The sequence below is a fragment of the Shewanella electrodiphila genome, assembly GCF_023283985.1.
GTDB lineage: Bacteria > Pseudomonadota > Gammaproteobacteria > Enterobacterales > Shewanellaceae > Shewanella > Shewanella electrodiphila.
On record NZ_JAKIKU010000004.1, the window covers coordinates 1 to 230686 of the forward strand.

At 40.5% G+C, this 230686-nt stretch carries 188 protein-coding genes, 1 other RNA gene and 2 pseudogenes (1 of these 191 cut by a window edge); 91 read left to right on the forward strand and 100 right to left on the reverse strand.

What is annotated here, in order from left to right; all coding sequences use genetic code 11:
* Window positions 1–159, reverse strand: a pseudogene (locus L2737_RS08205) (IS110 family transposase); the annotation flags it as partial.
* A gap of 251 nt (window positions 160–410) precedes the next feature.
* Between L2737_RS08205 and L2737_RS08210 the strand changes: the two are divergent.
* Complete coding sequence (locus L2737_RS08210; RefSeq protein WP_248955406.1) at window positions 411–1157, forward strand: S1 family peptidase; 747 nt, start codon at window positions 411–413, stop codon at window positions 1155–1157.
* 561 nt (window positions 1158–1718) lie between these two features.
* On the forward strand, window positions 1719–2186 hold the full coding sequence (locus tag L2737_RS08215) for a hypothetical protein (protein ID WP_248955407.1): 468 nt from the start codon (window positions 1719–1721) through the stop codon (window positions 2184–2186).
* A 238-nt stretch (window positions 2187–2424) separates the two neighbouring features.
* Here L2737_RS08215 and L2737_RS08220 read toward each other — a convergent pair whose 3' ends face one another.
* From L2737_RS08220 to L2737_RS08240, 5 genes are all read right to left on the reverse strand, one after another.
* On the reverse strand, window positions 2425–3000 hold the full coding sequence (locus L2737_RS08220) for a hypothetical protein (RefSeq protein WP_248955408.1): 576 nt from the start codon (window positions 2998–3000) through the stop codon (window positions 2425–2427).
* A 427-nt stretch (window positions 3001–3427) separates the two neighbouring features.
* Window positions 3428–4339 carry a hypothetical protein gene (locus L2737_RS08225; RefSeq protein ID WP_248955409.1) on the reverse strand — a complete coding sequence of 304 codons (912 nt, stop codon included), beginning with the start codon at window positions 4337–4339 and terminating at the stop codon, window positions 3428–3430.
* 285 nt (window positions 4340–4624) lie between these two features.
* Complete coding sequence (locus L2737_RS08230; RefSeq protein ID WP_248955410.1) at window positions 4625–6142, reverse strand: FUSC family protein; 1518 nt, start codon at window positions 6140–6142, stop codon at window positions 4625–4627.
* 42 nt (window positions 6143–6184) lie between these two features.
* Window positions 6185–7048 (reverse strand): HlyD family secretion protein, encoded by an 864-nt coding sequence (locus tag L2737_RS08235; RefSeq protein WP_248955411.1) that lies wholly within the window; start codon window positions 7046–7048, stop codon window positions 6185–6187.
* Window positions 7049–7071: 23 nt separating this feature from the next.
* Complete coding sequence (locus tag L2737_RS08240) at window positions 7072–7275, reverse strand: DUF1656 domain-containing protein (RefSeq protein WP_198589612.1); 204 nt, start codon at window positions 7273–7275, stop codon at window positions 7072–7074.
* A 454-nt stretch (window positions 7276–7729) separates the two neighbouring features.
* On the opposite strand from L2737_RS08240, the gene L2737_RS08245 reads away from it, so the two are divergent.
* The 4 genes from L2737_RS08245 to pdxY all read left to right on the forward strand — a co-directional run bounded on the left by L2737_RS08245 (window position 7730) and on the right by pdxY (window position 13757).
* Entirely contained in the window at window positions 7730–8632 is a 903-nt protein-coding gene (locus tag L2737_RS08245; RefSeq protein ID WP_248955412.1) for a LysR family transcriptional regulator, read from the forward strand.
* Between the two features lie 436 nt (window positions 8633–9068).
* Window positions 9069–10772 carry an aspartate-alanine antiporter gene (gene aspT, locus L2737_RS08250; RefSeq protein WP_248955413.1) on the forward strand — a complete coding sequence of 568 codons (1704 nt, stop codon included), beginning with the start codon at window positions 9069–9071 and terminating at the stop codon, window positions 10770–10772.
* Window positions 10773–10884: 112 nt separating this feature from the next.
* Window positions 10885–12501: a bifunctional aspartate transaminase/aspartate 4-decarboxylase gene (locus L2737_RS08255; protein WP_248955414.1), complete on the forward strand. Its 1617-nt coding sequence runs from the start codon at window positions 10885–10887 to the stop codon at window positions 12499–12501.
* Window positions 12502–12902: 401 nt separating this feature from the next.
* A complete protein-coding gene (pdxY, locus tag L2737_RS08260; RefSeq protein WP_248955415.1) occupies window positions 12903–13757 on the forward strand; it encodes a pyridoxal kinase PdxY in 855 nt (284 codons plus the stop codon).
* Window positions 13758–13875: 118 nt separating this feature from the next.
* Here the strand turns inward: pdxY and L2737_RS08265 are convergent, their stop codons facing one another.
* The 3 genes from L2737_RS08265 to L2737_RS08275 form a co-directional block, all read right to left on the reverse strand.
* Complete coding sequence (locus L2737_RS08265) at window positions 13876–15072, reverse strand: alginate export family protein (protein WP_102529436.1); 1197 nt, start codon at window positions 15070–15072, stop codon at window positions 13876–13878.
* A 305-nt stretch (window positions 15073–15377) separates the two neighbouring features.
* Window positions 15378–15872: a pilus assembly FimT family protein gene (locus L2737_RS22320; RefSeq protein WP_283108303.1), complete on the reverse strand. Its 495-nt coding sequence runs from the start codon at window positions 15870–15872 to the stop codon at window positions 15378–15380.
* 186 nt (window positions 15873–16058) lie between these two features.
* Window positions 16059–16589 (reverse strand): NUDIX hydrolase, encoded by a 531-nt coding sequence (locus L2737_RS08275; protein WP_248955416.1) that lies wholly within the window; start codon window positions 16587–16589, stop codon window positions 16059–16061.
* Between the two features lie 227 nt (window positions 16590–16816).
* Between L2737_RS08275 and deoD the strand changes: the two genes are divergently transcribed.
* Complete coding sequence (gene deoD / locus L2737_RS08280; RefSeq protein WP_248955417.1) at window positions 16817–17521, forward strand: purine-nucleoside phosphorylase; 705 nt, start codon at window positions 16817–16819, stop codon at window positions 17519–17521.
* A gap of 40 nt (window positions 17522–17561) precedes the next feature.
* Complete coding sequence (tsgA, locus tag L2737_RS08285) at window positions 17562–18731, forward strand: MFS transporter TsgA (RefSeq protein WP_248955418.1); 1170 nt, start codon at window positions 17562–17564, stop codon at window positions 18729–18731.
* A 72-nt stretch (window positions 18732–18803) separates the two neighbouring features.
* Here the strand turns inward: tsgA and L2737_RS08290 are convergent, their stop codons facing one another.
* Complete coding sequence (locus L2737_RS08290) at window positions 18804–19478, reverse strand: Crp/Fnr family transcriptional regulator (protein ID WP_248955419.1); 675 nt, start codon at window positions 19476–19478, stop codon at window positions 18804–18806.
* A 271-nt stretch (window positions 19479–19749) separates the two neighbouring features.
* Here L2737_RS08290 and L2737_RS08295 point away from each other — a divergent pair, with 271 nt between their 5' ends.
* The 3 genes from L2737_RS08295 to L2737_RS08305 all read left to right on the forward strand — a co-directional run bounded on the left by L2737_RS08295 (window position 19750) and on the right by L2737_RS08305 (window position 22840).
* Complete coding sequence (locus tag L2737_RS08295) at window positions 19750–20787, forward strand: putative porin (protein ID WP_248955420.1); 1038 nt, start codon at window positions 19750–19752, stop codon at window positions 20785–20787.
* A gap of 252 nt (window positions 20788–21039) precedes the next feature.
* Window positions 21040–22104 carry a YHYH protein gene (locus tag L2737_RS08300; protein WP_248955421.1) on the forward strand — a complete coding sequence of 355 codons (1065 nt, stop codon included), beginning with the start codon at window positions 21040–21042 and terminating at the stop codon, window positions 22102–22104.
* 76 nt (window positions 22105–22180) lie between these two features.
* A complete protein-coding gene (locus tag L2737_RS08305) occupies window positions 22181–22840 on the forward strand; it encodes a hypothetical protein (protein ID WP_248955422.1) in 660 nt (219 codons plus the stop codon).
* A gap of 15 nt (window positions 22841–22855) precedes the next feature.
* On the opposite strand, the gene L2737_RS08310 is transcribed toward L2737_RS08305, so the two are convergent.
* Entirely contained in the window at window positions 22856–23176 is a 321-nt protein-coding gene (locus L2737_RS08310) for a hypothetical protein (protein WP_102529431.1), read from the reverse strand.
* Between the two features lie 318 nt (window positions 23177–23494).
* Between L2737_RS08310 and L2737_RS08315 the strand changes: the two genes are divergently transcribed.
* A complete protein-coding gene (locus L2737_RS08315) occupies window positions 23495–24301 on the forward strand; it encodes an SDR family NAD(P)-dependent oxidoreductase (RefSeq protein ID WP_102529430.1) in 807 nt (268 codons plus the stop codon).
* A gap of 73 nt (window positions 24302–24374) precedes the next feature.
* On the opposite strand, the gene L2737_RS08320 is transcribed toward L2737_RS08315, so the two are convergent.
* From L2737_RS08320 to L2737_RS08345, 6 genes are all read right to left on the reverse strand, one after another.
* Window positions 24375–24683, reverse strand: a complete 309-nt coding sequence (locus L2737_RS08320; RefSeq protein ID WP_248955423.1) for a DUF3325 domain-containing protein — start codon at window positions 24681–24683, stop codon at window positions 24375–24377.
* A gap of 1 nt (window position 24684) precedes the next feature.
* The gene (locus tag L2737_RS08325) at window positions 24685–26277 is read right to left on the reverse strand and encodes a PepSY-associated TM helix domain-containing protein (RefSeq protein WP_248955424.1); all 1593 of its coding nucleotides are present in this window, start codon (window positions 26275–26277) and stop codon (window positions 24685–24687) included.
* Window positions 26277–26570, reverse strand: a complete 294-nt coding sequence (locus L2737_RS08330; RefSeq protein ID WP_248955425.1) for a hypothetical protein — start codon at window positions 26568–26570, stop codon at window positions 26277–26279. Before L2737_RS08330 ends, L2737_RS08325 begins: the two co-directional genes overlap by 1 nt.
* Window positions 26571–26630: 60 nt before the next feature.
* Window positions 26631–28772: a TonB-dependent receptor gene (locus L2737_RS08335; RefSeq protein ID WP_248955426.1), complete on the reverse strand. Its 2142-nt coding sequence runs from the start codon at window positions 28770–28772 to the stop codon at window positions 26631–26633.
* A gap of 89 nt (window positions 28773–28861) precedes the next feature.
* Entirely contained in the window at window positions 28862–30199 is a 1338-nt protein-coding gene (locus L2737_RS08340; RefSeq protein WP_248955427.1) for a histidine kinase sensor domain-containing protein, read from the reverse strand.
* The gene (locus tag L2737_RS08345) at window positions 30196–30882 is read right to left on the reverse strand and encodes a response regulator transcription factor (protein ID WP_248955428.1); all 687 of its coding nucleotides are present in this window, start codon (window positions 30880–30882) and stop codon (window positions 30196–30198) included. Before L2737_RS08345 ends, L2737_RS08340 begins: the two co-directional genes overlap by 4 nt.
* A 362-nt stretch (window positions 30883–31244) precedes the next feature.
* Between L2737_RS08345 and L2737_RS08350 the strand changes: the two genes are divergently transcribed.
* Window positions 31245–31877, forward strand: coding sequence for a GyrI-like domain-containing protein (locus tag L2737_RS08350; RefSeq protein ID WP_248955429.1), 633 nt, complete (start codon window positions 31245–31247; stop codon window positions 31875–31877).
* 654 nt (window positions 31878–32531) lie between these two features.
* Window positions 32532–32711 (forward strand): PA3496 family putative envelope integrity protein, encoded by a 180-nt coding sequence (locus L2737_RS08355; RefSeq protein ID WP_248955430.1) that lies wholly within the window; start codon window positions 32532–32534, stop codon window positions 32709–32711.
* Window positions 32712–32998: 287 nt separating this feature from the next.
* Here the strand turns inward: L2737_RS08355 and L2737_RS08360 are convergent, their stop codons facing one another.
* Together L2737_RS08360 and L2737_RS08365 are read right to left on the reverse strand one after the other, a co-directional pair.
* Window positions 32999–35089 carry an alpha-amylase family glycosyl hydrolase gene (locus L2737_RS08360; RefSeq protein ID WP_248955431.1) on the reverse strand — a complete coding sequence of 697 codons (2091 nt, stop codon included), beginning with the start codon at window positions 35087–35089 and terminating at the stop codon, window positions 32999–33001.
* 58 nt (window positions 35090–35147) lie between these two features.
* Entirely contained in the window at window positions 35148–36158 is a 1011-nt protein-coding gene (locus L2737_RS08365) for an aldo/keto reductase (protein ID WP_248955660.1), read from the reverse strand.
* A 273-nt stretch (window positions 36159–36431) separates the two neighbouring features.
* On the opposite strand from L2737_RS08365, the gene L2737_RS08370 reads away from it, so the two are divergent.
* Entirely contained in the window at window positions 36432–37337 is a 906-nt protein-coding gene (locus L2737_RS08370; RefSeq protein ID WP_248955432.1) for a LysR family transcriptional regulator, read from the forward strand.
* Window positions 37338–37416: 79 nt separating this feature from the next.
* On the opposite strand, the gene L2737_RS08375 is transcribed toward L2737_RS08370, so the two are convergent.
* Window positions 37417–38145 carry an energy transducer TonB gene (locus tag L2737_RS08375; RefSeq protein WP_248955433.1) on the reverse strand — a complete coding sequence of 243 codons (729 nt, stop codon included), beginning with the start codon at window positions 38143–38145 and terminating at the stop codon, window positions 37417–37419.
* A 465-nt stretch (window positions 38146–38610) separates the two neighbouring features.
* Here L2737_RS08375 and L2737_RS08380 point away from each other — a divergent pair, with 465 nt between their 5' ends.
* A complete protein-coding gene (locus L2737_RS08380) occupies window positions 38611–40695 on the forward strand; it encodes a M13 family metallopeptidase (protein ID WP_248955434.1) in 2085 nt (694 codons plus the stop codon).
* A 105-nt stretch (window positions 40696–40800) separates the two neighbouring features.
* Here L2737_RS08380 and acuI read toward each other — a convergent pair whose 3' ends face one another.
* Both acuI and acuR read right to left on the reverse strand, forming a co-directional pair.
* Window positions 40801–41784, reverse strand: a complete 984-nt coding sequence (gene acuI, locus L2737_RS08385) for an acrylyl-CoA reductase (NADPH) (protein ID WP_248955435.1) — start codon at window positions 41782–41784, stop codon at window positions 40801–40803.
* 47 nt (window positions 41785–41831) lie between these two features.
* Window positions 41832–42476, reverse strand: a complete 645-nt coding sequence (gene acuR, locus L2737_RS08390; protein WP_248955436.1) for an acrylate utilization transcriptional regulator AcuR — start codon at window positions 42474–42476, stop codon at window positions 41832–41834.
* A 643-nt stretch (window positions 42477–43119) separates the two neighbouring features.
* Here acuR and L2737_RS08395 point away from each other — a divergent pair.
* Window positions 43120–44322: an ammonium transporter gene (locus L2737_RS08395; RefSeq protein WP_102526522.1), complete on the forward strand. Its 1203-nt coding sequence runs from the start codon at window positions 43120–43122 to the stop codon at window positions 44320–44322.
* 87 nt (window positions 44323–44409) lie between these two features.
* Here the strand turns inward: L2737_RS08395 and L2737_RS08400 are convergent, their stop codons facing one another.
* The gene (locus tag L2737_RS08400; RefSeq protein ID WP_102526523.1) at window positions 44410–45069 is read right to left on the reverse strand and encodes a nitroreductase family protein; all 660 of its coding nucleotides are present in this window, start codon (window positions 45067–45069) and stop codon (window positions 44410–44412) included.
* Window positions 45070–45410: 341 nt separating this feature from the next.
* Between L2737_RS08400 and L2737_RS08405 the strand changes: the two genes are divergently transcribed.
* The 3 genes from L2737_RS08405 to L2737_RS08415 all read left to right on the forward strand — a co-directional run bounded on the left by L2737_RS08405 (window position 45411) and on the right by L2737_RS08415 (window position 50061).
* A complete protein-coding gene (locus L2737_RS08405) occupies window positions 45411–46232 on the forward strand; it encodes a polysaccharide deacetylase family protein (protein ID WP_248955437.1) in 822 nt (273 codons plus the stop codon).
* Window positions 46233–46441: 209 nt separating this feature from the next.
* Window positions 46442–48937, forward strand: coding sequence for a bifunctional diguanylate cyclase/phosphodiesterase (locus L2737_RS08410; RefSeq protein WP_248955438.1), 2496 nt, complete (start codon window positions 46442–46444; stop codon window positions 48935–48937).
* Window positions 48938–49182: 245 nt separating this feature from the next.
* Entirely contained in the window at window positions 49183–50061 is an 879-nt protein-coding gene (locus tag L2737_RS08415) for a patatin-like phospholipase family protein (RefSeq protein ID WP_248955439.1), read from the forward strand.
* A 243-nt stretch (window positions 50062–50304) separates the two neighbouring features.
* Here the strand turns inward: L2737_RS08415 and L2737_RS08420 are convergent, their stop codons facing one another.
* Window positions 50305–51480 (reverse strand): patatin-like phospholipase family protein, encoded by a 1176-nt coding sequence (locus tag L2737_RS08420; protein WP_248955440.1) that lies wholly within the window; start codon window positions 51478–51480, stop codon window positions 50305–50307.
* 920 nt (window positions 51481–52400) lie between these two features.
* Between L2737_RS08420 and L2737_RS08425 the strand changes: the two genes are divergently transcribed.
* The 3 genes from L2737_RS08425 (at window position 52401) to L2737_RS08435 (ending at window position 57994) form a co-directional block, all read left to right on the forward strand.
* Window positions 52401–54083 carry a hypothetical protein gene (locus L2737_RS08425; protein WP_248955441.1) on the forward strand — a complete coding sequence of 561 codons (1683 nt, stop codon included), beginning with the start codon at window positions 52401–52403 and terminating at the stop codon, window positions 54081–54083.
* A 270-nt stretch (window positions 54084–54353) separates the two neighbouring features.
* A complete protein-coding gene (locus L2737_RS08430; RefSeq protein WP_248955442.1) occupies window positions 54354–56420 on the forward strand; it encodes a carboxylesterase family protein in 2067 nt (688 codons plus the stop codon).
* A gap of 101 nt (window positions 56421–56521) precedes the next feature.
* On the forward strand, window positions 56522–57994 hold the full coding sequence (locus L2737_RS08435; RefSeq protein WP_248955443.1) for a phospholipase D family protein: 1473 nt from the start codon (window positions 56522–56524) through the stop codon (window positions 57992–57994).
* An 88-nt stretch (window positions 57995–58082) separates the two neighbouring features.
* Here L2737_RS08435 and L2737_RS08440 read toward each other — a convergent pair whose 3' ends face one another.
* The gene (locus L2737_RS08440; protein ID WP_248955444.1) at window positions 58083–58901 is read right to left on the reverse strand and encodes a hypothetical protein; all 819 of its coding nucleotides are present in this window, start codon (window positions 58899–58901) and stop codon (window positions 58083–58085) included.
* 35 nt (window positions 58902–58936) lie between these two features.
* Window positions 58937–59872: a CE1 family esterase gene (locus L2737_RS08445; protein WP_248955445.1), complete on the reverse strand. Its 936-nt coding sequence runs from the start codon at window positions 59870–59872 to the stop codon at window positions 58937–58939.
* Window positions 59873–60006: 134 nt separating this feature from the next.
* On the opposite strand from L2737_RS08445, the gene L2737_RS08450 reads away from it, so the two are divergent.
* Window positions 60007–62247 (forward strand): winged helix-turn-helix domain-containing protein, encoded by a 2241-nt coding sequence (locus L2737_RS08450; RefSeq protein WP_248955446.1) that lies wholly within the window; start codon window positions 60007–60009, stop codon window positions 62245–62247.
* A 58-nt stretch (window positions 62248–62305) separates the two neighbouring features.
* Here L2737_RS08450 and L2737_RS08455 read toward each other — a convergent pair whose 3' ends face one another.
* From L2737_RS08455 to gloA, 3 genes are all read right to left on the reverse strand, one after another.
* The gene (locus tag L2737_RS08455) at window positions 62306–63181 is read right to left on the reverse strand and encodes a DMT family transporter (RefSeq protein ID WP_229370075.1); all 876 of its coding nucleotides are present in this window, start codon (window positions 63179–63181) and stop codon (window positions 62306–62308) included.
* A 241-nt stretch (window positions 63182–63422) separates the two neighbouring features.
* Window positions 63423–64523 carry an alkene reductase gene (locus L2737_RS08460; protein ID WP_102526531.1) on the reverse strand — a complete coding sequence of 367 codons (1101 nt, stop codon included), beginning with the start codon at window positions 64521–64523 and terminating at the stop codon, window positions 63423–63425.
* 54 nt (window positions 64524–64577) lie between these two features.
* Window positions 64578–64955: a lactoylglutathione lyase gene (gene gloA / locus L2737_RS08465; protein WP_248955447.1), complete on the reverse strand. Its 378-nt coding sequence runs from the start codon at window positions 64953–64955 to the stop codon at window positions 64578–64580.
* A gap of 1087 nt (window positions 64956–66042) precedes the next feature.
* On the opposite strand from gloA, the gene L2737_RS08470 reads away from it, so the two are divergent.
* Complete coding sequence (locus L2737_RS08470; RefSeq protein WP_248955448.1) at window positions 66043–67320, forward strand: HEPN domain-containing protein; 1278 nt, start codon at window positions 66043–66045, stop codon at window positions 67318–67320.
* Between the two features lie 440 nt (window positions 67321–67760).
* Here L2737_RS08470 and L2737_RS08475 read toward each other — a convergent pair whose 3' ends face one another.
* The 6 genes from L2737_RS08475 to norV all read right to left on the reverse strand — a co-directional run bounded on the left by L2737_RS08475 (window position 67761) and on the right by norV (window position 74238).
* Window positions 67761–68252 (reverse strand): phosphatase domain-containing protein, encoded by a 492-nt coding sequence (locus L2737_RS08475; protein WP_248955449.1) that lies wholly within the window; start codon window positions 68250–68252, stop codon window positions 67761–67763.
* A 191-nt stretch (window positions 68253–68443) separates the two neighbouring features.
* Entirely contained in the window at window positions 68444–70627 is a 2184-nt protein-coding gene (locus L2737_RS08480) for an OsmC domain/YcaO domain-containing protein (RefSeq protein ID WP_248955450.1), read from the reverse strand.
* A gap of 161 nt (window positions 70628–70788) precedes the next feature.
* Window positions 70789–71022: a hypothetical protein gene (locus tag L2737_RS08485; protein ID WP_248955451.1), complete on the reverse strand. Its 234-nt coding sequence runs from the start codon at window positions 71020–71022 to the stop codon at window positions 70789–70791.
* A 136-nt stretch (window positions 71023–71158) separates the two neighbouring features.
* Complete coding sequence (locus L2737_RS08490) at window positions 71159–71515, reverse strand: TehB family protein (RefSeq protein ID WP_248955452.1); 357 nt, start codon at window positions 71513–71515, stop codon at window positions 71159–71161.
* A gap of 92 nt (window positions 71516–71607) precedes the next feature.
* Window positions 71608–72756, reverse strand: coding sequence for an NADH:flavorubredoxin reductase NorW (norW, locus tag L2737_RS08495; protein ID WP_248955453.1), 1149 nt, complete (start codon window positions 72754–72756; stop codon window positions 71608–71610).
* Window positions 72757–72792: 36 nt separating this feature from the next.
* The gene (gene norV, locus L2737_RS08500) at window positions 72793–74238 is read right to left on the reverse strand and encodes an anaerobic nitric oxide reductase flavorubredoxin (RefSeq protein WP_248955454.1); all 1446 of its coding nucleotides are present in this window, start codon (window positions 74236–74238) and stop codon (window positions 72793–72795) included.
* A 281-nt stretch (window positions 74239–74519) separates the two neighbouring features.
* Here norV and norR point away from each other — a divergent pair, with 281 nt between their 5' ends.
* Window positions 74520–76115 (forward strand): nitric oxide reductase transcriptional regulator NorR, encoded by a 1596-nt coding sequence (gene norR / locus L2737_RS08505; protein ID WP_248955455.1) that lies wholly within the window; start codon window positions 74520–74522, stop codon window positions 76113–76115.
* A gap of 235 nt (window positions 76116–76350) precedes the next feature.
* Here the strand turns inward: norR and L2737_RS08510 are convergent, their stop codons facing one another.
* Complete coding sequence (locus L2737_RS08510) at window positions 76351–76851, reverse strand: VF530 family protein (protein ID WP_229369114.1); 501 nt, start codon at window positions 76849–76851, stop codon at window positions 76351–76353.
* 219 nt (window positions 76852–77070) lie between these two features.
* On the opposite strand from L2737_RS08510, the gene L2737_RS08515 reads away from it, so the two are divergent.
* Window positions 77071–77928, forward strand: coding sequence for a PA4780 family RIO1-like protein kinase (locus L2737_RS08515; RefSeq protein ID WP_248955661.1), 858 nt, complete (start codon window positions 77071–77073; stop codon window positions 77926–77928).
* Window positions 77929–78235: 307 nt separating this feature from the next.
* Entirely contained in the window at window positions 78236–79477 is a 1242-nt protein-coding gene (locus L2737_RS08520; RefSeq protein ID WP_248955456.1) for a 4Fe-4S binding protein, read from the forward strand.
* Between the two features lie 102 nt (window positions 79478–79579).
* Here L2737_RS08520 and L2737_RS08525 read toward each other — a convergent pair whose 3' ends face one another.
* The 6 genes from L2737_RS08525 to L2737_RS08550 form a co-directional block, all read right to left on the reverse strand.
* A complete protein-coding gene (locus L2737_RS08525; RefSeq protein WP_229369193.1) occupies window positions 79580–81190 on the reverse strand; it encodes an ABC-F family ATPase in 1611 nt (536 codons plus the stop codon).
* 240 nt (window positions 81191–81430) lie between these two features.
* Entirely contained in the window at window positions 81431–81598 is a 168-nt protein-coding gene (locus L2737_RS08530; RefSeq protein WP_324295166.1) for a ribosome recycling factor family protein, read from the reverse strand.
* Between the two features lie 101 nt (window positions 81599–81699).
* Complete coding sequence (locus tag L2737_RS08535; RefSeq protein WP_229369116.1) at window positions 81700–82230, reverse strand: (2Fe-2S)-binding protein; 531 nt, start codon at window positions 82228–82230, stop codon at window positions 81700–81702.
* On the reverse strand, window positions 82227–85052 hold the full coding sequence (locus L2737_RS08540; protein ID WP_248955457.1) for a xanthine dehydrogenase family protein molybdopterin-binding subunit: 2826 nt from the start codon (window positions 85050–85052) through the stop codon (window positions 82227–82229). The genes L2737_RS08535 and L2737_RS08540 overlap by 4 nt, the downstream gene beginning before the upstream one ends.
* A gap of 467 nt (window positions 85053–85519) precedes the next feature.
* A complete protein-coding gene (locus L2737_RS08545; RefSeq protein WP_248955458.1) occupies window positions 85520–85912 on the reverse strand; it encodes a ribosome recycling factor family protein in 393 nt (130 codons plus the stop codon).
* 296 nt (window positions 85913–86208) lie between these two features.
* Window positions 86209–87762 (reverse strand): ammonia-forming cytochrome c nitrite reductase subunit c552, encoded by a 1554-nt coding sequence (locus L2737_RS08550; RefSeq protein WP_248955459.1) that lies wholly within the window; start codon window positions 87760–87762, stop codon window positions 86209–86211.
* A gap of 1323 nt (window positions 87763–89085) precedes the next feature.
* Between L2737_RS08550 and L2737_RS08555 the strand changes: the two genes are divergently transcribed.
* The 3 genes from L2737_RS08555 to trmH all read left to right on the forward strand — a co-directional run bounded on the left by L2737_RS08555 (window position 89086) and on the right by trmH (window position 91881).
* Complete coding sequence (locus L2737_RS08555) at window positions 89086–89754, forward strand: DedA family protein (protein ID WP_248955460.1); 669 nt, start codon at window positions 89086–89088, stop codon at window positions 89752–89754.
* Window positions 89755–90138: 384 nt separating this feature from the next.
* Window positions 90139–90963, forward strand: coding sequence for a mechanosensitive ion channel family protein (locus L2737_RS08560; protein WP_102529323.1), 825 nt, complete (start codon window positions 90139–90141; stop codon window positions 90961–90963).
* 225 nt (window positions 90964–91188) lie between these two features.
* Window positions 91189–91881 (forward strand): tRNA (guanosine(18)-2'-O)-methyltransferase TrmH, encoded by a 693-nt coding sequence (trmH, locus tag L2737_RS08565; protein WP_248955461.1) that lies wholly within the window; start codon window positions 91189–91191, stop codon window positions 91879–91881.
* Window positions 91882–92081: 200 nt separating this feature from the next.
* Here the strand turns inward: trmH and L2737_RS08570 are convergent, their stop codons facing one another.
* The gene (locus L2737_RS08570; protein WP_248955462.1) at window positions 92082–93272 is read right to left on the reverse strand and encodes an aminotransferase class V-fold PLP-dependent enzyme; all 1191 of its coding nucleotides are present in this window, start codon (window positions 93270–93272) and stop codon (window positions 92082–92084) included.
* Window positions 93273–93329: 57 nt separating this feature from the next.
* Window positions 93330–94241 carry a tryptophan 2,3-dioxygenase gene (kynA, locus tag L2737_RS08575; protein ID WP_248955463.1) on the reverse strand — a complete coding sequence of 304 codons (912 nt, stop codon included), beginning with the start codon at window positions 94239–94241 and terminating at the stop codon, window positions 93330–93332.
* Between the two features lie 1037 nt (window positions 94242–95278).
* On the opposite strand from kynA, the gene L2737_RS08580 reads away from it, so the two are divergent.
* From L2737_RS08580 to L2737_RS08590, 3 genes are all read left to right on the forward strand, one after another.
* On the forward strand, window positions 95279–97711 hold the full coding sequence (locus L2737_RS08580) for a S8 family serine peptidase (RefSeq protein WP_248955464.1): 2433 nt from the start codon (window positions 95279–95281) through the stop codon (window positions 97709–97711).
* Between the two features lie 187 nt (window positions 97712–97898).
* On the forward strand, window positions 97899–98507 hold the full coding sequence (locus L2737_RS08585) for a thioredoxin domain-containing protein (protein WP_248955465.1): 609 nt from the start codon (window positions 97899–97901) through the stop codon (window positions 98505–98507).
* Window positions 98508–98774: 267 nt separating this feature from the next.
* Window positions 98775–99824: a flavin-containing monooxygenase gene (locus tag L2737_RS08590; RefSeq protein ID WP_229369130.1), complete on the forward strand. Its 1050-nt coding sequence runs from the start codon at window positions 98775–98777 to the stop codon at window positions 99822–99824.
* A 144-nt stretch (window positions 99825–99968) separates the two neighbouring features.
* Here the strand turns inward: L2737_RS08590 and L2737_RS08595 are convergent, their stop codons facing one another.
* The 4 genes from L2737_RS08595 to L2737_RS08610 all read right to left on the reverse strand — a co-directional run bounded on the left by L2737_RS08595 (window position 99969) and on the right by L2737_RS08610 (window position 104963).
* Window positions 99969–100703 carry a rhomboid family intramembrane serine protease gene (locus tag L2737_RS08595; RefSeq protein WP_248955466.1) on the reverse strand — a complete coding sequence of 245 codons (735 nt, stop codon included), beginning with the start codon at window positions 100701–100703 and terminating at the stop codon, window positions 99969–99971.
* A 31-nt stretch (window positions 100704–100734) separates the two neighbouring features.
* The gene (locus L2737_RS08600) at window positions 100735–102393 is read right to left on the reverse strand and encodes an ABC1 kinase family protein (protein WP_157936239.1); all 1659 of its coding nucleotides are present in this window, start codon (window positions 102391–102393) and stop codon (window positions 100735–100737) included.
* A 540-nt stretch (window positions 102394–102933) separates the two neighbouring features.
* Window positions 102934–103575, reverse strand: a complete 642-nt coding sequence (locus L2737_RS08605) for a LysE family translocator (protein ID WP_198589607.1) — start codon at window positions 103573–103575, stop codon at window positions 102934–102936.
* A 170-nt stretch (window positions 103576–103745) separates the two neighbouring features.
* Window positions 103746–104963 (reverse strand): cation:proton antiporter, encoded by a 1218-nt coding sequence (locus L2737_RS08610; RefSeq protein ID WP_248955467.1) that lies wholly within the window; start codon window positions 104961–104963, stop codon window positions 103746–103748.
* A gap of 129 nt (window positions 104964–105092) precedes the next feature.
* Here L2737_RS08610 and L2737_RS08615 point away from each other — a divergent pair, with 129 nt between their 5' ends.
* A complete protein-coding gene (locus L2737_RS08615) occupies window positions 105093–105980 on the forward strand; it encodes a universal stress protein (protein ID WP_248955468.1) in 888 nt (295 codons plus the stop codon).
* 164 nt (window positions 105981–106144) lie between these two features.
* Here L2737_RS08615 and L2737_RS08620 read toward each other — a convergent pair whose 3' ends face one another.
* The gene (locus L2737_RS08620) at window positions 106145–106393 is read right to left on the reverse strand and encodes a DUF3297 family protein (RefSeq protein ID WP_102529336.1); all 249 of its coding nucleotides are present in this window, start codon (window positions 106391–106393) and stop codon (window positions 106145–106147) included.
* A gap of 608 nt (window positions 106394–107001) precedes the next feature.
* Between L2737_RS08620 and putA the strand changes: the two genes are divergently transcribed.
* On the forward strand, window positions 107002–110826 hold the full coding sequence (gene putA / locus L2737_RS08625) for a bifunctional proline dehydrogenase/L-glutamate gamma-semialdehyde dehydrogenase PutA (protein ID WP_248955469.1): 3825 nt from the start codon (window positions 107002–107004) through the stop codon (window positions 110824–110826).
* Window positions 110827–110989: 163 nt separating this feature from the next.
* Here the strand turns inward: putA and L2737_RS08630 are convergent, their stop codons facing one another.
* Together L2737_RS08630 and L2737_RS08635 are read right to left on the reverse strand one after the other, a co-directional pair.
* Window positions 110990–111511, reverse strand: coding sequence for a hypothetical protein (locus L2737_RS08630; RefSeq protein ID WP_229369135.1), 522 nt, complete (start codon window positions 111509–111511; stop codon window positions 110990–110992).
* A 47-nt stretch (window positions 111512–111558) separates the two neighbouring features.
* Window positions 111559–112317 carry a winged helix-turn-helix domain-containing protein gene (locus L2737_RS08635; protein WP_248955470.1) on the reverse strand — a complete coding sequence of 253 codons (759 nt, stop codon included), beginning with the start codon at window positions 112315–112317 and terminating at the stop codon, window positions 111559–111561.
* A 504-nt stretch (window positions 112318–112821) separates the two neighbouring features.
* Between L2737_RS08635 and L2737_RS08640 the strand changes: the two genes are divergently transcribed.
* Together L2737_RS08640 and L2737_RS08645 are read left to right on the forward strand one after the other, a co-directional pair.
* Window positions 112822–113646, forward strand: a complete 825-nt coding sequence (locus L2737_RS08640) for a cytochrome c3 family protein (protein ID WP_102529341.1) — start codon at window positions 112822–112824, stop codon at window positions 113644–113646.
* 10 nt (window positions 113647–113656) lie between these two features.
* On the forward strand, window positions 113657–114220 hold the full coding sequence (locus L2737_RS08645; RefSeq protein WP_102529342.1) for a hypothetical protein: 564 nt from the start codon (window positions 113657–113659) through the stop codon (window positions 114218–114220).
* A gap of 124 nt (window positions 114221–114344) precedes the next feature.
* On the opposite strand, the gene L2737_RS08650 is transcribed toward L2737_RS08645, so the two are convergent.
* On the reverse strand, window positions 114345–114929 hold the full coding sequence (locus L2737_RS08650; protein ID WP_248955471.1) for a TetR/AcrR family transcriptional regulator: 585 nt from the start codon (window positions 114927–114929) through the stop codon (window positions 114345–114347).
* 177 nt (window positions 114930–115106) lie between these two features.
* Here L2737_RS08650 and L2737_RS08655 point away from each other — a divergent pair, with 177 nt between their 5' ends.
* Both L2737_RS08655 and L2737_RS08660 read left to right on the forward strand, forming a co-directional pair.
* Window positions 115107–115988, forward strand: coding sequence for a DMT family transporter (locus L2737_RS08655; protein WP_248955472.1), 882 nt, complete (start codon window positions 115107–115109; stop codon window positions 115986–115988).
* A 9-nt stretch (window positions 115989–115997) separates the two neighbouring features.
* Window positions 115998–116432, forward strand: coding sequence for an SAM-dependent methyltransferase (locus L2737_RS08660; protein WP_102529344.1), 435 nt, complete (start codon window positions 115998–116000; stop codon window positions 116430–116432).
* Between the two features lie 87 nt (window positions 116433–116519).
* Here L2737_RS08660 and L2737_RS08665 read toward each other — a convergent pair whose 3' ends face one another.
* Window positions 116520–117596, reverse strand: coding sequence for a sensor domain-containing diguanylate cyclase (locus L2737_RS08665; RefSeq protein WP_248955473.1), 1077 nt, complete (start codon window positions 117594–117596; stop codon window positions 116520–116522).
* 447 nt (window positions 117597–118043) lie between these two features.
* Between L2737_RS08665 and L2737_RS08670 the strand changes: the two genes are divergently transcribed.
* Window positions 118044–118490: a hypothetical protein gene (locus L2737_RS08670; RefSeq protein WP_102529346.1), complete on the forward strand. Its 447-nt coding sequence runs from the start codon at window positions 118044–118046 to the stop codon at window positions 118488–118490.
* 247 nt (window positions 118491–118737) lie between these two features.
* Entirely contained in the window at window positions 118738–119883 is a 1146-nt protein-coding gene (locus tag L2737_RS08675; RefSeq protein ID WP_229369140.1) for a ribosomal protein uL16 3-hydroxylase, read from the forward strand.
* Window positions 119884–119988: 105 nt separating this feature from the next.
* Here L2737_RS08675 and L2737_RS08680 read toward each other — a convergent pair whose 3' ends face one another.
* On the reverse strand, window positions 119989–120414 hold the full coding sequence (locus tag L2737_RS08680; RefSeq protein ID WP_248955474.1) for a CBS domain-containing protein: 426 nt from the start codon (window positions 120412–120414) through the stop codon (window positions 119989–119991).
* A gap of 317 nt (window positions 120415–120731) precedes the next feature.
* On the opposite strand from L2737_RS08680, the gene L2737_RS08685 reads away from it, so the two are divergent.
* The 4 genes from L2737_RS08685 (at window position 120732) to L2737_RS08700 (ending at window position 125077) form a co-directional block, all read left to right on the forward strand.
* The gene (locus L2737_RS08685; protein ID WP_248955475.1) at window positions 120732–121157 is read left to right on the forward strand and encodes a hypothetical protein; all 426 of its coding nucleotides are present in this window, start codon (window positions 120732–120734) and stop codon (window positions 121155–121157) included.
* Window positions 121158–121252: 95 nt separating this feature from the next.
* Window positions 121253–121888: a heavy metal-binding domain-containing protein gene (locus L2737_RS08690; protein ID WP_248955476.1), complete on the forward strand. Its 636-nt coding sequence runs from the start codon at window positions 121253–121255 to the stop codon at window positions 121886–121888.
* A 464-nt stretch (window positions 121889–122352) separates the two neighbouring features.
* The gene (locus tag L2737_RS08695; protein WP_248955477.1) at window positions 122353–123114 is read left to right on the forward strand and encodes an EAL domain-containing protein; all 762 of its coding nucleotides are present in this window, start codon (window positions 122353–122355) and stop codon (window positions 123112–123114) included.
* Between the two features lie 454 nt (window positions 123115–123568).
* Window positions 123569–125077 (forward strand): DUF3360 family protein, encoded by a 1509-nt coding sequence (locus tag L2737_RS08700; RefSeq protein WP_248955478.1) that lies wholly within the window; start codon window positions 123569–123571, stop codon window positions 125075–125077.
* 70 nt (window positions 125078–125147) lie between these two features.
* Here the strand turns inward: L2737_RS08700 and L2737_RS08705 are convergent, their stop codons facing one another.
* Window positions 125148–126122, reverse strand: coding sequence for a methylenetetrahydrofolate reductase (locus tag L2737_RS08705; RefSeq protein ID WP_102528299.1), 975 nt, complete (start codon window positions 126120–126122; stop codon window positions 125148–125150).
* Between the two features lie 373 nt (window positions 126123–126495).
* Here L2737_RS08705 and L2737_RS08710 point away from each other — a divergent pair, with 373 nt between their 5' ends.
* The 11 genes from L2737_RS08710 (at window position 126496) to L2737_RS08760 (ending at window position 135985) form a co-directional block, all read left to right on the forward strand.
* Complete coding sequence (locus L2737_RS08710; RefSeq protein WP_102528298.1) at window positions 126496–126960, forward strand: Fur family transcriptional regulator; 465 nt, start codon at window positions 126496–126498, stop codon at window positions 126958–126960.
* A 926-nt stretch (window positions 126961–127886) separates the two neighbouring features.
* Complete coding sequence (locus tag L2737_RS08715; protein WP_248955479.1) at window positions 127887–128324, forward strand: Rap1a/Tai family immunity protein; 438 nt, start codon at window positions 127887–127889, stop codon at window positions 128322–128324.
* Window positions 128325–128460: 136 nt separating this feature from the next.
* Entirely contained in the window at window positions 128461–128961 is a 501-nt protein-coding gene (locus L2737_RS08720; protein ID WP_102528296.1) for a Na+/H+ antiporter subunit E, read from the forward strand.
* Window positions 128961–129257, forward strand: a complete 297-nt coding sequence (locus L2737_RS08725) for an MrpF/PhaF family protein (protein WP_102528295.1) — start codon at window positions 128961–128963, stop codon at window positions 129255–129257. The genes L2737_RS08720 and L2737_RS08725 overlap by 1 nt, the downstream gene beginning before the upstream one ends.
* Window positions 129254–129595 carry a monovalent cation/H(+) antiporter subunit G gene (gene mnhG / locus L2737_RS08730; RefSeq protein ID WP_102528294.1) on the forward strand — a complete coding sequence of 114 codons (342 nt, stop codon included), beginning with the start codon at window positions 129254–129256 and terminating at the stop codon, window positions 129593–129595. The genes L2737_RS08725 and mnhG overlap by 4 nt, the downstream gene beginning before the upstream one ends.
* A 17-nt stretch (window positions 129596–129612) precedes the next feature.
* Window positions 129613–130647 (forward strand): Na(+)/H(+) antiporter subunit B, encoded by a 1035-nt coding sequence (locus L2737_RS08735; protein ID WP_303515331.1) that lies wholly within the window; start codon window positions 129613–129615, stop codon window positions 130645–130647.
* The gene (locus L2737_RS08740; RefSeq protein WP_102528292.1) at window positions 130628–130990 is read left to right on the forward strand and encodes a cation:proton antiporter subunit C; all 363 of its coding nucleotides are present in this window, start codon (window positions 130628–130630) and stop codon (window positions 130988–130990) included. The genes L2737_RS08735 and L2737_RS08740 overlap by 20 nt, the downstream gene beginning before the upstream one ends.
* Complete coding sequence (locus tag L2737_RS08745; RefSeq protein ID WP_248955480.1) at window positions 130990–132468, forward strand: monovalent cation/H+ antiporter subunit D family protein; 1479 nt, start codon at window positions 130990–130992, stop codon at window positions 132466–132468. The genes L2737_RS08740 and L2737_RS08745 overlap by 1 nt, the downstream gene beginning before the upstream one ends.
* The gene (locus tag L2737_RS08750) at window positions 132465–133955 is read left to right on the forward strand and encodes a monovalent cation/H+ antiporter subunit D family protein (RefSeq protein WP_102528290.1); all 1491 of its coding nucleotides are present in this window, start codon (window positions 132465–132467) and stop codon (window positions 133953–133955) included. The genes L2737_RS08745 and L2737_RS08750 overlap by 4 nt, the downstream gene beginning before the upstream one ends.
* Window positions 133945–134295, forward strand: coding sequence for a hypothetical protein (locus tag L2737_RS08755; protein ID WP_229369151.1), 351 nt, complete (start codon window positions 133945–133947; stop codon window positions 134293–134295). The genes L2737_RS08750 and L2737_RS08755 overlap by 11 nt, the downstream gene beginning before the upstream one ends.
* Complete coding sequence (locus tag L2737_RS08760) at window positions 134282–135985, forward strand: Na(+)/H(+) antiporter subunit D (RefSeq protein WP_248955481.1); 1704 nt, start codon at window positions 134282–134284, stop codon at window positions 135983–135985. The genes L2737_RS08755 and L2737_RS08760 overlap by 14 nt, the downstream gene beginning before the upstream one ends.
* Window positions 135986–136124: 139 nt before the next feature.
* Here L2737_RS08760 and L2737_RS08765 read toward each other — a convergent pair whose 3' ends face one another.
* The 4 genes from L2737_RS08765 to L2737_RS08780 form a co-directional block, all read right to left on the reverse strand.
* Window positions 136125–136994, reverse strand: a complete 870-nt coding sequence (locus L2737_RS08765; RefSeq protein WP_248955482.1) for a toll/interleukin-1 receptor domain-containing protein — start codon at window positions 136992–136994, stop codon at window positions 136125–136127.
* Window positions 136975–139278 (reverse strand): WD40 repeat domain-containing protein, encoded by a 2304-nt coding sequence (locus L2737_RS08770; protein ID WP_248955483.1) that lies wholly within the window; start codon window positions 139276–139278, stop codon window positions 136975–136977. Before L2737_RS08770 ends, L2737_RS08765 begins: the two co-directional genes overlap by 20 nt.
* 27 nt (window positions 139279–139305) lie before the next feature.
* A complete protein-coding gene (locus L2737_RS08775) occupies window positions 139306–141162 on the reverse strand; it encodes a hypothetical protein (protein WP_248955484.1) in 1857 nt (618 codons plus the stop codon).
* Window positions 141163–141374: 212 nt separating this feature from the next.
* The gene (locus L2737_RS08780; RefSeq protein WP_248955485.1) at window positions 141375–142037 is read right to left on the reverse strand and encodes a hypothetical protein; all 663 of its coding nucleotides are present in this window, start codon (window positions 142035–142037) and stop codon (window positions 141375–141377) included.
* Between the two features lie 223 nt (window positions 142038–142260).
* On the opposite strand from L2737_RS08780, the gene L2737_RS08785 reads away from it, so the two are divergent.
* From L2737_RS08785 to L2737_RS08805, 5 genes and pseudogenes are all read left to right on the forward strand, one after another.
* Window positions 142261–142830 carry a hypothetical protein gene (locus L2737_RS08785; RefSeq protein WP_248955486.1) on the forward strand — a complete coding sequence of 190 codons (570 nt, stop codon included), beginning with the start codon at window positions 142261–142263 and terminating at the stop codon, window positions 142828–142830.
* Window positions 142831–143287: 457 nt separating this feature from the next.
* Window positions 143288–143692, forward strand: coding sequence for a hypothetical protein (locus L2737_RS08790; RefSeq protein ID WP_248955487.1), 405 nt, complete (start codon window positions 143288–143290; stop codon window positions 143690–143692).
* A gap of 549 nt (window positions 143693–144241) precedes the next feature.
* Window positions 144242–144547: a transposase gene (locus tag L2737_RS08795; protein ID WP_248955488.1), complete on the forward strand. Its 306-nt coding sequence runs from the start codon at window positions 144242–144244 to the stop codon at window positions 144545–144547.
* A gap of 205 nt (window positions 144548–144752) precedes the next feature.
* Window positions 144753–145658, forward strand: coding sequence for a hypothetical protein (locus L2737_RS08800; protein ID WP_248955489.1), 906 nt, complete (start codon window positions 144753–144755; stop codon window positions 145656–145658).
* A 282-nt stretch (window positions 145659–145940) separates the two neighbouring features.
* Window positions 145941–146633: pseudogene (locus tag L2737_RS08805) on the forward strand (transposase).
* A 395-nt stretch (window positions 146634–147028) separates the two neighbouring features.
* Here the strand turns inward: L2737_RS08805 and L2737_RS08810 are convergent.
* From L2737_RS08810 to L2737_RS08845, 8 genes are all read right to left on the reverse strand, one after another.
* A complete protein-coding gene (locus L2737_RS08810; RefSeq protein WP_248955491.1) occupies window positions 147029–149428 on the reverse strand; it encodes a hypothetical protein in 2400 nt (799 codons plus the stop codon).
* Window positions 149429–149490: 62 nt separating this feature from the next.
* Complete coding sequence (locus L2737_RS08815) at window positions 149491–151134, reverse strand: patatin-like phospholipase family protein (RefSeq protein ID WP_248955492.1); 1644 nt, start codon at window positions 151132–151134, stop codon at window positions 149491–149493.
* 579 nt (window positions 151135–151713) lie between these two features.
* On the reverse strand, window positions 151714–154602 hold the full coding sequence (gene gcvP / locus L2737_RS08820) for an aminomethyl-transferring glycine dehydrogenase (protein WP_248955493.1): 2889 nt from the start codon (window positions 154600–154602) through the stop codon (window positions 151714–151716).
* A gap of 175 nt (window positions 154603–154777) precedes the next feature.
* Entirely contained in the window at window positions 154778–155167 is a 390-nt protein-coding gene (gene gcvH / locus L2737_RS08825) for a glycine cleavage system protein GcvH (RefSeq protein WP_102528280.1), read from the reverse strand.
* A 257-nt stretch (window positions 155168–155424) separates the two neighbouring features.
* The gene (gene gcvT, locus L2737_RS08830; protein ID WP_102528279.1) at window positions 155425–156519 is read right to left on the reverse strand and encodes a glycine cleavage system aminomethyltransferase GcvT; all 1095 of its coding nucleotides are present in this window, start codon (window positions 156517–156519) and stop codon (window positions 155425–155427) included.
* 275 nt (window positions 156520–156794) lie between these two features.
* Entirely contained in the window at window positions 156795–158006 is a 1212-nt protein-coding gene (locus L2737_RS08835) for an FAD-dependent oxidoreductase (protein ID WP_248955494.1), read from the reverse strand.
* A 58-nt stretch (window positions 158007–158064) separates the two neighbouring features.
* A complete protein-coding gene (ubiH, locus tag L2737_RS08840) occupies window positions 158065–159396 on the reverse strand; it encodes a 2-octaprenyl-6-methoxyphenyl hydroxylase (protein WP_283108304.1) in 1332 nt (443 codons plus the stop codon).
* Window positions 159397–159509: 113 nt separating this feature from the next.
* Window positions 159510–160085, reverse strand: a complete 576-nt coding sequence (locus tag L2737_RS08845) for a UPF0149 family protein (protein WP_248955495.1) — start codon at window positions 160083–160085, stop codon at window positions 159510–159512.
* 688 nt (window positions 160086–160773) lie between these two features.
* Between L2737_RS08845 and L2737_RS08850 the strand changes: the two genes are divergently transcribed.
* The 6 genes from L2737_RS08850 (at window position 160774) to L2737_RS08875 (ending at window position 168623) form a co-directional block, all read left to right on the forward strand.
* A complete protein-coding gene (locus tag L2737_RS08850; RefSeq protein ID WP_102528275.1) occupies window positions 160774–161082 on the forward strand; it encodes a cell division protein ZapA in 309 nt (102 codons plus the stop codon).
* A 62-nt stretch (window positions 161083–161144) separates the two neighbouring features.
* A non-coding RNA gene (gene ssrS / locus L2737_RS08855) (6S RNA) lies at window positions 161145–161327 on the forward strand.
* 376 nt (window positions 161328–161703) lie between these two features.
* Window positions 161704–163158 (forward strand): glycerophosphodiester phosphodiesterase, encoded by a 1455-nt coding sequence (locus L2737_RS08860; RefSeq protein WP_248955496.1) that lies wholly within the window; start codon window positions 161704–161706, stop codon window positions 163156–163158.
* Window positions 163159–163200: 42 nt separating this feature from the next.
* The gene (locus L2737_RS08865; protein WP_248955497.1) at window positions 163201–165684 is read left to right on the forward strand and encodes a hypothetical protein; all 2484 of its coding nucleotides are present in this window, start codon (window positions 163201–163203) and stop codon (window positions 165682–165684) included.
* Window positions 165685–165738: 54 nt separating this feature from the next.
* Complete coding sequence (locus L2737_RS08870; protein WP_248955498.1) at window positions 165739–167625, forward strand: DnaJ-like cysteine-rich domain-containing protein; 1887 nt, start codon at window positions 165739–165741, stop codon at window positions 167623–167625.
* A gap of 224 nt (window positions 167626–167849) precedes the next feature.
* A complete protein-coding gene (locus tag L2737_RS08875; protein WP_248955499.1) occupies window positions 167850–168623 on the forward strand; it encodes a 5-formyltetrahydrofolate cyclo-ligase in 774 nt (257 codons plus the stop codon).
* 152 nt (window positions 168624–168775) lie between these two features.
* Here the strand turns inward: L2737_RS08875 and L2737_RS08880 are convergent, their stop codons facing one another.
* Window positions 168776–169657, reverse strand: a complete 882-nt coding sequence (locus tag L2737_RS08880; RefSeq protein WP_248955500.1) for a LysR family transcriptional regulator — start codon at window positions 169655–169657, stop codon at window positions 168776–168778.
* 165 nt (window positions 169658–169822) lie between these two features.
* On the opposite strand from L2737_RS08880, the gene L2737_RS08885 reads away from it, so the two are divergent.
* The gene (locus L2737_RS08885) at window positions 169823–171034 is read left to right on the forward strand and encodes an MFS transporter (protein WP_248955501.1); all 1212 of its coding nucleotides are present in this window, start codon (window positions 169823–169825) and stop codon (window positions 171032–171034) included.
* A gap of 125 nt (window positions 171035–171159) precedes the next feature.
* Here L2737_RS08885 and folM read toward each other — a convergent pair whose 3' ends face one another.
* The 6 genes from folM to L2737_RS08915 form a co-directional block, all read right to left on the reverse strand.
* Complete coding sequence (gene folM, locus L2737_RS08890; RefSeq protein WP_248955502.1) at window positions 171160–171885, reverse strand: dihydromonapterin reductase; 726 nt, start codon at window positions 171883–171885, stop codon at window positions 171160–171162.
* 229 nt (window positions 171886–172114) lie between these two features.
* Window positions 172115–172759, reverse strand: a complete 645-nt coding sequence (gene folE / locus L2737_RS08895) for a GTP cyclohydrolase I FolE (RefSeq protein WP_102528267.1) — start codon at window positions 172757–172759, stop codon at window positions 172115–172117.
* A gap of 70 nt (window positions 172760–172829) precedes the next feature.
* Window positions 172830–173186 carry a dihydroneopterin triphosphate 2'-epimerase gene (gene folX, locus L2737_RS08900; protein WP_102528314.1) on the reverse strand — a complete coding sequence of 119 codons (357 nt, stop codon included), beginning with the start codon at window positions 173184–173186 and terminating at the stop codon, window positions 172830–172832.
* Between the two features lie 130 nt (window positions 173187–173316).
* Window positions 173317–176385, reverse strand: coding sequence for an efflux RND transporter permease subunit (locus tag L2737_RS08905; RefSeq protein WP_248955503.1), 3069 nt, complete (start codon window positions 176383–176385; stop codon window positions 173317–173319).
* A gap of 74 nt (window positions 176386–176459) precedes the next feature.
* On the reverse strand, window positions 176460–177629 hold the full coding sequence (locus L2737_RS08910; RefSeq protein ID WP_248955504.1) for an efflux RND transporter periplasmic adaptor subunit: 1170 nt from the start codon (window positions 177627–177629) through the stop codon (window positions 176460–176462).
* A gap of 1 nt (window position 177630) precedes the next feature.
* Window positions 177631–178719, reverse strand: a complete 1089-nt coding sequence (locus L2737_RS08915) for an efflux RND transporter periplasmic adaptor subunit (protein WP_248955505.1) — start codon at window positions 178717–178719, stop codon at window positions 177631–177633.
* 148 nt (window positions 178720–178867) lie between these two features.
* Between L2737_RS08915 and L2737_RS08920 the strand changes: the two genes are divergently transcribed.
* Entirely contained in the window at window positions 178868–179257 is a 390-nt protein-coding gene (locus tag L2737_RS08920) for a thiol-disulfide oxidoreductase DCC family protein (RefSeq protein ID WP_248955506.1), read from the forward strand.
* 89 nt (window positions 179258–179346) lie between these two features.
* A complete protein-coding gene (locus tag L2737_RS08925; RefSeq protein WP_248955507.1) occupies window positions 179347–180177 on the forward strand; it encodes an SDR family NAD(P)-dependent oxidoreductase in 831 nt (276 codons plus the stop codon).
* Here L2737_RS08925 and L2737_RS08930 read toward each other — a convergent pair.
* The gene (locus tag L2737_RS08930; protein ID WP_248955508.1) at window positions 180129–180410 is read right to left on the reverse strand and encodes a hypothetical protein; all 282 of its coding nucleotides are present in this window, start codon (window positions 180408–180410) and stop codon (window positions 180129–180131) included. The two genes, L2737_RS08925 and L2737_RS08930, sit on opposite strands and share 49 nt — an antisense overlap.
* 89 nt (window positions 180411–180499) lie before the next feature.
* Complete coding sequence (mdh, locus tag L2737_RS08935) at window positions 180500–181435, reverse strand: malate dehydrogenase (protein WP_248955509.1); 936 nt, start codon at window positions 181433–181435, stop codon at window positions 180500–180502.
* Between the two features lie 316 nt (window positions 181436–181751).
* On the opposite strand from mdh, the gene argR reads away from it, so the two are divergent.
* Window positions 181752–182222 (forward strand): transcriptional regulator ArgR, encoded by a 471-nt coding sequence (gene argR, locus L2737_RS08940; RefSeq protein WP_102528260.1) that lies wholly within the window; start codon window positions 181752–181754, stop codon window positions 182220–182222.
* A gap of 107 nt (window positions 182223–182329) precedes the next feature.
* Here argR and L2737_RS08945 read toward each other — a convergent pair whose 3' ends face one another.
* The 6 genes from L2737_RS08945 to L2737_RS08970 all read right to left on the reverse strand — a co-directional run bounded on the left by L2737_RS08945 (window position 182330) and on the right by L2737_RS08970 (window position 188746).
* Window positions 182330–183268 (reverse strand): Dyp-type peroxidase, encoded by a 939-nt coding sequence (locus L2737_RS08945; protein ID WP_102528259.1) that lies wholly within the window; start codon window positions 183266–183268, stop codon window positions 182330–182332.
* A 108-nt stretch (window positions 183269–183376) separates the two neighbouring features.
* On the reverse strand, window positions 183377–184405 hold the full coding sequence (locus tag L2737_RS08950) for an ABC transporter ATP-binding protein (RefSeq protein ID WP_248955510.1): 1029 nt from the start codon (window positions 184403–184405) through the stop codon (window positions 183377–183379).
* 1 nt (window position 184406) lies between these two features.
* Window positions 184407–186038: an ABC transporter permease gene (locus tag L2737_RS08955; protein WP_248955511.1), complete on the reverse strand. Its 1632-nt coding sequence runs from the start codon at window positions 186036–186038 to the stop codon at window positions 184407–184409.
* 53 nt (window positions 186039–186091) lie between these two features.
* Window positions 186092–187111: a Fe(3+) ABC transporter substrate-binding protein gene (locus tag L2737_RS08960; RefSeq protein WP_102528256.1), complete on the reverse strand. Its 1020-nt coding sequence runs from the start codon at window positions 187109–187111 to the stop codon at window positions 186092–186094.
* A gap of 251 nt (window positions 187112–187362) precedes the next feature.
* Window positions 187363–188112: a ferredoxin--NADP reductase gene (locus L2737_RS08965; RefSeq protein ID WP_102528255.1), complete on the reverse strand. Its 750-nt coding sequence runs from the start codon at window positions 188110–188112 to the stop codon at window positions 187363–187365.
* Between the two features lie 40 nt (window positions 188113–188152).
* Window positions 188153–188746 carry a DUF5610 domain-containing protein gene (locus L2737_RS08970; RefSeq protein ID WP_229369181.1) on the reverse strand — a complete coding sequence of 198 codons (594 nt, stop codon included), beginning with the start codon at window positions 188744–188746 and terminating at the stop codon, window positions 188153–188155.
* Between the two features lie 274 nt (window positions 188747–189020).
* Between L2737_RS08970 and L2737_RS08975 the strand changes: the two genes are divergently transcribed.
* Window positions 189021–190502, forward strand: a complete 1482-nt coding sequence (locus tag L2737_RS08975; protein WP_248955512.1) for an FMN-binding glutamate synthase family protein — start codon at window positions 189021–189023, stop codon at window positions 190500–190502.
* A gap of 138 nt (window positions 190503–190640) precedes the next feature.
* The gene (locus L2737_RS08980) at window positions 190641–190841 is read left to right on the forward strand and encodes a hypothetical protein (RefSeq protein ID WP_229369183.1); all 201 of its coding nucleotides are present in this window, start codon (window positions 190641–190643) and stop codon (window positions 190839–190841) included.
* Window positions 190842–190995: 154 nt separating this feature from the next.
* Here the strand turns inward: L2737_RS08980 and L2737_RS08985 are convergent, their stop codons facing one another.
* Window positions 190996–191244 (reverse strand): hypothetical protein, encoded by a 249-nt coding sequence (locus tag L2737_RS08985; protein ID WP_102528251.1) that lies wholly within the window; start codon window positions 191242–191244, stop codon window positions 190996–190998.
* 138 nt (window positions 191245–191382) lie between these two features.
* Entirely contained in the window at window positions 191383–193170 is a 1788-nt protein-coding gene (locus L2737_RS08990) for an ABCB family ABC transporter ATP-binding protein/permease (protein WP_248955513.1), read from the reverse strand.
* A 370-nt stretch (window positions 193171–193540) separates the two neighbouring features.
* Here L2737_RS08990 and L2737_RS08995 point away from each other — a divergent pair, with 370 nt between their 5' ends.
* Complete coding sequence (locus L2737_RS08995; RefSeq protein ID WP_102528249.1) at window positions 193541–193714, forward strand: hypothetical protein; 174 nt, start codon at window positions 193541–193543, stop codon at window positions 193712–193714.
* 83 nt (window positions 193715–193797) lie between these two features.
* On the opposite strand, the gene aroG is transcribed toward L2737_RS08995, so the two are convergent.
* From aroG to L2737_RS09025, 6 genes are all read right to left on the reverse strand, one after another.
* Window positions 193798–194850, reverse strand: coding sequence for a 3-deoxy-7-phosphoheptulonate synthase AroG (aroG, locus tag L2737_RS09000; RefSeq protein WP_102528313.1), 1053 nt, complete (start codon window positions 194848–194850; stop codon window positions 193798–193800).
* Window positions 194851–195209: 359 nt separating this feature from the next.
* Window positions 195210–196439, reverse strand: coding sequence for a tetratricopeptide repeat protein (locus L2737_RS09005; protein ID WP_248955514.1), 1230 nt, complete (start codon window positions 196437–196439; stop codon window positions 195210–195212).
* Window positions 196440–196872: 433 nt separating this feature from the next.
* A complete protein-coding gene (locus tag L2737_RS09010; protein WP_229369186.1) occupies window positions 196873–197253 on the reverse strand; it encodes a hypothetical protein in 381 nt (126 codons plus the stop codon).
* 98 nt (window positions 197254–197351) lie between these two features.
* Entirely contained in the window at window positions 197352–198602 is a 1251-nt protein-coding gene (locus tag L2737_RS09015) for an ammonium transporter (RefSeq protein WP_229369187.1), read from the reverse strand.
* A gap of 10 nt (window positions 198603–198612) precedes the next feature.
* Complete coding sequence (locus L2737_RS09020) at window positions 198613–198951, reverse strand: P-II family nitrogen regulator (protein ID WP_102528246.1); 339 nt, start codon at window positions 198949–198951, stop codon at window positions 198613–198615.
* Between the two features lie 479 nt (window positions 198952–199430).
* Window positions 199431–200750, reverse strand: coding sequence for a polymer-forming cytoskeletal protein (locus tag L2737_RS09025; protein WP_248955515.1), 1320 nt, complete (start codon window positions 200748–200750; stop codon window positions 199431–199433).
* Between the two features lie 229 nt (window positions 200751–200979).
* Here L2737_RS09025 and L2737_RS09030 point away from each other — a divergent pair, with 229 nt between their 5' ends.
* Window positions 200980–201600, forward strand: a complete 621-nt coding sequence (locus tag L2737_RS09030; protein WP_102528244.1) for a helix-turn-helix transcriptional regulator — start codon at window positions 200980–200982, stop codon at window positions 201598–201600.
* A gap of 88 nt (window positions 201601–201688) precedes the next feature.
* Window positions 201689–202897: a cell division protein ZapE gene (zapE, locus tag L2737_RS09035; RefSeq protein WP_248955516.1), complete on the forward strand. Its 1209-nt coding sequence runs from the start codon at window positions 201689–201691 to the stop codon at window positions 202895–202897.
* A gap of 139 nt (window positions 202898–203036) precedes the next feature.
* Here the strand turns inward: zapE and L2737_RS09040 are convergent, their stop codons facing one another.
* The 3 genes from L2737_RS09040 to glnE all read right to left on the reverse strand — a co-directional run bounded on the left by L2737_RS09040 (window position 203037) and on the right by glnE (window position 207701).
* The gene (locus L2737_RS09040; protein WP_102528242.1) at window positions 203037–203318 is read right to left on the reverse strand and encodes a DUF3081 family protein; all 282 of its coding nucleotides are present in this window, start codon (window positions 203316–203318) and stop codon (window positions 203037–203039) included.
* 193 nt (window positions 203319–203511) lie between these two features.
* Window positions 203512–204480, reverse strand: a complete 969-nt coding sequence (locus L2737_RS09045; RefSeq protein WP_102528241.1) for a sensor domain-containing diguanylate cyclase — start codon at window positions 204478–204480, stop codon at window positions 203512–203514.
* Between the two features lie 353 nt (window positions 204481–204833).
* Window positions 204834–207701: a bifunctional [glutamate--ammonia ligase]-adenylyl-L-tyrosine phosphorylase/[glutamate--ammonia-ligase] adenylyltransferase gene (gene glnE, locus L2737_RS09050; RefSeq protein WP_248955663.1), complete on the reverse strand. Its 2868-nt coding sequence runs from the start codon at window positions 207699–207701 to the stop codon at window positions 204834–204836.
* 240 nt (window positions 207702–207941) lie between these two features.
* Between glnE and L2737_RS09055 the strand changes: the two genes are divergently transcribed.
* The 8 genes from L2737_RS09055 (at window position 207942) to L2737_RS09090 (ending at window position 214747) form a co-directional block, all read left to right on the forward strand.
* Entirely contained in the window at window positions 207942–208910 is a 969-nt protein-coding gene (locus L2737_RS09055; protein WP_248955517.1) for a hypothetical protein, read from the forward strand.
* A gap of 9 nt (window positions 208911–208919) precedes the next feature.
* Window positions 208920–209819: a DUF350 domain-containing protein gene (locus L2737_RS09060; RefSeq protein WP_102528238.1), complete on the forward strand. Its 900-nt coding sequence runs from the start codon at window positions 208920–208922 to the stop codon at window positions 209817–209819.
* 4 nt (window positions 209820–209823) lie between these two features.
* Window positions 209824–211572, forward strand: a complete 1749-nt coding sequence (locus L2737_RS09065; RefSeq protein ID WP_248955518.1) for a polyamine aminopropyltransferase — start codon at window positions 209824–209826, stop codon at window positions 211570–211572.
* 80 nt (window positions 211573–211652) lie between these two features.
* Window positions 211653–212066, forward strand: coding sequence for a YjfI family protein (locus L2737_RS09070; protein WP_102528236.1), 414 nt, complete (start codon window positions 211653–211655; stop codon window positions 212064–212066).
* Between the two features lie 11 nt (window positions 212067–212077).
* Complete coding sequence (locus L2737_RS09075; protein WP_102528235.1) at window positions 212078–212767, forward strand: PspA/IM30 family protein; 690 nt, start codon at window positions 212078–212080, stop codon at window positions 212765–212767.
* Between the two features lie 7 nt (window positions 212768–212774).
* A complete protein-coding gene (locus L2737_RS09080) occupies window positions 212775–213431 on the forward strand; it encodes a hypothetical protein (protein WP_248955519.1) in 657 nt (218 codons plus the stop codon).
* A gap of 29 nt (window positions 213432–213460) precedes the next feature.
* Window positions 213461–213784 (forward strand): hypothetical protein, encoded by a 324-nt coding sequence (locus L2737_RS09085; protein WP_102528233.1) that lies wholly within the window; start codon window positions 213461–213463, stop codon window positions 213782–213784.
* Window positions 213785–213937: 153 nt separating this feature from the next.
* Window positions 213938–214747 (forward strand): ion transporter, encoded by an 810-nt coding sequence (locus L2737_RS09090; RefSeq protein WP_102528232.1) that lies wholly within the window; start codon window positions 213938–213940, stop codon window positions 214745–214747.
* A gap of 932 nt (window positions 214748–215679) precedes the next feature.
* Here the strand turns inward: L2737_RS09090 and L2737_RS09095 are convergent.
* Window positions 215680–217164, reverse strand: coding sequence for a CYTH domain-containing protein (locus L2737_RS09095; RefSeq protein WP_248955520.1), 1485 nt, complete (start codon window positions 217162–217164; stop codon window positions 215680–215682).
* A gap of 224 nt (window positions 217165–217388) precedes the next feature.
* Between L2737_RS09095 and L2737_RS09100 the strand changes: the two genes are divergently transcribed.
* From L2737_RS09100 to L2737_RS09125, 6 genes are all read left to right on the forward strand, one after another.
* The gene (locus L2737_RS09100) at window positions 217389–218072 is read left to right on the forward strand and encodes a TIGR00153 family protein (protein WP_229371395.1); all 684 of its coding nucleotides are present in this window, start codon (window positions 217389–217391) and stop codon (window positions 218070–218072) included.
* A gap of 25 nt (window positions 218073–218097) precedes the next feature.
* On the forward strand, window positions 218098–219366 hold the full coding sequence (locus L2737_RS09105) for an inorganic phosphate transporter (RefSeq protein WP_248955521.1): 1269 nt from the start codon (window positions 218098–218100) through the stop codon (window positions 219364–219366).
* A gap of 298 nt (window positions 219367–219664) precedes the next feature.
* Window positions 219665–220186 carry a TIGR04211 family SH3 domain-containing protein gene (locus L2737_RS09110; protein ID WP_248955522.1) on the forward strand — a complete coding sequence of 174 codons (522 nt, stop codon included), beginning with the start codon at window positions 219665–219667 and terminating at the stop codon, window positions 220184–220186.
* A 467-nt stretch (window positions 220187–220653) separates the two neighbouring features.
* Window positions 220654–221985 (forward strand): Na+/H+ antiporter NhaC family protein, encoded by a 1332-nt coding sequence (locus L2737_RS09115; RefSeq protein ID WP_248955523.1) that lies wholly within the window; start codon window positions 220654–220656, stop codon window positions 221983–221985.
* A gap of 163 nt (window positions 221986–222148) precedes the next feature.
* Window positions 222149–222853, forward strand: coding sequence for a DUF998 domain-containing protein (locus L2737_RS09120; RefSeq protein WP_248955524.1), 705 nt, complete (start codon window positions 222149–222151; stop codon window positions 222851–222853).
* Between the two features lie 14 nt (window positions 222854–222867).
* Window positions 222868–223569, forward strand: coding sequence for a 23S rRNA pseudouridine(2604) synthase RluF (locus L2737_RS09125; RefSeq protein ID WP_229371477.1), 702 nt, complete (start codon window positions 222868–222870; stop codon window positions 223567–223569).
* A 22-nt stretch (window positions 223570–223591) separates the two neighbouring features.
* Here the strand turns inward: L2737_RS09125 and L2737_RS09130 are convergent, their stop codons facing one another.
* The 6 genes from L2737_RS09130 to L2737_RS09155 form a co-directional block, all read right to left on the reverse strand.
* The gene (locus L2737_RS09130; protein ID WP_248955525.1) at window positions 223592–225748 is read right to left on the reverse strand and encodes a S46 family peptidase; all 2157 of its coding nucleotides are present in this window, start codon (window positions 225746–225748) and stop codon (window positions 223592–223594) included.
* 307 nt (window positions 225749–226055) lie between these two features.
* Window positions 226056–227261: an amino acid permease gene (locus L2737_RS09135; protein ID WP_102528224.1), complete on the reverse strand. Its 1206-nt coding sequence runs from the start codon at window positions 227259–227261 to the stop codon at window positions 226056–226058.
* Window positions 227262–227638: 377 nt separating this feature from the next.
* Window positions 227639–228856, reverse strand: coding sequence for an NADH:ubiquinone reductase (Na(+)-transporting) subunit F (gene nqrF / locus L2737_RS09140; RefSeq protein WP_248955526.1), 1218 nt, complete (start codon window positions 228854–228856; stop codon window positions 227639–227641).
* A 76-nt stretch (window positions 228857–228932) separates the two neighbouring features.
* Complete coding sequence (nqrE, locus tag L2737_RS09145) at window positions 228933–229541, reverse strand: NADH:ubiquinone reductase (Na(+)-transporting) subunit E (protein WP_248955527.1); 609 nt, start codon at window positions 229539–229541, stop codon at window positions 228933–228935.
* A gap of 5 nt (window positions 229542–229546) precedes the next feature.
* On the reverse strand, window positions 229547–230167 hold the full coding sequence (locus tag L2737_RS09150; RefSeq protein ID WP_102528222.1) for an NADH:ubiquinone reductase (Na(+)-transporting) subunit D: 621 nt from the start codon (window positions 230165–230167) through the stop codon (window positions 229547–229549).
* Window positions 230167–230686: the 3' portion of a Na(+)-translocating NADH-quinone reductase subunit C gene (locus L2737_RS09155; protein WP_229371408.1), read on the reverse strand. It continues 251 nt past the right edge of the window; the window shows 520 of its 771 coding nt (coding positions 252–771); the start codon falls outside the window, past its right edge; the stop codon is at window positions 230167–230169. The genes L2737_RS09150 and L2737_RS09155 overlap by 1 nt, the downstream gene beginning before the upstream one ends.

Here is a 230686-nt window from a genome sequence, read left to right on the forward strand (position 1 = left end):
TTCAGGGCGGTGTTTTTTGATGAGGTTTATCGCTTCTTTAATCCCTTTCTCATCGTTATTGACGGTGAAAAATATATCAAGCGGACGAATATAAATGTCGAGTTGAAATTTACCCGTATCGACACCAATGTTAATGTTTTGATTAGTTTTTGAATTCATAATAAGCTAACTCTTGCTTGCAAATGCGGGTTCGAGACCCAGTAGACTATTCGAGTGTTTTGCTTGGAGTCCTTTGTCGCGTTCTTTCTTGTTATCGGTCTCTCAATAGAGGAGCCATCGCTCAATCGAACTACGACAAGGAAAGCTTTAGTTGCAGCTAAAGCCTGGGTCTCACATTACCCGAAACAGGGAAGTATTTGTAAATTAGGTGGGTTTATTATCCATACAAGCTGTTCAAGCGGGAATAATTCATGAAATGGAGTTTCTTAATCCTACTCGTTTTATCATTTCCATCGAGTGCAATTATAATGCGACATGATGTAGATGAGTCTCAATATCTAGAATTTGCAAAAGATAATAAATCGATAGTTACCTTTTACGGAAATTATAGAGATAAAGAAATTGTCGAAGGAACTGGGACTCTAATTGCCGAAGATTGGATAATTACCGCTGCTCATGTTGCCAATTATTTGTTAATTGATGGAAAAGTCAGGTTTAAAGATTCTTACTACAAGATAAAGAAAGTTGTTAAACATCCAGATTGGAAAGATAAGCAATTTCCAAATGATATAGCGCTTGTCCAGTTACAATCGACTATCCCTAATAGTGAAACTGTTGCTTTATATGACAAAGAAGATGAACTTCATAAAACTTTGACGTTTATCGGTCGCGGGGACTTTGGCACTGGTGAAGTAGGAATTGTTGGTGCTGATGCTCGATTAAGGGCTGCGCAAAATGTTGTCACAGAAACTTCTGGGCAGTGGGTTCGGTTTAAGTTTGATAGTGAACAAGACTCTTTGGCATTAGAGGGTATTAGTGGTCCGGGGGACTCTGGTGGACCCGCACTACTTAAAATGAATAATCGACTTTATATTGTGGGCGTTAGTTCATGGCAAAATGCAGAGCCAACAGAATGGCAAGAAGCTAAATATGGGGTAATTGAAAACTACTCTCGCATTTCATATTTCAAAAAATGGATAGAAAAATCTATGGAGTAGCAACAACATGGTCATCCATTCCATGTGACTAAATATCAAACACTCTACAAGGCTTTAGTTACTGCTTAATATTCAGTGATTAATGATGAAGTATTTAGTCCTTTGGCCATCAGTAAATGAATTTTGGTGTGGGTGATCAAAGTAAGAATAAGTAAAAGAAACCCAACAACTTTCAAAAAAACTGTAAGCATCCGCACAAAAAGCTATTACCTCATCGACACATAAAGCCATATAACTTAACGAATATCTAGTTGATAATAGGAGGTCACAGTAAGATAAACCATAATTATTTCATTGATATAGAATTATCATATAATGCTTTGAGGATAAATTTTTCAAATTAAAATAGAGATTAATATGCCTTTTAAGCAGTATCATATTCACAATATTAGTATGTTTTTTCGTGCATGTATTACAGCTCAAACTAACACTTCAATAACGTCTTCAATCGCACAAAGAAAATCAACTGAGACTCTAGCTGTTAATGCATTACTGGCTTTATACCTTGGACTATTTACGTTATTTATGTGGTTCGAGCAATTCAGAATGCCTTATATTCACATGGAAAACTTAGAATTTTATTGGGAATTATTAAAATCAGGTCCGTTTTCTGATGCAGAGATGAACTATAGACCAGTTGCTATGCGTGAAATTGCTGACCTTTATATCTTGCAGTGGGCCCTCTTTGTATTAATACCTTTGTTTGCTTTAATCATTTTTGTCGTTGCTCGGTCTAAACTTAAACAAATGCCAATGCATGAAGCTTCTCAAGGCGGAAAACTGTCCACATTCGGCAGAGTATTAGCACTCTTTATTGAAGGTAAAGCGCAGTTTTTAATGTTATTTGTAATTGGTTATAGTTTTTTTGCCACGTCAGCGTTTTCCCAATGGATGATAGATGCAGCCAAGGGCCATGCGGACTTCAACATTTATAGCTTGTTTTTTCCGTTAGCGTCGTTACTGCTTGTTTGGCAGTTTATTCGGCCTTTTGCCACTTACTATGTAATTACAATTAACAAAAAACAGTAATCATGCCCTATCGTGATTAAACTGTCCTTATCCCCAAATCGTTGTCCAGCTCGAAAATTTCAAAGCTCGTGGGGGAGTGTCTAGGCCTCGGTATTCAACCTTCTTTGAAAATAATTTTTTAAAGAAGGTTGTAGTTCATTAATTAGCCCACCCAGTCTAGCTTTATGTTATAACTTCAAAATAATGGGTGGCTATGTATTACTATGTATTAGCTATAAAAAGATCTTTTAATGAAAGTCTAATTAACACTATAGCCTTTACCCTCTAGGCAAGCTGCGCGAGCTTGATAAAAGTTTTCCTCGCCTTGGGCATTTGCAGTTTGTACCTGAGCCTGTCGTTGCGCAGCTTGCTGCTGAGCCGCTTGTTGTTGCTGTTCTGCTTGTTGAATATTACTGCGGCGACTTTGACGTCTTGCTGCCACAGCGCCAATAGCTGCTCCATTTTGCGCTGCGTCACTACGATCATCATCACCAAATTCGGCAATCATAGCGCCAGCGGCTGCACCAGCCATAGCTCCTCGCATGCCAGAGCCTCTATCAGCAGAGTCATTACTATCAGGTGTAACTTGTGTCGGTTGCGTTGTTGTGGCGATAGTTTGTGGCTGACTTGGGTTATAGCCAGTTTGCGATACAGCCCAACTATTACAGCTTGCCTCATCACTAGCCTGTAGCTCTGAACTTTGATTTTGCTGAGGAAAAACATACTGCTCAGCATAACTACTATTAATGACGGTAAAATTCATCACTGCGGCAACGGCAAAAGTAGATACAAGACCTGCAGTTTTTAGCAATAAAGTCTGATTAAGCTTAGACATAATACCTCCAATAAAAGTTAGATAATCAATTGTTGTTATTCAAGAGCGCAACTGTCATTTACTACATAAGCTATTTGCAACATCAGCTCTGTTTGACAACCAAATGAATAACTGCGCTTTAACAGCACAAATAATCGCCGATTACTGGCAGTAATAGTTACCATTTAACGCCAAAAATAAAATCAAATGACACCTAACTGAGATATGAATCCCCCTAAAAGGCATGAAGGGAAAAGGGAAAACGAAGAAGAATTTAGAAACTATGCTTTGCAGAAGAGTGAGTCTAATTGGCTAAAAACGAGCAAGATGCTCGTTTTGTATTTATTTACTTCCAAAAAAATTGAGAGCAACGAACTGCAAACTCAGAACAGCCCAAGAAAGCTGGTAAATTAACAAAACATAAACGCAGTTCCACCAGCAAAATTTCTCACTGCAATAATGCTTTTCCCTTGCACCAAACCACAAAGCTATTAATCCGTTTTTCAATACTTTGTTGTAGTCGAGATTTTAATTTATCCAGATCAATACTCTGAGATTTATATTGATAAAATCGATGTAAATAGATGACCCCGAGACGCTTAGGTGTCATTTTTTGAGTACTGGACTTATCAATTGAACGAAAGTAATAACTTAATTGCTTTCGCTTTCTTGCAACTCGATAAAAACGCTCTGCATTAATCTCACCTTCTCTAAACTCCAATATTGTCTCTTTAAGCGAACCTGTATGCTGTAAAGCCCGCGCAATTCTGTGGCCGACACCAGGAATGCGGTAACTGGCAACACAGGATTTAAAGCGTTTTTTATGTAAAGTATCAGGAATAAACAATGGATCGTAGATAATGGTTAATGGCGTTTCACAATGGCTTGCATCAATATGAGACATATCTTGAACTTGCAGTTCGGTGTGTTTACTCAGCTTTGGATCCCACGGAGCATTAGGTTGCCAATAGGTACTTAGCGGCATGAGTAATAAGGCTTTATCTAGCTTTAACGCTTTGGCATGAAATGCTGCTGCAAAGCCGCCTTTACTACAGCCATAACCAATCCGAGCGGGAAATGGGAATAATGAATCAGACAAGTCATCAATAAATACGGCAAACTTTGCTGAGTCAAAATAATGGGTTTCACCACCAATATGATTAAACGAAATCACATTCATTTTCTTTTTAGCAAAAAACTGAAAACTCCATGCCTGCTGGTCAGCATCAACTTGCTCTTGCGACATCGCATTACTAGAAGGGGGAAATGTCACCATTAAAGGCTCATCAGTATCAAAGATATGATATTGAACCAATACATTGTCAACTTGTAAGCGTACAGATTGGTGATAAGTCAGCATTGATAATTCCCTAGCTTGCAGCACACCATTTAAAGGCACGAACTTGCCAAACGACATAATTTAAATCGCATGCTACAAGACTAATTGGGGATTAAAAGTGTTAACTCACTTAAGGTTAAATCTACACCCAGCGTGTAAAAAAACAGCAAGAATGGTGTTACATATGTTAAAGGAATGAGCGTGTTACGCCATTAAAAATTAATTCAACTGTTGATTTTGTCGTCAGCAAATTCACAAGCTTGAACTCAGTTGAGTCAAGCATTGTTAAAATTTCATTCGAAGCTATTAGCCCTCTTTAAATACGCCCACAAAAAACCGAACTAAGGCTATCGCCATGAATACCTGTACCAACATATTTAATGACACCGTAATATCAAAACTTGGTGTAAGGTGCAGCGCACTCATGGTTAGCACTACCAGTAAATTAGCACCAATCATTTTTTGCAAAGCTAATTGAGGTGCTGCACAAAGTCGCCAAATCACCACTATATTGACAAAATAGAACATGGCTAAATGCCACACTTCTGTAAAAGAAGGCATGATAAATACATATTCCAACGTCACTAAAGCACCAAAAATACAGATACCGACCAAAGCTTCATTGACAATAAATTTTGGTAATGCAATTAAATTAACAGCCATCACCGCAGACAACATCGGAAACATATAGCCATTAGGTAATGGTGTGTATATCCACAAAGCAAAACTGGTCGCTAATGCCGCCATTACAATTAAGCCATCTTTAATGCGCAACGATAGTGGAAGCGCAATATCCCATTGTTTAACTAACTCCTGCCATGTCAAAGTCACGTTAATATCAGTAAAGGTTTTGCTGTTTTTATCAATACGTGTTGAGGTGCTCAGCAAATAATCTTTAGCTACCTGAATACGCGTCACCATTGATGCGCTCTGCATCAATTTTTCGTTCAGTTGAATAAGGCTATCTTCATTAGAAACCGCTTGCAGTAAAGACACTTTAATCACTTCAGCATCTGCATCTGCATCTGCATCTGCATCTGCATCTGCGTTGTCGACGATACTCTTAGCTTGCTCAAGCCATTGAGTTAAACGCTCAATCGTTTCGTAACTCGCAATGGTCAATAGCTTCCACTGTTTACGTTGATGGGATAATTGGTAACTCCCTGCACTGGGCAAATCTAAAATTAAACTTTGGGATTTGATGCTTTCGGTCATCTTAGCTAAGTTAGCCTGATGGGCTAAAAGCTGATCTATACTCACCTCTTTTTTGCCATTCAAGCAGTCGGTTAGCTCTGCAACTAATTCAGTTAATTGCTCTGTGATGCTGTTGTGTTGTGCATAAAAATTGACTTCTGAATTTATCGGCCAGACAAATCGATACACAAGCGAGAACATCACCACGCCCAGTAATGTTTCTTGCAAGCGAAGAAAAATCATATTGACTGATGTTATATCGTCAAAGCTTCCCATAAAGCATATTAGAGTACATACAATAAACGTAATTCTGACAAAGTATCCGTGCCTGCGATCATAAGACATCACGGTACTAATGCCTGCAAGCAATATAAATGTCCCAATAAATAGCATTCGCTCTTGGGCAAAAAAGGCAATCATTGCAATAGCAATGCTAGCCCCCACTATTGTGCCCATAATACGGTTTTGTGCAGCTTGAATTGAATGGCTATATGATTCATTTGCCGCCAATGTAACAACGGTAATGGCTGCCCAATAAGGCTTTTCCCAGCCAAATAACAATGCCAATACAATGGCACTGGTAAAAGCCAGAGCGACTTTAATGGCTTCTTTAGTAGCAAGACCCAACATATTAATCCCCTTTTGCACCATAAATATCAGGTCTGCAGCTTATTAAGCGCCATTAAAAATTTGCACTGAGGCGGTGGTGCCAACACGCAGTTGTACGTCTTCAGGAACATGTTCAATATGGATCTTAACGGGAATACGCTGTGCTAAACGGATCCATTGAAAATTAGGGTTCACATTAGGTAATAGGGTATTACCTGTGCTGCCATCTGACTTAGCAATACCAAAGCCAATGCTTTCAACTTTCGCTTCTATCGGGCTATCTGGGTTCATCATTAACGTCACGCGAGCTTCATCCCCCATATTCACCCCTTGTAAATCAGTTTCTTTAAAGAAACCTTCAATCCAAAAACTGTTCTCATCAATCAAGGCAACAACAGGGTTGTTAGCCACAACCTGGGCGCCTTGCCTAAGGTTTAGATTGGTAATAAAGCCGTCTGTAGGCGCTGTAACATGGGTATAAGCCACATTAAGTTCAGCTTGTTCAACCACTGCATCTGCTGCAGCCAGGTTAGCTTTAGCTGTTTGCACCGCGTTTTGAAAGTTATTCAAATCAAGCTCAGAAACCGTGCCGTGCTTGAGACTTTCAAGTTCCACTGCGCGGTGATTTTCATTTTTAGCTTTATCTAATAATGCGCTCGCCTGCATCTGCTTTGCTTTAGCATTACTTAACTCAGCTTGGTAAATACTCGGGTCAATTTCAAACAGTAATTGGCCTTTCTTAACGCGGCTATTATCGTCTACCAGCACGTTCGTTACAGGGCCTGTCACTCTTGGGGTTATTTGAATAATGTGCGCTCTTACTTGGCCGTCACGGGTCCAAGGATTTTCAGCGTAGTTTTGATACTGGCTTAACACTGCGACTGCAGCAATTGCAACCATCACCAGTGTGGTAATTATACGAAACATATCGAGCTCCAAAGTCTGATGGGTTAGGTAAAAGCGATAAATCGGCTTAATAGCACGGTAAATATCACTACCATGCAAAGTTCAACTAATGCTGGCAACGCTATAACACGCTGCCAACCGAGTTTGCCAGCAACAAATGTAACCGCGACGGTAAGAAAATAAGCTAACATTACAACGATTAACAGCGGCGGAAAGTACACTTCTCCAATCGCAAATTCATGAGGCATTTGTGTCACCAATCGAGTTATAACTAAAAAGGGAGCAGCATCACAAAATAAGCAATACTACTAATGACGATAATTGTATCGATTGATTAATGTTTGTTGTAATCGCTTAAAGAGGATGTAACCCATCAAACTTGAACCCAAGACAGACCCTTTTTACCAATGACTGAATAGAGACTATCTTTAATAATATTTAGTGAGGCACGAACATCGTATTCAATGAGCCAATAATCGCTCAAATAAACCATTTTGAGTGGGTTTGTTAAAACAAATGATGAGTATAAGCAAAGCAGGTAAAGAAATACCTCATAAGCAACTGAATACGCTTGCTTACTGTTTCAATTAATACAGGGTTTAATTACACTGACTCTTGAAGGTAATTTTCTCAATCTGCATCAAATGACGTAGCTTGGCGAGTCACTTAACCAGAAAAAATGATAAATGGAGCCCATACCCGATGAATTTTAGCTTAGAGCAATTACGCGCATTCGTTGCGGTTTATGAACAGCGCTCATTTAGTAAAGCTGCAGTTAAGTTAGATAAGCACCGTACAACTATTGGGCAAGTGATTACCAACCTAGAAGACGAGGTCGCAGTCGCTTTATTTAATCGTGTTGGTCGCAGTGTCGAAGCAACAGAAGATGGTGAGCTGCTTTATCGCTATGCTAAAATAACGGTACAACAAGCACTGACTTTCGATAAAGTGGCGCTCAGTTTATCTTTTGGTGGGCTTGAATCTATTACTATCGCTTATGGCAGCTTTATGTCACCAGGGCTCTTAACCGACATTCGTCTTAAGTTGCTGGAAGAGTTTCCCAATATGAAAGTGCACTATGTTGTTCGCACGAAACCAGAAATCAAAAAAGGCATTGAAGATGGCAGTATTCATCTGGCTATTGTCAATGTTTACAACAGTAAAGTGGTTAATAGTATCGACTTTACCTTCCTAAAGAATTTAGATTTTTACTTATATACAGGTAAAGATCACCCTTTAGCGACTGCCCCTAAAAATAAAACCATGTCTATGATGAAGTCATCAAAGCAGTTAATACTGAAAGCCATGCTCGATGACGACATGGCACAAAAAGTCATATTATCTTCAGATCATGAAATCATCGATCAAATGACATTAATATTAAAACTACTCGAAGCGAATGTTGGCTGGGCTTTACTGCCTAGCTTAGTGACCATATCACCAAGCTACCAAGAAAAAGTCGTTACGTTCAAATCTGAACAGTTGCTTGATCATGTTAGTGTCCCTATAGCGTTATGGGCACCATACTCAAAACAAATTGCGCCAATTAAAGAGATTGTTTCCAATATCTTTGCAGAGTATCCCTACCCTAAAGGTTTAGACTAACTTATTTGTAACTCACTTTTCTTCAAACGGCTTATTGGGTTTTACCATTAAGCCGTTTTTGTATCCGCTTCACTTTTCACTTTTCACTCGGTCTGAATAGAATACGGCTTCACGACTCACCTCTTTTCATATCTCTTAAGGGATGTTTTCACAAAATCTTGCTCAAATAAAATAATCTCCTCGCTAGGAGCCTCACTTCTAGTTGCTCATAAAAATCAATAACCTAATACATAAAACTATTCTACTTTCTCTCAAACTATAAGACTATGAAGGGTTTGATCCATCAAATGGGATTAATTGTGTCTAGTTTCCTGCCCTAATATTGCTGCCGAAACCACGAACTATCACTCACATTCAGTTCAATAGTGAATAAGTAAATGGTTCAAATTAACCAGTGACTATTCACTTTTGAATTTAATTTTAGGCAGCAAATATTATGAGCATTATCGAAAATCTATTTGCCGTATCTCCTTACATCGCTTTATTTATTACACTCGCGTTAGGTTACCTCATCGGTAAAATCACCATCGGCCGTTTTGTGCTGGGTGGCGTAGCAGGAACCTTAATCATGGGCGTGTTAATTGGCCAATTTGGAGTACAAATAGATCCAGGTGTAAAAACCATTTTCTTCGCGTTATTCATTTACGCAGTCGGTTATCAAGGTGGGCCACAATTTTTCAGTGCGCTTAACTTCAAAACCATCAATATCTTATTGTCAGCGGTTGTCATGACAGTCACAGGTTTACTCTGTGTACTTGCTGCAGCATTGATGTTTGATCTTGATAGCGGCACAGCTGCAGGTCTTGCAGCAGGTGGCTTAACACAATCAGCCATTATTGGTACTGCAGGTGATGCTATATCACAGCTAGGTAACGTCACCGAAGAAGCTAAACAGTTGATGCAAACCAACGTAGCAGTCGGTTATGCCGTGACCTACATCTTTGGTTCATTAGGTCCAATATTAATGGTGTCATGGTTGATTCCAACCTTTATGAAATGGGACATCCGCGGCGAAGCACTTAAGCTTGCTGAAAAGATGTCAGACGGTAAAGCAGAGCTTGCACCTGGTGAGTTTAACGCTATTAGCGACCTGGTATCTCGTGCCTATCAAATTGATGACAGCAGCGATTTTATTGGCCGCACCAGCCAACAAATCAATAAAGATTTGCTCGATATCGCTATCGAAATGATTGACCGTAACGGTAATGCCATTGAGCTTGATAAAGACATCACAATTCAAGCTGGCGACATTGTCATTGTCACAGGCCGCCGTGAAGCGATTGCAGGTTATATGATCACTGCAACCAGCGAAGTCGCTATGCCAAAAGGCATCAACTTAATTGAAGAAAATCGCCAGCTTATTGCTAAAGATGCCAGCTTAGTGGGTAAAACCATTGCTGAAGTTAAAGCAAAAGCCAATGCGGATACTTACCGTGGTGTTTATGTCACAGACATTATTCGCGGTGGTCATTCACAAGATGTTGATGCTGACTTTATCGTCGCTAAAGACGACATCATTCAGTTAACGGGCACCGCTAAAGACATTAACCGTGTAGAGAAAAATATTGGTAAACGTTTAGGTTCAGCCTTTGCCACCGACTTTATCTTCTTTGGTTTGGGTATGGTTGCAGGTCTGCTAATTGGCCTAATCAGTTTCGAAATTGCAGGTATTCCCGTCACAATTGGTTCAGGCGCAGGTTGTTTAATTTCAGGCTTATTCGTGGGTTGGTTACGTAGCCGTAAACCTGCTATTGGCTCACTACCTTTAGGTGCATCTAACTTCTTACGTGATTTTGGTTTAGCGGTGTTTGTCGGCATTGTTGGTCTACAAGCAGGTCCAGAAGCCATTAATACCATGAAAGAACACGGTTTAACTTTATTGTTCTTGGGTATGGCAGTGACCATTATTCCACAAATCATTTCATTCTTTATTTCTTATTACGTATTGAAAATTAAGAATCCAATTGAAGCTTTAGCTTGTGTTTCTGGTGGCCGCAGCGCTAACCCAGCATTCGCAGCCTTACTTGAAAAAGCAGGCAACGCGACACCAGTATTTGCTTTCACAGTGACTTATGCCATTGCCAATGTATTGCTCACCCTTTGGGGCCCAATCATTGTCGGCATCATTTCAACTCAGTAGCTTCAACCTGACTTTTCAACGTAATAGTTTCAAACAAAACACATTTCGGCGAGTGAGTTCACTCAACTGACTCGCCAATAATCAGATTTTAAAATATCAATAGGTACATACTATGAACAAGCAAAATACTAACGACCTAATGGCAATCGATTTCACACAATTTGCCGACTTAAGCCCATTTGAACTGAAAGATAAACTTATCGAAGTTGCACAAGCAGTGCCTGATCGCACTTTGTTAGATGCTGGCCGTGGTAACCCAAACTTTTTAGCCACCTTGCCACGTAAAGCGTTCCTTCGTTTAGGTGACTTTGCATTAGAAGAGTCAGAGCGCAGCTACTCATACCTCAATGAAGGGTTTGGCGGTATCCCAGGTGGTGACGGTGTGGTTGCCCGTTTCGATACTTTTGCTAAAGCGAACCAAGGCCGTGAAGGCGTTGAGTTTTTACAAAAAGCGGTTAGCTATGCCAAAGACCGTTTAGGCATCGAAAAGCAATCTTTCTTACATGAATTTGTTAACGCATTCCTTGCGTGTAACTACCCTGTACCTTCACGTATGCTGACTAACATCGAGAAAGTGGTAAAACAGTACATCGGCGAAGAAATGTATGGTGATTTGCCAATGAATTCTGACTTTGATTTGTTTGCTACTGAAGGCGGCACTGCGTCAATGACCTATACCTTCGCTACAATGGCAAACAATGGTCTGCTTAAAAAAGGCGACAAAGTGGCACTTATCACGCCAATCTTTACCCCTTACTTAGAAATTCCAGAGCTTGCTGAGTACGACCTAGAAGTCGTTGAAATTCGCCTTGATGAAACCACATGGCAGTTACCGCAATCAGAAATTGAAAAATTAGCTGATACTGATATCAAACTACTTTGTGTGGTTAACCCAGCAAACCCAGCGTCAGTGAAATTTTCTGACGATACACTGAACCGCTTAACTGACTTTGTAAACACTCAACGTAGTGACTTATTTATCATTACTGATGACGTATACAGCACCTTTGCAGACAACTTTGTGTCACTGTTTGCAAAACTGCCATACAACACTTTGTGTGTGTACTCATTCTCAAAATACTTCGGTGCAACCGGCTGGCGTTTAGGCACCATTGGTATCCATCACAGCAATGTGTTTGATGATGCTATGCGTGCCCTACCTGAAGCTCATCAGCTAGAACTTGATAACCGCTACAAAACGATCACTCCTGATCCACGTAGCATTAAATTTATCGACCGTATCGTTGCTGATAGCCGCGCGGTCGCACTAAACCACACCGCGGGTTTAGCATTACCACAACAAGTTCAAATGGCGTTGTTCTCTTTAAATTGCTTAATGGATTTAGAAGATAACTACAAAGCAGCTTGTAAACGCATTATCCGTGAACGTTACATCACCCTTTACAAAAACATGGGGATTGAAGTTGAAGAAAACGTCGACCGTGTTGATTACTACACTTTACTAGAGCTAGACACTTTAGGTGGCAAACTTTATGGTGAAGCGTTTGTTGAATGGTTCAAAGACAGCGGTAAAGGCAAAGACTTCCTATTCCGTTTAGCTCACAAAACGGGAGTTATCTTACTTCCAGGTAAAGGCTTTGACGTGGTGCATCCATCAGTACGCGTTTCTTTAGCAAACTTAACTCATCACGAATACGAGTTAATTGGCCGTGAAACACGCTCAGTATTGAACGATTACTTTACTGAGTTTCAAGCAGCTACTGCGTAATGAATAACACCTGTATTGGCTCACTAAACTGAGCCAATACTCGTGACAGTAATCGTGACAGTACTAGTGCCAAACTATTACTAAAACTATTACCAGTAATAACCGTCAATACTATTATAAATACTAACGCCAATCATTAGATTGGCGTGTTTGTATGCTCGAATAGCTTTTCTAAGAATCTTCATAAAACCTTGTGAATAAGAAAGCCTTACTGGTGGATTTCATCCATCAACAAGGATTATGACTATTCAAGATCACAGACTATCATTAGCCATATTGAAATCAATCGCGTAAGCCTTTATAAGCTAACGTTAACCAGCAGCATCATTGTCAGAACATGGCATTCTTCCAGTATTGTGCTCGCATTGTTCATCACAACTTTACTTATAATAGGTCATTGCATGAAAGGTATTATTTCAATTCAATCTCACGTGGTATTTGGGCATGCAGGTAACAGTTCTGCCGTGTTCCCTCTGCAGCGCATGGGCATGGAAGTGTGGCCTATTCATACGGTACAATTTTCAAATCACACCCAATATAAACAAGGTTGGAAAGGTCGTGCATTTTCTGCTGACGACATCAACCAACTTGTGGCAGGTATCGACAACATAGGTAAACTGTCGGATTGCCAAGCGATACTTTCAGGTTATCAAGGCAGTGCAGAACAATGCCAAGCAATTATCCATACCGTTAACAGTGTAAAACAACAAAACCCTGCTGCGATTTATGTGTGCGATCCTGTGATGGGCGATCCTGAAAAAGGCTGCATTCTGGCAGACGGGATCACTGAGCAATTAATCAATGATGTCATGCCTATCGCAGATGTCATTGTGCCTAACCAATTTGAATTAACTCAATTTACAGGCATGGAAATCAATAACCTAGAACAAGCAAAACTCGCCTGCGAAAAAGCACTGACTCTAGGACCTAAAATCGTATTAGTAAAGCACCTGCACTCTATTGCTGATGACACCTTTACCATGATGTTAGCCACTGCAGATGGCATGTATATTTCCCAGCGACCACAGCTTGAATTTAACCGCCAGCCTGTTGGTGTGGGGGATTTAATATCAGCGTTGTTTACTGGGGGGCTATTACAAGACATGAGCGCAGTAACAGCATTTGAACATGCCACTAACGCTTGTTATGGGGTATTAAAAGAAACCCATAAAAGGCAAGAGTGGGAGCTACAAACCATTGCAGCTCAAGCTGAACTCGTTCAGCCAACTGAAGTATTTCACGCCAAAGTTGTTTAAGACTTAGACATAAAAAAGCAGGAATCAATTAGATTCCTGCAAACTAGGTGGGGGGGGGAGTTACAACAGTCACTACACACCCAAAGTAGTGACTGCAAGATGTTTCATCCGCTTAGCATTAATAGTTAGCTTGGAATGTTAACCATAATTTATCGGTATCATTTGAAAAGTCATAGCCTTCATCTGCACCGCTGAAGCTGGCATATTTCACACCTAAGCTGTAATGCTTAGCAAATGGGTAAGTAGCAGCAACGCCCCACTCTGTTCCCATATCAATATCGCCATAATCTGATTCAAACTGGTGATATTTGGCTAGTAATTTAAGACCGGCAACTTTACCCGTTAAGATCACATGGGTATCGACTAAACCGTTATCCCAGTTACCTTTTCCGCCAAACAAGAATTTGTCAGTCCAACCGTTAAAGGCATGAAGTGTTGCTAATGGTGTAATAAAGCCAGCTTTACCACTATCAGAACCTAATACTTCATAACCCACTTTTGCGCCAAAGGCGTCAAAATCGATACCCGCACCTAACTTGTAGTAATCCGCGCTGTAACTTACAGGGTTATCACCCCCTTCAGACTGCTGCGCATATTCAGCTTCATAACTGACTTTCAGCGCATCTAATTTGATATTACCCGCAGCTCGAATACCAAAGGTATCAGTAGAAAAGGCAGCAACATCAGTATTATCAATCAAGTAACCATAACCGGTTAAATTAACGAACTCTAAACCTTTATAATTGATATTGATTAAGCTGGTTTCGTTTTCATGTTCTTCTTTACCTGAACCTTCAGGGAAAATACGATTTACATTAGCGACATACGCATAGTAAGCCGTCAAGTTTTCAATGGCGGTGTTTTTAATCGAAACCGCATCATAAGTTTGTTCATTTTGACGGAAGCCCACACCGCCAACAAAACGCTGGTTATCTAATAAAATGCGTTGGCGACCTAATTTAGCTAACGTCTCAGCAGGGCCTTTATACCCAATAAAACCTTGGTTGATTTGGGTATATTTATAATCACCGATCAGTGGTTCATTATCCGTAGAGCGAACATCATCAACTTCCGCTACTGCAAATAAATTATATATATCACCTGTTTGATAAGTTAAACGTGTGCGTAATGTGGTTTGGTTTTGTTGATCCACATTGGCAACATCGACATCTTCATAGCGCAATCTAAATTGCACATTCACTGACGAGTCATCGATAAAAGCTTTTTTCAATGGGTCAACAGTTTCAGTTTCAGCATAGGCCGTAGAAGTCGCTAAACTGGCAAGAACGGCTAATGTGAGGGTACTTAATTTCATTTATTGTAATCCTTTTATTTCATCATCTCGAGTGATGTTATAAAGGTGAAATGAAATGAAATAATTGATCTAGAACAATGTTACAAAAGAGCTACAATTACGCATCAATATTTGTGAGCCAGATCATTAACTTATACTAAATTAGCATACCTCAAAATAGGTATTTTTAGCATTGACTCATATATTATTTACTAAATAATTGATTACCGTTTTACTTTTATCCTGCCAATAAAGCCTAAATAAAAATGACTATCCAAAAAAAAGCCTGAAATAAGCATTTCAGGCTTTTTAAAACTTAGGCAAATTTAGCAACCAGTATCAGTTATTTGATAGAAAGCGGGCTCTGAATTGTTACCATCAACCAAATAGCGTAATGAGCAATTACTGCTTATGTCATAACCTTGAGGAAATATATACACGCCAGAGTTTGGAATATTGTAAATCCCCCAATCTTCACTAAATTCATCAGTTGCTCCTGCCATCTGAGCGAACGAGCCTTCTATAGCTTTAGGTAAGTTAACGTTAGTTGCTGTGATATAACCTAGGGTAGTCGATATTTTGATGCCGTTATGATCAATCTCACCGGGATCAAGTGTCTCTTGAGAGCCAATAACCGCTTTTGAATAAACTAACGAATTAGCTGATTGAATACTGCCTTGTAAGCTGCTTAAATTCGCCTTAACGGCATCGGATTTAATATCAATAAATTTAGGGGCTGCAACCACCGCAAGTACACCTAAAATAATAATAACAACCACAAGTTCAATTAAAGTAAAACCGCGTTGAATGGGGTATTTCATAACAAATATTCACTGACAGCATCATATTTATCTATTGGAAAAATATGAAATAGTTAAAGGAAGGCCGATAATACTCCAACCATGAACCCGCCACTACAACATAAATAGCACTGATAAGTACATTTATTAACTTTTACACAGTTTTGTTATCAAGATCTTATTTTTTGTCGTCTGCTCTACAGCTTATTAGAGCAATTCTTGTTTAATTAATTTGAGTAAAAAAGTTTCACGCTCAATGGATAAGCCTTTTTTGTCACTGTTCGCCATGGTATCGAGATTATGTTGGATAGCTTCATCAATATCCATCCACACGGGTTTCATACCATTGTTAATCTCATGGGACTCAAACTGGGTTTCACCCAATTCACTATCTATCTCGCAGGTATAGCAATATGACAACATATGAATCAATGTCATGCCATCGCGACTCCAAGGGCGATATTCCTCATACAAGCCAAACTCTTTAATATTACGAATTGATTTAGCGCCAGTTTCTTCTTGTAGTTCTCGTACTAAACCTTGCTCAACCTCTTCATGATCATCAACCCCGCCACCAGGTAAAGTGTAATCATGATAACGCTCGGTATAGAGCATTAAAATAGTATTACCTTGCAGTACAATTGCCCTCGCAGCTCGGCGAGTTAACATTGAGTCTTGCTGTTGAGCTACAAACTGACTAGGTGTGTCGGGGTGGTGGCTGGTTTTTAAATGGCGCATAACAAGATCATCAAAATAAAAACGCGCATGATACGCTATTTTCTAATCGAAATATTCACCAAACAACTTATTTTAGACTGTCCATCAAAATCTTAGATATTCATTTAAGTAACAGTACTGTGATCCCTAGTCATTTTTTGTTGTTTTTTAAAACGATGCGGACTTATGTCCTAACAGCATCCTGAAGCGACAACTATTATCGAGTGAATCAAACCTGAGGACTCTATATGACAGCTCACATTAATGGTAAAAAAGGTGACTTCGCCGAAACAATTATCATGCCAGGCGATCCACTACGCGCTAAATATATCGCAGAAACATTTCTTGATGACGCCGTAGAAGTAACCAATATTCGCAACATGCTCGGATATACTGGTTATTATAAAGGCCAGCGTATTTCAGTCATGGGTCATGGTATGGGCATTCCTTCTATGGTGCTTTATGCTCATGAACTCGTAAACGACTTTGGTGTTAAACGTATTATTCGTGTCGGCAGTTTAGGCGCCACTCAACATGACGTAAAAATTAATGATGTCATTTTGGCGCAAGCAGCAGGCACAGATTCACCAACCAACACCAAACGCAGCAGTGGTTATCAAATGGCGACATCAGCCACATTCTCACTCTTAAACAAAGCCTACAATATTGCCCAAGAAAAACAGATTAATGCCAAAGTAGGCAATATTTTTACTGGAGACCTTTACTACGACCCAGACGCAGACATGATCCCTGCACTAGAACGCTTTGGTGTGTTAGGTATCGATATGGAAGTCGCAGGCCTTTATGGTCTTGCCCATCAACATGGTATTGAATCATTAGCTATTCTAACTGTTTCAGATCACTGCCTAACAGGCGAAGAAACCACTGCTGAAGCGCGTCAACTGACATTCAACCAAATGATTGAGCTGGCATTAGAAACAGCAAATCAATAAGCAAGCACTATAAAATAGAGACAGCATAAAGGGCTTCACAATGAAAAATAAAATATCCTTAACTTTGCTCAGCTTCCTTGCCAACTTTGTTATGGCAGGTTTTGCCACTCAGTTCGGTATGTTAATCGAACCAATTGCGACCAAATTCTCCGCCAACGTTAATGAAGTTGCATCAATCTTTTCTTTATTAAATGGTGGCGCTTTAGCAGGGACTATTGCAGCGTTCTTTTTAATTGAAAAGATTGGGGTTAAACGCATGACCCTTATCAGCTATATTGCCATCGCTTTAAGTGCTGCAGCATTACATTTCACAGGCTCATTAAGTGTAGTGATGGTAGCAATGACAGTCATCGGTTTATGTGGTGGTATTGGTCTTTGTATCGCAGGGACCATTGTTGTATCAGTGTGGAAAGATAAAATCCAAAGCACAATGTTAGTGGTACAAGATGCAACCTTTAACGTGGCAGGCGTTATTTTCCCGCTTATCACAACATATGCATTAACTAATTCATTATCTTGGAGCTATAGCTACTTAGCGGTAGGCATAGTTGCCTTGGCTACTGCCGCAATTGCATTGCTGACTAATTTTGATTTATGCGAAAGCAATACAACTGAAGCTGCTGAAGAAAAGTCAGAATGGAACCTAGGAATTATCAGTGGCGGTTTAGGTTTATTCCTTGGCATGTTGAGTCTTTATACCTTCTTAACTTGGGCTCCAATGTTCGTGTCGCAAAAGTTTTCAATCCCATTTGAAGATGCAGGTAACATCATTACTCAATATTGGTCAGCTGCATTAGTGGGCGCATTAGTGTCAACAGCGATAGTATCGAGAGTGAAGATCAAACACTTCATTATGGGAATGATTTCACTGGCTTTGGTTATCACTAGCTTAATTGTGACTACAACAAATCTAGAATGGATTGGATATTTAACATACGGTTATGGCTTTGCTTGTGCCGCACTTTATAATGCCTTTATTGCATACGGTGTCTCATTTGTGAAACATGCCAGCAGTAAAAATGTTTCTTATATCTTAATCAGTGGTAGCGCAGGCGCAATGTTCAGCCCTGCTATTAGTTCTATGTTTGAAAGTATTATTGGTCTTCAAATAGTGATGTATGCCATTCCTGTTATATACGCAATGATCATTACTTTGCTGCTTGTTTCAAATCGCCAACAAGTGTCACTTACGTCTCAAGCGACTGCATAATAACCCATTGGTATTATCAGCCGCTCATAAAAAGCCCTTTATTAAAGTTAATAAAGGGCTTTTCTCACAAAATTATGACTCTATAAAGCGAATTAAACCGGTTAAATCTTGAATAATAATGCCTTCTTTTTCTCGCTTAATCAGCGCTAAATCTTCCAATTTTTTGACTGCCCTACGATACACTCTATCGGTTGTCGCAAAACGTTCAGCTTCTAAATAACACTTATTGAAACCTTCAACTGGCTGATCATTTAAGTACTGATGATACAAGTCATAGGCAATATTGTATGCAATAGGATAAAGCATTCTACGAGTCAGGATATCCACTGTATCTTGATAATCAATGGCGATAGCACTAGCAAAAAAAAGCGCAAACTGCGGAGTTTTAACGAGCGCCTCCTGTAACTTATCACCATTAATAATCGAGATAGATAATGGTTCTTCAGCAATAATATCTAGTTGACATAAATACTGAGTAAAAAATTCCATTTCTCCAAATATTTGCGAATCACAAGTCATGGTACCTAATTGAAAACTGCGCCCATTACGCGCTGTATATCCCATCGATATCCGTCCAGACGAAACATAAATCAGCTCATTTACCTGTTGACCCTGTGCCATCAACTTATGATGAAATTCGACAATTTTAGTTTCAGTAATGCATTGCCTCATGATTTTCTCGATAGAGTCATGATGCTGTAACCATTGATCTCGAAATCTTCCTTTAGCAAGGGGTTTTAATTGCATATCGACATTTTTATAAGCTCATTATTATTCAATTATAACGGCTTATTAATAACTAACGTAACCTCAGATTAGTTAACTCAAATTCAAATGCAATAAATCGACTTTTTTTGATAAACAAATAAATCTTTACTTAATAATACCTATCACGCAACATAACAATACAAGACATTGATAAATAAGGACTTTACTGATACACAACGCTACAAGTGTTAAGTAGTTGTAATCAACAACTAAAAGAATATTTTTCACTTAAAATAACAAGGACGTCGCTATGAACAGGCTCAAGACTCACGCACCAAAGTTAGCAACAAAGTTAGCAACAAAGTTAGCAACGGCAATATCAATCAGTTTATTGGCTTTTACTGCGCAAGCTGATAATCAGCAAAACTCAGCATCTAATGGTTTTCATCACGATATCAGCGCTGCGTATATCGACGATAATGACAACAGCGACAATACTTCAGTATTGGCTGGTTACCGCTATTACTTAAATGCAGTAGATACTGATAAAGGACCTTTGGCGCTGAATACCTTTTTGGCACAATCATCCAATATTGGGGTGAATTATATAAAGTCAGATTTATCCGAAACGACAAACTATCAAATTGATGGTACCTATGTATTTGCTTCAAAATGGTTTATCGGTGCTAATTACCAGCAAATCAATGATGATTCTGATGGCTGGTTTTATCCTTATGATGAATCACTTTACGGCATTAATCTTGGCTATTATTTTAATGACACATCATCCGTCTCGGTTTTCTATCAAAACCAAAGTGGCTCTGATAATTACCAAAACCCAAATGCTGACAGCCAAGATTGGGTGATGAATGCCAACTTTGATAATCAAGCTGACATCTTTGGTGTTAATCTACAAAGTTATATTCCGATGGAGTCTTTCAGTGGGATTAATTTATTTGCGAGTTGGCAATATCGTGATAGTAACAACAGTAATTTCAGCCAATTGGTAGCTAATGATAACGATCCTCAACGAGCTTTTACCAATACCAATGAGCAAACAATGCATCACCTATACCTTGCTGCTGATTTTTACATTAATAATGCATGGTCAATAGGGGCAAATTACGCTTGGCAAGATGTCGGTGGGACTTATGTAACTAAAAACAGCTTGCTTCCTGATGACTCCGTAAACCACTATTCCGATAGCTTTAATCATTATGGGGTTAACACCGCTTACTGGTGGCAAGTGTCTCAACACTTTTCTGCTAAATTTAGCATTGCAAAGCAATTTAATGATGAGTTCTCAGACAGCTTATTGCTAGGAATTGACATCAATGCTCGCTTTTAAATAGACATCATTTAAATTTTTCTAAATAGCCTGTTGCGACAGTTCCCCCAAAACCTGTCGCAACAATTAAGTAACAATCACGCTGTTTCTCCTCATTTCCTGCACCGTTTCTGCACTTTTTAACGCTAGGATAAACCAAACTCAATTAAGCAAGCGCTTAACAAGTAGACCTCTGTACCTAGAGGCTTGTAAACAGCTCTTGATAACTGCCTATTTATAAATTGCTTTTTATAACAAGTGGAAGCCCTTGCCATGAAACTCTTTGCCCCGACCAAGCAACACTCAATTAGCCTAATAAAGTCAGCCTTATTTGTACTCATCACAAGCACATTACTGGCTTGTGGCAGTAGCGATGATGATACTGCTGTTGAAGATGCTGATGAAGTTATCACCACTCCAGACGACTCTACTGATGATTCAGGTGATGATTCTGATAATGACTCTGGTGATGATTCTGGAGACGACTCTGATAATGAAACGCCTTCAACAGGTTCAACAGATGGTGTGCTGTGTGATTATGTAAATAGCACCTATAACGAATCTGAATCGGTTTATAACACCAGTAATGCCGAGTGGACTTGCGAGGAAGGTGAACGCTTGCTTGATGCTAATGGGATCCCTGATCATGAAGTGGGATTATTTCCTAATGCAAATAATCCAAACAGCATTTATGAGCAAGATGTTTCTTCCAGTTACACCTTAACCCCTGAAGAAAGTAACACTGCTACAACCCTTGGTGGCCCCAGAGGTGTTTTAGGCTATGTACTTAATGGGGTAAAAATTGATGCGAGCACCGCAGGCACTTGTGATGACTCTGGTGATGATTGCAGTTTAGTTGGCAATGACGGCAACTGGAATATTGAAGCATTGGGCCAATCAAGTTTCAACTTTGGCACCGATGACAATAACGCCCATGTTCAACCTGGCGGTGAGTACCATTACCATGGCATGCCAGAAGGCTTCGTCACTTTACAAGGTGGTAGCAGCGATAAAATGACCATTATCGGCTGGGCAGCAGATGGCTTTCCTATTTATGCTCGTTACGGCTATAGCATCGCAGACGATGCCAGTTCTTCCATTAAAACCATTACAGGCAGTTATCAATTAGTGACCAACGCCAGCAGTAGCAGACCATCAACCGACATATATCCATTGGGTACATTCGCGCAAGATTGGGAGTACGTAGCAGGTTCAGGTGATTTGGATGAGTGTAATGGTCGTGTTGGGGTCACTCCTGAGTTTCCTGATGGCATTTATCATTACTATGCCACTGACAGCTACCCCTACTTTCAACGTTGTGTAAAAGGCGAACTGTAAATAACTGTCTAACTATTGGCATCATGATGAAGTCAATGGAGCCATCAAGCATAAAACCGATTAAGAGTATGAGTACATGAAATTAATAAAGAAACTCGCTGCAGGGATCACTACTTGTATCATCTTGAGTGGATTAACATTCTCATCTGTTCAGGCACATATGATGGTGGCCCAACATGGCACAATTAACTTAGTCGATGATGGTGCCTTTATGGTGCTATCACTGCCGGTGTCGGCGTTTCATTTTCTTGATAATAGTCTGATTGAACTTGATGACTCTGATGCTGCTGATGGCTCTGATGCTGATGCTGCTGATGGCTCTGATGATGCTGATAAAAAAATCGGCAATATATCAATGTCGAACCTGAGCATTGATCAAAATAATGACGGAAAACTATCATCTGATGAATTACAACAGCATCGACAACAAATAAGCCGCATCATTCTACAACGGGTAAGTTTAAGCGATGCTACCGGACCATTGCCTCTGCAAGGGTTGATCATTTCATTGGCTTCACATGGATCTCCTAAACAGCCATCAGATCAAATCATCGTTATGGGCAGGTTCAAACTCAGCAACAGTCAAGATCCCCTCATATTTGAGAATCAATTATTTGGTAAAAGTTTCAGTGAACAAGTGATTGATATGAGTGTCACTCGGCAAGAGAATAAGCAGAAACAAGTATTTCAAGTTTCAGCTAACGCGCCATCACACAGATTGTTTCCGGCCAAATAAATGCGCTGGCACGCCCTAGTCATTCATCATGGACTCACACTCAAAGCCTTGGCGCATTGAGTCAAATCGACACTGAGAACCACATTGCCACGGCGCATTATCATATTTAGCTGATACCGTTTGAGCGTGAACTTTGCAGGACTGATAATCGGTGAAGTCGGTGTCCATTTCGTAGGCAGCTGAAGTATAGCCATTTTTATACACAAACGAGCTCCATACTGCAGGCCCCTTATGTTGATTAGACTGATTAATCATTATCACCGCTGTGATTACAGCAATCAGTAAAATTAAGACAACTACGATAGAAATGGCATTGGAATTTTTTGAAACGGTCATAAGTATCAGCACAGCTTTCGAAAAGAATTAGCATAAACTTTAACATGATATTTGCAATCAAAAATGCGGCCAACATCTAGTCTACAGTGATTAATAAAAGCTTACTCACGCTCTCTATTATTAACAAAACCTATAAACTAATTCTACTGAACTCTCGCTTATCAATCGCTTTATACCTGCTAACATTAATATATTGAATGTGCGGGCGATAGGTTTATAAAACATCAATTTTTAAGCCTTAAAGTCTTAAAGTCTTAAAGTCTTAAAAATGAAACCTTAAAGGCAGTCCCGTAACTTATTAATCACTAGGAACTCATCATGCAAAAGACGATTCTTGTTACCGGCTCTACCGATGGCATTGGTTTAGAAACAGCAAAGATGTTAATTGCTGAAGGTCATAAGGTGTTATTACATGGCCGTAATCCAAATAAACTGACTGACGTTGTTAATCTATTAGCAACAGCGGCAGATGAATCACAAATTGAGTCTTATGTTGCCGACTTATCGAGCATGGAAGAGGTAAGAGCTTTGGCTAAACAAATCAAAGCCAAGCATAATCACCTTGATGTGCTAATTAATAACGCAGGGGTTTATAACCCAAGCACATTAATTACCCTAGATGGCTTAGATTCACGTTATGCGGTTAATACTTATGCGCCCTATTTATTAAGCCAATTATTACTGCCTATCATGGATTCAAGCAGTCGTATCGTTAACTTATCTTCTGCTGCACAGGCAGCATTTTCTGCCAATGATATGGCTAAACCAAGCCCATTGTCTGACTCAACCGTATATGCCCAAAGTAAATTGGCACTGACGATGTGGTCACGCCATTTAGGGTTAGCGATTAAAGGAACTGGCCCAATGATTGTGGCAGTTAACCCAGCATCAATGCTTGGCAGTAAAATGGTCAAACAAGCATACGGCGTTGCAGGTGGCGACTTATCGATTGGCGCAGATATATTAACTCGCGCAGCGTTAGCTGATGAGTTTGCAGAGGCAACAGGGCAATATTTTGATAATGATAGAGGACAGTTCGCCTCTCCTCACCCTGACGCTTTAGATGTGGCTAAAACAGCAAAAGTGGTAGACGTGCTAGAGCAAGTGCTTACAGAACTGAGCTAAATTAACTCCCTTTGAAACTCAATAAGAGGATAACTCACTATCCCCTTATTGAGCGAACTCGACTAAATATTCTTTATGGTTTTAATCTAACAAAGATAAATGTTAAATAGTGCGGTTTATAGGTCAATAACATCGCTAGCAGAGTCGCTACGAGAGTAGCTGTTGCAAAACTATATACCAAACCTAATGCGAGTCCCCAACTCTTTATTCCCTGAATAATAGCCAGTAAAAGTATACCGTAGCCGCTCAATCTCAACGTCCAAACTATTGGCTTAGATGGACGTTTTACGCTATTTATCACTTGATCATAATGACGAGAAAGCGAAAGGCTTAACAAGGTAAAACCAAGTAGTTGTAATGATATTTGGCTTAATATTTCCATCTTAAGTACCGAGCTCCGGATGTGGTTTTTTGCTAATTTCACTCGTATGCTCTGGTGCAATATGCTCTTTTTTGAATAACGCAGCTGCAACAGCAAAGCAGCTTGCAAATACCAGCACACTGACATCAAAGCCTAACATTAACCAATCCCCCTCTTGAGCACTGGAAAGCAAGCTATGTTCAGTGGTTAGCATATTTCCAATCGGTAAAAATGCGTATATAGCTGCAGCTAGCCATAACATGTTTTTCCATGCTTTAGCTGGCCGACTCACGAGACAAAAGCAAATACACATAGTGAAGACAATAAATAAACTGTGTAACTCCCATGCTCCACGGTTAACCATTTCTAATGGTAGTAATCGGTTACTCCAAAAATAAGCTGCAATAGCAATAGGTAAACCAATGATCACAGCAGCATTTACTCTATCGATTAGATTAATCAATCTAGTCGAATTTTTTTGTCTTTTTTTCACCCAAATAATCATGCCAGAAGCGATCATTGCAGCGCCAAGTAATCCGGAGATAAAATACAGCCAGCGAAGATAAGGGCCAGCAAATAACCCCTCATGTAAATGCTCTAGCACGTCATAGACTTTTCCTGCGCTATACTTCTTTCCGATTGACTCTTCTATCTGAACTTGGCCATTTACGACTCGATAAGTTATCAGTGTCGCAAATTCTATCCCCTCGCTTCCGTCAAGCCATACTTCAAAGCCCATCTGCTCAGTGTTGTTATTGGGGCTTCGGTCTATCACACCAAGAAAGCTTATGTTGTTATTTTTATATCGCTGTTTTGCATCGAGCAATACCGTACTTAAAGACAAATCCACCGCTGGTATATTTGTGGTATCAAAGCGTTTATTTTCAGTCTGCGACACATCATAGAACTGTCGATGCAGTTTTCTACCTTCACCATAAGTTGCATCAATAACCGGTGAAAAAGAGATTCCCATCAACAAAATAAGCCCGCTGTAGGTAATCATTAAATGAAAAGGTAATGGCAAAACACTAAAAACATTATGAATATCTAACCAAGAGCGTAGTCCTTTTCCTGATCTAAACGTAAAAAATTCAATAAAAATCTTTTTATGAATAATGACCCCTGTGACTAAGCCGATTAACATAAATAAGCTTGCTAAGCTGGTCAAAAGGTAGCCCACTACAATTGGCACATAGTGCAAGTTGTAATGCAGACGGTATAGCGTTTCACCGCCACTGGTATCGCGTGTTGGAGTAATATTACCTGTATAAGGGTCAAGGTATTCTTCGTGCCATTGCTTTGAGATGCCTAATTCAGCATTGGCTAACGCCAACCAGGATATTTTGATAAAGGGATCCCGTGTTGTCGGATAAGCGATATACCACTTATCCGCATGACTCGCTAACGTGTTGAGTTGTTGTTTGGCTAAATTGAATACTTCGACATCATCAATAGTTTCGTTAACCACCACGATTTCAGGCTTCATCCAACGATCGATTTCGTTTTCAAAATAACCCAAACTTCCAGTTATAAAAATAAAGAATAATAACCAAGCAAAAGTAAAGCCTGCCCATGTATGTAGCCAGGCCATAGATTGTCTAAATGTTGACTTCATTAGACAGTAATTCCATTGAGGTAATGATAAAAAAAGTACATGAGAGTACAGAGGGAAAAAACGATAGCACCAGCACGCAGTGTTGTTTTGGTCGTAAAAACAACTATCACGGTCACTGTGTAGATAACAAAGCTCAGCATTAACCCAGTGATGATACTGTTTATTTTATCACCAGGTAAAAGTAGTGCGATGAGTATCGCACTTAAGCTTGATAATATGTATCCACCGACTAATGCAATTAACACTCGACAAGTGACGTTGGATACTAAGATTTGTTTTTTAGTAAATTTCATAGAAGTATATTGAAAGTGTTCATAAAACAGAGTCTTATGAACACTTACTTAGATTAACGATTAGAATTGATATGAAACACTGAAGCGCATATCTTGCCCAGGCTCATTGATACCCACAACCGCTTCATAACCAGGAATATGGCCATAATCGGCGACACTGCCATGGCTTCGATAGGTTTCATCAAACAGGTTTTGCACCGATAAATTAAATTTTAAGCTATTTATTGGCGTATAAGTCACGTAGACATCAACCAAGTCATATCCGGGTTTATCAACCGTTTCTAACTCTGTTACCCACCCTAATTCCATAGAGCGATGGAACACTTCGATATCATTTAAACTTGCAACATGGTTATAGTTAAGACCTAACTGAATTTGCTCATTAATTTCATAATTGATGTTTACATTCAGTGAATCACCAACGGCATTACCCAAACCGCCATATTCATAAGAGGCGAGATCAACACCATCTATATTTACAGTGCTGTAGCCCGAGGCATCATTGGCGTCAGGCCAAACAAATGTGGCGTTATTTAACTCAACATTGTTGTGGTTGTAACTGACAATAATGTCAAAGTCGTCACCTTGATATCCAACAACAAGCTCGACACCTTTCGTTTCTAAATCACCAATGTTCTCGTAAAAAACGCCTTCACGTCCTTTAAACTTATCAAAGACAACATCATTAATAACGCTCAGATACACTGATGTTTCAAATAACCACGTACCGTCATTGAAAACGAGTCCAAGTTCAGTGTTATCGACTTCTTCAGGCGAAAGATCGGGATTAGGGGTTAATTCGCCAACGGTAAAAGCGTCTGCAACTTGTCTGCCACGCAATGCTTGTGCATAACCCGCTGACAATTTTAAATCTGGCGTAAAGCTGTATTCAAAACCAATATTACCGCTAAAGCCATCTTGTTTTTCGGTTGAGAATTCAGAGCTTGTCGTAACTGGATCGCCATTGGCATCGGTTTCAACAACCCAAGTGTCATCAATTTTTACCCAGTTGGCCTCAATACCTTTATGATCAAGTTCGTAAGCATCGTAACGACCACCAAAACTCAGTAATAAGTTATCAGTCACTTGCCAATGGTCTTGTAAATAAACGCCTGTTACATTGCCTTCTTCGTCAAAAATACCACCAAAATCTTCATAAGATTGTGCGTGTACCTTATCCACTTTGTGTTCTACACCATAGGTAATTGAGTGTTCTCCAATATCACTGGTGTTTCGTAAATCAAAACCTGTGGTCTCAATTGACGCATCCCATGTATATAGTTCACGTTTAAATGAAGACTCAGTATTGTAAATAGTCGTTTCAAGGTTGAGGAAATTATTGCGATACCAAGTATGATTCAGGACGATAGTTTCACGCTCTCCCCAAGATTCAAATAATGGGTCGTCTGCAAGTGGGGCCCAGTTAGTTTGTTTACCAAACTCCCCTTCTTCTTTGCGATTTTCGTAACTGACAGTGAGATCTTGGTTGGCTGTCAGTTCTGCATTCAGTTTAACAAAACCAAGTGTTTGCTCTGAAGCAGTACCAGGAATTTCATCACCATTACCGTCATCCATATTATTACGTTCAACGTTCACGTATGAGGCAAGTACACCGACTTTATCTGCGACTTTACCGTATAAAGTAATACTTTCTTTATGACCATCGTTAGTGAAGTAACTGCCTTTGACAATACCGCCAAACTTTTCATCTTTGCTCAGTAAATCATCAGCACTTTTGGTTTTAAAACGGATAGCTCCGCCAACTGCGCCGATACCAGAAGTTGCTTCACCCGCACCTGCTTGCACTTCAACACTCTGCAAAAGTTCAGGTTCTATGGCAACACGGCCAATATGATGAAACAAAGTACTCGTCTGCGGAGCGCCATCAACGGTGACATTAACCATCGAATCTTCCATACCACGAACAAATATTTTTTGTGCGATGCCTAATGATCCCCCCACAGTCACGGAAGGAGTATGACGAAAGATGTCTTCTAAATCGTTTGCTTGATAGTTATCGAGTTCTTGCGTGGTAATTTCTGAGTTAGTCGTCGCACCAACAACGGTAATTTTTTCAATCTTTTTTTCTTCAGATTCAATATCCGTTTGCTCAGCATATACGTTCACACTGCAGCAAATCGCTATCACTGCGCATGCAACTGGTGTTTTTAGAAAGGGGCTTCTCTTTAATACAAATGACATAAGTGACTTCTCAAACAATTTACATTTATTTAAATGAGAATTATTACGATTCGCAACAAATAAAGCTACTACTATTACATTTGTTACACTTATGCCACAGGTATCGTTATCTTGACCGCCAAACCACCAGCTCCTTGATTGTAAGCGCTGATGTTTGCCCTAACGCTATTTAAATGACGTTTTGCTAACGCCAGCCCAAGACCAAAGTTATCACTTTCAGTAATTCGTGAGTTATCTACTCTGAAAAAGGGCTGAAACACTCGGTTTAAGTATTGCTCAGGGATCCCCGGGCCTTGGTCATGAACAATGATAATATATTGAGAGTCACATTGAGTTAACCCGACTTGTACCGACTGGCCAACTGGCGTATACCGTAAAGCATTACGGATAATATTTTCGATCGCCGGGGCCAACGCTTTATGACTGCTATTGTGAATCACTGCATTATTGGGGCAGTCTAAAATAAGCCTTCTATCAGGATATTCGAATCTTGCATCTTCTACTAATACATCCAGTAAATCGACCAGGTCTACGTCTTCTTGTTTAATAATCGGCTTTTCATTATCCAACCATGCCAACGTGAGTGTATCTTCTACTAACTTACGAATATGCTGCGACTCTCTAGATATTCGTGCGATATGATATTGGCTATCTTGCGCTTCAAAAGAATTAACTGCGATATCTAAGCGTGTGAGTGGCGTTCTTAGTTCATGGGATAAGTCTGAAATAAGATCCCGCTGATTTGATATTAACTCACCAATTTGGCAGGCCATCTGATCAAAGGTTTCAGCTAAATGTGAGAACTCATCATTACGATTCCCTAAATGTTTTTTAACCCGCACATTAAAGTTACCTTCACTAAAGGCTGAAGTGGCCTTATCAAGACGCTGTAAAGGCGTAATAATGTGTCGATAAAGTAATATTGACAGCCCAATTAAGATCATCATTGGAATGAGCACTTGTAATAGGATACGTGTTGTTCCCCAATAATTACCTGGACGCATCCGTTCAGGTAGCCTTATCAATAAACTGGCCTTATTGTCTTTAAAAGGCAGCTCCATAATAGGATTGCTTTCAAAATATAAATGAATTTTCCAATCAACACTTCGTCCAAAGTGGTAACGTCCAACAATCTCTTGCTCTGGTCGCTCACCTGCAATATGAATTGTCTTGAACCCTGCAATTGATACCCATGTATTTTCTTGTTGTTGAATCGCAGTCAATAAGTCGTCTAGTTTTGAATGCTGGCCTGATTGCAGTAAATGTTCAGCTTCATTGGCCCATGCCTGTAATTCAAGTTGATGGTTATCAGCAATAAAACTCATCTGCTCTTCAGTTTGTGTCGTGAGTGATTGCAACATGTAAAAAAAAGCGACTAGACCAGTCGCAATGATAAAGCACAGTTTCCACAATATTTTTCGATTCATTTAAAGCAATACCCTTTACCATGGACTGTTTGTAAGCGCTCGCCTAACCAGTTAGCTTCATTTAATTTTCTTCTTACACGGCTTAAATGCATATCTAAACTGCGATCATAGGCCCCTAATTTTTTATTAAGTACAGCCTCATATAAATCAGCCTTCGTGACGATTTGATCTTGTTTAGAGACTAACTCCCAAAGTAATTTAAATTGAATTGTGGTGCATTCAAGGTGCTGATCATTAACATGTATAGTTTGCTTTTTGGGGTTAAGTATTAAACCATCTACAGCTAATTCAGAAGGATTGTTAGGGATAATGCTAGGTAGACTCCGCCTTAGAATATTTTCAATTCTCAACAGCAGTTCCTGAGTGTTGAACGGTTTAGCAATGTAATCATCAGCACCATGCTGTAAACCTAAAATCCGCTCTTCTTCAGCGCCTTTAGCTGAAATCATAATCACTGGTTGCTGGCTGGTTTCTCGCAATGATTTTAGTAAGGATACGCCATCTAATTTAGGTAACATTTTATCAAGAAGAATAAGATGAAACGGCGTAGACTTGGCGATTGTTAACCCTGTGATGCCATCGAAGCACTGCTCAACATGGTAGTCAGACTTAATGAGTAAATCAGCAAGGTAATTGTTTAACGTATTATCGTCTTCAATCAATAGAATTCTTATTCTCGACATAGTTCCCTCAAAATCAATTGAAAATGATAATCGTTACCACTTTAGCTAGCACTAGGGTATTTGATGTAAATACTCTTGAGCAAGCCCTAATTGTGTAAATTTTTTGCACAGGAACGTTTTGATGCGGTTTTCATGGCAAAGCACTGGCTATGTTGTCTCAAGATTTGGCCTTCTAGAGAAAAAGTCATCACCCAATGGTTACGCCGGTTCATCCAGCATCAATGCTTGGCAGTAAAATGGACAGTCAGAACATGGAATATTGTTATTGGGTTAGGTGTCGAAAATATTGGCGTATAATGAGGAAATAAGGCATCAATCGTTCACTTGAACTTGAGGCATTTCAATTATGAAGTCGGATAGCCATGCAACATAAATATGAATGGAGAAAAAAAGAGAAAGCTCTTTATCTTCCTAAGAATCAACCAGAAATAATAGATGTTCCCGATGTTAACTTTATCACTATACAAGGTGAAGGAAGCCCTGCTGATAGTATATTTACCGATTACATTGGAGCCCTATACTCACTGGCGTATACCATTAAAATGCTCCCTAAAAAAATGGAAAATCAACCTCAAGGATATTTTGATTTTACCGTTTATCCATTAGAGGGCGTTTGGGATATTAATGACACAGCTAAGGCCAATTTTAATGGTGTGATTAACAAAGCAGACCTTGTATACAAGTTAATGATACGTCAACCTCACTTTGTTACTGAGGGTTTCTTTTCAGAGATGTTAGCTATCGCAAAAACCAACAAAAAAAATCCCCTATTAGATCAGGTATGTTTTGAGACAATATCTGAAGGACGTTGTGTTCAAATGCTCCATTTAGGTCCATTTGAAGACGAACCAGTAAGCTTTGAAATAATGGAAGCATTTACAAAATCTGAAGGTCTTTCACGCGTTTCAAAAGTGCATAGAGAAATTTATCTGTCAGATACGCGTAAAGTCGAACCTAAAAAACTTAAAACAGTGTTGAGGTTTCAAGTCACATAGTTGAATGCCGTTTACCTGACGAGGTATTGAAAGCGGCTTGATTTTACAAGTAAGTTGAATGCCAATTTCATCTAAAAAAATACTAACTATGGCTTAAATCTGATTCAGCCAGCCAATCATCAGTTTCAAGTTTATTATCTCGCTGAGGGTTTCTAATAAGCTTCATGGCTATCAGCATTCGTTTACAAGCCCGCTATATACAGTGCTGCCATATACAGCGCTGCCTTATAAAATGAAGTCTTATTATCAACAAAATCAATATACCAATTCACCCTAAAGCTTAATGACCTATCAAGCTTAGAGTGAATCACTGGCGACTCAGAGCAAATACTTGTGTAAGGTTTTTTAATATATGTCTGAGTGTTCTGAGCAACCCACTTAGCATTTTACAATCGCGAAATATGGCCCTATCTACTTAAAAACATGACGTATATCTCCTTTTGAAACTTTAAAAAAAAATTGTTATCCAGATCGCATTTTTATTTTGAAACTCCTGATAAATTCCAGATTAAGCACACACTAATATAGTGTTCACAACCACCAATACTAAGTGCTTGTAGTTTGGGCTTTATGATTGATATCGAACGGACTTTCTATTTCAAGGGCGACTTATTCCCCAACAAGAAAGCCATGTCTCGATAGAAAGGATATTTTATGGCTGAAATTATTGACCTTGTTCCAAATAACACTGAAATCGATGGATTTGAAAAACCATCTACTCCAAAAGCAAAAGAAGATATGTTGCATAGACGAGAGGTGAAAAGACGCCTTGAAGACTACTTAGAAGCACAACAACTTAAACGTGCTATGGGTGGCGATGACTTCTTTGCTTAACACGTTATTGTATTCAAACACTCTGTTTATCTATTCTGCATAAGCGTGCATTTCTCCACCATGCTTTCCGTGCATCATTAAGCTCAAGTGACTTCTCCAACACTGAGCTTAATGAACCACGCATCCATTATTTCCGCTGTTACGCTGCTTTATTTATACAAAAATGGCATAAAAAAACCACAGTTTTCATCAACGTTCAACGCTACAGATACCAGTAACTTCACGTTTAAAAATCCGTGGTTAGGAGTAAATTGAAGGGGGGAACTCCTGAAGACTAATGCCCATTTTTATCGTTTTATTTGATATACCCCATAACTTAAGCGAGGCATTGAGACTGTGATAGCTTGTTTTTCAACCTCAATTAAGTGGCTTGAATCTACATTGCTAGAAGGTAAGCCGTTATAATATAAATCACCCGCAGCCTTAAAGGTTTTCAATACATCTTCAATCGCCGTGATAGGCTCACCTTTATCTGTCATATCAATTTCAATGCTTGCAGATTGATTACCAGAATTAAACACAATTAAATATTCTTCACCACTCGTTTCATCCACTCTAGCAAAGGCAAACATGCCGCTGTCCGCTTGAATTGATGAGGCTTGTATTATTGATTCTTGAATTGCTGAATCTTGGATTATTGAATCTTGGATTGATGAGGCTTGAATTGATGAGGCTTGAATTGTTGAATCTTGGATTGATGAGGCTTGAATTGCTGAATCTTGGATTGTTGAAGCTTGATAGTATCTAGGTTGATATACGCCACGACGTAAGCTTCTATGCTCTTTCCTAAGCTGACTGAGGGCTGATATCGCCTTAAATAGTGGATGGGATTGATTAAAATTATCTTCAGCAGTCGTCGCTGAAGTCCCCATTAACACATTATCGTTATAACTGTTTACCCTTGATGGAAACATGTCTTCTCTTGCATCAATATCGTTACCATCACCAGTAAAGCCTTGCTCATCACCGTAATATACAACGGGGATCCCGCGCGATAAAAACATAAACGCATGGGATAAAATACTCCGCTGTAACTTTTCAGCTGCCGTCAATTCAAGTCCTGAGCCATTAATAAAATACCCCGCTCGCCCCATGTCATGGTTACTTAAAAAGGTCATCAATAAATCTGCTTGGCTATCTTCATCTTGATACAACACATCTTGCTCAAATAACTGTTTTGCTAATAGCGGGCTTTTACCACGATAAAAAATATCAGCAGCGACATCCTGAAAAGCAAAGTCTAATACCGAGGGCAATTTACCTTCTGTGGTATACAAACTGAGATGATGTGGGTTAGTGTCGTAGACCTCGCCAAATACATGAAAATTAGGAATGCCTTGCTGATTGGCATAATCAATAATTGCTGGTGTAAAAGTTTGCCAGAATGACAAATCAACATGACGCACAGTATCGATGCGAAACCCGTCAGGCTTAAACTCGGCTATCAATTGCTGATAAATTTCAATCATCCCTTTGAGCACTTGAGGATTTTTAGTATTAAGATCGTCAAGGCCATTAAAATCACCATTAAGTGAGCTTTCACCTTTAAAGCTACTATCACCTTGATTATGGTAATACTGCGGATCGTTCAACCACTCTGGCACTTTAATATCAGCGTGTTCATCAAGTATAAATGGTGAATATTGTTCTGTTTTAGATGTGCTTAATGGCTTGTATTCACAATGGTCTAGACCTTGACGGAATTGACCGTCTTGTTGATGGCACTCGCTATAGCGGATGATGTCTGCGGTGTGATTAGTGATGATGTCAAAAAACACCTTCATTCCCCGCTGGTGAGCAGCATTGATTAAGGCTTTAAGATCATCATTACTACCAAAGTGTGGATCAATTTCACTAAAATCGACAATCCAATAACCGTGATGTGCAATGCCGTCTTTTTGAATCGCCTGATTTCTCAGTAGTGGTGTCATCCAAATAGCTGTGATCCCTAGAGACGCCAAATAATCTAATTTCTGCTCAATCCCAGTAATATCGCCACCATGAAAACCGCGCGCTGACGTCTTATCGACACCACCGTGAGATATTCCTGACAATGCGCCATTATCGTTAGCTTCATTGCCATTATTAAATCGATCTGGCAATACAAAATAAAAAATGTCATCCCGAATATCTCGATGTAGATAATCTTGGTAAATATCTAACGATGCTGGGGGTTCGCTTACGTTCGATTCCCTGGATATTGATTGCGTGGATGCTAATTCAAAAGCCGCTGACTCGGTTTGGGATGATTCAGTTTGAGGTGACTCGGCTTGAGATGACTCACTTATGAGGCAACCTAGGAGCAGCACTCCTGCATTGACAGTGACTAAACCAAGCCTTGCTACACCCAATGTAGTTTTTGATAATATTGAATTCATATTTGTTCTTAATCCATTAATAGTTCAAACAAAAGTGCCACAACGAAGTGATATAAAGTTAAGGTAACTCTTCACCTTTTGCGCTCACATATAAGGCATACCAATGTTCACGGGAAAGTTTCAAGCTAATAGCTTGCTGACAAGCTGAAATTCTTTGTAAGTTCGTAGTACCAATGACGGGCTGAATTTGCGCAGGATGCTGCATTAACCAAGCAAGTAAAATGGCTTCCTTGCTAACCCCGTAATCTGCGGCTAATCGCGCTACTAATTTACTGGTTTGTTGAACCGCAATTGGTTGACTACTTGCATCGACTCCAGTGTAAAGCCCCTGACACAAGCTCCCCCAAGACTGCACTTGCAGACGGTTCTGCTGGCAATACGCTAATGTACCAGGGGTAAAGTTAACCCCTGCGCCTGCTTGATTACCCGCATAAACAGTTTCATCAAGCCAATCTTGCTTGTGTAAACTCAACTCAATTTGGTTGACAACTAAAGGTGTATCAAGCGCTTGTTGAATGGCTGATACTTGATGATGCTGCATATTAGAAACACCCAAGAATCGTACTTTTCCAGCATCACGTAAACGATGGAACGTGTCTGCGATTTCCTCTGCCTCCATGAGTGGATCAGGGCGATGCAATACCAACACATCAAGGTAATCGGTTTGTAATTGTTGCAAGCTTTTATCAACACTGTGGTTAATCCACTGCGCTGATAAATCGTAACGCTTTGGCCCTAAGTCATCTTCAAGACGGATACCGCATTTGGTTTGAATAAACATCTTTTCACGTATTTCAGCACGAGCTGACAACACCTGACCAAACACTTGCTCTGCTTTACCAAAGGTATAAATATCAGCATGGTCAAAGTAGTTAATTCCCTGTGCTAAAGCCGTATCTATAACCTCGTGAGCTTGGTTTCGATCAGCTGCGCTAATGGCATGATTATTCCAGCCACCGCCTAGTCCCATGCAGCCATAAACCACTCGGCTAACGCCTGGTAAGTGTTGCGCAAGCGCCAAAGGCTTAACGTTGACTTGTTTTGCATTTATTGCTGAGTTTGAACCCATGACTGATTTTGAATTAATAACTGATTTTGAATTAATAACTGTAGGCTCGGTTAAAGATGCATTCATTGAAAGGCTTCGCTCGTTATCGGCACATTTTAGATAACAATCAGTGTAAGCATTGCGCAGCAATGAGGAACCGTATTCACCAAAATCATTGTTTGATATAGCTACCAATAAAAGAATACAATTCGTTTTAAAAGATAATGACGATTAGTTTAAGATAATTAATTTAAGATGATAATTTTAGGGTGTTGATTTTAAGATGATGATGACATGAGTCGAGAACACAAAAAATTTGAACGGCTATTTCTGTTCAGTGAAGTCGCAAAACAATTAAGTTTTACTGAAGCCGCTGCATCGCTTGGGATCTCAAGAGGATATCTTTCTGAGCAAATTAGACAGCTTGAAAAAGAGTTCGCCAGACCCTTACTCATCCGCACCACTCGCAGTGTAAAACTCACGCCTCAAGGTGAGCTTATCCTTGCAAGCATGAGCCATGTAAAACAGTCGCTTTTAGATTTAGACCGACAGATCCGTCATGAGAATAACAGTATTGCGGGACGGATTAAAATCACCGCACCAAGTCAATTTACCCAGCGTTATTTATTAGCTATCTGCAGTGAGTTTCAGCAACAACATCCACAGATTAGCTTTAGTCTCGATAGCAGTTACACCACCCATGACCTTGCCAAAAGTGATTTTGATTTAGCGATTCGCGCGACTAACACACCACCACAAAATATGGTGGCAAAAAAGCTGTTTTCTTATCAGCACATTTGCTGTGCTTCCCCTCAATACCTTAACCGTAATGGTATGCCTCAACGGGTGACAGATTTAACTAAGCATGAATGCCTAACAGCAACGGAGTTTACTGAATGGCCATTAAATGGCGAGTCATTACCTGTACTAAGTAGCCTTAGCGTTAATGACAATCACATGCTCAAATCGTTAGCCATTGCCGGACAAGGGATTATTATGGTGCCCGAATACTTAGTGGACAAAGAAATAGCCTCAGGACAACTCATTACAGTATTACCACAGGTAAGCACTGTCTCTTCAGCCACGTATTTGATGCATCCACAATTGATCCATCAATCGGCTAGATTGTCTCGCTTTATCGAATTTACCTTGCAATGGATAGCCAATAATTTACCGCCCTCTCAGCAAGCTGCCAGCTAATCATTCTTCCTTGCCGATAAATTTAGTCGACAAAAAACCTATCAATACTTGATAGGTTTTAGTGCGAATAAGCTCAAGTTTAGTTAGCCTGATCAAGGCTAAAGTCTAGCCTCACTTGCAGCCCTTTTTGTTCAATGGCTTGCCCTGCAACCGTTTTAGGTTTGTACTTCCAATTATTAATCGCTTGTATTGCCGAGCGATTAAACACTCTTCTGGGCTCAGCCTCCATCACTTGAGCATTGATAACTTCGCCCGTCTTACTAATATCAAACATCACAATCACATAGCCCTCTTTACCATCTCGCGCTGCAGCCATGGGATATTGCGGTGAAACCTGCACAACAGGCATAGCATCTCCATCATTGTAGCTACGATCATAGTTCTCTTTTGGCACAGGTAAGGCTTCAGGCGTAAAACCTTTAATGACGTCAGCATCTCCCTCTGAAGAAGTTGGCATAGGAGTACGATCAATAATTGCAGGCACTTTTTGAGGTTGCACCCTGATTTTTTTGATCACTTTTTGAGGCTCTTGTGGCTTTTGAAAAAAGTTAATCACTGGCAATGGAGCAGGTTCATCAACATATACAGCGTCACTTTTAACTAATTGCGCCATGAAAACGAATAACGCTAAAGTGACAATTGCGCCTAACAACATAATTCCAGCTTTAGTAATTAGCTGACGTGGTGCTAACAATCCCCCCTCTGAAACAAGGGCATTGCCCATATGCTGCATCACTAAATTTACTTGGTTATGCAACTGAGTTTGCGCCTGAACTTGAAGCTTAAAGATGATATTGGATTTGATCATAGACATTCCTTGTTATTTATTATTAAAACAATAGGTGGTGCCTTTTAACCTCTAGTTGCCAATTAAGTTAACTGGCAAATATTTTGTTACAAATAGCTAAAACTCGCCCAAATTTAACATCAACCAAACAAACTATTCACGCAAAACCAACCAACTAGAAACACAAAAGGCACATCACAAGGGGGAGTGACAAACATATTAAGTTGATAATATCGCGATATTTTTCAGATTCAGGGGGGATAAACTTAGTGATTGTTCGCGCCTAAAATCTAGACTGATATTGAAATTACTCAATAAAAACAAGATTTGCTAACAATTATTAAATTGACTTTTTTCTTCAGTCTAAGAGTATGGATAGGTTTTTTACCGATAAAGCCCACTTTCGTTAAAATACCCATAAAAAATAACATCGAATAATTATAAAAATATAAACCGATTCCATCCTTTGTAAGGAAGCAGACAACAATGAAAAAAACACTGATCGCAATTGCACTGGCCTCAACATTTTTGAGCGCTTGTGGCACTTCAGATGTAAAAACCACAGATAACGCCACAGATAAAGTTAAAGCAGCAGTCGCCACCCTAACCCAAAAAGCTGAATTGGGTGATTTCGGCGTTGATTTAACCGCCCGTAATGAAGCTGTTAAACCAGGTGATGATTTCTTTATGTATGCCAGCGGTACTTGGTATGACAATTTTGAAATGCCTGCTGATAAAACTCGCTATGGCGCATTTACCGCATTAGGTGAACGCAGCGAGCAGCAAGTCAAAGAAATCATTGATGATATCGCAAGCCGCAGCGACCTGAATGCTGAAGAACAATTAATTGCTGACTTTTATCAGTCTTATATGGACACAGATACCATCAACAAACTGGGTATCAGCCCAATTCAAGGTACTTTAGACACCATTACAGCGATCAAAAATACCGATGACTTAACCCAAGTTTTTGGTAATGCATGGCTAACCGATGCTGAATCGCCAATTTCTGGTGGTATGTGGTTTAACCGTCTTGATCCAAACCAGTATGAATTATCAATTGGTGCCGGTGGTTTAGGTCTTCCAGATCGTTCTTACTACCTAGAAGATAGCGAGCGTTTTGTAAAAATTCGTAGCGCCTACGTAAGCCATATTGCTGAAATGCTTGCTTTTGCAGGCATTAAAGATGGCCAAGCTCGCGCTGAAGCTATTGTGGCATTAGAAACTAAAATAGCTGAAGGTCAATGGCCACGTGAAAAACGTCGTAACCGTGATTTAACCTTAAATCAGGTAAAACGTGCTGACTTAAACAATGAATACCCTAACTTCAACTGGGACTTATTCTTTGAGCAATCAGGTTACCAAATACCACAGCTTAACGTTTCTCAGCCTGAACCTATCAAGGCAATGATTGAGTTGGTTAATAATCAGCCACTCAATGTATGGCAAGATTACCTCACCTTCCACACTGTCAGTAACAATGCAGGTTTATTATCGGAAGATATCTACAATGCTAGCTTTGCGTTTTACGGCAAAGAACTCAGCGGTCAAGAAGAGCCTAAGCCTCGTTGGAAGCGTGCTGTCGCTGAAATGTCTGGTACTCAGTCACTTGGTTTTGCAATCGGTAAAGTCTATGTTGCTCGCTACTTCCCTGAGTCATCTAAGCAACAAATGGCTGAGTTAGTAGAAAACCTTCGAGCTGCATTAGGCCAACGCATTGATGGTCTTGATTGGATGGGCGATGAAACTAAAGTGAACGCTCACGCTAAGCTAGCTGCCTTCAAGCCTAAAATTGGTTACCCTGATGTGTGGCAAGAGTTTGATGGGTTAGCACTGACTAACAAAGATTTGCTAAGCAATATCAAAAATCTACGTCAGTACTTCCATGCTGATAGCGTTGCTAAAGAGCTGAAGAAAACCGATCGTAATCGTTGGGGCATGACCCCGCAATTTGTCAATGCTTATTACAATAGCTCATTTAACGAAATTGTATTCCCAGCGGCAATTTTACAACCGCCATTCTTCGATCCTAATGCTGATCCTGCTGTGAATTACGGTGGTATTGGCGCAGTTATTGGCCATGAAATGGGCCATGGTTTTGATGACCAAGGTTCTAAGTCTGATGCTAATGGTATTCAGCGTAACTGGTGGACTGATAGCGACCGTGCTGCATTTGAAGCGAAAGCAGATATGCTTGCCGCCCAATACAGTCAATATGAGCCTATCCCTGAAAACTTCGTTAATGGCCGTAATAGCTTAGGCGAAAACATTGGTGATGTTGGTGGTCTATCTATGGCATATCACGCTTACCAGTTAAGTTTAAATGGCAAAGAAGCACCAGTTATCGACGGATTAACTGGCGATCAGCGTTTCTTCTTAGCTTGGGCACAAGTGTGGAAAGAAAAACGCACCGAACAAAGCATGTTAAGCCAGCTTCGCGCCGGTACCCATGCTCCAGGTCGATACCGCGCATTAGCACCACGTAACCATGATGCATGGTACAAAGCATTTGATGTTAAGCCTGGTGACAAACTGTATTTACCTGAAGATGAGCGTGTTCGCATCTGGTAATCAGTTAACCATTCAAACGTGAGTTTTCATATTGAACTCCCACAAAAAAGCCAGTCACTGACTGGCTTTTTTATTGACTCATTAAGGCGGTATTAAATCGAAATTTTATTTCGCTAGCTTCACCACTACGCGGCCACGCACCTTGCCAGCAATCAGATCATCAGCGGTATTAATCACTTCATCTAAACTGATTTCTTTGGAAATATCATCAAACATTTCCGGCTCGATAATCTCAGCCAAACGCTGCCAAGCCTCTAACCTATCTTCAAGTGGGCGCATGACGCTGTCGATACCCGCTAATGTCACCCCGCGTAAAATAAATGGCATCACTGAAGATGGAAAATCCATTCCCTGGGCTAAACCACACGCTGCCACTGTGCCGCCATATTGGGTACTAGCACAAATGTTTGCCAAGGTATGACTCCCTACAGAATCAATCGCACCAGCCCAACGTTCTCTCGCTAATGGACGACCTGGCTCTGATAAAGTATGACGATCAATCACCTCTGTAGCGCCTAACTTTTCTAGATAAGCGGATTGATCAACACGACCTGTTGAAGCCACAACTTTATAACCAAGCTTGGCTAGAATAGCGATAGCAAAGCTCCCTACTCCGCCATTGGCGCCTGTTACTAATACTTCACCTTTATCCGGTGTCACACCGTTTTTTTCAAGTGCAATAACAGACAGCATGGCCGTATAACCTGCAGTACCAATTGACATAGCTTGTCTTGGCGTAAACGCTGCTGGAAGCGGAATTAACCATTCACTTTTTAAACGTGCCTTTGTCGCTAAGCCACCACAATGAACTTCGCCAACTCCGAAACCATTAAGTAGCACATGGTCGCCTTGAGTAAATTTATCACTATCTGATTGCTCAACCACACCGACTAAATCAATACCCGGGATCATAGGAAACTGCCTAACAACCGGTCCTTTTCCGGTAATCGCCAAAGCATCTTTATAATTTACCGTGCTATAAAGTACCTTCACGCTAACATCGCCTTCAGGTAACAGACTTTCATCAATTGCTTTAACTTCTGCGCGATAACCTTGGTCATCTTTTTCAATCAATAAACCATTAAACATGGTGTCTCCTTAATATAGACCGAGCGTCTATAAATGGTTAAAATTTTTTATCGCGGTAATCCAGCGATAAAAAACTCGAGGTAATTCTGTAAAGGTTGGGTGCTTTGAACTAGCTTAGCGCGGCTTACCGCACCTTCCCAGCCAACCCAAAACTGTTCAGCAAGTAATTCACAATTTGCACTTTGTGCGATTTCATCTTGAGCTTTAGCCGCCTCAAGGCAAATGGTTAACCTTTGTTGCCAATCTAAAAATATATCAATCAACTGCTGGCGATAGCTCTCAGGCAGCAAGTCCACTTCTTGGCCTAAATTGCCCACTAAACAACCTCGTTTGAACTCAAACCGAGCCATGCCAGTTTTGGCGCTTTCTACAAATTGGCCAATACGTGCTAAGGGAGAATAGGCTTGATCTAACAAGTGCTTATCAAGTTTGTGCGCAAAATAAGTCGCATAATTGTCAATCACAACCTGACCAAACTCTTCTTTACTGGAAAAGTAATAATAGAAAGATCCCTTAGGCACGCCTACTTTTCGCAATATTTGATCAATCCCTGATGAAGCAAAACCTTTTTCGGTCAGCTGCTCAAGGCCGCTGCGAATTAACTCAGCGCGAGTATCTTGATTGTCTCTTGCAGCCTTTGGTGGTCGACCTCGACGAGGTTTAGCCGCTTTTACCAGTTGTGATTCTGTCATGGCTTAATATTAGACCGATCGTCTAGTTAAATACAAGTATCGTCTGCAATCTCAATCCAAATTTGAGAATTTGATCGCAAATGATCTCTTAAAGGAAAAAAGGTAGACGCAAGCTGTTGAACAACGCTTGATTGAACAACGCTGGATTGAACAACGTTGGATTGAAACAAGTCTCATAAATTACAGTTCAAATCATGCTAGAACTTGCTAAGAATATTCATCAATCTTAAGCCATTCATTTTGTGGCTTAGTGTTTAACTATTATATTAGTGTTTAACTCTTATATTAATGATTAACCTTTTTGATAGCTTAACTTTTTGATAGCTTAACTTTCTGATAGTTAAACTTTGCGATCGCATAAATCCATTTTCACTATCATAAAATCTATTTGCACTATCATGAAACCAGCTTGCACCAAGTTGAATCATTAAAACCTTAAAACTGCCCTTGAAAATCTAAACCCAACCGAAAGACTCACAACTATCGCACCTCTATAGCTCATCGAACTCACTGTTAGCACAGTAATTTTACTTACCTGCACCAATAATGAACCTGCCAAGCGTAACATTTTTACAACATAGGAATAATTCTTGCTTCACTAAGCCTATGAATTTTAATAAGAGAATAGCTTTGGGGAGCATAAATGGACAATATTAGTGACGCAATCGGGGTCATTGCACAAAGTGCAGACACCCTTTTTATCCTACTTGGTGCAATTATGGTGCTTGCGATGCACGCAGGCTTTGCATTTTTAGAGGTTGGTACCGTTCGACACAAAAACCAAGTTAACGCATTAGTTAAAATCTTAACTGATTTCGCCTTTTCAGCTGTCGCCTACTTCGTCATAGGTTATCAAATTGCTTATGGTAGCCACTTTTTTGTTAGCGCCGACACGCTAGCAGCAAATAATGGCTATGACTTAGTGAAGTTCTTTTTCCTATTAACGTTCGCGGCAGCGATTCCAGCAATCGTATCAGGCGGTATTGCTGAACGTGGCAGTTTCCGTCCATTCTTGTTTGCATCAGCGTTAATTGTTGCCTTTGTTTATCCACTTTTCGAAGGGATTATTTGGAATGGTAACTATGGTTTTCAAGCATGGCTTGGCAGTACTTTTGGCGCTGAGTTTCACGACTTTGCAGGTTCAGTTGTCGTCCATGGCATGGGCGGCTGGTTAGCGTTAGTCGCAGTTTACTTTTTGGGTGTCCGTGGTGGTCGTAAACCAGGGGTAGCCTTTGCACCTTCAAACATTCCGTTTCTTGCATTGGGTTCATGGATCTTAATCGTTGGTTGGTTTGGCTTTAATGTCATGTCAGCACAAACCTTAGATGGCATTAGTGGCCTTGTAGCATTAAATAGCTTAATGGCCATGGTGGGCGGCACTATTATTGCGCTTATTGTCGGTAAAAATGACCCCGGATTTATTCATAATGGTCCACTAGCAGGCTTAGTCGCTGTTTGTGCGGGTTCTGATTTAATGCATCCTATTGGCGCTTTCGTGGTAGGCGGGGTTGCTGGCGGACTGTTTGTATTTGTGTTCACTAAGCTTCAGCGCAGCACTAAAATTGATGATGTCCTAGGCGTATGGCCACTTCATGGTTTATGTGGTGTTTGGGGCGGTATTGCAGCGGGTATATTTGGCCAACAAAGTCTTGGCGGCCTTGGTGGTGTAAGCGTTATGTCGCAACTTGTCGGCACTGCTGCTGGCGTCGTATTCGCTGTGGTTGGTGGGTTCATCGTTTATGGCATCGTCAATAAAGTATCTAGCTTACGTTTAAGCCAAGAAGATGAATATATCGGCGCTGACTTAGCCATTCATAAAATTGGCTCCACCAATGCAGACAAATAACCTAAATCAATAAAATCATTCTTGTACTGATTTTCAGTAACAAAAAAGCTCAAGCAATGGCTTGAGCTTTTTATTGAAATCTGACAATTATAAAACTGTAATCACGTCAGCTTCTGGTAAGCGGGCTTTCGGTAAGCCTTTGTTATAATCTTCGCCGTCTTTGTGGTAACCAATCGCTAACGCGAATTGACACACATAACCGCCTAATTCTTCATTAAAAATCTCACCGATTAAATCCGGGTCAACCCCTTCCATTGGCGTTGAATCAATACCTAAGCGAGCAAGTACATGCAAAGTATTACCAATTGCTATGTAAGTTTGTGCCTTAGTCCAGCCGCCATTATAACCATTTTCATCGGTATTAAGGTCCACAAAACCAAAAGCACCGTTAAGCATGTTGTCATACATTTCAGCAGGTAAATGACCTGAAGAAACTTCAACATCAACGACTTTTCTGTAGTCATCTTTAGTGAAATTAGGGTTATGAGCGAACATAATAATATGTGACGCTTCAGTCGCATGTGGTTGGTTAAACTGATGCATATTAGCAAATGTGTCGTGGAAACGTTGTTTTGCTGCATCGCTCTCAAGCACAATGAATTTCCATGGCTGTGAGTTAATAGAGGAAGCTGATAAACGAATAGCTTCTTTAAGCACAGTCATATCTTCAGCCGAAATACGCTTTGATGAATCGTATTTTTTAGCAGTGTAACGGCTGTTTAAATCTTTAATAATTTGGTGAGACATGATGATTTTCCTCATTGAACGATGTCGATGGAGTGCATATTAAAGATCATTACGAAAGAGAAAAAGAGCCGATAGCTCCAATCATTATGGTCTTAATCATCCACAATGAACCACTTTGTTGTTCCAATTTGTTTTCTAGTGAAAATTACCGCCATAATAACAAGCGCGCTTTTAGGACTGTTATAAGTAGCGGGTTACTGTTTGAGAACCTATTTAGAAAATAACATTCACAATGGCTATAGCCATTACTATGACAATGACAATAGCCATGACCTGACAATAGCCATGCTATAGCCCATTCATGCATCATGGTAAAAATCAAAGCTCAAGGAATAGCGAAAATGAAATCACCAACTTGGACCTTAATGGCTGCTTTTATCACAGCAACCTGCTCGATGAGTCTGTCTTACTATGCTCACTCAACCGACATAGAGACCGATTTCATTTGGCCAGCTAATTATCAAGCCGCTGTCAGTCTGTCCTATGATGATGCGTTAATGAGTCAATTAGCCCATGCTATTCCAGCACTGGATAAATATGGCTTTAAAGCCTCTTTTTACCTCACCTTAGCAAATCCCGGTACACAGCAAGGAATGGAGCAATGGCGCTCCGTAGCCGCTAATGGTCATGAGCTAGGTAATCACACCATTTTTCACCCTTGTAGTAAAAGTCAAAAAGACCGTGACTGGGTTGCCGCTTATCATGATATTGACACTAAAACCTTGACTCAGATACAGCAAGAAATCAGCGTCGCCAATACTTTTCTGCAAGCAATAGATAGCCAAACCAGTCGCACATTTACTATTCCCTGCGGCGATACTGAAACCGCTGAAGGTAATTATGTCGAGGTAATAAGAAACGATTTCGTGGCGATTAAAGGCTTTAATCCGCAGTATGATGCCAAATTTGATTTGTTGTTGATGCCCGAAAATGTCAGTGGTGAAACGCTGATTAACTTTGTAAAAAAAGCCCACAGACAAGGTGGCATCGCCAATATCTTGTTTCATGGAATTGAAGGAGATTACTTAACTGTCAGTAATCAAGCTCATGATGAATTATTGCAGTATTTAAGTGATAACCGAGAAACGCTATGGGTCGATAATTACCGAAATATTATGCAATATGTAAAGCTCAAGCATCAACCACTCAATCCCCAAGAATAAGCTAAGTGATCGATCACTCATACTGCTGAAGCAAAAAGTGATTCATCCCTCTTCTCAACCATTTTCCAGTCGGTCGAAAACCGATAGTTAGACACACTTCAAACTTTAATAAATTAACTGATATTTATACTTTTTTTCTAAATAAGCCTGTGATTTTTGTTCTATACTGAATTTAAGCTAATCTCGGTGTAAAAGGATTTACAAAGATAATGATGGTGTTATGGAATGACCAAAAACTGATTAATTTAATTAAGTTTGCACCTGCCTTAACAGTGTGCTTTTTCATGATTATTATTAATATTGTTATCATCAGTGACAACCAAGAAAAAGCCAACAACAGTATAATATCCCTCAGAGAAGACGTCATTGCTCGCCAAAAACAAGAAATCAAACAGCAAGTCAATCAAGTTATAAACATCATTGAATTCAAAAAAAGTGCAGCGCTTTCACAGCTAAAAAACCTATCTAGAATGCGAGTAAATGAAGCCCACGCTATTGCTCTCAATATCTTTAATATCAACCAAGATAAACCTGAATCAGAAGTCAAAAAAATGATTGTTGATGCATTAAGGCCAATTAGGTTTAATGATGGCAGAGGTTATTTTTTTATTTTCCAAATGGATGGCATAAATGTACTACACGGATTAAAACCTCATTTAGAAAATACCTCAGTATGGAACGCTCAAGATCTTCGTGGGACTTATATCCTGAAAGAACACATCCAGAAAATACAGCTGCATAACGGTGAAGCTTTTTATCATTGGTGGTATCAAAAACCTGGCTTTCCAGCTAACCAAGAGTTCGAAAAAGTGGGCTATGGCAAACAATTTGGCCCCTATGACTGGTTTATCGGCACAGGCGAATATCTCGCCGATGTAGAAGAAGATATTAAAGATACCCTCCTAAACTGGATTTCTGAATATGATGACGACAAACATCAGCGTGTCTTCATTATTAATAAGAGTGGTCATCCACTGGCCAACCCTATCAGCCATCAACGACATGACTTCGTCGAACACCATGAGCACACGACTCAAGAATTAGTCAATCAGTTGCTCTCTCAAGTTAGCATTGAGGGGAATTTCATGGAATTTGATTTAGCTAATTTAACCAAAGAAAAAAGAGCCCCTGTTGAAATTAGTTATGCCAAATTACTTGAGCCATGGGGCTGGGTTGTCGGGGCACATTTCAATTCACATGACTTTGAAAAATATCTGAATAATAAACAGGAGAAATTGCTTCTAAATAATCATGAAAAACTGATGAAGGTGCTAACTTTAAGTATTCTATCGACCTTTTTTATGGTGGGAGGCTGCCTATTCGCCAGTAATTTAATTGCTAAAAGATTTAAAAAGTTCAAGTTTCAAATTGAGAAAGACTTTAAAAGGTTAGAAAACTCCAAAGCCACCATGAAACATATGGCGATGCATGATGGCCTAACAGGTTTTCCAAATCGATTATGCTTCGTAGAGCATATTGCTAAAGGGATCAAAACCGCTAACAAAAAGCATAAAAAACTCGCAGTATTATTGATTGATATCGATAATTTTAAAAAAATTAATGATGTTTATGGCCATTCAGTTGGGGATGAATTACTCAAAGAAGTGAGCCGAAACATAGAACAATCTATAGTGTCAGAAGACACAGCTTCACGCTTTGGCGGAGACGAGTTCGCATTTTGCTTTCCAAACTTAGACAACATTCATCAAGTGCATCAAAAAGTTGTCTTGATCCAGGATATCTTTAATCGAGAATATAGCTTGAATGACAATCATCATGAGATTAAAGGTAGCATTGGGATCAGTATGTACCCCTCTGACAGCCAAGACCCTGAAGGGTTAATTCGTAAAGCCGATATTGCACTTTATAAATCCAAAGCCAAATTGAATGGTTTGGTCAATTTCTTTGATGAAGAGGTCGATGCTCAAATAACTTATGAATATCAACTTGAAGAACAGCTAAGATCCGCTTTAGCCAAGAATGAAATTAGCGTCTTATATCAACCCCAAATCACCACAAATTCTGAAAAACTGCAGAGTGTTGAAGCATTAGCCCGTTGGAACAATCCAATACTGGGTAACATCTCACCAGAAATTTTCATTAATATTGCCGAGAAAACGGGCCTAATAAACAACATAGGTTTGTTTATATTCCGTAAAACCTGTGAAGATATTTTAGCCATCTCACCCAATGGCGATAGTGCGATCCGTGTGGCTATTAATATTTCTCCCCATCAATTATTGGATATCAATTTTGCCGAATCGATTACTCAAATAGTTAATGAGGTCCATATTGATCAGCAACGTATTACATTAGAAATTACTGAAAACTTAGTGCTGAAAGATTTAAAAAAGACATCCATTATTCTAAATGAACTAAAAGCACTAGGATTTGGTATTTCCCTTGATGATTTTGGTACAGGATATTCTTCATTAAGCTATTTAAATGAACTGCCAATAACTGAAATCAAAATAGATCGCTGTTTCATTAATAATATGATCAGCAGCCCTCAAAGTAATGCCCTAGTCAAAGCCATTTTAGCTATAAGTGAAGCTTACGATATCAAAGTCGTCGCTGAAGGGGTCGAAGAAAAAGAACAGTTTTCAACTTTAAAATCATATGGTTGTGAACTAATACAAGGTTACTACTTCGATAAACCCTTAACGTTAGCGCAATTAGAATCAAAATACTTCCATAAACACTAAAACCTTAATAACAGCTCAGCCTTGGGTACTGTCTGCAACTCTATCTGAGATTGAAGTGATTGAGTCTTTACTCTATGGTGATTAACATAGAAAGCGGCTTTCTAATTACAGCCTAATAACTAATGTACATAAATAACTAAATAACTAAATAACTAAATAACTAAATAACTAAATAACTAAATAACTAAATAACTAAATAACTAAATAACTAAATAACTAAATAACTAAATAACTAAATAATCAAAATGAAACCAGTTAACACAAGCATGGATACCAATTTACTTCAGCCATCTCCCCCACCTCACGCCTTGATTGTAGAAGGTGGTGCCATGCGAGGGATTTTTGCCTCAGGAGTGTTAGATCGTTTTATTGATTTAAACCATCGCCCTTTTGATTTTTGTATCGGTGTTTCCGCTGGTTCAACTAATCTCGCCTCTTGGCTTTCAAATCAAAAGCAACGAAATTACCGTATTATCACCCACTACTCATGCTTGCCTGAATTTATTGATTTAAAACGTTTTATTAAAGGTGGACACTGGCTAGACCTAAACTGGTTATGGGATATTCTTGCCAAAGAATGTCACTTTGATATGGACACCTTTAGCCAACAACCGGTCCCACTATTTGTGGTCACAACAGACATTACTACTGGAAAAGCGGTTTATATTAAAAGTAATGCTGACAATATCGAACATATCTTAAAAGCATCATGTTCAGTACCTATCGCATTTAGAGATTTTCCAGCCTATCAAGGCAGCCCCATGACAGATGGCGGTATCGCTGACTCGATTCCAATTATCAAAGCCTACGAAATGGGAGCGAAAGAAATCACTGTCGTGTTATCAAGGCCACTGGGTTACCGAAAGAAATCCCCGAAACTACCTTGGCTAATAAAGCGTGCATTAAAAGCTCACCCACAATTAGCCAATGCAATGGTTAATCGCGCCAATAGTTATAATGACGCGATTGATTTTATTCAGTCACCACCCCTGGATTGCAAAATCAATGTTATCGCTCCACCAGCAGAATTCAATGTTGGCCGTCTAACCACAGATAAAGCCATCTTAGAGTCTGGTTATCAAATGGGCATTGATGCCGCCAATCTAACAGTTGATAACAGTTGAACCGGTAAACTCAGCCTTAAATAATATCTGCCTTAAAAAATAGACAAAAAAAACCGGACATAAAGTCCGGTTAACGTGTTGCTTCCGTGCACTGGTTACGAAAAAAATGCCTTAAGGCAAGTTGGCTATTCGTGACACCACAAAACATGATAACGAACGCCAATAACCAACGAGTAGATTGATAATTCAGTGATTGCTTTTCTTATACTAATTATGGGTAAAACATACTTATAACGGTGTTACTTATGGCAGTTTTTGTGACCACACGGTGTCATTTACCACCTTGTCAAAGCCATATTGATAAAGCGCTTTCATGTATTCAAGGTCAAACATTGCTTTGGTTTTTGATGGCGCTGAAAACTCATCATCAACATAGGTAAAACGTAAATCGATTTGCTGAAGTTCACTATCGTAAAGCATCTTGTATAAGTCTCCACGACTTTGCAGTACGGTTAAGCTTTTTAAACTGCGGGTTAAGAGTTTCATGCCTTTATCTGGCGTCGGTTCATAGGGCATATTAAACATGCCGTTGCGAATAACATGAATATAAGGCTGCTGCGTTAACCCTAAAGCTTTGGACACTTTGTTAAAGTCAGTTTGAGTCGGTTCAAAGAACATTTGCGCCGATAAACCGCCATCTACATGTAATTCTTCGTACTGTTCACCTTGATAATTCACTTGAATGAACTGCGGCGGAAAAACCCCAGGAATTGACGAACTAGCAGCAATAATCTGATGAATTAAAGCCTGTTTATTTTCTATATCGCTATTGGCAATTTGACCAATATTCCAAATTGATAAACGATCTGAATCAAATTGAGTGGTGCCAATAAAGAGTCGACGACCCGCTTGATGTTGCTTGGCGATTTGCTCAATCATTTCTGGGTTATATACATGGGTAATAAACTCGAACATATTGTCGCCATTGCTAAACCCATCTTTGAATAACGTATTTAAAAAATTACGTTTACCAATCACTTCTTTATCTGTGATACCTAACATGACTTCTTTTAGTCGAGGAACTTCATCGCCACCTAAAAATGCAAATGGTGCAATAAGAGCACCAGCGCTCACGCCTGTTACAATGGTGTATTGTTCAAGTTTATCTTGTTCATATAAGCCATTTACGATACCAGTACCAAACGCACCTTTAGCACCTCCCCCCGATAGCACGAGAATATTTAACGCATCACCTTGAACCTTCAGTGGAGTTGATTTGTTAAGCTCTGAATATAAAAAATCATCCTGCTCACCGGCCCAAAAACGTAAAGGTTCTTTCGATGTATTATCGGCAATATCACCAACGATAGCCTGTTCATATCCTTTTTCAGGAATACGAATATCTAGTGTATGCGTCGTGCTACAGCCCATTAAAATGGTCACTAACAATAATGCAGCTAATTTCTTAATATGAGTCATGCTATCTCTCTTTTGGTCTGTATAGCGACATGCATCTCACTCGTTTAACTGTTTTTATTAGCAGTAAACAGGAAGGCTTATCGTTCAATAAACGGGGTTATATCTGTTATGACTAATTACCCCCTAATAAGCACACCATGGTGTATTTATTTTAAGGCTAACGTCATATATGCAGCTTGAATTGGGGCACTATAAAGACAAACTAGCCTGCACTTAAATCACGTTTGTAGGATTAAACCCTCGCCTAGAACATCCATACCTTTAACTCTCTTGCTGAGTGTTTTGGCTTGCTCCAATAAAAAATAACAAATCAAATCACCACCTCTTCCAAGAGTCATCTTCCGTTTAAAAGCACAAAACCTTAGCTAAGCGTTTAAAGCTAAGCGACTAAAGCTAAGCGTCTATAACTAAACGCCTTAGGCTAAATCTTTAAAGTTAAGCGTCTAAAACTAAGCGCCTATAACTTAGCGTTTAAAGCTAAGCGACTATAACTAAGCGCCTTAGGCTAAATCTTTAAAGTTAAGCGTCTATAACTAAGCGCCTAGAACTAAGCGACTAAAACTAAGCGATTAAAACTACGCCCTTAAAACCAATCGACGATTGGCAATTGGTTAATTGCCATTCAGCTCAATTAACTCGCTCCCACGACTTAATAAAGAACAAATAAACCTCAGCGAGCAAAAAACAACCTGAGGGTTTCATCCTACAAACGCGATTAACTTGAGTTAATGATTACCCCTAGAATGCTCGCCAACACATTAAGACCAGTGCAATGACATCCATGCCAAAAGATGAGCAGCACATAAGATGCGCCACTTTTAAAGCAGAAATTGTGTGAGGTTTACAACTGACCAAGGTTCGTCAGTTGATATCAATAACGATTGAATACGCATAGTTTTGCGGTTCAGTAGGAGCAAAAAATGTACTTTACTAAAAATTGGAAATCATCTTTGCCTAAGCAAGTCTTTTCCATTGGCCTTAGCTTGTTAGCACTCAATTACCCAGTGCATGCATTAGCTGAAGAAGCACAAGAATCCACTATTGAGCAGCATCAACAAGCGCCAGTGACAGGCAGAGCTATTTTTGCTAAATACGGTATCGATGATGACTTACCTAAACTTGGCTTGAGCTCATTAGCGCAAGGTGAGCACTTGGTCGAGCATGTAAGCCGCACAACTAAAGTGGGTGACCAAGAGCGTCGTTCAGAAGTCTTCTTGGTTCAAAATACTGATGAGAAAGGCAACATTGACCTTAGGATTAAATACGACCCATCCAAGGTTGATGAAAATGAAGACATCATCAATGAAATTGAAGCCAACACCAAAATTGAGTATCGCTTACGTAAATATGCCCAAAGCTACGATCCAAACTCTGTTACTGCAACTGAGCTGGGTAATGGTCAGGTAGAAATTGCATTTAACTATTCAAAATTTGGCTTACCACAAGACATCGCTTATTTCCGTTTTATGCGAGTTAAAATCATTGCGGAAAACAATCAACCAGTGCGTATGGTTATTAAAAATACTCGTGATTTTGCATACCAAAATTTTCGAATTAATGACTATCAACAAGTGGTTGATTTTGAGGTTCACGATGAAGGCGTCAGAATTAAGCAAAAGCACATCCAAGCTATTGGCATGAATAAAAAAGCCCAACCTGTGAGTGTTACTACCTTGGTTGAACCTGTGGTTTTTTACGATGATGAAACACACTCTAAAGTGCTAAACGAAGCACGTTTATCACAGGTATCTGATCCGAGATACAAAGAGGAAAGCGTAAAGTTAGACAGAGTCTTTCCTTTAATGAGTGACATGGTTCGCCAGCAAGGCATTGATGTGCCTTTACCGTTTGGTATCTCTATGGCGTACCGCAACCAAGATATGAACTTTGGCTTTACTGACTTTGACATTATGGGCATTAAGTTAAATGAGCTATTCGATCCCTATAAATCGGTAGCCCAAGTGAATGCTGAAACATTAACTTTACGCGGTGAAATGAACATCCTGCCATTTTGGAATGTGTTTGGCTACTACGGAAAACTGAATGTTGATGCCCAGGTTGATGCGGAGTACACCGGTGAAATTGGTCGCCAACTACAAGATGCACTGAATAACAAACTACCAGGATTAGGTAACGCACTATGTGATGAGCTATCTGCATTATGTAACTCGGGCACATTATCAGTGCCACTTGATTTACATTATGACTTAGCCGGTATCGGTACGACTTTATCAGTTGGCTACAAACAGCTTTTTGCCTCAGTAACAACCACTTACACCAAAACAAAAATGGAAGGTAGTGATAAATGGAGCGACGGTATCTTAACGATTCAACCTATGTTGGGTTACCAATTAGCTGATTACCGTGCACAAATTTTTGTTGGTGCTGAGTATCAAGGCTTAAAGCCGAATATGGAAGGCACGATTGCTGGTGTTGAACTAGGCGGAGAAGAATTTTTCTATAACGTCGGCGTAGACCTAAACAAATGGGCTTACTTAATCGGATTTAACAAGCAATTTGGCAAAAACTACAACCTGAGTGTGCTTTACAACAAAGGCGAAACACGTAACTCATTTACGGTTAACTTTGGCTACCACTTCTAAATATTAATTGTTCGACAAAGCACATGACGAGCTAGCCAACTAAAGGCTAGCTCAATATCACTGACTATGGCTATGTAGGCTGAAAACTCAATGAGGACTCCATCCTACATATGCGATTACAGATAGATAGCTTGAGCAATTATTATACACCCACATTCACTGACAGCGCAGCCAACAGACCTTAACAATAATCAGTAAGCCTAACTTGGCGAACTGCTGGCTACGTCAATAGCCTAGCTTATAACAGCTAGAGTATTACAGGATACAACGATGACTTTGTTCAATAAAACACTACTAGCCGTTACCATTACACTGACTTTAGCCGCTTGCGGTAGTGATAGTGATGAGACGCCAGAAACAACACCGACTCCACCACCACAACTTCAGCCGTTACCATCTGAAGAAGTCAGCCTTGAAATCGGTAACAGCATTATTACAGCAACAAAAGAATCTCACGTAGTCACTTCAAGTGACGGCGAAGAGTCTTTAGCCAGCATTGAAAGCTTTAAAGGCATTACTTACGCAACAGCAGAACGATTTGTTCACAGCGGCGTAAGCGACATGACAACTGAAGTTAATGCCACAGAGTTTGGTTTTGCTTGTCCCCAGCTTAAAACCACACAGGAACTGCAATCTGAAGATTGTTTAAGCCTTAATATTTGGCGTCCTGCAGATGTCGCAGAAGAGACATCATTACCTGTTTATGTATTTATTCATGGTGGCGATTTCGAGTCTGGTGCAGGTTCTGAACCGCTTATTCATGGCGATACCGTTGTCGCTCAAGGTACAGCTGAAGGTAACCCATTTATTGCCATTACCCTTAACTATCGTTTAGGCATGTTAGGCAGCCACTGGCTGAAAGATTCGCAGGGCGGCAACTATGGCCTTGGCGACCAAAAAACAGCCCTTAAGTGGATTAACCAAAACATCGCAGAATTCGGCGGTGATATTGAAAATATCACCTTAATGGGTCAAGGCGCTGGCGCTATGTCTGTCGGTATTTTACAGCAAACTGACACCGAAGAGCCGATGTCAGGTGAGTACTTTACTCGCGCGATCATGCAAAGTAATCCAGCAGGTTTCGATTATCGTAGTTACGACCAAGCAGAAGACTTTGCCGATAAAATAGCAGATTATCAGGCCGAAATGCCTGAGCTTGACCAAGTTGATTTAAAAGATTTGCCACTTGATCAATTGTTAGAAGTACAAAGAAAAGCATCATCAGCGCTTTCGCGCATTGGCGACTGGACTGGATTATCTTGTGTTGACTTAGACAACTTAGTTGGCAGTGGTGTTTGTTTAACCAGTAAGGTTTCAAATGAAACGACGCCATTGGCAAACTTAATGCCTTTCGCGCCTTACATTGAATATAAAAAACCGATTTTTGGTTCAACCATTAAAGGTTATCACTTAAGAACTCAGCCAGCACTTGATCACTTCACTGTGCCAACGGTTGTGGGGTCAAACACTGACGAAGCTAGCAGCACCGCTATGCTGCCAAGCTTAACGTTTTTAATTCCAACCATTATTAACTTAATGACTGAAGATGACCAAGACTTAATCGAAAAAGGCGATGTTAACCAAAACATGATTGAGTGGCTTGCAGACAAAAATAACATGGCATTAGTAGAGCAAGAAATAGCCCAACTAACTGCTGATGATATTAAAGCGCAAGTCGAACTTGGCGATATTTTACCAAGCTCTGCATACGAGGCGATTACCAAGTTTTACTTTGGTTTAGGTAATGGTGACACCACGAATGGCTTATTAGGCTTAACTGATTTTTACCCAAACAAAGAAGGTGAAGTGTCAGGCGCGTTAGCCAACATGAAGCAGTTTAAAATGATGTTGAATGACGTGTTATTTGCAGGACCTGCACGTAAACAGGCTCGCGACAGCCAAGAGGATAATGTAGAAGCGACCTTTTACCAATTTGGTTATCACGCAAGCTTTAACGTATGGACTTACAATACCGATGGACAAGAAGGCGCTGTGGATATTGGCGATGTACTTAAGACTGTAAGCTGTATTAGCGGTGCTTGTAATGCATCAGAACTGCCATTTGTGTTTAACAAACCGTTAAAACTGGATGGTTCTTCAGTAAAAGTAAGCACTAAAGACCAAGCATTGATGGATAGAATGTCTCGTCTATGGTTCAGCGATGAACTATTTAGCGACTACCAATACAACAGTGACAGCGTACTTGTGTTTGATGAAGATGGCGTTGAAACCTTCACCCAAGATTGGGATAGCAAACAACCAGGCGTCGACCCAGAATTACGCGACGGCCGCCTACAAGGACTAGAAAACCTAAATCTAATATTAGGTTACATGTAAGCATTAACCAGGTGTCTAGCACAACACACTAATGACATGTTAATAAGGCCAGTTCGCTGGCCTTTTCTATGACTTTTTCTTGCTAAGGTAAAATATTTTCAATGACATTATTCAAACTTAACCAGCACAATTCCATTTGGGCTTTGCTATGTGGCATCTTGCTGTTAAGCGGCTGCGCCACCCCGAACCCAAGCGTACCAGACGATTTTGAGGCCAACTTTCAAAAGCGTGATTATCAAGCTAAAGCTTATATCATCCCTAGAGCCAATGAAGCATTTGCACACCGTATTGAGTTAGTCAGGCAAGCCAAAAGTAGCATCGACATGACCTATTTTTCATGGAATGGCGATACCTTAGGACTAAGCCTGCTAAATGAAATTAGCAAGGCTGCCGATCGCGGCGTCAAAGTTAGGTTAACCCTAGATGACTTATTAGTGTTTAATGACAAATGGTTAGCTGATATTGATAAACACCCTAATGTACAAATCAGAATATTTAACCCTTTTAATTCGCGCAAAATGGGTTGGGCTGGACGGGCTTTTGATTTTCAAATTCATCAGCAGAAGCTAGATAATCGCCTGCACGAAAAATACTTTAACATTGATCATCAGTACATGATTTTAGGTGGTAGAAATATCGGTGACGAATATTTCGGTTACAGTAAAGCGGCCAACTTTTACGACCTAGATGTTTTATTTTCAGGTGACGTCATCGCGCCTTTCGCGGTCAATTACGAGCGTCAGTGGCACAGTGAACACTTAGTGCCTATTGCCGAGCTGATTCATGTTAAAAAAGACATTAACGATACCCGCTATTTTAAAAAAGCCTTCAATAAGGCAACAAAAAAGCATGCTGAAATTATTGCCGATATTGAGCACACCATCAACACAATGCCAGCAGCGCAGTGGATTGATGTTACCGTTTCCCCAGTGTTTGATTCGCTAAAGAAAATGGAAAACCGTTTACCTTACTTTAGACAACGTGCTGAAATTGCAATCCAGGATGAATTGGCTAATGCCAAAGAGGCGGTTATTTCAACCCCATATATTGTGCCAACCGACGGTGATTTTTCGGTGATATCAAAGCTTACAAAGCAAGGTGCAAAAGTACAGCTAGTCACAAACTCATCAGCATCGAACGACTCGTTATTTATACCAGCCTACTATGAAGAACACCGTAAAACCTTACTGGATATGGGCGTCGATATTTTCGAATATAAAGACACGGCTAAAAATGATGACCACTTTTATCATGGCGATACTTATTATCACAATAAAACCATCATTTTAGATAGCCGCGTGTCTTATGTCGGGTCGTCTAACTTTGATCCGCGCTCAGACTTTATCAATGTGGAGTTTGGGTTATTTGTTCACAGTGCAGCCTTTGCTGAGAAGTTGCATCATTACCTATTTGCCCAGCAATCATCTCTGTATTGGCAAGTGAGCAAAAACGCTGAAGGCGAGATTGAATGGCAGTCGCAACAAGAAGTACTAAAGTCAAACCCAAACTATGGTAGCTGGCATAAGCTACCGGATTGGGTATTCAGAAAAATGGATGGTGAGTCAGAGCTGTAATAGACGACAAAACGGGGTCCTTAGTTACCCACTAAGGACCCTTTATTATTGATGTGATTATCAATCTTTTGCTTACGACCCATTAACCTCAGTCAAACTCACACGCTTGGTTAGCTTGAATTGTTTCCGATGCGATTTGCCCCAATAGCTGTTGTGTCGACTCCTCAACTGCGATATCAGCCATATACGGCAACAAATCTGCAGACTGGCCAGTTATCACTTCATAAAACACCAAAGCAGTCAGTAAGTTGCCCATCAGCGAGGCATGATTTCCATCTGTACTGTGTAACTTAAAACTTGGATCCGTCATTAAGGTCTTATTCCAAGCTAATCCCACAGGGGCAACACAGGCTTTTTGCACTGCTGCAATACTTTGATGCAGTGAGTGTACTTGCCGCCCTTCATCTGGTCTGCCTTTTTGTGGGTGTTCAGGAAATAGAATCGGCGTAATTGCCGCCTCTTTCGCTGTTGCTATCCATGTTCTTGCAGCAATGGTTGGATAAGATACAGTCCCTGATTGTGAGTACTTTTGAGCTTGTAAAATAATATGACTCCATGACTTTGAAGCCAAAATATCTACCCTGCGCTGCTGACTAACTGGATTATCTAAATACCCACCAGCCGCATTCACTGCAGTAACTTGTACGTTGCTATTACCTGCCAAAATCAGTTTAGTTATCAAGCTTGCCTGAGCAGAGACATGACTATTGCCAAAAAGTAACACTTGATAATGTTGAACATCTCTATTATCTGGAATTGCTAGATTACTAGCAGTATTTGTCTCTGTTATTTTTGGTGGGGGAGTTTCTTGCGCAGGCTCACTCATTACAGAGTCACTTCCACAAGCTGATAATAGTCCCGTTGTAATAATCACAGTGGCGAAACGGATAACATATTTTAAATACATAATGACTCCTTTGAGCGGCCTGATTAATGTTTGGATTAGTTAAAAATCGGCGTGTAAATTTGCTTTAGTGCTGCCGCATCATATACCGCCTCATGAGGTACATTATTCAATTCTGAAAAACGTACAGGCTTAATACATCCTTGCCATAACTTCGTCTCAGTGCCATTACTCAAGGCGCTCACTGCAGGATGTGCCGTTATTTCAGTTGTCTCGTCACAACCATTGATTTGACGCCAATGGGCTAAGGTGCCATCCACTGATTGGATTTCGCCCTCGACTCTACCATTCATAGGGACATCGGTATCTCTAGGGCTATGTAAATGATGTATGGTCACTGGTGTAGAAGTTGTGCACTGTTCAAAGTCTCCGCGAAACTGGCCAGCAAGGGATACGACTGCAGAAATTTGCTCTGGGATCTCACAGGCCAATTTGTACCCCATAAATCCACCAGCAGAATAACCAAACACATACACTTTATCGCTAGTAATATTATTTTCTGCTTTCAAGCGCGTGATAAGATTCACTATAAAATCTGTATCTACAGCGCCTCCTCTTTCTGTATTTAAACTATCCCAGCCCCAAAACTCATTACTGCCCTGCGGGCTAGCTGACAGTAATTGCTGTTCTTCGGTAATGGTTTTCGCATCAAAAATCCCAGACACTTTTTGGGGTGTTCCTGGCGCACCATGTAAGAATAATGCGATACCTTTTATCTCTTCATCAGGGGTGTAAATAATCACGTCACGCTCATCAAGCCTTAAGCAGCTAGAACCCTCTAAAGGCGCTTTACTTGCACATTTAGGCGTTTCATCTGTAACCTTTGGGGCATCAACTGATTCGTTGCTATTACTTCCGCTACATCCCATGAGCAGCCCAGTTAATACCGTACAAGCTGCTAAGTTTTTATACTGTCGACTTGGCTTGTTTATCAGTTGAAAATTAATCCTTACTTGCTTTGTGCTTTTTTTCATATCATTCCCTTTAACATTTTTAAGTGCTTTGCTTTCGTTCACATAGTGTGTAGCGACCTTGCTTTCAAGCAATAAAGAGGTAAGAATGGTTTGATAATGGAATAATAATGATTAATAAAATCATAAGGATATAAATGCGATTTGCCTTTGGCGATATCATTGTTGACGTTGAACAAGTCAAAATAACCAAAAAAGGCGAGCACCTGGAATGCGAACCTAGGGTATTTGAACTGTTATTATTTTTTTGTCAGCGCCCTTTAGAAGCCATTTCTAGAGAAGAATTAGTCAACACTGTTTGGCAAGGCAGAATAGTCAGTGATGCTGCAGTCAATCGCGCTATCGGCGAGTTAAGAAAGCTCATTGAAGATACCCCCTCGTCACCACAATGGATTAAAACCGTCAGTAAAGTTGGATATCGATTTACTGTCAGCCCAACTCAGGAAGATGCAGAAACAAACAGTGAAAACACAACTGATTCATTCGCTGAAAATCCGTCTCTGCTATTAGATAATAATGGTCATAAAGAATCTCGAACAGAGACTCAAGCAATTGCTATTAATCCAAAAAGAAAAAATATAGCCGTCCTACTTTTAATTAGTATTTCGTTCCTTACTTTAACCTTAGTTGCTCTTTGGGGCACTTTTCCAATCGTTAAACAAACTAAACCTTTGGCAAAGCATCAACTGCAAGTGATACAACGTAAACCACTAACGTCCATTACTGGCAGTGCTTTTAATCCTGCTTATCATCAAGCTAACCAGCAATTAGTGTACTTATATCGAGCAAGCAGTGATGACTATGCTCAAGTTCATCTACAAATAAACAATGGCGCCCGTTCAGCGCTAACCCAAGATAGTTTTTATTATACTGATGTCGTATTTGGCAGTGGCAATCTTGTTTACGCATCGCGATTAAATAACTTACAAGACCGTCATTGTGAAATGGTTCAAATAGATACTGTAAGTCAGCAAGTGACCTCACTTTTCAAGTGCGGCATAAATGTAGTGACACAACTCGCCTTCGATAGCCATAAACAACGATTATTGTATCAATCTCGCCCGAGTATCTCTGAGCCATACAGCATCCATGCCTGGCAAATAGATACAGGCAGAAAACAGCAAATCACTCACCCCAAACAATTCGGTAATAACCTTGGCGATTACACCTTTTCACTGTCTCGCGATAATCGATATCTTTCGGTGATTGAATATGATGCTGACAACAAGGACACGATGAAACTGATTGACCTTGGCGATAATCAGTTGCTGCAAACCCATCCATTTATTGATGATGTTTTTGGTTTAATGTGGCGCTCAGATACTGAATTACTGGCCAGTAATAGTGATGGCTTATTTATATTTGACATAACTAAGCAGCAATTAACGCCAATAGAGCATAGCGATCAATTTGCTAGATTAGCAGCAGGGAAAAATGATCAAGCGATACTCACTGAGCGCAGCCAAATTAGAATGAACATCGTCAGTTATCCTATTACGGTTGAGGCCACTAGTGTTGAAGAGGTTAGTGTTGAAGAAGCTAGAGCTGATAGCGCCAGTCTCAATAATACTGTTGTTAAAACAGATACCATCACCCCACTAACAGCAAGTTCAGGTATCAATCAAACACCAGTATTAGGTAATCAAAGCAATATTATGGCTTTTATTTCTGATCGAAGTGGTGAAAGAAATATCTATATTAAAGATGGTAAAAGTACGCTCATACAAACAGCCTTCAAAGGTGAAATAAAGCACATCAGTGCAATGGCTTGGACACATAACGATAAGTATTTGATTGCGAGTATTAACAGTCAACTGTTTCGCTACTCAATAAACGATCAACGCTGGCAAGCAATAGCTGAAAGCTTTGCTCAAGTACATCATGTTGCCGCAAGTGAAAATGCCATCTTATTTAGCGCAGAAATAGACAACAAGTGGAATATTTGGCAATTACCAATTGATGCACAAGGTAATATTAACCAAGACACAGCCTCACAGTTGACCACCAAAGGCGGTTATAGCGTTCAAGCAGATAACCAAACTCTCTACTTTAGCAAATTCAATCACCCTGGATTATTCCAATTAAACTTAAATGTAAGTACTGAGAACTTAAATGATGAAGTGGCAGAAAAGGTACTGATTGATGATTTCCCTATTGCAGCTTGGCGACATTGGCAGCTAAAGGGAGACTATATATATTACCTACTTGGCAAAGAGTATCTGTCATTAAATTTAACCAACAACGAAATAAAGCCTCTGCATCATTTTTCAGGCAGAGCACCCAGTGACTGTAATTTAGCCGTTCAGCGCAACTTTTTGGCCTGCGATAGAATTGAATTGAGTCAAAGCAATATATGGCAATTAACGCTATCACATTAAACAAAATGCCCTCTTCTGAGGGCGTTTTGTCAATGAGTAGCTTTCGTTAGTCAGGTTATTATTGTAATGATTTTTTGATCTGAGCCGTATCTCTTTTTGACAGCTTAATATACATAATCAATGACAAGAAGATCACCACGCCACCCGCTAGCTTTTGCATTTCTACGCTTTCACCTAACATCAAGATACTCAACATTAAGGTCCAAATCGGCTCTAAAACCATAATCAGCGCGGCGGTTTCCATGTTCACAGAATACTGACCTATGGTCTGTAATAAGTAACGCAGCGATGTCGCAAACACTGTAGATAACACAAACCATATCGCCAAGTTACTGCTGACTTCAAACGGTGCTTGCTGCGTGAACGCAACATAAATACCGCCGACTAAACCTACCATAAACAGCTGTAAGCAGATTGAATCTAACGGTTTAATACGATTGCTGATCTTCTTATTTAATACAAAATGAACAGACAATAACGCTGAAGCGAATAAAAAGAACCATTGAGATTCATCCACTTGCCAGCCATTGGTTAATGTCATGAGCATCATCCCAGCAATACTCATGGGTAAGGCATACCAAAAAGCTTTGTTAGGTTTAATCTTAAATAAAATCCAGGCTGTCATCGGTGCAATGATCATGGCTAGGCTCATAATGAATGCCCCTTCCGACAAGCTTTGGGTCACTGACACCGCATGTACCCATACCAATAGTGCCAGACCTAGAAAGATCCCCACGCCACAAGCAAGCAGAATTTGTTTCGCCCGCAAACGCCATAAGCTTTTATAGCAAAATGGCAGTAACACTAGACTTGCTAGCATGAAGCGACTGGCAATAAAGGTCTCGCCTGGCATATCCATTACCACGACTTTCGAGGCAATCCAGCCAAGTGCAGCCAACAAAGTGGCGATGAATAAAAACAAGGCTCCGCGCATGTATGGCCTCTAAAGTGGAATTGATGAATATGAAAAGAAGTGACGCTGTTATAAACGATTATCGATAAAGTCACGAACATCGTTGTTGTAAACTGTGAAATCAACGAGATTTATCACGGTGGATTTAAATAATTAAAATACCAAAAAAATAGCAACCAAGCGTTAGCGAGGTTGCTATTAATCTCTATTCTAGTTGATCGCAGCGGATTCAACTAGCCAATCTTTTTAGCCATGGGCTAGTTTACTGCTCACTGTACTCTGGGTAATCAGTTAAGCCTTTTTCATCTCCGCCGAATAAGGTAGCTGGATCATGGGCAACTAACGGGTAACCATTTTTGATGCGGTTCGGTAGGTCAGGGTTTGATACAAACGGACGACCAAAACCAATCATGTCAGCTAAGCCATCGTTAATCGCTTGTCCGCCCTTTGCTGCGTCATACTTACCTGCGTAAATTAACACGCCTTTGTAAGCTTCACGTACGGCTTGTCTGAATTCAAGTGGGGTTTCAGGCGCATCATCCCAATCTACTTCTGCGATGTGTAAATAAACAATGTTATGGCCATTAAGCATTGCTGCAGCAGCGGTATAGGTTTCAACAGGCGTTGCATCAACAGTGCCGTTAAGTGAGGTAAATGGCGCTAAACGCACACCCACTTTATCAGCGCCAATGGCATCAACCATCGCCGTGACGACTTCACTTAAAAAGCGCAGACGGTTTTCGATTGAGCCACCATATTCATCAGTGCGATCGTTCGCTTCTGAATCAATGAACTGATTGATCAAATAACCATTTGCCGCATGTAACTCGATTCCATCAAAGCCTGCTTCAATGGCATTTAATGCAGCCTGACGATACTCGCCAATCACTTGTTCGATATCAGCTTTGGTCATTGCACGTGGCTCAACCACATCCACAAAACCCGGTGCATTGCTGCCGTCATCAATGAATACTTTTACATTTTCAGCTTTCATCGCTGATGATGAAATTGGCTGTTCACCGCCAATGTTTGCTGGATGGGTAACGCGACCTACGTGCCAAAGCTGGGCAAAGACAACTCCACCATTAGCATGCACGGCTTCAGTGGTTTTCTTCCAACCCGCAATTTGCTCAGGCGAGTAAATGCCTGGTGTCCAAGCATAGCCTTGACCCATTGCAGAAATTTGGGTGCCTTCAGCCACAATTAGACCTGCTTGTGCGCGCTGACCATAGTACTCAGCCATCATATCGTTTGCAGAGTTACCTGGCTGTGTTGCACGAGAGCGTGTCATTGGTGGCATAACAATACGGTTTTTTAGGGCGTGTTCACCTAATTGAATAGTTTGAAATAATGCATCTTTCATGGTCTTTCCTTATAACGAAAATGGGAAATCAATCGGCAATATGCCAAGGAAAACTTAATCTAATTGAATCAGTTCAATCTGGTAATTATCTGGATCAGTAACAAAAGCAATGTGAGTTTCGCCGCCTTTAACAGGGCCTGGCTCGCGAGTGATGTTTCCGCCTAATGCTTTAATCTTGTCACACGCCGCATAAATATCGTCAACACCTAAGGCTAAATGACCAAAAGCGTTACCCATTTCATATTCATTGGTATCCCAATTATGGGTCAATTCGATAGTCGTGCCGCCTTGCTCATAACCAACAAACACTAAGGTATAGCGATAATCAGTATTTTCATGACGCTCTAACACCTTCATACCCAATACATGAGTGTAAAATTCTATTGATGTATCAAGATCAGCAACTCTGATCATCGTGTGTAGAAATTTCATAAAAAACCCTTAAGCATGTGCAAATAAATGTGCTGCTATCACTAGCGAATAAAGCTATTTTACGACTTAGTATTATAAAAATATAATCATTAAAAATTCTTAAAATCATAATTTTTTGTTATCAAAGCTAAGTATTCCCCATTTTATAGCCAGAACCACAGGTTAATTTGCAATTGTCGACGTACATTAAGGTCTGAAACTAAACAATGAAGTGTGAAATAGAGACATTAAAGATTGAAAATTTTCATACTAGCCATTGGAGCATTTAACAAGCTTTTGCCCCAAAACGTGTTTCAAATTTTGAAGTTATCATTTGAAAAAAATCAAAGTCGTGGCGCTTCGCCCACACCAGACCAAGAGGGTATCAACAGCAATACCCTCTTGGAACACCCTGCCGCCCCTAACGAAAAATGCTGAAAAACGCATGTTTTCAACGGAGAATGATCCAGCTTTAGACTTCGTTTGATTACTGCTTCGGCCTTATTCGAAAATGCTAACGCTTCCGATGGTGCATCCCTGCACCGCGAAAGCTAGCCTGACGTCCTGTCAGGCTCACGCTATTTTCTTCAACGTCCTCAATTCAAATTGAGTCTTTTAAATGCAAGATCTACTAGCTTTAGCTCTTTAAATTATCACCAATGCTGTCAAATCGAAGAGACAATAAACCCAGTGTAGATGCGTTCAAGACCTTCGAAAACATGGATGTTTTCGCAGAGCCCACAGGGATGTGTTTACGGCGTGTCTTGGATGTATCTGCACAAAAGCCTGCGGCAGGCAATGGATTAGATTGAAGTGACGACTCTCATTAACAGAGCCAATACTGATGAAGTACAAAGTTGATTCTAGTAACTCGTTTTTGCCCCTTTCCTTGTTAACGTATTTACTCAGTTGTAGTTTTTGCCACTGAAAACGCAGTACTTCTCCTCATAACAGGTCGTTGAGCTAGTGCCAGAAAACATTTAGATATTGTGTGTGATAGCGAGTACTCGTACGCTAAGAGGTGTTCTTCTTTGACTCAATTAATTTAAATCTCTTAATATGCAATAATACGTCCATCATGTTGATGGTGATTTACAGAGGGTAACCATTGGATACTTCATTCGCTAGTAGCATAACTGCAGATTTATCTAACGCTTTCTTTTACTGTCCTAAAGATGGGGTTTCATCTATTCAGATAGGTAAACCCATGGCTGGAGATTTCATTTTCTGGCTTAAATATAATGATGAAGATGTAAATAAATGTGCTAGCAGACTGATTAAAGAGTTAGGGCATGAATTAGGTATCAATAATATTCAGAGTGCAAAGGAAATACTCCTAAAATTCTGCTCGTATGCATTTAATATTATTAGTGCGAATTTTTTATCGTTAACTAGTCTGGATAAACCAGTAAGTACCATATTCTCACAACAACACCGAAATAATCTAAGTACTTTGTTTGTAGACTACATTGAGCCTCAAAAGGCTCTTAAACCATACGTCTACACAATTCGTTATGCTTATACTGATGGAGTGCATAGGCTCACTAATAACTTATGTATTTATGGTTCAGGTCAAATAGAAAGTCTACTTGGCGATATGAGAATGCGAACTGGAATAAACTTCCCTTTAGAAGCTCTGGATGATAAAGATTTGCTCCGTGAACCTATCGGGATATATAAGCTACTGACTGATAGTTCTGCTATTTTGGTTTATGCACGCTCAATAAATGAAGCTGCCGAAGAGTTAGACAGGTTATTTGGTGCATTATGCACGACTATCGATGCTCCTTTGAGAATCAATCAAGATACAGTTGATTGTAGAATAAATTCTTTTGATTCTACGAGAATTACTACTAGCCAAATAAGGTCTAATCTACCTTCTGTTTATGAGATAAACCTGAGTGATGAAGTCGCTGGCAATCTACAGAAAATTTTTTCTTCTCCCACTAAGAGGATGAAATCTGCACTATCTTTTATCGCTCATGGTTGGACTCATGATAGACGAGAGAGGTTCCTAAACCAATTTATTGCGTTAGATGCACTCTACGGTATGGAAAGAAGTAACAAGGCTTCTATAGTTGGTGGGGTAAGTAGAGACGCCAGTGATATCGTAAGAATCGAATCAAAAATAAAAACTATTTACGAATTGAGGAGTAAGTTTGTACATGGGGGAATATCAATATTCTCAGACCATGGTAAATACCCTAAATTTGTTGATGAACACGGTATCGACCCAATTGAAGCATTGTTTGAAATTGTCAGAGTATGCACTCTCAACTATCGAGGAGTATACAAAGTAGAGCAACCTGATACGGTTAACCTTCGAGTACCCAAAGGGTTAGTTAGAGAGTTTGAGAAGAAGATAAGCGAATATTGCAGAACATAGAATATTCACAATCTGATCTGTACCATCAACATTGGACACCAAGTTAAGTGATTTTCCATGTCTGCAATTAATCATAGGATGCTAATTTAGCACATCCGCTGGTATGTTTGTGTCCAGAAGTGAGTTTCAAGCTTTAATGTTACTTGATGAATCTGTTGTAACGTAAACATCAAGGCTTCAGCTAGGTAAAGTTTCGAACTTTATTGTATGGCGACAGCAATCAAAACCATAAGTGACTCAGCTAAATTCAGATACTCGGTCAGCAGATTTTTAAGTAAACGATGTGAGGATATATTCGACCAGAACTGCTTTAGATAGCGTTTAAAAGCATCAGAGAGAAAAACTTGTATTAAATTAGGGTATTTAAAAGAAGGTAAGAAGTGGTCAGTACCGCCAATCTAAAAGACACTCATTAGAAGTCGATACTGACGAAAGGATAATTAAGCGTAAGAATTAAAATAAGCCACTTGCACAGGATTTTTAAGCGCTTTAGGGCGAATATTTTGCACTTCAGCAATCACCTTATCGGCTGGTATGCCATGTGCCAACATGATTAAACCGATCACTAAACCTGTACGCCCAGTGCCGCCTTTACAGTGAACGGCAATGGTGCCTTTTTGTGAGACTAGCTCAAGTATTTCATCTTTGTGCGTTTGCCACGCTGCTTCAAATACTTCATTAGGCGCTGCATCGTCAAGAATAGGTAATTGAATCCAGCAAATATCATTCTCAGCGCAGACATTCGGTAAAGACTCAGCATTATTAGCCACCATTTCTTTATCAAACATTAACGTCAGCAGCATATCAGTACCAGCTTGCTTTAAGGTAGCAACTGAATCAGTTAATGAGGCCTCTTTAGTACCAGGACAAGGGGTAAAAATCAGTTGTGCGCCATTGTCTAAGGTTAAGGCGTCAAATGGGTGTGAAGACATAAACATATTCCTAAATGATGAAGGGCAAACGTATGGGCCTATTATAATCCAAAGCTCGCATCAGTATTATGACAAAAGCCGATTTCATATTTTTACAAACACTGATACATGTTCAACCACTTATAATGCAGCAAATAAAAAAGCGAACCTTGAGGTTCGCTTTTTTCGTTAATACATTGGCTGAATGTAGATTACTTAGCAGCCAACTTACGCGCTTGATGCAGCTTTTTATAGCTTTCAATCAGACGTAAATGCGGCTCAATCCCTTCAAGGTTCATGCTGGTTTTAGTTAAACCATAAAAACGCACGCTACCGTTTACACTGCCGACAACATTTTCCATCACTTCTTCCCCGAACATACGATTGAAGTTATGAAGGTAATGCTCAAGCTCAAGGTCTTCTTCTAGTTCAATTTCAAGTACGGCGTTTACCGCTTGATAGAACAAGCCACGTTCAACCGTGTTATCGTTAAACTGTAAGAAGTCACCGACCAATTCGCTGGCTTCTTCATGGGCACCCAATGCTAGGTAAATAAGGATTTTCAGCTCCATAATAGTCAGCTGTCCCCACACGGTATTTTCATCAAATACAATGCCAATCATGGTGCGAATGTCAGTGTAGTTATCTTGCTGACTTTCATCTAAACGATTCACTAAATCCACCAGCTCTTCATCCGATAATGAGTGCAGATTTAAAATATCTTCGCGGTAATCCAACGCTTTATTGGTGTTATCCCAGATTAAGTCTTCTACTGGGTACACTTCAGAAAAATCAGGTACCAACATACGACATGCTGACGCGCCTAATTGATCAAATTCAGCGGTATAAACTTCTTTGCCTAACGCTTCTAAAATGCCAAACAAGCCGTTAGCTTCTTCCTCTGAGGTGCCAGAGAAATCCCACTCGCAAAATTCGTAGTCGTGATTACTGCTAAAGAAACGCCATGAAATAACACCCGTTGAATCAATAAAGTGCTCAACAAAGTTTTCTGGTTCACTAACAGCCATGCTGTTAAACGTAGGCTTAGGGACATCGTTTAACCCTTCAAAACTGCGACCTTGTAGTAACTCAGTAAGGCTTCGTTCTAATGCGACTTCAAAGCTTGGATGCGCGCCGAATGAAGCAAACACGCCGCCAGTTTTCGGGTTCATTAAGGTGACACACATGACTGGGAATTCACCACCCAGTGAGGCATCTTTAACAACAACTGGGAAGCCTTGTTCTTCTAAGCCTTTAATACCCGCAAGAATACTTGGGTATTTCTCAAGCACTGACATTGGCACATCTGGCAGGACTATTTCTTGCTCAATGATTTGACGCTTAACTGCGCGTTCAAAGATTTCTGATAAACACTGAACTTGGGCTTCTTGCAGGTTATTACCCGCACTCATGCCGTTACTTAAGAATAGGTTTTCAATTAAGTTTGACGGGAAATACACCGTTTCGCCATCAGAGTGACGAGTATAAGGAATCGTGCAGATACCACGCTCAATATTACCTGAGTTAGTATCAACCAAATGCGAGCCATGTAGTTCTTCATCTGGGTTGTAGATATCTAGCGTGTACTCATCCAAAATCCCTTTAGGCAGCGCATCATCTTCTTCAAGCTCAAACCACTTTTCATTTGGGTAATGCACAAACTCGCTGTTAGCGATCTCATTGCCAAAGAACTGATCATTATAGAAAAAGTTACAATTTAAGCGTTCAATAAACTCACCTAATGCTGAACATAATGCACTTTCTTTGGTTGCGCCTTTACCATTTGTGAAACACATTGGCGATGCAGCATCACGGATATGTAATGACCACACGTTTGGCACTATGTTACGCCAAGATGAGATTTCAATTTTCATCCCAAGGTCGGCTAGCATGCCTGTCATGTTTTTAATGGTTTCTTCTAGGGGTAAATCTTTACCTAGAATGAAGGTGCTTTCATCACCGTCAGGTTGACCCATTAGCATTGCATTGGCATCTGCATCGAGGTTTTCAACGGTTTCAACTTTAAATTCAGGACTGGTTTGTACGACTTTCTTCACTGTACAACGATCAATTGAGCGTAAGATCCCGGTGCGATCTTTTTCAGAAATATCATCAGGCAGTTCAACCTGAATTTGAAAGATCTGGTTATAACGATCTTCAGGGTCGACAATATTATTTTGCGACAAGCGAATATTGTCAGTAGAAATATCACGCGCCTTACAATACACCTTGATAAAGTACGCCGCACACAGCGCAGATGATGCAAGGAAATAATCAAACGGACTTGGCGCAGTGCCATCACCTTTATAGCGAATAGGCTGATCGGCCGTGACCGTAAAATCGTCAAACTTGGCTTCAAGCCTTAAGTTATCGAGAAAGTTAACTTTGATTTCCATTGAATACACCCACAACTGACTAGCAAAATATAGTTAAAACAGCGCTAACGATCGCGCTTATCTATCGAATTAGGGTGAATTATCGGTGTTTTTGGTCAATTAGTCTTGGGTTAATTACAAAAAGGTAGGAATTAGAATGAAAATATACAAATCCGAAAACTCTAACGCTGAAGGCTATCAGTTTCTCGTTTAACCAAAATAAAAGTGAGGTACATTTTCGTCGGAAGAGATAAGGCCATACCAAAAGCCACGCACATTGCACTAATGACTATGCCCTGTACGCCCATTGCTTCAACCGTTTCATTAAAATTGTGCAAGTACAATCCGGTTAGAATAAGACATATTCCAATAGAGATGCTGGTTTTTAAGAGCAAGATTAATGCAGAATCTGTCACTTTGGCCTCATCTTTATTAGCGAATATTGATATACATTATTGGCAATATCGAATGAGGCCGTGATGATACAGATCAAAATAGACTTAATAACGGCTAATTTAGAGTTAAATAACTAACCAGCCCATTGCAAATGGCTTATTTACTATTAAACATTTTCTCGCCAGACTTATCAGTAGCTGACCAAAAGTTAATATTAAATTGAGCATCATCACTTAACTCAATTCTGTGCCAATACTCAGATGGACTAGTTGCAAAACTGCCAGCAGGAATAACCACTTTAACTTCGTGATCAGTCGCTTCTGAATCAGCAAAACCAAAGTAAGTCACAACACCTTCCATGACACATAACTGACCAAATACACCTGCGGCGGTATTATGGTGACTGAGTAAAGCTGTTGGTACGTTTTCTTTAGTAAAAAATGGGGTTGAGCGTTGGATAGTCCAAGAGCTCGGAATACGTTGATGGCTGTTAGTAATAGCTTGATGGCTCATATAAATATCCTCATAAGCAGGCCATTTATAGCCTGCATAAAATCAGTATTAGTTGTTTGAACAATAGTCGATTACATAGTGGTTGATTAGGATTAAGATACTTTTCTCAATAACGAAAACGCCTGCTGCACATGGTTATTGGTGACCACAAATCCAGTCATGTTGTCATTTTCATCAAAGGCTTCAGCACTGACACCTTGCTGATTAAAATTGACCTTCCAAGCAGAATCAGTATTAAATTGACCACCCACTTGAATCGGATATGAAGGTGTTTTCACTTTCACCATCATTGGCGGTAATTTAAGTTCAGACTCTTGTCCTAAAAGCTGCTTAGCAAGGACATTAGCACTGAGTACAATGGGCTGTAAGTAAGCCATGACTTTGCCGTTTATTTCGGCGCAATCACCTAAAGCATAAACCTGACTATCTGAGGTCATTAGCTGACTATTAACCATAATGCCTCGATTAACATCTACTCCAGCTTGCTTTGCTAGCTGGGTGTTAGGTCTAAGCCCCGCAGCGGATATCACGCAATCAACCTGAAACTGTTTACCCGCTTTAGTCACCACATTCAGTTTGTGCGAGTCAACTAAACAATCTTGTAGCTGAACAGTGGTAACCGCATCATTTAGCGATAACCGGACGCCACCACTAAGTAACTCCTGCTCAAGTTTAAGTGCAACAAAATCGGGGGCGACATTGGCCAATATTCTGCCATTGGGTTCAACCACAATCACTTGCTTACCACTGGCATGTAAGTCCATCGCAAGCTCAATGCCGATAAGCCCTCCCCCCATAATCAACACAGCATTAGCAGAGTTAATCAGCTCCTGTGAGCGTTTATATTCTGCAAGGCTATTCAAGGTCAGTACTTTTCCAGCGCCATTACCTAACACTGCTGGCACAAAAGCGCTGGCGCCTGTAGCGAAAACCAGTTTCGAATATGGATACGCTTGCCCATTAACGAAAATACTTTGTGCTTGAGTATCGATGTCATCAACCCAAGTATTAGCAAATAGGCTAACCTTGTATTGCTTTGCAAATGCAGCACCAGAAAGCTGTATTAACGCATCAGCATCTTGCTGTTTAGTAAATACATGACTTATATCTGGTTTGTTATATTCATCACCGCTATCGCCAGTAAAAACCTGAATAGCCATTTCGCTATCTTGTCTGCGGATATTTTTAATCAACTGATAAGCTGCAAAGCCACTGCCAATAATAATAATGGGTGCTGTCATTTTGATGTCCTCGCTCATAATGCTGACGATCCTTTTTTAAGCGTTATGCTCGGCAAACACGTCTTTACCCAAGTTACATTCAGGGCAGAGAAAGTAATCAGGTACTTCAGACCAGCGAGTCCCCGCTTCAACACCTTGATTTGGCTCACCGATGGCAGGGTCATAAATCCAATTACATACAGTACAAATCATGCACTGACAGTCAGCAGGGTGCGCTTCAGCTTGACTATCAGTTGAGCTTTGTTGGGTATCTAATTGATTGTCAGTTTCAGTCGATGATAGTGGATGTAAAGCCCACTGTTTAGCGATTTGACGACCATGTTCACGACATTCACGCATGGCTTTACCATCTGGACGCCATTTGGTTTTAAGGCTCAATGCCGTTTCAAAACCAGCATCGGTTAAGCGGGTATGAATACGATCTACAGCACCGCCATTCCAGCCATAACTACCAAAGGCTGCTGCTTTTTTCTCTTTAAAGCGAAGGCCGGTGATTTCTTCGAGCATGCCAGCAATTTTTGGCATCATCACATTATTCATAGTTGAAGATCCCACCAACAGGCCTTTTGATCGGAAGGTATGCGATAAGATTTCATTCTTATCGTGCTTTGACACATTAAACACTTTCACTGCAACACCAGGGTCAACATCATGGATCCCCTGGGCAATAGCATCTGCCATCATGCGGGTATTATTCGACATCGAATCGTAAAAAATAGTGATTTTGTCTTCCTGATAATTGTCCGCCCACTCAAGGTACTGATGAATAATTTGCGTAGGGTTGTCACGCCATACGATACCGTGAGAGGTGGCAATCATGTCCACGGGCACATTAAAACTCAGTACCTCATGAATTTTAGCCGTCACCAAGCTGCTAAAAGGCGTTAGAATGTTGGCGTAATAACGCAAGCATTGCTCTTTTAATTCATTTTGATCCACTTCGTCGTTAAACAAGTGTTCATCGCAATAATGCTGACCAAAGGCATCGTTACTGAATAGTACGGCATCCTCAGTCATGTAGGTCATCATGCTGTCAGGCCAATGCAGCATTGGCGCTTCAATAAAGATAAGTTGTTTACCATTACCGATATCCAAAGTTTCACCGGTTTTAATGGTTTTAAAATTCCATTCAGGATGATGGTGATGGCCAACAATCGAATCAATGGCTGCTTCAGTACAGTAAATTGGCGTATTAGGAATTTTTTCCATCAATGCTGATAGCGCACCAGAATGATCTTCTTCAGCGTGGTTTATCACGATGTAATCGATACTATTTAAATCGATTTCCATTTCTAGGTTTTGAATAAATTGATGGCTAAAACGGTGATCAACAGTATCGATTAACACTGTTTTTTCTTCACGAATTAAATAACTGTTATAAGATGTACCGCGAGTCATTTTATATTCAGTGCCATGAAAGTCCTGAATTTCCCAATCACGTTGTCCGACCCAATGAATATTGTTTTTTACTTGAATTGTCATTTCTTATTACCTAGTGTTTCAATAATGATTTGTTTGCTTAGCTGGGTTTTGATAACTGAGTTTTCATAACCTAGCCTTTCATAATTGAGTATTTGCACTAGTCGTGCCAACAATGTAACTATCTGAAATTACCGACTATTACTAAAAAGCTTTTAATAAAAATACAATTCAATGTCATAATGACAACTATTGTAGTTGTCAAAAAGACAGATTAAATTGTCATTTTGACAAGCCCAAGATTACACTGATGATACAAGCAACAAATTCAATGAGCATTTCAAATGAAATCACTACTAGGGCAATGGCAACAAATAACCCAAGACTTAAACTCAGGATTAGCTAATCAAGACAGATTTGATCGCTTACTTGCCACCATTCGCCAAGTATTAAATTGCGATGCTTCTGCCCTATTGCTATACCAAGATCAGCAATTCACCCCACTTGCCATTAATGGCCTTGCACAAGAAGTCCTAGGCAGGCGTTTTGTAATTAACGCTCACCCGCGACTGGAAGCAATTGCTCGTGCTGGTGATATCGTCCGTTTTCCTGCCGACAGCACTCTTGCTGATCCTTATGATGGCCTTATTTCTAATCACGATGATAAGTTACAAGTACACTCGTGTATGGGATTGCCTTTACTCATTGATGACAGATTGATTGGGGCAATTACTATTGATGCTTTTGACCCTGGCCAGTTTGACAAGCACAAAAATGAAGACTTACGTTTTATCAGTGCGCTAGCTGCAAGTGGCTTACACACGGCATTGTTAATAGAACAACTGGAGCAGCAAGCCCACCTCGACAAAGTCAGTGCAGACCATCAGCCATTAACCTCCCATCATGGAGGCAAACAAGAGATGATTGGCCAGTCTGATGGTATGAAAGCTCTACAAGAACACATCAATGCTGTCGCCAACACCGACCTTACCGTTCTAATCATGGGCGAAACAGGTGTAGGTAAAGAACTGGTTGCCAGCGCAATTCATCATCGCTCTAGCCGCTCAGCTAAACAACTGGTTTATCTAAACTGTGCAGCGCTGCCAGAATCAGTGGCAGAGAGTGAATTATTTGGCCACGTCAAAGGGGCATTTACTGGCGCAATAAGTCATCGCAAGGGAAAATTTGAACAGGCAGATGGTGGCACTTTATTTCTCGATGAGATCGGCGAACTGTCATTGTCACTACAAGCAAAATTACTACGAGCATTACAGTACGGAGATATTCAGCGTGTGGGTGATGATCGCCATATTACTGTAAATACGCGTATTGTTGCTGCAACAAACCGTAGCATGCACGAAGAGGTCAAAGCAGGTAGATTTAGAGCCGATTTATATCACCGCTTAAGTGTATTCCCCATTGCTGTGCCACCACTGCGCCAACGTGAAGATGACATTGTACTATTAGCGGGGTTCTTTGCTGAACGCACTCGGCAGAAACTAAACTTAAACAGCATTAGATTAAGCGAGTCATTAATCAAACAGATACAGCACTACCCGTGGCCCGGTAATATCCGTGAATTAGAACATGTCATCAGCCGTGCTGCTGTTATCGCAAAAGCAAGCCAAAGTGGCTTTGAAACCAATAGAGCAGATCAAGTATTAGAACTAAACGTTGAACATCTGACGCTACCAGACATAAACGCTTCATCTGCTGCTCCTGAGCAAGCAAGCGGGGCTGAACAGACTTTAACAGAGCAACATTTAGTAGAGCTAACCAGAGAAAATAGCAGCTTTAAACAAGCCACAGAAGCATTCCAAAAACAGCTAATAAGCCAATGTTATCAGCAAAATAATCAAAACTGGTCTGCTACTGCCCGTGAACTTAACCTAGACACGGGCAATTTACATCGATTAGCAAAACGTTTAGGAATAAAATAATTGAAGTTAACTTATAGCACTTTAAGTAATTTAACTAATTTAACTAATTTAACTAATTTAACTAATTTAACTAATTTAACTACGCAACTATAAATATTAATGTCATGAATTCACTTGGTGCGAGGCGAGTTGAAGTGTGGCTAATTTATAGCACCAGCTAAACGCAGCCAATAATTAAGCCTTGGTTAATAAAAAATCTAGCATTATACAATAATGCTAGATCTATAAAGTCAATCTACTTACCCCAAGGGTTAGACGGGTCTTGTGATGGTGCTGGGCGATTGCCTTTAGGTTTGTTTTGCGCATAACCGTCCTGTGCTCTTGGCTTATCTTTGCCGTACTGCTTAGGGCGGTCATTATTATTACGCTTCATTTCTTCATAGTCAGCAGTGGCTTTTTCACGCATTTCTGCAATCAACTCAACGGTTAATTCTTGTGGTTTGCGAGGCACAATACCATCAGCAAAACCACGTTCGCGAGGCTTTAATTCAAACTGAGCCGCACTACCTTTAGGCATACTTTTAAAACGATATAAGTAAAAGCTTTCAACACGTTCCCTCGCCCATTCAGTTTTCTTTAAAAACTTAAGGCATGACTCCATGCTAGGATTATTGTTAAAACACTCTAAACGCAGCGCTGCGTACAAAATCTTCCAATCATAAAAGTCCACTAGCTCTGACACCATAGTTTCTGACTTTAAACCATGTAGTGGGTTATTTTGCTGTAATTCAATCATGAAAGATCCTATTAACTGCCAATTTGCTATCAATCGTTCGATTTAAATAATGCTAATAAGCATTGAGTAAGATAGCAATGATAGCAAGCAACTACCTAGCATAGCTATCATCAACCTATGTTTATCCTAAAAAGCCTCATCTCAACCAAAGTTAGCCTTTTAAGGCTATTCTACTGATTGAGCATTCCATCTACTCGCTATTTACGGTATAACGGCGCAATGAAAATCCCCAAACGAATCCAACCTCTGGTTGAAGAAGGCTTAGTCGACGACGTCCTGCGCCAATTAATGAGCGGCAAGGAAGCCAGTGTATATGTAGTGCGCTGCGGCGATGATATTCGCTGCGCAAAAGTCTACAAAGATGTTGATAAGCGCAGCTTTAAACAAGCTGTTCAATACCAAGAGGGAAGAAAGGTCCGCAATAGTCGCCGTGCCAGAGCCATGGAAAAAGGCTCTAAATTCGGCCGTGACCAGCAAGAAGAAGCTTGGCAAAATGCCGAAGTGGATGCCCTATATAAGCTTGCCGCAGCAGGCGTTCGTGTACCTGAACCCTACGGCTGTTTTTCAGGCGTGTTGCTAATGGAGTTGGTGACCGACACTGACGGTTTTGTGGCTCCTAGATTAAACGATGTGGTGTTTTCTCATGAAGACGCTGTACGCGATCATGCCAGTATGATCGAGTATGCCAAACTGATGCTGTGTGCGGGGTTGATCCACGGAGATCTGTCTGAATTTAATGTATTAGTTGATGACAAAGGCCCTGTGATTATCGACTTACCTCAGGCTGTCGATGCCGCTGCAAACAACAACGCTGTATGGATGTTCGCCCGAGATGTGAACAACATGACTCAGTATTACAGCCAGTTTGCACCTGAGCTTGCTAACACCCAATACGCAAAAGAGATGTGGGCACTTTTTGAAGCCGGTGAACTTACGCCAGAGTCGGTACTCACAGGCGAATTTACTGAAAGTGAACATGTAGCTGATGTGGATTCAGTGCTTGAAGAAATCAATGCAGCTAAAGAGGAAGAGCAAGAAAGATTACAGCGCATTGTTGAGGCAAATGAAGAGTTTTAACTAGCTTTAGCTATTAATAATATAGCGAGGCCCTCTGATGCGTTAATAAGCAATGCCCTTATTAACGCATCCATTCAAGCTTGTTATTAAAGGTTTCAAATAAACAACTCTAAAAAGAATTCCTAACAGATAAAAATCAAAATACCAGACTGTTTCAATTGTTAATCCAAGGTTAGTGATATAACTCAATTACTTTGCATACTTATTGGTTATTTTTTCGAGCTGATTCACATCCTTAACCAAACCAACGAACTAGCACCAACGCTCTGCACTCTCATTAGTATTCACACTTTTTAGAAATCAGCATATGAGCACGATCGAATCAATCACCTTGGTATTAGCCTTGGTATACAGCATAAGTTTACTGTATTGGAGTAAACAAAAATGGGGCGCAGCTTTGTGTGGCGCACTGTTAATGGCAGCTCTAGTTATCAGCTTGCATTGGCCACTATTTGTCGGCCTAGGTTTATCTTTACTCTTACTACCATTATTCAATAAGTTTCAGCCAGCGCTTGCCCAAGGCGGTGTCGTTAACGGTCAACGCGTTAAAGGCAATAAAGCCAATCAATTAAAAGAAATGATCAGGCATGCCCTCGCCCTGTCGATGATGCTTGTTGGGATTCAATTTGCCATCAATGCCGCATTGTTAAAGGCTGAAATAACCCCTTGGTTAGTACGCCCTGATATTGGTGATGCCTTTTTGCCTATTGCTGGCGGTATTGAACTTAAAGCCATTTTAGGTCTAGGGCTGTGGGATCAAAATCATCCAGCAGCTGCAGTCATGCTAGTTGTGGTGTTACTGACAGGGTTATTATGCAAACGTGCATTTTGTGGCTGGGCCTGCCCGCTTGGGTTAGCGGGCGATTACTTATATAGCTTAAGAAAGCGCTTTATCAAACAGGAGCTTGCACCACCCGCTTGGTTAGACTGGATACTACGCATGATAAAGTACTTGCTATTGGCAGCACTGGTTTTGTTAGTGTTCACTATGCCACTAGCCAGCATTCCACATTACTTAGATGGTTATTATCACAAGGTTGCCGACCTTAAGATGGCGCTGTTTTTCTTAAGTCCCACTGCAATAAGCTTAATGTGTTTTAGTTTAATTCTGGCAATAGCGGCATGGAAGCGACAGGGGTTCTGTCGTTATATCTGTCCTTATGGCGCACTGCTTGGACTAGTTAGTTTTTTAAGCCCATTTAAAATTCGCCGCACAACTGAGCAATGCCTTATTGAAGGTAAAGGCATGAAATGTGACAAGTGCACCCGCGCATGTCCCGCTAATATTATCGTGCATACCCAAACCACCATTCGCAGTGATGAGTGCCAAGCCTGCATGAACTGTATCTCAGCTTGTCCTAAAAAAGAGGCGCTACATTTTAGTACTCGATGGGGAATGGTAATGTCATATAGAGGCTTAACAGTCCTAGTCTTAATGCTGTTATTTATGATCCCACTTTGGGCGTATGTCGGCGGATTTTGGCATAGTGAAACCCCAACAGAGATCCGAATGATGTTAATCCAACACCTCAATAGTATTGGCCACTGATTATCAAAATTAAATTGTCTAGAACAAGCTGACATAAAAAATGCCGCTAACCATTAAGTTAGCGGCATTTTATTATCAGCGGAAAAATCTAAATTGCTGTGCTTATTTACCTGCGAGTGCAGCGGCTTCAGCTTGGCTAGCTAGGTATTCATCAAAACTGCCGTGGAAGCTGACGAGTTGTTGATCTCTTACATCAATAATGTGCGTCGCCAATGATGATACAAACTCACGGTCATGACTGACGAATATTAACGTACCTTCAAACAACTTAAGTGCATTGTTCAACGCTTCAATGGCTTCCATGTCCATGTGGTTAGTCGGTTCATCCATGACTAACACGTTGATGTCTTGCATCATTAACTTGCCGTATAACAGACGGTTTTTCTCACCACCTGAACAATTTTTTGCTTTCTTGTTGGCGTCATCTTCAGTAAATAACAAACGACCTAACATACCACGTACCATAAGGTCGTTATGTTTAGGGGTACGCCACTGCGACATCCAATCAAATAGCGATAAATCATTATCAAAGTCTTTGCTGCTGTCTTGCGGGCAATAACCAATTGCAGCGTTTTCAGACCACTTAATCGTGCCGTGATTGTTCGCTAGCTCATTGACTAAACAACGCAGCAATGTGGTTTTACCCACACCGTTTTCACCGATAACCGCAAGCTTAGCGCCCGCTTCTAAAATTAAATCGCCACCAGCAAATAACGGTTCGCCATCAAAGCCATGGCCTAATTCTTCAATCACTAATGCTTGGCGATGCATTTTTTTACTTTCATCAAAGCGTAGCGATGGCGTCATACGGCTAGACGATTTCACTTCATCTAAACTGATTTTATCTAGTTTTTTAGCACGTGAGCTTGCTTGTTTCGCTTTAGATGCATTGGCACCAAAACGGTTAACAAAGTCTTGCAGCTCTGCCATTTCAGCACTCTTTTTAGCATTGCCTGCTAATAGCTGCTCTTGAATAAGGCCAGACGCTTCAAGGAAGTATTCGTAGTTACCCGGATAAACACGCAGCTCACCATAATCGATATCAGCCATATGAGTACAAACTGAATTCAAGAAATGTCTATCATGTGAAATGATAATCATGGTGCACTTACGCTTGTTAAGCTCGCCTGCTAACCAAGAAATGGTATGAATATCCAAGTTGTTGGTTGGTTCATCAAGTAGCAAAATATCTGGGTTTGAGAATAATGCTTGCGCCAGTAACACCCTGAGTTTCCAGCCTGGTGCCACTTGTTGCATCAAGCCAAAATGAAAGCTTTCTTCAATACCCGCTTCTAAGAGAATTTCACCAGCACGAGATTCCGCACTGTAGCCATCCATTTCAGCAAACTCACTTTCAAGATCGGCCACTTTCATGCCGTCTTCTTCGCTCATTTCTGGCAGAGAGTAAATACGATCACGCTCTTGCTTCACTTCCCACAGTTTTGCATCGCCCATGATCACAGTATCAACCACACTGTATTGCTCAAAAGCAAACTGGTCTTGGCTCAAGGTACCGACTTTTAAGCCCGGTGTAATTGAGACATTGCCAGAGCTTGGTGCTAACGCACCACTGAGGATTTTCATGAAGGTGGATTTACCACAACCATTTGCGCCGATCAGACCGTAGCGGTTGCCGTGGCCAAATTTAGCAGAAATGTTTTCAAACAATGGCTCAGCGCCAAACTGCATGGTGATGTTGTTTGTACTAATGATAACGGCAATCCTCGGGGTAAATAGTCGAATAAATGAGCTTTAAAAGCAGCGCGGCAGTATACAGAGTATGCAGTTTTTTAGATAGAGCTAATCCCACATAGATAGCTATAGATAATGATAAAGTCTAGGTCGGGGCATTATTTAATAAGCAGAATGTGATGCAAAACACGTGTTTTATGGAAGTTAGTTAAGCTCCCTCTGTTACTCTAAGCGGGCAGCCAATTAAATCTGATTCTGCCTTCACCAAGTATCTGCATCAAATCTTGCAGTTCTTGCTTCAGCTTCAATGCACTGAGTTAACTGAATAAGTACTGATAAAGTGATATTGGGAGGTTCAGTAATTAACCGTATTAGTTTATCGACATGCTCGACCAATTGAACATCCTTAGCCTTTAAAAATGAATTTATCCTGGACGTTAACTACCTTGAACGTTTCTATTATTGCTTTAAATAAAAGCGCATTCCCATTACAAGGAATGCGCTATAGATTACGTAACCATTTATTATCGTTAAATAGTTAAGCCTTTGGTCGCCAAAATCAGGTTTTTAGCTGCTTTAAAGTAACGCACATATCCAGTACAACGACAGACATGCTCTCCTAAGGTATCTTCAATCACCCGCTCTACTTGGTCTTTCGCGATGGGTTTTTGTTTCAGTTTTTCAATCAATGCCACTGTTTCATTAGTAAAACCAGGGGCGCACCAACCACATTGAAACGCAAAGTTTTTGATAAAAGCATCTTGCACAGGATGCAGGGCGATAATTTCACCCACGTTATTTTTGGTTGCATGGCCTTCAATGGTTCTAATATTCAGGTTATTAAAAAGCATGACATTTGCAATACAAGTCCGCCTAGTGCTTGAGGTGCCATCATCATTATCTACAATCACCACACAAGCATGACAAATACCTTCGCCACAGCCAAATTTAGTCCCAGTAAGGTTAAGGTACTCATGTAAAAAGTTGACCATTGGCATGCCTGGGTCTATCTCAAGTGGGCCATATTGCTTACCATTGATGGTTAAGTTTAGCGTGCTCATGCATTGGCCTCCGAAATATCTTTAGCTGTAATAGGTAAATGGTAGAAACGTTTTTCAGTGGCTTGATAAATCGCCTCAACAACCGCGGGAACAATTGGGATCATCACCACTTCAGCTAAGCCTTTTGATTCATCACTTCCATCAATAGTCGGTAGGAGCGTGTAGTCAAGAGTCCACACACCATTGTCTTTGGCAAACGGGACTTTATAACGGTCAATGTTCCACTCCCCATTACCCGCGCCAGTATTATCTTGTGGTAATGCTTCATGAAGTACATGGCCTATCCCCATGGTAAGCCCACCTTCAATTTGTCCTTCAACTAATTCCCGTACATGCACTTTTCCAGGTTCTATCCATGTGTGCGTTCTAAGAATTTCAACTTCGCCAGAGACCTTGTGAACAGCAAGTTCTACCATAGTTAAACAAGGAGTGTAATAACGTACCATCGCGCTATTGAGCTTTACTTTTGGATAATTGACAGCTTGTCTTTCTTGCACCACAAAGCCCTGTTTATTTTGCTTAGCTTTTACTGCGTCATTGGCGCCGATGCCGTATTCCAATGCGATGGCATCTAGTGGGTATTCTTTTTGCTGCTGATTAAGTTCAAATTTTGCTGTTGCCCATTGCCAACGATTAAAACCATGGGTCATGACACCCGTTATCATGCCTTCGGCGTGCGCTTTCTTACATATGATAGACAGTGATAAAGGCTCAGCATCTTTAGCATGCAATTGGCCACCTTGCCAGCTCACATCGGTAATGGTGATACCGCTAGATCCTTGCTTTTCCCATATCGTTTTTGCGGCCATAAACAATGACTCTTCAAATAAAATTTTGGCTGCATATTTAGTCGAATGACTTTGAAAAAAAGCTGATTGGCTTGCTGATGATGCTGATACGACCATAGGGGTCCAACGTGGATTTTTTGCCATTTTGTCTTGATGTTCTTGGCTCATTATATACGGGCTAGCATCATCAAAAATCTCCAATGCATCAAACACTTCTATTTGTGCAATATCAAGGTTATCTGCTGCTGAGCCCAAGTATTCTGAAATTAAGCTGGCCTGAGAAGTATCAGTACCTGTACCCATTTCAACAGAGAACACTTTAACCACCACTTTTCCATCTGGCGTTACACCAACATAGGAGGACGGAGCATTAGAGCCAGTGCCGTAATCTTTACTGACAAAACCAAAACCAACGCCCATTGATTTATCTGGATTGGCTTGGTCAAACTTGGTTTTATTGGCTTGCCTGTTTTGCCACATTTCATGTTTTTCAGCCAAATCGAGCATTTCTTGGTAGCGAATATTTTCAAGAGGCACTGAGCCTTGGGTATTTTTGTCACCATTAACCATGGCGTTGACGCGGCGAAGTTTGAAAGGATCCACTTTCATTTCATCTGCTGCTTCGTTAAACATCATTTCTATAGATGCCATTGATTGCAAAGAACCGTAACCTCGCATTGAACCAGCCGTCGGCAAATATGATGGTAAACAGGTCGCCACAATATCATTTCTGGGAATGTAATAAATGCCTTGAATAGCACTCGCTCCCACCATGGCAACTGATGAGGAAAAATTCTCTCTACCACCACCATCTAAGTTCATATCTGCCACTAAACCTTTGAGTTTAAGGCTCGACTTATCAAATGCTAACTGATTAGTAAAATGGAACGGGTGGCGCTTAAGTCCTGACTGAAATTGCTCAAATCGATTATTTGCCAGTCTTACCGGAGCATCTGCAAAAATCGATGCAATCATGCCGTAATACGGAAAAATAGTATGGTCTTTACCGCCAAATCCGCCTCCAATATAAGGAGAATGAACCACAAGATTTTTAATCGATTGGGTTAATGGGCTTTCACTGAGTACCTTGCCAGCTTGAAGATAAAAATCTTGGGGGGACTGTGTCGTTATTACCACGTGTAAAGTTTGGCTTTTTTTATCGAAAAAGCCGTTGTAGGCTTCTGGCTCTAACATCATAGGTTCAATCGATTGCGTTTTGTATTGTTTATTTAATACAAACCAATCATCGTTAGATGTCATCTCTTGACGAAGAGTCTGCGCAAGATACATCCCTCGCTCGCCAATATCATCACTGCCTTTTACTGGGTTAGGCCAAAGCAATTTTTGCCCCTCATATTTAGGGAAAAATTGCCCCGAATGATATGTACTGTAGATATCATCATCTTGGGAGCCTTTAGTTGACTCTTCACGGACAATCCGCCAGCCAGCATAAGGTTGTTTTGAGGCAGCATTATAAGGCACGGTTTCAGGGCCGTATTGCACAAAATGCTCATGAAATTGCAACATCATTTTGGCTTTTAAAAACTGAGCAAAATCATTAAATAATAAAATGGCCACTTCATGGCCTAAATAATCAGGCGCGCTGCCTTTTTTAAGCAGCATATTATCACCGTAAAAAGGCGGTAACTTTAGCGCATTACTCTCTAAATCTTCAGCTGTAATAATTTTGTAAGGCATCAGATCTTTAGGAATAACACTGAGGTCGAGGCCTTGATACACTTTATCGGCAATGTGAGCTCGCACAATAAAAGCATGATGCTGAGTGTCTGGCCAAGACGGGATATCTTTTGCGCGATAATCACGGCCGTAAATTTTCTCGCCAGTGATTTTTTCTATCGCATCAAATCGAAATGCAGGCTTGCCATCTTGATACCAAGTTTCAGCCAGTGAAGAAGCAACACCTTTAGCCATTGCACTTTGCTGTTGCAATAACATCGGTGCACTATAAACAGTTACCCCACCGATAACGCACTTTTTCATGAAGTCCCGTCGGGATAATTCCCACTGTTTCATACCTAACTCTCCTAAAGTTACCTGATGAGTAAATATCGTTAACATTCATTTTCAAATAAAGAAATGAGCCTAAGAGAAGCAAATTACCTAAGTCCAAAATACCTAAGTTCAAAATACAAAACCAAGCAAAATAATGGCTCGTAAGCAAGTATAGACAGCTATTGAGCAACTGATTCAAATCTATTGTGATTTTAATTAGAGATGCACGATATACCTGGGAATAATGATGATGCTAAAGACATTGTCGACACACAAAGGAATGAGAATAAGGCTTAGCTTTGATGATAAATAGCCTAATTGATGCCATTCAATAAACGTAATAAACAACCAGTGACAGATGGGTTAACAACAGGCGTTATTGGGAATAAAAGATGGGAGCAAAAACTCGAATAAGCGATTGATATTAAAACAAAAGTCCATATGGGTACATATATAGCCACACTTAATAATCTGCTTAATCATCATATCTACCAAATATCAGTCTCAAATCGCGCGGTGCGGGCTTCAACTTCAGTACAATCGGTTAATTGCATCAATTCTGCTAGGGTAATATTAGGCGTTTGAGTAATAAGCCGTTGTAATTTTTGCGTTAAGGTTTCAAGTTTATCTTCATGGCCAATTAAACCAATATCGATTTTCTTAATCAGATAAGCAAAAGTAATTGAATCATTGGTTTTAAGCGACAATCCTATGGTTTGCACATTGATAGCATCGCCTACAAGCGTCCAGTTTCTGGAGCGCCTTACTCGTTTAAGTTCACATTGATATTGAGCGCAAATGACTTTCGCTTGATTAACACTGTCCCGTCCTATTCGGTGAATAAGTGACGGTAAAGCAATGGTAATGTGTTGAACCTTCAAAATGAGATATCGCATTGATAAGAGGTAAGTCTATTTTACTGATTTAGCCCACTGATGATAGCGCTATTAACGACTTCAATGACTAAGCGAATCTTTATGCACATTGCGTATGGTATACATTGCGTATGATGCACATTGCGAATAATAAACACTCTCCAATAAGGTTTTACTTATAAAAAATGCCAGTCGATAAACATCGACTGGCATTTTGCTGCCACAGTGACAGATTTGAACGGTGATAGTGGAGAGTCTATTTATTCAAATCGCACTGATTCATTAAAGCGTCAGTAAATGAATTACTTAAGCTCTACTGGCCATTCTTTTTCTACACGCTTTTCAATGAATAGCTCTTTTGACGCTTTCATTGCTTCAAGGTCTAAACCAACAAGAGGCTGAACTTTCGCTTTAGTGTCGTATTTAGTTGCATCGTACTTGTATTCTGGTGCGTACTTTTTCAGTAATGCATCAGCTTCAGTAATTGCAGCATCTAAAATATCGTTAGATTTCTCTAACAAACGGATGGCTTCTGCAGGGTTATGAGCATGGATACCATGTGAAGCTGTTGCACTATCCCAGAACCACTGTGCATTTCTCACTTTGGTTAGTAAGCTGTTCATTTCGCCAGATAGTACTGATTTAGTTTTCAATGCGGCTTCGTAGTTACCTTTCGCCACTGCAATGCCTTTACCAGCTTCTAAACCTTCAATACCATTCGCTGACCAGATTGCTTGCGCTTTAAAGTGCACTTCAGTCAAACGTGGATCTGTGCCGTCAGCTTCAAAACGTAGCTTATTGATTTCAGCTTTACGCTCATCAAGGATTTCTTTGAAGTCTTCTGCTTCATGACAGCTTTGGCAGCTTGATGGTAATGTTTCAGCTTCAAACGTCACTTTATGATTAGAGTACTTGCCGCCCTTTTCATTTTCAGCTTTAGGCATATGACAAGTTGTACAACCAAACTCTAAATGGCTATCCATTGCATGCTCAGTACGATCAAGCATGTTTTCAAACTCTGGGTGTTGCGCTTTAATCATTGGTGCACCAGAAACAGCATTGGTCCAATCTTTAAAGCCGCGCTTATCAAAGTAAGCCAGTTGTGCTTCAGCAGCAAAACCTTCATATAAACCGTCAGTTCCTTTGTAGCCTACAAACTCTTTATAGTCTGTATTAACACCAGGTACCCAGTAATCCATTGGGTATTTAACTTTCTTCTCATCGGTTCCGTCGAAGTAGTATTCAACGTGACACTGAGCACATGTCTGACTGGCCTGCATTGTGGCGTCTTGTTTATCGAAGTCTTTACCAATCGATTTCATAGCGCGGTCGGTGTATGGACGACTTAAACGAATCTCTTCTTTGCCTAATTCATGACAATCAGCACAACCGATGGTGTTAGACATCTCGTGGCCCCAAGTTGACCATGCATTGTCTGAAAACTTGCCTTCGCCGACTTCGTCATACATGCGAGCGACATCAGGTGTTTTACAAGACCAACAGCTTGCCGCCATTGCTTCACCAACCATCTTACCGTCATGGCCTACCATTGGGTGACCAACGCGTAATGTTTTAACGATATCAGTTAATGCAAAGTGATGACCACGAGCACGATTGTAGTCTTTAGCGAAACCATAACCTGCCCAGGCGCTGACTAAGTTAGGGTTGCTTGCTAATAAATCATCTAATTCACCTGAAGCTGGTGTAGTTTCTTCAGTTTCGGCCCAAGTTTTATATTGTTCTGGGAAAGTTTTTTGCCAGTTTTCACTTTTATATAAATCGACTTCGCCCGCCACACTGTAACCGGTAAAAGCAGTTGTTAGCATTACTGCGACAGCTATTTTTCTTAATTTCATCATCATTCCTCAATGGGATTATTATTATTTATAATTTGATAAATACATCTGTTCATCTCACTTACCAAATACATCAATCAAACTTTCAAAATTAAAAAATCTAATTAATTTAAAACAATTAATATCACAACAAGTTAATCACGACAGGGCTTTACAGTATTAATGTGACCATAACCAAAGCAAAGCTAATTACTTGTCACACTTCAAATTTTTACCTACAAAAGACATACCTCCTAAGGGGTATTAAATTGATTTTATTTAGATGAAATAGCGCATTAATCCATCTAAATAAAGCAGGAATATTTATACAACCAGCCACAAAAAACACATGAAGTTAAAAAAACACATGCATACAGATAGTTAGGTTGATATCAACATTAATAAAAAACATTAATACTAACCTTAATTTAATAACAACCAGCATCGAGCAAGCTCACACTTATCTAAAAAACCAAATAAACATCAAATCAAACCCTTATTTACACTTCTATTTTTCAGTACGAAATCTATTACCTACAAGGTAAAACTTAAAACAACATTAATTTACACTTAATTTGTTAAACATCACAATAAACTTATAAAAACAAATACACTCACAAAAAAGAAATAACTAAATTAGACATAGAAACATTATTATTAAAATGAAAACCTGAAGAATGAATATATAAACACATTCATACACAAAAACTAATTAAATAGAAGATAATAAAGCAGCAACTAATTTAGAACGAATTAATTTAAAAGATACCTATATACGCTAGTAATCAAAGTTAGTAATCAAAATTAATCTCACAAACTTTAAAAATCATATCATTGGCTATTAAGCTTATTTAACATTAGCTATAAGCTTCAACTTCATCATTTGTATTAATTATTCTGAAAATTGAAATTAATTAAACGCTCTTCAACTGATTATATGAGTTACAACCTCATTGCCTGTGCCCATGCTATCGACTTATGCCATGCAGCCATCACTTAGACACAACTAACAAAGCCATCGGGATAGATTTCCAATGTAATCAGCAAGATAGATTACCAACAAAATCAGCAGGATAAATTACCAAACAACAATATACTTTGTGTAAGTCAGCTTAGAAAAATTATCAAGATTCCTGTTAACCTCCTCCTGTAAATAAATCAAAAATTTAAACAAATAAGATTCGACAGACAAATTATTTAACAAATATTTACGCTGAGGTACAAGGATGGGCATTAATTAATTAAGCTAGATTTAATGAAGTGCTAATCTATCGTTGAATTACGGAATAACGACTTGCTGATCTTTCAATTTAACAACACTTTACTCTGCTTAGAGGAGATACAATGTTTGATGTAATGCTTTCTATTTGGCATCAAGATTTTGATGTCTTATTGGAAACAGTCACAATCTATCACCTAATGTTGATATTAGCGCTCATTTTGTTTCTTGAATCTAGCTTTGTCTTTTTACCTCTTCCCGGTGATGGACTCGTGTTATTTGTAGGTAGCTTAGTGGGTTTAGGCGTTGTAGAACTTCAGCATGCCTTTCTATTATTAACCTTTAGTGCCGGGTTAGGATCTTGCATCGCCTATATTCAAGGAAGGTGGCTGTCTCATCACCCCATTGTGACTAAAATTGAAAACGCTCTGCCAGACCATACACTACAAAGAGCGTCTAACTTATTAGAAAAGTACGGCTTTTTAGCCCTGTTTATCTCGCGCTTTATCCCGTTTGTTAGAGTGTTAACGCCTATGCTGATGGGTATTAGAGAGCTTGGCGTTAAACGCACAGTGTTGATGAGTTTTACCAGCGCAATGATCTGGAGCGCGGTGCTGTTATTTATAGGTCAATGGGTGATGAATAACCCGATGCTGAGTAATCATCAGGAAACATTAAATAAAGCCTTTTTAGTCGTGAGCTTAAGTTTAATGCTCTCTGCAACAATTGCGATGTTGTTTCGGTTTTCTAGAAAATCAAAACAACAAAGTGCAAAGCAGCAGTCACCACGCTAAATATCAGAGTTTTAGCTTAAGCACTAAAACTCTGACTAAAATACCTACCGATATAATTCAATGACTTACTTGTAAAATAAGCTTTTAGCTCTGTCTGATGCCAATCTTAACCTTCTAGTACATCAATTAGTTTGCCAATAATGTCGATTTACAATTTCTGGTCAAATAAGTCCTAAATAACTCAAGTAAAACAAGCCCTTCATTAGCATTAATAATGAGACTTTCATCACACTTAGTTGTTGATTGTGCTAAGCTAAATTCGATAACAATACACTTATGTCACTCAATCCCAATGAATTTAACTTTCATTGACTGAATCGTTGTCACTAACGAGATAATGTTTGTTAGCCCTAAGGCAAGAATCCCTTATATGCAGGAGGCATAATGCAAGATTACGTAGATCAAATCGATATCAATCAATACCTACCATTAATTATAGATGTTGGCATCAATGTACTACTCGCCGCATTAATACTGATCGTTGGCCTTTATATCGCGAATAAAGCCAGTGCAATCATTAATAAAATTGGTGAAAAGTACGATAAGCTCGACAATACTTTATTCCGTTTTTTAGGCAGTGTTGCTAAATACATCATTCTCGCGTTTGTTGCGATTGCGGTATTAAATCGCTTTGGTGTGCAAACAGCTTCAATCGTTGCCTTGTTGGGTGCTGCTGGCTTAGCGGTTGGTTTAGCGTTACAAGGAACATTATCTAACCTTGCTGCTGGTGTAATGCTATTGCTATTCCGTCCTTATAAAGTCGGTGATTTTATTAGTGCAGCGGATCGTTTTGGTAATGTGCAAGAGATTGACCTATTCACTACCATTCTAAGAACTTTCGATAATCAGCATATTATTGTACCGAACAGCCAAATTTGGGGCGCTCAAATCGTCAATCACTCATTCCATGATATTCGCGGTGTGGATATGCACTTTGGTGTGGCTTACAAAGAAAACACCGATGAAGTAAGAAAAGTGATTGATGCTGTACTTGCCGCTCATCCGCATATTTTGAAAGATCCGGCACCATTTGTAGAAGTTGAAACCTTAAATGACAGCTCAGTGGATTTCTTAGTCCGTCCATTCTGTCATGGCGAGCATTACTTCGACATCCTGTATTCAATCCCTGAGCAAATCAAGAAAGCACTGGATGAAGCAGGTATTGAAATTCCTTTCCCACACAGAAAACTTATCATCGAAAAAGAGTAACAATCTTGGGATTTTGATGGAAACAGCGAGCAAGTGCCTTTGGCCTTGCTCGTTTTACCTTTAGCAATACTAAATCACACGTCATTAATATCAAATAGCGACTCAACTCCAATTCCATCTCTTCAGACATACTAGTCGAGTTTAGTGCTATTTTAGCGTTATAATCGCTGCGCAAAATACCAGATAACGATTTAACCCATTTTTTAAAGAAGCAGAATTAACCCCATGACGCCAGAACGTTTAGCCCGCATCAACGAAATGCTTGATAATCGCCAAGTCGACCTCACGGTTTGTCTCGATAAAGTCCATAAAACCAATAATATTGCTGCGACAGTACGTACTGCCGATAGTGTTGGTATTCATCAAGTTCATGCGGTTATGCCTGAAGAAACCCTATGGGTATCAGGTAATACCTCATCAGGAAGTCATCGCTGGGTTAACACGATCAAGCATCAAACATTTACTGAAGCTCACGAACAATTTAAAGCTAAGGGAATGCAAATTCTTGCGACGACTTTTTCTGATACTGCGGTAGATTTTCGTGAAGTGGATTACACCAAACCCACAGTGATTGTGCTCGGTAATGAACGTGATGGTGTCAGTCCTGAAGCTATTGCAGCTGCCGATCAACACATTATTATTCCGATGGTGGGCATGGTGCAATCATTGAATGTTTCGGTTGCTGGCGCATTAATCATGTACGAAGCACAAAGACAGCGTGAACAAGCCGGTATGTATAACAACAGACGACTTGATCACCAATACTGCCAAACTAAGTTGTTTGAACAAGGCCATCCTATATACGCCAAAGCTTGTCGTAGAAAACAAATCCCTTATCCAGCTATCGATGAGAACGGCCAAATTGAAGCTGATAGTCAATGGTGGGATCGCATGCGAGCGCCCGATCCTGATGCATAATCTGTAAAGGCATGAGTTAGCAAGCTTAAGTTAAACTGGTATAAGCTAAACTGGTATAAGTTAAACTGGCGTAAGCTAAACAAGCTTACGCATCAAGTGATATCGCACTGAAAAGCCCGCTTGCCTCCCACTGTAAAACAATAAAGCGAACCCAAGAGTTCGCTTTATTCAATCATCACTATCTATACCACTAATACTGATTAGCGATGAATCAACTTCGAAGTATCTTCAATAATATTCAGTGCCTGATCGATCTGTGTATTTGTCACATATGGCGCAGAGCCAAACCTTAGTTGGTTACCTCGACTATCACAAAGCAAGTGACTCTCGCCTAACTGTTTAACCCAATCACCAGCTTTATCTGTAGTTAAAGATAAAAATCCACCATTGGCTTGCACATCGTGAGACGGTAATCTCAGACCTAATTTGTCTTCACCTATCGTTGCAATACCTTGCCATAAACGTTTAATTTGAGCTTGATTTAACTCTCTTAAAACTTGGTCAGTTAACTGCTTCTGTTTAAAAAAATCAAACACAGCAACGGCGCGATAATGGCTGACAGGATCATATGTCGAACCAGCAAAAGCAGATTGCCCCAGACCATACCCCACTTTACCAGGTGCTTGGTCTAACACATCGAACTCAGCGTACCACCCTGTAATAATTGGACTGCCTTGATAACTAGCAGGGATCCGCATCATGCAATTACCTTCACCCGCTTGGCAGTATTTGTAACCACCACCGACCACAAATGCTGATTCAATCTGCCAGTGTTGTAAATTAAATGGCACCACATTTAATGCATGATAGGCATCCACTAGGCAAGGCACGTTTAATGATTCAGCCGCTTTAGCGACTAAACCAACGTCATAGAAAATCTCACTGGTGTTAAAGAAAACTGCCGATAACATCACTGCATCGGTATCAGCATCTATCTTATCAATCACTCTTTGCGCTAACGTCTCACTTGGATGAACAGGCACGACTTCAATGGTGCAATTAAGCTCTTGTAAACGTTGTAGTTGGCGTCTTAAAGAATGAAACTCTCCATCTGTGGTGACGATTTTTAACGGTCTATTTTGCTTGGTTTTAACGTAGTTAAGATCCGATAAAAACCGTAAAATCAGTTCATGAGTTGATGAGCCTAAGGCTATTTGGCCATCTGGCTCCCCCATCAAGCTGCGATAAAAATCTCTTACGCTGTCAGCTTTCGCTAATGCTATGCCCCACTTATCATCTATGTGTTTTGCCGCATCGTCATAGCACTCTAACATGCCTTGTTTGGCCACATCTGGCCACGCTTGATGTGAATGACCAGACAGTAAAATACGCTTAGCTACATTAAATGCACAATAATGAGCTTGTAGGTTTTCGGCTAAATGCGTTGTCATAACGTTAATCTCTTAAATCAAATAATGGGCGAAGAAGTTGGCCACTTCCTATCAGTGCTATAAGTGAGTGCGTAGCTCAAACAACTCAGGAAAAAAACTGATATCCAATGACTTTTTCAAGAACTCAACTCCTGAAGAACCACCAGTTCCGGCTTTGTTACCAATAATTCGCTGTACTGTGTACATATGTTTAAAGCGCCATTGCTGAAAACTATCTTCAATATCCACCAGTTTTTCAGCTAACTCGTATAGTTCAAAATGCTCATCTGCATCTTGGTAAACATTAATCCATGCTTGTAAAACAGCTTGATGACTTTGATAAGGTTGGCTGACATCTCTAGCTAGCACAGACTCATCATCAATTAGGCCTTTCTGATGTAATACCTTAATGCTGACATCGTATAAGCTCGGTGCGTGTAACAGCTGATTTAACTCACTGTAAACTGCTGGATTTGCTTTATGAACCTCCAGTAAATCAGCATTTTTATTACCTAGTAAAAACTCAATTTTACGATAACCGTAAGACTGAAAACCCGATGAGTGGCCTAATGCATCACGAAATTTAAGGTAATCAACAGGGGTTAATGTGGCGAGAATATTCCATGATTGAGTGAGTTGATTCAGAATTTGTTTAACCCGAGAAATAACTTTAAAGGCATGACCAAAATCGCCAGACTTAATGTTATCAATCGCACACGTTAGCTCGTGTCCAGCCAGTTTTAACCAAAGCTCACTGGCTTGGTGGATAACAATAAATAGCATCTCATCATGTTGATCAGATAGTGGTTGCTGCGCCGATAAGATTTTCTCAAGATTCAGGTAATCGCCATAGGACATATCATCTTTAAAATCTCGATGAATGCCTTCCTCAAGCTCTCTATAATTAGCTTTAGTCTCATGCATTTGACTAGAACTTGAGTGAAAGTTGTCTGCATTATTTGCAGACTTATGACCAAGTGGGCAGCCCATGAACAAACTCCTTTTGTGACCTAATTCGGTTAAAATATGCGAGTTTTTAATCAATATTAATTGATTAAAACACCAACTAAATAACCTATCACGTCAATGAATGCCTGACTAACACTGCGAATACTTAAGCGTCAGTTTTAATTTACATTTTAATTGACGATAGGAATTAAACTCTGCGAATAAGAAATAATCCGTTGTAATAAGCCAACTTTGACACTCGTTTTTAGTGTTTATGCTGTAGCAGCGATTCCCCTTGTTTACCCTTTCTCTTATGTCACCTTGGCCGTGTTGACCTTTGCTAATTAAATTTCGTTCGAGATAAAAACGGATTAAATGCGGCGAGTGAATTGCAGCCTTGCAATCTAAACACTCTTTATTCGCAAAAAATCCCTCAATAATGCCGAATCCGTTTTTAGCCAACCCTTGAAGGCTGCGTTTGTTGTCCATTTTTACGACGTTATCGGCTTTTATGTAGCTTAACGACACCACATTTGTCTAAATGAGCAATAATTCGCTGCAATCCAACCTTGAAATATCAACATGCCCTAGCAGTAACCACACTTTTAGCTATTACGTTCAAACCAAGTTGTATAAATCATGATAACCATTGCCCAATCATCCATTTCTAAACCGATATCACTCTTAGCTATGCCCCTGTCTAGACGCTAATGTAAATTTAAAAATAAATTAAAAAATGAAAAAATATTTTTTATACCGTTAAATCATAAGTTTAATAACACTTATCATTTTATCCCTCCAAGCTTTGAGCCTAGCCCCTGTGAAATAAATAACGCATCACACTGAATATAAAATCATACCCGCGACCTCAGATAGCAACAAAGTCACCTTTATAAGAATATTTATTCATGTTAATGCGTGACTTACCAAGCTCAATTTACAAAAGAATATTTATTTACATTTATTTTACAAATGTAACAACTAAAGATAGATTGATCGCAACAGGGCATTAAAATAGATTTTTGCGCTGTAAAAATAACAAAAAACAATTTTTTACTCTGAATAACATGGAAATAGTTATGACTAAAAACAAAGTAACAACTGTACTAGGAGTGTCAGTACTGGCACTTTCGATCTCTAACAGTATCAACGCTGCACCCTCTTTCACACCAAACTTGCATAGTAATGCAATACAACTAGACCAACAGGACCCACTCCCAAAACGCTATATAGTAAAATTCAAGAATGCCAATGCTGCATCAGCAGGGTTTTCTACAGCTACTGCTGATGCGATTGACGATGCGCAATATGAGCCAAGAAGCAATGAAGTATTTTCACATTTTCGTGCAATGAATAGCGTTGCAGCAAAAGAAATGAAACGTATTGGCCGCAGTAATAGCTATAGCGTAAAGCTCGATAGCAAAAATTTACAAGCATTAAGATACCGAGCTGATGTTGATTACGTTGAAGAAGATGTCCAACGTCGATTATTGAATGAAACCACGCCTTGGGGTCAGACCTATGTTGGCGCAACTTCAGTCAGTGATAGTCAAGCTGGCAACCGAACCATTTGTATTATTGATTCGGGTTATGATTTAGGACACAACGATCTGAATGCCAACAACGTAACAGGCACAAATAACTCAGGTACCAATAACTGGTATGAACCAGGTGCCGGCAATGCCCATGGTACTCATGTTGCGGGCACTATCGCAGCTATCGCCAATAACGAAGGCGTTGTGGGTGTAATGCCCAATCAAAACGCCAATATTCATGTTATTAAAGTATTCAATGCTTCTGGCTGGGGCTACTCTTCAGATCTTGTCGCCGCAGTGGACACTTGTGTCAACAATAATGCCGATGTCGTCACTATGAGTTTAGGTGGTTCGGGTTCAAGTAACACTGAAAGAAATGCCCTCGCTGCACATGAAAATAACGGTGTGTTATTGATTGCCGCTGCCGGTAATGATGGTAACAGTACCCTCAGTTACCCAGCATCATACGATTCAGTTATGTCTGTTGCCGCTGTGGATAGCAATAAAGACCACGCAGCGTTTTCACAATACACAGCGCAAGTGGAAATTTCAGGTCCAGGTGAAGCCATTCTATCAACCGTCACCCGCGGAGAAGGCCGTTTAGCGGATATCACTATTAATGGCCAGTCATATTTTGATAATGGTATTGTGCCCCATAATCGCTACGTGTTGTCAGGTTCAAGCCATGTCAGCACACCATTTATCGGCACAGCTACTGGTGCATTAGCAGAATGTTCGGTCAATGGTAGTAGCTTTAACTGTGGCAACATGAACAATAAAATTTGTTTAGTTGAGCGTGTTGGTAACCAAGGTAGTACTTACCCAGATATTGATGCAGTTAAAGCTTGTGAGGCAGCTGGTGCAAGCGCATCGATTGTCTACAGTAATACCGACTTACCAGGGCTTCAAAATCCTTTCTTGGTAGACAGTAATAACGAAGCGCCTATTGTGTCAGTGTCAGTTGACCGCGCTACGGGGCTAGCATTACGTAATCAAATCGGCTCTTCTGTTACTGTAACCAATACCGATAATGAAGATTACGAATATTACAATGGCACCTCAATGGCTACCCCCCATGTTTCGGGTGTAGCTACTTTAATATGGAGTCATCATCCAGAATGTAGTGCAGCTCAAATTCGCGCAGCACTTAATGCAACCGCTGAGGATTTAACAATAGCTGGGCGCGATAACCAAACTGGTTATGGTTTAGTTGATGCGCAGGCAGCCAAAACTTACCTAGATGCATCTTGTACTGGGCCTACTGATCCGGGCACAGATGTTGGTGATGACGAATTGGTCAATGGTGTTGCTAAGGCTAATTTGAGTGGCGGCACTAACGACGAGCTTTTCTTCTCAATTGATGTGCCTGCTGGCGCAACAGATTTAAGCTTTACTATGAGTGGTGGCAGCGGCGATGCCGATTTGTATGTTCTATATGGCGCAGCCCCAACCACTAGCAGTTATGACTGTCGCCCTTGGAAAGGCGGTAACGCAGAATCTTGCCCGATAGCAACGGCACAAACTGGTATTTACCATGTGATGGTACGTGGTTACAGCGCATTTAGTGGCGTGAGTTTAGTCGCTAATTACACTGAAGCATCTGGTGGTGGTACAGGCGGTGGCACTGGTGGCGTTGCGACCTATGCAAATAATAACAGCTACAGTATTCCTGATAACAGCGCTGCCGGTGTAAGCAGCACATTATCTGCTGCGCGTACTGGCGATTCTGGTGAAATTACTGTGCGTGTTAATATTAGTCATACATACATTGGTGATTTAAAAGTTGAGCTGTATAGCCCAACAGGTCAAGTTGCCGTATTACATGACAATACTGGTGGTAGTGCAAACGATATTGTTAAAACATACACAGTCAATATGACTGGCGTTGAGTCTGCCGGTGATTGGAGACTTAAAGCAGTTGATAGCGCAAGACGAGATACAGGAACCATCAATGCTTGGGAACTCTCGTTTCAATAATTCATGATTAACGATAATCACTGAGTCTAATGGTTAATGCTAATGATTAGCCTTATGTCTGCCAGTTCCCCGCTGGCAGGCATTTTTTATTCCTCTGTAAACATCTCGCGAATAACAGACAAAGATTGAATAATGCTAATAAAGTATTTAGGATCGTTTTATCGATACTCAATCAAGAATTAACCCCATGACCACCGAGCTTTACTTTATCTACGACTCACATTGTCCTTGGAGCTATGCGGCAACGCCAATAGCAAATGCATTACAAGAAGCCTACCCAAAGATGCAGGTACACCTATTACATGCTGCCCATTACATGGGTAAAGACAGTGCGGGCGAAGAACAAATGGAAGCGGCAGAAAGAGCCAGTGGACTGAAGTTTGGTCGAGATTATATCCGCTATGCAAACAGCCCTAAAAGCTCAATCAAGACCGCCAACTTAATGGGTTGGATGCAAAGCAAGCAAGCTGACAAACAGCTACCAGTGCTAAATGCCCTGCAAAGAGCACACTTTATTGAAGGCAATCCATTAAATACTAAGCATGATTTCATGGATATTGTAGAGAAATTTAAATTGTCTCCATCTAACAAAATATTCAGAGATGAGCTGAATATGGATGCAGAGTACGTGCTAGAAAGCATCGAAGAAATTCAGCAAATGATCGGTACTAAAAACTTCCCTGCAATGGTGATGACCGTAGGCGACAACGCAATTTTTATCGACCATTCAAAATACATCAGTAGCCCACATGCGGTAGTCGATGCTGTAAAACAAGAAATTGCAGCGTTTAAATAGCCGTTGTTAAACTGATTTGATAATAATGCTCTTTTTCAAGGCATTTGCTGAAAGTACTTGTTGATAGCTAAATAAAACACGGTTAACGACCGTGTTTTATTATGGCTAAAACTGGTGTGATAAGAGATTGATAACAAGGTAATAAGAGTGTGCTAGCCACCAGGTTTACACCCACCCAGTAACTCCTTTTCTGTAATATCCCATGACTAAGCAGCGCTTCTGTTACAATAGCGCGCATAATTTTCGATATGTACTCATTTGGGATCCATGAAAGAATTTATCATCATTGGCGCAGGCCAGTCTGGCTTGTCTATGGCTTATAACTTATCCAACAATAATAAAGATTACTTAGTACTAGATGCCAATGAACATATCGGCGCTCCTTGGCTTAAAAGATGGGACTCGTTAACCTTATTCACTCCTACTGAGTACAACCATCTTCCTGGGATGAAGTTTCCCTTCCCTAAGGGCTATTATCCTAATAAATATGAAGTGGCTGAATACCTTAAAAGCTATGTCGAGCAATTTAAGATACCAATTGAGTTCAATCAAAAAGTCACATCAGTTAAAAAAGTGAACGGCATTTTCGAAGTCATTACAGGTTCAAGCCATTACCAAGCCAAGCAAGTAATCGTAGCCACAGGTCCGTTCCATACCCCTTATACCCCACCATGTCATCTTGATATTGCCGATAATGTCACCCAGTTGCACAGTGAAAACTATAAGAACCCATCACAACTGCAGGATGGTGACTGCTTAGTCGTAGGTGCGGGAGATTCTGGGGTACAGATTTTATCTGAAATAGCTGAGACAGGCCGCACAGTGCACTTTTCTGGCACCGATAAAATTGCCGCTATTCCACAAACATTCTTAGGGAAAACACTCTGGTGGTGGTTCAGTAAAATCGGCTTTTTGTCTGTGTCTCGTTATAGCAAAGTCGGCAAATGGCTCAGTAAAGGCGTGCAGCCTGTTATTGGTACAGATGTTAAGTCACTACTTGCTAAAGATAATGTGATTCATATGGGCAGAACCTTGTCGGCAGATGAGTCTCATATCACCTTCCAAAAAGGCAGTGTCAGTAGTATTAAAAATATTATTTGGGCGACGGGCTTTAAACCTAACTTTTTTTGGATTGATGGGATTTCATTTGATGAAATGAACTACCCGAGCAATTATCGTGGCGTCAGTAGTGATGTTGAAGGACTTTATTTTATTGGCTTACCTTGGCTATACACACGGGGCTCTGCCACCCTCGGCGGTGTTTACAAAGATGCTGAATATTTGATGACGCATATTTTAGATGTCAAAGCCGCTTAATCGTCACGGTTAATTTTCATAGTTAATTATCATGGTTAGCAGCTGCCCTCATCAATAAACAAAAAACACGGCAATTGCCGTGTTTTTGATTATTAAATACTTTGATTCACCTGTGGGCAGAGTTTGAAAGCCGCTTAAAAGCCACTAACGAACCTTAAAGTTCCTTTGGGTATTTTTAACCACCAACATGATAATTAAGGCGGTTAGTGCACCACCGACATGGGCAAAATGAGCAATATTACCGATAGAATACTTTGTCACGCCAAAGAATAAATCACCTAAAATAATCAATGGTACAAAGTACTTAGTACTAATCGGTACCGGCAAGAATATCAGTGATAATTTCGCATTTGGATATTGCATTGCAAAAGCCACTAACACTCCATAAATAGCTCCTGACGCCCCTACTGCTGGGGTATGATAAATGGCCATTAGCTCGATTAACCGATCTTTACCGAGTGCAGTAATCAAATTTTGATCCGCCATACCCTGAGATAAAATCGCGTCGATATGTGAGCTGCCATAACCCAGCGCCATGATCTCATTAATAATCATGTTGAACTGATAATAATTAGCAAGGGTGTATATCGCCGCTGCGCCTATTCCAGTCGCAAAATAAAACAATAAGAACTTAGGTGTTTGCCAAGTTTGCTCTAACGGTGTGCCAAAAGACCACAATGCAAACATATTAAACAGAATATGAGCAATGCTGCCGTGCATGAACATATGCGTAAAAGGCTGCCAAATCTGAAATTGATCGTTAAGCGGGAAGTACAACGCCAGCGACTGTAATTCGGTCACATTTGCGAACTCACTTAAGATAAAAATAACCGCATTGATCGCCATTAAATAAATAATGGATTGATTTCTCGCAGGCATAAATAAGCTCCTAATAAACTCTAATAATCCATTATTTAGATAAACTGCCTGAACGGCCAATAGCCAGTAATAACTTACCAACAAGAAAACTACCAATGGCAGTGATTCCTGTGCCCAGTATAGAAATGCCCTCATATAAAGGAGGTACGTTACTGCTCAATAGCATACAACCGCCTAAGAAAATCGCGCCACTTAACACCCCAAAAACTAAGCGATTGATAATGGTATCAAGGTTGCGATGATTAAGGTTTACGTCAAAGTGACCACTGCTGATTTGATGGGTTAATTTGTCGATTTCATCAGGTAAACCATTGATCACCCGCTGCCAACGTGTCGAAATGGTTTGCGCTTGTTTTAATGCATGTAGTGGAGACAACTGCGCTAATTTTATTTTAATCGCATACGGTCTTATCGCATCGCCAACGCTTTTATTACTGCTTAATAACTTCGATGAGCCCTCAAGCATAATTAACACGCGAAACAGCATCGACACTTCTGTGGGGATCACCAACCTATGCTGTTTAATGATCCGAATAAATTCGTTTAACACATCTACGATGGAGACTTGTTTCATGTCCACCTCAAGGTAGTCATGCACAAACTCGCTTATATCTTTCTCAAGTAGCTCATGATCTAGCTGCGGCTGGCTCTGACATAGTCTAATGACATGGTAAGTAAGCTCTTTCGGGTCTTTATCTGCCAATGCGAGCAATAACTCCTGAAATCGTTGCTGCATGTCTTTGCTCAGTCTTGCTGTCATTCCCCAATCCAGTACCCCAAGACGATTGTCTTCTAGTACCCAGATATTGCCAGGGTGAGGGTCTGCATGGAAAAAACCTAACTCAAAAATCATATCTAAATAGACTTTAATGCCCACATCAGCAATCTTACTGGTGTCGTATTGTCCCTGCTCCAATGCAGTTTTGTCGGCAATACTAAAGCCTTTTAAGCGCTCCATTACCAACACTCGTTTACTGGATAACTGCTGATAAACATCGGGAATGTGAACGTGCGGGTTGGCTTCAAAAAACTGACTGGCTTTTTGCATGCTACGCGCTTCTTTAACGTAGTCGAGTTCATTCAGTAATGACTTAGTAAACTCTAAAATCAAGCTGGTAGGTTGATACAGCCTGAGCTCTTCATGATATTGCTCAACAAGTGAAGCTAACATCTTAAGGATTTCTACATCTGCCAGAATCTTATCTTCAATTCCTGCATGTTGTACTTTGACGACCACTTCATCACCGTCTTGAGTGGTCGCAATATGCACTTGGCCTACAGAGGCTGATGCTAATGGAGTGAAATTAAAATCGATGAATAATTGCTCAAAAGGTATACCAAACTCAGCTTCAATGGTTTTCTTAATTTCAGCTTCTGGATCTGCTGGAGTGCCGGCTTGAAGTTTAGTCAGCTCTTCGGCAATGTCTTGGCCGACCAAGTCTGCTCTGGTACTCAATATCTGGCCCAGCTTGATGAAAGCTGTACCTAATTCACTAAAAGCCAAACGCAAACGAACAGCAACAGAAAGCGAGGCGAGTTGTTGGCCATTTTCATTAACGAATACACTTTTAATAAAAGCGGGGTTCTCTTCTCTTATCCAATTAGCCAAACCATATTTAACTAACACTGTAATAATTTGCTTCGAGCGAGATGAATGATTCATTAACTGTTTAACATTGAATAACTTCATCGATAATCTCATCCTGGTATCAAAGGCCAAAACAATGACCTTATATTGCTAACCAGATTATCCCCAAGCGCAGCGAGTGTACAGTCGTCAGCACGCATTTTTGGTGCGCTAGAGCCTAATTAAGCGCCAAGGCGTGTTATAAACTAAGTGATTCAATTTACGTGCGTATTTTGCAAGGCTATTGCCAGCACAATGAGCATAAAATGGCTTAGGTCGCCAATAGCACAATGAATAAGATTGTTGAAATCAATGATGAAAAATGAACAAAGTAGTGAACTGAAAAGAGTAGTGAAAAGAATAGTGAACAGAAAATGTGCAGATAAATGAGGGGAAAATGACTTTTCACAAAAGAGCTTATTCGAGGATAATGATGAAGTGAACCCTCACGATATTATCGCTGAACTAGACTCTAGTTAAGGTTCTAGTTAAGGCTCTAGTTTAGGCTAAATGAGAACCACTTTTAGGGATTCTCACAATAGCTTTAATTAAACACTTTAATCTACAGTCTTTAACCTAAAGCCTTAAGCTTAACCCATTCAATTAAGCAATACTTTGCACTTGTGAAGCCAGTAACCAAATCGCTAAGGCAAAAAATATCAGCCCCATAAACTTATTTTGGTAAGTTCTAAATTTATCATTTTTAAGCAGTGGCTTACCTAGGGTTCCCACTAATGCCACCAGCAATAAATTGAATAATAACCCCATTACGTTAAGCAGCAGGCCTAATGCTAACATCTGCTCGCCTGAACTAGCACTAAGCTGAGTAGAGACAAATTGCGGTAAAAAGAGCACGAAGAAGATTAGCGCCTTAGGGTTAAGCAAATTACTCATTACTGCTCGGCGATACAATAATTTGGCTAAGTTATTTTGTTGTTCTATTTCGGGCGCATCAGCCGCACTACTGCGCATACAATCCCAGCCCATTTTTAGTAAATACGCACCGCCCAATACTCTTAATACTTCTAAAGCAAAAGGGTTCATTGCCACCAAAGCTGACACGCCCATAGCCGCTAGTAAGGTTAAGATTAACCCCGATGTTGCGTTACCAAAGCTGGCGTATACGCCCACTTTACGGCCATAGCTCAAGCTAGAGCTGGCAATCAACAGCATGTCTGGGCCAGGAATTAATAGCAAAGCAACCACAGTGGTTAGATAAACAGGAAGTAGGGCCAGATCGATCATGATGAGTATTAGGTTCGTGATTAAACAAGGCGCGGATTTTACAGCCTTCCAACATGAATAAAAGTCATGTTGTTGTTAAATGAGAGCTAACATTGGCAAATTTTGTTTACAGCTGATGTTCACAACTTAAAAAGCCAGCAATAACCTGCATAAATCAAACTGGAGACGCCTTAATTCGGCTTAACTTGGGGGAATTTCTTAACCTGTTGTTTAATACTCCATTTAAGCATCATCGGGCCCACTAAGGTGGTAATCGCAATAATCACCACTAATTCAGTAAATAACTTACCATCAATAATGCCCATTTGATAACCAAGCTCTGAAAATACTAAGCCCACTTCACCTCTTGGGATCATGGCGCTGCCTACCACAGCTTTGGCTTGCCATGTTCTGCCGCCAAACCAGCCTGCGAGCAATTTACTTAAAATCGCTAGCAGCGTCAGCCAAACCAACAGCATGATCCCGCCAGAGCTATAATCTAGCTGACTTAAATCTAAACGAATGCCCACGTATACAAAAAATATCGGCGCAAACACATCGACCATGGTTTTAGTGGATATTTCCATCTTGTGAGTAAAAGAAAAAGGGTTCACTAAATAGCGATTAAACGGTGAGGTAAATTGCCGGCTTAACGCTAACCCCACAGCAAAACCACCTAATAGTGCAGGCGCACCAAACCAATGTGCTAACCATGAAAATAGGCAAATCAACACCATGGTGATGATCACTTCATAACCTGATTTATCAGCAAAGGGTTTGAGTGCACGAGCCAGATACAGCAAACCCCGTGTCACTGGCGGTGTTAAGATTAAAAAAAGCAGCACTTTGGCGGTCAGTATTAACGAACTGGCTAAATCAAACTCTCCAAAGCTTGCAAAGTTAAACAACAGACTTAGCAAAATAACGCCAGCGATATCATCAATCACCGCAGCACCTAAAATCACATTACCAACGTCAGTTTGTGCTTGCTGGGCTTGGCTTAGCACCCGTAATGAAATACCGATGCTGGTTGCTGTTAACGCACAGCCTAAATACAGCGCAGTAAAATATGAATCCGTCAGGTAATAGGCACTACTGATTCCAATCATAATAATTGGAATGACGATCCCCAAAACAGCGACTAGCGCAGCCCGCCCTCCCGCTTGAGATAAACGCTTAATTGACGTTTCGCAGCCAATGGAAAATAACAGTAAAATGACCCCGAGTTCAGCCAACACCGCCAGTGTTGCATTGGGCGTGACAATGTTGAGAAATGTAGGTCCCAATAACAGCCCAGCTAGGATTTCACCGACGACAGCAGGCAATTGAAGCCGCTCAAATATGCTCCCTAAAACCTTACCGCAAAGCAGAATTAAGCATAACGCGATAATAAACTGCTCTACTGTCATACACGCCTCCTAATCGCTGCGCCTTTGATTAAATATTGAGCTTATCAATGATAAAGATCAAGGAGTAAATCAGCTGTTTTGGTACATTTGACTTAGGTAATGTATGAAGGAATATATCAGGAGGTTGCCATGGATAAGCTATATATTATTGCTCAAAAAAATCAACAACAAGCCAATGCGGTGAGTGCGGGAATTGAGCTAGCTAAAAAAATGAATCTACAGCCTGAAATAGCAGCCTATAGCTACGAATCATTCAGCGGCGATGCCTACTATAATCCACGAATCGCCGCCGATGTACGCCAGCAAATTCTAGCTACGCAGAAGCTAGAGCTAGAACAACAACTCAGCGACATAGCTGCTGACATGACTCCAACGGATATGCCATTCAAGATCCCATTCAACATCACATGGTGTAAAGATTTAGCCGAGCATGCCTGCCAGCAGGCTAAACCTCAGCAATACGCGATGATGTTAAAGGCTATCCATGAGTCCGATTATTTTCTACCTGCTGATTGGCAACTGATCCGCCACACTAAAGTACCATTAATGCTGTTAACTCATAATCTGCTTAGTAAAGCAGGGACAATTTTAATGGCCGTGGATTTGGGCAGTAACAAAACCGTTAAAAAAGTACTCAATCAAGCGGTGATTAACCAAGCACGCCGTCTAGCAGAAGTCACAGGTCACGAGTTGCACCTTGGGTTTGTAATCAGAATTCCTAAAATACTACGCGATATGGATATATTAAATAGCCGCGTACTGATTAAAGAAGCTTACGATAAGCATCAACAAGCCATAGAACAAATTGGTATTGCTCGAGACCATGTTCATATTTTGGCAGGTAACCCTGATATGTGTTTGTTTGAACTCAGCTGTCGATTAAATGCCGAATATTTAGTGATGGGCGCTGTGCAGCGACAAGGCATTATGGGCAGAGTGATAGGCAATACAGCGGAGGCTATTTTAGCGCGAAGCCGTAGTCATATTTTATTAATTCCTCAGCAAGCCGTTGATTGATTAACTGATTGATTAATTGATTAATTGATTAATTGATAATTGATAATTGATAATTGATAATTGATAATTGATAAGGCGCCAAACTAACCCACCATTGAGTTAGACACAAAAAAGGCTTAGTCATGATTACTAAGCCTTTAAAATGCGCAATGTTACCGTACTACTTAACGGTAAAATGCTTCAACTGTGCCTTTAACTGTCATTAATAAAGGTTGACCGCGACGATCTAACGCCTTGCCTGCTGGCACTTTAACCCAACCTTCACTGATGCAGTACTCTTCAACATCAAAACGTTCTTTGCCATTAACCTTGATGCCAATGTCATTTTCAAAAACAGCTTCAACATGATGTGGGCTGCGTGGATTAACAGAAAGGCGATCAGGTAAAGCGGGTTGTGAAGTTGTATCGTTCATGAGCATGCTCTGTAGTAATAGAATCTAGCGCTATTGTAGGCAATACAGGCGCTTTGCTCAAGTGTAGCCATCATATACTCATGAATAAATGCAGCAGCAAGGATGTTTGATTAACGGTGTCAGTGTCACCTATACCTCTAGGCGTCGTTTAAAACAGACATAACCATAAAAGTAACCGAAAATCATCGATAAACTCACTAACAAAGCAATGATAAATCGAGTAGAGCTTTACCAGAAAGCAGACGATTAAAAACGGATTTAAAATCTTAGTTTAAAAGTCACGTTAATAGGCAAATTACTGCTTCTAGCTAGGTGGGCAAGAATTAGCACCAACAAAGGTTAACGACGAGTTAAATTCGTTAAAAAACTTTACATCTTTTTGACTAAATGAGTATTGACACAGAAGTGCAAGATGGAGGATATTCTCACCTAGAATTATTGAAGGTAAATCACACTTTATAAATAAATAATTTGCTAAAAATAAATAATGTTTCAGTAGCGTATTGAAACAGTACTCAACTGCTGTTATCGGACAACTATAATAATAATTATTGAAATAATTTTAATTGCCGGTGACGCAATATTTACTCATTTTTGGGGACAAGCACATGCTATTTGAAGGTAAGTTAATTTCTGACTGTCCAATCCGTCAAAAAATTCGCGATTTTTATCGTATAGATGAAAACATCGCAGTAGATCATATTCTCCCTCTAGCAGAAATTAACGTTAGCGCCCGAAGTAAGGCGTGGGAACGCGCACGCCAAATGGTCTTGAAAATTCGTCAAGATCAATCAGGCAATGGCGCAATCGATGCCTTACTTAATGAATATTCACTCTCAAGTGAAGAAGGCGTGGTATTGATGTGCTTGGCAGAAGCACTTTTACGCGTACCTGATAAACATACCCAAGATGTGCTTATTCGCGACAAAATCTCCCAAGGCCATTGGAGCAACCATTTAGGCAGCAGTGATTCATTATTTGTGAATGCTTCTTCATGGGGCTTATTAATCACAGGCTCAGTGGTAGATTATGCCGATAAACGTACCAAAGATCGCTTTGGATTATTGAAGAAAACCATTGGCCGCCTAGGCGAACCCGTCATTCGAAAATCAATGAACTACGCCATGAAAATCATGGGCAAGCAGTTTGTGATGGGTGAAACGATCGTCGCAGCAACTGAGCGTGCTGCCACAAAAGAGCAACAAGGTTACGTGTATTCCTATGACATGCTAGGTGAAGGCGCTCGTACTATGGACGATGCCAACCGATATTTAGCATCGTACCAAGACGCCATCGAAACCATTGGTAAAGTCGCCCAAGCGTCTGGTAAAAATGATCCTAGAAAAGTCCCTGGCATTTCTGTAAAGCTTTCTGCTATTCATCCTCGTTACGAATTTACCCATAAATCACGAGTGATGAACGAAATAGTGCCAAAGCTTAAAGCCCTATGTTTACAGGCCAAAAAGTATAACATTGGCTTGACCGTTGATGCTGAAGAATCAGAACGATTAGATATCTCACTTGATGTTATCGAAGCCGTATTTAGCGACGATGACTTAGCGGGTTGGAACGGCTTTGGTATTGCCTTACAAGCTTACCAAAAACGCGCGATTTTTGTGGTTGATTGGCTACGTGAATTAACGGTGCGTGTTGGCCGCAGAATGATGGTGCGCTTAGTCAAAGGCGCCTATTGGGATACAGAAATTAAGAATGCCCAAAAGGACGGTCATAATCACTTCCCTGTATTCACCCGTAAGTCATCGACCGATGTGTCATTTCACGCCTGTGCTAATAAATTATTAGGCTACCGAGACACAATTTATCCGCAGTTTGCGACTCATAATGCTTATACAGCTGCCACCATTGTAGAGCTTGCTGGTGATGATAAAGAAGGTTTCGAGTTCCAGTGCCTACACGGCATGGGTGATTCACTTTATGATCAAATCGTCAGCGGCGAACATATTCAATGCCGCATTTATGCGCCAGTGGGTCACCATGAAGATCTGCTCGCTTATTTAGTTCGTCGTTTATTGGAAAACGGTGCCAACTCATCATTCGTTAATGCCATTGTTGATGAGTCAAAACCGGTTGAGTCACTACTTGAAGACCCAGTAGAAAAAACTCAGCGATTAAAAGAGAAATACAATCAGCAAATCCTTAAACCGATTGCTTTATATTACAGTGAAGATGGCGAAAATCGTGATAACTCAAAAGGTTTAGATTTAACCAACATCAACGAGATCACGCCACTAAAAGAATCACTTGATAACTGGTTTACTAACAAACAACTTAATGCCACTGATGTGCCAGAAGGCGCTGTGGCAGTGAAAAATCCTGCCAATCATAATGAAATCATTGGCTATCACCATTTCCACGATAAAGATGCCATGCTGGCGATGATCGACACCGCACAAACGGCATTCGCTTCATGGTCACAAGTATCTGTCATAGAACGCGCCGCGCTATTAACTCGTATCGCAGATATCTTAGAGCGTCATACCGACGAACTGATTGCGTTATGTATAAAAGAAGCCGGTAAAGTTGCTCAAGACGGTATTGATGAAGTACGAGAAGCGGTCGATTTTTGCCGTTATTACGCTAACCGAGCGATTGAATTAGCTGAAGATGACCGCATAGAGCCGCGCGGTGTGGTGTTATGTATTAGCCCTTGGAACTTTCCATTAGCTATTTTCTTAGGCCAAGTTGCTGCAGCCATTGCCACCGGTAATACCGTGTTAGCAAAGTCAGCAGAACAAACCAGCTTAATTGCTCTGCGCGCCATTGAGCTAATGAAGTATGTCGGTCTTCCTACTGGTGTTGTTCAAGCTGTGATTGCTCCAGGTAGCTTAGTCGGCAATGTAATCTTGCCAGATGAACGCATTCAAACCGTGATGTTTACAGGTTCAACTGAAACAGGCACAAAAATTTCGCAAATCTTGTCTGAACGCGGTGGCCATCAAGTGCCTTTGATTGCTGAAACTGGCGGTCAAAATTGTATGATAGTTGATTCAACCGCCCTACCAGAGCAAGTTGTGGATGATGTTATATCATCTGGCTTCCAGTCTGCAGGTCAACGTTGTTCGGCGCTTCGCGTGTTATTTTTACAAGAAGATATTGCTGATAATGTCATTACCATGCTCAAAGGCGCACTGGCTGAATTACATGTTGGTAATCCTGAGTTCCTCAGTACCGATATTGGCCCAGTTATTGATCAAAAAGCACTGAGCGCATTAAACGCTCACAGTGATTACATGAAAGACTATGGTAAGTTGCTATATCGATGCGATATATCTACTGAAGTCGCTGACAATGAACACTTCTTCTTTGCGCCGCGCCTTTATGAAATCAATGATATTAGTGTATTAAAGCGTGAAGTATTTGGTCCATGTGTCCATGTGGTTCGTTTTAAAGGTGATGAAATCGAAAATGTCATCGATAGCATTAATGGCACAGGTTTTGGTTTAACCATGGGCATACACACCCGAATAGAGCACAGAGCAATTGATCTCGCCCGATTATCACGCGCTGGTAATGTATATATCAACCGCAATATGATTGGCGCCATTGTCGGTGTACAACCATTTGGCGGTCGTGGTCTTTCTGGGACGGGGCCAAAAGCTGGTGGGCCAAATTATCTATCACGTTTGGTCAAAGAAAAAGCCACACCAGATGTCGATGATTTTGACCTATTGCCGCCACAAGCTATTGAAAAAGATTGTGATGCACAGTCTATATCCGAAGCAACATTGTTGATGGATAGAGCCAATGAAGTTGAAAAACAGTGGCGTTTAACGGACTTAAACACCCGTACCTCTTGCGTACGTCAGTTACTGGCTAAAATCGCCCATGTTGATATTGTTGACGACTTAGCAGACGATTTAAATTACACCTTAAAGGTTTCTCGAGCTCAATTAATCGATATTGAAAAGCGCTTGAAAAAGCCAAAGGTGTTGCCTGGGCCAACAGGTGAATCTAATATCCTTTACTTGGAAAATCGCGGCAATATTATTTGTTTTGCCGATGAAAACGTCAGCTTCCACTTCTGGGTACTCTCAATCGTAACCGCATTGGCAACAGGTAATACAGTTATCACCGTGGTGTCTGATTTATACCATGATGAAGCATTGGTATTTAGAGATAAGTTGATAGCAACTGGCGCAGACAAAGATATCTTCCAAGTGGCAAGACATCGTCATTTACCGACATTATTGGCTCATCCTAAATTATCGGGTGTGGTTATTGATGGTAACTGCGATCGTAAACACTACATCAGTGAGAAATTAGCTGAACGTCAAGGTGCGATATTACCTGTGATCAGTTCTGAGTATTTCGATAACTTGATCCAGCGTCTACTGACAGAGAAAACCGTGAGTATTGATATCACGGCATCGGGTGGTAACACCTCTCTGATGACGTTAGTTGAAGATGATTAATACGCTTCAAAGTAGCTTACCCATAAACAGGTAAGCGTGTATTAGCTGTCATAATAAAAAAGCGAACCACTTATGGTTCGCTTTTTTAATGCATTTATTAAAAGCCCAAATGACTGGTAAGCAGTGACTCAACTTAGCCGACATAAGCGAACGATAAATAACATTAGTGCACTAAACGGCAGCCACACACTGTATTACTAGGCTGAAATAATACCACGGCAAAATCCTTTGCTTTATCTTGTTCAATAATCTGCAAGCTAAGGTTATGCATTCCGTCTCTGCTTAAGTTGAGGTTACTGACATAAGAAAGGTAGCGATAGTGCTCAGGAACCTGTTGATGTTCAGCTAACGGGCTTTCTTGTTTGGTATTCACTGAAATATCGTAAATCATGTTTTCAGTATCAATGCTGTTAACCTTGCCTTGCATTGACACTGTGCCAGCTGAACTGCCATCGATATTAAAATAGCGATAATGCACTTGAACCTGGCCATCTTTAGATAATAGATCCACAAGTAAATAATGATTACTATCTTGTTGGTCATTATGATGATTAAACAGCTCAGAGCTGCAGCTGAGCATAAAGCTTGGCGAGCTAGAAGCAGTAAGATTTGCTATCACACCGATACAACTCAACAGTATGGTCAATATGATGATATTGATTACCCAACGCCAATTTTTAACCATGTGAGCACCTCTTAAAAGTACAATCATTGTTAATCCAGCACATAAAATTAATCACAAATTTCAACTCCTTTTAGCCATGCTTGGCTAACAAATTTCTTGGGTTGTCGTAAGTCACTAATTTTTAGATTACGGATAACAGATTGGCCATAATGTTCGCCACGTAAGGTAATATTTAGCACCTGTTCGTCATGGGAGAGAGACAAAAAAACACGTTTCCAAGACGTTGAATTACATTGCGCTAGGCTTTGTTGTAATTGCATCCCCTGCTTTTTTAATAATGCTAAATTGGTTTTAGAACTAGAATATAAAATCACATCAACTGTTTGGCCTGAAGTCAATTTTACTGTTGCCGTGCTGTTAGGTAAAACAGGTAACGCTTTAGGTGGCGAGAAACGGATAAACATCAAGCCACTAATTAACAGTGCAACTGCCAAAGTGATAATAGCGATGATGGCAAAGCGTTGAGGGTGAGAAAAAAAATTCACCGATTGCTTACGACTTCGGTGATGCTTTAATAAGTACCCTTGCCCTTTGACAGTCTCAATCAATGACTCATATTGTGGACCTAAGAATGCTCTTAAGGTAAAAATAGCATGGGTAACCGATGCATCACTTAATGGTTGCTCTTGGCCATTGCCAGTTTTTAATAATGGCTTAGCCACCACTTTACCCTGGTAATCAATTAACAATGTAAGTACTTGTAACTCAGCACGAGGAAGGCGCCAAACTTCATCACTTTGGTTATTAACTAATTCGCCTTTATTAACATCGAATTTGCAATGCCCTAATTGCATCACTTTCCCCACTAAAACGCCTCATTAACCCAGTCTAAAACAACCCATAGATAATTCTGTGATCCTGCTTAATTTAGTGCTTTTAATTGCAATTTTTATGAAGTAAAAAGCAATGAACAACAACAAAATGCGACGTAAATCACACAAATTAACAATATAAATGCAACGTAACGAGTCGTTAAAACTGCCTTTAATGTTAATTAATTTAAAAAATAACGTGATCACAATCACGTTAGCAGCCAACTCAACCCAAAATTCACATTGTTTACTCACTTTATAAATGCAATCAACTGCGAATTTAAAGTCCATTTCACAGCCTATATTTCTTCGCTTTACATCACAAAATTAATCCCCCCATCACTTACATTAGATTCATCGAGCAGCGCATTAGCCTCAGATATAGAAACATTGAAGCAGCGCTAAATGAGATAACTCGAACCAATTTAAAGATATAAGCAAGTCATAAAAACAAAACACAAACTGAGTAACAATAACATTAAATATAGGGTGATTATTATGAGTATGAACAGACGCCAAGCATTAACCCAAATCATTGGAATGAGCACTGTTGCAGCCGGTGCAACATTAGTCGGAACATCCGCTTTTGCAGCTACAGATGCTGATGGAAACTTTAGATTAGAACTCGGTGACAAATTAAAGTATGTACCACTAGATGCAATGGCCACTGCAAAACTGGCTTATGAAACAGGTGGCGGGTGTATGCATCAAGTATTTCATTCCATCGTCACTAAACTAGCCGAGTCTTCAAGTGTTGATGCAGAAAACTTTGCCTCAATCCCTACGGCATTAGCAGGCTATGGCTGGGCAGGTATTGTCGGGCAAGGCACTATTTGCGGTAACTTAAACGCAGCAGGTATGTTGATCAACATTCTCGGCGATATTAATGACCAAAATTCAGCCGTTATTTCGGCCTCTTTCCGCTACTACGAAAGAGAAGATTTACCACTATCATCTGACGAGTTTGTGGCAGGTATTGGCTCAACAGCAGAGAAAAGCGAGCTTGTGGGTAAAACTTCAGTGGCCAACAGCCCATTATGTCATTCATCAATCAGTAATTGGTCAGGTGCTAACGGCGGTAAACCTTTCGTCGAAAAAGGCGAACGTTGTAAACGATTATCAGCCAGTATGGCTTACTACATTGTTGACTTACTTAACCGCGCTTATGCTGGTGAAGTCATTGGAGCTCTACCTGAAGCGATGGCTTCAGAAGAAACTCAAGCCTGTCAAACCTGTCATGGCACAACTGAAACTATGGGCTCAGCTGCCAGTGTTAAAGGTGACTTAGAGTGTCAAACTTGTCATACCGGACATTTCAATTAAGGAGCTCATTATGAAACTTAAATTATTGAGCGCCTTGCTGGCTAGCTCCCTACTGCTTATAGGGTGTGGAAGTGACGACGATACCAGTGCACCGGATCCAGTCGATCCGCCTGTAGTTGAACCACCAGTAACCGATCCTGTTGATCCACCAGCGAGTGAAGTGGTGAAGATTGATGATGCCGATATGATAGTGTTAACGGTTGATGAGTTTGATGCTGCCACTGGCGCATTAACCTTCACCCTAGATAATGGCGATGAAAAAGCCATCACCGATGCCAGCACTTACGACATTATCTACTTAGGTTATCCCGATCCTAATGCATCATCATCTAACGCTAAAGCTTGGAAACGCTGGCATGTTAGTCAAACGTTTAGCTGTGATCCTACAACTGAAGATGAATGCAGTGGCGTATTAACCGAAACCGAAACTGAAGGACAATACACTTTTAACGCGATAGACCTAGATCTTGAAAGCAAAGCCTCAGCAGGTGCTGTAGCACTTTATAAAGTCGCAATTCAAGTTCATGGGGTAAAGGCCACTAATGAATTCGAGCTCATTCCCGCAGGAGAATAGCCATCACCCGGCCTGATCCGATCCCCATAAAAGGCATTAGGCATTCACAGCCGTAGCGGTTTGCTACGGCTTTTTTTGTTTTGGATAATTTTGTTTGAGATGTGCCAGAACTGTGCTTTTATTTTTACTCAACAGCTCGAAGTAAGAATGCTGTCGCTGCTTCAGCGTAATGCTCAATTTCACTTAGTGTCGGTGCAATCATGCCCATTAACACCTTATTTCTATGGTTTAATAACATCCCTAGCCACAGCTCAACTGTGGTTTCAATGTCAGTGACATTGAATCTTTGTTGGAAAAACTCAATTAATACTCGCTGCACGTCATCAGGCCCAACACTAAAAAAGCTAGTAATTATTTCAGGGCTGTTTCCACTTTCAGCTACCAGTAATCTAAAAGTCGCAATGTGCTCATCAGATAAATGGAAACTGATGTATTCAATTGCAAAACCAAGCAAAGCGGCATGATTATCATCCAGTGATAAATATTGCGTTGCCTTATCATCGAACTGGCTTCCCATATGCTCTAGGGTTGCCTTAAATAAGACTTCTTTAGAAGCATAATAGCGATAGACGGTTTGCTTGGTCATTTGTGCTTCACTTGCAATACAATCCATATTCGCAAGACCATAACCCGCAGTTAAAAACTGTTCTTGCGCAGCACGTAAAATTGCCAGTCTCTTCTTTTGTTTATTTTGTTCAATTTTGCTCATCTGGCTCCCTCATTCGCGATTCTAACTTCAAGCCTTACCAATAGTTCTAATTCGCTCTTTAATCAATCCAAGTGAATCCAAGTCTCTAAAATATCATACCATAGAGTATGATTTATATTGACAGCTTACCAAAATAAAATCATACTCGCTGGTATGATTTTATTTTGAGGTATTAAGATGACAAATTCAACAACCAAAGCACTGACTAATTCAAGAAAAATAGGCTTTGGACTCGCATTGTTAGGCGCTGTGTTAATGAGTATCGATCCCATATTTATTCGCTATGCAGGCGTTAGCGGATTCGATACCGCCTTTTTGTTTGGATTATTCAGCGCAATCTCGATGCCGATATTACTTAAAATGAATGATAAACGTGGGATCAGAAAAGCGTTAACAGCAAGCGGCTGGCCAATACTGGTATCAGGCATACTCATGTTAGGGAGTGCAACAGGCTTAGTGTTTAGCATTAAAATGACGTCTATCGCCAACACATTTGTCATTTTAAGCGCCACTCCTGCCATTGCCGCCATTTTCAGTTGGTTGATACTAAAAGAAACCACTAATCGCTCAACCTTATTCGCAATCGTCGCTGTCATGATAGGGATAACTATCGTGGTATCGGGCTCTGTGAACACAGGAAATTGGTTGGGTGACTTATTGGCCCTGTTCTCTGTTACTTGCTTAGCACTGATGTTTACATTACTACGTAAATATCAAGATATCAGCAGGCTAGCCAGTGTTGGTCTTGGTGGGCTATTACTCGCCATAGTGATGTTTTACTTTGCTACTCCCTCAAGTTATAGCATGGAAACTTGGTTGATTATGGGCGTTATGGGTTTATTTACAGCTCCCCTAGGCCGTGTTTTCTCCATGGTAGCAACTCGTCACATCTCAGCTCCTGAAGTATCGATGACGTTAATGCTTGAAACTGTACTAGCACCTATATGGGCATTTATGTTTTTTAGTGAAATTCCTGCTAACACCAGCCTTTTAGGTGGTGCAGTCATTATCACGACGATATTTTTTTACACCCTATTTAGTTTAAAGAACGAGCATTAAGGAAAGACCATGCCTAAAACCTCTATAACAGCAGCAACATCAACAAAAGCCACACTAAAGTTTATTGGCCAAATTAACACCCCATATCTTGCCATCGATACATGTCCGAATAACATTCAAGATAATGGTCCAGTGTGCGAGATAGCGCTTTATGATGATTATAAAGAAGGCCTACTTGGACTCAGTGACGGGCAAGATATTTTAATTTTATACTGGCTAGGTGATGCGTCACGTAATGAACTCGTTCAAACAAGCAGGCAACAAATGGTGAAGGGAACATTTGCTTTGCGCTCTCCCAATCGCCCAAATCCAATTGGCGCAGCGGTCTTGCCTATTGAAAATATAAGGAATGGGGTCATCACGGTGAAAGGGTTAGATTGTTTAAACCATACTCAATTAATTGATATTAAGCCTGCAATTAAACGAGAAGTGAGCAATCAATAAAGTCACTTAATCGTCATTGATATTGCATGGCGGTTTAAAATACGAACAATAAAAGCCACGAAAAACCTATTATCGTTAGTCATGGCTTTACGCTTTTTCAGCCACCTGTTTTTGCGGTTTTACAACTCGTGCAGATTTTACGTTTACTTGCGAATTTTTAAGTTGATACATCTTGATGTCTGCAACGTTAAACAAGTCATTAATAGAGTAATCCTTACAGTCAACGGCAACATGCCCCCAAGCAAACTCCAATTGAAACTTGTTACCTCGATAATCGACCGCACAACAATGGTGCTTTATTCGTTGAATAATTTTGTGAACAAAATCGTCAATATCACATTGTTCAGGAACAGAAAAAACCAGCACAAATTCATCACCACCAATCCTAGCAATGATATCTGCACTTTTAAGCTCTTTTGAAAGGTAACTCGAAAATGTCTTCAACATATGGTCACCTGCAAGGTGGCCAAAATTGTCATTTATCTGCTTAAAATTGTTTAAATCTAGGTAGATGAAGCACAGTGCTGAATCACAGTCTCTATTGTTATCATCTAAATTTCTCAGTTTCTTTTCTAATCCATAGCGATTAGATAACTTGGTGAGATGATCTTGCTGAGATTTATCGAAAAAATGCATTCTCGACACAGTGAGAGCGGTTTGTTCAGTTATGACATCGAAGTAATTCAGCTCAGTCGGCGATAGAATGACGGTTTGTTCGCCAAAACTACCAAAAGCCATCACTCCAAGTGCTTTGCCATCAACAAATAATGGATAATTCACTACAGTTCGAAGGTTAAGTAACGGAGTAACATCTTTATTTGCCTCGGGCTCAATCAACAAATCTTCGGTATAAAAGATTTTTCGTTGGCCAAGCATCTTCTTGAAAATAGGATCATCATTGTAGTTAATGTGAGGCACTATAGTAGACATGATTTCAGCGTTAGGACCAACACCAGCCACATGATTCAGCCACCCCGTTCGTTTCGCATCGGTGATATAAATCCACACATCGGTCAATTGAAACAATGTACTGGTTTCTGTTTGTAAGAAAGCTGCCATTTCCTTGAGGGAACTGACCTTATTCAATCCTTTACTCACACGTACTAAGGAGTCAAACAGTTCCGCATATTGCGCGTTTGTTGTCATGCTTTTTATTGGTTTCATAGCCTTCTGATACTGTTAATCAAAATAGAACATACAACAATCACTTCCATGGCCTTACTTGCTTTGAAAGCTAAACATTTATCAACCTAAACTTGAGTTAATTCAAGTCAATTAACTTGTGTATTAAACTACATCATCAAGCCTAGCTTTCATTATCCCATCCTATTTAAATTAACAAAAAACCGCTAGAAAATTATGAGTTTATTGATAAAACTTAGATTTAAATCAAACTTTTATAACTATCTAATCAAACCGTATCCATGCCAATTTACACGCGACGTTAACTCAACGCTCATGCAAAAATTAGATAATTATTGATTCAGGGTAACTCAGAAAATAACCCGATAATGCTGCTATTAATTTGATAAAATTTACCATCACAAGAATTATTGTTATTAACAGCTGCACCTTTACAAGCACTGAATAAGAGAAGTAAGTAAGCGCCCTATGACTGAAAAAGAATCTTTGCTGCAAAATCTGTTAGATATATTGATAGTCCAACGCCAAACGGCACTGAGTGCAGCTGAAGATGCCCATAATGACGCCACCAATGAACAAAGCGTGGCAGAAACTCAATATGACACAATCGGTTTAGAAGCCGCTTACTTAGCACATGGACAATCACAACGAGTCGCTGATATTGATATCATGATAAAACGCTTAACGGCGCTTCCTCTTAAAGACTTTACGGCCGAAGATGACATCAACCTTGGTGCGATAGTGACCTTAGAAGCTGGCATGAATTGCTGGCTATTACCTGTTTGTGGCGGCATAAAACTCGACGATGGAAACATTGTCGTTATCACTCCACAATCACCTTTAGGACAGAAACTAGATGGCGCAATGGTGAATGAAAAGCTTAATGATGGTCGCTTGATCTTGGCAATTAGATAAACTTAAGTTATTCAACCTGCAGTAAACATCCCGAAACTAAACGACATACCAGTCATGTTACGATTATTCGACTCTGGTTTTTGAATCAGGTTTTCGAATCTGGTTTTCGACTTTGTTTTTCGAATCTGGTTTTCGAATCATTGAGCTTCATCATTTTCAAAAACTAATCTGCCATAATATGATCTCAGGCAAATTACTCATTGCTAATACTTGTTAGGATCGCCGCAAATTTTAGTGGGTAATAAACATGCAATTAGATTTAAATGGTATGACACCAAAACAATTTCTCGAACAGTACTGGCAAAAAAAGCCACTGGTGATCCGTCAAGGTTTTAAACACTTTGAAGATTTGCTATCACCAGAAGAAATGGCAGGGCTGGCTTGTGAAGATGTGGTTGAGTCTCGCCGTGTATTTAAGAAAAATGATCAATGGCAAGCTGAATTTGGCCCATTTGAATCTTATGAAGAACTGGGTGAAACAGACTGGACCTTAATCGTTCAAGCCCTAAATAACTGGGTGCCTGAAGCTGAAGAACTGCTTAAATGTTTTGATTTTATTCCGCGCTGGCGTTTAGATGACGTGATGGTGAGCTATGCCACACCTGGCGGTGGAGTGGGTCCACACATTGATCTATATGACGTATTCATTTGCCAAGGTTCTGGCCGACGACGCTGGAGAGTTGGCGATCTTGGTCCACACAAAGAATTCTCTGCACACCCAGCACTACTGCACACCGAAGCATTCGATCCGATTATTGATGTAGAGTTGCTTCCAGGCGATATCCTATATCTACCACCAGGCTACCCTCATGACGGTGTGACACTTGAACCATCAATGAGCTTTTCTGTGGGTTATCGAACTGCCTCAGCTAAAGACATGGTTAGCGCAATGGCAGATCACATCATCGACAAAGACTTATGTAACGATCAAATAGCCGATCCTGATCGCGTTATCAGTGAACATTCTGGCATAGTGAATAACAGCGATCTTGAACGTATTAAGCAACAACTGCTTGCTACCCTTGATGACACATTAGTCAGTGAATTTAGTGGTCGTTACCTAACACAATCTAAATGTGAGCTAGATTTACCAGAAGAAAGTTTAGGGTTTCAAACCCTAGATGTCACAGAGCAACTTAAACTACAACCTTTAGTAAAGCTTGGCGGCCTGCGCACGCTGTACTTTGAAACCAGCGTTGCTGACGGTGTGCTGTATATCAATGGCGAGCAACTTCAATTATCAGCAGATAAAGAAGCCTTAATTGCACTGCTATGTGATACCCAAGAGTTAACCGCACAAGACTTAAGCCCATGGCTAAATGATGATGAAGTGGTTGCGCAATTAACCCACTGGGTTAACGCAGGCTATTGGTATTTCGACGAAATCGAATAAAACTTGCTTAAGAGTGTCGCAATGAATATTGCGGCACTATAAAAAATGCGTCACGATGAATATCGTAAAACCATGAATTAATACTTAGCTAAATAATCACAGCCCCTACTTCTGCATCAACAGCAATCGCTGGCAGAGTTTGACAAAATCCGATGAAGTCACAATCCCCAGTACCTTATTTGCCTCATCAACCACCGGTAAACAACCTAGTTTATTATCAATAAAATACTGCACGACAACGGTCAGAGGTTCATCTAAACCTAACTTTTGCGCCTCGGTTTCCATAATATCTGCGATGGGCGTATAACGCTCTTTTCTATCGAGTGCGCCTTGACCGTACTTGTTCAAGGTATTTAACACACTTGCTATCATCTTTTTGTGTGTCAGTAAGCCGATGAACTCTCCTGTTGTTTCACTGATAACAGGTAAATGACGCACATTACGACTTTGCATCAATAAGTGGGCATCCTTTAAGCTAGCCTGATGACTAATACAAACAGGCTTGGGTGTCATAATGTCGCTTACTTTCATCGCTTTACTCCTTAAGCTGTGACTTAATAAAGATTAATCAAAATAGGCAGAAATAGCTAGATGAAGCACTTAGTCGCTCATTTTATATTTAACGAATTAAATAGAAAGCGGACTTTTGTAGGAAATAATCAGATAAAAATATGAGGCCGAGTATAAGGAGAATGCAAACAGCTTAGAGATAAACACCAGTGATCTAGTTAACAGATTAAATCGCTGATGATGACAAGGCATAGGTTGATTTTGTAACTGTGAATTGAGTCAGATTCATTGAAAAAAAATGGTGATAAGCTCAAGCCATAATATTTTATGGAACTGATATGTTTACCCTTTTTCGGCAACGGACAATATATGTTTTTACCATACTGACGCTGTTCAGCCAGTTGGTATTTGCGAATCCGAATTTTATGATGCCAAAGGTAGGCAATCTCGCTCACTCTGACAATATAATCAGTTCTGAAACCGATGATCCCCATGACAGAAAGCTGGCACCGACTTTATTAACAGCCTGCAGTTCTGCAAACCATCTACATGAAACTCTATCCAATAATAAAGCCCATCATTGTGATGGCCTAACCCCTTGCTCATCGGATTGTGATAACTGCTTTTATATCAGTATTGCTGACACTCTGTTGATGCATAAACCTTGGCAAATTTTTCATCATCCAGATAATAAAATTGTCAGCCTTACCGCCTACTTTCAATCAATATTGCCAACGCAGCACCTAAGACCTCCCATTGCTTAACCTTAACAGTAACAACAATTAGTCACTTTATTTATAAATCACGGACACTGACATCATTCAGAACAACGTGCCCGAATCTTTAATGGAAATAAGCAATGAAAAACATAATTTATATCGTCCTAAGTCTCTTTTTAATCAGCTCGACGGTACAAGTGGCCACTGCGGCACATCATAATGTTGCCGAGCAGCAACAGTCACATGCTTGCCCAATGCATCCAGAAGTAACAGGTCAGAATGGCGATACTTGCCCTAAATGCGGCATGAATTTAGAACATGCTCACCAAGCAGATGGCGACCACTGCCCAAATAAAGGCAAGTGCGAAAAATGTGCTAACAAAGCCAAATGTGACAATTGCAAAGGGTGCAAAGGTGAAGGCAAGTGCAACAAGTGTGCTAACAAAGCCAAATGCGAAAACTGTAAAGGGTGCAAAAGTGAAGGAAAATGCGACAAGTGCGCTAACCAAGCCAAATGCGAAAACTGTAAAGGTGAAGGCAAATGCGACAAGTGTGCTAACAAAGCCAAATCCGAAAACTGCAAAGGGTGCAAAGAGTGCAAAGGGTGCAAAGGGTGCGCTAAAAAAGGCGACCACGCACATAAAAACTATTCACATAAAGAGCATGCTAGCGCCAAGCATACACACGCTTGCCCTATGAACGCTGAGATTACAGGTATTGCTGGCGATACATGTCCAAATTGCGGCATGGATTTAATGCCAATTAAAGCTGAATAAACCATTATTTAGCGGCTAGGTAAAATTAGTCTAGTTATTTTAAATCGCTAAAAACCAAACCTGAAACAATTTTTCCGCCCAAGGCCTTAATCACTGTAATGTAATGATTAGGGCCTATGTTTTTCTGTTGAACGTTCACAGCTACAGACCAAAAATAAATAAAATATTCAATAATCAAAACTAAGCTTTAGCCATAATGACTAGTATAGGGTTTTGTCTCATATTGATATAATTGAAAATGCCCACAACACTAAGGGGCTCGAAATCATCGAACTACAGCCTTTCTGTAACACATTTCATCTTTAGAGCAGAACTAAAAATACTGAATAAACTTTACTAGCTGCCGTAAATTTTTAAATAAAGTGCACTCATATGTCTCTTTATATGAATAAAACAGTTTTATCTTAAAAACCTAAATGCTATAAACGCTAATAATTCTCAATAACATTTAAGTGCATTACTTCATGCTAAATTTACTGTCTCTAAGTATGGGATGTGAATACCAACCTTTCATTTTGACTGACACACAACAAATTGCGGGATATGAAGCCTTATCTCGGTTTTATGACAAAACCAATGCACCTATCCCCCCAAACCAAGTTTTTGAGCAGCTTCACAGCCAAAATGAGCAGTTAGCTAGAGTCGAATATCATGCCAAGGCTTTTCAAGTTGCAAATAGCAATCAGCAACTTCCGCTATTTCTCAATATCGACCCTCATGCATTAGACGTCAATAACTGTGGCGCAATGCTATCACTGCTCAGTAGCCGAGAAGCAACAACTGTTGAGATTATTGAAAACACATGCATCAGTGATGCTCAATTATCAGAAAAACTTGTTCAACAGTTAAAGCAACAAAAAATAGGTGTTGCCTTAGATGATATTGGTGCGCCACATTCTATGCTGTCTTTGCAACTTTTAAGCTCAGTTGATTGCCTCAAGTTCGATATTAGTTGGCTGCAATTACTCGATAAGCCTGAAAAGTGCGAGCTATTTATTGCCTTGCTCAATTACGCTAAAGCTACCAATAAACAAACTGTACTTGAAGGTGTAGAAACTGAGATACAGCTTGATATAGCCACTAAGTTTGGTGTTGATTTAGTGCAAGGTTTTTTGTTTAAACCTTGGTTTGTTCAGCCCAAAGCTAGAAAGCAACTCAGCGACATACTTTTATCTTCAACACAAATATTACCGCCATCACAACTAGCGTCTTTTGCCACTGTTTAAAAAATTAAAAAACGAAATAGAAATGAAATAAGTCGATAGCAGAGTTGCTTTTATCAGAGCCGCATTTATCAATAATATATTCATCATGAATAACGCTAATAAACCTGAACATAAAAACAAGTTCAGCATTCAAATAAAAAGCTTAAATGAATTGTTTCATCTAGCTGGTTCCATTCATCAATAGTAATTAACCAAATTATCGATGAAGTACCATATAACGCTACTCACTATTTCGATAGCAAACTAACAACTTGCTACAAACTATTGATTTTAAATCTGTAAATTATTATTTACCTACGACTAATGTCTGAGTCCAAAACTGCTTTTATTGTTCGCTATGGCCACATGCTTCAGATAAGGTGCCTCTAATCTATATCCAAAGCACTTTTAGCAAGTGAAATTTAGTAAGTGAGTTTTAGTGAATGAACTTTCTTGAATGAACAATAGGAATAATATGAGCAGTAATTCTGAATCAGTACATGAGCAAGAAAGTGACCAATCAACAAAAGCAAACAAGTTAAATTACCAACAGCAACATCAGCCAAGTTCATCGTTTAATAGTCGAGAAGAATATCTAGAACACGAGCTCAGCATCATGGACCCAAAACGCTGGCGTCCTAACCTACCTTTCAAAGATTTTCGCTTTGAACCAGAAGATTCAATTGCAGCTATGGCAGCAACCATTGGTAAAGTTGTCATGGTGGGCGCGATTGCGACAACCTTTGCAACATCACTAGGGCTTGAAGAAAGTTTCATCTTAGAAAATGTCCGTTATGAACTGATTATTGCTGCATTCTTCATTGTTATCTTTTCAGGTTTTTTATTACCTACAGCAAACTTAGCTGGCACCCATGGGCCGTTGATCCCAATCATACCGATTGTGGTTGCAGCAGGTGGCCACCCAATGGCCTTTGGATTACTGATTGGCGCACTAGGATTAATACTCGCTATTAGTAAAGGCGGCAGTATGCTGGCAAACCTCACCAGTAAAGGCGTGTGCGGAGGGCTACTCTTGTATCTAGGCTTTGTCGGCACCGCATCACAAGTAAAAAAATTGTATGCGTGGGCTGATGGTATCGGCATGGAGCACATTGCTTTTATCGTGATTTTTTGCACCATTATTCTGTACGCATTACTGGAACATTGGCGAAAACGTTGGCTTGCTGTGCCATTAAGTTGTTTACTGGGCGGCACATTAGCCTTTGCCATGGGCGCGCCATTTGAGTTTCACACTGCCCCAGGTTTACCTAATATGAACCCAATGTATTGGTGGGGAGATAACTCAGGTTGGATGCTCGGTTTACCGACTATCGAAAGCTTCATGGTCGTGCTGCCTTTTGCCATTTTAGCCGTTGCTATGTGGTCCCCTGATTTTTTAGGCCATCAAGTATTTCAAAAGATAAATTATCCTCCGCGTACTGAAAAAGTACATATGAACATTGACGATACCATGACCAGCGCCTCAATTCGTCAAACAGTAGGCTCACTACTTGGTGGGGCTAATTTCACTTCATCTTGGGGGACTTATATTGTCCCAGCTGCGATTGCTAAGCGCCCTATTCCAGCGGGTGCATTACTTACCGCATTGTTTTGCGTTATTGCTGCGCTATGGGGTTATCCAATGGATCTTGCTATTTGGGAACCTGTGCTGTGTGTTGCACTGGTCGTTGGGGTATTTATTCCATTACTTGAAGCAGGTATGGAAATGACTCGCGAAGGTAAAACTACCCAATCTGCCGCTATTGTGGTGTTTTCATCAGTATTAGTGAACCCTGCATTTGGCTGGTCACTCACCATGCTATTGGATAATTTAGGCTTGATTGGCTGTAAAGACAGAAGCGCAAAACTGACTAGAATGAATCGCTGGATAGCACCCAGTATCATGTTTGTCATTCTCACAGGTGTTATGGCGCTAGTGGGTTTACTACCCGGTATTCCGGCCATCCTTTCGGACTTGAAATAACGCTGGTGAGTTGTGTATGAAAAGTCATGCCCTAGGGAAATTAACGCCATAGGGCATGTTTACAGTGAGCTTATTTGTTTAACACAAATTGATTTATTTGATTCTGGGCCAAGGCTTGATCCATCGTGCCCTTAAGCAGTTTATACATCAAAATAGACGCATCAATTTCTGTTTTACGATTGGTTAAGCTTTCAATATTCAAGCCTAATGGAATATTAAGTGGAATAACGGCGTCCAAAATCTTCTGCAAATTACTGTAATTAACTTTAATTGATTCATACAGTGGGTCATCTGCAGACAAAATACGGTTACTGGTTTCTTCAGGTACTGATACCCCTAACCAATTAATAAATTCTAATGTTTTAGCACTTCCACAAGGTGAAAAAGTCAGGATCACTCGATTGGGCTTGATATTATTCAGCTCACACTCTTCAGCGTAACTGGTAAGCATATCGATAGTGGCTTGGGCGTTATACACCGCTTGCGTGATGTAGTATTCACAGCCTTTATTGGACTTACCTAATAGACGGATATGTTCATTCTTTTTACTTAAATGGCGCTCAGCAATGGCAACACCACCAAGGTAAAACTCCTGAGAGTGTTCCGATAACACACGGTATGCATCATTTAATGGTAGAGAACTTGCGACTTGCGCGGACGGCGAACCGACTAATACGATGTCTCTGACATTATTTTGATACCAAGCCCGAGATAACCACTCGTTAAAACCTTGTTCATCAAGGCCTGCAACACTCTTATAAGCAATTACAGGCTTACCAGACTTTTGATTGATCAATTGAGCATAAGTGCCAGAATCATGGGTCGCTTTAAACGGAAAAGGTCTTGGCGCATCAATACGGCTAGTTTCATCTTGAATATCGTAAATGATCAAACCATCAAAGCTAATCTCATCAAGGCGCGCTAATAACTTATCAGCAATAGTACTGACCATTTCAAAATCGGTATCGATTTTAGGTGGGGTTGTGCCAATAAAGTAGATCCCACGGTGATGATCGGATGAACGCTGTTTTAGGGATTTTCTCATGTTTAGCCGTCTAGATGGATGTTATCTACATTGTGTCTGAAATTCTCACGTTTGTTAAGGCCAGATAGAATGATTTTTTGTAATGTTTAAAATGAATAAAGCTCATAATTATTGCTTTGCAGTCATTCTGAAATCACCTGCGGGAATTTCCCCTTTTGTAAGTACGTTATAATTGCTGATTGTTGATGGCTAATGGCTAATGGCTAATGGCTCATAGGCTCATAGGCTCATAGGCTCATAGGCTCATAGGCTCGCCTATCTCACACTATCTGAACCTGAGTCGACCTTTAAAAAGATGTTTGGTGGTTTATTATTTACAATCTCAGCCCGAAGATAAATAATAGCGCAACATTGATTTCTTTAGAGCCAAACCATGCCTACCCACAAAAACGTTGCGATTTTTACCAAAGCGGAGCAAATATGTCGCGACAATGGCGTTAAGTTAACGGAGAAAAGAAAAAATGTTTTAGGCGTATTACTGAACTCCAGTAAGCCGCTATCCGCCTATGAAATTGTTGATATCTACCGCACCACACATCAAGAAGCATTAGCCCCTATGTCTGTGTACCGCATGCTCGATATACTGAGTCAATTGCCGCTTGTGCATAAATTATCTTCTGAAAATAAATATTTGGCTTGTTCACACATCACTTGCGAACATGCCCACGAAGTTCCTCAGTTTTTGATCTGTAAAACCTGCGGTAAAGTGGCAGAGAAAGGCATTCAAACCAGTGTCATTGAGGCATTAAAAGACAGTATTAAACAAGCTGACTTTCAACTCATCAATTCTCAGATTGAAATACAATGCTTATGTAAGGATTGTGCAGCTTCAAATTAACTTTTGCTTCGCTTGGCCTGGTGATGATTTTGGGTTCATACAATGCAAAGCTGGGTACAATCAGTGCAACTCTCCATTCAAACTAGGGCGTGTCATTAGTTAAGTTACCAACTCACATACTCTACCGTCCTTACTCTAGAGCCCTTAATCTAGAACTCTTAATTTAGCCCCATTAATCTAGAACCCTTAATTTAGAACCCTTAATTTAGAACCCTCAATTTAACGCCCTTAATCTAGAACTCTCAATCTAGAGCCCTCAATTTAAACCCCTTAATCTAGAACCCTCAATCTAGAACCCCTAATCTAGAACTCTCAATTTAGAGCCCTTAATCTAGAGCCCTTAATCTAGAGCCCTCAATTTAGAGCTTTCAACTAAAGCCTGACAAAACTTACCGCAGAAAACGCCACTAAAATCTAAACACAAGGCAATAACACACCTTAAAATCGTGAAACAGCACCTTAATTAACTGGCGTTTTAAACTAAAACCAGTTTAAAAGTAGCCTACAGCCTAGGCTCAGCAAGGACTTAGCTAAGTAACTGAAAAATTCCTTCATATAACGAAAAATATGCGACTTTACACTCACTTAGTATTTAAACTTAAATCATTTGTGTTATAAATAGATTGGCGGTGTAAATTAATTGTTTCTACAAAGGTTTCATTTGTTAAGCCTTTGTTATAGCTGCAGTGTTTTAGCAATTACTTTATTAGTTGAAAGCAGTCAGTATATCGATACCTATCCAGGTACAGATTGTAATAATACCTAACTGAATAAAATCGACGATAAAACACTGCCTTAAGCAAAGTCATTGATAGGTTAGCAAGCGACTAACAGCCTGCACCTGAACACTTGCTGTTGCTAACATTGATAAATATTAGTTTTGCTAATGTTTATCTGTGATTAAGCCATTATAAAAAGGGGGCTACATGAAGATCATCCAACTCTTAGCGCTATTATTGCTATCTTTCTCGTTACCAGCATCTGCAAATACCGATAAAAATGAAGCACAATTAGTACTTTCATCTTGCATGTCGTTAAAAAATGCGCCGTCTGACAGCTCAACTAAAGCCTGTACTTATTACATTCAGGGATTTCTCGCAGGCGCTTTAAATACGAGTTACCAATATAAGATTAGAGAAAGTGCTGGCGGTTTTTCAGACCGAGCCTACCAAACCCGAGTCGGTAACGAGACGTCAAAAAAGCAAATCACCGAAGTGTGTATCCCAACAAAAGCAACCCGCGATCAGCTGATTGAACGCATAGTCGGCCGAACTGTTGAACAACTCCCAGCCTCTGCCGACTCTTTACAGTTGTTGCACAGCAAAATTTATCAGGCGTTATCAGCAGAATTACCATGTGAATAAAATATTGAACAGGCTATATGAAGCCAATGATCAACTTAGCACTGCATCGACTTGAATAGTTCGTTGTCATAAAACTCAATCATTTTTGAGTCGCTAAGTTTACACAGTCCTTAATTAACACGAAGTATTCGAGAATATGACACAAGAAAAGAAAAGCAGCTTTTTTCCGAGCCATAGGCTTATTCTGTTATTAACCTTAGCCCTATTTTGGTGGATAAACTCCAACTACAGTAACCCGTTGTTACTGTCATTAGGGGCAGCTTCGATCATGCTGGTGCTCTATATAGCCCAGAAAATGGATGTTATCGACCACGAATCTCATCCGATTAGTCTGTCGGTCAATATGGCAACCTACCTGTTATGGCTATCAAAAGAGGTCGTGTTATCCAACATCAGTGTGGTTAAACATATTTGGTTGGGTAACAGCAGCATCTCGCCAACTCTGGCCACCATAGATACACGCCAGTGCACTGACATTAATAAAGTTATCTACGCCAACTCAATCACCTTAACGCCAGGGACTGTCGCCATAGACTTAATTGATGATCAACTCACTGTTCATGCTTTACATAAGGATGATATCGATACATTAAAAACCGGCGATATGGATCGCCGAGTAAGGGAGCTCGAAAACTAATGTTAGCTGCCGCTACTATCGCAATTCTTGTCGTCATGCTGTTAGCGATTATTCGCTGCATTGTCGGCCCTACTCTTTACGATCGCATCCTCGCTTTCAATATGTTTGGCACCAAATCAATCCTATTGATATCTGTATTGGGCTTTTTAATGGGCCGTCCAGAGTTTCTCGACATCGCCCTTGTATACGCCTTGATTAACTTTATCAGTGTGATTGGGGTATTACGCTACTCTGACTCAGCTGAATTTAAAGTTGCTCCTTATAAGCCTCATTCAACCAAGGAGGGTGAAGAATGAACCTCGTAATCGAAATTATCAGCGGTTTAAGCCTGCTAATTGGTTGCTTCCTTTGCTTATCAGGTGGCGTTGGGATGTTGCGATTTCCTGATTTTTACACTCGCATGCATGCTGTGAGTGTCACCGATACTTTAGGCGCGTGTTTAGTGCTATTTGGGTTAATGCTACAAAGCCCCAATGGTTTAGTGCTGATTAAATTAATACTCATCTTATTGTGCACGCTATTTATCAACCCGTCTGCCAGCCATGCTTTAGCAAAAGCCGCATTACGTAATGGCTTATTACCGCTAGAAGGTAAGCCTGATAATCAGGGAGGGAACAAGCCATCGAAGCTTTAGTTGATATTGTACTACTGATATTTTTAGTCGTTATTGCCGTTGCAATCATATTCACAAGAAACCTATTAGCCGTGGTCATGTTAACTGGGATTTATGGCTTATTGTCTGCCTGTTTCTTTGTGGTGCTTGATGCTGTAGACGTCGCCTTTACCGAAGCATCTGTTGGTGCAGGTATCTCTGGCTTACTCATGTTAGCGGCCATCACCATAACAGGCCGAAAAGAGGCGCCAAAACGGCATAAACCCTTTCTGGCGCTATTTGTGGTGTTAGTCACTGGTAGCATGCTGATTTACGGCACTTTAGATATGCCTTATTTCGGTGATCCTGAGGCACCTGTTCATCAACATGTTGCCCCTCGTTATATCCATGACTCGATGGAGGAAGTCGGTGTACCTAATATTGTGACTTCCGTTTTAGGTAGTTACCGTGCATTTGATACCTTAGGTGAAGTCGCCGTTATCTTTACTGCAGGCATTGGTGTGCTTTCTCTGTTATCACTGCCTCGTCGCCGGAAAAAAATCAAATCTGAAGAAGCCACAGAAGAACAAATGCATGAACGTCATATGGTGGTGCGTATTGTCAGTAAAGCGCTCATCCCGTTCATCTTATTGTTTGCATTGTATGTGCAATTTCACGGTGACTTTGGCCCTGGTGGCGGATTCCAAGCGGGCGTTATTTTTGCTGCAGCAATTATTTTGTACACCATGCTTTTTGGTTTAGATACCGCTAAAAAAGTATTCAACCCAGCCTTGATTCAACTGTTAGCCGCAGTTGGGTTGCTGCTTTACGCCTGTGTCGGGGTTGTGTCCATGCTCAATGGCGCTAACTTCTTAGACTACAACGTACTGGCTGATGATCCTGTTTCAGGTCAACACATTGGCATATTACTGATTGAATTAGGCGTAGGCATCACCGTTGCCTCAGTCATGTTGAGTATCTTCTTCAACTTTGATGGTCGCAGACAAGCTCAAGCTGAAATTCAAGCAGAGAAACAACAATCAGAACAAGAACAAAAACTAAAAGGGGAGCAGGATGTTTCTCGGACTCTATAACTATTGGATCGTCGTATTGTTGATGATGATTGGTTTTTATATCGTTATCGCCCACGGAAACTTGGTTAAAAAGCTAGTTGGACTCACCATTTTCCAAACCTCAGTGTTTATCTTTTATATCACCGTCGGCATGGTCGAGCGCGGTAGTGCGCCGATTATTGCTGAAGGGATCAGTGATTACTCTAACCCTCTGCCCCACGTGTTAATTCTTACCGCCATTGTGGTAGGTATTGCAACCACAGCACTTGGTTTAGCACTGGTCATCAGAATCAAAGAAGCCTATGGCTGTGTCGAAGAAGATGAGATCCAAAAACAAGATCAGCTCAGCGAGGATGAATCATAGTGTTAGCTCACCTGCCTATTTTACAAGTTGTGGTGCCGCTAATTGCAGCCCCGCTATGCTGGTTCTTAAACCGCTCTAAACTGGTGTGGATATTTGCCTTAATAGTCTGTGCTGTAACCTGCGTCAACAGCATATTACTGCTCATTGAAGTGATGAAGTCAGGCACGATTATCTATGAACTCGGGGGCTGGGAAGCACCTTGGGGAATTGAATATCGCATCGATAAGCTTAACGCCTTCTTACTGCTGATTATTTCCACCATTGGAACCGTGGTGTTGTTTGCCGCTAACACCAGCATACAAAAAGAACTCGACGAAGATCGCCACACCTTATTTTACAGTCTATACCTACTGTCATTAACTGGCATGTTCGGCATCGTCGCAACCGGTGATGCGTTTAATGTGTTTGTATTTTTAGAGATTTCTTCTCTATCTGCTTATGCCTTAATAGGTTTAGGTAGAGACAGACGCGCGTTATGGGCAGCCTACCAATACCTGATCATGGGCACCATCGGTGCGACCTTTATTTTGATTGGTATCGGCATGCTCTATCAAATGACGGGCACGTTAAACATGAGCGATCTGGCCACCCGATTAGTGGATGTTGGTCATACCCGAACAGTATTTGTTGCCTTCGCATTTTTGATCGTCGGCATTTGTTTGAAGCTAGCCCTATTCCCTTTACATCTGTGGCTACCAAATGCATACGCTTACGCGCCTTCGATAGTAACGGCATTTTTAGCCGCTACAGCAACTAAAGTCGCTGTATACCTGCTGATCCGATTTACCTTTACCGTATTTGGGATTTCTTTCTCGTTCACCTCGTTGCCATTACAAAGCATTTTAATGGTGCTTGGACTTGTGGGGGTATTTGCCGCTTCTATCACTGCGATTTATCAGCAAAATGTGAAACATATCTTAGCTTACTCGAGCATCGCTCAAGTGGGGTATATGATCATCGGTTACTCGATAAATACCAGTACCGGGGTAATGGCAACCTTACTGCATTTGTTTAACCATGCATTAATGAAAGGTGGACTGTTTTTAGCATTAGGCGCAGTAATGTACCGAATTGGCAGCGTCCAGCTCAAACAGTTCCAAGGGCTAGGCCGAGAAATGCCATTGACCATGTCAGCCATTGTTATCGGTGGTCTCAGTTTGATTGGTGTGCCGTTAACCGTCGGTTTTGTCAGTAAATGGTATCTGCTTGTGGCTAGTGTTGAAGCTGGTATGTGGCCTGTTGCGGTACTTATCCTATTAGGGTCATTGCTGGCCATTGTGTATATCTGGCGCATTGTAGAAATGGCTTATTTCAAGCCGCCATTACCTGGTCGTGAAGCCGTTAAAGAGGCACCTTGGACTTTCCTTGTTCCAATCTGGATCCTCGTCTTCGCTAATATCTATTTCGGTATCGATACTCGCCTGAGTGTGCAAGTGGCACAGGCGGCTTCTCAAAGCTTGTTTGGAATAAACCCATGAATCCATCTTTAGCGCTGATGTTACAGCTAACTATCCTATTACCGCTGCTGGCAACCTTTGCAATAGCTGCAACAGGAAAGAAACCTAACCTACGTGAGGCTGTCACTATCAGTACCAGCCTTGTGGTACTTTATTGCGTGATAAACCTCTATCAAGCGCTCAACGCTGGCACCAGCATTGAGGTCTCATGGTGGGAGCTTATGCCAGGTTTAGAGGTAAGCTTTGTAGTAGAACCTCTAGGCATGTTATTCGCGTTAATTGCCAGTTTTCTTTGGTTAATTACGACCATTTATGCCATTGGTTATATGCGTGGTCATGAAGAAGAAAACCAAACCCGCTTTTATATCTGTTTTGCTTTAGCGATTAGTGCGGTCATGGGCCTCGCTTTCTCTGCTAACCTATTTACCCTATTCGTGTTTTACGAAGTACTCACACTGTCTACATACCCGCTAGTGACTCATGCGGGTACAGATAAAGCTAAAAAAGGGGGTCGGGTTTACCTTGGCATCTTGCTTAGTACCTCTGTGGCCTTTTTCCTATTAGCCATCATCTTAACTTGGTTTGTTAGTGGCACCCTCGAATTTACCGCTGGTGGTGTATTTGATGCCAATGTGAATACCACTGTAGCGGGCGCTATATTAGTCCTGTTTATATTTGGTATTGGTAAAGCGGCTATGATGCCATTTCACCGCTGGTTACCAGCAGCAATGGTCGCGCCAACGCCTGTCAGTGCACTTTTACATGCCGTGGCAGTGGTAAAGGCTGGGGTATTTACAGTATTAAAGGTGTGTATCTTCATTTTTGGTCTCGATTTACTGCCACAGTTACCGACTACAGAATTTTTGCTTTATTTAGCGACTTTCTCTGTGGTGATGGCCTCGATTGTGGCCATGCGACAAGATAATTTAAAAGCAAGATTGGCCTACTCTACGATAAGTCAGCTGGGCTACATCACCATCGGTGCCCTACTGGCCACATCATCAGGTGTTATCGGTAGCTCAATGCATATCGCCTCCCATGCCTTTGGCAAAATTACCCTGTTCTTTTGTGCCGGAGCCATTTTGGTAGCTAGCCATAAATCTAAGGTAAGTGAGCTACGCGGACTTGGCTATACCATGCCAATCACCATGGCCGCATTTTTCATTGCTAGCCTTAGCATTATTGGCGTTCCACCAGCTGGAGGAACATGGAGTAAATGGTTCCTATTAATGGGCACTATTGAAACCGGCTATTGGGTTGTCATGGTTGCCTTAATGCTCAGTTCGCTACTTAATATCGCTTACCTTCTGCCAATTCCTTACCATGCCTTTTTCCCAGGTAAAGGATTTAAGCCGTCAAATAACGGTATTAAAGAAGCCCCTATGCCATCTTTAATTGCAATAGTTATCACATCCTTAGGCTGCTTGATTATGTTCATTCATCCACAGCCCTTTTATGAATTGGCGAAAGCTATTTTGACTGTATCTGGAGTCAACCATGGACAATGAGAAGCAGTACCTCTTTGATAAACCCAAAAACATCCAGCGGATTTTATACCTGTTATACACCTGCTGTGCATTGTTAGTGGTACTTGATTTTGTCATTCATCGCCATGTTTACCATAGCTGGGAAAACCTACCTGCTTTTTACCCAATTTATGGCTTTGTCGGTTGTGTGATCCTTGTTGTGGTCGCCAGTTGGATGCGCAGCTTTTTGATGCGTCCAGAAGATTATTATGGGCCCGTTGAAGAGCTTGATAATAGCAAAATTGAAATAGTCGACGTCAGCGATGGCCACGCCAAAGAAGCTAACAATAACAATAAAGGTGATCGCAATGTGGATGCTTGAGTTACCGCCGTTTGTGCTGTTTATCATTGGCGGATTGATTGCTGCTACAACTCGTGGAAAGTTGCGCGGTGCCTTGATGATAGCGATCCCTGTGATCAGCGGATTGCATTTGTGGACGGTGCCAGAAGGCGTCCATTTGCAATTGATGTTTTTAGACTATGAATTAGTCCCTTATCGCGCAGATAAATTAAGTCTGATGTTTGGCTATATTTTCCATATTGCCGCATTTATTGGCATCGTCTACTCATTACACGTTAAAGATACAGTGCAACAAGTTGCCGCTATGCTATACGCAGGTAGTGCCATTGGCGCCGTATTTGCGGGTGACTTGTTAACCCTATTCGTGTTTTGGGAGCTACTCGCCTTTACCTCTGTATTTCTAGTGTGGGCTCGCCGTACTCCAGCAGCATATAGCGCGGGGATGCGCTACCTCATCATGCAGGTACTCTCTGGGGTTATTCTGTTAGTTGGCGCGCTATTTTATATCAACGAGACAGGTAGTATTGCCTTTGACTATATCGGTTTAAATGGCATTGCTGGCTGGCTTATCTTTATTGCCTTTGGCATTAAGTGTGCGTTTCCTTTTGCGCATACTTGGCTTACCGACGCTTACCCAGAAGCAACACCAACCGGTACCGTCTTGCTCAGCGCCTTTACCACTAAGGTTGCGGTTTATGCCCTTGCTCGTGCCTACCCTGGCACAGAAATACTGATTTATATCGGCGCGGCAATGACCTGTTTCCCTATCTTCTTTGCAGTGATCGAAAACGATCTTCGTCGAGTGTTAGCCTACAGTTTGATAAACCAAGTGGGCTTTATGGTAGTCGGGATCGGTATCGGGACTTCCCTTGCATTAAATGGCGCAGTGTCTCATGCGTTTAATGATGTGATTTTTAAAGGCTTACTGTTTATGAGTATGGGCGCCGTACTGCATATGACTGGCCGAATAAATGGTTCAGATCTCGGTGGTCTCTATAAGACGATGCCCAAAACCACAATATTATGTATTGTCGGCGCAGCGTCTATTTCAGCATTCCCACTGTTTAGCGGCTTTGTGAGTAAATCAATGGTAATGTCTGCAGCGATGGAGACTGGTCATGACTGGGTTTGGTTAATGCTACTGTTTGCCTCGGCGGGTGTATTCCACCACGCAGGTATTAAAATCCCTTACTTTGCCTTCTTCGCCCATGACTCGGGTATTCGAGCCAATGACCCACCAATCAACATGTTAACAGCGATGTTCATTGCCGCTTGTCTATGTATTGGTATTGGTATTTACCCAGCAGCGCTTTACTCTCTGCTACCTTACGATACGGGCTATAACCCATATGACGCGACCCATGTACTGGCTCAGACTCAGTTATTACTGTTCTCAGCATTAGCGTTCGTTTGGTTGAATTTAAAAGGGATGTATCCACCTGAGCTGCGTTCTACTCACCTTGATGTAGATTGGGTATACAGGCGCTTAGTGCCTAATGCACTACAACGCGTTTTTGCAGTCATTTGGAAAGTGGATGGCGATATTCGTCAATCAGTACGAGGCAAGTTAGACCAATGCCAGAAGTTTTTATCTCGCCAGAATAAAGGCGGTGCAGGAAGCTTTATCTCCAGTGATTACCCATCAGGTAATATGGTGCTGTGGGTCGCAGTGATTTTGGCAACTTACTTGTTTATTGGCTTTGTGAGCTAGAAGGTTCAATGAGAAGTATCAAGATTTAAGCGAGCCAATAAAATGGCGAGATTCAACCAGTATTGAATCTCGCCATTTTAAGTTAAATACAAAACTAACCTAACGTTAAGAGCTTATTTGAAAGATTTTTAACACAAGGCTAAAAGTCCCAATCCAAAGAAAAGCGATTACCTGTAGGTAAAATCGGCTCAACTGTCTTTTTGTACTTTGCTTTCACACGACCCTTACTTTGACCTACAGCTTTTAATTGATTAAACCCGGGCGTTGCATCAACAATAAAGTTTTCCTGATAATAGTGTCTTGAAATTGCACCAAGTGTATAAGCAGCAGCTGACGCCATATTGGTATACAACAAGTGAGTAAAACTAGCGACAAAAGCATCTGCTTGGCTTTTAGATAAACGCTTAAAAGTCTTCATTTGCAGCTTAGCCATTAGGATCAAATACTGGGCTTCATCTTTCGAATCAGATTGAAAATGATGATGTTCTAGGATAACTAATGCCGCTTCTGGGTTCGCTGCTTTTAACGCTGTTGTCGCTTGCTTCAGATATTGCACATCAAGTGACTCGTTAGGATTCGAGCTACTAGATGACATTAATTTCTCTATCACATCAGTGTAATCATTCATCGCAACCGCTGCGCAAATATCAATCCACTGTAATGTCGACATATGATATTGATAAGCACTATCAAATGCCGCATTGGGTGTATCATCAGCTTTTAACGGAACAACGCGGCAACCAAACTGCAATGCTAGCTCAATTTCTTTAATCACTTCAGTAGAGCCAGCATAGTTAACTCGAGCATCCCCCATCGCATTTTTGGTACACAAAACCAAAAACAATTCAGCATCATTTAAACCTTTAGGAATACGGGCAGCGTAATGCTCGCCACCAGCGATTTTATCTTGATCAAACCAAACCTGATGCCCAAGACGTTCTAAATTTGCCTTGAACGATAAGGCAAGAGCACGATCTTTTGAGCTATAGCTAAGAAACAGTTTCTTCATGACTTCCCTGCTTGTGCAACTTAAGCTGTTGATTAATATTAACAATAGTCTCGAACGCTTTTGTCGTTGATATCTTGCTATCTAAAGCGATATTGGCTTCGCCCATAGATTTAATTTGCGTTTCGATATCATCTAACTCTTCTTCGCGCTCTTCTTCATCCATACAGGCATCTTCTAGGATACTTTTCTTTCTCGCCTCTAGGGTTTTTAAGATAGATTGGTTACTAACCCTCTCTTTGTTCTCCTGACCATTTGCAGCTTCAACAATACTGTTCAAGCTCTCTTGAGTCAGAATAGTTAATTCTAATTTGTCGCCGCTGCTGACCTGCAGGTTAATATTAGTGGCAGAAAGCGTATCTTTACCAAACCATTGTGGGCGTTCTACATCATCTTTGGTCACACTAATTACATCTTTATAGAAGAAGCTTTTTGACGATTTACCAATAAGTTTTTGATTAATGAAATCATAAAAGCCCGTGAATAAAGCCACTTTATCAGCAGCAAGAAAAATGAATTGAATATATTGCACTGCAAACACTAAAGAACCGTTTTTATCCCCCCAAAAGCTGAACTCATTTTCAGGATGTAGTTTCTTTAACCATGGATCACGACGCTCACTAGACTGAATAACCGCCCAATCACTTAATACAATAGCTTCATTATTCGAATATATGATGTCTTTTTTGGTTAAGCTACATTCATGCAGCGCTTCTTCTTCAAGCTTAGTATCAATCACTTCTTGAATGATAGCGTTTACCGATTCACCACTATAAAGATTGCGATTTTTACGCAAAGGGACACTTTTCCATAGTTGAGCACGGTGGGCTTTGACCCGGTTAATTAGCTTGCAATACTCCGGTAGTAAACTATTAAGCAAGGTTAAGTTGCCCGCTTGTTGAAGCTGCAGCGATTTTTGACTGCGGTTTTTAATTAAAAAGATCAAACAAAACAGCAAAGGAACGCTCGTTGCTCCCGCGCATACCATAATGACCCTATCCAGCCCAAGCGGTCTCAGCTCTGGAATGTATTGTCCCATTAATTGATTAAATAAAGCAGGTGCATCTGCTCCAGTTGATAACATTGCGCCAACACCACCAACCACTAAAGTCAGCAATAACATAATTAAGCTAACTACTTTATTAAAGTTTCTCTTTTTCTGATGAACTTGCCTAGCAGCGTCAGCCTCTTCAACTTTCTGTTGTAGCAGCTTTTCCGCATTCCGAGAGGCTTTCACCTCTCGCATCATCGCAGTGGTTAATTCTCGTGGGATTGGTCTATGAAAAAAGTCCCATATTTCTTTTTGTTTAGCATCATTTTCAAACTCTAACTTTTGTTCCTCTAACTCCTTTGATGGAATCAAAAAGCTTCTACTGTTTCTATTTCCAATGAAGTTTCTTAAGTGCTTATAATGGTTAATCGATGGGTACTTAGCAATGTGATCCTCAACTTGGTCAATGGCTTTTGATAGCGTGTTAAATAAATCGGTGACTTCAGCCGATTCCACATGGGAGTCAATCAAGGTGCCATCAGTTTGCCACAAGGACACTTGCTCATTGGCATTTTTAATCAGTAATTGCTGCTCTGCAACTTTCTGAATAAAGCCATTTTCATATGAGAAATCAAAATTAAAGCGCTTTAAAATCTGACCTGAATCAGACCAAAGAGTTGGATTTTCACCCTCACTCCAAGTTATCCACTTGTCACAGTTAAGCTGAAAAAGTGACTTCAGCGGTTTTTTCTGCCCCGTTAGCTTAACGACTTGTTCGCCAGAAAAACGACAAATGCTGACTCCATCAGGCTCGTTGATGGCTAACTGCTTTTGATGAGCAGAGAATTGCACTGATTCAAGCGTGTCAATTTTTGCCTCAACGGTAGAGTAACAAGCTCCCGTTTTTACATCCCAAAAGCGGAGAGTGTCATCTTTACTTGCGGTGATGATTTGGCCATCGCTAAGTTCAATCACACCAATAATCACATCATCATGTTCATCTAAGCTAGCAACTTGCTCACCATAGAATCGAAATACCTGAACAGTATGATCTAGTCCGATCGTAATAAAGTAATCTCTATTGTCTTTGTGCTGTAGCGGGATAACTGCTGTCACCTTGTCTTCATGTATATCTAAAGTTTGATGAATATCTTCATCTTCACATATCAAATCAAACTCATGGCTATTTTGCCACTCTACATGATAACCGTTATTCAGCTTTATCTTACAAAGGCTTAATTTTTCAACTTCTGCTAATGTTTTTGCTGGGTAACACCCTAATACTACTGAACTCATTATCAATTCCCTGTTACGTCAGATATTCTATTGTTTTTGCTTTAAGTCATTATTCATTTCTGAACTTGTCCAAGAAACATGTTCGAACATGGCTTCACGGGCTAAATCCAATAACATTTGTTTTTTAGAAGGTGTTAGTTTCCCTTCAAGTAACACTAAAGCACGACGATATAGATCTTCGAGGCTTTCGTACCCTTTAGCGGTCATTTCATATCCAGCAAGCTCACTCCATAACATAATTAAACCAGCCATCATTAAGCTGTATTGTAAAATCAACATCAGCCACTCATTAAGCTGAATAAAAACAGTGGCTTGCAGAATCAATTGCAATGACATCAACACGATCAGCACAACACCAATAGCAATAGAGCAGTAAAAAAATCCCCACGAACATCGATTTGCCATATTTGCCGCGTACTTCGGCCGTTTATAGATCAATTCTTTAAATGAACCTGCACTTTGCTGAAGTCTTGAACTTAAAAAGCTCAGCTGATCTCGTAGCCACTTTTGTTCAATATCTTGTTGCTGAAAGGATACTTTATGACGCCACCAATCGAGCTCTGCAATTCCAATGGCATGATTAAGTAACGGTAGGTGCAATCTAAAACGGCGAGGAATTAAAGTTGTGGCTGAAGGCTCTATGTCTGCCATATTCAAAAAACCACGAATACGCATTGCTTCTGCTACACCTCGAGCTAATTGGTAGTTCCACTTCAAGTCTTTTTTTGCAGCTCGATTAATGACCCACCAGCAACTTAAAATCGCCACGAAGATAAGCGTAAATATACCTAAGCCCATATCCGAGTTAACCCAATTTCCAGCAATCTCATATAAGGCATATCCAGGGATTGCCAATAAAAAGAACATGAGTACAAATTTACGATATTCAGTTTGAGCAGCTAATGCCAACGAATCAGCCGTTTTAAAAATAGACTTGGTACCTTGCAATCCCATATTGCCATCAGCATCATCCGCCACACTATGTTGACTAGCTTTGGCATTATGAACAGCTAACTCGTTCACTAATTTTACGAACTCTTTTGATAGAAAGTCTTGTAGGTAACTGTCATTTTGCTCACTTTTTCGCAAACTAGAATATAGCGTCCCCACCGATACAGGCTTACCTTCGGTATATTCAATGAAGCCATCACCCGCATCTACCTTAGAAGATTCACTTTGAGTGACCCGAGCTACATTAATGTGATGTACTAGACCTGAAGTTTGACCATCAAAGTCTGAAGTGGGTTGTAATGCTGGGTTCTCTGTTCCTTCAGGCCATATAACTTCTGCGCCGAGTTTGTACAACACAATGTCACCAGTGCCACCAACACCTAATGAAGGCTTACCGTCCCAGAGCGACAATAAAACATTACTGTATTTAGAGATAAATAGACCTTGATTCAGATAGAGGCTGTTACGAAGAGCCCCATAAGATGAGTCATTAATAGCAACTTGGTAATCTTCTTCACTCAAATTATGTCGCACTTGAATGAGTTCATTTTCATCTAAATTAAGCGCGGAGACTATTGTATTAAGTTGCTCGACGGCATCAGGAGCATAACTTAATCGATTAAAGTCTGGTTTATAGTGTGCTAATGACATTGGTAAACAGCCAATAATCTTAAATGCACCGAGTTCATTAGCTTGCTGCATCTCAAGTGCTACTTCAGTTGTTAGTAAGTCAGCGCCAGCAGCTAATCCTGTCATTAGCCAAATAGGGGTATCAGAACCAACCACTTCACGCCAATGCAACAAAGCTTGACGAATATCATTTTTATAAGGAATTTGTTGTTCTGACGTAATCGTATTATGTATATCGCGATGCCCGGTAACACCAATAATGAATGGTAGGCAGTTTTCTAGTACAGCATTGTGGGTGGGCATCAAATTAATCCATTAAAAGCCAATGTTTTCATAGTAACTAGAGAGTAAAAAAAATGAACCCCTAATTCAACATTTGAAACAATTTAAACTAAAAATGTGATGCGTGTGCAACAACCTGCAGTAAAAAGCTACATTACAATTGAAAACAATAGTGCAAAAATAAAGGAAAAATTTTAGGGCAACAAAATAAGTTTATCCCGACAACCTACTCATCATTTACTATCACTTAATAGCGGTTTATAACTTATTTTTATCGATGCTTTATGGGAGTGCATTAACTCAAGACATTGAGCATTTGAATTAAATAAACAACATAAATATTGTTCTAATAATGGCGTAGTGAGTAATACCTCACCTGTCATTAAGTGGTAAACAGTAAGCTTGTCATCTTGCAATACTGCGACCAATTCTCCACATTCAGTAATATCCAATGCAATGATTTTGTTGTTTTCAAAAATATCTGATGTTTTATTCTGCCACAGTAATTCAAGAGTGCTGAGATTATAGGCGCAGACTATACCCTGAAGTGGATCCGCTACAACAAAAATCCGTGATGTATTGTGGTAACTCAATATGAAATTCATTGCTTGAGGATGTAAACCCGAAATAATTTCTTTAAGTGTATTCTCAGTTAAGTCCCATATTTTTATTATTGGAGGGATATACCAATTAGTATCACAGGTAAAATAGATAACAACCTGATCGTCTTCATTAAATGAGCCACCCAAATGAAGTCCAGGGTTATCGACTCGTTTATGCAACACATTTTGGTTTGATAAGTCCAAAACTTCGATAGTATTATCACCATAACGTCTATATTCAAATCGCATGGCCTTAAGTCCATTTTGACTAATCACATCAGGTACCTTATACATCAAAAATTCCTTTTAGTTTTATCTGCTATTCACAGTCATTAAGCAGTGTAATGACGCTGTCATTTAATTGATAGAGGTCAATTATAAGTAACTGAGTCGAATAAAGGGTTTATAAAACGATAAATAATTGAATATGTGGGGTCAGACTCTGATGCCCCACCAATAATCATAGGCAGCTATGTTATTATCTAAAGTTCTAGGCAAAATAGATTAAGGATGATCTGTGAGAATTCGCATAACAATTATATTTTTAACCGCATTAGTAAGTAGTAATGCACAGTCAAATAATACTCCACCACCTTATTGGGACAAGCTTCAAAAATGCGAAAGCTTGAATGGTGAGTATGGTCACGTAAAAGCTTTCGAACATCTGGTCAAAAAGGGGACGAGACCAACGTTATGCTTTGTTATTAGCGGACACTCAAAGGAAGCATTCTTAGAACTTCGAAGAAACGCAATAACGGATAATGATAGGGTTTATATTTCTGAAATCCCAAAACCCTGGCTTGGTGTTGGAACATATATTCCGTCTTTGCCCTTCAAGACAATAGATACTGATCATGATTACCCTGCTACATATATTGCGCTGACTGAAGAGCTCGGATATACCGAAAATGAAAAAATAGCTATAAATATATCTTTTAATGTCGCAGATCACGACAGAGAGTTTTTCTTTTTTTACAATCAAGATGAGCATGGTGCGTTTCTTGGTTCTATCTCATTATTCACAGAAGATGAGCCAGCAGAAATTAGCCATGTAGAACAAGGTTATATAAATAGGGTCAGAGACTGAAGCCACTTATTACAAAGGATTATTAGCGATAAAGTCTGTAACACCCTACTTTTAAATGATTTTATATCAATTTTTCAGACTAAACAGTGCGCTAACCCATTGCAATAAACAGACTCAATAGCGTAATGTATAACCAATAAAAACAAACGCAGGCCAAGCTCTTAATCCAATAAGAGAACGCCTTTCAGGGAAGAAGAAGCCAATCATTAGCTTGTAGAAAACCAGTTCATTTGAACCACTCAAGCACAAAATGAAAAGTTTACTCCCTCTCACTAATTAAGACTCTGACAGCATTTATTCCTTACTTAAGACCCCACTTTTTTATTGAATTTCTTTTCTAAAATGTCTGTTGCCAAGAATTTAGCAAATGGGTATTATTCCCGCCCAATTTTCCTTAAAAGTCATGTAAAAGAAACCTTCGTTTCCCCTAAAAATGACTTTTCGAGTCACACTAACAATGAAAAAAGTTTTATTATGTGCAGTCATAACTATGGCTATCACAGGTTGTTCTACACCAAAGATTAGAGTTCCTGTCGATGCAAATAAAATCACTTACTACAACCCTGTAGTATCAACATTAATGAACTGTATGCCAGTAACCTCTTTTACTGTCCCTGAGCAACATCCAAACAATTTTGAAAGCTACATTAAAGTGGAGCTTTTTAAACAAGGAGCAACACACTATTCAGTACATGTTACAGATGAAACAATGAAGGGATTACCTATCTCTGGCGAAGTTGACGCATATTTCTGTCAAAAGAAAGAAGAGGATAAACCCGTACAGCAGCCTCAGCAAACACAACAAGTACAACCTCAATTACCGGTATACATTATTAATAACAATAACAATAACAATAATTAAGCTTGAAACTCTGAGGCTAACAATAAAATGTTAGCCTTATTGCCTAACAACACCAAAGCTACTTCACTCTCGACTAGCTTTTATCGCCAAAAGCAAAAGTTTAAGTTAACTCTTAACCTACATATTCAAGATAAGCTATGCAATCAACTCATCCTCAAGTCGATGTAAAACAGCAGAGAAGACGCCTAACTATAAAAGCAAAACAAAAAGAAGCCGCTTGTAAGAGCATAAATTAGCAACGTCGAATCTAACACACTATTTTTAAATGATTTTAATCACAGATTGATGATTAAAGGCATTGCGCTTTTAAGACCCAATAGCGTAATGTATAGCGAATAAAAAACAAACGCAGGCCAAACTCTTAATCCAATAAGAGAACGCCTTTCAGGGAAGAAGAAGCCAATCATTCGCTTGTAAAAGCCAGTTCATTTGAACCATACAAGCACAAAATGAAAAGTTTACTCTGACCCCACTTCTTTGACCCCACTTCTTTAGAATTATTTAATTCAACTCTACCGCTATATAGAACTCAATCCTGTTAGGGCAAATATGGTGACTGACCCAGCTGAATACCCTTGGTCAAGCTACCAAATCAACGCACTTGGTAAAGCTTCACAACTTTGCACCCCACATCAGGTTTATCTATCAATTCATCTAGAGCCAGAAAAAAGACTGTCGAATTACCGCGCTTTAGTTACGCATCATCTAGATAGCAAACTCATAGAAGATATCCGCCAAGCAACTAACAAAGGCATGGCCATTGGGAATGATAAATTTAAAGATGAGATAGAAAAACTAACAGGAAACAGCATGAAACCAAAGAAAATGGGACGACCTTACAAAGCAAAAATTTAAGTTTACTCTGACCCCACTTACTCTGACCCCACTTATTCTGACCCCACTTATTTCTCTATTTATTGTCCACTTATTGGAAGCTTATTGTATTGCACTTCACGAAAAAAAAGGTATGTTAATACTTACTGTGGTTTGCAGTATAGGTTTAAATTACAGTGTCAACTTAAACACTTATATTAACTTAATTTTTAAAAGGGATTTTACTTTGAAATACAACATATTACTCTTTTCTTTCTTCATAACATCTTTTAGTGCGAATTCCGATGTAATTTGCGACAACATTGTAAATAATGACAGCTTAATCACTTCATATAGCACTAGTAATTCTGCTGGAATAATTAGTAGTAATGAATTTACCTTATTAAACACTTATTGGAATGTATCCAATAAAATGAAAACAAAAAAAGAGTGCTCAGAGAAATCTGGAAAAGAAACTTGTTATAATGTACAAGATTTAAGCTATACATATGGTCATTACTTAACCTCATCAATACCCTCATATTTGCCCCCTTACCCAGGAGAGTATTTAGACATACACAGGGTAAAAGGTTTTAATTACTCTGAAGATTTCAGTAAAAAATTTACTCAGGAAGGTAAATTCTATTATGGAATAATTACAAGAAAAGCAAATAATGCTGGAAATTATTGCGATACAACTCATGTATATTCGCAGCATAAACCTACTAATACACTTGTGCCAGATTATAGTATTAATGGAGAACGAATTATTGGCACATTAACAGCAAACTCTTCGATATCAAGTTTTTCTAAATCTGCAGTGTATAACTTAGAGCCTTTATATCAATTTCAAATTAAAAATATCACTGAATGGACAGGTCAACATTGTGATTATGTAGAAGACCGTTCTAGTTGGGTAACTATAAATAATTCTTCAAATAAAAATTATTTAAATTTCGATTATTATGGCTGTGAATACTCTGTTCGTTCTCGTGTATTTGATGGGAAGTTTTATAGTAATTGGGGTACAAAAATATTAGTAGGTAATGCTGGTTCTGGTGGTTCTGGTGGTTCTGGTGGTTCTGGTGGTTCTGGTGGTTCTGGTGGTTCTGGTGGTTCATGTACTGGAAGAATATGTAATGAAGAGCCTTGACTTAAAAAAAGCAAAAGTTAAATTTAAATTTTCTTATCCTTCATAGTTAAACAAAGGAAATGAAGATTTTGTGTTTACTCAATAACGTTATATGAGTGGAGCCAGAGTTTACTTTAACCCAATGAAAGCGGCCTAAGGTCGCTTTTTTACTTTGATAAATATCTAATTCAATTCACCATAATTGCGTCGCTGGCTATGCTCGTGGATAAGTGGGATTAGAGTAAACTTAAATTACTCAACTATACTCTGTAGCTTATTCGCCTTTGCAAATGGAACTTGCACATGCCTAGAAAACTTAGAGTAAGCCCAATCGGAATCCCTCAACATGTCACTCAACGTGGTAATAATCGCCAAGCTTGTTTCACATCAGAACAAGATTTCAAAGCATATAGTGGTTGGTTAAAAGATCATGCTAAGAAATTTCATGTAGAAATACACGCTTGGGTATTCATGACTAATCATGTGCACCTGTTATGTACCCCGCTTCACCCAAATTCCATAAGCCAGATGATGCAAGCACTCGGCAGACAGTACGTTCGATATTTCAATCACACCTATAAACGTACAGGTACACTTTGGGAGGGAAAGTTTAAATCCTGCTTGGTTCAAAGTGAGGATTATTTAATTCAACTCTACCGCTATATAGAACTCAATCCTGTTAGGGCAAATATGGTGACTGACCCAGCTGAATACCCTTGGTCAAGCTACCAAATCAACGCACTTGGTAAAGCTTCACAACTTTGAACCCCACATCAGGTTTATCTATCAATTCATCTAGAGCCAGAAAAAAGACTGTCGAATTACCGCGCTTTATTTACGCATCATCTAGATAGCAAACTCATAGTAGATATCCGCCAAGCAACTAACAAAGGCATGGCCATTGGGAATGATAAATTTAAAGATGAGATAGAAAAACTAACAGGAAACAGCATGAAACCAAAGAAAATGGGACGACCTTACAAAGCAAAAAATTAAGTTTACTCTGACCCCACTTATTTTAGCTTTCGACTGCACAGAACAAACTTTGTCGGCGAGTTTTGTGCATTAACGGGGTGACAATCGATAGGCATTTTGATAAAACTTGTTTCGCATTCATGGCATTTACTCGTGGTAATTTTTGTTTGGCGATAAATTTGATCACCAAATGCCATGAATGTTCCAATCTTTTTTCAATATCCTGTTGTTTCTAATAATTATTTCGTGGGGATTCGTCAGACTCTGACCCCACTTATTCCCGAGTGTTTCCCTAGGTCTGGCCATCATAAATCACCGATTATTAAGCAATAACTAAAGCCTAGTTCAGTGTTGATAATTTAGCCACTTAGAGTGGGTGGCCATGTTATTCAGCATTTCAGCATTTCAGCATTTTACTATTCATCAATTAAATGCATAAGTATTGATTCCTTTAACAAGCTTTTATAATAGTCCTTATAGGGTATTACATACGTATTAGATGTATACAAAGTCCCACTATAGGATATTTCTAAATCATCAAAGTTAAATTCTGAATTTATTGGAATACTTTTATCTATTCGACTTCTTAACCTAAACGATTGATAATCAGCAGTCATCAAACCTATATATTCTTTATTTTGCCCCGTTGATTGTAAAATTGCAAAATCCTCCATAGAACCATTCAACTTAACTTTATCCTTAAGTTTGTCCTTTAACGATCCAAGTGAATTATCAGGTAATCCCTTTTCAGATTTCTCATCAGTTTCCTCACCAGAATGTGTCGAATGTTTTATAAAGTCCTTATCTAACCATTCATCTTCAACTGATTCGCTATTTGATTTATTGTACTTTTCATATACATATAAAGATTTATTATTAATCTTTTGTTTCTGCATACTTTTTTCGATTACTGCTTCAAATATTTCATCCCCTAAAAGTGTTTTAAGAGAGCCTAAAGAGTGACATATGATTATCCGAATTGACGTGTACTTAAAAAACCAATCAAGCAATAAACACTTTAAAGACTCACGCTTATCCCCTTCAGCGAAATTGTTAGATAAAACGTCTAGATAAAATGAAATGATATTTCGGATAGCTTGCTCATTTGTTACGGCATATACCTGAACTCTGCCTAACTCCAACACCTCCTTCATAAGTCCTTTTCCGTTTATAAAACGAAATTCGCCATATTGCAAAGAAGCAAAATTACTGACAGCAATTGTAAAATTATTTGTTTTTCTAATCTTTTGGTGAAAATTATCAATAGAGTCCCTAATCACATTGTCATGAAGAACATGTTCAATGTATTCATCTTTGTCTCGATTAAGTATTAATAGCTTTTTAATGTCAAGCCTAAGTTCATTAGCGTTTATTAAATTTTCCACATTACTATCAGAAACTGAATAAACTCCTTCATCGTACATAGATTTAAATCGTCTTGAGAAAAATAAAACATTTAATTCTTTAACATCCTTAATTATAACTTGATAATATGAAGTATCCTCTTTGTCATTCTCATATAAAAATTCTAATTTACTTTGCTTTTCTTTGACTGATTCAAAAAAACTTTCTGACCCATCTTTTAAAAATGGAATAAAATTCATAAGAAGTTTTAGCCTGCTAGTTTTTTTTATGTGATTCTGAACTTTAGCAGAGGCTATTTTTTTGACTTCAACTATTCTCCCAACAGAATGAGTATTAAGTACAAACATCATAAACCCTAAAGAAAGTAAAACTGACAACATTAGTAAATACGGATCTTTAGGGAAAGCATTACCCCATTCTTGCATAAATACATATTCGAATAATTCTGAATTAGTCTTAATATTGGTATTACCTCTCCCGAAGTGAAAGAATAAGTCAAAACCAATATAATGTTCTTCAGGCTCCTCATTGGCTTCTTTAGTAAAATGTAATTTACAAATGACTGTCCTGGTAATTCCCCCTATAGGCTCAATGTCAGTATATGGATTTGTAATATCACATAGGTATTTTACTTTATCATTTGGAGCACTCTGAAATAGAGGGCAAGTAGAATCGCAAAAATAAGGAGCTTCTTTATTTATTAATTTGAACCACATCCTCTTTTCGATATCTGGTATCTCGTCTAATGCTCTACCAGGAAAAGCAAATCGAATATTTCTATTTCCATAATAAAAAACTTTCTTGATTTTAAAATCATTAAATGCACTATTAATTTCGACTTTGCTGTCTTTGTCTTCTTCATTGGGTTTAAATGAATCATCTAACGCAGCTTGAAAACTACTTTCAGTTATTGCTTCGTCTTTTTTTAATTTACTACATACCTGTTTCGATAATTTTTTTGCAGAAAATTCTAATATAGAAAGAGAATTTTCAGAAAGGGGCTGGCTCCTAGTTATATTTTCGTCACTAGTAAAGTAAGATACTTTATTCGCTATATATTTAGTTGAACCCTCCTGAAATGTATAATCTTTTTCATTATCAATTTCGTTTCCCTTTATCAGGTATTCATTTTTCTCTATGTCTTTAATGGTTATTTCAGATTGGCTTACAGCAAGTTCAGCTAATTCGTCTAAATATTCTTTAATTTTAATCTTGTAGTTATCATTTAGATATTCAACAAGTTCTTTATTTCGCTCAGGCTTTATTATTGATGCTAACCCTTGTTTCAATTTCCATTCATTAAAGCTATAGGAACCAATTAATAGTGCGAAATACAAGAAAAAGAAAACTATAAAAAATAAGCAACATGCGCCCCATACTAATTTACTCTTAATAAAGCTTTCATCAATTTCACGATTTTTTATTACTTGGCTTATTAAAGTTTTTCTCATGTAAAATCCTAATAACTTCCATATTAGCTAGCTACAAAAATAGATAAGTTTTTCGAATTCTTTTAATTTGACAATTCAGTTAATGCTTTCTTTGCAGACCAATAAGATAAATTGGTAAGTAAATTTGTTTGTAAAGGCGTTAATACAATTATGCCTTTGAGATTCTCAAAAAAAGTCCCGTAATGTGGAAAATCTTCTAATCCTTTTTGAGTACCAAATAATTTTTTCTTCTTCGAAATAACTTCAGCTAATTCTCGATCACCCAAGCTGTCTTCCCATGCCTTACTTCGACAATTATAGACCCATGTAACCTCAACATGTTGGCCTGCTTCTATGCCATAAAAGTTATTAGATTTAGTTACCAAATTTGATTTGGCTACCAAAGTATTCTTAGCGATAAACTCACCACTTGAGCTTTCCTTTTCAACTTCTTCTGTAAACTGTTTAATAATTTTTAATAATTCTTTTTGCCCATTTTTGAAAACGATATTAGTTTTAAATTTAGATAGTCCAAATAAATTATTTATAGGTAAAAATAATGCCTTTAGTGACTTATTAAGAGAGGAATTTAACGGTGAATCTATATCAGGAACGAATGCCTTTTTCGTATTAATGAACACTATAATCTTAGATACCTTCCTCGCTAGGAGAGGCATTATCCCTAAGTTCTCAAGGTGGCCCCCATCTGAATGAGGATACTCTTCTGCCACTTGATTTTGCCCTTTAGGAATAGAAATGGGTATATGATTAAATTCAGGAAAACCAAGTGCACCCAAGCCAATGTTAGATGTTATCTCCTGCGGTGCAGCTCCAGTACTTGCTATAATATCAGCCAAAGAAAAAGCGCGTTCATTTGTAAAATCTAACAATGACTTTGGTACTCTTTTAACCAATAATTTTTCAACGCCATTTACAGATGATTTTTTATAAGGCCCAATACAGTCATAACCACAACTAGTGATATAGCCTCCACCAAAGTAATCATCTTGACCTATAAACTCTTTGTCTTTATGACTGACTCTGCTCCCTGAGTAATAAGGCGTATATTCGATATGATATTTTTTATCTGAATTGAATCCATCCTCATTTAATAATGTAGCCCCTAAAATTAAGAATGGTGTACCTTGCCTAGAAACATCAAAAGAAAACCCTTCGTTTTTAGAGCCTTCTTTTAATCCCTCTTGTGCACTTTTCAAAGTCTCTTCATTAAATGTAAAATGTGTGTCGGGGTTATGTAGTTTGAATGGTTTCAAAAAGATATTACCTAAGGAATAGGCAAAGCTTTCATCTCCTTTTCCAGATACTCCGCCTCGAACTAAGCTCATTAATATTGGGGCTTTAGTAATACACTCTTGGAATGAGCCTTTAATTACAGATTTACAAATTGACGAATCGATATCGTTTGGCTCTAAAACTCGTCCAAAATATTGTTCCATTTTATCAGAACTTACAAATGTATATGGCGTTGCCGCCCATCCACCACCTGATACAGCCGAAATATATTTTACTTCATCGATAATATTTAAATCATGCAATGCTTTTAATTGACCTAATGTACAAGCCGCTGAGCGTGTACCACCTCCAGAGAAGGCCACACCTAAAGATTTGTTCGCGTATGAGGCTTGAAATGCTTTTAAACTTTCTTCTGGAAAGTTATTTTTATCAATCCAGCCTTGCGACCAAGCCTCTACTATGAATTTTGTCATGACACGTCCTTGTATGTTTTTTGTACAGCATAGTCGCGATTACTGGAATTGTAAAAATTTTACTATTTTTAGAAATTCTGCCTTCTTTTGAACCATCACCAGTAGTATTCCTAGAATCCCCAGCGGTTACTTGAATGTTAACTTGTAGTGAATTAATTGAAAATGCCATTTAATTAAAGGCATTGTACAAAGCTATGGCTAATATTAGCTAGCCACTACACACGACAAGTTCAGGACGGAGTGATGTTCACCCACTTGCTTTTTGTTTGTTTATTGACCATAACTTCTGCTAAAAGACATAAAAATTTAGAAAGGAATCGATAAATGAATAATACAAAATTAAAAGACTGAAAATGTAGGATCAGAGTAAACTTAAACCCTGCCAACAAAAAAGCGAACCATTCGGTTCGCTTTTTTCTTTAATAAATAGCTAAACTTCAAACAAAGCCTGCTACTCATAATAGCGTTACTGCCGAAAGTAAGACAAAAAAGCCGCTGCTTTTCGCCACGGAGTTGACTGTTGTCAATGAGTAGCGAAAAGTAGCGGCTGATGCCGTATTACTGAGGTTAAGTAGCTATTTACTCGTAATCAGAAATAGGTACGCAACTACACATCAAGTTACGGTCCCCATAAACATCATCAATACGATTCACTGTCGGCCAGAACTTATTCGCCTTAACCGCTGCTGATGGGAACACGGCTTCTTCACGGCTGTATGGGCGTGTATCAAACGCTGGGTCCATAATGTCGGCCATGGTGTGCGGTGCGTTATGCAGTGGATTGTTGTCGCTTGGCCACTCGCCTGATTCTACTTTGGCGATCTCTTTGCGTATTGAGATCATCGCTTCTGCGAAACGGTCTAGTTCAACTTTTGACTCTGATTCTGTTGGCTCAATCATTAAGGTGCCCGCTACTGGGAAGCTCATGGTTGGCGAATGGAAACCGTAATCGTTTAGACGCTTAGCAATGTCCATTTCGGTAATGCCTGAAGACTCTTTAAGCGGACGTAAGTCGATAATACATTCGTGCGCTACACGGTCGTTACGGCCAGTGAATAATACTGGGTAGTGACCTGACAGTTTCTTCATTACATAGTTAGCGTTTAGCAGTGCCATTTGAGTAGACTGTTTCACGCCTTCGGTGCCTAGCAGTTTAATGTACATCCAGCTGATAGGTAGGATGCTAGCACTGCCGTATGGCGCGGCTGATACTGCGCCATTGTTGTCGCTTTCGCGGCCTGGCTTAACGATTTGGTGACCTGCTACAAACGGCGCTAAATGCTTTTTAATGCCGATTGGGCCCATACCTGGTCCGCCGCCGCCATGTGGAATCGCGAAGGTTTTATGTAGGTTAAGGTGCGATACATCTGCGCCAATAAAGCCCGGTGACGTTAAGCCAACCTGTGCGTTCATGTTTGCGCCATCAAGGTAAACTTGGCCGCCATACTCATGGACGATTTCACAAATCTCAGCGATTGATTCTTCATACACACCGTGAGTCGATGGGTAGGTGATCATGATGCACGATAGGCTGTCTGCAAGCTCAGCGGCTTTTGCACGTAAGTCTTCTACGTCGACGTTGCCTTCTTTATCACATGCAGTCACGACCACTTTCATGCCTGCAAGCTGCGCCGATGCAGGGTTAGTACCGTGAGCAGATTGTGGGATTAAGCAGATGTCTCTGTGCCCTTCGCCGCGTGACTCGTGGTATTTCTTAATCGCCAGCAGTCCAGCGTATTCGCCTTGTGCGCCTGAGTTAGGCTGGATACACACGGCATCGTAACCTGTAATGTTAACTAAGAAGTCAGATAACTCATTGATTAACTGAGTGTAACCTTGCGCTTGGTCTAGCGGGCAGAATGGATGCATGTTGGCAAATTCTGGCCAGCTTACCGGTAGCATTTCAACGGCTGCGTTAAGCTTCATGGTACATGAGCCTAATGAAATCATTGAATGGTTTAGGGCTAAATCTTTGTTTTCTAGACGCTTGATGTAACGCATCATTTCAGTTTCGCTTTGGTAGCGATTGAATGTTGGGTGAGTCAAGATGGCATCTTTACGCTCAAGCTCTGCTGGGATTGAGCTAAAGCCGTTACCTACGATGTCGCCATCGATAGCCGTAACATCAAGGCCATGACCTTCACCGATAATCACAGTCAATAACTGGTCGATATCTTCACGTGTGGTGGTTTCATCTAAGCTGATACCCAAAATGCCGTCAGCATCGATACGTAAGTTTAATTCTGCATCGACAGTGCGAGCTGTAACTGCTGCTACGTCTAAGCCTTTAACACTGATGGTGTCGAACCAAGTGTTGTTAACTAACTCAACGCCTTTGGCTTTAAGGCCAGTCGCTAGAATGTCAGTTAAACGGTTAATGCGGCTAGCAATGGTTTTAAGCCCTTGTGGGCCATGGAACACGGCGTAGAACGACGCCATATTCGCTAATAATATTTGTGCAGTACAAATGTTTGAGTTGGCTTTTTCACGGCGAATGTGTTGCTCGCGTGTTTGCATTGCCATACGCAGTGCGTCATTACCGCGTGTATCTTTTGATACACCAATAATACGACCTGGCATTGAACGTTTGTGTGCATCACGGGCAACGAAAAATGCAGCGTGTGGTCCGCCGTAACCCATTGGTACGCCAAAACGCTGCGCACTACCAAATACGATATCTGCGCCCATTGAACCCGGTGACTTAAGCAGTACCAGTGACATGATGTCAGCAGCAACAGTCACAATCGCTTTCTTTTCAGCAAGCTTAGCGAACAGTTCAGTGTTATCGGTGATTTCACCAAAACGGTTGGTGTACTGGAATAATGCGCCAAATAGCTCGTAGTTAGCGGCTTCTGCTGCTGGGCCAACAATCACTTCAAAACCGAAGCACTCTGCACGGGTTTGCACTACATCTAATGTTTGTGGGAATACGTCGTCTGCCACAAAGAAGATGTTAGCTTTTTTGGCTTTAGACACACGTTTTGCCATTGCCATTGCTTCTGCAGCGGCGGTAGCTTCATCAAGTAGTGATGCTGATGCAAGGTCAAGACCGGTTAAATCCATCGACACTTGTTGGAAGTTAAGAATGGCTTCTAAACGACCTTGAGCAATTTCTGGCTGGTACGGGGTGTACGCTGTGTACCAACCCGGATTTTCAAACACGTTACGTAAAATGACGTTTGGTACTTCAGTACCGTAGTAGCCCATGCCGATGTAGCTTTTGAATACTTTGTTTTTATCAGCAATGGTGCGGATGTAGGCTGTGCCTTCCGCTTCGCCACATGAATCACCAATGGTCAACTCTTGCGGTAAACGAATTGAACCAGGCACAGTTTGTGCGGTTAAGTCTTCAAGCGATTCTGCGCCAACATAGTTCAACATTTCTTGCTGTTGAGCTTGGTTAGGGCCGATGTGTCGGCTTAAAAATAATTCGTGTTGCTCTAATTGAGTTAGGGTTTGCTTTGTCATGAGAAGTCGTGTTCCAAATCTGCCAGAATCAAGCTGTAGGGCATTAAACTGGTCTAGGGAAAAATGTTGTTGTGCAATACTTTAATAGCAAGCGTAAGGATCGCTTATGCCATTAATAAATTTTTAAAGGCAAAACAAAAGAAGCTCCCAGGGGAGCTTCTATTAGCGTCGACGATTATTCTTCGTCAATCACTTCTTGGTAACCGTCAGCATCTAACAGGTTAGCCACTTCAGCTTCGTCAGATGGCTTAACGCGGAAGAACCAACCTTCGCCAAATGCTTCACTGTTTACTAATTCTGGTGAATCTTCTAATGCTTCGTTTACTGCCACTACGTCGCCTGAAATCGGTGCGTAGATGTCTGACGCTGCTTTAACTGATTCAGCTACTGCGCAATCTTCGCCAGCTGTTACTGTGTCGCCAACTTCTGGTAATTCTACGAATACCATGTCACCTAATAGCTCTTGTGCATGCTCAGTGATACCCACAGTGTAAGTGCCGTCTTCTTCTTTACGGATCCACTCATGAGATGAAGCATATTTAAGTTCAGCTGGAATGTTGCTCATTATCGTAATTCCTATATCTATAAATTTAAAGCGCAATTTTTATTTGAGTTAATGGGATAAGTACTTAATCATCAATTCGTTGATTATTGATTGATATTATCTAAATAAGTGCTTATACCAAAATATGTTAGTCGCAAAACGTGCTGTGAAATCGATTAAATTTGAGCAGCCTGTACGGAGTTGATAGCTTATGTGTCAGTATCAATGAGTACAGGCGACAAAAAAGTTAATCGATTTAGCGCAATTCGCTGCTAACATCAGAATGCTTGTTTACCGTTACGTACGAAACTTGGTGCAATGACTTTAACAGCTACGCGCTTTTTACGCATTTCGACTTCAGCCGTATCACTAATACCCTTAGGTACACGCGCCATGGCAATAGAATAGCCTAAAGTTGGCGAGAAAGTCCCGCTGGTGATCGAACCTTCATGTTCAACGCCATCTGCGTCAGTGAAGAACACTGGCATGCCGTGACGTAATACACCTTTTTGTTCCATGATAAGGCCAACTAATTTGTCTGGCCCTGCTGCTTTAATTTCTGTTAGTGCTGCGCGGCCAATGAAGTCACGATCTTCTGGCTCCCATGCGATAGTCCAGCCCATGTTTGCTGCTAACGGGTTAATGGTTTCATCCATGTCTAAACCGTATAGGTTCATGCCCGCTTCTAAACGTAGGGTGTCACGTGCGCCTAGGCCACATGGCTTAACGCCTGCTTCAAGCAGTGCTTGCCATAATGCAGCGGCTTCAGCTTCTGGGACGATGATTTCGTAACCCGCTTCGCCGGTGTAACCTGTAGTCGCAATAAATAATGACTCTGACTGCACACCAAAGAACATTTTCATGCCTTCAACGGCGGCGTTTTGCTCGGCGCTGAATACTGTAGCCGCTTTGGCTTTCGCGTTAGGGCCTTGCACAGCAATCATCGCAAGCTCTGGGCGCTCAGTAATGGTCACATCAAAACTTGCTGACTGTTTTTCCATCCAGGCTAAATCTTTCACGCGAGTGGCTGAGTTAACCACCACACGGTAATGGGTGTCAGTAAGGTAGTAAGTAATGAGGTCGTCGATAACGCCAGCGTTGTCGTCTAGCATGCCGCTGTAAAGCGCTTTGCCAGCGACTTTTAGCTTAGCAATATCGTTTGCTAATAATTTGCGTAGGAATGCACAAGCATCGGTACCTGTCACATCAACCACTGTCATGTGTGATACATCGAACATGCCTGCGTCTTGGCGCACTGCGTTATGTTCTTCGATTTGTGAACCATAGTTAAGTGGCATATCCCAACCGTGGAAATCTACCATCTTGCCGTTTGATTCTAAGTGCTTGTTAAAGAGTACAGTTTTATTAGCCATTATTATCTCTTTTTTATGAGCCTTCTGAGGGTACAACAGGTGAAGGCGATTTATATACCGTGAACATTGGAAATATCAGCTTTCCGATATTCACGGCTATGAATGGGGCAAAATTATACCCATAGGGTGAACTTTGTATAGTAGGAAATTTTCTAATCCGAGATTTTAACATTAGTTTAACTAATGCGAAGGATGTAGTTTTTTTACAAGAATTTCATCTACTTCGGCCGATCCCCTGATATATAAGAGGTTTTAGGCCGAAGTGATGTCAAATTTTACTCACGGCAAAGTTTAGGAAGTTTCAGTTTATTGCCTATAGCCTGTTTGATGAACACTGTTTTTAGTCCAGCGACATTATCAATCAGGTTTAAACCCAAATCACGTAAGGCTTTTTTAACTGGATTGCTGCCTGCGAATAGTCGTTTGAAACCTTCCATTGCACTGATCATTTCTATCGCTTCAGCTTTTCGCCAGCGCTCTAGTGCACGAAGGTTGGCGTAATCACCGAGATCTTTACCCGCGTCATGTAACTCGCTAACGGTTTCGATAATACTGGCCGCATCTAAAAAGCCTAAGTTAACCCCTTGGCCTGCTAACGGATGAATGGTGTGGGCGGCGTCGCCTGCCAATAACAAACGATGACGAGCAAAGTGGCGTGCATAACGCATACGCAGTGGGTGTGATTGACGCTCGCTGACCTGTTCACATATGCCTAAGCGACCATCAGATGCTGCGGTTAAGGCTTTAGAAAATTCTTCAGGCGATAAAGCTAATAGCCTTTCGGCTTCTTGTGGCGATACTGACCATACGATAGAACAAAGATTGTCTTCGTATAGCGGCAGTAGTGCTAATGGGCCGTCGGCTAAAAACACCTGACGGGCAGTGTCTTCATGGGGCTGACTCGTGCGAATGGTGGCTACAATGGCGTGGTGACCGTAATCCCAAAAGGTCAGTGGAATTTGGCACTGGGTTCGCACCCAAGAGTTAGCGCCATCAGCTGCAACCACTAACGCAGCACTTAAGTTTTCGCCGTTATCTAAGGTTAACCAAGACTCACGCTCACCAAAAGCGATGCGCTCTAAACGCTGGCCTTCAAGATGGGTAATGTTAGTTAATTCGCTGGTGCGCTTGGCTAAGGCGTAACTGATGGATTGGTTTTCGATTATCGCCCCAAGGGATGGCTCGCTGATGCTGGCGGCATCAAAGGCAATTTTGCCTAAGCCGTCTTTGTCCCATACGGCCATTTTTTGATAAGGCGCAGTGCGGGCTTGGTCAATGTATTGCCAAGCACCTAAGTTTGTTAGTAATCGCTCACTGGCTTTGTTAATCGCACTCACACGTAAACGTGGCTCACCTGACACTGCCTCTGTTTGGCCCGCATCAATCACCACCACATTTAAGTTTGCCTCGGCTAAACCGATTGCCGTTGCCAAGCCAACCATTCCACCGCCAACTATGGCTACATCATAGGTCTGAGTTTGAAACATGTTAATCCTTAATCTTCAATCGGTTTACTGAGATGCTTTATAACTGCACTTGCAATCTTTAGGCACTTTTCCAACCCATTGCTTTATGGGCAATAGGCGCTTTGAGCGGCGGACACCATGACAACAATCTTAGCCCTAGACTGCGCCCAGCGACTAATGGCCAGTACTGATTTGAGAAGCCGCGCACTAAAAACTCTACATTGTTGATGGTATTGCTACGATCAGCTTCACGTAGTGACAGATAATCATGTATTACAGTGTGTTGGCCAATATCTAATGCTTGTTGCTGTTGCTGGCTGTGTTTGATGACTGTTTCTATGGCATCAATTAAGCCGACCACATCACGTAAACCTAAGTTAAACCCTTGGCCTGCAATCGGGTGCAAGGTTTGCGCAGCATTACCAATAAATACGGTGCGATGGTATATCGGTCTCGGCATATACGACAATGTCAGTGGATAACTGACACGCTCGCCTACCTCGGTAAAGCGCCCTGCTCGGTTGCCAAACGCGCGTTGTAATGATGCTAAAAACTCAGCTTTGGGCGCGGTTTTAAGTGCTTGTGCTTGCTCACTATCAAGCGCCCACACCAATGACAAACGTGGCTGATGGCTTTTACCTTGTACAGATTCAGATGACATCGGCAGTAACGCTAAAGGCCCAGTGTCGGTAAATCGCTCATAAGCCCAACCTTGATGCGGCTTATCAGTTTGCACATTGGCAACGAGTGCGACTTGGTCAAACTCGACTTTTTCAATGTCTTGTTTTAATGCTTGGCGTACTTTGGAGTGTGCGCCGTCAGCCGCTACAAGCAACTGAGTACGAATGTGCTGGCCATTACTGAGGGTTAAGCTGTGACCTGTTGCATCAGTTTTAAGGGTGTCTAAGGTCGCGGGGCAATAAAGCTTAATGTCATGTTGCTTTAACTCATCAAACAAGACCTTACCGACTTTAGCCAGCTCAACGACTTGGCCCATGGACGAGAGATTAAACTGCTCAGCGTTGAGTTCTGTCATGCCGAAATGACCACGATCGGATATGTGGATGTTTTCAATCTCGGTGCCAAGGCTTGCAAGTTTTGGCCAAATACCTAAACGAGTTAATTCAAATACTGAGCCATGGGCGATAGCAATAGAGCGCGCGTCAAACCCTGGATGATTGGCATCTGGTGCTACGGCTTCAATAATGGCAATTGATAACGGTCGGTTAAGTTTGGCTTGATATTTTTCAGAAAGCTGGGCTAAACCCAATGCGAGACTGGCCCCTGCCATCGCACCACCAACAATGGTGATATCCACTTTTTCTGCATCGTTATTAGCAATAGGCTTATTTGTCGTTGTGTTACTCGAAATAGGCTTAGTAGACGTTGAAAGTGTTTCTGGCTGGGTCATAAAAGCGTGTTCTTTTTATTAATTAGATTGACGCTTGCGCACAAGACTTATTATCTGTGCGCGTGTTTTAGCTGACTAATGTACTGTTTTAGTACTTAGTGAAGCTCAAATTATTAATGCAGTGGCGCTGCTGGCTCGCTGTCATCTAATGGGATTTCTGGGCCGAACTCTGAATAACACAATACGGCAGCCATTCTGACAAACTCATGCAGTTCGATAAACGCACCTTCTGATTCATCGTCATCGCTTACGTCAAATTCAACTTGTGCAATCGCACCTAAGTCTTGAATGATTTCACGTACATCTGATGATGCGCCATTCAGTTTAGGCTGAATTAACGCAATGGCAGTAAGGTAGCTTTGTACCCATAAAGCTAAACATTCTAGACGAGTGCTTAGTGGCTCTTCTTCTTCAGGTAGTAACGGATTAAACCCATATTCAGCATCGCCCAAACGGGTGGCAGTGTCTTGAAACAGTTCCGTGATTAATTGCTGTAACTCGCTGGTTAATGGCTGACCATCGTTCATCAATTCAAGTAATGGTTTTAGCCAAACGGTATTAGCTTGTTCTACCCCACCACAAATTAACCCGACTAAGGCGCCATGCACCTCGACTGGATGCTGACCAATTTCAGCTGAGTCGAGTGCTTTTTTCAGTTTTTCAATACATAAAGAAGGAGGGGTTGCCATGGTAATGTTCCATTAAATATTCAATCTGCTGCAATGCTAGCAGAGTTAATAACTGCCACCAAACTCTGCACAAGAATTTGCTGAGTAATTTAGCCACCGGTGACGTGTTTTTATACAAACTTTGATGTGAATCTCTTTAGTATAAAGCACCTTGGGATGATTAGCTTAGATAACAGGCTAATTGCTTGTTAATCATTAGGTTCTGTTTTCAGTTTTTTAATGGTGCTGAATTAACTAAATCAAAAGCTAATATAAACCTTGCCACATATAACTCGATAAACTAAGCGAATGGTGTCAAAACTAGTATGCTTAATCAGGTCGAAATAAACATATTCGGTATCTAGTTGCGGTATCTGTTGATTCAGTTTGAATAGCGATAAATTGCTAGCAATTAACCTCTGTTGTCACCAGGAGGTTACATATGTGGCCTAAGCTGCTCATACATCAAGCAAATAGGTGTTAAGGACGCGAGTTACCTTGCACTTTTAATATATGCGCTATATAGTCCGCAAATAGGCTAGTTCCATTCTCTTGATTGAGTGTTAGATAATAAGCACTTAGTGTTATACGATAAGCTTTACGGCTTAATCTTAAAGAGAAATGGCTTTAATGCTAAAGCGTTACAGTCAAGGGGTTAGATAAACTGCTACAATTTTTATTTTAGACGAATAAGGATCCTCAGCGACATATGAGTAATAGTGCTATAGATATCTCCCTTTTAGGGCGCACCTACTCTATCGCTTGTCCAAAAGGACAAGAGGATGCATTGCGTTCGATCGCTAAAGGTGTTGAGCAACAGCTGACTAACCTGAAAGCACGTACCAACAATTTAAGCCGCGAGGAATTAGCCATTATGGCCGCGCTGAATATTGGTTACGAGTTACATGAAGAACAGCAAAAGAATAAGCAGTACATGGCGCAAATGGATGAGCGTATTTCGTTATTACAGTCGACGTTAGAAAACTCGCTGATTGAACGAACTAGCAAGGACGACTAAACAGTTTTTAGACTTGTGTTAGACCAATTTTAAGTTGAGTTTGACATGATTCACACCGGTTTTGCTCCCTGGGATATGCGCTTGTAGGTTATGTCCCTGTGCCGATATTTACAAACCCAGGGTGAATGCTTTCATTGACATTGCGTATGCTCGGCTTGTACCGAGAAACCTTAGGAGATGAACATTTTCCCGCCTTGAACCTACGGTTCAAGGGCTACACCGACGGTCGGTATTCTGGGGAGCATCCTAATTAAACAAACCACCTTATTGGGTGGTTTTTTTATGCCTGAATCTTCAGCATTTGACTCTGAAATTTAGCCATATACTTTTACGATTAATTGTCCGTTTTCAGTACTTAACTCAGTACTTAACTCAATACTTATGAGTACAGTATCGACAGCTTAACAATGAAGTCCCGCCACGTTACCCTCCCCTTAAGCAACTCAGTTAACTATCCAATACTTTGTCAAAAACTGTATCAAAACTTGTGTAATCAGGCTGCAAAATTGTTACGTATCGCAAACTGACAAAGATACACACGTTAAAACTATGGTTGATATTGTTTCAGGGAAAACAATCATGTATAAAGCCTACAATATTAATAACTTGTAAATATGGATTATGACAGGTCGTACCCGACATTTTACCTTTTTCAACCTCATAGTTATCACTGGTCTCGTTATCTTATCTGGCTGTAAATCAACTCCAGAACCCGTTGAACCAGCTTATGTTGTCCCCGCTGCACTTGCTCACTTACCTCTTGATGCAGCTAGTCAGGGCCTAGATATTATTGATACCCAAATGGCGCTTGGCGATCGTAATTTATACCTCAACAATCATGGCCATATTAAGATGCTATCAACAGCACAATGTCCTATTGATATCTCAGCCCATCGTGGTGACTTTCGACAGCCGGAAAGTAGCTATAACGCCATTGCTGCAGCATTAAATGACAACTTCAATAGTGTTGAAATTGACGTCATGCTACTTAAAGATGGCACTTGGGTTAATCACCATGACAGTCAAACTGGTCGTGCAACCGTGCACTACACTGGCGAGCGCTACAAGCTTGAACGTATGTCTCGCAAAGATTTTTCTGAACTGAAACTGCGTGATAAAGACACGAATGCTTTACTCAATGAGCGCCCAATTACGGCCACTGAAGCATTTAAGATATTTGCCGCTTATCGCCTGCCTTCGCAAAAACTCAATGTAGAAATAAAGTCCGATGCCAATGGCCAAGAGCTTGTCGATTTAGACAATATGCTGCGTAAATATATTGGCCTCAGTGGTTATTATTATTCAGCGGCAGATCAAGACACTTTATACAAACTTCGTGGGATCAACCCTTATGTGTACCTTGGTTTTTTACAAGGAGGCCACCCAACGAGTATAGAAAAGCTACGCAGTGATTTACGTAAAGGGGTTAAAAATGACGCCTATTACCTTGATAACCAAGATGACATCGAGCTAGCTGGACGCTACGGCACTAAGCGCTATCGTTCACGTTACAAAGACTACACCAGCAGCGAAGCCCTGAGAAAGTTGCAAAATAAGCTCGGTAGCAATTCTGGTATTCATCTGGATATTCGCAGCTATATGCAGCATTTAGCAGTAAAAAGTCGAGCTCATAGCTTAGGAATGAAAGTCTATACTTATTCACTCAATGGCACCGACTATCATCAAACACAGCTGCTTAAACTCAACAAGAATAAGCTGCCTGACGGTGTAATTGTGGATGCGACGCCTTATAAAATTTGCCAACGTTTATTTACTGCCTCCGTGCCTGCAAAGCACTACCAACCGCTAAGTAACCTTGGTCGTTATATCGCATCATTGCCTCAAGATGCAGACTTTGATCGTTTTCAGGAAATGTTGGGCTATCAGACTGAAGGCTATTACCTTTCTCTCAACGACGGGCTTAAATCCATCACTGGCGCCAAAAAGGCACAGGTGAAAAATACCACGCCACCCCCCTTGCTTGAGCATGGTTTTCCGACCATTACTGACGAGAAAATTGAGCATAAAACCGGTGAAACCATTTTACTCACTTTGCCTGATAGCAAAGCAAAATAGCGCACACAAAGACAATAATAAAAACAAAAAGTAAGCAACAAAATGACTGATAAAAAACAAAGCCCATTTGCAACCAACTTGCTCAATAAAACGCCAACACAGCAGAAAATGCAAGTGGCAGAAAAGCAATTAGAAAAAGTACAAAAAAAGCAGAAAAGCTCATCCGAAAAGGCCGCTGCCCAGCAAGCCCGTGAAAATGAAATCACCAAATTAGGCAAACCTTTTTGGTGGATGATGCTGATGTTTATTTGCTCGGTATTGTATTTGTTCCCTGAGGCGGTATTTAATGCTGCGCTAACTGATGTGGCAGGCGGCAAAAACTCCAGCGAAGATGATTTACGCGCGGTTGAATTATTTGGCCGAACCATCAGTGGTATTGGTGTCACCTTGTTGTTGGCCGATATGCTATTAAAGGGCAAGCGAGTTGCACGTGTAGGCCGAGCCATTGGCTACTTCGCCTTGATTGCAGTCTTGGTATGGCCAACGGTGTTTTTTGGGCAAAAATGGCTGGTTGATCATTTTATTATTGATGCCTCGTCACCGTCTGAGCGTCAACAAGCTTATTTATCTCAAGTATTACGCAGTGCGTTGATTGAAAAATCAATCCAGTTTGAAGGCATTGATTACGACCCTGACTCTGACCATAACGCCACAGAAAAAACCTTCTTATCGGTGTTTGGTGGCTTAGTTTACGCTGACGATAAACTGGTCGATGATCTTAAACAAAAGAAGCGCATGATCATGGAAAAGTTTGTCCGCGATCGCGCGTTGTCTCGCTTTGACGAGCACTACGCAAACTATGATGAGTTTCGTCATTCACTGCGGGATAATTACAAAGAGTATGCTCAAGGTTCTAACGAATACAACCAAGCACTGGCAAGCTCACCTGAACGCTCAAATGAGTATTGGCTAGATACTCAAAATCAAGTGAAACAAGGTTGGGGTAAGTATCAAAAAGGCGTTAGCGCTTATGAAGCTCGAGTTGAATCTAGAGCGCAAAAAATCGCACCTAAAATGTATGATTTTTTTGAGCGTCGCAATAAATGCGGCGACATGAAAAAAGGCAGCCGTAAAAACAGCTGTTATGAACGTTTACAAAAGGGCTACGACAAAGAAATCGCTAAATACAGCATCCCTTATATTCCGCCTGATGATTGGTTAATCCGAGAAGAGATTTCGACGTCTGAAAATGTCGGTAACTCTATTATCACCGGCATCATGACGTTTGGTTTATTTACCGCGATGCAAGCCGCTGATGCTGCGACGGGTGGCGATGCAGGCTTTAAAGATCATCGTATGGTCTATACCAATGATGTTAACCACTATAAGAATGTGTTGATGGTGAAAATGGAACCTGACTTTGTCAAAGAATCAGGTGGTTACCCATTAGGAATTTCGTCTATTCATGAATTTAGACATCATGAATTAACCAGCCTTAAAGTGAATAAAACCCTCAAACAAAAAGGTTTGTCTTTACCCACCACTTGGGTGATGGCTGATCGCACCAGTTTTGATAATGCCGTTGCCAAAAAAGTTCGCCAAGAAGCGGATAAACGCTGGCGCTCAAGCATGAAAAATAAAGGCTTAGATATGCCGCCTAATTTGAGTTGGTCACAATTCCAAAAGCAAGGCGACATTCAAAAACGTATCGAACGGAAAATGAAAGAGCTTTATGTTAGCCCAACCCTCGCAGATTGGAATAACCGCGAATTTAAGCAGCGTATTATTGAGCCTAATATTCAACGTAAAACCACAGAGTACCTTAATGTACTTGAGGCCCAGCAAGCTGAATTTGCTGATGGCGGCGCATTTGAATCAACGGGTAAATCTGCACTGCGCGCAACCATAGTGCCACCTATATCCATGTCGATTAGCTTAGCATTAGTGTTATTAACGGTACTAAAACTGCCGATGAAAGCCGTTGAGTTGGTCCAAGCTAAGCAAGCCAATAAAACCAATGCTGAGCCCGCCGATGATAAACAAAAAGCTAAAGCTGGTTACATTAAAGGCGGAATTTCTGCGGTGTTATTGTTGTCGATTTTTATCGTACCAATCACCGTGAGTAGTAACCAATACACCATGAAAGATTCCGCTATGCATTACTTTTTTGAGCAAATGGAAAACAATGACTCTGCCAGTATTTCATTCGCACTTAAATGGTTATTGGTGACTCAGCCTATGGTGCAACCTATTGGTGCTCGGATCGATGAACACCTAATGATTACTCGGGGATTTGATGCGATTAGCGAGCCGATTAACCGCTTTGATTTAGCCATCATGCCAGAGCATGAAACCAGCTCTCAGCCAAGCTCAGCATCTGTAGCTAAAGCCTTATTGCCACTCACTATTACTACTAATATTAGTGGTGCGAATATCGCCGTAATGAACATAAAACCGAAATATGCGGCAGGTATGATGCTGCCGCCTGGAGGCTATGACATTAAAGTGTCAGCTAATGGCCATCAAGCTGTTAGAAAATGGGTATACCTCAAGGCCGATGAAACAGATTTCACCATAAAGTTATAAAACGAACGACCAGTTTAACGTCACATTCACGCATTGATTGATAGGAAGTATTACGTGAGTAAATTAGAACAATTCCAAGAGTTTATCCGCAATAACGGTAAAGACTTAACGGGTGTAAATGTACCCGTTGTATTAAGCGACGAACAAACAAAACTACCAGAGCTCAATTTTACCTTTGGCTGGACCATTGAGATCGGTGTTACAGAACATGAACACGGCGGCCATTGCCCTTCTGGGATAAAATCTGGCTCGGCATCAAATGCCTATAGTTGTGCTAATGATACTGCTAAACAATATGTTAGCGGTCAAAATAGCTTGTTCAACGATCGCTTCCTTAAAATCCTCGGCCCTGATATTTCTGAGAATTTTTTGATTAAAGATAGGGGCTTAAAATCAGCTCCTGAGACTTATGTAGGCAGTAAAGTCTGTTATACCTGTGACGGTACAGGTAAAGATACTTGTTCTAGTTGTCATGGTCGTGGCAGTACTTCTTGTTCAAGTTGCGGCGGCAAGGGCCGTAATCATGTCACTCGTTATGAAAACAATCGCACGGTTCATACTACGGAGTCATGTTCTGCTTGTTGGGGGAGTGGTAGTAATACTTGTGGCGGATGTGGCGGAAGTGGCAAGGTCACTTGTCGCACCTGTGATGGTGGTGGTTATCTCTACTTTAGTTACACCATTGACGGTAATGCAATACGCAGCACAAAGTGGGCTTATAACACCAATGATTACCATGAATGGACTACCGATTACGTTAAGAAAACCGGCCTAAAACTCGTTCACCAATTAACTGAAGTCACCGAAGTTAATGTAGAAGGTGTGTTAGATGGTTGCACCTTTATATATGCATTTACCGCTAACCTGCCTACTTTGCAATTTACTGCCAATATCGATCAAGTTGATACCACAATGTGCTTTGCTGGGAGCAATAATAACACCCACGATGCCGGTGGTGTTTACGATCCAGCGGTGTGGAGTGTGGCCAAGCAATTAGGTGGCGGTAGTCAATCAACTGATAAATCGGTACTGGCAACGCCTGCGATTAAAGACATCATTGAAGCTAGCGAAACCAAAACAAAAATTGGATTACTGGAAGAGAACTGGGTATCAACCGATATTAAAGATGCGATCGTTTCTAACTATCAGACCTTAGTGACCCAGCTTAAAAAACAAAGTGTTAAAGGCATTGCACCTAAAATGTTTGGCGGCTTGATCAGTTTCACTTTTCTATTCCTTACCTTAGGCATTTTATTCGCTGCCATGTACCCCACTTTTGCACAAGATTCTGCATACCGCATGAGTGTACTACAGCTTCCTGAATGGTATTTTGCATTACTAACAATGAAGTTTGCCTTATTTGGCCTGCCAGCTTTATGTAATTACTTATTCTTTTTTGGCTTTTTCTGGCTGAGCTTTCAATGCGTCAAAAAGTGGTATTGGAAGAACATTGGCCCTGGGAAGACATGGTTACTCGCGTTCAGTTTAACCATACTCGTCCCACATATTGGGTTCAGCTTGTTCTATAACGGGCTTGAAGTTATTAACCATCCATTAGAAGTAACCAATGCATTATTGGCAGCATCAATATTAGTGGGCTTTTACTTTATGATGTTTGGCGCTAAATTGCCTAACAGATGGTATACCAAGTTACTTGGGTTCATCGCCGGTATTGGTGCCTTCTGCGCCATGCATTACGGCCTGTATTTATTGAATACTCGAGTCGGTTTTATTGAAAATCATGGAAGGTATCCGTATGAATTATTGGAGTTTTTACATCCTGGCACTCGATTCATGGCCGAAAACCTAGTTGAATGGGCCATGTTATCAATAATATTTGCCTACTTCCTTACACGTCGCCAATTCTGGCTAAAAGCGAAATGTTTAGTTGCTGAATACGACAGCCCAGTATTACTAAAATCAATGAACATGGAAAAATAACCCATCATTGCTAAGTAATACACAATTGAAAACGCAGATTATGGGTAACCTAATCTGCGTTTTTTATCTTACAACTGATTAATTCTCGTCATATAAGCAAATGCTGCTTAAACAGTTGATTATCTTCTTTGAAATTTTGCTTTATCGCGATAACCTGAAAACGGTTTCCTTATTAATAACGCCTTTTTATCTTTCATTTGTAAGTGATGGAGTACTTCCTACCTATGAGCATGACGCGTTTTATGACTAATTCAGATGAGCAGCCATTAACTCAAGCTGCAAATCAAACCTCAATTACCTATTTTTCCTCTAGCAGCACTGCAACTGATCCTGCGGTATCTCATCAAATAATGTTGGAAAATGACTCTTTTACCGATCCTTCATTATCTGAGCCTATTTTTGATAGTAATGATATGAGTCGTGACAATATACGTCGCCATATCAGGCAACAACGTAATGGGATTTCAGCAGCGGATCAAAATCAATTGGCTTTAATTGCCAGCCGTCACTTGTTAGCTGAGATCCAGCGGATTTCTGCTAAGCGGGTCGCACTGTATTTAGGTTTTGATGGCGAATTAGCAACTGGCAAGTTAATTGAAGCGTTATGGAAACATGATGTTGAGGTGTATTTACCGCGCTTGCACCCTTTTGCTAAGGGTCATTTACTGTTTATGCGCTACACCCCGGATACCCAGATGATTAACAATCGCTATGATATTGCTGAGCCTAAGTTAGATATCCGCAATATGGTTACAGTAAACCAACTAGATATGATTGTGACCCCATTAGTGGCGTTTGATGATCAAGGTAACCGTATGGGGATGGGCGGCGGCTTTTACGATCGCACGCTAGCACAAGTAACTGACAATAAACCTCTGGCTGTAGGTTATGCCCATGACTGCCAACAAGTGAGCTTTTTACCAATAGAGTATTGGGATGTGCCCTTACCGGTGATCATTACGCCAACGAGAAGAATTTTCTCAGCACATTTGGGGTAATGCGCAGCTGGGTTAATCAAAAGTTAGCTTAATGAAAAGTTAGCTTAATCAAAAGCTAGCTTAATGAAAAGTTGGCTTAACTAAAAGTTGAGGGATACGCTCAAGATTTGGCATTGCCAATATTGACTGAGCGCAAAAGTTAGCTTAACCAACTACAAACTCAACTTAGGTTGGATAAAGTCGATGAAGGCAGAGATCCGCTTGGCGACTGTGGAGGAACGATAGTACACAGCGTTAATCTGTTCCCTTGCTGTATTAGATAGCTTTTGTGTTTCTAGTATCGATATCAATCGCCCAGCTTCAATATCTTGTTTGACCATAAAACCTGATAAACACGCAATGCCATTACCTGCTAACGCTAACTGACGCACCGTCTCACCGTTGCTGGATGAAAAACTCGGGTTAAGTGCTTCAAATCCTTTTAACGGCCATTGATTGAGTGCTTTTGAGCCTGTTAAACCTATGGTGTCGTGTGCGCTTAAATCGGCAGTTTGCATCGGTATGCCTCGAGTAGCGAGATATTCTGGTGCTGCCACTAAGTACAAGGCGCTTTTACCCAGTGCTCTAGCATGTAATGAAGAATCTGATAAATGACCGATGCGAATGGCTAAGTCGGTGCGTTTTTCAATTAAATCGACAATGCCTTCGTTGGAGCTTAGCTCTAATTGAATGTTAGGGTATGCCTGATTAAATGACTTTATGAGTGGCACCAGTTGATGGAATACAAATGGGCTAGCGGCATCCACGCGTAAGCGCCCTTGGGGCATTTCTTTTTGTGCCATAAGATCATCTTCAGCTTGTTGGATCTGCTGCAACCCTGTGCGAATTGAATCAATAAAACGTCGCCCCTCGTCAGTAACATTCACGCGTCTGGTGGTGCGATTAAGAATAGACACGCCCAACTGCTTTTCAATTTTACTCACCGCACGCGATACTCTTGCAACTTGAATATCCAGTGCTTCTGCTGCTGCAGAAAACCCTCCGGTATCTACCACGGTCAGTAAGATGGTTAAATCATCGGATCTTGTCAGCATGTCTATATCCTTAATCTTTCAATGTCATTTCGCCCCTTCATTATAACCATTAATGACAAAAGTAATTTGTAAAAAGCACTATTTTTAGCAAATAAGCTTGTCGGCATAATAGCGTCATTGAAACAAAACACGCACTGAAGTTAATTACTTGAATGAGACAATATTATGCCTTTAGCACTCCTTGCATTGACGCTTAGCGCCTTTGCTATCGGTACCACTGAATTTGTCATCGTCGGCTTAATTCCGACTATGGCTGCCGATTTAAATGTCACTCTGCCATCAGCAGGGTTACTTGTTAGTTTATATGCATTAGGGGTCGCCATTGGCGCTCCTGTGCTAACAGCCCTTACGGGTAAATGGAATCGCAAACATGTGTTACTTGCCGTAATGGCATTGTTTGTAGCCGGCAACTTCTTGGCGTGGCAATCGCCTGATTACACTACCTTGATGCTGGCGCGAATACTGACTGGCTTAGCCCATGGTGTTTTCTTTTCGATTGGCTCAACCATTGCGACAGGTTTAGTGCCAAAAGAAAAAGCTGCCAGCGCTATTGCCATTATGTTTACCGGCCTCACTGTAGCCTTGGTGACAGGGGTGCCGTTAGGTACTTACATTGGCCAGGAATTCGGTTGGCAAGCCACCTTTTTAGTCGTCGCTGTACTGGGTTTAATCGCCCTAATTGGTAGCGCGATATTAGTGCCTAATAACTTAAAACAGCCACCAGCGGCTAAGTTATCGGCTCAAGTTAAAGTCTTAACTCAGCCACGCTTATTGCTGGTATACGCGATTACTGCTTTGGGTTATGGCGGCACATTCACCGCTTTTACTTTTCTAGCGCCAATTTTAGAGCAAGTTTCAGGTTTTAATCCTGATGCGATAGCACTGATTATGTTGGTTTATGGTGTTTCGGTAGCCGTCGGTAATATTTGGGGCGGTAAAATGGCAGATAAAATGGGTCCGATTAAAGCGCTAACCATCATATTCTCTGGTTTGGTAACGGTATTGATCATGTTTAACTTTGCCGCTGTTAACCCTGTGACTGCTGTAATCACTATCTTGATTTGGGGCGCATTTGCTTTCGGTAATGTCCCTGGTTTACAGGTATACGTAGTCAAGTTAGCTGAAAAATACACGCCAGATGCCGTTGATGTGGCTTCAGGTTTAAACATCGCCGCATTTAACGTCGGTATTGCATTAGGCGCTTGGGGCGGCGGATTAATTGTGGCTAACGCAGGCTTAATGCACACCCCTTGGGTTGGCGCTGTGATTGTATTGATCGCACTGGGATTAACACGTTTAAGTGGCCGACTAGATAACAAGACGGCAGGTTTAAATACAAAAGCTCAATCTGACGCTCAAAGTCTATGCTCTGACTAACTTTTGGTTGTCATGACATAATGTTTTAGTGACGACATAAATAGGCTAAGCCTTGCGCTTAGCCTATCTTCACTGAACATCGTGATATCATCACTAACCGACAACATAGCGCAGTATTTTAAAGGCTACTTTAACTGCCTACCACCATCTACCGCATAACTTCTGCCAGTGACATATTGGCTAGCAAGCAGATAATCCACGAGCTCGATAATCTCACTATTACCCGCCTCTTTTGGCAATATCGCTTTAGCTAATGCTTTGGCTTTATATGCCTCGTCATCACCTTCGTTAAACAAAATCATTGCAGGCGCAATAGAGTTCACTTTTACTGCTGGGGCTAATTTGGCAGCAAAGGATAAGGTCATATTGTGCAGCGCCGCTTTACTGGCCGCATAAGCAATGTGTTTCTGACTGCCCTTTTCAGCAACGTAATCTGTAATGTGGATAATGTTACTGCTACCGACACTTTCGCCTGCTGAGGCGGTTAACATGTCTGCTAAGGCAAGGTTTATTTGATAAGGCGCGCTGACATGAATGTTCATCATTCTTGTCATGATATCGGCAGAAGTGATGTCAGCACTGGTTTTATCGTTATGCCAATCAGATGCGTTATGAATAATGCAATCTAACCCTTGATGCTGCGCCTTAATCCGATTCAGCATGTCATCGATTTCTGCGGGTTGGCATAAGTCGCACTGATATAAATCAGCCCCTAGTTCTAACAACTCATCGATTGATGGATAGTGAGTTCTGAAAGTGCCAATCACATTAATATCTTGGGCAATAAAGTGTTTTGCCAATGCATAGCCAATTCGTTTGCCGACACCGGTAATCAGTATGGTTTGTTTCATTTGGGATCTCTTATTCTTGTGTTAATCCAAATCTGCTTTATGGATATTAAAAAATAAACTCGAAAAAAACAAAGGCCATTAGCACTGACTAATGGCCTAATCATCATTGATGACTTTTTATAGACTTATCTTTTGTAGCTTTTGTAGCTTTTGTAGCTTTTGTAAACTCAGCTTTTGTAAACTTAGTTTGTAGAATCAATTTTAAGTTATAAAAGACAAGTTAGCTTATTTAACCCTTAGAGAAAAACTCTGCCCGTGAAGCTGGATTATTTTTAAAGCATCCACCCAGAGCTGACGTTTTAGTGTGGGATTGAGTATCCATAATCCCACGAGACTTAACGCAGTAATGGGTAGCATTAATGCTTATCGCTACATCATCGGTTTCAAGTAAGGTTTGTAGCGCTACCAGCACTTGCTGTGTCAGGCGCTCTTGTACTTGAGGACGTTGGGCAAAAAATCGTACCAGTCGATTGATTTTAGATAAGCCGATAATTTTCTTTTTCGGCAAATATGCGACATCAGCTACACCATCGATGGTGATAAAGTGGTGCTCACAAGTGCTCACGACGCTGATATCACTGACCTTAACCATTTCCTCAACGCCCATCTTGTTGTCTATTTGGGTCACTTTAGGAAATTGATGATAATCAAGCCCTGAGAAAATCTCATTAACGTACATTTTTGCAATCCGATGCGGCGTTTCGCATAAGCTGTCATCAGTTAAGTCCAACCCGAGAGTTGAAACAACTTCAGTCATTAAGCCTTGGATACGTTCAATTTTTTGCTCATTAGTCATGTCATTTTCAACTAATGGCGTTTCAAGACCTCGCTCAATTAATACTTGCTGCACTTTGCGTGCTTCTTCTGAAATCATGTGTTTTCCTTATGACAACCCGTGCCAAATAAAAACCACACCGTTACGTGAAAGCTTGCTAGGCGATCGCTTATTTGCGCTGCTCTAAAGACAGTGAAACAGAGTCGGCAAAACGTAAAGCATGAGGTTTATCAATCGTTACTCGTGACATGGTAATAGATGGGTGTTCACTACAAATAGCCAGTACATCTGCTACTAGCTTTTCGAGCAATAAGAAACGCCCTTCTTCAACATGTTGAATAACTTTTTTAGTGATAACTTTATAGTTTAGTGCATCAGCAACATCGTCGGTTTCAAATGACTTGTCGGCTGGATATTGGATCTCAATATTGATCACAACATCTTGCTGTTTTTCACGTTCGTCTGGGTTAAAACCAATAAAGGTACGTAAACGAAGATTTGTTACTTTAATCATTGCTTGGCTAATAGACATAGTGAGCCTCTTGTAAATACATAAACGTGATACGTGAGAATGAGCAAGTTAGATCACATAAAAAAGAGCCAACTTTCTATAGTTGACTCTTATAGTTATAGCGATAAATCGCTAGTTTTGCTAACTAAAACTCTTTGTAGTTTCTATACTTAACTTTAAATATGATCAGATAGAACACTGGCACAATGATCAATGTCAGTATGGTTGCCACACCTAAACCGAACATTACCACGGCAGCCAACGACTCAAAGAAGGCATCGGTTAATAGCGGTAACACCCCTAAAATAGTCGTAATTGCCGCCATACATACTGGCCTTACACGGCTCACGGTTGAGTTAAATACTGCCTCAAAAGTTTCGATCCCATTATTAATATCGGTATTGATTTGATCCAGTAATACAATGCCATTTTTAAGTAGCATGCCTGATAAACTCAGCATCCCTAACAGCGCCATAAAGCTAAATGGTTTATCTAAAATCAATAAACCTGAGGTAATACCAATAATCGCAAGCGGTACACAAGCCCAGATAACTAACGGCTTTCTAACAGAGTTAAATAGGAACACCGTAATTAAGAACATGAACAAGAACCCTAATGGCAGCGTCGCAAATAATGACTCCTGCGCATCACTTGAAGATTCATACTCACCGCCCCATTGCAGCTCATAACCCACAGGCAGCTCCAATGCTTCAACTTTCGGCTTAATGGTTTTAAATAGCTCTGCAGGTAAAATGTCATACTCAAAATCAGTATCAGCAAATACCGTTAAGGTACGCTTACGATCCCGGCGTTGAATAATCGGATCTTCAAACTTCACTTCAAAACCATCGACGACTTGCTGCAGCGGTACAAACGCGCTCAGTGCTGGGCTCCAGATGCGGATGCTTTCCATTGACTCGATATCAATACGTTCATCTTCTGGTAGCCTACCGATAATAGGCAGCAGTGTTGTTCCTTCTCGATAAACACCAATTTGCATGCCAGTAAACGAGAACTTCAATGCCTCATCAACTTCACTTTTTACAATACCTAAACGACGCGCTTGGGTTTCGTTAAAGCGTGGTGCAATGTATTTCACTCGCTCACGCCAGTCATGACGTACATTGACTGTGGCGGGGGTGGCATTAAAGATTTCCATCACTTGTGCGGCAATACTTCGCAATACATCTGGGTCGGCGCCACTAATGCGCGCTTCTATTTTCGCATCCGTTGATGGACCAATTTCAAGACGCTTAAATTTAAGCTGCGCTTGAGGGTAATCCGTTTCAACATCCTTCCTGAACTTAACCATTACATCGGTTAAGGTTTCAAAGTCAGTCGTACGAATAGAAATTTGCGCATAAGATGCGTAATTTTTTTCAGGTGAGTACGTCAGCAAAAAGCGCGGGAAACCTTTACCTATGGTCGAGGCGACAAATTCCACATTATCAAGCTCAACCGCGATGCTCTCCATGCCTTCGACAACCGTTTGGGTTTCACGTATATCCGTGCCTTCAGGCATCCAAACATCAACTAAGAATATCGGAGTCGTTGAAGGTGGAAAGAAGGATTGTTTAACGTATGCAAAACCATAGATAGAGATACAAAACGCAATCACTACTGAGATAACACTGACCCAGCGAAAACGCATACATAGATCGAGGAGCATTTTATAAAACACAAAAAATGCGCCGCCATAAGGATCTTTTAACTCACCTTCTACTTTCTCACCCTCTGCGCCAAAAAATAGCTGCGCAAAGAAAGGCGTAATCGTAATTGCGGTAATCCAAGATAAGAATAACGAGAACAACAATACCCAGAATAGCGAACCGGCAAATTCACCTGTCGAGTCAGGCGATAAGCCAATAGGGGCGAATGCGGTAATCGCAATCACTGTTGCGCCTAACAGTGGCCACATGGTTTGCTTTACAATAGCTTGAGCTGCTTCTAGTGTTGTTTGCCCTCGTTGCCTGCCAATGAGGATCCCCTCGACAATCACAATGGCATTATCCACCAGCATCCCCAGTGCAATAATAAGCGCACCTAATGAGATCCGCTGCAGCTCAATTTCGGCTTGTAGCATCAACATAAAGGTGCCTAGGCAGGTTAAAAATAAGATTAACCCAATTAAGATACCGGACTTGAAGCCCATAAATACCAGTAACACCCCGACCACAATCACCACTGCGGCAATCAGATTCCATACAAAGCTGCCTACTGAAGCGTCCACTTCGTTTGGTTGGTTGTACATGGTTTCAATGACCATCCCAGCTGGGCGGACACTTTCAATGCTCGCCAGTTTGGCATCAATCGCTTTACCAACTTCAACTACATTCACCCCAGTTGAAAATGAAATACCGATATTAATCGCATCGTGTTGATCAAATTTAAGTAGATTGGTTGGAATGTTTTGAAAGCCACGAGAAACCGTTGCGACATCTTTCAAATAGATAAGCTTGTTGCCTTGGGTGCCAGGAATAATTAATTCTTCAAGCTCGCTGACGGACTTAAACCCGCCACTGGTGCGGATTTTTAAGTTGTCGGCTGACACTCTGATATTACCCGCATCAGACACCATATTTTGCGAGTTAAGCAAATTTTGGATTAATGAAGGGTCAATGTTAGAACTAGCCGCTTTGTTCAGTGACATCTCAACAAAGACTTGCTCTTGCTGATTACCTGCAAGGGAAACTTTACCCACACCAGGGACTAACTCAAGTTCACGTTTTACATAATCAACATAATCGAGAATATCTCGGTAGCTATAGTCTGCTCCGCTGACCATCAACATGATGCCGTATACATCACCAAAGTCATCATTAACGATCGGTGTTTGAACCCCTGGCGGTAAACTGGCTGACATGTCGTTCACTTTACGACGTAATTCGTCCCATATCTGCGGTAGCTCTTCTGGGCCGTATACATTTTTCATGGTCACGGTGATTTGTGACATACCAGAAGTACTTAATGAGCGAATGTAATCCACATATGGCAAAGCTTGAATCGCCTTTTCAATGGGATATGTCACTTCTTCTTCAACTTCTGTTGAAGTCGCCCCCGGATACAGCGTTACCACAACGGCATCTTTAATCGTAAATGGTGGATCTTCTAACTGACCAAGACCGGTGAATGCCATTAAACCGCCAATCAATAAGATTAAGGTAAACATCCAACTGATAACGGTATTTTTAACAAAGTAACCTGCAATATTCATAAGACACATTCCTTTGTTTTCGCTGTTAGTAAGTCACTATTGTGGCCATAAGAGCCCATTAATATTCCCATCATTTAGGCTCCTTCTATCAGCTTTACACGCTGACCTTTCACTAACCTTGCGGCGCCAGTGGTAATAATCGTCAATCCATCTTCAAGGCCACTGGTGACTTCAATATCATTTCCGACAATGACACCTAGCGTCACTGAGCGATATTCAATTGATTTATCACTTGGGTTATAAAGCCAGACACCACTTGCTTGGGTATTGATATCGCTACCGTCTTGCATGACCACAGCTTCAATAGGCACTAGATACTCTCGATTATAGGTGTATGTCATATCACTTAAGTTGACTTCCACTTTGGCAGGCATACCTTCCAGTACTTTGTACTGAGGGTCTAAATCGACCGCTATGGTGGCAATGTAAGTTGATGTTAGTGGGTCTTTTTCGGTATTAACTTCAAGTAAACGCCCTTCAAATGTCGTATTAGGAAACGCTTCAAAGCTCACTTTAAGTCGTGCCTGCTGCTTTCTATCCTCTTCCTTTTTAGACACTGCAATCAGTACGTCAGGGATTTGCACATCGACTTCGATTCGCTCAACCTTTTGCATGCTCAATACCGACACTCCCGGTTGAACATTTTCAAAAGATTCCAAAAATACATCACTGACAATGCCTGAAAATGGTGCTCTAAGTTCGGTATACTGCAAATAGAGTTCAGCTTGTTTCTCTTCCGCTTTAGCCACCAAATACTGTGCATTCATTTGATCATACTCAGATTGTGCCATCAGCTTACTATCAACCAGCTGTTTGCCTCGCTGGGCTTGCTTATAACTGACTTCTTTTCGGGCTTGTCGGTCACTCAATGCGATTGTAAAATCCCGTTTTTCTAGCACTGCAAGCAGCTCGCCTTTTTCAACCACTTTGCCTTTGGTTGCAGGAATTCGCTCAATTCGTCCTTCGACTCGAAATGACAGGTTAGTTAAATCCTGCGCTCTTGCAACGCCATTAAACTCCCTGATCACTTCATTATTAGCACGGGGTAAAGTGTAAGTTTTTACTAAAGTTTCAGTTGGCTCTATGGTCACTTTCGGCGTACATGCTGTTATAGCAATAAGGCTTACTAATACCGCTAAGGTGTTTCTCACTTTATGACTCACCAGTTTATGAGAAGAAAATCTCTTATGAGTAGAAAGTTTCTTATGAGTAGAAAGTATCTTATGAGGAAAAAGTGTCTTCATCTTATAATCCTCGCTCTTTAATCCATTTAACCGCAGACTGACCATCCTTGAGCTCGCTTGCTCCAGCAACCACTAACCAATCACCATCATTTAAACCTGTCATTAATCGAGTGCCTTGTATTGTCACAGCCACTTTTTTAATTCGCTTCTCTTCTGGTAACCAAACAAATACGAAAGTATCTTGGTTTTCTTTAACCATTGCACCAGCAGGAATTTTGGGGTGAGCATCAGCCGTTCTCGCGGGCAGTTTAACTTTCACCTGCGCTGACATCCCGGGAAGTACATTAAGTTCATCTGGCATAGGTAAAGTAAGAATGATGGTGTAACTGCTGGTCGTTGGATCCGCAACCGTGTTTAGCTCTTTGAGTTTTGCCGCATACCAGTGATCGCGACTATCAAATTTCACTTCGATATTATTGATATCTTGTAAGCTCTTATCTGATTTTTGTAAAAATCCAATAAACTGTTCGGGTAACTGAAAGCTAATATCTGCTGCGGACTCAGTGCGGATCCCCATCACCTCTTCTTGCATTTGCACAAACTCAAACTCACGCTTCATCCGCTTAGAAATCACCCCTTGATAGGGTGCGATTAAATTAGTGTACGTCACGTCAGCTTTAGCTTTATCCAACGCTGCTTGGGCAATAGTGTAATCACTCTTTGCTTGGTCATAATCATTACGAGATACAACACCTTGCTCAACCAAGGACTCATTACGCTCAAAAAGTACTTTAGCCAATTCAAATTGCGCTTGGGCGACGGCTAATTGCTGCTGGTATATATCACTATCCAGTGTCGCCAAAATATCACCCGCTTTGACAGGATCACCGGGTCTCACCAATATTTGGGCTATTTCACCTGACACACGAAAAGATAAAGCGGCTTTTTCAGATGCTTTAACTTCTCCGGGTAAAAAGCGCTCACGGTATTCTGTGCCGATATCGACTTGTTCCACTTTGACAGGTCTTGGAATGCTAGAAACACTAGTGGCTTCATCGCTGCTTGCAGCGGCGGCGGAAAAAGTAAAAAGACAGGAGAACGTCGTGGAGGTTATGAGTAAAAAAGAAGCAAACTGGTTGAGTTTCTTCATATTTTGTTCCATCAAAAAGTGAGCAATTAACTCGATAGTAACACTCAATACCTTGGCATTAAAGGTGCGCTGATACTCATAAGAGATCTATTGTGTGACATTGAGCGTACCCATTATGACTATTAATAAATCTGAAAGAGGTCTCACAATGGAATTAAGGATTTTTTACGATAGCGCGTGCCCATTGTGCAGTAATGAAATGGAGCAACTTAAAAAGTATGACCGCTTGCATAAAATTGAACTGGCGGATCTAAATCAGCAGGGTTTTGAGCAAAAGTATCCTCATATTGATTTAACTGTGGCCAATAAGATATTACATGCTGAAACCAACACAGGTGAAATTCTTACAGGCCTAGATGTGACAGCTAAAGCGTGGGCATTAACCGGCAAGCACAAATGGATACAGTTACTCAGGTTGCCTTGTGTCAGGCCTTTTGCAGATATCGCTTATCGAGGTTTTGCTAAAAATCGCTATAAAATTTCTTACTTATTAACAGGTCAACAGCGCTGTGAAACAGGCAGCTGCAACCTAAAATGAATCAATAAAGTTACTTGAATCAATCGAGCAACTTGAATACATCGAGTAAGCAGACTCAATCGATTAATAAAGCAACCTAGGTGGTGTCAATGCTCAACAGCACTCAATCAGCAATCATCATTGGCGCATCATCAGGTATTGCAAGCGCCATTGTCGATCAATTAATTACGAATAATGACATCGAACAAATCATTACTGTCAGTCAAAGTACACAATACCAAGCTACTGTGACTGATGCGATTAAGAATAAGGTTAATCTGCAGCATATGGTTTCAGATTATACAGCTGAAAGCATAGCAAAAATTTGCGATTCCTTAGCTCCAATCAAAGGCCATATCGTTAACGTGTTTATCTGTAATGGTAGGTTACACAATCAAGTTGATAAGCAAGCCAACGGCAGCTCTACTGCTGAGGTTCAATCCCTGACAAGTTCAAAAGACACAACATCGAGCCCATTACTTGCGCCAGAAAAGCGCTTAGAAGAAATTAATCCAGAATCGATGCAGGCACTATTCCATTCAAACACCATAGTGCCGATGATGTGGCTACAACAACTGACTACATTGCTTAAAGGTAAACAGCCTTGCATCATAACGGTATTAAGCGCCAGAGTGGGCAGTATCAGTGATAATCATTTAGGCGGCTGGTATAGCTATCGAGCATCGAAAGCGGCATTAAATATGCTAATCAAAACCACTGCAATTGAATATGGTCGCAGAGCTAAAAACGTCAAACTGATTGCGTTTCATCCTGGTACCACAGACACTGATTTATCAAAACCATTTCAACACAACGTACCCGAAGGAAAACTGTTCACAACTGAATTTGTCGCACAGCAATTACTGACGATTCATCAAGGGTTATCATTCAATCATGAAGCGGAATTTCTAGACTGGCAAGGTAAAACAGTAGCTTGGTAAACAATACTTTGATAAACGGTACCTTGGTAAAAAGTAGCTTGATAAACGGTACCTTGGTAAACAATACTTTGATAAACAGTACCTTGGTAAACAGTAGCTTGATAAACAGTAGCTTGATAAACGGTACCTTGGTAAACAATAGCTTGATAAACAGTAGCTTGATAAACAGTAGCTTGATAAACAGTAGCTTGATAAAACGGTACCTTGATAAAACTCTGTGACGCCAAGAGCATGATGGTACTTTTGCTAAGAATTCAATGTTCAAACAGGCACAAAAAAGCGAAGCATTACGCTTCGCTTTTTTAGTCAATAAGCGAAATGCTTATTTAACGAATTCAACACCTAGGTTGATATCGCCTTTTAGTGTATCAAGCATTGCATCACGTGCATTGGCTTCAAACGCGCTAACTTCGCCGTATGAAAGAACTTTTTCAACGCCGTTTTTGCCTAGTACTACAGGCTGTGCGAAGAATTCAGCATGTTCACTGCCGCCATCTACGTATGCACACTCAACAACGTTTGCTTCACCTTGAAGACCACGTACTAATGATAGACCGAAACGACATGCCGCTTGACCCATTGAAAGTGTCGCACTACCGCCACCCGCTTTAGCTTCAACAACTTCAGTACCCGCATTCTGGATACGTGTAGTAAGTGCTGCAACTTCTTCATCAGTAAAGCTTACGCCTTCAACCTGTGAAAGAAGTGGAAGAATAGTCACACCACTGTGGCCGCCAATAACGTTAATGTTTACATCAGCAACGTTTAGACCTTTAAGGTCAGCAATGAAAGTTTCAGAACGGATAACATCCAGTGTAGTAACACCGAATAAACGATTCTTATCGTAAACACCTGCTTTTTTAAGTACTTCAGCAGCAATTGCAACCGTAGTGTTTACTGGGTTAGTGATCACACCGATTAATGCTTTAGGGCAAGTCGCAGCCACTTTTTCAATCAAGTTACGAACGATACCCGCGTTGATGTTGAAAAGATCTGAACGATCCATACCTGGCTTACGTGCAACACCAGCAGAGATTAACACAACATCAGCGTCAACTAATGCAGGCGTTGGATCTTCGCCAGCAAAACCAGTTACTTCAACGTCTGTTGGGATGTGGCTTAAATCGACAGCAACACCTGGAGTAACAGGAGCAATGTCATAAAGAGACAACTTTGAGCCTGCAGGAAGTTGAGTTTTTAATAGTAAAGCTAGGGCCTGGCCAATACCGCCAGCAGCACCAAGTACAGCTACTTTCATAATTATCTCCAATAACGTTCTAGTGTATGACTTCTAAATGTATGATTCGCAGTTTGTGACATAGATCATATTTCTTGTGGCGTCACATTACTGCATCAGCGAGACAATTTCAATTATCCGTTAGTGGAGTAAGGTGAATTACTTATTCTATGATATGTATATAAATAATCACTGATTTAGCCATTTACACTGTAAAGTGAATTTTTATTCACCGATTTAGCTTATTTCTTGACTTGTGACGTTTATCTATTCAAAATGAACCCGTTTTGTGAATATATTGTATTCATTTTAATTATTACTATAAGACGAAAAAAATATGCCAGCGACCAAGAATCAGGATGAACTCGTTAGAACGTTTAAGTCGATACTAAAGGAAGAGCGCTTTGGTAGCCAAAGTGAGATAGTTAACGCGCTGCAAGCAGAAGGTTTTGGCAATATCAACCAGTCAAAAGTTTCACGTATGCTGAGCAAATTTGGGGCCGTACGTACTCGAAATGCTAAACAAGAAATGGTGTACTGTTTACCTGCAGAATTAGGTGTTCCTACCGCAGGTAGCCCAGTAAAAAACCTCGTCCTCGACGTTGACCATAACCAAGCAATGATTGTGGTTCGCACCAGCCCTGGCGCTGCACAGTTGATCGCTCGCTTATTGGACTCAATAGGTAAGCCTGAGGGGATTTTAGGAACGATTGCTGGAGATGACACTATTTTCATTTGTCCAGCTAGCATCAAGACTATTGACGATACACTGGAAACGGTTAAGTCACTGTTTAATTACAGCGAGTAATTAAACGATATCGGCGAACTAACCGATGTAAGACGGGAAGTCAGCCAATAAAAAAGCAATGCCATCGCATTGCTTTTTTTGTGTCTGATAGTTAACAACTAAACAGGTTAGTCATTAGCAAACTGAGCTAAGAAATCTAATGAAGGGGCGAAAAAAGATGAGCCCGTTAATGCTTTAGTGAATTGCATTAAATGATCATGGTTACCATGGCCATCACCGTGCACCATACTGCGAAGCATTTCTTCAAAATGAGTTGGCTTGCTACAGGTCGAGATAAACATTAACCCTTGCTCTTTTAATGAGCCAAACGGCATGCTTTGACGTAGGATTTCCATTGACTTACCATCAGCGTCTTTTAAGTTAACACGTTTAATATGGCTGGTTAATGGCTTATCTTCAGAAGCATATTCAATATCATCTTGCTTTGTTCGGCCGATAATATCTTCTTGTTTCTTCTGTGGTAGGCGATTCCACTTACTTAAATTATGAGCATATTTTTGCACATGCACATAACTGCCGCCTTTAAATTGATTATCTTCATCAGCGACTAGCGCAACTTCTTGGCGACTACGCCCTTTCGGGTTTTCAGTGCCGTCAACAAAGCCTGTTAAATCACGGCTATCCATGAAACGGAAACCACGTTCTTCTTCAATTAGCTCAACCAAACCTTCAAACATTTGGCTAATTTCATTGGCAACTAAATGCAAAATATCATAACGATCACAGCGGATATGCATGAATAAATCGTACTCAATGGCAGGAGCATCACGATTCCCCTCTTGCATCGCTGGGAATGGACGCAATTGAGCTGGACGCTGTTCACCATAAATAGTGTCCCAATAGTTAGCACCAATAGCCACAAAACCATTAAAGGCACTGTCTGCATATTGATCTGATAACTCGTAAATATATTGGGCTACATTGGCTAAACAAGGACGCAGTTGAGCTTCAACGCCGTCATTTGCATTAAACATCAAGTAGACGCTATGCAAATTTCCTTCAGCACAAACTCCTAACTGTTCGCGAGGCATATTCTGTGTTTCCATGTTGGAATCAACCACCTTTGACAATAATAAGATGCTAATATTGTAAGGTAGTTGAGCAATTTATTCCTTATGCTCTATACGATAATTAACCAATTTAGACTTAGGTCACTAAAATATCACTAAAGGGTGTGCCGATATGGATAAATTCACTTTCTGACCAAGCTTCAATGCAGTTAATTGACTTCTCACTTCGAGCGTTTGTAACCCTACTTTAACCCAATAATGACAAATTGTACCCAGAAAACGCCTTTCGACAATTTCACCATGCCCTTGAGATGCTGGTTGTAAATCAATTTGTTGCGGTCGTAGTAGTAATTCACCTTGGCTATTAAGCGCCAGATTTAACGTTTTAGTACTCTCAATTAACCCTAAAACCGAAGAGACCTGTGTTGGGCTTTTAACCGTAACAGTTAAATAGTTGCCCTCGCCTAAAAACTCAGCCACATAACGCTCAATAGGTTCAGCATATAGCTCTTCAGCTAACCCATGCTGAACAATGCCGCCTTCTTTAAATAAAGCTAACTTATCAGCAAATACAAATGCTTCATCTTTACTGTGAGTAACAAATACTGCGCTAACGTTACGCTGCTTAAGGATTTGCCTAATTTCTAACATCATTTCGCTACGTACTTGCGAATCAATATTTGAAAAAGGCTCATCGAGTAATAGCAGTTCTGGCTGATAAGCCAGCGCGCGGGCAATCGACACTCGTTGTTGCTGGCCACCCGATAATTCATGAGGGTATCGCTTACCTAACCCTTCAAGTTTAACCAGTTGCAACATATCTTCTAGGCGTTCACTGCGTTCTTTTGCAGTTAAGTCTTTTACTCCAAAAAGAATATTGTCGCTCACGGTTAAGTGGGGGAATAACGCATAGTCTTGAAATATCATTCCAATGCCCCGATTTTCACTCGGGACAAACACACCGTCAGCACTTAGCGACTGACCATTGATAGCAATACTGCCTTCACTAATGGCTTGCAGTCCGGCAATCGCGCGAAGCAATGTCGTTTTACCGCAACCACTTGGGCCTAAAAGAGCTACAATTTCACCCTGCTCTAAAGTCAGATTTAATCCTTTGAGAATCACCTGTCCTTGGTAGTCACTTTTTACATTTTGAATGGTCAATGTGGACATATCAGCTCTCTTGCTCCAATGAACGGTTTAGGTAAATCAACGGGATAAGCCCAACAATTACAATCACAATAGCAGCTAAAGCACCATGTTCGAGTTGCTCATCTGAAACGAATTGAAAAACATGGGTCGCAAGGTTTTCAAATCCAATAGGACGTAGTAATAATGCCGCAGGAAGTTCTTTCATGCTTTCGATAAAGACCAGTAACGCGCCAGCAAATATACCTTTACGCAATAAAGGTAAGTGCACGCGCCATAATAACTGTCGTGGCTTTTGCCCCATGGTAATACTGGCCATATCTAATGAAGGCGATATGCGTTTATAGCTGTTTTCAATACTGCCGATTGAAATCGCCACAAAGCGAACACAGAAAGCAAAAATCAACGCAAACACACTGCCGGTAAATAGCAGGCCTGGTCCACGGGCATCAAAATAGTCATAAACATCATTAATCGCGAAATCAAGATAGGTTAATGGCACTAACACACCGATAGCTAATACGGTGCCAGGGATCGCGTAACCTGTGCTACTTAACCGAGAAGGTAAAATGTCACTTTTACGCGGGCTCACTCGCCTAATAAACATCATCAGTAAGGCTAAAACAACGCAGATAAAGCTCACAACAGCGGCAATGTATAAGCTATTAAAACTGTATTGCCAAAAACGACTGTTCCAGCTTTCATCGAAATAGTCGATGGCATAACCCGCAAGCACCATAAATGGCAGTAAAAAAGCCAACACAATAAGTAAACTGCAATAGCTAAAAGACACCCAAGCTTTAACGCCTTTAAGGTGATAGCGATCAGACTCAGTTAACCTTGATTGTTTTTGGAATAACTCTTGTTTACGACGGGCAAAACGCTCAAAACCCACCATAGCGAATATGACCAATAGCATGATTGCTGATAATTTTGCTGCCGCTGAAAGGCTGCCATATCCTAGCCAAGTATCGTATACAGCAGTGGTAAGTGTTGGCACAGCAAAGTAGCTTACAGTGGCAAAGTCAGCAGCCGTTTCCATGGCAACTAATGCCATGCCAACGGCTAGCGCAGGTCTTGCCATCGGTAAACCTAATCGCCAAAAACTTTGCCAAGGACTACAACCCATAATACGTGAGGCGTGCAATAAGCTCGAAGATTGCTCCATAAAAGCGGTGCGAGCCAGCAAATAGATATACGGGAATAACACCAATGACAGCATGATAGCTGCACCAGTTAAAGTACGAATATCAGGGAAATAGTAATCTTGAGGGGAGGTCCAGCCAAACACTTGCCTTAACATGCGCTGCACGGGGCCTGCATAGTCAAGCATGTCGGTATAAACATACGCAACAATATAAGCGGGCATTGCTAGGGGCAGTAATAATGCCCATTGAAAATATCGACGAGCAGGAAAGTCACACCTCGCCACTAACCAAGCAGCAGGAACAGCAATGACTAAAGAACCGAGACAAACCTGCAACATGAGCAACAGGCTGTTACTGATATAGGTTGGAAGTACGGTATCAATTAAATGACTAAAAACAGCTTCGTCAGGGAATGTTGCTTGTACTAAAAGTGCAAAAAGCGGCAATATTAATATTACCGCAATCGCATAACCAGCGAGCGACCAGCTTCTGGTTAAGCCTAAGATCATAAATACTTTCCAGTCAGTGCCGCATGATTATCATGCGGCGTAATAAAGCATCCTTACAGATCAAATTTTACTTCATCAAGTAGCTTCACTGCTGCTTGATGGTTTTCTGCTAGCTTAAAGATTGGAAGACTATCAGCTTTGAAGTCACCCCAAGAGGCTACCATTTCAGAAGGCTTCACATCCGCTTTAACCGGATACTCCATATTCACTTCTGCGTAAGATTTTTGAGCTACATCAGACGATAAAAACTCCATTAATTTTATCGCATTATCTTTGTTTGGTGCAAACTTAGCGAGTGCCATACCTGAAACATTGATGTGAGAACCACGGTTTTGCTGATTTGGGAAATTGATATATACCGCTTCAGCCCAGCTCTTTTGCTTAGGATCTGACATCATTTTACCGAAGTAGTAGCTGTTACCGATAGCAATATCACATAAGCCTTCTTTCACCGCTTTAACTTGTGCTCGGTCATTTCCTTGCGGCTTACGCGCTAAATTGGCTTTAACACCTTCAAGCCAAGTTTTAGTTTCAGCTTCGCCGTGATGAGCGATCATTGATGCAACTAATGCGATGTTATAAGGGTGTTTGAAGCTACGCGTACAAATTTTCCCTCTGTACTCTTCAGAGGCTAAATCTTCATAACTTAGATCAAGCTTACCGACACGATCTTTAGAAGAATAAACATTACGAACACGCATAGTCAGCGCATACCAGTCATTTTCTGGTGAGCGATATTGCTCAGGAATATTGTTGTTAAGCGTGTCACTGTTAACATCAACAACTAAGTCTTTTTCGACCAATTCCATAAGGCGTGAAAAATCAGAGGTGAGTACAACGTCAGCAGGAGAAAGACGACCTTCACGAGCAATACGCTCTGCAATACCATCTTTAGCGAATACGACATTGACGTTAATGCCTGTATCCTGGGTGAATTTTTCTAAAATCGGCTCAACAAGAAAAGCTTGTCGGTATGAATAAACAGTAAGATCTTCAGCTGCTGTAGCAGTCATTGATCCCATTGATGACACAGTAGCTAAACCTAACAATGCTAGACTTTTAAACGACTTCATTCCAAATTCTCCTTGGCGTTGCATAACTCACTTCACCTTGTCACAAATATATATGTAACAAAATAGTGAGTGATTGCTTATGGAAATGATAATAATTATCAGTTGCGAAAGGATAATAGATCGCTGCTAAAGGAGCAAGTGTTGTTTATGAATCCATCTTTGAATACCAAGGGGATTTATGTATTTATAAGCAATAAATCATATCCCAAGAGCTGCATAAATTAGATTTCATACAGCTTGCTCAAGGCAGGTTACCAATATTTCTCAACGGTGATTTGGCCAGGGGCTCGACGTAAGTTCTTCACTAAACCTTTTTCAATTAATGCTGTTTGCGCATCGGTAATCATTCCAGGATTGCCACAAATCATCACCTGAGAATTATCTTGATTAAGCGCAACTCCAGCTGTCTGTTCAAGAATACCGCTTTGTAATCCATCAGGAATTCGACATGACAAACCACCGCTATATGCTTCGCGGGTGACTAACGGAATAAATATGAATTGGGTTGGGTATTTAGCTTTTAATGCTTCTAACTGTGGTAAATAGGCTAAGTCTTCAATCAAGCGAACACCATACACTAGCACCACTTTATCAAATCGCTGCCAAGGTTCTGCTGTTTCCATCATAGAAATAAATGGCCCAACAGCTGTACCTGTCGCTAAAAACCATAGATGCGGCCCTTGTAAGGCGCCGGTGGGAATTTCATCTAAAGTCATAAAGCCAGCCGCCTTGGTGCTCACTTCAATTGTGTCACCAATACTCAGTGCTTGAAGATCTGGGGAAAGCTGTCCGTCTTCTACAGCAACAGCCAACACTTCGATATAGTCTTTCCCTGGTGGGTTGACCACTGAATAGGCACGCGCAATACGTTTCTCATCACGAATTTGACTCAGCTTGATAAACTGTCCTGCAATAAATGGTTCTACATCTGCTTTGATGCGTAGCGAGAATAACTTCTCATTCCATTCAATACGTTCAATGACGGTACCCGTTGTCCACATAAGCTATTCCTTGAATCTTAGATGAAGAAATCGATTGTATTCATTCAACTTGCGGCGGTGCTGTATTTTGTTTAAAGGTTTCAAGCCCTGCCTGAATTAAACTATAGGTTTGTTCGACCCCTGCTGCAATGTCACCTTCAAGTACTTTCAAACCCGATAATATCTCGGTTGCCTCTTTAAAGCCTTGATCGATAGCACCAGAAATTTTGTCCATAAAAGTATCTAATTGTTCAGAAAACTCCATTTGACTATTCTGCTGCTGGTGCACCGAAAAGAAATTGGTCGCAAAACTGACTATACGCTCTGCCGTCGCTTCTGGCGAATAATCAACATCGGTTTCTGCTGCTTTTTGTATCGCGTTTTCACCCATTGTAGGTTCAAGCTCAATATTTATCGCATCAATTGCAGCGCGATATAGCAATGCCATCGATTGATCGCCCGCTGCAATACTGACCTTTTCTTGTGCCGCTAAAATACTGCTATTTTTCAACTCGCGGCTTATTTCACTCACTGAAGGTTTTTTTATTTCAGTAGTCTCAGTTATTGGCTTTGAATTCAATTTGTCCGCCGCCTGTTCAGGCGGTGATTGACGATTCGATTTAGCATTCATTTGCGTCGGATTATATAACTCCATCACCAGCTCCAATTAACGATTAATTACATTTCAGGTTAGCTTATTTTATCGGCAACATAATTAAAAACTTAAGCTTATAGCTTTAATCGGTAAACCATTTTCACGAAGAAAACTGAGCCACGAATATCTGAAGATGAAAATGAGGCTAGAACAATGGGTTAGCTTCATCCATAATCAATTAAGTCAAAAAGTAAACAATATTACGAATAGCATTCAGCTTAAACGATGCTAAGTTTTGTCACGGTTATCCATTGAACATTTTTAAGGAACAAAAATGCAACCACATTGGTTTATTGTCGGATTAGAGATATTTACTGGGTTATTTTTAGCCTGTATTGCTTTCGGTGTTATCGCGGTTATTTATATGTATATCGTCGATAAAGTACAAACAAAACAGGCGATTCGACATAACTACCCCGTAATTGGCCGCTTTCGATATTTATTCGAGAAACAGGGTGAGTTTTTTAGACAATATTTCTTTGCTCAAGATCGTGAAGAGCTGCCATTTAACCGTGCAGAGCGCAGCTGGATATATCGTGCTGCTAAAAATATTGATCGCACCATTTCATTCGGTTCAACCCAAACACATGACAAGACTGGAACTGTGATGTTTTTGAATGCTGCATTTCCCAAGTATGACTCAGATGAACATACAGACAATATTCTTACCATTGGCGCTGAATGTAAGAGCCCTTACCAAACATCCACAATTTGTCATATTTCGGCCATGAGTTTTGGTGCTTTATCACGTCCCGCAGTGACGGCGCTGTCCCATGGCGCAGCGCAAGCAGGTTGCTGGCTCAATACTGGAGAAGGTGGATTAAGTGAACATCACTTAAAGGGTCATTGTGATTTAGTGTTTCAAATTGGCACAGCCAAATACGGTGTTCGAGATGAAAACGGCAAACTGGATGACAAAAAGCTAACTGCTATAGCAGCCCACGATAATGTAAAAATGTTTGAAATAAAATTAAGCCAAGGTGCTAAACCGGGCAAGGGCGGTATTTTACCAGGGGTAAAAGTTACCAAAGAAATTGCAGACATTCGAGGTATACCTGTAGGACAAGATTCTATTAGCCCAAATGGCCATGCAGAGTTTAATAGTGTCGCCGATATCATTGATATGATTTGCCACGTTCGCAATGTAACCGGTAAGCCTACTGGTATTAAAGCGGTATTAGGTGACGAGCAATGGCTCAATGATTTATGTGCTGAAATTAATCGCCGTGGAATAGAACATGCACCTGACTTTTTCACCTTAGATAGTGCTGAAGGTGGTACTGGCGCAGCGCCACAAGCCTTAATGGATCATGTTGGCTTGCCCATAAAAGAAAGCTTACCGATAGTGATTAATTTATTTAGACAAAAAGGCTTAAAACAACGAATAAAAGTCATTGCCAGTGGCAAGATGGTGCTGCCTTCTCAGGTGGCATGGGCATTAGCAACAGGCGCCGACTTTATCGCTTCAGCGAGGGGTAATATGTTTGCACTCGGTTGCATACAAGCATTGCAATGTAATAAGGATACCTGCCCTACTGGGATCACCACTCATAATAAACACCTGCAACAAGGGTTAGATCCCCATAATAAATCAGCAAGAGTGGCTAACTATAATCGCTCTTTGCATCATGATTTAAAAATTATTGCCCACTCTTGTGGGGTCAGTGAGCCTAGGCAGTTAACTCGCCAGCATGCAAGAATCGTTACAGAAAGTGGCATTTCTATCTCCCTAGATAAGTTTTATCAACAGTATTAGTTTTAGTAAAAGACATAAAATGATGCTTTAGTAAAAACTACTAGACTTATTGCTAATATATTGACAACGAATATCTTTGGACTATTGTTAATTTAGGTGTAAAATTGTGATGTAGAGCACATTCCTAGGGACTTATTTTTGAAATCAGAAAACTCAATAATGACGGCTAACAGAACGAATAAAGCAATTTCGTTAACTTGTAGCAACTGCGAAAAGCTATCTGAAATTGAAGGCGAGAAAATCTGTTTCGAACAAGGACAAATCACCAGATTAACGGAAGATGCTAACCCAAATTCAATGATTAAGATGGTCTGTCATAGCTGGTCTAAAAACAGATAGTTTCAAAACAGATAGTCTAAAAAATAGTCTTTTAAGCTAATTAGAGACAATTTCAGCAATAAAAAAGCAATCCTAAGGATTGCTTTTTTTAAGTGAATTTCATTTTTACGTCTTTAAATAAGCCCGTTTGCTCATGAGGCTTATCGACAGAAGTTTATACCAAAATATCTGCCGCGCTATCATCCGCTTTCAATAAACTATCTTCGCTATCGTTATCATTTATTTTTGCGAGTGTTAGTCCACGGGTAGTCACAATCAAACCTGCGCATAATTCATCATAGACAGACTGCAATTCATCTTGATTCATTTCTCGCTTTTCCAGCGTCGCCATAATCGCAAACCAATCCGTGGTCACTTTATGCTGTGTACCCTCTAAGGCTGCTATTAAAGAAATGTTTTGCACTAACGACCTCCATTTTTAGGCTTAATTACCTGATAATTTCCTATTTACCTAAACGATCTCAATCCTTTCCAGGCAATTAAAGCTAATTATACACAAAAACTGCACTATCAAAGAGAGAAAACGTCTACAAGCTGCACATCAAAGTGTGATTGTTTGCTCATTTTGAATTCGCCACAGTTTTGCATAGACGCCATTTTGTAGTAAAAGCTGTTGATGGGTGCCTTGTTCTGCGATTTTCCCTTGGCTTAACACGACAATTTTATCAGCATCAATAATAGTAGATAGTCGGTGCGCAACAACTAAACTTGTATGGCCTTTTTCTGCGACTTTAAGCGCTGTTAAAATAGCCTGTTCAGACTTGCTGTCTAAGGATGAAGTCGCTTCATCAAACACTAGGATAGGAGCAGATTTTAAAATCGCGCGAGCAATAGAGACTCGTTGTTTTTCACCTCCAGACAGCTTCAAACCTCGCTCACCCACTTTGGTTTGCCATTGATTTGGCAACGACTCAATAAAGTCGCTCAAATTAGCTAATTTTACCGCTTCTTTTAATTCTTCATCACTCGCTGAAGGTCTACCATATAAAATATTATTATAAATCGTGTCGTTAAATAGCACGGTATCTTGCGGCACTATCGCAATCGATTGACGTAGTGCTTGCTGAGTTAGTTGTTTAATGTCTTTTCCATCAATCGTTACCGAGCCACTATCAACATCATAAAAACGAAATAACAGTTTAATTAATGTTGATTTACCCGCACCACTTTCACCGACTACCGCCACTTTTTGACCTGCAGGAACGGTAAAACTTACCTCATTGAGAATCGGTCTTTCATCATAATTAAAACAAATATTATTGAAACGCAGCTCGCCTTTTGTTGGCACCAGTTCAGACGCACCTGCAGTATCTTGAATACTCGGGACTTTATCTAATAAGCCAAACATACGTTCAATATTGGCTAATGCGCCGCGGATCTCTCGATAAACAAAACCTAAAAAATTAAGTGGAATGAATAACTGCATCATAAATGCGTTAATTAATACGAAATCACCCAAGGTCATATTGCCCGCGGTCACTTCAGACGCTGCAAGCCACATCATCGAGGTCATTGCCACAGCGATAATTAAGGCTTGTCCTGCATTTAATGCAAATAATGACAGCCTATTTTTACGTTTAGCGACTTCCCATTGATCTAACGCCGAATCATAACGTTCAGATTCATAGCGTTCATTATTAAAGTATTTAACCGTTTCGTAATTCAATAAACTATCTACCGCACGAGTATTTGATAAAGAGTCTGCATTAGCGGCATCTCGAACAAAACCCGTTCGCCATTCTGTCGCCACAATGGAATAACCAATATAGGCCACTACAGCAATCAAGGTTATGAGCGCAAAACCAATACCATAATTGAAAAAGAAAATAATGATCACTAAAGTGATTTCTAATAATGTCGGCACGATATTGAACACCATAAAGCGCATTAGAAAGCTAATACCACTGGTGCCGCGCTCAATATCACGAGATAAACCACCTGTTCTGCGATCTAAGTGAAAATCGAGATCCAGCCTGTGTAGGTGTTCGAATACAGCTAAACCCAAGCGTCGAATAGCACGTTCAGTCACGCGGCCAAAAAGCGTATCCCTTATTTCACCTATAATGACATTCAAAAATCGCACTGAGCCATAGGCAATAACAAGTGCGACTGGCACCGCAACAATTGCTGCTGTTTTCTGGCCATCTAAACTATCAACTAAGTCTTTTAAAATGAAAGGAAGCCCAACGCTGGCAAGCTTAGCAATCACCAGACATAACATAGCTAAAAATATACGCCCTTTAAATTCAAATAGGTAAGGCCATAATAATCTCACCACTTTCCAGTTTAGCTTGCCTACTGGTCCATCAAAATACGCTGACGGTCTCATTTACTTCCACCCATAAATACTTGCGCTTCAAAAATACATTGGCCTACATTCATCACATCAACAATAAGTTAACACTTTTTGCTTGAGGTAAGTTCTATTTAATATCAATAAACAGTGAGAATCCTTAGTGTTGTTCAACATGAATGTAAGCGTATTATATTGAAAAATTGACCACCGAATAATACTTTAGACTTACCAATGTTGCGAATTGGTAGTATAAAAGAATGGTTTATATAAAATATTTCATTAAATAAGCAATTATTCTCGTGTTTCTAGTTCAGCAACTAAAAAGAATTTGATACTCTTTAATGGATACTTTTTGGCGATTTATACTGGCCATTAACATTTTTCCCAGTTCAAAGGAAGTAACATGTTAGACGCAGCAAAAGTTCAGCACCCACCATTACAATTAATACAAACATGGGTATGGATGATGATCGAATCAGGTAATCCTGAGCTTCAAGATAAAGGAAGAAACAATCTTATTTCGGCATTTGGAAGCCTAGCTAAAGCCAATGAGTATTTAGCAAACACCAACAAATAAATAAGGCGCTGAATAGCGCCTTATTTTTTGAGCTTTGATTTACTCAAGAGCTTGATGATGAGTGATTAATGGCACATTAACCGTTAACCACGTCTTTTGATGACGCTTTCGCTAAGTGTTGCCAGCAATTTCTCTGTATCGCTCCAACCAATACAAGCATCTGTAATACTTTGGCCATAACAAAGCTCTTTGCCCACAACAAGATCTTGTCGGCCTTCTTCAATATTACTCTCAACCATCACACCAAAAATATTGTGATTACCAGAACCAATTTGTCCCGCAACATCTTCAGCAACGAGCATTTGCTTGTTAAAGTCTTTACTGCTGTTGGCGTGGCTAAAGTCGATCATGATATTGGTTGGTAGTTTCGCTTTTTCTAATTGGGCTTCAATTTCAGTGACGTGTGATTCGCTGTAATTTGGTGCTTTACCGCCGCGCAAAATGATGTGGCAATCAGGATTGCCTTTCGTTGATACAATCGCTGAGTGACCAAACTTTGTCACTGATAGAAAATGATGCGGTGCACTTGCTGCGCCAATCGCATCAATAGCGACTTTAATGGTGCCGTCGGTACCATTTTTAAAACCAACTGGGCTCGATAAGCCTGACGCGAGCTCGCGGTGAACTTGTGATTCAGTTGTACGTGCGCCAATAGCGCCCCAGCACATCATGTCAGCAACATATTGCGGTGTAATCATATCGAGGAATTCACCCGCAGTAGGAATACCAGACTCATTCAAATCAACCAGTAGTTTACGCGCAGTTCTCAAGCCATCATTAAGCTTAAAACTGTTATCCATATATGGATCGTTGATTAAGCCTTTCCAACCTACTGTTGTACGCGGTTTTTCAAAATAAACACGCATTACGATTTCAAGTTGGTCTTTGTACTTGTCGCGAAGTGCAATTAAACGCTTACCATAGTCTAAAGCAGCAACAGGATCGTGAATAGAACATGGCCCAATAACCACAAGTAAACGATCATCTTGGCGATTCAGAATTCGGTGAATACCATCACGCGCATTAAACACGGTTGCTGATGCCGTTTCTGACGCCGGAAATCGCTCTAAAATAGCAATAGGAGGCAATAGTTCTTTTATCTCGTCAATTCTAACGTCATCATTTTGGTAATACATAGTTGATACAGCTCCAGCAAACAGATTATTTACGCCAAATTTATCAGTTGGCAGTAAAGCATAACGAACAGCTTTATAATTCAAACAGTACCATACAATAATTCACTCAATCTATGGTTTTATCTATTTTATGAGTATAAATCACTGTTAATAAATAACTTTAAATTTAACATTACAAAATATTCAATAAATTCATTTATTTCGGTTAACTCTGCCTTTAGCCGCACTTGTATTTCAGCCATAAGCACAGCGCATAAAAAACTATTTTCAGTGCTAACTGAAAATAGTTTTAATAACCGCGGCTGCTATGTATCAGCCAATAGCACTATTTAAGCGATGAAACTTAATAAGAATAATGCTTAATGCCGTAACATTGCTTGCAGTTTTCCTTTGTATCTATGCTGACTGGTCTCATCAAGGCTCAAGTCGATTGCTTTTTCCATATTTTTTTTCGCTCTTCTTTGGTCACCTGTCGCCCAATAAGCCCGCGATAACCCAAAATAGAACTCATGACGATAATCAGCTCTATCCACTGCACGCTTATACCAAACTAACGCCTCTTGATACTGCTTTTCAAAGTAGGCTTGTTGAGCCATATCGAAGTAATAAAATGGGTTGTTAATCCGTGCGATCTCAAGCACTTTATGTACTTGTTGCCATTCTTCTAATCTATCTTGTTCCCCAAGAATAATGGCTAAATTATATAAAGTGGTAATATTTTTAGGCTCTAACTGCAATACATGACGATAAGCTTTTTCGGCTAACTCATCCATGCCTTTATGACGATAAATCACGGCCAGCGTATTAATGCTATTAACATAATAGGGATCGAGTTCAATTGCTCTTTTAGCAAGCGCATATGCTAAGTCATAGTCATTTTTCACTAAGGCTTCTGCAGCAACATTATTAAAATACATCCCAGCTAAGGTCTGTTTATTGATTTGCTTCACTCTGTAAGCTCTTATTGAACGTTCAGGTAAAAAGTCCACTAATATTTCAGAACCTCTCATGCTATATGTATTGGGCTGATCCACATGAAGTAACTTCATGTTGACGTGACCATTAACTAGATAAAAGCCCCCTCGTCTGTCCCATATTGGCTCGACATCTATATCTTGAAACTTAACAGGTACACCGAGTACATCAGCAATAGCAGTTGATAAAACCACTAGTGACATACAATTCCCAGCACGTTCCTCAGCCGTTATACTCGCCATTCTGGTGAAATGGTCACGATATTCGAACCCACCATTTTGCGCATCAATGTATTCAGCTAACCATTTATTAACAGGAACTTTAGTCCCGGTAATACCACCTGAACGTGCATAGTCTCTTCTTATCTCTATTTTCAGTTTTTCAGGCAGTGCAAATATGGCATCAGTATCTGGAATCGTGACAGCCGTGAACTCACTATCATTGAATAAGGAACTGACATTAGGTGTTTTTTTAGTTGGGATCGTGCTGCTACAGCCTGAGATTACGGAGAATATAAAATAGAAAACGATAAAATAAACACAATAAATCAGCAACCTAGTAGGTACTAAGATACCGCCATAAATAAATTTCTCACTTTCATCTTTTTGTAACATTTTTATGCTCCAGCAAACGCCTTTATTAAGCATAGATGCAAGTACAAAAAATGAGACACTTAAACGTTACAAAACTTATCAAGCCATCAAGTATGGCGCATGACTTCCACGGTAAATTTGACTAAGACTTATGTGCTATGGCTATAAATATGACTATGACAATGAGCTAGGAGCTGTGAGCTGTGAGCTGTGAGCTGTGAGCTGTGAGCCATTCAAGTCACAACTGTATGTGATGTTAGCAATGCGAGTGATATAAGCGATGCAATGAGTTAACACCGTTAGCGCTATTTTTAGGGCGCTGTCAGTGATGCTACGGTCAGTAATGGCGGAGTTTATCCAACTCCTCGCCATTTATGTAATGAGGTAAAAATTCCGCTTTAATCAGAATATAATAAGAGGCTTTTTGAGCCTCGTGCTTAAGCTTTGTTGCTAGTTAAGGTTTTTGTGACGGCTTTCGTGGAACTTGCTGCGAGCTTGGCTCATCAATTTGAATATATAGCTCTTGGTCTTGATAAGAATAAGGACGATAAGCATTGCCTGAGCAGCTGAAATAGCGATATGGTACGGCAATTGGCAAACAACCAACAGGTAAGGCCTGTAAAATTTGGATCTGTTGCTGCATACGTAACATTTCTTGCCATTGATGATCTTGTTGTACTTGATCTCTAACGGCAAAAGCATCAAAAGGTTCAGAGGCTTTACGCACCACGACTTTACCTGCATAAACAGGTGAAACTGACACACTCAATAGCATAGCAGTGATACTCATCATGACGACCAGCTTCATTCGCGTGTTCATAATTCGTATGTTCATAGTGTGACCTTTTAAGGCTTATCTTATTTTCAGTATAACAAAAAAAGCAGAGCTAAATAGCTCTGCTTTTCTAACCTCACTCCAATTTAAATCAAAATTTAACTAGCTGATTTAATTGAAACAAACTCTGGGTAGGCATCTACACCACAATCTGATGCATCCATACCGTTATACTCTTCTTCTTCGGTTACACGGATACCTACAGTCGCTTTAAGGACAAACCATACTGCGAATGAAGCCGCGAATACCCAAGCAAAGATAACTGCTGCGCCGTATAGCTGAGCACCAAAGTTCGCATCGGCATTTGACAATGGAACTAACATTAAGCCTAAGAAACCACATACACCGTGAACAGAAATCGCACCGACTGGGTCATCAATTTTGATACGGTCAAAACCAACAATCGAGAAGATAACAACACCACCAGCGACAATACCTGTAACAGCTGCCATCAATAATGATGGTGATAATGGGTCAGCAGTAATAGCAACAAGACCTGCTAATGCACCATTTAATATCATGGTTAAATCTGCTTTACCCCAAACAATCTTACAAACAATTAACGCTGACACTGCGCCAAATGCTGCTGCTGAGTTAGTGTTAACGAAGATTTTAGCGACTGCTGAAGCATTTTCTGCATCAGAAACCAATAACTGAGAACCACCATTAAATCCAAACCAGCCCATCCAAAGAATAAACATACCTAAGGTTGCCATTGGCAAGTTCGAACCAGGAATTGGGTTTACTGAACCGTTTGCACCGTATTTACCTTTACGCGCTCCTAGTAGTAATACACCGGCAATAGCTGCAGCTGCACCCGCCATATGAACAATACCACTACCAGCGAAGTCAACGAAACCTGCAGCAGATAAGAAACCGCCACCCCAAGTCCAGTAACCTTCAATTGGGTAAATAACGGCTGTCAGTACCACAGAGAAAAGTAGGAAAGACCAAAGCTTCATACGTTCAGCAACTGCGCCAGAGACAATTGACATAGCTGTTGCTACGAATACCACTTGGAAAAAGAAGTCAGACTCAAGCGCATGGTCAGCACCATCTGCTTGTGAACCAATTAGCGAACCAAATGATGGCAACCAACCCGCTTCAACATTATCGACATACATGATGTTGTAACCGACTAACAGGTACATCACACACGCAATTGAATATAAACATACGTTTTTAGTTAAAATTTCTGTGGTATTTTTTGAGCGAACTAAACCTGCTTCAAGCATGGCAAAACCTGCTGCCATCCACATAACTAATGCACCTGAGATTAGAAAGTAAAACGTATCTAATGCGAAACGTAACTCAGTGACTGTCGTTCCTAACGCTGCTAACTCTTCCATTTCAGCCCCCTTATAGTGCTTCGTTATCAAGCTCACCCGTACGGATACGGACTGCCTGTTCAAGATCAGTTACGAAAATTTTGCCATCACCAATCTTGCCGGTATGGGCAGCTGTAGTAATTGCTTCAAGTAATACTTCTAAATTTTCTGCTTTAGTGGCAATTTCTAATTTCACTTTAGGAAGAAAATCAACTTGATATTCTGCGCCACGATAAAGTTCAGTGTGCCCTTTTTGACGACCAAAACCTTTTACTTCAGTTACAGTCATTCCTTCAATGCCCATTCCAGCAATTGCTTCTCGGACATCATCTAATTTAAATGGCTTGATGATAGCGCTGACGAGTTTCATCTCGACCTCCAAAAGTGTGATTGTTATATATTTGTTTCCAATTACAATTCAATCATTAGGCCAAACTTATAAGCCTCTGTTTTTAAAGGGATATGATAAAAACAATAATATTTATAACGACAAAAACGCACCAACAAAGTGCAGCTCCATTTCAGTGCGCACAAGATTAGCGCAGAGAATTGAGTGCGATGGATTTACTTAAACTTGGTTAAATTGACGAGTTTAGTGGGAGTTTAAAAAGCCAGAATAAGGCGAATGACTAGCGGCAAATAAAAGTGTTAATAAAAGTACCCATAGAATAATAAAGCAATAAATATAAGTGGGTAAAAGGTGAGACGGTATAAATATAGTCGGCCCCAATGGCACAAAAAAAGGCCCTCAATTGAGGACCTTTTATCAAATACCTAAGTTAGGTATTTCACTCTTTTCAGTCAAATATAACAATCTAATTCTGTTAATCTAATGACTGATTGTAAAGGTTACAGATTACCTGTTGAAGTGTCTTCAACAGTATCAACAGCCTCTACTGACTCTGTACGTTCTTCAGCCAATAAATCAGCTAATAAGCTGTCTACTTGAGTTTTATCTACCGCATCAGTTTCTGTCGCTTCTTCAGCTGCCACAATAACTTCATCAGCTTCAGCTGCAATATCAGCCTCTAAGCTCGTACCTAAATCAGCTAATAATGCTTCCTGGTCATCAGCTACTTCTTCTAAGCCAGCTTCAAACTCTGACGTGGCTTCAGATTGTGCAGCTTTATCTAATTGAGCCAATGCGGTTTCAGCATCAACTACATTATTAAGCTCTGACACGTCTTCAGCTTCTACAACTTCTTCAACGACAACATCTTTAACTGCTGGTACAGATGCTTCATTTTGAGATGCAGGCTGATTGAATTGAGCCATTAAGTCTTCTGCTAATTCAGGCTTCATAACCACTGCACCTACTGCAGCAGCTAACACAACACCAGCAACAACAAACTTAGTAGAACCCGACTTTTTCTCTTGCGCTTTTTCTGCCGCAGCTTTAGCTGCTAATTGCGCTTGAGGATTAGGCTGAGGCTTAATTTCAAGTTTAGATTTTGGCTTTGAAGCAGCTTCAGTATCATTGCTTTGTACTGGTGCTGATGTTGCAGCAGTACGTTGCTCTTGCGGCGCAGCAGCTTTAGGTTCTGCTTTTAAAACAGGCTCATTCGTTTGAATGTCTGCTTGCAAGTTGTCTCTGATATCAGAAATTGGTTCAGGTTTAACTTCTGGTTTAATCTCAGTTTTGACTTGAGGAGCGTCAACAGCAACATTCGTAATCGGCTCAGCCATTACGTTAACATTACTCACTTTTGCAGCCTGTGCTATCGGCGCCTCTGCAATAGGCGCTTCAGCCTTTGGGGAGGCGTATGCTGGCTCTTCGATAAATGGAGCGTTATATGAAGCAACAGGTTGTTCATCTGCCGCTAATTCAGGTAAAACGCCTTGCTCAGGGCCTTTAGTTCTAGCACCTAAGAATTGACCACCATCATAAATTTCCATTTTATGACTTGAAACATCACCTTCAACTACACCAGAGCTTACGATGACGAGACTGTTACAGTGTAAAGAACCTTTAAACACACCACAAACTCGTAATTCTTGACAGTAAAGCTCACCGTCAATTTCGCCACCTACTTCAATTTTAACTTGGTCTGTTGAACGAATAACACCTTTGACTTGACCAGCAATCAAAGCAGGCCCTTTTACTGTCATTTCCCCATCCAGTGAAGTTTCGGGACCAATAAAAGTCACCCCGTTTCCTTTGTTATTCATACCCAGCAGTATCCTTTTTATTATAAATTTTCGACTTATAGTAAACCAACTAAATTAAAACAACAAATAACATTGCATTTACATGTCATTCACTTTAAAACGAGGCTTATTTAGCTAATTCATTAATAACTTCAGTGTTTCTAAAATATATGTAATAATCCGCTTCGCTAACATAAGCAAACTATTGTTAAGGACTTCAATAGTTGGTTGTATTCAACAAGGACGTAAGATGATTTTATCGGATATATTCTTAGGCGATATTCCTGAGCCTCTGACTAAACAGCTCTGTCAAATTACTGAGCTACTCAAATGTAATACTATCAGCCATGATCCTCTCGACTTTCATTGGCAACAAGCTGATCAGCACAAAAAAATCCTTCTGCATTTTGTTGATGATCCTAAGCAACATATCCCAAATCTATCTGCAGAACTTATCTCTGAAGGCAAACACCTTGCTTTTTGCACTGCATTTAACTCAGATACTGAAACCTTACTAATCGCCAATGGTTTTCACGGTGGTTTGGCAGTGTCAGCTTCTATTATCGAAATCATCGAAGCATTAAAAAATATAGATAATAATAAACTCTATTTTAGCCATGATGCTATGTCGCACTATATTCAATCCCGTAAGCGCCAACCTATCACCCAACGCCAGACAGAGTTACTTTCATTAACCACTAAAAAAGAACAGCAAGTGTTGTCGTTAGTGTGCCAAGGCTTATCTAACGAGCAAATTGCTGCCAATTTAAGTATCTCAATCAATACCGTTAAAATGCACATTCAGAATATTTTCAAAAAAACCAATGTTTCAAGCCGAGGCCAGCTGTCTTATGTTTTCACTCAGGTATAAACACTATTTCGATAATTGAGAATGAAATCCCGCTATAAGCTAATTTAATTGCTGATATACTTTGCTATATGGAATGACTTTTTGGCTAATGAGTAGCAATAGCGTGACAACCAATTTATTACAGTTATATCGCGCTAAAATAGTGCAATCTAAATCAAGCTCTCGGGACTCAAGCCACGATGTTCTGATTAATGATCCCGCTCAAGAGCAAGCGCTCACGGCACTAAACCAGTTGTTCATGCAACTTAATAATCAACAAACGATAACCTCTCCTTCAACTAAGTCCTCCAAAAGCCAATACGCCGCACCGTTAGGTGTGTATCTGTGGGGGGATGTCGGCCGAGGCAAAACCTTCTTGATGGATTTGTTTTACAATAATCTAAAGACTGAGCGTAAACTCAGATTACACTTTCATCGGTTTATGGCAGCTGTTCACCATCAACTTAATAGCAGTAAAGGAATTAACGACCCTCTAGTTCATATTGCACATCTATACGCTGACCAATATCAGGTTATTTGCTTTGATGAGTTCTTTGTTTCAGATATTGGTGATGCCATTATTCTCGGCCGTCTATTCGAGCATTTATTTAATCAAGGCGTCATTTTAGTCGCTACATCTAATATTGAAATTAATCGACTCTATGAAGGTGGGCTACAAAGAGAGCGTTTTTTACCTTTTATTGAACTATTAATTAAGCAAGTTAATCAGGTAGAACTTAACGGCTTGATTGATCACCGTATTAACCAAGCCCCTGCCGCACCACTGCTAGAACAAATTACATTGCCTCTTTCGATGGAGCCCCAAGAATTTATTCAATTAGCTGGGAAATACTATCCCCATGAAGCAGCTGTTTGTATTAACAATGACAACATCATCATTTGTAATCGTCCAATTCCTTTTAAAGCCCGAGTAAATAAACTTATTTGGTTTAACTTTGCTGCGCTATGTGACGGACCTCGCTCTCAATTAGATTACATAGAAATTGCCAGTCAATTTGAACATGTCGTAATTGATGAAATACCGCAACTAGGTGGAGAAGTTAGATCTTGGATTAAAGCCAGAGGCACTGAAGATGCAGCTATTGGCACAAAGACAGGTGAACGTCAGCTAAATTACGCCACCAATGATGATCCAGCAAGGCGGTTTATTAGTTTAGTCGATGAGTTTTATGACCAAAAAGTATCACTGACAGTCTGCTCCTGCTTCAATATCAATGAGCTATACACTGGTGGTGCATTGTCTTTTGAATTTAGAAGAACCATCAGTCGTTTAATAGAAATGAAGCGGTGGATTTAACACGTTGAAATGTTGGTAAAAAAAAACCAATCAGTTATAAGGCTGGATTCAAGCTCAGAATCGGTTAATGCTAAATGCCAAGTACTAAGCACCAAGTACTAAGCACCAAGTACCATGTACCATGTATGGGAGCCTAACCTTATTGAACAGTATGTTTCATCACGTCACTAAAGCGGCGCATAAAGTTTTCAAATGCTTCATTATCAGGGTAGTCAAATTGATATTTATTATGAAAGTAAATATTAAGCGAAGTTCGGCCATCACTTAGGGTAATGGTATATCCGTCATAACCCGTTTCTGCGTGCAAGCCACAAAGGTGATAGGTAGAGTTATAGCCAGCGTCACTTGCCTGCTTTTCACCAAATTCAGTGATTTTATTAAACACTTTCAGTGCTTGATAAATGTCTATGGCATTTTTCATGGAAGACTCCTGACTAGATACTGCAATTACGACGATGATAATCTGTTAAATAAGCAATACTTAATTTACGCATTTAACGCTGAAAAAGATCACCTACTTATTCATTCATTTAGTCTAGGCGAGTGATAAAATAGAACAGTGATAAAGCTCGGAAAATCGTCAACGGAATGGCCAGATAATGTATCAATTTGCTTCAGCGCTCGTGGTGATGTAGCGCTTTTACTTGGTACATTTCTTTATCTGCTAGTTCTAAATACTGAATAACATCAAGTTCTTGTTTCGCCTTTCGAGAAGCAAACCCGACACTATAAGCAAGCTCAAATGGCTCATTGCTTGTAGCATTATGCATTTTAAGTGCACGCTTAAAGCGCTCTAATGCAAATGTCACATGACCATCATTACATTCGCAAAATAATACCAAAAATTCATCACCACCAAAGCGAGCAATAACATCAGAGTCTCTGAACTCTTGGGTCAATAAATTTGCAAAGCTTTTTAGTGCCCGATCTCCAGCATCATGACCATGAGAATCATTGATTTCTTTAAAAAAGTCCAAATCAAAAAAGACTAAGCAACTGCCTACGTTATTTCTATCCCACGTCGCCATAGCCTGGTTTGCCAAAACTTCAAAACCACGGCGATTAGAAATCCCGGTCAATTCATCTAAGGTTGTTTGCTGAATAGACACTAACTCTGACACAACCATTTCAGCTAAATCTTTAAGTGCGACTTGATCTTCTTCGCCAAACTCACGAGGTTTATCATCAATGATACATAAAGTGCCCACTCGCATACCGTTAGGCATGGTTAAGGGGTGGCCAGTATAAAAGCGAATATGCGGCGCTTGTGTAACAAGAGGGTTATCACTAAATCGAGGATCAGCTGAGGCATCATTAATCACAAATGGCCCATCATGATGTATAGCATGACCACAAAATGAAATATCACGTGGGGTTTCAGTAGCAACAAGGCCTTGACACGATTTAAACCATTGACGATTTTCATCAACTAAGCTCACTAAACATATAGAGACTGAAAATAACCGTTTAGCTAATCGAGTAATACGATCAAAGCGCTCTTCTGCTGCTGTATCTAATACATTTAGATTCCGCAGGGTTTGTAAGCGCGCTTCTTCATTGTCGCGTATCGGTGCAGTTAACATGTTTCCAGCCCAGAGTGTCGAAGAGTAAGGTGTTGTTTTTATTATTAGCAGTAACGTATTTAAATTTCAATTCAATCAGTTACTAGATAACATTCAGCGTAGCAGCTTTAGGTTCACTCTGCTAAATATCTGAACCATTATTCTAATTAATCAGTCAAAAGTGAAGCGAGCTTCCATATGTTGTAATTAACTAAGCAGCTTCAGCCGCTTTTTACTTTTGTGATACTTATATTTTTCCTAAGCATCATGGCTAATTAAAGTTTTAATTAGCCATGGCAAAATTAACTAAAAGCCATCACTGATAACCACAACTGATAACCACAACTGATAACCAAAACTGATAACCAAAACTGCTACGAGTTAAGTTCAGCACCTAAAATATGCTGATAAATGTCAATAACCTGAGAGACGTTTTTATCTGCAACATCAGCATCTATTTGGCCCTTTTGTTGTTGTAAAGTCAGTCGATGATTTTCATCTCGTAACCAACAATAAGTTTGCGTCAGATGTTGTGCGGTCATCATAGGTAAAATTTCAAGCTCAGCTAGCACTTGAAAAATGCGTACATTATCAGACCAAATGGCTAACTCTTTATGCTCATTAGCGTTAGCAAGCACCAAATATTGCGCCATGAACTCAATATCAGCAATGCCGCCCACGCTTTGTTTTAAATCAAACTTATCACTACTGACTTTTAGCAAATGGTCACGCATCTTAATACGCATGTCTCTGACGAGCTTTGCCAGTTCAGTGAGTTCTCGAGGCTGCGACAATACTTCAGTTCTGATCTCACTAAAGCGAGCAGCAAGTTGATTATCACCATAAACAAAACGAGAACGAACTAACGCCTGATGCTCCCAATTCCACGCTTCTGTTTGCAAGTATTCTTTAAACTGCTCGACTTCGGTAACTAATAAACCGGATGCACCTGAAGGTCTTAGGCGCATATCGACTTCATACAACTCGCCAGATGTTGTGCGCGTGGCAAACAAATGCACAATGCGTTGTGCCAACTTTAAATAGAAATGGCCAATACCGATGGGTCTCTTGCCATCGGTTTCCCCGGTGTTGAGACTATTACGCAAGAATACTAAATCTAAATCTGAACCATAACCGAGTTCGATTCCGCCTAACTTGCCATAACCAATAATGGCAAAGCCCATTTTATCAGGGCTAGTGCCTTCTGGTACTCCATGTCGAGCCGACACTTGATGCCATGCTTGCAGCACAACTTGTTCGATAATCGCTTCAGCCAAAAAGGTAAGGTGATCGCTCACCTCCATCACAGGTAAAACCCCTGTCACATCAGCAGCTGCTATTTTTAGCTGCTGAGACAACTTAAATTGTCGTAATGCTTCCATCTGCATTTCCATGTCATCTTCTGGCACACGCAGTAGATACTGTCTTAATTCACTTGGGTAATCGTCAACTGAGGTGGTGTCGTAAAGTTGCGATGGGTCGATTAGCTCATCTAACAACATTGGAAAGTTGGCTAACTCTTCTGCAATCCAAGGGCTAGCGCAACATAAGCTAATCAACTGCTGTCGAGCACCAGGATTTTCACACAATAGTTCAAGATAAGTGGTGCGAGTTAAAATCTGCTCTAACACACCAGACACTGCTTTTAATGCAACACTTGGAATAGGTTGTTCGAGCAATTCAGACAACAACCTAGGCATGAGTTTTTCAAGGGTTTCGCGTCCTCTAGGACCAATAGAGCGTTTTGTGGTGGTGGAGCGCCACTCAATTAATGTAGGCCAAAAGTTCGCATCATCCACTAAATGCTCATCCAATAACGCTGCTGCATTGTCAGGATCTTCAATCACCCATAATTGACTGGTCCAATGCTCAGTTTGATCATGTTCATCTTCACCGCCAACAGTCTCTTTAAAATGGCCGTGGATCCGCGCCATAGCATCGGTCACTTTGGCTCTTAATTCAGTTTCATCCTCGCATTTCATCGCAACACACAACCGCTGCCAATCCACACTATTGTCAGGTAGGGTTTGCGTCTGTTTGTCATCAATGGCTTGAAGTAAATTCTCGACGCGCCGCAGCAGAATATAACTGTGCTTCAACTCGTCTACCGCAAGATACTCAAGTTGGCCTAAGTTATATAAAGTATCAATCGCACCGAATAAACTTTGTTGACGCAATGACGGCTCCCTACCACCACGAATAAGCTGAAAACTTTGCACTACGAATTCAACTTCTCGAATACCGCCTGCGCCCAGTTTAATGTTATCGGTCAATTGACGTCGGCGAACTTCTTGGGCAATTAACTGTTTCATTTTTCTTAATGAATCGATTGCTGAGAAATCGATGTATCTTCGGTAAACAAAAGGTCTTAACAGATCATGTAAATCGTCACTGTATTGTGTCCAAGGGCCAAGCACTCGCGCTTTCACCATGGCGTAACGTTCCCAGTCTCGTCCTTGCTCTTGATAGTAATCTTCAAGACCACTGAAGCTCACAACCAATGGCCCACTTTCACCATAAGGACGCAAACGCATATCAACACGAAACACAAAACCATCAACCGTAACTTGATCCAATAAGTTAACTAATCGCTGCCCCATTCTGATAAAAAATTGTTGATTGGCTTGAGCGCGTCGGCCGCCAATGGTTTCGCCGTGCTCTGGGAAGGTAAAGATTAAATCGATATCAGAGGAAAAATTCAGTTCACGGCCACCGAGCTTACCCATCCCGAGAATAAGCAAAGGTTGTGGGTTACCTTCTTCATCGCTAGGCGTGCCTAATTGCTGGCACATTTCTTTATAAAGCCAATCCCGTGCGGCAATCACTAAAGCTTCAGCAAGTGCAGATAAATCTAATAACGAGGATTCAACATCGGAATAATTTTTAAAATCGCGCCACGCTAAGCGCACCATCTGCAGGTTTCGATATTGACGCAGTGCTGATTTGACGGCCTCCTCTGAAGTTAGTACTTCAAGTTTAGCGTCAAGTTCTGCAGAAAAAGTCTGTCTGTCGACGTCTTCAATTAAGCCATTGAATAAACTTTCAATCCAGTGAGGGTTACGACAAAGTTGCTCGGCAATATAATCACTTAACCCAAAAACAGTCCTTAACTCTTGCTGCTGGGTTTGATTAAGTTTGTCTGCAACCTCAGGCCATTCATCAGACAGTCTTAACCAGTAACGTTCTGCAATGTTAGATAATTCGGCAGATAAGGCATTGTTACTTTGGTTTTGCATTATTATTCGATCCCTTCAGCAATTTACATACGGCGTTACACTTTCCAATCGACATATTATGTCGAAATGTGCTATACCATTCATAACAAAAGTTTAATGTAAGTCTTAATTGAATATGCCATTAAGATTACTATAACCTGTATACTAGTTATACCTAACCGTATAAATATTTGGTCGTAATTGAGCACATATTTATGCGGTTTGTTATTATATTTATAGATGAATTTCTTACCATTTGGAGAAAACATGGCTGGCATGCTTCCCCGTGTCCTCGCAGTATTTTCAACGATAATATTGTGCTTAACATTAACAGGCTGTGGTGACGACAGACCTGAAAAAATTGCTCAGTATCAGCAATTGTCTCAACAACGTTTGGGGCAATTAAACTCGATGCTCAATGCGGGTGAATTGCGTAATGCGACCTTGCTCAATCAGTACGCTAACTTACTTAAGCAAAGTAAACCTGATTTAGTCCCTTTATTAGATGAGCTCGCAAAAGATGCGGGAACATCAGGACCAATGTTCCAGTCCCTACAAAGACGTAACAGTGAATTATCTGATTCAGCCAACTTCATCGATTTAGATCAACAGTTAGAAGAAGCGCAGAATATTTACCAAGCAGCTGATTCAAGTCTGTATAACGATATGCTGTCTGATCCAGTCAATGTTGTAGCCGATTTATCTGGCGGGCAGCTTGCACGAGTTAATTCTATCAGCCGAGAAGCTGCAGCACTGGCAAATGGCAGTGAAGATTTTGGCGCAGGTAGTCAACTTGTCGGTAACCCGTCTTATGGTAGCTGGCAAAGTAACTCCAGTGGCATGTCATTTTGGGCCTGGTACGGCATGTACTCGATGTTCTCAAATGTGATGAACCCAGTACGTTACGACCGTTGGTCAAATAACCGTGGTTACAGCTACTACAACGATGTAGGCCGTTACCGTTATACATCGCCAAAGCAGGCTAGTGCGCAAAATCGCACCTACGAGAACACCAAGAAAACGTTTAACTCTCAAGGTAAACAGTTTAATAGCCCGTACGCAAAATCTCGCACAGGCTCTACAAGTTTATCAAGACAAAGTACTTCAGCGCCAAAAGCCAGTACAACGGGCACCAGAAGTGCAAGTTCAAGTAAGTTCCGTTCGACCTACTCTAAAGACAGCAGTTTCCGTAATTCATCAAGCCGCACAACTCGCGGTGTACGCCGAGGCAAATAAGGAATAATCATGACATTTTTAACTGACTTCGGGCTCACCCTAGACCTGGCTATTATTTTAGCAATCGACATTACCATTGCGGTAGTTTTGTTAGCGCTAATGCGTTATCTGCAAGGCTGGAGTGTGCGAGTCAATAGCCGTGCAGAATTAGCCGAACGCGATAACTTCGCTTTTGGTGTTAGCACAGCAGGTGCGGTTTTAGCCTTGGGTATTGTATTAACTGGTGCTATCACTGGTGAAGCTGCAAACTCTTACGCAATGGAAGCTATAGGCATGACTTTCTATGGTGTATTCGGTTTAGTATTGATTAAATTTGGCCGTTTCTTACATGATAAAGTTGCGCTAAATGAAGTGGACAAAAACAGTCAAATCGTTAATGGCAATATGTCGATTGCTATTGTTGATGCCGCTGCCGCAATTGCTACTGCGATTATCATCCGCTCAGTATTAATGTGGGCTGAAGACATCACCCTTGATACCTTTATTGCTATTTTCACTGCGTTTTTGATTTCACAGCTAATGCTAGTGATCTTAACCCGATTCCGTGAGCATCAATATGCGAAACGTAATCAAGGTGATTCAATGCAAAAAGCCTTAGAACAAGGCCAAGTTGCTATTGCAGTGCGTCACAGTGGTTATATGATTGCGATGGCATTTACCTTTAATGCGGCAAGCCATTTCATCATTTATGACCCTTCTGCTTACTTTATGAATATTGTTGGTTGGTTAACCTTCTCTATAATCATGTTAATTGCACTATCAGTATTATTGGCCGTCGTTAAAAAGCTAGTACTGGCGCAAATTAACTTAACTGACGAAGTAGAGAAACAGCATAACGTCGGTGTTGCAGCCGTAGAACTTGCTATTAGTGTCAGTATCGCCCTTATTCTTGCGGCATTAATGGCGTAACTTGATGAATAACACTTTGCTTGAAAATGGCCAGGAGGGCAGCAACAAGCAGAGCAGTCCTTCTAAACGCAGCTTAGCTTGGTTCGATGATGCTCTTTTATTGGGCATTATGGCACTCCTTGCTGGCTGCGGTCTTATTTACGAATACCTCTTATCTCACTATGCGGGCCGTATTTTAGGCGCGCTTGAAGCCGCGATTTATACCATGATTGGTATTATGATTGTGTCTATGGGTATTGGTGCTTTTGCAGCTCGCAAAATTCGCTGCGCCTTTACTGGTTTTGCCTTACTTGAACTGACAGTGGCATTTTGTGGTTCATTGGCCATTTTAATCACCGCTGCAGTTATTGGCTTTGGTCAACAACTGCCATTAATGATTGCCAATACGCTAGGCCTACCACCTGATCATATTCCTGATGGCGGCTTTATTGGCACCTTACAAAACTTAAGTGAATACTTACCTTATGTTTGGGGGGTTATTCTGGGCTTGATGATCGGAATGGAAATCCCACTGATTGCCCGTGTACGTCAATCGCTTTCAGAAGAACATCTGCTGCACAATGCGGGCACCATATACGGCGCTGACTATGTCGGTGCAGGTGTCGGAGCAGCCATTTGGGTGATGTTCATGCTATCGCTGGACATTCAACTTGCAGCAGCACTGACTGCCAGTGTGAATTTATTAGCTGGTTTTGTGTTTATCTGGCGTTTTTGGGATCAGATCCGCTGGGCAAAGTTGATCTTAACAGGGCACTTTATCGCCAGTGGCGTATTGGTATTATTGGCAATGCATGGCCCAAGTTGGGAGCAAAACTTCAATAACCTGCTGTATAAAGACAAAGTTGTGTATGCAGAAGCCACACGTTTTCAGCAATTAACCTTTACTGAAAGATTGCGGGGTAATGGTCAAGCGCCTGTTTACTCGCTCTATATTAACGGCAGATTACAGTTCTCAAGTATCGACGAGCACATCTATCACAGCTTTTTAGTCCACCCTACTCTGGCAGCAAGTGCGAGACAGGACAATGTACTGATTATTGGTGGCGGTGACGGTCTAGGGCTCAAACAGGTATTAAAGTGGCAGCCGAAATCAGTCACGTTAATGGATCTTGATGAAAAGTTAGTAGATTTATTTAAGCAGCCACAAGACAACATGCCAGAGCATGTAAGCAATGCCATGCTGGCATTAAATGGTGATGCGCTAAACGATCCTCGAGTGACACTTATCTACGATGATGCCTTTAATGGCGTAGATAAACTGATTAGTGATAATCAAAAGTTTGATTCGATCATTATCGATTTGCCTGATCCAAGCCATCCCGATTTAAATAAATTATATTCTGATTTGTTTTACCGCAAACTGGCAGAGTTATTAAGTGCTGATGGTGCAATGACGGTACAGTCGACCTCGCCTTACCATGCCCAGCAAGCGTTTATCTCGGTAGGTAACACTATCGAATCAGCTGGTTTTACGGTTGAGCAATATCATCATAATGTGCCTAGTTTTGGTGAGTGGGGCTGGACCATAGCAACGCGTTCAGGGCTCGATGCAAGAACACGTCTAGCTCATAACGAACAGTTACCCATCGAAGAAGATTGGTTAACGCCGGGGTTAATCCACGCTTCTTTTGAATTCCCAGGTAACTTTTATGATGACAAAGACAATATTAAGATTAATACAATTGGATCATTACAGCTTTATCATTACCACTTAGCGTCATGGTCTGAGAATCAAGGGATGAATCTTTTTTAATCTACCAAAAATAGCCTTGACATAATATGTCTAAGTGCTATCTTTGAAACCTAAGACATAATATGTCAACAAGGACAAATATGAATATCCATAAGATTGCTAATCACCTAACAGAACTCGGCGACGAGAGTCATACCGGTTTGAAGTTTGATTGTTTCCCAATTGACGGTGATGTCGAAGTATTACAAGTCAACGTTGCTGGTCGTGAAGAATTACCCGTATTCGTATCGGTAACTGACAACCAAATTTTGTGTATCAGTTACTTATGGGATGAGAGCGAAGTCAAAGAAGACACTCGCACTCAAATGTTTGAAACCATGCTGGAACTTAATATTCCAATGCCACTTTCATCGTTTGCAAAAATTGATGATAAGTATGTGGTTTACGGTGCACTATCCGTCACCTCAAGCATGGAAGAGATTGAACAAGAATTATCAGTATTGTCTGATAACTGTTTAGAAGTCATCGACGAACTTGTCGAATTTTTGAAGTAAGGAGCCATATCATGGGCATTTTAAATAAAATTTTAACGGCATTTCGCGGTGGTGCTAATGAAGTCGGTCAAAATATTGTCGACGCAAATTCTACCCGTATTTTTGAACAAGAAATTCGTGATGCAGAAAAGCATCTAACCAAAGCGAAGCGTGAATTAACTGATGTGATGGCCAAAGAAATGCAAGCCAGCCGTGAAGTTGACCGCCTAAAGCGCAGCATTACTGAGCATGAAGGTTATGCCACTCAGGCGCTTGAAAAAGACAACGAAGCTTTAGCTATCGAAGTCGCAGAGAAAATTGCTCAACTTGACCAAGAGCTTGCAGACCAAGAGTCAGCTAATACAAGCTTCTCTGCTCACGCAGTACGTTTAAAAGATTTAGTGAAGAAAACTGAACGTCAGTTAACTGATTACCAACGTCAGCTAAGCATGGTTAAGACCACTGAAAGTGTTCAAAAAGCTACAGCGACTATCACTGACTCATTTGCTTCAAGTAACTCGAAGCTAATGAATGCTAAAGATTCTTTAGAGCGTATCAAAGCGCGTCAGCAGTCGTTTGATGACCGCCTACAAGCTTCTGAAGCCTTAGCTGAAGAAAACAGTGACAAGTCGCTGCACGCTAAACTAGCTGAAGCAGGTATTGGCGAGCAAAAATCTAATGCTAATGCTGTATTAGAGCGCCTAAAAGCGAAAAAAGGTTAATTAAGCTATGGGATTTCTAAGTGGCCTTTTCGGCAAGAAAGAAGCCCCAAAACGTCAGCTTAATCATGTAAACAAACTACTCAAGGGAGATATGATCTCCCTTGATGATAGTTTTGCTTTACCTGAACAGTTACGTGGGCAGCAACTTAAAGTTGAAGAAGTACATACCTATGAGTATGAACGTTCACAGCAATGTGAGTGGTTACTTAGAGGTCATAGTGGCACAGCCATTTACCTCTCGTATCATCAAGAAGATGAAGCGTATTTAAGTTTTTCAATCAAAGTGAATCGAGCCGTTGTAGAACAGCTATTTGATTTAGACCAATTTGGTCAAATTTTTGAAGAACCAGGTAACGCTGAGCTGAAAACCCTTTCATTGTCCAATGAATTAGATAGCGAATACGGACGTTGGCTTGCTAGCGCATATCATCAAGTTGAGTTTGGCTGTTTTGGTTACTTCCATCGTGAAGATTACCGAGGTCAAAAACCACCTCAAGATGATAGCAGTCAACACCGTGGTAATGCATTTGAAAGCTATTCATTGGTTAATAATGAAGATTCTCAAGCCGTCGATATTGAAGTGTACGAAGGCGGCGATACAGATGTAATGTTAACCTTGTATCGTCCAGTGACTGACATTCGCGAGTTTTGGCCAGCAAGTTAATCTTCGCAATTTAAGGAGTAACACCTGACATGAGTAAAGGTAAATCATTACCAGATACATGGATTAAAAATCAGCAAGCAGCAAAAGCAACTCAAGTGGCTTTTGACCTCGATGAAAAGTTTCAATACTTAATTCGTAAAGCTGCGCTTGATGCAGGTGTTAGCCCTTCAGATCAAATTCGCTCTATCTTAGGTTTAGAAGTGACAAAACGTCCTAAACGACCAAGATTGACCGTGTCATTAAGCCAAGATGATTATGTCATTCTGGCCCAACGGTATGGATTAGCATCAGACGCACAGCTTGAAATTAAAAAGCGCGTGCTTGATGATTTAGTCCAATTTGTTGATGTGTAATTTGTTAGCCACTGATTACGGTTAATACCGTAATGTTATTTATCGAACATAAAACACGCCTTTGAGCGTGTTTTTTTATGCCTTGAGATTGTCTCGTCACAGTTACATTGTTAGCATCATTGCAAAGATTTATTGTATAAACGGATTTTTAACATGAGTGAAAAAAAACGCTGGTCACTGAAAGCCTTAAATGGTCCTAGTCCATTTGATTTAGCCATGATGGTGTTATCACTGTTTTCTGTCGTCGTGGTATTAGTCCTGACATTCAGTCATGTCGACCCTGAGACAAGACAGCTATTACTGTTTATCGATCTCAGTATCTGTATGATATTCATGTCGCGATTCTTTTATGGCCTAATCAAAGCCAGCAATAAAAAATTCTATCTACGCCATCATTGGATCGACTTTGTCGCCAGTATTCCTGCGATTGAAGCCCTGCGTATCGCCCGTGTATTCCAAATTCTTCGAGTCATTAGGCTTATTAGAGTTAGCCGCGCACTCATCGTACCGTTACTAAAACAACGTAAACAAACCACATTAGCCAGCCTATTACTAGCAATGGTGTTTATCTTAACCACCGCGTCTATCGTGATTTTATTAGTTGAGGCGGGTGTTGAAGGTGCCAATATTGAAACCGCTGAACAAGCTATTTGGTGGACACTCGTGACCATTTCAACTGTAGGGTACGGTGACTACTACCCTGTGAGCAGTGTCGGCCACGTTGTTGGGGCAATTGTTATTATGAGTGGCGTGAGCTTTTTTGGTGTTATCTCAGGCTATATGGCGTCAGTATTTGTTGCGCCAGATGAAAATGAACGCAATGAAACCAATAAAAATGAGATTAAATTTGAGCTTGAAAAGGCGATTTCCAGAATGGAGCAGAATCAAGCTCAAATGGAAAAGAACCAACAGCAGATGCTGGAAGAAATCACCCGCTTGCGTAAAGAGATCAATAATAAATAGTCGGCGCAGAGTAAATTAACCTGTGCTTTCATATTAATGTTTGATAAATCATAATAAAGTCTGAGCATTTATAATATAGTTTGATAATTTCTAGATTTGAATCGAATCAAAATCTAAATCAAGGTCGTGGCGCTTCGCCCACACCAGACTAAAAGGGAGTGAACTGCGACTCCCTCTTAGAACACCCCGCAGCTCCGGCGAAATTTAAACAGCAAAATTTCCAACGGAGAATGATCCAGCTTTAAACTTCATTTTGAGTCCGCTTCGGCAAGCTACAAAATCACTAACGCTCACGATGAGGCGTCCCTTCCCCTCGAAAGCTAGCCAGACATCCTTGTCTGGACTCACGCGATTTTCTTACTTGCCTCAATTCAAATTGTGCATTCTTAGAAGATCGAAACACCTATACAACTTGAGCTTTTTAGCTCTTTAAATTGTCACGAATACAGTCAAATCGAAGAGATGAAAATTCCGGTGTAAGCACGGCTGTGACCGTCCATGACATGGACGTCATGGCCGAGCTTTCAGGGATGAACTTGCTGCGTGTCATAGTCGTGCTTGCACGATAGCCTGCGGCAGGCAATGAATTAGATTGAAGTGATGGTCTTAAGTAATTTAGCCAATATAGATGAAGTACAAAACATAAACGGGTAACTCGTTTCTTTCCAAAAGTGAGTTTAAAAATGATTAAACTTTATTATAAGGAAGTGCCTTTCATTCTTAGATAAATTATCAAACTATTGCATATTTATCATTCATAGCACCTTAAATTTTTATCAAACATTGTTATGGTCGTACATAACCAATAAAAACCTATCATTTGATAGGTTTTTACATTTAAAGCGATGGCTAAAATGAGCTATCTAGCACTGACTCTTGGTATATACCAGTGGTTAGATACAAGTTGTTAGGTACGAGTTGCTAGGAGTTTATCATTTCCAGTAAGGTTGATTTTTAAGCGCACTTTTACGAGAGTGCTCCATCGCAAAAAGTAAACTTTGTGCTTTATCTTCCAACCAACTCGCGATTTCAATATCACTGTCTTGGGTGATTTCAGATAATAATTGATAACTGCCTAATGTTTGGATCCCTAACGCCAGGTCTTGCCAAGGGGCGCGAAAGGCTTCTCTATCTTCAGCTTGATATAACTCACCATAAGCAAAGCCAACCAAAATACTTTCGTCTAATCTCTGGGCAACCTTTTGATAATCCAAACTGTCCATTGCAGCTGTTACCGGCATTAAATTAACAATTTTTTGCCAAGAGTCCTGCTGTAAATGATTAGCAAATAAGCCAAGTTCAGGGTAATCCACCATCTGATGGCTACCGTTAGTGGTTTTTAATAATAAATCGACTAATGATAATTGCAGTTGTCCATACTCTGGCACTTGCCAAAGGTGAGCCAGTTTATGGCTTGAAACCAACTCAGTGACTTTTGTCATCACGAGTTCGGTGATCACGGTTTTATCAGCGCGTTTACCAAGTAACTTTTTTTGTTCATCTAAAATAAGACTTAAACTTTGCAATGGCTCAATGAACTGCATTTGCTGTTCTATTAATTCAAAATATTGCAAAACTTGCTTATTAAGTAACCCAAATTGACTCAAGGTCAGCCTTAATAATCTGACACATGCCCTGAGCTGCATCCAAAGTTTAGCTTGATGTGGAATATCTCGGGTTTCAATCAATAAGGACTCAATGATTTGCCAACGCTCGATACCTGTTTCCAGTAATACTTCTAAGGTTTTTGGCAAGCTCTTGTCTGTTGGCAGACAAATGTAATCTATCTTCTCTAGCGGAGCTGAATGTTGGTGCCCAGATAATTGATAACCACGCTGCGCCTTGCTGGCTTTACCTAGTCGAACCGGAATAGTGCGCGCAACCTCTATAGCAAGATGTAATAAAGCCGAGGCTTCACCTGCTAATAATTCAAACTCAATTTCACAAATAGGCTCTGATTCACCGTTAGCAAGCACCTCACCGACATCAAATGCCACTTCAACTAAGCTACCTTCGATATAAATATGCCAAGCTTGGCGGGTAAAATTGGTCTCAAAAACACAATGTAGGTCTTGTTGTAATCCGTCGATATCCGCTTCATTTGGCCAGATGTCTTTAGGAAACAAATTAAGAGAGGGTATTTTTTGTTCAATAGGGACATTGTATTCAGGTCGTGTATGAATACCACCAATAACTGAGCCTGCAGTTTTAATGGTTTGCTCTGTAAAGTTTTCACTACTTCTTACCCGCAATCCCATCTTCCAACGACGAAGTTGTAATGCTGCTGTATCGAAATATTTATTGGATAATTCACGGGTATTTTGTGGTGTGGATTCGCTCATTCCATTGAGTAATTTAACTAGTAAATCATGGTATTGCGACTGCATAAACAGCTTCAGTTCTATCTCAGCGTCCATTGACTTTCTACTCACCTTGTCATTAAATCTTCATAAATGCGTCATGTTAAGTTCATAATGTCACATTTCTGTAATAAAAATCCCTTAGGATTGCGCAACTCAGTTCTATATACTGAGCGCTAATAACTGTAGATTAAATTAAAAACACAGTTTCAATATGCGGACGCTTGAGGTAACATGCGCCCGTTTTTCCAACTTTGGAATCATTAAATAGGTTAACCGCAATGCCAGTAAACTCTATTTTAGGTGTGTTTGCAAAATCACCCCTTAAACCATTAGAACAGCATATAGATAAAGTTCACGAATGTGCATCTTTACTCGTACCCTTCTTTGAAGCAACGACTTCGGGTGATTGGGATGAAGCTGTAAATGTACGTAAGCAAATTAGCTTATTAGAAAATGACGCTGACGCGCTGAAGCGTGAAATTCGTCTTACCCTTCCTAGTGGGTTGTTCATGCCTGTTGAGCGTACTGACTTGCTTGAGTTATTAACTCAACAAGACAAAATCGCCAACAAAGCTAAAGACATCTCAGGCCGAATTATTGGTCGCCAATTAGTGTTCCCTCAACCAGTTCAAGCACCGTTTAACGCTTACCTCAAACGTTGTTTAGATGCTGTCTCTCTTGCTAAGCAAGCAATTAACGAACTCGATGACCTTCTAGAAACAGGTTTCCGTGGTCGTGAAGTCGAATTAGTCGCTAAGATGATCAATGAATTAGATCTGATTGAAGCTGATTCTGATGATTTGCAGATCCAAGTACGTCGTTTACTACTAAGCTTGGAAGCAGATTTGAATCCTGTCGATGTCATGTTCATGTACAAAATCATCGAATGGGTTGGAGGCTTGGCTGATTTAGCTGAGCGTGTAGGCTCTCGCCTAGAGCTAATGTTAGCTCGCAGTTCATAACTAACAAGGTTATCAAGGAAACAACATGGTTGATGTATTAGTCACCAATGGCCCAATGCTAATTGGTATTGCGGCTGTATTTGGATTTTTGATGGCATGGGGTATTGGCGCAAATGACGTTGCCAATGCTATGGGTACCTCAGTAGGTTCCAACGCCATCACAATCAAACAAGCAATTATTATTGCAATGATCTTCGAATTTGCCGGTGCTTATTTAGCAGGTGGTGAAGTGACCAGTACTATTCGTAAAGGTATTATTGACGCAAGTTTCTTCGTTGAATCGCCTGAATTACTGGTATACGGCATGATCGGCTCTTTATTAGCGGCAGGTTTATGGTTAATCGCGGCGTCGGCATTAGGCTGGCCTGTATCAACGACTCACTCTATCATTGGCGCCATTGTTGGTTTTGCTGCTGTAGGTGTTGGTGCTGAAGCGGTTGAATGGGGTAAAGTTGTTGGCATTATCGGCTCATGGGTGGTAACACCTGCGATATCAGGTTTCATTGCTTTCATGCTGTTCCAAAGTGTTCAAAAGTTAATTTTCAACACCGATGACCCACTCGCGAACGCAAAACGTTTCGTGCCTTTTTACATGGGACTTGCGGGCTTTATTATGTCGCTTGTGACTATCACAAAAGGACTTAAGCACGTTGGTTTACACTTCTCTACCGTTGAAGCATACGGTTTAGCACTTGCTGTTGCTATCGGTGTAGGGATCTTCGGTAGAGTGGCTATTGGTCGCTTAAACATGCCAACCAATGTTAACCGTCAAGCTGAGTATGCAAACGTAGAGAAAGTATTCGCTATCTTAATGGTTGTTACCGCTTGTTGTATGGCATTTGCCCATGGCTCAAACGATGTTGCTAACGCAATTGGCCCATTAGCGGCAGTTGTTTCTGTTGTTAACAGTGGCGGTGAAATTGAATCTAAAGCAGCATTAGCTTGGTGGATCCTTCCATTAGGTGCTGTTGGTATCGTATTGGGTCTAGCTATCTTTGGTAAGCGCGTTATGCAAACCATTGGTAAAAACATTACTCACCTAACGCCAAGTCGTGGTTTTGCTGCAGAATTAGCAGCTGCTTCAACGGTTGTCATTGCGTCTGGTACTGGTCTTCCTATCTCGACAACACAGACACTTGTTGGTGCTGTATTGGGTGTGGGAATGGCACGTGGTATCGCTGCAATTAATATCGGTGTAGTCCGTAATATTGTCATCTCTTGGGTAGTAACACTCCCTGCAGGTGCTGCATTATCTATCTTATTCTTCTTCACCATTAAGGGTGTATTTAGCTAAGATAGCGATTGCTATATTGCTTAAAAGGCCGGTCATGAAAATGTCCGGCTTTTTTGTGGCTCTTTTTTGAGTGTTTAAATGCCTAATAAACTGTGCAATAAAAGCAATGATTGCAGCGTTTTTGACTAATAATGCACATTTACATCAGTAATACCGCTTATTTAAATAAGTCTTTGACGTTCTTCCTTGCAATCAAGTCACTAAATAAATAGCATGACGGATAGTTCTAATGGTATGGAAAAATAACGTGTTCAGAATGCTTACATTAGTAGCCCTGCTACTGCTCTCAAAAGGTTTAATGGCTCAGACGCATTACATTACTGACGATGTGTTTATTTACATCCACGGTGGTCCAGGTACTCAGTATCGTATATTAGGCAGTATTGAAGCTGGCCAGACAATTACCTTATTAAACGAGACGCAAAACGATTACAGTAAAGTGCGTGATCATAAAGATCGTGAAGGCTGGGTAAAGTCAGACTTGATTGAAACAGGTTCAAGCTTGCGAACTCGCTTACCGATTATTGAAGCTGAATTAGCGCAAACAAAATCAACCTTAGCGCAATTAGATCAAAGTTCAGAATCTGTTGCACAACAGCTAACGTCTTCGAACAACCAAATTGCTTCGTTGCAATCAGAGTTAACAAAAGTCACTAATGAACGTGATACAGCTAACCAGCAGCTGCAATCGATTAAAGATAATGCCCAATCTAAAATGTGGCAACAAGGCGCATTGATTGCAGGTTTAGGCGCATTAATTGGCATTATTTTGGTTTATTTACCAAGACCACAGCGTAAACAGAAAAGTCGCTGGATGTAACTTCAGCTATTTAAGCGCACGCTATAAAGCCAATGCTCTGCATTGGCTTTTTTGTTGATTCCAATACAAGATCAAACCTGTTTTCTAATGCCCTTTATTCACCTTGTCAGTATTCAATTGCCCCTTACACGCGCATCAAAAACAACTGTAATCTGAAGCCAAATTAAACCAACGTGTTTGCGATCCATTAGCATAGCCTCACAACTTGCTTATTAATCCCGCTCACACAACATTTTTTATACGCAAATGTTAATTTTACAAAACGAAACCTAGTGTATTTTGTAAAAGTTAGCTCAGAAGCAAAGAAGTCTAGACGTCTAGATTGACACTAATTTGTAGATCTCCTATGCTTGCCAGAACTTAAGAAGTCATCATAATACGACTATTAATGAAGAGTTTGCTAAAGTACTCAATTGCATCCATAGACGCATAACCAGTATCACTGAAATAAAAAAAGAGAGACGACCTTGACGACAAAAAATACAACTACGACGAGCCCAGCCTCCTTTATCGCTTTATTGCCTCTATTCGCCTTTTTAGCGCTATTTATCGGTGCTGGCGTTTACTTTCAAAGCCAAGGGGTAGATTTCGCTTTTTATCAATTACCAAGTGTCATCGCTATTTTACCTGCGATTATTTTGGCGCTATTGCTATCAAAGCAAAAACTAAATCAGTCTATTGATACCTTTATTGCGGGTATCGGTCACAGCAACATCATCGCGATGTGTTTAATTTACTTACTCGCAGGTGCTTTTGCATCTGTTGCTAAAGCCACTGGTGGTGTTGATGCAACCGTTGCACTAGGTCTTTCAATGATCCCTTCAAGCATGTTGCTTCCTGGCTTCTTTGTTATTGCCGCCTTCATTGCAACCGCTATGGGCACCTCAATGGGCACCATTGCTGCTGTTGCGCCAATTGCTTTAGGTGTTGCTGACCAAGCGCAAATTGATTACGCCCTAATGGCAGGTGCTGTTATGTCAGGTGCGTTGTTTGGTGATAACTTGTCGATTATTTCTGATACCACCATTGCTGCAACCCGAACACAGGGCTGTGAGATGAAAGATAAGTTCCGCGAGAACTTAATTTTTGCCTTACCAGCATCATTAATCACGCTTGTGCTATTTGCTTTTGCAGGCCAAGGACAAGCTGAGGTCGCCGCTCAAGAAATTGATATCATCAATGTTATCCCTTACTTAACGATCTTATTTCTAGCAGTAGCGGGTGTGAATGTGTTCGTTGTGCTAACCGTGGGTATTTTACTTGCTGGAGCAACAGGGCTGTTTGTAGCTGATTACGGTGTAATCCAGTTTGGACAAGATATTTATGCTGGTTTCACTAACATGCAAGAAATCTTCATCCTTTCAATGCTTGTTGGCGGTTTAGCTGCACTAATGCAGCAGCAAGGTGGACTGAAGTTTGTCAGTGAAAAAATTGAATTACTAATCAAACGTTTCTCAAAAGCTAAAGGCGGTCAGTCAAGCCGAGCAGCTGAATTAGGTATGGCCAGTATTGTTGCAGCCACCAATACCTGTGTGGCAAACAACACTGTATCGATTGTCGTTGCTGGTGATATTGCTAAAGATTTAGCTCAAAAACATGGTGTTGAACCTAAACGTGCTGCAAGTGTATTAGATATCTTCGCTTGTATTGTTCAGGGTCTTATTCCTCATGGTGCCCAAGCATTATTGATAGCATCTACATTTGCTATTAGCCCATTAGCAGCCATCTCTTACGCTTGGTACTGCATGATTTTAGCGGTAGTCGCTATAGCCATTGTGATTTTACGCAAGCGCAACTAATCAGCGCGGTTAGACCATAAGTTTAACGCTTTTAAAACCTGATATAGAAATGCCAACTGGCAATTTATATCAGGTTTTTTGTATCTCCCTCTTAATAAAATATGTCGATTAGTGATAATCTGTCACTAACAATTAGTTAACGAAAGCAGATATTAAGCCATTCATGAGTCAAACAATTGAAGCCAATAAACATTACGATTTACATTTAATGATTATTTTCATGTCTTTAGCGACGGCGTTGATCAGTGGTTTGGGGATTAGTACTGCACTTATTGCTGAGGTTGCTCGATTAGGAGTCAGTCCATTAAGTATTCGCGCTGACACCTTAGGCGACTACATGAGCTCGCCTTTAGCGATTGTATATAACATGGGCTTAGTGATAGGCGGCGCTTGTTTGATGCTTTCGATGCTGGCGCGATATTATGTTTTTACCGATGTATATAGCAGGATCATTACCATTACTGGCGCTATTCTAGGGGTATTGATTGTACTGATTGGTATTTTTCCAATTAACTTTCTTGAGCAACATCGTTTCTTTTCAACTGGTTATCTCATTTGTACTTTTGTACTGCACAGCTTTTGTTTCATTGATTACTTTAGAAAAAACAGTTCACTTTCAACATCTTTATTTGGCTTTAACATTATTGGGCTAATTTTCTCTATTGCGTTAATGTATTTACTCAACTGGTCTACGCTTGATTTTGATCCTTGCACTCATAGAGTCGGCGATATTTGTTGGGTGTCTTTAGTCATGTGGGTACTGACTCAAGCCAATATTTTATGGTGTGTCTTACTGGGGCTAAATATGAAAAAAATGATTAAGTTTCAGCAAAAACAGCTATCAAACCTCACCTTTGCGAGCGATTAACCTTGTCAGTTAATATGCGTTTAGAACAATACCTCGCCCATTGTGGTGTCAGCTCAAGACGTCAAGCTCAGCGACTTATTGCTGCTGGTCGTGTCAGTTTTAACGGCCAACAGGCATCACCATTAGATAGAGTGAATCAATCTGCTGTTAATCCCAATATCTTATTGGATGGTGCGCCAATTGCCCCTATTGAAAGTAAACAGTATTGGCTGTATCACAAACCTGTAGGCATTGACTGCCGCTTATTGCCCGACCTTCCATCTAGTCTTATCCATATTCTACCGCCCGCTCCTAGGCTCTATCCTGCTGGTAGATTAGATAAGGATTCACGCGGGCTGTTATTGCTCACAAATGACGGTGAATTAACCCACCGATTAATGCACCCAGATTTTGGCCATGAAAAAGTGTATCTAGTAACAGTAGATCGCCCTTTTAATGATGAGTTTATTGAGAAAATGAGCCAAGGGGTAAGCTATCGTGATGTCACCACTAAACCTTGTAAAGTTACCGCAGTCAGTGAGAATCAATTTCAAATTACGTTGACCCAAGGTTTAAACCGACAGATCCGCAGAATGGCTAAAGCTTTAGGCTATAACGTGATTGATTTGGTGCGTATGAGTATGATGAATTGTGAACTTTTGAACTTAGCAGAAAAACAAATGCGGCCCCTAGAGGCCGCAGAAATTTCGGTTCTAAGGCACCTACTGAAACTCTAGATGCCTGTAATGTATGAACCTTCTACTTAACGATTTCCATCTCTTCAAGTAAGTTATCAGCGTTATCTAAGTATTTCATAACCCATAACATGTAACGGCTATCCACTTGAATTGAACGGTTTGTCTCAGGATCGTAACCCCAATCACCAATAATACTCTCGTAAACACCATCAAATAGTAACCCCACCAGTTCAGCTCGACCATTTAAGGTAGGTGAACCAGAATTACCACCGGTTGTATCAAGAGTTGATAAGAAGTTAACCGGTACAGAATCTAGAGATTTAACATAGTAATCGCCGTATTGCTTTTGGTTAATTAACTCAAGCTGTTTAGCTGGAGAGTTAAAAGGCTCGACTCCAGTATCTTTCGCAACAATGCCTTCTAAACGAGTAAAAGGAACCGCCACTAATCCATCTTGTGGACTATAACCTTTCACATTACCAATGGTGACACGTAAACTTGAGTTAGCATCAGCATACACAGGCTTATCAAGTTCACGGTTGTAAGCGATAATCGCATCCATATACTGCGGGCGTACTTTCATTAAATCACCAGCAAGCTGCTTATTATCAAGCTCACGCTGCATTCTTTCATCATACGTACTAACAGCATATTGAATGAATGGATCTTTTGACTTCTTAAATTCAGCAACCGACTTATCCATCCAGGCTAAGCGCGTTTCTTTGTCAGATAACGTAGTTTTAGCGTACATGTTATCAAGGTGCTTAGTGAATTTAGCTTCATCAAATGGCTGACCGATTGCAAAAGCTTTATCAAAGGCTGCTAGACGGTATTCGCTTGGTAATGCTGCGTACCGTTTAATCAAATCAGCAAGGATGGCTTTATCCACACTAGGGGCATAACGACGCTCAATACGCTCCATTCCAGAAGTGAAATTAGTCATATCACGTTCTTGATAGCCTGGTTCACGATCCATATCTGGCAAGGTTTTTTCATTAGCAAGACGGTATAAACGACCCGCTGTACTCATCATGCTGCTATAGCCCATATAGCTCATCAGCACGTCACGCTCTTGACCTTGTTGCTCTTTAGCGATCAACTTATCAAGTTCAGCTAAAGTCTCACCATACTGCGATTGACGCGTCTTATCAGCTTTAATCCAATTAGCCAGTTTTTGCTCTAAGCCCTTACGCTCTTCAAGCATTGGCGATTTGCCATAAAACTCAATCATTGAAGTAAAGTTTTTAGCGTAGTTCGCTAAACCTGCAATAGCACTTTCATACTTAATGCGATCGTCACTGCCTTCTGGCGCGGTTTCTTTGATGATTTCAATTAAACGTTCACGTAGTACTTTCCCTTCTGGGTAAGCCCATTCAAACTGATTTTCTACTTCGTTAGCTGTGCGGTAACGGTTTGTACGACCTGGATAGCCTGCTACCATCACAAAATCACCGTCACTCACACCTTTAGCTGATACTTTTAAAAAGCTTTTTGGCTCATAAGGCACGTTGTCTTTACTGAAATCTGCAGGTTTACCATCTTTACCCACATAAGCGCGGTAGAATGAGAAATCACCTGTATGGCGCGGCCACATCCAGTTATCAATATCACCACCATATTTACCCACGCTCGCAGCAGGATTATAAGTTAAGCGAACATCACGAATTTCCATTTGTTTAACTAAGTAATATTCAAGTCCACCGTGGAAACTATAGACCTTACAACGGTAACCATCTTCAGCTTCACACTCAGCTACAAGGGCTTTCTCTTTTTGCTCAATCCCTTTATAAAAGTCGTTACCCACTTTATTCATTTCGCCAGATTTAACTTGATCAGTTACATCAGTCACTTCTTCTGTTACAAAGATGCGTGAACCAGGCGTTGCAGGTAATTCATCTGCATAGGTTTTTGCTAAGAAACCATCTTTTAATAAGTTCTTTTCTGGGGTTGAGTTGTACTGAATTGAGCCATAAGCACAATGATGGTTAGTGACAACTAACCCTTTTGGAGAAACAAATGATGCAGTACAACCACCCAAGCTAATCACTGCGTTCATTGGGTATTCTGTCAATTTAGATATCGATTTAACATCAATCTCTAGCCCTTTTGCTTTTAACTCATCAGCCATTGCTGGGAGTTGATAAGGCTGCCACATCCCTTCATCTGCTTGTGCAGCAAATGAGGCCACGATTGCGGCGCTTAATAACCATGTTTTCATTGTAATAATTCCATTTTATAAGTGAGTGCACATCTAGCTTATTAACCTGATTTCAGGTTTATTATTCTTTTACGCCTATAAACTGCAGCACAATTATTGAAATGACAGATGATATAAAGCTCTTCTGTCCTTTGTGCTTGTTAAACACTTTGCGTATTTAACACATAAAAAAGTCAGGCATATAGCCTGACTTTATCATATCGAAAGAAGTTAAGAACAGTGGTTGTAAAACTCCGTTACATTCTTGTTGCATTACTTTCAACAATATCCACTTTTTAAAGTCGCTTTTGAAGTAACTTTTGAAAAATTAGCCTAATGCCACCATTAGCTGAGCTAAAACAATCAGCGCACCCAAGATACCAGCAACACCCATAGCAAAGTTACCACCACTCACTTCATAACCGCCCATTTGCGCTTTACGTTGTTTTAGCGCCATCGCAATTGGCAAGAAAATAATCATAACGACTAACGGTATTGCTGCAAATCCCAGTACTTGGAAAAAGCCATCAGGGTAATACAGTGCACAAAGTAATGGTGGTACAAAGGTAATCAACCAGGTTTTAGCACGACCAGCAGCATCATCTCTTGCACGGGTTAATTCTGCAACATAGTCAAATAAACTCATGGTCACACCTAAGAAAGAAGTGATCAGTGCAAGATTTGCGAATAAATCAATAAACTGGCTCACGATAGCTGACTGAGCCACAGCTTGCAGCGCACTGACTAACTCAGGTAATGAACCAGCAAAGCCATGAACGGTTTCGCCGCCCAGTGTACCAAGGGTAACAAGTAACCATAAGATGTAGCAAAATAGCGGAATAGTCGAACCTATTAATAGGATCTTTCTCAGTGACACTGCGTCACCATCAAGGTATCTAACGATGGTAGCAATACACACGTGGAAACCAAATGACGTAAACACCACTGGAATTGCTGCCAGCCATAATTGATCCAGCTTATCGCCTTCAGCAACATTAGCTGAGAAGTTAGTTAACGAGGCAACAATATTAACTTCAGGTAATAAGAAAGCTACCACTAATACTAATAACACCACCATAGCGGTAAAAAGGACTCGTGAGACTTTATCAATCCACTTGACGCCCACGGCGATAATGCCGCCAAAAAACAGCGTAAATAGTAATACTGAAATTTGATTATTTAAGTCTACGCCTAGTAGCGGCTCTAAGCGGGATTCAAGTAATGAAGAACCGCCCATTAAATACACCATTGTCAGTGCAAATAATAAACTTAGAAAGGATGCACCTTGGATCAGTTGGCCTACTTTACCTAATGTTTTACCCGTAATGCCATGCACGTTGTCACCAACACCTGCACGTAAATTAATCTCTAACATCAGTAATGAGGTGTAAGCTGATAATCCCCAAATCACTACCAGCAACAAAATTGCTGGCATAATACCTAATGCTGCTGTCGCAAGGGGCAAAGCGAGCATGCCCCCACCAATCGCAGTTCCAGCCACAATGGCTATTGAGCCAAGCATTTTTAAATTCAAAACATGAGTCCCATTTAATTATTGGTCGTTATTATATTGCGCAGCTGAAGTCTTATTAATGATTCATGCTACTCATTTGACAGTATCAGATGCTTCTTGTAACAAGCAATAGGTATAGAGAGATAAAGGCTTACAAGCCCGTTAATAAACAATTACGCAACAATTTATTAAAAACTTTAACGCAACAATTTTGCAATGGCGTAGCATTACAACACTACATTAATTATTATCCAGAAAATGGCAGCGATAGGAAGGAAGAATGGCGATATGAATTTTATAGCCTAATCGTTTACTCGAAATAAACAAGCATAAAAAAAGCCGAAACCTCAGTTTCAGCTTTAATAATATTGATTCAATCAAAACTTGTCTATTTCAGGCTAGTCACCAAAATCATCAAGTAAGATGTTTTCCTCTTCAACACCTAAACTTTCAAGCATGCTGATCACTGAGGAGTTCATGATTGGAGGGCCACACATGTAAAACTCACAATCTTCTGGCGCTTTATGATCTTTAAGATAATTTTCAAGCAATACAGTATGAATAAAACCAGTATAGCCTTGCCAGTTATCTTCAGGTAAGGGATCTGATAACGCCACATGCCAGACAAAGTTGTCATTTTCTGCAGCAAGCATGTCAAAATCTTCTTGGTAAAAAATCTCTCTAGCAGAGCGAGCACCATACCAAAATGACATTTTACGTTTGGTTTGCTTACTTTTAAGTTGGTCGAAGATATGTGAACGCATTGGCGCCATACCAGCACCACCGCCAATGAATACCATTTCAGCTTCAGTTTCTTTAACAAAGAACTCACCGAAGGGGCCTGAAATCGTCACTTTGTCGCCCGATTTCAAGTTAAAAATATACGATGACATTTGTCCTGGCGGTAAATCGTTGGTTGGTGGTGTTGCAATACGCACGTTGAGCATAATTGTCCCTTTTTCATCAGGGTAATTTGCCATTGAGTAAGCACGTAAGACATCTTCACTAACCGTAGAAACTAGATTAAATAATTCAAACCGTTCCCAGTCATCGCGATACTGTTCAGGAATATCAAAATCAGCGTATTTCACTTCATGTGCAGGTGCTTCAATTTGGATATAGCCACCCGCTTTAAAATGAACCTCTTCACCTTCAGGCACTTTAAGCAACAGCTCTTTAATAAATGTCGCTTGGTTATTATTTGAAATAACCTCACATTGCCACTTTTTAACCCCAAAGATTTCTTCGTCAACTTCAAGTTCCATATCCGTTCTAACGGCAACCTGACAAGCTAAACGACAACCTTCTTTTGCTTCTTTTTTGGTAATGTGGTCAAGCTCAGTCGCTAAAATATCGCCGCCACCAGATTTAACTGTCACACGACACTGACCACAGGTTCCACCACCACCACAGGCTGATGGAATGAAAATATTGTTACCTGCAAGTGCACCAAGCAGTTTATCCCCAGCAGGTGTACGCACACTTTTATCCGCTTCACCATTAATTCCAATGGTGACATCACCGGTATTCACCAATTTACTCTTGGCGAATAAAATTACCATTACCAGCAAGCTTACCACTATGGTAAACATGCCTATGCCAATTGCCATTTCCATTAAATGTACCTTCTCAACAATTTGTCATCACTCAGAGAATTCATATTCGATTGCATTGTCATTTTTAAGCACCACACTATAAGGTAATACCAGCGAAAGACATGAAACCCAGCGCCATTAAACCAGTCGTTATAAAGGTTATACCGATCCCCTGTAAGCCCAGCGGAATAGCATGAAACTTCATCCGCTCACGAAGACCTGCTAACAGAATAATCGCCATTGCCCACCCCACAGCACTACCACCTGCAAAGACCATCGACTCAACTAAGTTGTAGTCACGGTTTGCCATAAAAATAACCCCTGCAAAAATCGCACAGTTAACGGTTAATAGTGGCAAGAAAATACCTAAGGACTGGTACAGAGTTGGAATATAACGTTCAAGAAACATTTCCAAAATTTGCACCAAGGCAGCAATCACCCCAATAAAGGTAATAAGCTGCAAGTAGCTTAGATTTAATTCTGGAAATCCAGCCCAAGCCAGCGCGCCAGGCGCGAGTACATTTACATAGATAATTTGATTCAAAGGCACAGCGAGCATCATCACTACGATAACGGCAATACCTAAACCAAAAGACGTTGATACCTTTTTAGATACCGCAAGGAACGTACACATACCTAAGAAGAATGACAGCGCCATATTGTCGATAAACGCAGCTTGAATAAATAAATTAATATAATGTTCCATCGCCATTATCCTCTCTTACGCTGCACAACATTGATCGCCCAAATCATCACGCCGATCAAGAAGAACGCACTTGGCGGTAAGGTGAACATTTCGTTTGCAAGATACCAACCACCGTTTTCAATAGTGGTAAATATTTCATGGCCAAACAAAGTACCGCGACCTAATAGCTCACGCACAAATGCCACACCAAGCAATATCACGCCGTAACCCATGGCATTACCTAAGGCATCAACTAATGCCAGATGCGGAGGATATTTCATCGCGAAAGCTTCTGCTCGCCCCATGATGATACAGTTGGTGATAATCAAACTCACAAACACAGATAACTGCTTTGAAAGTTCGTAAGCCACGTCTTGTAACACCATATCAACGATAATCACCAGTGAAGCAATCACGGTCATTTGCGCAATAATTCGCACACTGTTAGGGATGAAGTTACGAATCGTCGAAATGATTAAATTCGACATGACCAACACAAACGTCACCGCCAATGTCATCACTAATGCCGTTTGCATTGAGTTACTAACAGCCAGTGCAGAACACACACCAAGCACTTGCATCGCGACTGGGTTATTAGCAAAGATAGGCGAGGTTAAGATCTGCTTTGTAGAAACTGCACTACTCATTATTTAGCCTCCGTAACAGCAAATTGCTTAAGAAAAGGTTGATAACCTTCAACACCAAACCAGAATTCAACAGCGCGTTGAATACCAACACCTGTTCTGGTTGCGCCACTCACGCCATCTACACCGTGAACATCGCCCTCTTTGGCGCCGCCTTTAACAACTTTAATCGCAATATTGCCTTTTTCATCAAATAACTGCTTACCTTTCCATAAGTCAGTCCATTCAGAATCCGTGACGAAATCAGCAATACCAGGCGTTTCACCGTGCTCATAGAAAATGATATTTTCTACCGTATTTAGATCAGGTTTTACCGCCAAGTAACCATATATCATTGACCATAAACCTTTACCGTAAATCGGCATTACCACACTGGTAAGCTGACCACTCTCATCACGTACTTCGAAAATACGGATGTCATTAGCACGAGTTTTAATCTTCGCGGTATCTTTTTTAGGTTTTGATGAGGTTTCTGGATTAATGGCCGCCATGCGCTCATCGAGATCCAGTAAGTTCTCTTGG

What these genes read in the sequence shown, in the direction of transcription:
- L2737_RS08845 (WP_248955495.1), bottom strand. Translation starts at nt 160,085, where the DNA reads ATGGCAACCCCTCCTTCTTTATGTATTGAAAAACTGAAAAAAGCACTC.
- L2737_RS08595 (WP_248955466.1), bottom strand. Translation starts at nt 100,703, where the DNA reads ATGCCTGCGAGAAATCAATCCATTATTTATTTAATGGCGATCAATGCG.
- folM (WP_248955502.1), bottom strand. Translation starts at nt 171,885, where the DNA reads ATGAAACAAACCATACTGATTACCGGTGTCGGCAAACGAATTGGCTAT.
- L2737_RS08540 (WP_248955457.1), bottom strand. Translation starts at nt 85,052, where the DNA reads ATGAAACAGTGGGAATTATCCCGACGGGACTTCATGAAAAAGTGCGTT.
- L2737_RS09095 (WP_248955520.1), bottom strand. Translation starts at nt 217,164, where the DNA reads ATGGACGCTGAGATAGAACTGAAGCTGTTTATGCAGTCGCAATACCAT.
- L2737_RS08815 (WP_248955492.1), bottom strand. Translation starts at nt 151,134, where the DNA reads ATGACAAAATTCATAGTAGAGGCTTGGTCGCAAGGCTGGATTGATAAA.
- norW (WP_248955453.1), bottom strand. Translation starts at nt 72,756, where the DNA reads ATGACAGCACCCATTATTATTATTGGCAGTGGCTTTGCAGCTTATCAG.
- L2737_RS08290 (WP_248955419.1), bottom strand. Translation starts at nt 19,478, where the DNA reads ATGCAATTAAAACCCCTTGCTAAAGGAAGATTTCGAGATCAATGGTTA.
- L2737_RS08335 (WP_248955426.1), bottom strand. Translation starts at nt 28,772, where the DNA reads ATGTCATTTGTATTAAAGAGAAGCCCCTTTCTAAAAACACCAGTTGCA.
- L2737_RS08380 (WP_248955434.1), top strand. Translation starts at nt 38,611, where the DNA reads ATGAAAAAAACACTGATCGCAATTGCACTGGCCTCAACATTTTTGAGC.
- L2737_RS08690 (WP_248955476.1), top strand. Translation starts at nt 121,253, where the DNA reads ATGAAAAACATAATTTATATCGTCCTAAGTCTCTTTTTAATCAGCTCG.
- L2737_RS08315 (WP_102529430.1), top strand. Translation starts at nt 23,495, where the DNA reads ATGCAAAAGACGATTCTTGTTACCGGCTCTACCGATGGCATTGGTTTA.
- L2737_RS08970 (WP_229369181.1), bottom strand. Translation starts at nt 188,746, where the DNA reads ATGGAGTTATATAATCCGACGCAAATGAATGCTAAATCGAATCGTCAA.
- L2737_RS08410 (WP_248955438.1), top strand. Translation starts at nt 46,442, where the DNA reads ATGATGGTGTTATGGAATGACCAAAAACTGATTAATTTAATTAAGTTT.
- L2737_RS08675 (WP_229369140.1), top strand. Translation starts at nt 118,738, where the DNA reads ATGCAATTAGATTTAAATGGTATGACACCAAAACAATTTCTCGAACAG.
- L2737_RS08230 (WP_248955410.1), bottom strand. Translation starts at nt 6,142, where the DNA reads ATGTTGGGTCTTGCTACTAAAGAAGCCATTAAAGTCGCTCTGGCTTTT.
- L2737_RS09125 (WP_229371477.1), top strand. Translation starts at nt 222,868, where the DNA reads ATGCGTTTAGAACAATACCTCGCCCATTGTGGTGTCAGCTCAAGACGT.
- L2737_RS09040 (WP_102528242.1), bottom strand. Translation starts at nt 203,318, where the DNA reads ATGAAAAATGCCATAGACATTTATCAAGCACTGAAAGTGTTTAATAAA.
- L2737_RS08685 (WP_248955475.1), top strand. Translation starts at nt 120,732, where the DNA reads ATGTTTACCCTTTTTCGGCAACGGACAATATATGTTTTTACCATACTG.
- L2737_RS08915 (WP_248955505.1), bottom strand. Translation starts at nt 178,719, where the DNA reads ATGAAGAAACTCAACCAGTTTGCTTCTTTTTTACTCATAACCTCCACG.
- L2737_RS08615 (WP_248955468.1), top strand. Translation starts at nt 105,093, where the DNA reads ATGGATAAGCTATATATTATTGCTCAAAAAAATCAACAACAAGCCAAT.
- L2737_RS08765 (WP_248955482.1), bottom strand. Translation starts at nt 136,994, where the DNA reads ATGAAGAAACTGTTTCTTAGCTATAGCTCAAAAGATCGTGCTCTTGCC.
- L2737_RS08795 (WP_248955488.1), top strand. Translation starts at nt 144,242, where the DNA reads ATGGTGACTGACCCAGCTGAATACCCTTGGTCAAGCTACCAAATCAAC.
- aspT (WP_248955413.1), top strand. Translation starts at nt 9,069, where the DNA reads ATGAGCATTATCGAAAATCTATTTGCCGTATCTCCTTACATCGCTTTA.
- L2737_RS09110 (WP_248955522.1), top strand. Translation starts at nt 219,665, where the DNA reads ATGGCTCAGACGCATTACATTACTGACGATGTGTTTATTTACATCCAC.
- L2737_RS08360 (WP_248955431.1), bottom strand. Translation starts at nt 35,089, where the DNA reads ATGAATTCAATATTATCAAAAACTACATTGGGTGTAGCAAGGCTTGGT.
- L2737_RS08945 (WP_102528259.1), bottom strand. Translation starts at nt 183,268, where the DNA reads ATGGAAACACAGAATATGCCTCGCGAACAGTTAGGAGTTTGTGCTGAA.
- L2737_RS09005 (WP_248955514.1), bottom strand. Translation starts at nt 196,439, where the DNA reads ATGTTACAAAAAGATGAAAGTGAGAAATTTATTTATGGCGGTATCTTA.
- L2737_RS08355 (WP_248955430.1), top strand. Translation starts at nt 32,532, where the DNA reads ATGGCTGAAATTATTGACCTTGTTCCAAATAACACTGAAATCGATGGA.
- L2737_RS08955 (WP_248955511.1), bottom strand. Translation starts at nt 186,038, where the DNA reads ATGATCTTAGGCTTAACCAGAAGCTGGTCGCTCGCTGGTTATGCGATT.
- L2737_RS08760 (WP_248955481.1), top strand. Translation starts at nt 134,282, where the DNA reads ATGTGGATGCTTGAGTTACCGCCGTTTGTGCTGTTTATCATTGGCGGA.
- L2737_RS09100 (WP_229371395.1), top strand. Translation starts at nt 217,389, where the DNA reads ATGCCAGTAAACTCTATTTTAGGTGTGTTTGCAAAATCACCCCTTAAA.
- L2737_RS08725 (WP_102528295.1), top strand. Translation starts at nt 128,961, where the DNA reads ATGTTAGCTGCCGCTACTATCGCAATTCTTGTCGTCATGCTGTTAGCG.
- L2737_RS08555 (WP_248955460.1), top strand. Translation starts at nt 89,086, where the DNA reads ATGTTTGATGTAATGCTTTCTATTTGGCATCAAGATTTTGATGTCTTA.
- L2737_RS08275 (WP_248955416.1), bottom strand. Translation starts at nt 16,589, where the DNA reads ATGCGCCATTTAAAAACCAGCCACCACCCCGACACACCTAGTCAGTTT.
- L2737_RS08490 (WP_248955452.1), bottom strand. Translation starts at nt 71,515, where the DNA reads ATGAGCCATCAAGCTATTACTAACAGCCATCAACGTATTCCGAGCTCT.
- L2737_RS08880 (WP_248955500.1), bottom strand. Translation starts at nt 169,657, where the DNA reads ATGCTGACAAGATCCGATGATTTAACCATCTTACTGACCGTGGTAGAT.
- pdxY (WP_248955415.1), top strand. Translation starts at nt 12,903, where the DNA reads ATGAAAGGTATTATTTCAATTCAATCTCACGTGGTATTTGGGCATGCA.
- L2737_RS08850 (WP_102528275.1), top strand. Translation starts at nt 160,774, where the DNA reads ATGAGTAATAGTGCTATAGATATCTCCCTTTTAGGGCGCACCTACTCT.
- L2737_RS08770 (WP_248955483.1), bottom strand. Translation starts at nt 139,278, where the DNA reads ATGAGTTCAGTAGTATTAGGGTGTTACCCAGCAAAAACATTAGCAGAA.
- L2737_RS08430 (WP_248955442.1), top strand. Translation starts at nt 54,354, where the DNA reads ATGACTTTGTTCAATAAAACACTACTAGCCGTTACCATTACACTGACT.
- L2737_RS08780 (WP_248955485.1), bottom strand. Translation starts at nt 142,037, where the DNA reads ATGTATAAGGTACCTGATGTGATTAGTCAAAATGGACTTAAGGCCATG.
- L2737_RS08265 (WP_102529436.1), bottom strand. Translation starts at nt 15,072, where the DNA reads ATGAAATTAAGTACCCTCACATTAGCCGTTCTTGCCAGTTTAGCGACT.
- L2737_RS08400 (WP_102526523.1), bottom strand. Translation starts at nt 45,069, where the DNA reads ATGTCTCACCAAATTATTAAAGATTTAAACAGCCGTTACACTGCTAAA.
- L2737_RS08720 (WP_102528296.1), top strand. Translation starts at nt 128,461, where the DNA reads ATGACACAAGAAAAGAAAAGCAGCTTTTTTCCGAGCCATAGGCTTATT.
- L2737_RS08670 (WP_102529346.1), top strand. Translation starts at nt 118,044, where the DNA reads ATGACTGAAAAAGAATCTTTGCTGCAAAATCTGTTAGATATATTGATA.
- L2737_RS08440 (WP_248955444.1), bottom strand. Translation starts at nt 58,901, where the DNA reads ATGTATTTAAAATATGTTATCCGTTTCGCCACTGTGATTATTACAACG.
- L2737_RS08550 (WP_248955459.1), bottom strand. Translation starts at nt 87,762, where the DNA reads ATGAAATTAAGAAAAATAGCTGTCGCAGTAATGCTAACAACTGCTTTT.
- norV (WP_248955454.1), bottom strand. Translation starts at nt 74,238, where the DNA reads ATGACAATTCAAGTAAAAAACAATATTCATTGGGTCGGACAACGTGAT.
- L2737_RS08580 (WP_248955464.1), top strand. Translation starts at nt 95,279, where the DNA reads ATGACTAAAAACAAAGTAACAACTGTACTAGGAGTGTCAGTACTGGCA.
- L2737_RS08810 (WP_248955491.1), bottom strand. Translation starts at nt 149,428, where the DNA reads ATGAGAAAAACTTTAATAAGCCAAGTAATAAAAAATCGTGAAATTGAT.
- acuI (WP_248955435.1), bottom strand. Translation starts at nt 41,784, where the DNA reads ATGTTTAATGGTTTATTGATTGAAAAAGATGACCAAGGTTATCGCGCA.
- L2737_RS08510 (WP_229369114.1), bottom strand. Translation starts at nt 76,851, where the DNA reads ATGATTGAATTACAGCAAAATAACCCACTACATGGTTTAAAGTCAGAA.
- gloA (WP_248955447.1), bottom strand. Translation starts at nt 64,955, where the DNA reads ATGAAATTTCTACACACGATGATCAGAGTTGCTGATCTTGATACATCA.
- trmH (WP_248955461.1), top strand. Translation starts at nt 91,189, where the DNA reads ATGACGCCAGAACGTTTAGCCCGCATCAACGAAATGCTTGATAATCGC.
- folE (WP_102528267.1), bottom strand. Translation starts at nt 172,759, where the DNA reads ATGATTTCAGAAGAAGCACGCAAAGTGCAGCAAGTATTAATTGAGCGA.
- L2737_RS08740 (WP_102528292.1), top strand. Translation starts at nt 130,628, where the DNA reads ATGTTTCTCGGACTCTATAACTATTGGATCGTCGTATTGTTGATGATG.
- L2737_RS08650 (WP_248955471.1), bottom strand. Translation starts at nt 114,929, where the DNA reads ATGAGCAAAATTGAACAAAATAAACAAAAGAAGAGACTGGCAATTTTA.
- L2737_RS08415 (WP_248955439.1), top strand. Translation starts at nt 49,183, where the DNA reads ATGAAACCAGTTAACACAAGCATGGATACCAATTTACTTCAGCCATCT.
- L2737_RS08965 (WP_102528255.1), bottom strand. Translation starts at nt 188,112, where the DNA reads ATGTGGACAACGGGTACCGTCATTGAACGTATTGAATGGAATGAGAAG.
- gcvP (WP_248955493.1), bottom strand. Translation starts at nt 154,602, where the DNA reads ATGACAAAGCAAACCCTAACTCAATTAGAGCAACACGAATTATTTTTA.
- L2737_RS08210 (WP_248955406.1), top strand. Translation starts at nt 411, where the DNA reads ATGAAATGGAGTTTCTTAATCCTACTCGTTTTATCATTTCCATCGAGT.
- L2737_RS08570 (WP_248955462.1), bottom strand. Translation starts at nt 93,272, where the DNA reads ATGACAACGCATTTAGCCGAAAACCTACAAGCTCATTATTGTGCATTT.
- L2737_RS08995 (WP_102528249.1), top strand. Translation starts at nt 193,541, where the DNA reads ATGTTAGACGCAGCAAAAGTTCAGCACCCACCATTACAATTAATACAA.
- L2737_RS09070 (WP_102528236.1), top strand. Translation starts at nt 211,653, where the DNA reads ATGAATATCCATAAGATTGCTAATCACCTAACAGAACTCGGCGACGAG.
- L2737_RS08295 (WP_248955420.1), top strand. Translation starts at nt 19,750, where the DNA reads ATGAACAGGCTCAAGACTCACGCACCAAAGTTAGCAACAAAGTTAGCA.
- L2737_RS08865 (WP_248955497.1), top strand. Translation starts at nt 163,201, where the DNA reads ATGACTGATAAAAAACAAAGCCCATTTGCAACCAACTTGCTCAATAAA.
- L2737_RS08450 (WP_248955446.1), top strand. Translation starts at nt 60,007, where the DNA reads ATGCGATTTGCCTTTGGCGATATCATTGTTGACGTTGAACAAGTCAAA.
- argR (WP_102528260.1), top strand. Translation starts at nt 181,752, where the DNA reads ATGCCAGCGACCAAGAATCAGGATGAACTCGTTAGAACGTTTAAGTCG.
- L2737_RS08535 (WP_229369116.1), bottom strand. Translation starts at nt 82,230, where the DNA reads ATGAGCACGCTAAACTTAACCATCAATGGTAAGCAATATGGCCCACTT.
- L2737_RS08325 (WP_248955424.1), bottom strand. Translation starts at nt 26,277, where the DNA reads ATGAAGTCAACATTTAGACAATCTATGGCCTGGCTACATACATGGGCA.
- L2737_RS08455 (WP_229370075.1), bottom strand. Translation starts at nt 63,181, where the DNA reads ATGCGCGGAGCCTTGTTTTTATTCATCGCCACTTTGTTGGCTGCACTT.
- L2737_RS08975 (WP_248955512.1), top strand. Translation starts at nt 189,021, where the DNA reads ATGCAACCACATTGGTTTATTGTCGGATTAGAGATATTTACTGGGTTA.
- L2737_RS08520 (WP_248955456.1), top strand. Translation starts at nt 78,236, where the DNA reads ATGAGCACGATCGAATCAATCACCTTGGTATTAGCCTTGGTATACAGC.
- L2737_RS08235 (WP_248955411.1), bottom strand. Translation starts at nt 7,048, where the DNA reads ATGTTTCGTATAATTACCACACTGGTGATGGTTGCAATTGCTGCAGTC.
- L2737_RS08910 (WP_248955504.1), bottom strand. Translation starts at nt 177,629, where the DNA reads ATGAAGACACTTTTTCCTCATAAGATACTTTCTACTCATAAGAAACTT.
- L2737_RS08750 (WP_102528290.1), top strand. Translation starts at nt 132,465, where the DNA reads ATGAATCCATCTTTAGCGCTGATGTTACAGCTAACTATCCTATTACCG.
- mdh (WP_248955509.1), bottom strand. Translation starts at nt 181,435, where the DNA reads ATGAAAGTAGCTGTACTTGGTGCTGCTGGCGGTATTGGCCAGGCCCTA.
- acuR (WP_248955436.1), bottom strand. Translation starts at nt 42,476, where the DNA reads ATGACAGAATCACAACTGGTAAAAGCGGCTAAACCTCGTCGAGGTCGA.
- L2737_RS08340 (WP_248955427.1), bottom strand. Translation starts at nt 30,199, where the DNA reads ATGAATCGAAAAATATTGTGGAAACTGTGCTTTATCATTGCGACTGGT.
- L2737_RS08330 (WP_248955425.1), bottom strand. Translation starts at nt 26,570, where the DNA reads ATGAAATTTACTAAAAAACAAATCTTAGTATCCAACGTCACTTGTCGA.
- L2737_RS09120 (WP_248955524.1), top strand. Translation starts at nt 222,149, where the DNA reads ATGAGTCAAACAATTGAAGCCAATAAACATTACGATTTACATTTAATG.
- L2737_RS08365 (WP_248955660.1), bottom strand. Translation starts at nt 36,158, where the DNA reads ATGGGTTCAAACTCAGCAATAAATGCAAAACAAGTCAACGTTAAGCCT.
- L2737_RS08925 (WP_248955507.1), top strand. Translation starts at nt 179,347, where the DNA reads ATGCTCAACAGCACTCAATCAGCAATCATCATTGGCGCATCATCAGGT.
- L2737_RS08600 (WP_157936239.1), bottom strand. Translation starts at nt 102,393, where the DNA reads ATGAAGTTATTCAATGTTAAACAGTTAATGAATCATTCATCTCGCTCG.
- L2737_RS08835 (WP_248955494.1), bottom strand. Translation starts at nt 158,006, where the DNA reads ATGTTTCAAACTCAGACCTATGATGTAGCCATAGTTGGCGGTGGAATG.
- tsgA (WP_248955418.1), top strand. Translation starts at nt 17,562, where the DNA reads ATGAAAAATAAAATATCCTTAACTTTGCTCAGCTTCCTTGCCAACTTT.
- L2737_RS09045 (WP_102528241.1), bottom strand. Translation starts at nt 204,480, where the DNA reads ATGTTAACTGCACCGATACGCGACAATGAAGAAGCGCGCTTACAAACC.
- L2737_RS08710 (WP_102528298.1), top strand. Translation starts at nt 126,496, where the DNA reads ATGCCTACCCACAAAAACGTTGCGATTTTTACCAAAGCGGAGCAAATA.
- L2737_RS09075 (WP_102528235.1), top strand. Translation starts at nt 212,078, where the DNA reads ATGGGCATTTTAAATAAAATTTTAACGGCATTTCGCGGTGGTGCTAAT.
- L2737_RS08305 (WP_248955422.1), top strand. Translation starts at nt 22,181, where the DNA reads ATGAAATTAATAAAGAAACTCGCTGCAGGGATCACTACTTGTATCATC.
- L2737_RS08475 (WP_248955449.1), bottom strand. Translation starts at nt 68,252, where the DNA reads ATGTCTTCACACCCATTTGACGCCTTAACCTTAGACAATGGCGCACAA.
- L2737_RS08655 (WP_248955472.1), top strand. Translation starts at nt 115,107, where the DNA reads ATGACAAATTCAACAACCAAAGCACTGACTAATTCAAGAAAAATAGGC.
- nqrE (WP_248955527.1), bottom strand. Translation starts at nt 229,541, where the DNA reads ATGGAACATTATATTAATTTATTTATTCAAGCTGCGTTTATCGACAAT.
- L2737_RS08220 (WP_248955408.1), bottom strand. Translation starts at nt 3,000, where the DNA reads ATGTCTAAGCTTAATCAGACTTTATTGCTAAAAACTGCAGGTCTTGTA.
- L2737_RS08345 (WP_248955428.1), bottom strand. Translation starts at nt 30,882, where the DNA reads ATGTCGAGAATAAGAATTCTATTGATTGAAGACGATAATACGTTAAAC.
- L2737_RS09015 (WP_229369187.1), bottom strand. Translation starts at nt 198,602, where the DNA reads ATGGAAGAGTTAGCAGCGTTAGGAACGACAGTCACTGAGTTACGTTTC.
- L2737_RS08905 (WP_248955503.1), bottom strand. Translation starts at nt 176,385, where the DNA reads ATGAATATTGCAGGTTACTTTGTTAAAAATACCGTTATCAGTTGGATG.
- gcvH (WP_102528280.1), bottom strand. Translation starts at nt 155,167, where the DNA reads ATGAGCAACATTCCAGCTGAACTTAAATATGCTTCATCTCATGAGTGG.
- L2737_RS08560 (WP_102529323.1), top strand. Translation starts at nt 90,139, where the DNA reads ATGCAAGATTACGTAGATCAAATCGATATCAATCAATACCTACCATTA.
- L2737_RS08395 (WP_102526522.1), top strand. Translation starts at nt 43,120, where the DNA reads ATGGACAATATTAGTGACGCAATCGGGGTCATTGCACAAAGTGCAGAC.
- nqrF (WP_248955526.1), bottom strand. Translation starts at nt 228,856, where the DNA reads ATGGAAATGGCAATTGGCATAGGCATGTTTACCATAGTGGTAAGCTTG.
- L2737_RS08715 (WP_248955479.1), top strand. Translation starts at nt 127,887, where the DNA reads ATGAAGATCATCCAACTCTTAGCGCTATTATTGCTATCTTTCTCGTTA.
- L2737_RS09150 (WP_102528222.1), bottom strand. Translation starts at nt 230,167, where the DNA reads ATGAGTAGTGCAGTTTCTACAAAGCAGATCTTAACCTCGCCTATCTTT.
- L2737_RS08775 (WP_248955484.1), bottom strand. Translation starts at nt 141,162, where the DNA reads ATGCCCACCCACAATGCTGTACTAGAAAACTGCCTACCATTCATTATT.
- deoD (WP_248955417.1), top strand. Translation starts at nt 16,817, where the DNA reads ATGACAGCTCACATTAATGGTAAAAAAGGTGACTTCGCCGAAACAATT.
- L2737_RS08630 (WP_229369135.1), bottom strand. Translation starts at nt 111,511, where the DNA reads ATGGTTAAAAATTGGCGTTGGGTAATCAATATCATCATATTGACCATA.
- L2737_RS08605 (WP_198589607.1), bottom strand. Translation starts at nt 103,575, where the DNA reads ATGATCGATCTGGCCCTACTTCCTGTTTATCTAACCACTGTGGTTGCT.
- L2737_RS08420 (WP_248955440.1), bottom strand. Translation starts at nt 51,480, where the DNA reads ATGACTCATATTAAGAAATTAGCTGCATTATTGTTAGTGACCATTTTA.
- L2737_RS09020 (WP_102528246.1), bottom strand. Translation starts at nt 198,951, where the DNA reads ATGAAACTCGTCAGCGCTATCATCAAGCCATTTAAATTAGATGATGTC.
- L2737_RS08300 (WP_248955421.1), top strand. Translation starts at nt 21,040, where the DNA reads ATGAAACTCTTTGCCCCGACCAAGCAACACTCAATTAGCCTAATAAAG.
- L2737_RS08920 (WP_248955506.1), top strand. Translation starts at nt 178,868, where the DNA reads ATGGAATTAAGGATTTTTTACGATAGCGCGTGCCCATTGTGCAGTAAT.
- L2737_RS08790 (WP_248955487.1), top strand. Translation starts at nt 143,288, where the DNA reads ATGAAAAAAGTTTTATTATGTGCAGTCATAACTATGGCTATCACAGGT.
- L2737_RS08990 (WP_248955513.1), bottom strand. Translation starts at nt 193,170, where the DNA reads ATGAGACCGTCAGCGTATTTTGATGGACCAGTAGGCAAGCTAAACTGG.
- L2737_RS09055 (WP_248955517.1), top strand. Translation starts at nt 207,942, where the DNA reads ATGGCTGGCATGCTTCCCCGTGTCCTCGCAGTATTTTCAACGATAATA.
- zapE (WP_248955516.1), top strand. Translation starts at nt 201,689, where the DNA reads ATGAGTAGCAATAGCGTGACAACCAATTTATTACAGTTATATCGCGCT.
- L2737_RS08515 (WP_248955661.1), top strand. Translation starts at nt 77,071, where the DNA reads ATGAAAATCCCCAAACGAATCCAACCTCTGGTTGAAGAAGGCTTAGTC.
- gcvT (WP_102528279.1), bottom strand. Translation starts at nt 156,519, where the DNA reads ATGGCTAATAAAACTGTACTCTTTAACAAGCACTTAGAATCAAACGGC.
- L2737_RS09010 (WP_229369186.1), bottom strand. Translation starts at nt 197,253, where the DNA reads ATGAACATACGAATTATGAACACGCGAATGAAGCTGGTCGTCATGATG.
- L2737_RS08405 (WP_248955437.1), top strand. Translation starts at nt 45,411, where the DNA reads ATGAAATCACCAACTTGGACCTTAATGGCTGCTTTTATCACAGCAACC.
- L2737_RS08645 (WP_102529342.1), top strand. Translation starts at nt 113,657, where the DNA reads ATGAAACTTAAATTATTGAGCGCCTTGCTGGCTAGCTCCCTACTGCTT.
- L2737_RS09030 (WP_102528244.1), top strand. Translation starts at nt 200,980, where the DNA reads ATGATTTTATCGGATATATTCTTAGGCGATATTCCTGAGCCTCTGACT.
- L2737_RS08860 (WP_248955496.1), top strand. Translation starts at nt 161,704, where the DNA reads ATGACAGGTCGTACCCGACATTTTACCTTTTTCAACCTCATAGTTATC.
- L2737_RS08375 (WP_248955433.1), bottom strand. Translation starts at nt 38,145, where the DNA reads ATGATCAAATCCAATATCATCTTTAAGCTTCAAGTTCAGGCGCAAACT.
- L2737_RS08585 (WP_248955465.1), top strand. Translation starts at nt 97,899, where the DNA reads ATGACCACCGAGCTTTACTTTATCTACGACTCACATTGTCCTTGGAGC.
- L2737_RS08255 (WP_248955414.1), top strand. Translation starts at nt 10,885, where the DNA reads ATGAACAAGCAAAATACTAACGACCTAATGGCAATCGATTTCACACAA.
- L2737_RS08695 (WP_248955477.1), top strand. Translation starts at nt 122,353, where the DNA reads ATGCTAAATTTACTGTCTCTAAGTATGGGATGTGAATACCAACCTTTC.
- L2737_RS09105 (WP_248955521.1), top strand. Translation starts at nt 218,098, where the DNA reads ATGGTTGATGTATTAGTCACCAATGGCCCAATGCTAATTGGTATTGCG.
- L2737_RS08215 (WP_248955407.1), top strand. Translation starts at nt 1,719, where the DNA reads ATGGAAAACTTAGAATTTTATTGGGAATTATTAAAATCAGGTCCGTTT.
- L2737_RS09085 (WP_102528233.1), top strand. Translation starts at nt 213,461, where the DNA reads ATGAGTAAAGGTAAATCATTACCAGATACATGGATTAAAAATCAGCAA.
- L2737_RS08875 (WP_248955499.1), top strand. Translation starts at nt 167,850, where the DNA reads ATGAGCATGACGCGTTTTATGACTAATTCAGATGAGCAGCCATTAACT.
- L2737_RS08705 (WP_102528299.1), bottom strand. Translation starts at nt 126,122, where the DNA reads ATGAGAAAATCCCTAAAACAGCGTTCATCCGATCATCACCGTGGGATC.
- L2737_RS09065 (WP_248955518.1), top strand. Translation starts at nt 209,824, where the DNA reads ATGAATAACACTTTGCTTGAAAATGGCCAGGAGGGCAGCAACAAGCAG.
- L2737_RS09130 (WP_248955525.1), bottom strand. Translation starts at nt 225,748, where the DNA reads ATGAAAACATGGTTATTAAGCGCCGCAATCGTGGCCTCATTTGCTGCA.
- L2737_RS08755 (WP_229369151.1), top strand. Translation starts at nt 133,945, where the DNA reads ATGGACAATGAGAAGCAGTACCTCTTTGATAAACCCAAAAACATCCAG.
- mnhG (WP_102528294.1), top strand. Translation starts at nt 129,254, where the DNA reads ATGAACCTCGTAATCGAAATTATCAGCGGTTTAAGCCTGCTAATTGGT.
- L2737_RS09080 (WP_248955519.1), top strand. Translation starts at nt 212,775, where the DNA reads ATGGGATTTCTAAGTGGCCTTTTCGGCAAGAAAGAAGCCCCAAAACGT.
- L2737_RS08245 (WP_248955412.1), top strand. Translation starts at nt 7,730, where the DNA reads ATGAATTTTAGCTTAGAGCAATTACGCGCATTCGTTGCGGTTTATGAA.
- L2737_RS08680 (WP_248955474.1), bottom strand. Translation starts at nt 120,414, where the DNA reads ATGAAAGTAAGCGACATTATGACACCCAAGCCTGTTTGTATTAGTCAT.
- L2737_RS08460 (WP_102526531.1), bottom strand. Translation starts at nt 64,523, where the DNA reads ATGAAAGATGCATTATTTCAAACTATTCAATTAGGTGAACACGCCCTA.
- L2737_RS09060 (WP_102528238.1), top strand. Translation starts at nt 208,920, where the DNA reads ATGACATTTTTAACTGACTTCGGGCTCACCCTAGACCTGGCTATTATT.
- L2737_RS08425 (WP_248955441.1), top strand. Translation starts at nt 52,401, where the DNA reads ATGTACTTTACTAAAAATTGGAAATCATCTTTGCCTAAGCAAGTCTTT.
- L2737_RS08885 (WP_248955501.1), top strand. Translation starts at nt 169,823, where the DNA reads ATGCCTTTAGCACTCCTTGCATTGACGCTTAGCGCCTTTGCTATCGGT.
- L2737_RS08445 (WP_248955445.1), bottom strand. Translation starts at nt 59,872, where the DNA reads ATGAAAAAAAGCACAAAGCAAGTAAGGATTAATTTTCAACTGATAAAC.
- norR (WP_248955455.1), top strand. Translation starts at nt 74,520, where the DNA reads ATGAAATCACTACTAGGGCAATGGCAACAAATAACCCAAGACTTAAAC.
- L2737_RS08700 (WP_248955478.1), top strand. Translation starts at nt 123,569, where the DNA reads ATGAGCAGTAATTCTGAATCAGTACATGAGCAAGAAAGTGACCAATCA.
- L2737_RS08590 (WP_229369130.1), top strand. Translation starts at nt 98,775, where the DNA reads ATGAAAGAATTTATCATCATTGGCGCAGGCCAGTCTGGCTTGTCTATG.
- L2737_RS08350 (WP_248955429.1), top strand. Translation starts at nt 31,245, where the DNA reads ATGCAACATAAATATGAATGGAGAAAAAAAGAGAAAGCTCTTTATCTT.
- L2737_RS08960 (WP_102528256.1), bottom strand. Translation starts at nt 187,111, where the DNA reads ATGAAGTCGTTTAAAAGTCTAGCATTGTTAGGTTTAGCTACTGTGTCA.
- aroG (WP_102528313.1), bottom strand. Translation starts at nt 194,850, where the DNA reads ATGTATTACCAAAATGATGACGTTAGAATTGACGAGATAAAAGAACTA.
- L2737_RS08610 (WP_248955467.1), bottom strand. Translation starts at nt 104,963, where the DNA reads ATGACAGTAGAGCAGTTTATTATCGCGTTATGCTTAATTCTGCTTTGC.
- L2737_RS09025 (WP_248955515.1), bottom strand. Translation starts at nt 200,750, where the DNA reads ATGAATAACAAAGGAAACGGGGTGACTTTTATTGGTCCCGAAACTTCA.
- ubiH (WP_283108304.1), bottom strand. Translation starts at nt 159,396, where the DNA reads ATGACCCAGCCAGAAACACTTTCAACGTCTACTAAGCCTATTTCGAGT.
- L2737_RS08930 (WP_248955508.1), bottom strand. Translation starts at nt 180,410, where the DNA reads ATGCTCTTGGCGTCACAGAGTTTTATCAAGGTACCGTTTTATCAAGCT.
- L2737_RS08950 (WP_248955510.1), bottom strand. Translation starts at nt 184,405, where the DNA reads ATGTCCACATTGACCATTCAAAATGTAAAAAGTGACTACCAAGGACAG.
- putA (WP_248955469.1), top strand. Translation starts at nt 107,002, where the DNA reads ATGCTATTTGAAGGTAAGTTAATTTCTGACTGTCCAATCCGTCAAAAA.
- L2737_RS08320 (WP_248955423.1), bottom strand. Translation starts at nt 24,683, where the DNA reads ATGGAAATATTAAGCCAAATATCATTACAACTACTTGGTTTTACCTTG.
- L2737_RS08660 (WP_102529344.1), top strand. Translation starts at nt 115,998, where the DNA reads ATGCCTAAAACCTCTATAACAGCAGCAACATCAACAAAAGCCACACTA.
- L2737_RS08310 (WP_102529431.1), bottom strand. Translation starts at nt 23,176, where the DNA reads ATGACCGTTTCAAAAAATTCCAATGCCATTTCTATCGTAGTTGTCTTA.
- L2737_RS08225 (WP_248955409.1), bottom strand. Translation starts at nt 4,339, where the DNA reads ATGCTGACTTATCACCAATCTGTACGCTTACAAGTTGACAATGTATTG.
- L2737_RS08240 (WP_198589612.1), bottom strand. Translation starts at nt 7,275, where the DNA reads ATGCCTCATGAATTTGCGATTGGAGAAGTGTACTTTCCGCCGCTGTTA.
- L2737_RS08620 (WP_102529336.1), bottom strand. Translation starts at nt 106,393, where the DNA reads ATGAACGATACAACTTCACAACCCGCTTTACCTGATCGCCTTTCTGTT.
- L2737_RS08665 (WP_248955473.1), bottom strand. Translation starts at nt 117,596, where the DNA reads ATGAAACCAATAAAAAGCATGACAACAAACGCGCAATATGCGGAACTG.
- kynA (WP_248955463.1), bottom strand. Translation starts at nt 94,241, where the DNA reads ATGGGCTGCCCACTTGGTCATAAGTCTGCAAATAATGCAGACAACTTT.
- L2737_RS08370 (WP_248955432.1), top strand. Translation starts at nt 36,432, where the DNA reads ATGAGTCGAGAACACAAAAAATTTGAACGGCTATTTCTGTTCAGTGAA.
- L2737_RS08480 (WP_248955450.1), bottom strand. Translation starts at nt 70,627, where the DNA reads ATGGAAATCAAAGTTAACTTTCTCGATAACTTAAGGCTTGAAGCCAAG.
- L2737_RS09090 (WP_102528232.1), top strand. Translation starts at nt 213,938, where the DNA reads ATGAGTGAAAAAAAACGCTGGTCACTGAAAGCCTTAAATGGTCCTAGT.
- L2737_RS08640 (WP_102529341.1), top strand. Translation starts at nt 112,822, where the DNA reads ATGAGTATGAACAGACGCCAAGCATTAACCCAAATCATTGGAATGAGC.
- L2737_RS22320 (WP_283108303.1), bottom strand. Translation starts at nt 15,872, where the DNA reads ATGAAATACCCCATTCAACGCGGTTTTACTTTAATTGAACTTGTGGTT.
- L2737_RS08435 (WP_248955443.1), top strand. Translation starts at nt 56,522, where the DNA reads ATGACATTATTCAAACTTAACCAGCACAATTCCATTTGGGCTTTGCTA.